Origin of the sequence: Pseudomonas sp. AO-1 (genome assembly GCF_019775695.1) — a bacterium.
In the GTDB taxonomy this organism is placed as follows: domain Bacteria; phylum Pseudomonadota; class Gammaproteobacteria; order Pseudomonadales; family Pseudomonadaceae; genus Aquipseudomonas; species Aquipseudomonas parakoreensis.
This window is the reverse complement of record NZ_CP079947.1, coordinates 342,024-568,186: the sequence shown is the minus strand read 5'-3', so window position 1 is coordinate 568,186 and position 226,163 is coordinate 342,024. Positions and strand designations below refer to the sequence as shown.

213 protein-coding genes, 1 other RNA gene, 3 pseudogenes and 3 riboswitches (2 of these 220 cut by a window edge) are annotated in these 226,163 nt (G+C 59.2%); of the genes and pseudogenes, 93 read left to right on the top strand and 124 right to left on the bottom strand.

Translation table 11 applies throughout. The features are described 5' to 3' along the window. Nucleotides 1-514, top strand: partial view of a hydrolase gene (locus tag KVQ82_RS02660; protein ID WP_086792276.1) — the 3' portion only. Its footprint begins 485 nt before the window's first position; 514 of the gene's 999 nt are visible here — the last part of the coding sequence; its start codon lies off the left edge, out of view; the stop codon is at nt 512-514. Beyond that, the gene (locus KVQ82_RS02655; RefSeq protein WP_174377000.1) at nt 490-1,341 is read left to right on the top strand and encodes an AraC family transcriptional regulator; all 852 of its coding nucleotides are present in this window, start codon (nt 490-492) and stop codon (nt 1,339-1,341) included. The genes KVQ82_RS02660 and KVQ82_RS02655 overlap by 25 nt, the downstream gene beginning before the upstream one ends. Nucleotides 1,342-1,419: 78 nt before the next feature. Here the strand turns inward: KVQ82_RS02655 and KVQ82_RS02650 are convergent, their stop codons facing one another. Together KVQ82_RS02650 and KVQ82_RS02645 are read right to left on the bottom strand one after the other, a co-directional pair. Continuing rightward, nucleotides 1,420-2,274: a sulfurtransferase gene (locus KVQ82_RS02650; protein WP_222017894.1), complete on the bottom strand. Its 855-nt coding sequence runs from the start codon at nt 2,272-2,274 to the stop codon at nt 1,420-1,422. Nucleotides 2,275-2,305: 31 nt separating this feature from the next. Next, nucleotides 2,306-2,977 (bottom strand): TetR/AcrR family transcriptional regulator, encoded by a 672-nt coding sequence (locus KVQ82_RS02645; protein ID WP_007964152.1) that lies wholly within the window; start codon nt 2,975-2,977, stop codon nt 2,306-2,308. A gap of 145 nt (nt 2,978-3,122) precedes the next feature. Here KVQ82_RS02645 and KVQ82_RS02640 point away from each other — a divergent pair, with 145 nt between their 5' ends. The 5 genes from KVQ82_RS02640 (at nt 3,123) to KVQ82_RS02620 (ending at nt 7,836) form a co-directional block, all read left to right on the top strand. Next, nucleotides 3,123-4,553: a coniferyl aldehyde dehydrogenase gene (locus tag KVQ82_RS02640; RefSeq protein ID WP_108184103.1), complete on the top strand. Its 1,431-nt coding sequence runs from the start codon at nt 3,123-3,125 to the stop codon at nt 4,551-4,553. Between the two features lie 28 nt (nt 4,554-4,581). Further along, nucleotides 4,582-5,127 carry a twin-arginine translocation pathway signal protein gene (locus KVQ82_RS02635; protein WP_222017893.1) on the top strand — a complete coding sequence of 182 codons (546 nt, stop codon included), beginning with the start codon at nt 4,582-4,584 and terminating at the stop codon, nt 5,125-5,127. 120 nt (nt 5,128-5,247) lie between these two features. Further along, the gene (locus KVQ82_RS02630; RefSeq protein ID WP_222017891.1) at nt 5,248-6,843 is read left to right on the top strand and encodes a GMC family oxidoreductase; all 1,596 of its coding nucleotides are present in this window, start codon (nt 5,248-5,250) and stop codon (nt 6,841-6,843) included. 115 nt (nt 6,844-6,958) lie between these two features. Further along, nucleotides 6,959-7,438, top strand: coding sequence for a pantetheine-phosphate adenylyltransferase (gene coaD / locus KVQ82_RS02625; protein WP_003229157.1), 480 nt, complete (start codon nt 6,959-6,961; stop codon nt 7,436-7,438). 146 nt (nt 7,439-7,584) lie between these two features. Next, nucleotides 7,585-7,836 carry a YfhL family 4Fe-4S dicluster ferredoxin gene (locus KVQ82_RS02620; protein ID WP_003195146.1) on the top strand — a complete coding sequence of 84 codons (252 nt, stop codon included), beginning with the start codon at nt 7,585-7,587 and terminating at the stop codon, nt 7,834-7,836. Nucleotides 7,837-7,987: 151 nt separating this feature from the next. On the opposite strand, the gene KVQ82_RS02615 is transcribed toward KVQ82_RS02620, so the two are convergent. The 3 genes from KVQ82_RS02615 to KVQ82_RS02605 all read right to left on the bottom strand — a co-directional run bounded on the left by KVQ82_RS02615 (nt 7,988) and on the right by KVQ82_RS02605 (nt 10,018). Beyond that, a complete protein-coding gene (locus KVQ82_RS02615; RefSeq protein ID WP_222017889.1) occupies nt 7,988-8,311 on the bottom strand; it encodes a multidrug transporter in 324 nt (107 codons plus the stop codon). 69 nt (nt 8,312-8,380) lie between these two features. Continuing rightward, nucleotides 8,381-9,193 carry a bifunctional DNA-formamidopyrimidine glycosylase/DNA-(apurinic or apyrimidinic site) lyase gene (gene mutM, locus KVQ82_RS02610; protein WP_145593615.1) on the bottom strand — a complete coding sequence of 271 codons (813 nt, stop codon included), beginning with the start codon at nt 9,191-9,193 and terminating at the stop codon, nt 8,381-8,383. A 12-nt stretch (nt 9,194-9,205) separates the two neighbouring features. Beyond that, a complete protein-coding gene (locus KVQ82_RS02605; RefSeq protein WP_174377003.1) occupies nt 9,206-10,018 on the bottom strand; it encodes an HDOD domain-containing protein in 813 nt (270 codons plus the stop codon). Nucleotides 10,019-10,246: 228 nt separating this feature from the next. Between KVQ82_RS02605 and KVQ82_RS02600 the strand changes: the two genes are divergently transcribed. From KVQ82_RS02600 to ilvD, 6 genes are all read left to right on the top strand, one after another. Continuing rightward, nucleotides 10,247-10,786, top strand: a complete 540-nt coding sequence (locus KVQ82_RS02600; protein WP_222017887.1) for a type 1 glutamine amidotransferase domain-containing protein — start codon at nt 10,247-10,249, stop codon at nt 10,784-10,786. 268 nt (nt 10,787-11,054) lie between these two features. After that, nucleotides 11,055-12,251: a class I SAM-dependent rRNA methyltransferase gene (locus KVQ82_RS02595; protein ID WP_041063621.1), complete on the top strand. Its 1,197-nt coding sequence runs from the start codon at nt 11,055-11,057 to the stop codon at nt 12,249-12,251. A gap of 437 nt (nt 12,252-12,688) precedes the next feature. Then, the gene (locus tag KVQ82_RS02590) at nt 12,689-13,762 is read left to right on the top strand and encodes a SagB family peptide dehydrogenase (RefSeq protein ID WP_222017885.1); all 1,074 of its coding nucleotides are present in this window, start codon (nt 12,689-12,691) and stop codon (nt 13,760-13,762) included. Further along, nucleotides 13,759-14,736, top strand: a complete 978-nt coding sequence (locus KVQ82_RS02585) for a diiron oxygenase (protein WP_222017883.1) — start codon at nt 13,759-13,761, stop codon at nt 14,734-14,736. The genes KVQ82_RS02590 and KVQ82_RS02585 overlap by 4 nt, the downstream gene beginning before the upstream one ends. Further along, complete coding sequence (locus KVQ82_RS02580) at nt 14,729-15,961, top strand: MFS transporter (protein ID WP_222017881.1); 1,233 nt, start codon at nt 14,729-14,731, stop codon at nt 15,959-15,961. The genes KVQ82_RS02585 and KVQ82_RS02580 overlap by 8 nt, the downstream gene beginning before the upstream one ends. Before the next feature lie 258 nt (nt 15,962-16,219). Then, nucleotides 16,220-18,061 carry a dihydroxy-acid dehydratase gene (gene ilvD / locus KVQ82_RS02575; protein ID WP_222017879.1) on the top strand — a complete coding sequence of 614 codons (1,842 nt, stop codon included), beginning with the start codon at nt 16,220-16,222 and terminating at the stop codon, nt 18,059-18,061. Between the two features lie 190 nt (nt 18,062-18,251). Here ilvD and KVQ82_RS02570 read toward each other — a convergent pair whose 3' ends face one another. Next, entirely contained in the window at nt 18,252-19,307 is a 1,056-nt protein-coding gene (locus KVQ82_RS02570; RefSeq protein ID WP_041063639.1) for a hypothetical protein, read from the bottom strand. A 241-nt stretch (nt 19,308-19,548) separates the two neighbouring features. Between KVQ82_RS02570 and KVQ82_RS02565 the strand changes: the two genes are divergently transcribed. Continuing rightward, the gene (locus KVQ82_RS02565; protein WP_222017876.1) at nt 19,549-20,940 is read left to right on the top strand and encodes an L-cystine transporter; all 1,392 of its coding nucleotides are present in this window, start codon (nt 19,549-19,551) and stop codon (nt 20,938-20,940) included. Nucleotides 20,941-21,030: 90 nt separating this feature from the next. On the opposite strand, the gene KVQ82_RS02560 is transcribed toward KVQ82_RS02565, so the two are convergent. Further along, nucleotides 21,031-21,543 carry a dihydrofolate reductase gene (locus KVQ82_RS02560; RefSeq protein ID WP_102354912.1) on the bottom strand — a complete coding sequence of 171 codons (513 nt, stop codon included), beginning with the start codon at nt 21,541-21,543 and terminating at the stop codon, nt 21,031-21,033. A gap of 85 nt (nt 21,544-21,628) precedes the next feature. On the opposite strand from KVQ82_RS02560, the gene KVQ82_RS02555 reads away from it, so the two are divergent. Beyond that, nucleotides 21,629-23,002, top strand: coding sequence for a DUF2868 domain-containing protein (locus KVQ82_RS02555; RefSeq protein WP_222017874.1), 1,374 nt, complete (start codon nt 21,629-21,631; stop codon nt 23,000-23,002). After that, the gene (locus tag KVQ82_RS02550; protein WP_222017872.1) at nt 22,995-24,371 is read left to right on the top strand and encodes a GTPase/DUF3482 domain-containing protein; all 1,377 of its coding nucleotides are present in this window, start codon (nt 22,995-22,997) and stop codon (nt 24,369-24,371) included. The genes KVQ82_RS02555 and KVQ82_RS02550 overlap by 8 nt, the downstream gene beginning before the upstream one ends. Nucleotides 24,372-24,439: 68 nt before the next feature. On the opposite strand, the gene KVQ82_RS02545 is transcribed toward KVQ82_RS02550, so the two are convergent. From KVQ82_RS02545 to KVQ82_RS02515, 7 genes are all read right to left on the bottom strand, one after another. Continuing rightward, a complete protein-coding gene (locus KVQ82_RS02545) occupies nt 24,440-25,057 on the bottom strand; it encodes a phosphonate degradation HD-domain oxygenase (protein ID WP_222019353.1) in 618 nt (205 codons plus the stop codon). Continuing rightward, nucleotides 25,054-26,187 (bottom strand): TIGR03364 family FAD-dependent oxidoreductase, encoded by a 1,134-nt coding sequence (locus KVQ82_RS02540; protein WP_222017870.1) that lies wholly within the window; start codon nt 26,185-26,187, stop codon nt 25,054-25,056. The genes KVQ82_RS02545 and KVQ82_RS02540 overlap by 4 nt, the downstream gene beginning before the upstream one ends. Before the next feature lie 143 nt (nt 26,188-26,330). Next, nucleotides 26,331-27,356 carry a putative 2-aminoethylphosphonate ABC transporter substrate-binding protein gene (locus KVQ82_RS02535; RefSeq protein WP_041063660.1) on the bottom strand — a complete coding sequence of 342 codons (1,026 nt, stop codon included), beginning with the start codon at nt 27,354-27,356 and terminating at the stop codon, nt 26,331-26,333. A 35-nt stretch (nt 27,357-27,391) separates the two neighbouring features. Continuing rightward, nucleotides 27,392-29,116: a putative 2-aminoethylphosphonate ABC transporter permease subunit gene (locus KVQ82_RS02530; RefSeq protein WP_222017868.1), complete on the bottom strand. Its 1,725-nt coding sequence runs from the start codon at nt 29,114-29,116 to the stop codon at nt 27,392-27,394. Beyond that, complete coding sequence (locus KVQ82_RS02525) at nt 29,116-30,192, bottom strand: putative 2-aminoethylphosphonate ABC transporter ATP-binding protein (RefSeq protein ID WP_222017866.1); 1,077 nt, start codon at nt 30,190-30,192, stop codon at nt 29,116-29,118. Before KVQ82_RS02525 ends, KVQ82_RS02530 begins: the two co-directional genes overlap by 1 nt. A 256-nt stretch (nt 30,193-30,448) precedes the next feature. Then, nucleotides 30,449-31,312, bottom strand: coding sequence for a LysR family transcriptional regulator (locus tag KVQ82_RS02520; RefSeq protein WP_098968462.1), 864 nt, complete (start codon nt 31,310-31,312; stop codon nt 30,449-30,451). A 16-nt stretch (nt 31,313-31,328) separates the two neighbouring features. Continuing rightward, on the bottom strand, nt 31,329-33,644 hold the full coding sequence (locus tag KVQ82_RS02515; RefSeq protein ID WP_222017864.1) for a heavy metal translocating P-type ATPase: 2,316 nt from the start codon (nt 33,642-33,644) through the stop codon (nt 31,329-31,331). An 84-nt stretch (nt 33,645-33,728) separates the two neighbouring features. On the opposite strand from KVQ82_RS02515, the gene cadR (KVQ82_RS02510) reads away from it, so the two are divergent. Beyond that, entirely contained in the window at nt 33,729-34,178 is a 450-nt protein-coding gene (gene cadR, locus KVQ82_RS02510) for a Cd(II)/Pb(II)-responsive transcriptional regulator (protein WP_007964189.1), read from the top strand. Between the two features lie 122 nt (nt 34,179-34,300). Here cadR (KVQ82_RS02510) and KVQ82_RS02505 read toward each other — a convergent pair whose 3' ends face one another. The 3 genes from KVQ82_RS02505 to KVQ82_RS02495 form a co-directional block, all read right to left on the bottom strand. Continuing rightward, entirely contained in the window at nt 34,301-35,272 is a 972-nt protein-coding gene (locus tag KVQ82_RS02505) for a thymidylate synthase (RefSeq protein WP_027610539.1), read from the bottom strand. Nucleotides 35,273-35,322: 50 nt separating this feature from the next. Next, a complete protein-coding gene (gene lgt, locus KVQ82_RS02500; protein WP_222017861.1) occupies nt 35,323-36,138 on the bottom strand; it encodes a prolipoprotein diacylglyceryl transferase in 816 nt (271 codons plus the stop codon). 93 nt (nt 36,139-36,231) lie between these two features. Next, nucleotides 36,232-37,014 carry a sulfite exporter TauE/SafE family protein gene (locus KVQ82_RS02495; protein WP_047297179.1) on the bottom strand — a complete coding sequence of 261 codons (783 nt, stop codon included), beginning with the start codon at nt 37,012-37,014 and terminating at the stop codon, nt 36,232-36,234. Between the two features lie 130 nt (nt 37,015-37,144). On the opposite strand from KVQ82_RS02495, the gene KVQ82_RS02490 reads away from it, so the two are divergent. Further along, complete coding sequence (locus KVQ82_RS02490) at nt 37,145-37,891, top strand: NRDE family protein (protein WP_222017858.1); 747 nt, start codon at nt 37,145-37,147, stop codon at nt 37,889-37,891. A 159-nt stretch (nt 37,892-38,050) separates the two neighbouring features. Here the strand turns inward: KVQ82_RS02490 and ptsP are convergent, their stop codons facing one another. Together ptsP and KVQ82_RS02480 are read right to left on the bottom strand one after the other, a co-directional pair. Next, entirely contained in the window at nt 38,051-40,330 is a 2,280-nt protein-coding gene (gene ptsP, locus KVQ82_RS02485; RefSeq protein ID WP_222017856.1) for a phosphoenolpyruvate--protein phosphotransferase, read from the bottom strand. 22 nt (nt 40,331-40,352) lie between these two features. Beyond that, nucleotides 40,353-40,832: an RNA pyrophosphohydrolase gene (locus tag KVQ82_RS02480; RefSeq protein ID WP_003229203.1), complete on the bottom strand. Its 480-nt coding sequence runs from the start codon at nt 40,830-40,832 to the stop codon at nt 40,353-40,355. Nucleotides 40,833-40,975: 143 nt separating this feature from the next. On the opposite strand from KVQ82_RS02480, the gene KVQ82_RS02475 reads away from it, so the two are divergent. Continuing rightward, nucleotides 40,976-41,632: an HAD family phosphatase gene (locus tag KVQ82_RS02475; RefSeq protein ID WP_041072163.1), complete on the top strand. Its 657-nt coding sequence runs from the start codon at nt 40,976-40,978 to the stop codon at nt 41,630-41,632. Between the two features lie 119 nt (nt 41,633-41,751). Here the strand turns inward: KVQ82_RS02475 and KVQ82_RS02470 are convergent, their stop codons facing one another. Both KVQ82_RS02470 and ilvA read right to left on the bottom strand, forming a co-directional pair. Then, a complete protein-coding gene (locus KVQ82_RS02470; RefSeq protein WP_198759719.1) occupies nt 41,752-42,177 on the bottom strand; it encodes a DUF2269 domain-containing protein in 426 nt (141 codons plus the stop codon). A gap of 39 nt (nt 42,178-42,216) precedes the next feature. After that, a complete protein-coding gene (gene ilvA, locus KVQ82_RS02465; RefSeq protein WP_041072159.1) occupies nt 42,217-43,731 on the bottom strand; it encodes a threonine ammonia-lyase, biosynthetic in 1,515 nt (504 codons plus the stop codon). Between the two features lie 308 nt (nt 43,732-44,039). Here ilvA and rpiA point away from each other — a divergent pair, with 308 nt between their 5' ends. Then, entirely contained in the window at nt 44,040-44,714 is a 675-nt protein-coding gene (gene rpiA, locus KVQ82_RS02460; RefSeq protein WP_041072157.1) for a ribose-5-phosphate isomerase RpiA, read from the top strand. Nucleotides 44,715-44,858: 144 nt separating this feature from the next. On the opposite strand, the gene KVQ82_RS02455 is transcribed toward rpiA, so the two are convergent. The 4 genes from KVQ82_RS02455 to KVQ82_RS02440 form a co-directional block, all read right to left on the bottom strand. Continuing rightward, nucleotides 44,859-45,776: an SdiA-regulated domain-containing protein gene (locus KVQ82_RS02455; RefSeq protein WP_222017854.1), complete on the bottom strand. Its 918-nt coding sequence runs from the start codon at nt 45,774-45,776 to the stop codon at nt 44,859-44,861. 194 nt (nt 45,777-45,970) lie between these two features. Next, complete coding sequence (locus KVQ82_RS02450; protein ID WP_222017852.1) at nt 45,971-46,894, bottom strand: SdiA-regulated domain-containing protein; 924 nt, start codon at nt 46,892-46,894, stop codon at nt 45,971-45,973. 299 nt (nt 46,895-47,193) lie between these two features. Next, nucleotides 47,194-47,859: a fumarylacetoacetate hydrolase family protein gene (locus KVQ82_RS02445; protein WP_222017850.1), complete on the bottom strand. Its 666-nt coding sequence runs from the start codon at nt 47,857-47,859 to the stop codon at nt 47,194-47,196. A gap of 39 nt (nt 47,860-47,898) precedes the next feature. Beyond that, nucleotides 47,899-49,293 carry an FAD-binding oxidoreductase gene (locus KVQ82_RS02440; protein ID WP_121182511.1) on the bottom strand — a complete coding sequence of 465 codons (1,395 nt, stop codon included), beginning with the start codon at nt 49,291-49,293 and terminating at the stop codon, nt 47,899-47,901. A 206-nt stretch (nt 49,294-49,499) separates the two neighbouring features. Between KVQ82_RS02440 and serA the strand changes: the two genes are divergently transcribed. Beyond that, a complete protein-coding gene (gene serA / locus KVQ82_RS02435; RefSeq protein WP_003229219.1) occupies nt 49,500-50,729 on the top strand; it encodes a phosphoglycerate dehydrogenase in 1,230 nt (409 codons plus the stop codon). Nucleotides 50,730-50,791: 62 nt separating this feature from the next. Here serA and KVQ82_RS02430 read toward each other — a convergent pair whose 3' ends face one another. After that, complete coding sequence (locus KVQ82_RS02430) at nt 50,792-51,217, bottom strand: DUF4399 domain-containing protein (protein WP_041072147.1); 426 nt, start codon at nt 51,215-51,217, stop codon at nt 50,792-50,794. Nucleotides 51,218-51,352: 135 nt separating this feature from the next. Here KVQ82_RS02430 and KVQ82_RS02425 point away from each other — a divergent pair, with 135 nt between their 5' ends. Beyond that, complete coding sequence (locus KVQ82_RS02425) at nt 51,353-51,916, top strand: transporter substrate-binding domain-containing protein (RefSeq protein WP_041072145.1); 564 nt, start codon at nt 51,353-51,355, stop codon at nt 51,914-51,916. A gap of 101 nt (nt 51,917-52,017) precedes the next feature. Here KVQ82_RS02425 and KVQ82_RS02420 read toward each other — a convergent pair whose 3' ends face one another. Then, complete coding sequence (locus tag KVQ82_RS02420) at nt 52,018-52,503, bottom strand: DUF523 domain-containing protein (RefSeq protein WP_222017848.1); 486 nt, start codon at nt 52,501-52,503, stop codon at nt 52,018-52,020. A 1-nt stretch (nt 52,504) separates the two neighbouring features. Then, nucleotides 52,505-53,137 carry a 2OG-Fe(II) oxygenase gene (locus tag KVQ82_RS02415; protein WP_041072141.1) on the bottom strand — a complete coding sequence of 211 codons (633 nt, stop codon included), beginning with the start codon at nt 53,135-53,137 and terminating at the stop codon, nt 52,505-52,507. Nucleotides 53,138-53,245: 108 nt separating this feature from the next. Between KVQ82_RS02415 and KVQ82_RS02410 the strand changes: the two genes are divergently transcribed. Then, nucleotides 53,246-53,998 carry a DUF2059 domain-containing protein gene (locus tag KVQ82_RS02410; RefSeq protein ID WP_198759714.1) on the top strand — a complete coding sequence of 251 codons (753 nt, stop codon included), beginning with the start codon at nt 53,246-53,248 and terminating at the stop codon, nt 53,996-53,998. A 129-nt stretch (nt 53,999-54,127) separates the two neighbouring features. Here the strand turns inward: KVQ82_RS02410 and KVQ82_RS02405 are convergent, their stop codons facing one another. Further along, a complete protein-coding gene (locus KVQ82_RS02405; RefSeq protein WP_222017846.1) occupies nt 54,128-55,075 on the bottom strand; it encodes an alpha/beta hydrolase in 948 nt (315 codons plus the stop codon). 99 nt (nt 55,076-55,174) lie between these two features. Here KVQ82_RS02405 and KVQ82_RS02400 point away from each other — a divergent pair, with 99 nt between their 5' ends. Together KVQ82_RS02400 and KVQ82_RS02395 are read left to right on the top strand one after the other, a co-directional pair. Further along, nucleotides 55,175-55,753 (top strand): DUF6436 domain-containing protein, encoded by a 579-nt coding sequence (locus KVQ82_RS02400; RefSeq protein ID WP_041072135.1) that lies wholly within the window; start codon nt 55,175-55,177, stop codon nt 55,751-55,753. A gap of 102 nt (nt 55,754-55,855) precedes the next feature. Next, nucleotides 55,856-58,267 carry a penicillin acylase family protein gene (locus KVQ82_RS02395; RefSeq protein ID WP_222017844.1) on the top strand — a complete coding sequence of 804 codons (2,412 nt, stop codon included), beginning with the start codon at nt 55,856-55,858 and terminating at the stop codon, nt 58,265-58,267. A gap of 140 nt (nt 58,268-58,407) precedes the next feature. Here KVQ82_RS02395 and KVQ82_RS02390 read toward each other — a convergent pair whose 3' ends face one another. Beyond that, nucleotides 58,408-59,373: a GlxA family transcriptional regulator gene (locus KVQ82_RS02390; protein ID WP_222017842.1), complete on the bottom strand. Its 966-nt coding sequence runs from the start codon at nt 59,371-59,373 to the stop codon at nt 58,408-58,410. A 302-nt stretch (nt 59,374-59,675) separates the two neighbouring features. Here KVQ82_RS02390 and KVQ82_RS02385 point away from each other — a divergent pair, with 302 nt between their 5' ends. Further along, on the top strand, nt 59,676-60,317 hold the full coding sequence (locus KVQ82_RS02385; RefSeq protein WP_222017840.1) for an HD domain-containing protein: 642 nt from the start codon (nt 59,676-59,678) through the stop codon (nt 60,315-60,317). A gap of 91 nt (nt 60,318-60,408) precedes the next feature. On the opposite strand, the gene KVQ82_RS02380 is transcribed toward KVQ82_RS02385, so the two are convergent. The 7 genes from KVQ82_RS02380 to KVQ82_RS02350 form a co-directional block, all read right to left on the bottom strand. Further along, on the bottom strand, nt 60,409-61,299 hold the full coding sequence (locus KVQ82_RS02380; RefSeq protein WP_041072127.1) for an ABC transporter permease subunit: 891 nt from the start codon (nt 61,297-61,299) through the stop codon (nt 60,409-60,411). Next, on the bottom strand, nt 61,296-62,177 hold the full coding sequence (locus tag KVQ82_RS02375) for an ABC transporter permease subunit (protein WP_174377002.1): 882 nt from the start codon (nt 62,175-62,177) through the stop codon (nt 61,296-61,298). Before KVQ82_RS02375 ends, KVQ82_RS02380 begins: the two co-directional genes overlap by 4 nt. A gap of 35 nt (nt 62,178-62,212) precedes the next feature. Beyond that, nucleotides 62,213-63,355 (bottom strand): ABC transporter ATP-binding protein, encoded by a 1,143-nt coding sequence (locus KVQ82_RS02370; protein ID WP_003229245.1) that lies wholly within the window; start codon nt 63,353-63,355, stop codon nt 62,213-62,215. 67 nt (nt 63,356-63,422) lie between these two features. Beyond that, entirely contained in the window at nt 63,423-64,520 is a 1,098-nt protein-coding gene (locus KVQ82_RS02365) for a polyamine ABC transporter substrate-binding protein (RefSeq protein WP_041072123.1), read from the bottom strand. A 187-nt stretch (nt 64,521-64,707) separates the two neighbouring features. Next, entirely contained in the window at nt 64,708-65,817 is a 1,110-nt protein-coding gene (locus KVQ82_RS02360) for a polyamine ABC transporter substrate-binding protein (RefSeq protein ID WP_047297197.1), read from the bottom strand. 171 nt (nt 65,818-65,988) lie between these two features. After that, nucleotides 65,989-67,353 carry an aspartate aminotransferase family protein gene (locus tag KVQ82_RS02355; RefSeq protein WP_222017837.1) on the bottom strand — a complete coding sequence of 455 codons (1,365 nt, stop codon included), beginning with the start codon at nt 67,351-67,353 and terminating at the stop codon, nt 65,989-65,991. 56 nt (nt 67,354-67,409) lie between these two features. Continuing rightward, nucleotides 67,410-68,768 carry a glutamine synthetase family protein gene (locus KVQ82_RS02350; RefSeq protein WP_007967993.1) on the bottom strand — a complete coding sequence of 453 codons (1,359 nt, stop codon included), beginning with the start codon at nt 68,766-68,768 and terminating at the stop codon, nt 67,410-67,412. Between the two features lie 730 nt (nt 68,769-69,498). On the opposite strand from KVQ82_RS02350, the gene KVQ82_RS02345 reads away from it, so the two are divergent. Next, entirely contained in the window at nt 69,499-70,875 is a 1,377-nt protein-coding gene (locus KVQ82_RS02345; protein ID WP_003229254.1) for a glutamine synthetase family protein, read from the top strand. A 259-nt stretch (nt 70,876-71,134) separates the two neighbouring features. Next, on the top strand, nt 71,135-71,761 hold the full coding sequence (locus KVQ82_RS02340; protein ID WP_222017834.1) for a TetR/AcrR family transcriptional regulator: 627 nt from the start codon (nt 71,135-71,137) through the stop codon (nt 71,759-71,761). A 135-nt stretch (nt 71,762-71,896) separates the two neighbouring features. Here the strand turns inward: KVQ82_RS02340 and KVQ82_RS02335 are convergent, their stop codons facing one another. The 8 genes and pseudogenes from KVQ82_RS02335 to KVQ82_RS02300 form a co-directional block, all read right to left on the bottom strand. Then, nucleotides 71,897-72,112: a molybdopterin-binding protein gene (locus KVQ82_RS02335; protein ID WP_007967989.1), complete on the bottom strand. Its 216-nt coding sequence runs from the start codon at nt 72,110-72,112 to the stop codon at nt 71,897-71,899. Between the two features lie 33 nt (nt 72,113-72,145). After that, complete coding sequence (gene ssuB, locus KVQ82_RS02330; RefSeq protein ID WP_086792338.1) at nt 72,146-72,952, bottom strand: aliphatic sulfonates ABC transporter ATP-binding protein; 807 nt, start codon at nt 72,950-72,952, stop codon at nt 72,146-72,148. After that, nucleotides 72,949-73,731: an aliphatic sulfonate ABC transporter permease SsuC gene (gene ssuC, locus KVQ82_RS02325; protein WP_222017832.1), complete on the bottom strand. Its 783-nt coding sequence runs from the start codon at nt 73,729-73,731 to the stop codon at nt 72,949-72,951. Before ssuC ends, ssuB begins: the two co-directional genes overlap by 4 nt. A gap of 8 nt (nt 73,732-73,739) precedes the next feature. Continuing rightward, entirely contained in the window at nt 73,740-74,888 is a 1,149-nt protein-coding gene (ssuD, locus tag KVQ82_RS02320) for an FMNH2-dependent alkanesulfonate monooxygenase (RefSeq protein ID WP_041072113.1), read from the bottom strand. A 25-nt stretch (nt 74,889-74,913) separates the two neighbouring features. Beyond that, nucleotides 74,914-75,894 carry a sulfonate ABC transporter substrate-binding protein gene (locus tag KVQ82_RS02315; RefSeq protein ID WP_222017831.1) on the bottom strand — a complete coding sequence of 327 codons (981 nt, stop codon included), beginning with the start codon at nt 75,892-75,894 and terminating at the stop codon, nt 74,914-74,916. Nucleotides 75,895-75,983: 89 nt separating this feature from the next. Then, nucleotides 75,984-76,577 carry an NADPH-dependent FMN reductase gene (gene ssuE, locus KVQ82_RS02310; RefSeq protein WP_041072109.1) on the bottom strand — a complete coding sequence of 198 codons (594 nt, stop codon included), beginning with the start codon at nt 76,575-76,577 and terminating at the stop codon, nt 75,984-75,986. Between the two features lie 339 nt (nt 76,578-76,916). Next, nucleotides 76,917-77,555, bottom strand: coding sequence for a peroxiredoxin (locus KVQ82_RS02305; protein WP_041072107.1), 639 nt, complete (start codon nt 77,553-77,555; stop codon nt 76,917-76,919). A 295-nt stretch (nt 77,556-77,850) separates the two neighbouring features. Next, nucleotides 77,851-79,176: pseudogene (locus KVQ82_RS02300) on the bottom strand (OprD family porin). Between the two features lie 367 nt (nt 79,177-79,543). On the opposite strand from KVQ82_RS02300, the gene tauA reads away from it, so the two are divergent. Continuing rightward, on the top strand, nt 79,544-80,536 hold the full coding sequence (tauA, locus tag KVQ82_RS02295; RefSeq protein ID WP_222019352.1) for a taurine ABC transporter substrate-binding protein: 993 nt from the start codon (nt 79,544-79,546) through the stop codon (nt 80,534-80,536). A 124-nt stretch (nt 80,537-80,660) separates the two neighbouring features. Here the strand turns inward: tauA and argA are convergent, their stop codons facing one another. Further along, nucleotides 80,661-81,959, bottom strand: a complete 1,299-nt coding sequence (gene argA / locus KVQ82_RS02290) for an amino-acid N-acetyltransferase (protein WP_007967974.1) — start codon at nt 81,957-81,959, stop codon at nt 80,661-80,663. Between the two features lie 259 nt (nt 81,960-82,218). Next, entirely contained in the window at nt 82,219-83,364 is a 1,146-nt protein-coding gene (gene argE / locus KVQ82_RS02285) for an acetylornithine deacetylase (protein ID WP_041072182.1), read from the bottom strand. 155 nt (nt 83,365-83,519) lie between these two features. Here argE and KVQ82_RS02280 point away from each other — a divergent pair, with 155 nt between their 5' ends. Next, complete coding sequence (locus tag KVQ82_RS02280) at nt 83,520-84,890, top strand: inorganic triphosphatase (RefSeq protein WP_095668062.1); 1,371 nt, start codon at nt 83,520-83,522, stop codon at nt 84,888-84,890. Between the two features lie 115 nt (nt 84,891-85,005). Here the strand turns inward: KVQ82_RS02280 and KVQ82_RS02275 are convergent, their stop codons facing one another. Beyond that, a complete protein-coding gene (locus KVQ82_RS02275) occupies nt 85,006-85,476 on the bottom strand; it encodes an Lrp/AsnC family transcriptional regulator (RefSeq protein WP_025112016.1) in 471 nt (156 codons plus the stop codon). Between the two features lie 127 nt (nt 85,477-85,603). On the opposite strand from KVQ82_RS02275, the gene KVQ82_RS02270 reads away from it, so the two are divergent. From KVQ82_RS02270 to KVQ82_RS02260, 3 genes are all read left to right on the top strand, one after another. Next, nucleotides 85,604-85,942: a hypothetical protein gene (locus KVQ82_RS02270; RefSeq protein WP_108184141.1), complete on the top strand. Its 339-nt coding sequence runs from the start codon at nt 85,604-85,606 to the stop codon at nt 85,940-85,942. 90 nt (nt 85,943-86,032) lie between these two features. Beyond that, a complete protein-coding gene (locus tag KVQ82_RS02265; protein WP_222017828.1) occupies nt 86,033-87,817 on the top strand; it encodes a GspE/PulE family protein in 1,785 nt (594 codons plus the stop codon). 65 nt (nt 87,818-87,882) lie between these two features. After that, on the top strand, nt 87,883-88,203 hold the full coding sequence (locus KVQ82_RS02260) for a DUF2388 domain-containing protein (protein WP_169843014.1): 321 nt from the start codon (nt 87,883-87,885) through the stop codon (nt 88,201-88,203). Between the two features lie 129 nt (nt 88,204-88,332). On the opposite strand, the gene gcvP is transcribed toward KVQ82_RS02260, so the two are convergent. Then, nucleotides 88,333-91,206, bottom strand: a complete 2,874-nt coding sequence (gcvP, locus tag KVQ82_RS02255) for an aminomethyl-transferring glycine dehydrogenase (protein WP_222017827.1) — start codon at nt 91,204-91,206, stop codon at nt 88,333-88,335. Nucleotides 91,207-91,359: 153 nt separating this feature from the next. Here gcvP and KVQ82_RS02250 point away from each other — a divergent pair, with 153 nt between their 5' ends. Next, the gene (locus KVQ82_RS02250) at nt 91,360-92,499 is read left to right on the top strand and encodes a DegT/DnrJ/EryC1/StrS aminotransferase family protein (RefSeq protein WP_222017825.1); all 1,140 of its coding nucleotides are present in this window, start codon (nt 91,360-91,362) and stop codon (nt 92,497-92,499) included. 106 nt (nt 92,500-92,605) lie between these two features. Here the strand turns inward: KVQ82_RS02250 and gcvH are convergent, their stop codons facing one another. The 8 genes from gcvH to KVQ82_RS02210 all read right to left on the bottom strand — a co-directional run bounded on the left by gcvH (nt 92,606) and on the right by KVQ82_RS02210 (nt 101,746). Continuing rightward, nucleotides 92,606-92,989 (bottom strand): glycine cleavage system protein GcvH, encoded by a 384-nt coding sequence (gcvH, locus tag KVQ82_RS02245; RefSeq protein ID WP_222017822.1) that lies wholly within the window; start codon nt 92,987-92,989, stop codon nt 92,606-92,608. A 48-nt stretch (nt 92,990-93,037) separates the two neighbouring features. Beyond that, nucleotides 93,038-94,120, bottom strand: coding sequence for a glycine cleavage system aminomethyltransferase GcvT (gcvT, locus tag KVQ82_RS02240; RefSeq protein ID WP_222017820.1), 1,083 nt, complete (start codon nt 94,118-94,120; stop codon nt 93,038-93,040). Nucleotides 94,121-94,276: 156 nt separating this feature from the next. Beyond that, nucleotides 94,277-95,893 carry an iron ABC transporter permease gene (locus KVQ82_RS02235; protein ID WP_222017819.1) on the bottom strand — a complete coding sequence of 539 codons (1,617 nt, stop codon included), beginning with the start codon at nt 95,891-95,893 and terminating at the stop codon, nt 94,277-94,279. Between the two features lie 200 nt (nt 95,894-96,093). Then, entirely contained in the window at nt 96,094-97,098 is a 1,005-nt protein-coding gene (locus KVQ82_RS02230) for an extracellular solute-binding protein (protein WP_222017817.1), read from the bottom strand. Nucleotides 97,099-97,312: 214 nt separating this feature from the next. Further along, nucleotides 97,313-98,530 carry a 2-octaprenyl-3-methyl-6-methoxy-1,4-benzoquinol hydroxylase gene (locus KVQ82_RS02225; RefSeq protein ID WP_222019351.1) on the bottom strand — a complete coding sequence of 406 codons (1,218 nt, stop codon included), beginning with the start codon at nt 98,528-98,530 and terminating at the stop codon, nt 97,313-97,315. A 109-nt stretch (nt 98,531-98,639) separates the two neighbouring features. Next, entirely contained in the window at nt 98,640-99,827 is a 1,188-nt protein-coding gene (gene ubiH, locus KVQ82_RS02220; protein WP_108184149.1) for a 2-octaprenyl-6-methoxyphenyl hydroxylase, read from the bottom strand. Beyond that, entirely contained in the window at nt 99,824-101,158 is a 1,335-nt protein-coding gene (gene pepP / locus KVQ82_RS02215; RefSeq protein ID WP_041072078.1) for a Xaa-Pro aminopeptidase, read from the bottom strand. Before pepP ends, ubiH begins: the two co-directional genes overlap by 4 nt. A 27-nt stretch (nt 101,159-101,185) precedes the next feature. Beyond that, complete coding sequence (locus KVQ82_RS02210; protein ID WP_041072076.1) at nt 101,186-101,746, bottom strand: YecA family protein; 561 nt, start codon at nt 101,744-101,746, stop codon at nt 101,186-101,188. A gap of 130 nt (nt 101,747-101,876) precedes the next feature. On the opposite strand from KVQ82_RS02210, the gene KVQ82_RS02205 reads away from it, so the two are divergent. The 4 genes from KVQ82_RS02205 (at nt 101,877) to KVQ82_RS02190 (ending at nt 103,295) form a co-directional block, all read left to right on the top strand. Further along, nucleotides 101,877-102,086 (top strand): TIGR02449 family protein, encoded by a 210-nt coding sequence (locus KVQ82_RS02205; protein WP_222017815.1) that lies wholly within the window; start codon nt 101,877-101,879, stop codon nt 102,084-102,086. Beyond that, entirely contained in the window at nt 102,083-102,400 is a 318-nt protein-coding gene (locus KVQ82_RS02200; RefSeq protein WP_008055229.1) for a cell division protein ZapA, read from the top strand. The genes KVQ82_RS02205 and KVQ82_RS02200 overlap by 4 nt, the downstream gene beginning before the upstream one ends. A gap of 30 nt (nt 102,401-102,430) precedes the next feature. Then, a non-coding RNA gene (gene ssrS, locus KVQ82_RS02195) (6S RNA) lies at nt 102,431-102,609 on the top strand. An 80-nt stretch (nt 102,610-102,689) separates the two neighbouring features. After that, complete coding sequence (locus KVQ82_RS02190; RefSeq protein WP_222017814.1) at nt 102,690-103,295, top strand: 5-formyltetrahydrofolate cyclo-ligase; 606 nt, start codon at nt 102,690-102,692, stop codon at nt 103,293-103,295. 35 nt (nt 103,296-103,330) lie between these two features. Here the strand turns inward: KVQ82_RS02190 and KVQ82_RS02185 are convergent, their stop codons facing one another. Next, on the bottom strand, nt 103,331-103,486 hold the full coding sequence (locus KVQ82_RS02185; RefSeq protein WP_086792358.1) for a hypothetical protein: 156 nt from the start codon (nt 103,484-103,486) through the stop codon (nt 103,331-103,333). A 197-nt stretch (nt 103,487-103,683) separates the two neighbouring features. Here KVQ82_RS02185 and KVQ82_RS02180 point away from each other — a divergent pair, with 197 nt between their 5' ends. The 4 genes from KVQ82_RS02180 (at nt 103,684) to KVQ82_RS02165 (ending at nt 109,062) form a co-directional block, all read left to right on the top strand. After that, the gene (locus KVQ82_RS02180) at nt 103,684-104,133 is read left to right on the top strand and encodes an EVE domain-containing protein (protein ID WP_047297220.1); all 450 of its coding nucleotides are present in this window, start codon (nt 103,684-103,686) and stop codon (nt 104,131-104,133) included. Between the two features lie 122 nt (nt 104,134-104,255). Further along, on the top strand, nt 104,256-105,221 hold the full coding sequence (locus KVQ82_RS02175) for an HlyD family secretion protein (protein ID WP_041072069.1): 966 nt from the start codon (nt 104,256-104,258) through the stop codon (nt 105,219-105,221). Beyond that, nucleotides 105,218-107,944 carry a ribosome-associated ATPase/putative transporter RbbA gene (rbbA, locus tag KVQ82_RS02170; protein WP_222017813.1) on the top strand — a complete coding sequence of 909 codons (2,727 nt, stop codon included), beginning with the start codon at nt 105,218-105,220 and terminating at the stop codon, nt 107,942-107,944. The genes KVQ82_RS02175 and rbbA overlap by 4 nt, the downstream gene beginning before the upstream one ends. Next, a complete protein-coding gene (locus tag KVQ82_RS02165) occupies nt 107,944-109,062 on the top strand; it encodes an ABC transporter permease (RefSeq protein WP_222017811.1) in 1,119 nt (372 codons plus the stop codon). The genes rbbA and KVQ82_RS02165 overlap by 1 nt, the downstream gene beginning before the upstream one ends. Before the next feature lie 16 nt (nt 109,063-109,078). Here KVQ82_RS02165 and KVQ82_RS02160 read toward each other — a convergent pair whose 3' ends face one another. Further along, the gene (locus KVQ82_RS02160) at nt 109,079-109,486 is read right to left on the bottom strand and encodes a flagellar basal body-associated protein FliL (protein WP_027610485.1); all 408 of its coding nucleotides are present in this window, start codon (nt 109,484-109,486) and stop codon (nt 109,079-109,081) included. Nucleotides 109,487-109,636: 150 nt separating this feature from the next. Here KVQ82_RS02160 and KVQ82_RS02155 point away from each other — a divergent pair, with 150 nt between their 5' ends. Continuing rightward, a complete protein-coding gene (locus KVQ82_RS02155) occupies nt 109,637-110,614 on the top strand; it encodes an NADPH:quinone oxidoreductase family protein (protein ID WP_115985873.1) in 978 nt (325 codons plus the stop codon). Between the two features lie 82 nt (nt 110,615-110,696). Here the strand turns inward: KVQ82_RS02155 and KVQ82_RS02150 are convergent, their stop codons facing one another. Continuing rightward, a complete protein-coding gene (locus KVQ82_RS02150) occupies nt 110,697-111,311 on the bottom strand; it encodes an energy transducer TonB (RefSeq protein ID WP_222017809.1) in 615 nt (204 codons plus the stop codon). A gap of 177 nt (nt 111,312-111,488) precedes the next feature. Continuing rightward, nucleotides 111,489-112,118, bottom strand: coding sequence for a flagellar basal body-associated protein FliL (locus KVQ82_RS02145; RefSeq protein WP_222017808.1), 630 nt, complete (start codon nt 112,116-112,118; stop codon nt 111,489-111,491). Between the two features lie 226 nt (nt 112,119-112,344). Here KVQ82_RS02145 and glpT point away from each other — a divergent pair, with 226 nt between their 5' ends. Beyond that, on the top strand, nt 112,345-113,694 hold the full coding sequence (glpT, locus tag KVQ82_RS02140) for a glycerol-3-phosphate transporter (protein ID WP_003229323.1): 1,350 nt from the start codon (nt 112,345-112,347) through the stop codon (nt 113,692-113,694). Here glpT and KVQ82_RS02135 read toward each other — a convergent pair. Then, on the bottom strand, nt 113,670-114,338 hold the full coding sequence (locus tag KVQ82_RS02135; RefSeq protein ID WP_041072057.1) for a gamma-glutamylcyclotransferase: 669 nt from the start codon (nt 114,336-114,338) through the stop codon (nt 113,670-113,672). The genes glpT and KVQ82_RS02135 overlap by 25 nt on opposite strands. A gap of 353 nt (nt 114,339-114,691) precedes the next feature. Between KVQ82_RS02135 and KVQ82_RS02130 the strand changes: the two genes are divergently transcribed. Further along, nucleotides 114,692-115,165 carry a sn-glycerol-3-phosphate transporter gene (locus KVQ82_RS02130; RefSeq protein ID WP_222017807.1) on the top strand — a complete coding sequence of 158 codons (474 nt, stop codon included), beginning with the start codon at nt 114,692-114,694 and terminating at the stop codon, nt 115,163-115,165. A gap of 9 nt (nt 115,166-115,174) precedes the next feature. Here the strand turns inward: KVQ82_RS02130 and KVQ82_RS02125 are convergent, their stop codons facing one another. The 6 genes from KVQ82_RS02125 to KVQ82_RS02100 all read right to left on the bottom strand — a co-directional run bounded on the left by KVQ82_RS02125 (nt 115,175) and on the right by KVQ82_RS02100 (nt 122,539). Next, nucleotides 115,175-116,143, bottom strand: coding sequence for a CDP-6-deoxy-delta-3,4-glucoseen reductase (locus tag KVQ82_RS02125; RefSeq protein WP_041072054.1), 969 nt, complete (start codon nt 116,141-116,143; stop codon nt 115,175-115,177). After that, nucleotides 116,143-117,609 (bottom strand): 4-hydroxy-3-polyprenylbenzoate decarboxylase, encoded by a 1,467-nt coding sequence (gene ubiD, locus KVQ82_RS02120; protein WP_007968427.1) that lies wholly within the window; start codon nt 117,607-117,609, stop codon nt 116,143-116,145. Before ubiD ends, KVQ82_RS02125 begins: the two co-directional genes overlap by 1 nt. Before the next feature lie 69 nt (nt 117,610-117,678). Next, nucleotides 117,679-119,679, bottom strand: a complete 2,001-nt coding sequence (locus KVQ82_RS02115; protein WP_222017805.1) for an acyltransferase family protein — start codon at nt 119,677-119,679, stop codon at nt 117,679-117,681. Between the two features lie 194 nt (nt 119,680-119,873). Continuing rightward, entirely contained in the window at nt 119,874-121,133 is a 1,260-nt protein-coding gene (gene rho / locus KVQ82_RS02110) for a transcription termination factor Rho (protein WP_003229334.1), read from the bottom strand. Nucleotides 121,134-121,381: 248 nt separating this feature from the next. Next, nucleotides 121,382-121,711 carry a thioredoxin TrxA gene (gene trxA, locus KVQ82_RS02105; RefSeq protein WP_003206727.1) on the bottom strand — a complete coding sequence of 110 codons (330 nt, stop codon included), beginning with the start codon at nt 121,709-121,711 and terminating at the stop codon, nt 121,382-121,384. A 120-nt stretch (nt 121,712-121,831) separates the two neighbouring features. Further along, nucleotides 121,832-122,539 (bottom strand): FadR/GntR family transcriptional regulator, encoded by a 708-nt coding sequence (locus tag KVQ82_RS02100; protein ID WP_222017802.1) that lies wholly within the window; start codon nt 122,537-122,539, stop codon nt 121,832-121,834. A 256-nt stretch (nt 122,540-122,795) separates the two neighbouring features. Between KVQ82_RS02100 and KVQ82_RS02095 the strand changes: the two genes are divergently transcribed. The 5 genes from KVQ82_RS02095 to ppx all read left to right on the top strand — a co-directional run bounded on the left by KVQ82_RS02095 (nt 122,796) and on the right by ppx (nt 127,387). Continuing rightward, nucleotides 122,796-123,581 carry a transporter substrate-binding domain-containing protein gene (locus tag KVQ82_RS02095; protein WP_222017801.1) on the top strand — a complete coding sequence of 262 codons (786 nt, stop codon included), beginning with the start codon at nt 122,796-122,798 and terminating at the stop codon, nt 123,579-123,581. A 22-nt stretch (nt 123,582-123,603) separates the two neighbouring features. Further along, a complete protein-coding gene (locus tag KVQ82_RS02090) occupies nt 123,604-124,272 on the top strand; it encodes an amino acid ABC transporter permease (protein WP_222017799.1) in 669 nt (222 codons plus the stop codon). Further along, nucleotides 124,269-124,919, top strand: a complete 651-nt coding sequence (locus tag KVQ82_RS02085) for an amino acid ABC transporter permease (protein ID WP_145593671.1) — start codon at nt 124,269-124,271, stop codon at nt 124,917-124,919. The genes KVQ82_RS02090 and KVQ82_RS02085 overlap by 4 nt, the downstream gene beginning before the upstream one ends. Then, complete coding sequence (locus KVQ82_RS02080) at nt 124,906-125,643, top strand: amino acid ABC transporter ATP-binding protein (RefSeq protein WP_145593672.1); 738 nt, start codon at nt 124,906-124,908, stop codon at nt 125,641-125,643. Before KVQ82_RS02085 ends, KVQ82_RS02080 begins: the two co-directional genes overlap by 14 nt. Before the next feature lie 241 nt (nt 125,644-125,884). After that, nucleotides 125,885-127,387: an exopolyphosphatase gene (ppx, locus tag KVQ82_RS02075; protein ID WP_096796121.1), complete on the top strand. Its 1,503-nt coding sequence runs from the start codon at nt 125,885-125,887 to the stop codon at nt 127,385-127,387. 82 nt (nt 127,388-127,469) lie between these two features. Here ppx and ppk1 read toward each other — a convergent pair whose 3' ends face one another. Continuing rightward, the gene (gene ppk1 / locus KVQ82_RS02070) at nt 127,470-129,695 is read right to left on the bottom strand and encodes a polyphosphate kinase 1 (protein ID WP_041072035.1); all 2,226 of its coding nucleotides are present in this window, start codon (nt 129,693-129,695) and stop codon (nt 127,470-127,472) included. Nucleotides 129,696-129,713: 18 nt separating this feature from the next. Further along, on the bottom strand, nt 129,714-130,727 hold the full coding sequence (hemB, locus tag KVQ82_RS02065) for a porphobilinogen synthase (RefSeq protein WP_041072033.1): 1,014 nt from the start codon (nt 130,725-130,727) through the stop codon (nt 129,714-129,716). 207 nt (nt 130,728-130,934) lie between these two features. Here hemB and KVQ82_RS02060 point away from each other — a divergent pair, with 207 nt between their 5' ends. Beyond that, complete coding sequence (locus KVQ82_RS02060) at nt 130,935-131,585, top strand: DedA family protein (RefSeq protein WP_198758792.1); 651 nt, start codon at nt 130,935-130,937, stop codon at nt 131,583-131,585. Here KVQ82_RS02060 and KVQ82_RS02055 read toward each other — a convergent pair. Then, nucleotides 131,566-132,801 (bottom strand): sterol desaturase family protein, encoded by a 1,236-nt coding sequence (locus tag KVQ82_RS02055; protein WP_222017797.1) that lies wholly within the window; start codon nt 132,799-132,801, stop codon nt 131,566-131,568. The two genes, KVQ82_RS02060 and KVQ82_RS02055, sit on opposite strands and share 20 nt — an antisense overlap. A 114-nt stretch (nt 132,802-132,915) precedes the next feature. Here KVQ82_RS02055 and elbB point away from each other — a divergent pair, with 114 nt between their 5' ends. Beyond that, entirely contained in the window at nt 132,916-133,584 is a 669-nt protein-coding gene (gene elbB, locus KVQ82_RS02050) for an isoprenoid biosynthesis glyoxalase ElbB (protein WP_222017794.1), read from the top strand. Between the two features lie 65 nt (nt 133,585-133,649). Here the strand turns inward: elbB and KVQ82_RS02045 are convergent, their stop codons facing one another. Both KVQ82_RS02045 and KVQ82_RS02040 read right to left on the bottom strand, forming a co-directional pair. Continuing rightward, the gene (locus tag KVQ82_RS02045; RefSeq protein ID WP_047297238.1) at nt 133,650-134,105 is read right to left on the bottom strand and encodes a YaiI/YqxD family protein; all 456 of its coding nucleotides are present in this window, start codon (nt 134,103-134,105) and stop codon (nt 133,650-133,652) included. A gap of 108 nt (nt 134,106-134,213) precedes the next feature. Further along, the gene (locus KVQ82_RS02040; RefSeq protein WP_222017793.1) at nt 134,214-136,109 is read right to left on the bottom strand and encodes an FTR1 family protein; all 1,896 of its coding nucleotides are present in this window, start codon (nt 136,107-136,109) and stop codon (nt 134,214-134,216) included. Nucleotides 136,110-136,299: 190 nt separating this feature from the next. Here KVQ82_RS02040 and KVQ82_RS02035 point away from each other — a divergent pair, with 190 nt between their 5' ends. The 5 genes from KVQ82_RS02035 to KVQ82_RS02015 all read left to right on the top strand — a co-directional run bounded on the left by KVQ82_RS02035 (nt 136,300) and on the right by KVQ82_RS02015 (nt 141,061). Next, entirely contained in the window at nt 136,300-137,691 is a 1,392-nt protein-coding gene (locus KVQ82_RS02035) for a COG3014 family protein (protein ID WP_222017791.1), read from the top strand. Nucleotides 137,692-137,905: 214 nt separating this feature from the next. Then, nucleotides 137,906-139,300, top strand: coding sequence for a COG3014 family protein (locus tag KVQ82_RS02030; protein WP_222017789.1), 1,395 nt, complete (start codon nt 137,906-137,908; stop codon nt 139,298-139,300). A 15-nt stretch (nt 139,301-139,315) separates the two neighbouring features. Further along, complete coding sequence (locus KVQ82_RS02025) at nt 139,316-139,690, top strand: YcfL family protein (RefSeq protein ID WP_198758798.1); 375 nt, start codon at nt 139,316-139,318, stop codon at nt 139,688-139,690. Nucleotides 139,691-139,726: 36 nt separating this feature from the next. Further along, nucleotides 139,727-140,314: a penicillin-binding protein activator LpoB gene (lpoB, locus tag KVQ82_RS02020; protein ID WP_003229365.1), complete on the top strand. Its 588-nt coding sequence runs from the start codon at nt 139,727-139,729 to the stop codon at nt 140,312-140,314. Nucleotides 140,315-140,317: 3 nt separating this feature from the next. Continuing rightward, a complete protein-coding gene (locus tag KVQ82_RS02015; RefSeq protein WP_121182580.1) occupies nt 140,318-141,061 on the top strand; it encodes a penicillin-binding protein activator LpoB in 744 nt (247 codons plus the stop codon). 216 nt (nt 141,062-141,277) lie between these two features. Here KVQ82_RS02015 and rhtB read toward each other — a convergent pair whose 3' ends face one another. From rhtB to KVQ82_RS02000, 3 genes are all read right to left on the bottom strand, one after another. Further along, entirely contained in the window at nt 141,278-141,910 is a 633-nt protein-coding gene (rhtB, locus tag KVQ82_RS02010) for a homoserine/homoserine lactone efflux protein (protein ID WP_041072021.1), read from the bottom strand. Nucleotides 141,911-142,063: 153 nt separating this feature from the next. Next, complete coding sequence (locus KVQ82_RS02005) at nt 142,064-142,645, bottom strand: mechanosensitive ion channel family protein (RefSeq protein ID WP_003229371.1); 582 nt, start codon at nt 142,643-142,645, stop codon at nt 142,064-142,066. Further along, nucleotides 142,645-144,555, bottom strand: coding sequence for an ATP-binding cassette domain-containing protein (locus KVQ82_RS02000; protein ID WP_222017786.1), 1,911 nt, complete (start codon nt 144,553-144,555; stop codon nt 142,645-142,647). The genes KVQ82_RS02005 and KVQ82_RS02000 overlap by 1 nt, the downstream gene beginning before the upstream one ends. 50 nt (nt 144,556-144,605) lie before the next feature. On the opposite strand from KVQ82_RS02000, the gene KVQ82_RS01995 reads away from it, so the two are divergent. Beyond that, nucleotides 144,606-145,070, top strand: coding sequence for a TIGR02444 family protein (locus KVQ82_RS01995; RefSeq protein ID WP_222017784.1), 465 nt, complete (start codon nt 144,606-144,608; stop codon nt 145,068-145,070). Here KVQ82_RS01995 and KVQ82_RS01990 read toward each other — a convergent pair. Further along, nucleotides 145,067-146,200: an AlgP family protein gene (locus KVQ82_RS01990; protein ID WP_222017782.1), complete on the bottom strand. Its 1,134-nt coding sequence runs from the start codon at nt 146,198-146,200 to the stop codon at nt 145,067-145,069. The two genes, KVQ82_RS01995 and KVQ82_RS01990, sit on opposite strands and share 4 nt — an antisense overlap. A 192-nt stretch (nt 146,201-146,392) precedes the next feature. On the opposite strand from KVQ82_RS01990, the gene KVQ82_RS01985 reads away from it, so the two are divergent. Next, nucleotides 146,393-147,058, top strand: coding sequence for an FKBP-type peptidyl-prolyl cis-trans isomerase (locus tag KVQ82_RS01985; RefSeq protein ID WP_222017781.1), 666 nt, complete (start codon nt 146,393-146,395; stop codon nt 147,056-147,058). An 80-nt stretch (nt 147,059-147,138) separates the two neighbouring features. On the opposite strand, the gene KVQ82_RS01980 is transcribed toward KVQ82_RS01985, so the two are convergent. The 7 genes from KVQ82_RS01980 to KVQ82_RS01950 form a co-directional block, all read right to left on the bottom strand. Beyond that, entirely contained in the window at nt 147,139-147,597 is a 459-nt protein-coding gene (locus KVQ82_RS01980) for an Rsd/AlgQ family anti-sigma factor (RefSeq protein ID WP_041072012.1), read from the bottom strand. A gap of 186 nt (nt 147,598-147,783) precedes the next feature. Further along, nucleotides 147,784-148,335: a disulfide bond formation protein B gene (locus tag KVQ82_RS01975; protein WP_222017778.1), complete on the bottom strand. Its 552-nt coding sequence runs from the start codon at nt 148,333-148,335 to the stop codon at nt 147,784-147,786. Between the two features lie 218 nt (nt 148,336-148,553). Next, nucleotides 148,554-149,792 carry a heme biosynthesis protein HemY gene (locus KVQ82_RS01970; protein ID WP_041072010.1) on the bottom strand — a complete coding sequence of 413 codons (1,239 nt, stop codon included), beginning with the start codon at nt 149,790-149,792 and terminating at the stop codon, nt 148,554-148,556. Continuing rightward, nucleotides 149,789-150,931, bottom strand: a complete 1,143-nt coding sequence (locus KVQ82_RS01965; protein ID WP_222017776.1) for a uroporphyrinogen-III C-methyltransferase — start codon at nt 150,929-150,931, stop codon at nt 149,789-149,791. The genes KVQ82_RS01970 and KVQ82_RS01965 overlap by 4 nt, the downstream gene beginning before the upstream one ends. 16 nt (nt 150,932-150,947) lie before the next feature. Further along, the gene (locus KVQ82_RS01960) at nt 150,948-151,715 is read right to left on the bottom strand and encodes a uroporphyrinogen-III synthase (RefSeq protein WP_222017773.1); all 768 of its coding nucleotides are present in this window, start codon (nt 151,713-151,715) and stop codon (nt 150,948-150,950) included. Continuing rightward, nucleotides 151,712-152,653 (bottom strand): hydroxymethylbilane synthase, encoded by a 942-nt coding sequence (hemC, locus tag KVQ82_RS01955; RefSeq protein ID WP_222017772.1) that lies wholly within the window; start codon nt 152,651-152,653, stop codon nt 151,712-151,714. The genes KVQ82_RS01960 and hemC overlap by 4 nt, the downstream gene beginning before the upstream one ends. A 137-nt stretch (nt 152,654-152,790) precedes the next feature. After that, nucleotides 152,791-153,537 (bottom strand): LytTR family DNA-binding domain-containing protein, encoded by a 747-nt coding sequence (locus KVQ82_RS01950; RefSeq protein ID WP_041072003.1) that lies wholly within the window; start codon nt 153,535-153,537, stop codon nt 152,791-152,793. A 472-nt stretch (nt 153,538-154,009) separates the two neighbouring features. Between KVQ82_RS01950 and argH the strand changes: the two genes are divergently transcribed. Then, nucleotides 154,010-155,404 (top strand): argininosuccinate lyase, encoded by a 1,395-nt coding sequence (argH, locus tag KVQ82_RS01945; RefSeq protein ID WP_041072002.1) that lies wholly within the window; start codon nt 154,010-154,012, stop codon nt 155,402-155,404. 120 nt (nt 155,405-155,524) lie between these two features. Here argH and KVQ82_RS01940 read toward each other — a convergent pair whose 3' ends face one another. Next, nucleotides 155,525-156,184 (bottom strand): glutathione S-transferase family protein, encoded by a 660-nt coding sequence (locus KVQ82_RS01940; RefSeq protein WP_222017771.1) that lies wholly within the window; start codon nt 156,182-156,184, stop codon nt 155,525-155,527. A gap of 123 nt (nt 156,185-156,307) precedes the next feature. On the opposite strand from KVQ82_RS01940, the gene KVQ82_RS01935 reads away from it, so the two are divergent. The 3 genes from KVQ82_RS01935 to KVQ82_RS01925 all read left to right on the top strand — a co-directional run bounded on the left by KVQ82_RS01935 (nt 156,308) and on the right by KVQ82_RS01925 (nt 160,122). Beyond that, nucleotides 156,308-156,592, top strand: a complete 285-nt coding sequence (locus KVQ82_RS01935; protein WP_007964529.1) for a hypothetical protein — start codon at nt 156,308-156,310, stop codon at nt 156,590-156,592. A 259-nt stretch (nt 156,593-156,851) separates the two neighbouring features. Then, entirely contained in the window at nt 156,852-157,097 is a 246-nt protein-coding gene (locus KVQ82_RS01930) for a TIGR02647 family protein (RefSeq protein ID WP_003229392.1), read from the top strand. Between the two features lie 181 nt (nt 157,098-157,278). Then, complete coding sequence (locus tag KVQ82_RS01925; protein WP_222017769.1) at nt 157,279-160,122, top strand: class I adenylate cyclase; 2,844 nt, start codon at nt 157,279-157,281, stop codon at nt 160,120-160,122. Nucleotides 160,123-160,129: 7 nt separating this feature from the next. On the opposite strand, the gene rnk is transcribed toward KVQ82_RS01925, so the two are convergent. From rnk to cyaY, 3 genes are all read right to left on the bottom strand, one after another. Next, complete coding sequence (gene rnk, locus KVQ82_RS01920; protein WP_041071993.1) at nt 160,130-160,549, bottom strand: nucleoside diphosphate kinase regulator; 420 nt, start codon at nt 160,547-160,549, stop codon at nt 160,130-160,132. Nucleotides 160,550-160,818: 269 nt separating this feature from the next. Continuing rightward, nucleotides 160,819-161,034 carry a DUF1289 domain-containing protein gene (locus KVQ82_RS01915; protein WP_108184178.1) on the bottom strand — a complete coding sequence of 72 codons (216 nt, stop codon included), beginning with the start codon at nt 161,032-161,034 and terminating at the stop codon, nt 160,819-160,821. Between the two features lie 2 nt (nt 161,035-161,036). Next, complete coding sequence (gene cyaY, locus KVQ82_RS01910; protein WP_041071991.1) at nt 161,037-161,363, bottom strand: iron donor protein CyaY; 327 nt, start codon at nt 161,361-161,363, stop codon at nt 161,037-161,039. Between the two features lie 329 nt (nt 161,364-161,692). Here cyaY and KVQ82_RS01905 point away from each other — a divergent pair, with 329 nt between their 5' ends. The 6 genes from KVQ82_RS01905 to KVQ82_RS01880 are packed head-to-tail and all read left to right on the top strand — an operon-like array spanning nt 161,693 to nt 166,302. Beyond that, entirely contained in the window at nt 161,693-161,866 is a 174-nt protein-coding gene (locus KVQ82_RS01905) for a lipoprotein (protein ID WP_007911098.1), read from the top strand. Nucleotides 161,867-161,875: 9 nt separating this feature from the next. Continuing rightward, on the top strand, nt 161,876-163,123 hold the full coding sequence (gene lysA, locus KVQ82_RS01900) for a diaminopimelate decarboxylase (protein WP_086792394.1): 1,248 nt from the start codon (nt 161,876-161,878) through the stop codon (nt 163,121-163,123). 3 nt (nt 163,124-163,126) lie between these two features. After that, nucleotides 163,127-163,957, top strand: coding sequence for a diaminopimelate epimerase (dapF, locus tag KVQ82_RS01895; RefSeq protein ID WP_086792396.1), 831 nt, complete (start codon nt 163,127-163,129; stop codon nt 163,955-163,957). A 13-nt stretch (nt 163,958-163,970) separates the two neighbouring features. Beyond that, nucleotides 163,971-164,696 (top strand): DUF484 family protein, encoded by a 726-nt coding sequence (locus KVQ82_RS01890; protein ID WP_222017767.1) that lies wholly within the window; start codon nt 163,971-163,973, stop codon nt 164,694-164,696. Between the two features lie 2 nt (nt 164,697-164,698). Then, nucleotides 164,699-165,598 (top strand): tyrosine recombinase XerC, encoded by a 900-nt coding sequence (xerC, locus tag KVQ82_RS01885; RefSeq protein WP_222017766.1) that lies wholly within the window; start codon nt 164,699-164,701, stop codon nt 165,596-165,598. Further along, entirely contained in the window at nt 165,595-166,302 is a 708-nt protein-coding gene (locus KVQ82_RS01880; RefSeq protein ID WP_222017764.1) for an HAD family hydrolase, read from the top strand. The genes xerC and KVQ82_RS01880 overlap by 4 nt, the downstream gene beginning before the upstream one ends. A 252-nt stretch (nt 166,303-166,554) precedes the next feature. Here the strand turns inward: KVQ82_RS01880 and sutA are convergent, their stop codons facing one another. From sutA to glnK, 4 genes are all read right to left on the bottom strand, one after another. Next, nucleotides 166,555-166,881: a transcriptional regulator SutA gene (gene sutA, locus KVQ82_RS01875; RefSeq protein ID WP_007951900.1), complete on the bottom strand. Its 327-nt coding sequence runs from the start codon at nt 166,879-166,881 to the stop codon at nt 166,555-166,557. A 102-nt stretch (nt 166,882-166,983) separates the two neighbouring features. Then, nucleotides 166,984-167,409, bottom strand: a complete 426-nt coding sequence (locus tag KVQ82_RS01870; RefSeq protein ID WP_003229414.1) for a secondary thiamine-phosphate synthase enzyme YjbQ — start codon at nt 167,407-167,409, stop codon at nt 166,984-166,986. A gap of 216 nt (nt 167,410-167,625) precedes the next feature. Continuing rightward, nucleotides 167,626-168,963, bottom strand: a complete 1,338-nt coding sequence (locus tag KVQ82_RS01865) for an ammonium transporter (RefSeq protein WP_041071980.1) — start codon at nt 168,961-168,963, stop codon at nt 167,626-167,628. Between the two features lie 37 nt (nt 168,964-169,000). Beyond that, nucleotides 169,001-169,339 (bottom strand): P-II family nitrogen regulator, encoded by a 339-nt coding sequence (glnK, locus tag KVQ82_RS01860; RefSeq protein WP_002555808.1) that lies wholly within the window; start codon nt 169,337-169,339, stop codon nt 169,001-169,003. Between the two features lie 413 nt (nt 169,340-169,752). Between glnK and KVQ82_RS01855 the strand changes: the two genes are divergently transcribed. The 8 genes and pseudogenes from KVQ82_RS01855 (at nt 169,753) to KVQ82_RS01825 (ending at nt 179,375) form a co-directional block, all read left to right on the top strand. After that, nucleotides 169,753-170,013 carry an accessory factor UbiK family protein gene (locus KVQ82_RS01855; protein WP_041071977.1) on the top strand — a complete coding sequence of 87 codons (261 nt, stop codon included), beginning with the start codon at nt 169,753-169,755 and terminating at the stop codon, nt 170,011-170,013. Between the two features lie 762 nt (nt 170,014-170,775). Continuing rightward, a pseudogene (locus KVQ82_RS01850) lies at nt 170,776-171,684 on the top strand (YifB family Mg chelatase-like AAA ATPase); the annotation flags it as partial. Between the two features lie 65 nt (nt 171,685-171,749). Next, the gene (locus KVQ82_RS01845; protein WP_222017762.1) at nt 171,750-174,032 is read left to right on the top strand and encodes a hypothetical protein; all 2,283 of its coding nucleotides are present in this window, start codon (nt 171,750-171,752) and stop codon (nt 174,030-174,032) included. Beyond that, a complete protein-coding gene (locus KVQ82_RS31480; protein ID WP_260687923.1) occupies nt 174,033-175,142 on the top strand; it encodes a hypothetical protein in 1,110 nt (369 codons plus the stop codon). Between the two features lie 89 nt (nt 175,143-175,231). After that, nucleotides 175,232-176,125: a hypothetical protein gene (locus KVQ82_RS31475; RefSeq protein ID WP_260687921.1), complete on the top strand. Its 894-nt coding sequence runs from the start codon at nt 175,232-175,234 to the stop codon at nt 176,123-176,125. Continuing rightward, nucleotides 176,122-176,628 (top strand): hypothetical protein, encoded by a 507-nt coding sequence (locus KVQ82_RS01835; protein ID WP_222017759.1) that lies wholly within the window; start codon nt 176,122-176,124, stop codon nt 176,626-176,628. The genes KVQ82_RS31475 and KVQ82_RS01835 overlap by 4 nt, the downstream gene beginning before the upstream one ends. Next, nucleotides 176,621-177,994, top strand: coding sequence for a tyrosine-type recombinase/integrase (locus KVQ82_RS01830; RefSeq protein ID WP_260687920.1), 1,374 nt, complete (start codon nt 176,621-176,623; stop codon nt 177,992-177,994). Before KVQ82_RS01835 ends, KVQ82_RS01830 begins: the two co-directional genes overlap by 8 nt. A gap of 550 nt (nt 177,995-178,544) precedes the next feature. Then, a complete protein-coding gene (locus KVQ82_RS01825) occupies nt 178,545-179,375 on the top strand; it encodes an inositol monophosphatase family protein (protein ID WP_222017757.1) in 831 nt (276 codons plus the stop codon). 132 nt (nt 179,376-179,507) lie between these two features. Here KVQ82_RS01825 and KVQ82_RS01820 read toward each other — a convergent pair whose 3' ends face one another. From KVQ82_RS01820 to KVQ82_RS01810, 3 genes and pseudogenes are all read right to left on the bottom strand, one after another. Further along, nucleotides 179,508-179,936: a hypothetical protein gene (locus KVQ82_RS01820; RefSeq protein WP_222017755.1), complete on the bottom strand. Its 429-nt coding sequence runs from the start codon at nt 179,934-179,936 to the stop codon at nt 179,508-179,510. Continuing rightward, a complete protein-coding gene (locus tag KVQ82_RS01815; RefSeq protein ID WP_222017753.1) occupies nt 179,933-181,789 on the bottom strand; it encodes a DEAD/DEAH box helicase in 1,857 nt (618 codons plus the stop codon). The genes KVQ82_RS01820 and KVQ82_RS01815 overlap by 4 nt, the downstream gene beginning before the upstream one ends. Nucleotides 181,790-182,043: 254 nt before the next feature. After that, nucleotides 182,044-182,287, bottom strand: a pseudogene (locus KVQ82_RS01810) (NAD(P)H-dependent oxidoreductase); the annotation flags it as partial. A gap of 201 nt (nt 182,288-182,488) precedes the next feature. Between KVQ82_RS01810 and KVQ82_RS01805 the strand changes: the two are divergent. Together KVQ82_RS01805 and KVQ82_RS01800 are read left to right on the top strand one after the other, a co-directional pair. After that, nucleotides 182,489-183,133, top strand: coding sequence for a DUF6088 family protein (locus KVQ82_RS01805; RefSeq protein ID WP_222017751.1), 645 nt, complete (start codon nt 182,489-182,491; stop codon nt 183,131-183,133). Next, nucleotides 183,082-184,119 (top strand): nucleotidyl transferase AbiEii/AbiGii toxin family protein, encoded by a 1,038-nt coding sequence (locus tag KVQ82_RS01800; protein WP_222017749.1) that lies wholly within the window; start codon nt 183,082-183,084, stop codon nt 184,117-184,119. Before KVQ82_RS01805 ends, KVQ82_RS01800 begins: the two co-directional genes overlap by 52 nt. Before the next feature lie 412 nt (nt 184,120-184,531). Here the strand turns inward: KVQ82_RS01800 and KVQ82_RS01795 are convergent, their stop codons facing one another. The 7 genes from KVQ82_RS01795 to cadR (KVQ82_RS01765) all read right to left on the bottom strand — a co-directional run bounded on the left by KVQ82_RS01795 (nt 184,532) and on the right by cadR (KVQ82_RS01765) (nt 191,077). Beyond that, a complete protein-coding gene (locus KVQ82_RS01795; RefSeq protein WP_222017747.1) occupies nt 184,532-185,518 on the bottom strand; it encodes an arsenic resistance protein in 987 nt (328 codons plus the stop codon). Nucleotides 185,519-185,615: 97 nt separating this feature from the next. Continuing rightward, nucleotides 185,616-186,500, bottom strand: coding sequence for a sterol desaturase family protein (locus KVQ82_RS01790; RefSeq protein WP_222017745.1), 885 nt, complete (start codon nt 186,498-186,500; stop codon nt 185,616-185,618). 68 nt (nt 186,501-186,568) lie between these two features. Beyond that, nucleotides 186,569-187,243 (bottom strand): AraC family transcriptional regulator, encoded by a 675-nt coding sequence (locus tag KVQ82_RS01785; protein ID WP_238560707.1) that lies wholly within the window; start codon nt 187,241-187,243, stop codon nt 186,569-186,571. 59 nt (nt 187,244-187,302) lie between these two features. Further along, the gene (gene lspA, locus KVQ82_RS01780) at nt 187,303-187,812 is read right to left on the bottom strand and encodes a signal peptidase II (protein ID WP_017849248.1); all 510 of its coding nucleotides are present in this window, start codon (nt 187,810-187,812) and stop codon (nt 187,303-187,305) included. Beyond that, complete coding sequence (locus KVQ82_RS01775) at nt 187,809-188,156, bottom strand: DUF3703 domain-containing protein (protein WP_017849247.1); 348 nt, start codon at nt 188,154-188,156, stop codon at nt 187,809-187,811. Before KVQ82_RS01775 ends, lspA begins: the two co-directional genes overlap by 4 nt. Nucleotides 188,157-188,163: 7 nt before the next feature. Continuing rightward, nucleotides 188,164-190,443 carry a heavy metal translocating P-type ATPase gene (locus KVQ82_RS01770; protein ID WP_026140317.1) on the bottom strand — a complete coding sequence of 760 codons (2,280 nt, stop codon included), beginning with the start codon at nt 190,441-190,443 and terminating at the stop codon, nt 188,164-188,166. A gap of 226 nt (nt 190,444-190,669) precedes the next feature. Further along, nucleotides 190,670-191,077 (bottom strand): Cd(II)/Pb(II)-responsive transcriptional regulator, encoded by a 408-nt coding sequence (gene cadR / locus KVQ82_RS01765; RefSeq protein ID WP_081610207.1) that lies wholly within the window; start codon nt 191,075-191,077, stop codon nt 190,670-190,672. A gap of 100 nt (nt 191,078-191,177) precedes the next feature. Here cadR (KVQ82_RS01765) and KVQ82_RS01760 point away from each other — a divergent pair, with 100 nt between their 5' ends. The 3 genes from KVQ82_RS01760 (at nt 191,178) to KVQ82_RS01750 (ending at nt 193,005) form a co-directional block, all read left to right on the top strand. Further along, nucleotides 191,178-192,071 carry a cation transporter gene (locus KVQ82_RS01760; RefSeq protein WP_222017743.1) on the top strand — a complete coding sequence of 298 codons (894 nt, stop codon included), beginning with the start codon at nt 191,178-191,180 and terminating at the stop codon, nt 192,069-192,071. A 59-nt stretch (nt 192,072-192,130) separates the two neighbouring features. Continuing rightward, a complete protein-coding gene (locus KVQ82_RS01755; RefSeq protein ID WP_017849243.1) occupies nt 192,131-192,400 on the top strand; it encodes a hypothetical protein in 270 nt (89 codons plus the stop codon). Between the two features lie 137 nt (nt 192,401-192,537). Continuing rightward, a complete protein-coding gene (locus KVQ82_RS01750; RefSeq protein ID WP_238560711.1) occupies nt 192,538-193,005 on the top strand; it encodes an ATP-dependent zinc protease in 468 nt (155 codons plus the stop codon). A 201-nt stretch (nt 193,006-193,206) separates the two neighbouring features. On the opposite strand, the gene KVQ82_RS01745 is transcribed toward KVQ82_RS01750, so the two are convergent. The 9 genes from KVQ82_RS01745 to KVQ82_RS01705 all read right to left on the bottom strand — a co-directional run bounded on the left by KVQ82_RS01745 (nt 193,207) and on the right by KVQ82_RS01705 (nt 203,779). After that, nucleotides 193,207-193,557 carry a copper-binding protein gene (locus KVQ82_RS01745; protein WP_222017741.1) on the bottom strand — a complete coding sequence of 117 codons (351 nt, stop codon included), beginning with the start codon at nt 193,555-193,557 and terminating at the stop codon, nt 193,207-193,209. Continuing rightward, nucleotides 193,554-196,712: an efflux RND transporter permease subunit gene (locus KVQ82_RS01740; RefSeq protein ID WP_222017739.1), complete on the bottom strand. Its 3,159-nt coding sequence runs from the start codon at nt 196,710-196,712 to the stop codon at nt 193,554-193,556. Before KVQ82_RS01740 ends, KVQ82_RS01745 begins: the two co-directional genes overlap by 4 nt. After that, a complete protein-coding gene (locus tag KVQ82_RS01735) occupies nt 196,709-198,190 on the bottom strand; it encodes an efflux RND transporter periplasmic adaptor subunit (protein ID WP_222017737.1) in 1,482 nt (493 codons plus the stop codon). The genes KVQ82_RS01740 and KVQ82_RS01735 overlap by 4 nt, the downstream gene beginning before the upstream one ends. Continuing rightward, complete coding sequence (locus KVQ82_RS01730; protein WP_222019349.1) at nt 198,187-199,443, bottom strand: TolC family protein; 1,257 nt, start codon at nt 199,441-199,443, stop codon at nt 198,187-198,189. The genes KVQ82_RS01735 and KVQ82_RS01730 overlap by 4 nt, the downstream gene beginning before the upstream one ends. Before the next feature lie 99 nt (nt 199,444-199,542). Then, entirely contained in the window at nt 199,543-199,881 is a 339-nt protein-coding gene (locus tag KVQ82_RS01725) for a hypothetical protein (RefSeq protein WP_222017736.1), read from the bottom strand. Nucleotides 199,882-200,435: 554 nt separating this feature from the next. After that, complete coding sequence (locus KVQ82_RS01720) at nt 200,436-200,909, bottom strand: hypothetical protein (RefSeq protein WP_016970560.1); 474 nt, start codon at nt 200,907-200,909, stop codon at nt 200,436-200,438. 16 nt (nt 200,910-200,925) lie between these two features. After that, complete coding sequence (locus tag KVQ82_RS31855) at nt 200,926-201,114, bottom strand: DUF6527 family protein (RefSeq protein WP_369426618.1); 189 nt, start codon at nt 201,112-201,114, stop codon at nt 200,926-200,928. A 164-nt stretch (nt 201,115-201,278) separates the two neighbouring features. Next, the gene (locus tag KVQ82_RS01710) at nt 201,279-202,679 is read right to left on the bottom strand and encodes a ThiF family adenylyltransferase (protein ID WP_222017732.1); all 1,401 of its coding nucleotides are present in this window, start codon (nt 202,677-202,679) and stop codon (nt 201,279-201,281) included. Next, complete coding sequence (locus tag KVQ82_RS01705) at nt 202,676-203,779, bottom strand: multiubiquitin domain-containing protein (RefSeq protein ID WP_222017730.1); 1,104 nt, start codon at nt 203,777-203,779, stop codon at nt 202,676-202,678. The genes KVQ82_RS01710 and KVQ82_RS01705 overlap by 4 nt, the downstream gene beginning before the upstream one ends. 145 nt (nt 203,780-203,924) lie before the next feature. Between KVQ82_RS01705 and KVQ82_RS01700 the strand changes: the two genes are divergently transcribed. Beyond that, nucleotides 203,925-204,239 (top strand): helix-turn-helix domain-containing protein, encoded by a 315-nt coding sequence (locus KVQ82_RS01700; protein WP_260687914.1) that lies wholly within the window; start codon nt 203,925-203,927, stop codon nt 204,237-204,239. Between the two features lie 6 nt (nt 204,240-204,245). After that, nucleotides 204,246-205,133, top strand: a complete 888-nt coding sequence (locus tag KVQ82_RS01695) for an ImmA/IrrE family metallo-endopeptidase (RefSeq protein WP_222017726.1) — start codon at nt 204,246-204,248, stop codon at nt 205,131-205,133. 235 nt (nt 205,134-205,368) lie between these two features. Here KVQ82_RS01695 and KVQ82_RS01690 read toward each other — a convergent pair whose 3' ends face one another. Beyond that, entirely contained in the window at nt 205,369-205,587 is a 219-nt protein-coding gene (locus tag KVQ82_RS01690) for a helix-turn-helix domain-containing protein (protein WP_222017725.1), read from the bottom strand. 106 nt (nt 205,588-205,693) lie between these two features. On the opposite strand from KVQ82_RS01690, the gene KVQ82_RS01685 reads away from it, so the two are divergent. From KVQ82_RS01685 to KVQ82_RS01675, 3 genes are all read left to right on the top strand, one after another. Continuing rightward, complete coding sequence (locus tag KVQ82_RS01685) at nt 205,694-206,254, top strand: hypothetical protein (RefSeq protein ID WP_222017723.1); 561 nt, start codon at nt 205,694-205,696, stop codon at nt 206,252-206,254. Then, on the top strand, nt 206,251-207,441 hold the full coding sequence (locus KVQ82_RS01680) for a DEAD/DEAH box helicase (protein WP_222017721.1): 1,191 nt from the start codon (nt 206,251-206,253) through the stop codon (nt 207,439-207,441). Before KVQ82_RS01685 ends, KVQ82_RS01680 begins: the two co-directional genes overlap by 4 nt. A 213-nt stretch (nt 207,442-207,654) precedes the next feature. After that, the gene (locus tag KVQ82_RS01675; protein ID WP_222017719.1) at nt 207,655-207,864 is read left to right on the top strand and encodes a hypothetical protein; all 210 of its coding nucleotides are present in this window, start codon (nt 207,655-207,657) and stop codon (nt 207,862-207,864) included. A gap of 3 nt (nt 207,865-207,867) precedes the next feature. Here KVQ82_RS01675 and KVQ82_RS01670 read toward each other — a convergent pair whose 3' ends face one another. The 4 genes from KVQ82_RS01670 to KVQ82_RS01655 all read right to left on the bottom strand — a co-directional run bounded on the left by KVQ82_RS01670 (nt 207,868) and on the right by KVQ82_RS01655 (nt 211,805). Further along, complete coding sequence (locus tag KVQ82_RS01670; RefSeq protein WP_222017718.1) at nt 207,868-208,713, bottom strand: inositol monophosphatase family protein; 846 nt, start codon at nt 208,711-208,713, stop codon at nt 207,868-207,870. A gap of 251 nt (nt 208,714-208,964) precedes the next feature. Then, on the bottom strand, nt 208,965-209,708 hold the full coding sequence (gene istB, locus KVQ82_RS01665) for an IS21-like element helper ATPase IstB (RefSeq protein ID WP_222017716.1): 744 nt from the start codon (nt 209,706-209,708) through the stop codon (nt 208,965-208,967). Further along, nucleotides 209,705-211,255, bottom strand: coding sequence for an IS21 family transposase (gene istA / locus KVQ82_RS01660; RefSeq protein WP_222017714.1), 1,551 nt, complete (start codon nt 211,253-211,255; stop codon nt 209,705-209,707). The genes istB and istA overlap by 4 nt, the downstream gene beginning before the upstream one ends. Before the next feature lie 259 nt (nt 211,256-211,514). Continuing rightward, complete coding sequence (locus KVQ82_RS01655) at nt 211,515-211,805, bottom strand: hypothetical protein (protein ID WP_222017712.1); 291 nt, start codon at nt 211,803-211,805, stop codon at nt 211,515-211,517. Nucleotides 211,806-211,917: 112 nt separating this feature from the next. Between KVQ82_RS01655 and KVQ82_RS01650 the strand changes: the two genes are divergently transcribed. Further along, nucleotides 211,918-212,958: a hypothetical protein gene (locus KVQ82_RS01650; RefSeq protein WP_222017711.1), complete on the top strand. Its 1,041-nt coding sequence runs from the start codon at nt 211,918-211,920 to the stop codon at nt 212,956-212,958. A 193-nt stretch (nt 212,959-213,151) separates the two neighbouring features. Here KVQ82_RS01650 and KVQ82_RS01645 read toward each other — a convergent pair whose 3' ends face one another. After that, a complete protein-coding gene (locus KVQ82_RS01645) occupies nt 213,152-213,517 on the bottom strand; it encodes a histone-like nucleoid-structuring protein, MvaT/MvaU family (protein ID WP_222017708.1) in 366 nt (121 codons plus the stop codon). Between the two features lie 190 nt (nt 213,518-213,707). Next, a riboswitch (Fluoride riboswitch) is annotated at nt 213,708-213,773 on the top strand. Nucleotides 213,774-213,853: 80 nt separating this feature from the next. Between KVQ82_RS01645 and KVQ82_RS01640 the strand changes: the two genes are divergently transcribed. After that, entirely contained in the window at nt 213,854-214,315 is a 462-nt protein-coding gene (locus KVQ82_RS01640) for a hypothetical protein (protein ID WP_222017706.1), read from the top strand. After that, on the top strand, nt 214,312-215,472 hold the full coding sequence (cfa, locus tag KVQ82_RS01635) for a cyclopropane fatty acyl phospholipid synthase (RefSeq protein ID WP_222017704.1): 1,161 nt from the start codon (nt 214,312-214,314) through the stop codon (nt 215,470-215,472). Before KVQ82_RS01640 ends, cfa begins: the two co-directional genes overlap by 4 nt. Nucleotides 215,473-215,756: 284 nt before the next feature. Here the strand turns inward: cfa and KVQ82_RS01630 are convergent, their stop codons facing one another. Beyond that, on the bottom strand, nt 215,757-216,227 hold the full coding sequence (locus KVQ82_RS01630; protein WP_222017702.1) for an HAD family hydrolase: 471 nt from the start codon (nt 216,225-216,227) through the stop codon (nt 215,757-215,759). Next, nucleotides 216,176-216,388 (bottom strand): universal stress protein, encoded by a 213-nt coding sequence (locus tag KVQ82_RS01625; protein WP_260687911.1) that lies wholly within the window; start codon nt 216,386-216,388, stop codon nt 216,176-216,178. The genes KVQ82_RS01630 and KVQ82_RS01625 overlap by 52 nt, the downstream gene beginning before the upstream one ends. 420 nt (nt 216,389-216,808) lie before the next feature. Further along, a riboswitch (Fluoride riboswitch) is annotated at nt 216,809-216,870 on the top strand. A 252-nt stretch (nt 216,871-217,122) separates the two neighbouring features. Here KVQ82_RS01625 and KVQ82_RS01620 point away from each other — a divergent pair. The 3 genes from KVQ82_RS01620 to KVQ82_RS01610 all read left to right on the top strand — a co-directional run bounded on the left by KVQ82_RS01620 (nt 217,123) and on the right by KVQ82_RS01610 (nt 219,342). Next, nucleotides 217,123-218,322, top strand: coding sequence for a cation:proton antiporter (locus KVQ82_RS01620; RefSeq protein WP_222017700.1), 1,200 nt, complete (start codon nt 217,123-217,125; stop codon nt 218,320-218,322). Between the two features lie 95 nt (nt 218,323-218,417). Next, on the top strand, nt 218,418-218,837 hold the full coding sequence (locus KVQ82_RS01615) for a universal stress protein (protein WP_222017699.1): 420 nt from the start codon (nt 218,418-218,420) through the stop codon (nt 218,835-218,837). Between the two features lie 34 nt (nt 218,838-218,871). Then, nucleotides 218,872-219,342, top strand: a complete 471-nt coding sequence (locus KVQ82_RS01610; RefSeq protein WP_222017697.1) for an HAD family hydrolase — start codon at nt 218,872-218,874, stop codon at nt 219,340-219,342. A gap of 31 nt (nt 219,343-219,373) precedes the next feature. Here KVQ82_RS01610 and eno read toward each other — a convergent pair whose 3' ends face one another. The 5 genes from eno to KVQ82_RS01585 form a co-directional block, all read right to left on the bottom strand. Next, nucleotides 219,374-220,657, bottom strand: a complete 1,284-nt coding sequence (eno, locus tag KVQ82_RS01605; protein WP_222017695.1) for a phosphopyruvate hydratase — start codon at nt 220,655-220,657, stop codon at nt 219,374-219,376. Nucleotides 220,658-220,747: 90 nt separating this feature from the next. Further along, entirely contained in the window at nt 220,748-222,247 is a 1,500-nt protein-coding gene (locus KVQ82_RS01600) for a DNA mismatch repair protein MutS (protein ID WP_222017693.1), read from the bottom strand. Then, nucleotides 222,244-223,887, bottom strand: a complete 1,644-nt coding sequence (locus KVQ82_RS01595; protein ID WP_222017691.1) for a DNA mismatch repair protein MutS — start codon at nt 223,885-223,887, stop codon at nt 222,244-222,246. Before KVQ82_RS01595 ends, KVQ82_RS01600 begins: the two co-directional genes overlap by 4 nt. A gap of 52 nt (nt 223,888-223,939) precedes the next feature. Next, nucleotides 223,940-224,002: riboswitch (Fluoride riboswitch) on the bottom strand. Between the two features lie 86 nt (nt 224,003-224,088). Then, the gene (locus KVQ82_RS01590; protein ID WP_260687909.1) at nt 224,089-225,426 is read right to left on the bottom strand and encodes an MFS transporter; all 1,338 of its coding nucleotides are present in this window, start codon (nt 225,424-225,426) and stop codon (nt 224,089-224,091) included. Beyond that, nucleotides 225,426-226,163: the 3' portion of an endonuclease/exonuclease/phosphatase family protein gene (locus tag KVQ82_RS01585; protein WP_222017689.1), read on the bottom strand. 69 nt of this gene lie beyond the right edge of the window; the window shows 738 of its 807 coding nt (coding positions 70-807); its start codon lies beyond the right edge, outside the window; its stop codon occupies nt 225,426-225,428. The genes KVQ82_RS01590 and KVQ82_RS01585 overlap by 1 nt, the downstream gene beginning before the upstream one ends.

Here is a 226,163-nt window from a genome sequence, read left to right as displayed (position 1 = left end):
CGGCGCGGTGGCCGTGTCGGTGCCGTTTCGGCTTGATCAGTGTGCCGACCGCATTGGCCAGGGTTTCTCCAAGGTCTATCAAGCACACTTCATGCGCGAGATGGTCGCCTACATCAAGAACAAGCAGCGCCAGTTCCAGCATGACGGGCGTGAGGATGGCCTGGCAGCCCTGGCGGCGCTCGGTTCGCTGGAGAACATGCGCACCTTCTGGGACTTCGACGGCCGGGTCACCGCGCCGCTGCACGGTTTCACCGATGCCGAGGATTACTATCGACGGGCGTCGAGTCGTTACTTTCTCGGTGAAATCCGCACCCCGACCCTGATCATTCAGGCGGCTGACGACCCGTTCGTGTTTCCGCACAGTTTGCCGACTGCCGAGGAGCTGTCCGCCAGCACCCAGTTCGAATTGCAGGCCAAGGGCGGGCACGTCGGCTTTGTCGATGGCACGTTCCGCCAGCCCGGCTATTACCTGGAACGGCGCATTCCGCAATGGCTGGCCCGTGTGACGTCGTGAGCGATCAGGGCGAGTCGATCCGCTTCTGGCAAACCGCGCCGCTGGCCGGGGTCGAGTTGCTGTCGGCGCGCTACATCGAGCATCGCTTCGCCCCGCACGTCCACGACGGTTATGTGATCGGCATGATCATGGCCGGTGCCCAGCGTTATCGCTATCGCGGCGCCGAACACCTCGCCGGCAGCGGCACGCTGGTGCTGATCAATCCGGACGAATTGCACACCGGGCACAAGGGCACTGAGGATGGCTGGCTGTACCGGGCGTTTTATCCCGATACCGGACAGATCGTGTCCTTGCTCGAAGAACTGGAACTGCCCTGCGCGCCGATGCCGGCGTTTGGCGCGACGCTGTACCGCGACCCGGATCTGGTCAACGGCTTCTGTCAGTTGCACCGTTTGCTGGAAAGCCCCGCCACCGCACTGCAACAGCAGACGGTGTGGCGCGAAATGATGATGCTGTTGTTGCAGCGACATGCGGCGGTGCAGATCAACGGCAGCCCGGGCAAGGAACATCGCGCGGTGGTGATGGCCAAGGAGCTGCTGCACGCGCAACTGGCGGCGCCGCCATCGCTGGAAGAACTGGCGGCCGCTGTGAATCTGTCGCCCTTCCACTTCGCCCGTGTCTTCCGCCGCGCCACCGGCATGCCGCCGCACACCTGGCTGATGCAGCAGCGCATCGCCACGGCCCGGGGTTTATTGCAGAGTGGTTGCCTGCCGGTGGAAGTCGCCATGCAGTTGGGTTTTGCCGACCAGAGTCATCTGAGCCGGCAGTTCAAGCAGGTGTATGGCGTGGGGCCGGCGGCGTATCGCAGTGCCCGCGTGGAGCGCTAAAAGATCGCAGCCTGCGGCAGCTCCTACAGGGAAATGCATTCCAATGTAGGAGCTGCCGAAGGCTGCGATCTTTTGATTTTAATCGCCTGTGGCGATGCCCCGAGCAGGCTCGTTGATCCACTCACTCCACGACCCGGCATACAACGAACCCAGCGGATACCCCGCCAGGCACAACGCAAACAGGTTGTGACACGCCGTCACCCCGGAACCGCAATAAGCGACCAGGTCCGTTGGCGAACGATCACCAAGTTTCGCCGCAAAACGCTGCTTGAGCTGCTCCGCTGGCAGGAAGCGTCCGTCGCTGCCGAGGTTCTCGGTAAACGCCGCGCATTGCGCCCCGGGAATGTGCCCGGCAATCGGGTCGATCGGTTCCACCTCACCCTTGAAGCGCGGCAAGGCCCGGGCATCGAGCAATGTCAGCGACGGCTGCGTAAGGCGCTTGTGCAATTGCTCGGCGCTCAGCAGCAGTTTCATGTCTGGCTGACCACTGAAGTTGCCCCGGCTGACCGACGGCGCATCCAGGCTCAGCGGCAACCCCGCCGCGTGCCAAGCCTTGAGGCCGCCGTCGAGAATGAACACGCCATCGCGCTTGCCCAGCCACGCCAGCAACCACCAGGCGCGGGCCGCATAGGCACCGGGGCCGTCGTCGTACAAAACCACGTCGCTGTCGGCATTGATGCCCCAGGCCTGCAGACGCTCGATCAACGCCGCCGGCTCGGGCAACGGGTGACGTCCGGTCACGCCTTTGACCACTTTGCCACTGAGGTCGCGTTCAAGGTCGGCGAAGCGGGCGCCGGCGATGTGCCCTTCGGCATAGCTGCGCTGCCCGTAGTCCGGGTCTTCGAGGGCAAAACGACAATCGAGAATCACCAGCCCCGGCTGCTCCTTGCGGGCATCCAGTGCGGTCGGGCTGAGCAGTTGCGCAATCGGCATGACGGACTCCTGTGAGCGACTTCGAAATGGGTTACCGCCCTTCCTCGAGGGCCTGGGCCAGCGGTACGTAGAACTCGTCGAACAAGGCATTCACCTCTTCGCGGGCCTGATCGGTGACGAATCCGGCTTCCAGCACCAGCACCTGATACACGCCACGCTTGATGGCCTGCTCGCTGAGGTGGTTGGAGTTTTCCCGGGTGGTGCACAGAAAGCGCACCCACGAGGTGAGGATGATCCAGGCATTGATCGTCAGGGACTCGATCTGCACCCGATCCATCTTGAGGATGCCGGCGGCGACAAAGCCCTCGTAGATCGCCATGCCCTGGATCACGCAGCGCTGGGAAAAACGCCGGTAGCGCGCGGCCAGATCCGGGTCACTGTCGAGCAGGTGTTCCAGATCCCGATGCAGAAAGCGGTAGCCCCACATCGCCGACAGCAGCTCCTTGAGGTAATAGCGCTTGTCTTCGACGGTAGCGGCACGCCCCTGCGGCGGGCGCAGAAAGCTGTCGACCAAACTTTCGTACTCACTGAACAAAACGGCGATGATCGCCTGCTTGTTGGGGAAGTGGTAGTACAGATTGCCCGGAGAAATCTCCATGTGCGCGGCAATGTGATTGGTGCTGATGCTGCGCTCGCCCTGCTGATTGAACAGTTCGAGGCTGTTCTGCACGATGCGCTCGCTGGTTTTTATTCGTGGGGCCATGGCTTGAGCTTTAATTCAGAGTGCGGTGAGGGGCATCTTACGACCTAACCGGAATTGGATAAAACAAAGCTGTGTCGGGAAGTCATTTGACTTTCTAGAGCATAGACTCTAAAAAGTCCTCACTACAATAAATCCGGAGCCGACGATGACTGCCGACATTGCTTATCTGCAAACGCTGCAACAGCCCCTGGAAGAGCTGGATCGGCTGTTCGCGGCACAGCGCGCCGCCTACACAGCCAACCCGATGCCACCGGCGGCCCAGCGTCAGCAATGGCTCAAAGCGTTGCGCGAGATGCTCAGCAATGAGCGCCAGGCCTTGATCGACGCCATCAGCGCAGATTTCAGTCATCGCAGCGCCGATGAAACCCTGCTTGCCGAGCTGATGCCCAGCCTGCACGGTATCCATTACGCCAGCCGCCACCTCAAGGGCTGGATGAAGTCGTCGCGACGCAAAGTCGGCATGGCCTTTCAGCCGGCGTCAGCGAAAGTCGTGTACCAGCCGCTCGGCGTGGTCGGCATCATCGTCCCGTGGAACTACCCGCTGTATCTGGCCATCGGTCCACTGGTCGGCGCACTCGCGGCGGGCAACCGGGTGATGCTCAAACTCAGCGAATCGACCCCGGCCACCGGCCAACTGCTCAAAACCCTGCTGGGACGAATTTTCCCCGAAGACCTGGTCTGCGTGGTGCTCGGCGAGGCCGACATCGGCGTGGCGTTCTCCCGTCTGCGCTTTGATCACTTGCTGTTCACCGGCGCCACCAGCATCGGCAAGCATGTGATGCGCGCGGCGGCGGAAAACCTGACCCCGGTAACACTCGAACTGGGCGGCAAGTCCCCGGCCATTGTCTCCGGCGACGTACCGCTCAAGGACGCCGCCGAACGCATCGCCTTCGGTAAAACCCTCAACGCCGGCCAGACCTGCGTCGCGCCCGATTATGTGCTGGTGCCGCAAGACCGTGTCGGCGCGTTCGTCGAAGCCTATCGCCAGGTGGTCAACAATTTCTATCCGACCCTCGCCGACAACCCGGACTACACCGCGATCATCAACGAGCGCCAACTGACGCGGCTCAACAGTTATGTCAGCGACGCCACCAGCAAGGGCGCGCTGCTGATTCCGCTGTTCGAACAAGGCCAGGGCCGGCGCATGCCGCACAGCCTGCTGCTCAATGTCACTGACGAGATGACCGTGATGCAGGACGAAATCTTCGGCCCGCTGCTGCCGATCGTGCCGTATCAGGATCTTGATCAGGCGTTTGCCTACATCAATCAGCGCCCGCGTCCTCTGGCGCTTTACTACTTCGGCTACGACAAACGCGAACAGAACCGCGTGCTGCACGAGACCCACTCCGGCGGCGTGTGCCTGAACGACACCTTGTTGCACGTGGCGCAGGACGACATGCCATTCGGCGGCATCGGCCCGTCGGGCATGGGCCACTATCACGGCCACGAAGGCTTCCTGACTTTCAGCAAGGCCAAGGGCGTACTGATCAAACAGCGCTTCAACGCCGCGAAGTTGATCTATCCGCCGTACGGCAAATCGATCCAGAAACTGATCCAGAAGCTGTTCATCCGCTAATCGTCGTCACCGCCGGGTAATAACAACAATGCACCCAAGCCTGACCGAAACACCTGCCCTGTCGCGCCGTGGCCTGCTGAAATTCAGCCTCGGTGCCACCGCGGTCCTCGCCACCGCCGGCCTCGGCGCCAGCCTCAGTGGTTGTTCATCGAGTGTCGCGGCCAATGGCTTCGTCACTTTGCGCGACGGCGACCTGCTGTTCCTGCGGGCACTGATTCCGGTGATGCTCGAAGGCGCCGTGGCCACCGAGAAAATGCCCGGTGTGGTGGATGCCACTCTGAAGTCGCTGGACTTCAGCCTCGATCACCTGTCGCCGGAGATGCTCAAACTCACCCGACAACTGTTCGACGTGCTCGGCATGGCCGTCACCCGCGGGCCGCTCACCGGCATCTGGGGCAGTTGGGAAAACGCCAGCCCCGAGGCGATGCGTCACTTCCTCGAACGTTGGCAGAACAGTTCATTGAGCCTGCTGCGCATGGGCCACAGTTCTTTGCAGCAGATGGTGATGATGGCCTGGTACACCCGCGCCGAGTCCTGGGGCCATTGCGGCTACCCCGGCCCGCCTACTGTTTAATACCGAGTCGCGCCGTTCGCGAGCAGGCTCGCTCCCACATTTGCACCGCATTCCTCCTGTGGGAGCGAGCTTGCTCGCGAAGGGGCCCGCCAGAACAACAAGAACAAGAGAACCTGATCAATGCCCGTACCCGACCCGTTCCGCGAAGGCCTCGCCCGTGGCTGGAAAACCTACAACGGCGCCCAACTGACCGACGACCTGACGCTGCAAACCGACGTGGCCATCATCGGCAGCGGTGCCGGAGGCGGCACCACGGCGGAAATCCTCAGCGCCGCCGGTTACAAAGTGCTGCTGATCGAAGAAGGCCCGCTCAAGACCAGTTCCGACTTCAAAATGCTTGAAGACCAGGCCTACAGCAGCCTCTATCAGGAAGGCATCGGCCGCATGAGCAAGGACGGCGCGATCACCATTCTGCAGGGTCGTGCGGTGGGCGGCACCACGCTGATCAACTGGACGTCGAGCTTCCGCACGCCCGAGCCGACCCTCGAACACTGGGCCAGGGAACACAACGTCAAAGGCCACAGCCCGGCCGAGATGGCGCCGTGGTTCGAGAAAATGGAACAGCGCCTCGGCGTCGCGCCATGGAGGGTCCCGCCCAATGCCAACAACGACGTGATCCGCAAGGGCTGCGAGCAACTCGGCTACAGCTGGCACGTGATCCCGCGCAACGTCCGTGGCTGCTGGAACCTTGGCTATTGCGGCATGGGCTGCCCGACCAATGCCAAGCAGTCGATGATGGTCACCACCATTCCGGCGACCCTGGAAAAGGGCGGCGAGCTGCTGTACCTGGCCCGCGCGGAAAAACTGTTGATCAGCGGCGACAAAATCACCGGCCTGCAATGCGTGGCGATGGACGAGCGCTGCGTCGCGCCGACCGGACGCAAAATCACGGTCAAGGCCCGGCATTACGTGCTGGCCGGCGGCGGCATCAACAGCCCGGCCCTGCTCTTGCGTTCAGACGCGCCGGACCCGCATCAGCGCCTCGGCAAACGCACCTTTTTGCATCTGGTTAACATGTCTGCGGGGCGCTTCGACGAGGTGATCAATCCGTTCTACGGCGCGCCGCAGTCGATCTACTCGGATCATTTCCAGTGGAAGGACGGCACCAGCGGGCCGATGGGCTACAAACTCGAAGTGCCACCGCTGCAACCGGCTCTGGCGGCAACGCTGCTCGGCGGCTTCGGCCAGCAGAACGCCGAACACATGGCTGATCTGCCGCGCACGCACGCGATGCTGGCGCTGCTGCGCGACGGTTTCCATCCGGACAGCCCCGGCGGCAGTGTCGAATTGCGCGGCGACGGCTCACCAGTGCTCGACTATCAAGTCTCGCCTTACGCCTGGGAGGGCTTGCGTCGCGCGTTTCACAGCATGGCCGAGATCCAGTTCGCCGGCGGCGCGAAAGCGGTAATGCCGATGCACGCCGATGCGCGCTACGTAAACACCCTGGCCGAGGCGCGCAAATTGATCGACGGTCTGAGCCTTGAGCTCTACCGCACGCGACTGGGCAGTGCCCACGTGATGGGCGGTTGCGCAATGGGTGAAGACCCGAAAAACGCGGTTACCGACAGCCTTGGCCGGCATCATCAACTGAGCAATCTTTCGGTTCACGACGGCTCGCTGTTCCCCACCAGCATTGGCGCCAACCCGCAATTGTCGGTGTATGGACTGACCGCACAACTGGCGACATCCCTCGCCGATCGGCTGAGAAATCCGTGAAAAAAACGGTTTATCGCGTCGTCTATAGTGCTTTCTTACCCAACAGGCGACTTGGCCGACCGGGACGGCTGCGATACCATCCGACTCCCCAACGGACTCCCGCCAGGACGACGCGATGAACCGAGTGTTGTACCCAGGTACCTTCGACCCTATTACCAAAGGGCATGGCGATCTGGTCGAACGCGCCTCGCGCCTGTTCGATCACGTGATCATTGCGGTCGCCGCCAGCCCGAAGAAAAATCCGCTGTTCCCGCTGGAACAACGGGTTGAGCTGGCTCGCGAGGTCACCAAACACCTGCCCAACGTCGAAGTGGTCGGCTTCTCGACGCTGCTGGCGCATTTCGCCAAGGAGCAGAACGCCAATGTGTTTCTGCGCGGCCTGCGTGCGGTGTCGGACTTCGAATACGAATTCCAGCTGGCCAACATGAACCGCCAGTTGGCCCCGGACGTCGAGAGCCTGTTTCTCACCCCGTCCGAGCGTTATTCGTTCATTTCCTCGACGCTGGTGCGGGAAATCGCCGCGCTGGGCGGCGATATCAGCAAGTTCGTGCACCCGGCCGTGGCCGATGCCCTGACCCTACGCTTCAAAAAGTAGGAGCTGCCGAAGGCTGCGATCTTTTGCTTTTAAAGATTGCAGTCTCGTGCCCTTGATCGCAGCCGCGTGCACTGTTCTCGCCAATGCGGCACAATTGCGCGCATTGATTTATTGCGCCCGGGCCTGCCGCCCCGGCTGGAGTTAGCATGTCCCTGATCATCACCGACGATTGCATCAACTGCGACGTCTGCGAACCCGAGTGCCCGAACGCTGCCATTTCCCAAGGCGAAGAGATCTACGTGATCGACCCGAACCTGTGCACCCAGTGCGTTGGCCACTACGACGAACCGCAGTGCCAACAGGTCTGCCCGGTGGATTGCATTCCGCTGGACGAGGCGCATCCGGAGACTGAAGAACAGTTGATGGAAAAGTACCGCAAGATCACCGGCAAGGCCTGAGTCCTTCAGCGCCTGTTCCGACGCCATCGCGGGCGAGCCCGCTCCCACAGGGTTGTGTGGTGATACACAAATCGTGTGAACACCGAAATCCTTGTGGGAGCGGGCTTGCCCGCGATGAGGCCATCAATGACACCGCTGATCTCGGATCAGCTCACTCACGCTGCTCAAACCCCTCCCCCGTACACCCCAGACACCGCACAAAAGCAGCTTTCGCCGGATCCACCACCAGCGCCTGTCCCGCATCGCCCACCCCGCCACCCAGCGCGGTAAACGGCAATGACACCACAAACACCCCCGCACCCAGCACCGTTGCCACCACCAATAAAGGTCGGGCAATCAGCAAATCGCCGATCATGGCGTAGGCGGGAGGGTTCTGGATGGCGTAGCGCGGATCACCGCTGCCGTTTTCCGTGGCCTGAACGGCCAGGCTGAAACACAGCAGCAGTGTGACAAACAGGACTTGCAAGGACTTCATGGCACGATCCTTCGGGCTGAACAGTGAGACCACTCACTATAGACCGTAGGACTTTTTCAGCTTTTTGCCTCAGGTCTGACAGCGCGGACAGAACACACTGGCCCGTTGCCCCAGCTTCACTTCCCGCAGACCGGTGCCGCAGACCTTGCAGTGCTCACCGCCACGACCATAAACGAAGAGCTCCTGCTGGAAGTACCCCGGTTGCCCATCGCCGCCAATGAAATCACGCAACGTGGTGCCGCCGCGCTCGATGGCTGCGGCCAGGATGCGTTTGATCTCGATCGCCAGCTTCAGGTAACGCGCCCGGGAAATGCTCTTGGCTTCGCGCCGCGGATCAATCCCGGCGGCGAACAGCGCTTCGGTCGCGTAAATATTGCCGACGCCCACCACCACCGCGTTGTCCATGATGAACGGCTTGACCGCCATCGAACGCCCGCGTGACAACTGGAACAGCCGCTCGCCGTCGAACAGATCGGTCAATGGCTCCGGCCCGAGGCGAATCAGCAGTTCGTGATTGAGCGGGTCGCTACTCCAGAGCATCGCACCGAACCGGCGCGGATCGGTGTAGCGCAGGGCCAGCCCGGATTCCAGCTCGATATCGACATGCTCATGCTTGGCCGCCGGCATCCCGGCCTCAACCAGCCGCAAGTTACCGGACATGCCCAAGTGGCTGATCAGCGTGCCGACCTCGGCGTTGATCAGCAAATACTTGGCCCGCCGCTCGACCAGCACGATGCGCTGCCCGGACAGGCGCACATCGAGGTCCTCGGGAATCGGCCAGCGCAACCGGCGATCACGCACGATGACCCGGCTGACACGCTGACCTTCCAGGTGCGGAGCAATGCCCCGGCGGGTGGTTTCGACTTCCGGCAGTTCAGGCATGGCGTCCTCGAATCAATGCGCGCCGAGGTCGCGGATGGTCTGTTTGAGGGTTTCGAAATCGTAGTCCGACAAGCCCACGTAATCGAGAATCAGCGCACCGATGCTGTTCCACTCGTGGTCCTCGGTCTGGTTGCCCAGCACCCGATACGACGCACAGATGTGTTCGGCCATCTTCAGGATCGCCAGCAGATTCTTCATCTGGCTGTTGCGCGAGGACTCGTCGCTGAAGATCGCCAGCGCATTGTGGTGATTGGCAATCGCCGTGCTGACATGTTCCGGCAAGCGCCACGACTTGGCGGTGTAATAGCCGACTACGGCGTGGTTGGTGTTGAACTCGCTGTTTTCGGTGTCCACCACCCGGCATTCGGCGCTGGCGTTGGCATAAGCCTTTTCCAGTACCGACATGTAGTTGGGGAAGCGCTGCAGCATCAACGGCACGCCGCAGTCGTGGAACAAGCCCAAGGCGTAGGCTTCGTCGCCGGCCTGGGTGCCGATGCGCTTGGCCAGGGTCAGGCACGTCATCGCCACGTCCTGGGCGGTGTCCCAGAAACGGTTGAGGGTGACGATGGTGTCATCGTTCATCTCGCCCTTGATCGACTGCGCGTTGATCAGGTTGATGATCGAACGGCTGCCCAACAGGTTCACCGCACGCTGGATCGAGGTGATCTTGTTGCTCAGGCCGTAATACGGCGAATTGACGATTTTCAGCAGCGAACCGGACAGACCGGGATCCTGGGAGATCAGCTTGGCGATCACCTCCAGGTCCGGGTCGGGCATGTACTGCTCCATTTGCAGATCCACCATGATCTGCGGCTGCGCCGGCACACTGATGCCTTGCAGGGATTGTTGAATCTGTTCGGTGGTCAGCTCTTGGGACATAAGTACACACTCTGGGACAGGCGGCGATTCTAACCTCTAAAAACCGCACGACGACACACCAGTGGGCAATTGTCAGGAACTTTCATTCACGCTCAGGCTTCGGACTTTGTAAGGCCGACCGGACAATCAAGCACCGGCGCGGCGGTAATTTCCCGCAGACTCAGGAGCTTATCGATGACTACCTCCCTCACCGGCAAACGCGTCGCCATTTTGGTAACAGACGGTTTCGAACAGGTCGAACTGACCGGGCCCAAGCAAGCACTGGAGCAAGCCGGCGCTCAGGTCGACATCCTCTCGGCCGAGGCCGGCAAGGTCAAAGGCTGGCACCACGACAAGCCGGCGGATGACTTCAAGGTTGATCAGACTTTCCAAGGCGCCAGCAGCGAACAATACGACGCGATCGTCCTGCCGGGCGGCGTGCAGAACTCCGACACCATCCGCATCGACCAGGACGCCCAGCATCTGGTGAAAACCGGGGCCTCCGCCGGCAAACCGATTGCGGTGATCTGCCATGGCGGCTGGTTGCTGATTTCCGCCGGGTTGGTCAACGGCAAAACCATGACCAGTTACAAGACGCTCAAGGATGACTTGGTGAATGCCGGGGCCAACTGGGTGGATAAAGAAGTGGTCAAGGACGGTCATCTGATCAGCAGCCGTCAGCCGGATGATATTCCGGCGTTCAACAAGGAGCTGATCGACGCGCTGTCAGCCTGATCCGTGGGCTACTGAATTCATGTGGTGAGGGGATTTATGTGGCGAGGGGATTTATCCCCGATGGACAGCGCAGCTGTCCCAAATCGATTCACGCGGTCAGTCAGACAACTGCGTTCGGGGTTTGCGGCTGCTACGCAGCCGATCGGGGATAAATCCCCTCGCCACAGTAAACTCCTTCTTCACTGATTGCCCTTGCCACATGTCCACTCACCAGCCAATCAGGCTGAGCAACACGCTATACTCCCGCTCTTTTTTCCGGAGCGACGTCATGTCCCTGCCTAGCCTGCGCCTTAAAGCCAACGCCGACCGTCGCCTGCGCAACGGCCACTTGTGGGTCTACAGCAACGAAATCGATGTGGCCGCCACGCCACTGCACGGCTTCAAGGCCGGCGATCAGGCGATCCTCGAAGCCGCTGGCGGCAAGCCGCTGGGCATCGTCGCCATGAGCCCGAACAACCTGATCTGCGCGCGTCTGCTGTCGCGCGACATCAAGTTGCCGCTGGACAAGTCGCTGCTGGTGCACCGCCTGAACGTGGCCCTGTCACTGCGCGAGCGTCTGTTCGACAAGCCGTTCTACCGCCTGGTCTACGGCGACTCCGATCTGCTGCCAGGTCTGGTAGTCGACCGTTTCGGCGACATCCTCGTCGTGCAGATCGCCTCGGCGACCATGGAAGCGCATAAAGATGCTGTGATCGCTGCACTGACCCAAGTGCTCAAGCCGAGCGGCATCCTGTTCAAGAACGATTCCGCCGCCCGTGATGCCGAAGGCCTCAACCGCTACGTCGAAACCGTGTTCGGCCTGGTGCCGGAGTGGGTAGCCCTGGAAGAGAACGGTGTGAAATTCGAAGCGCCGGTCATTGGCGGCCAGAAAACCGGCTGGTTCTACGACCACCGCATGAACCGCGCCCGCCTCGCCCCTTACGCCAAAGGCAAACGCGTCCTCGACCTCTATAGCTACATCGGTGGCTGGGGCGTGCAGGCTGCGGCGTTCGGCGCCAGTGAAGTGTTCTGCGTCGATGCATCGGGCTTTGCCCTCGACGGCGTCGAGCGTAACGCCGCGCTGAACGGCTTCGCCGACAAGATGACCTGCATCGAAGGCGATGTCTTTGAAGCGCTGAAGGAACTCAAGGCCAGCGAAGAACGTTTCGACGTGATCGTTGCCGACCCGCCTGCGTTCATCAAGCGCAAGAAAGACATGAAGAACGGCGAAGGCGCCTACCGTCGGCTCAACGAGCAAGCCATGCGCCTGCTGACCAAGGACGGCATTCTGGTCAGCGCTTCATGCTCCATGCACCTGCCGGAAGACGACCTGCAGAACATCCTGCTGACCAGCGCCCGTCACCTGGACCGCAACATCCAGTTGCTCGAACGCGGCGGTCAAGGCCCGGACCATCCGGTACACCCGGCAATCGCCGAGACTCGCTACATCAAGAGCATCACCTGCCGTCTGCTGCCGAACAGCTGATAGGCTCATGAAACGGGGAGCCTGCGGGCTTCCCGTTGCTTTACGGCGATGCAATATCGTCGAATTTCTTTCCTTTTCCTACAACTAACTTCCTACATGTACGCAGGACATTTCCCTGCGCGTTGAATTTCAAGAACTAATACTTACAAACTTGACCTTGCAGCACATCCACTCCGACAAAATTAATAGAAATTTCCTACCCAAGTATCGCTTGCCAATAATTCATTACAACCTATTATTAAGTTGTCACCACGACGGTGACATTCACTCTCAATGAACAAGGAGTTCATACTTATGAAAGCAATTACTCTGGAAACCAACAAAATCGCAAACCTGGCTTTTCTGGTTGCGCCTAAAGCCCGCTAAGTAAACCGGAACGCTGGGGAGTGCCGGCACCCCAGCGTTCTTTCGACTACGCCCAGAGTGATGAATACAACATGTACATCAATCCTTATTTATTCATATTGCCGCGCTCGCCCGGACAAATAGTCTGGAACTACAAAGACCACACTCAACATGAACTGGACCTGAGCTACTCTTGTCGACTTGCACAACTAATCAATGATCCGGAACAGTTCGACAGACGCAACATAATAGACTCACAACTTCTAAACGCAGGCATATTAACCGTTGCAAAAATAGACAGTCCGCCATGGGGCTGGGACGAGCTGTCGAAGATTTATCATATTGGTACCCAGAACATTCCCTGCGAACAGACGCCCCAGAATATTCATGAGTGGTCCAGGCAATACCTGAACCATTGCAGTGCGGTGCTGACCACACCGGCACCCGCTCAAGATCGCCCGATACTTGAAGACGCACCTCGAATCGCCCTCCCCGCCTCTGCGGCCCTGACCGTCGCCAGCCTGGGTAATGTCCTGCGCTTGAGAAAAACCTGCCGCTCCTTTACTGGCGAAGCGATCACGCTCGGCGACGTCGGCACGCTGATGTATCTCACACTGGGTTTTCTTCACCATCGCGACCATGACCGCGACGAAAGCATCGCCGAAGGCCTCGGCGCCCGTCGCAGCAGTCCCTCCGGAGGTGGACTGAATGCCTGTGAAGGCTTTCTTCTGGCACGCAATATCGAGGGTCTTGAACCGGGCCTCTACGCCTATCACCCGGCAGAACACGCGCTCACCCGGGTCAACCCATTGCCCGAACCTGCGCTCGGCCATTTGCTGGCGGGCCAGCATTTCATCAATAACCTGCCTCTGGGCCTGTTCATCACCGCTCGTTTCGACAAGCTCTGGTGGAAGTATGAACACTCGCGCGCCTATCGCATGGCGTTCGTCGAGGCGGGTCATCTGTCGCAGACCTTTCAACTGGTGGCCACGGCGCTGGGCCTGGGAACGTGGCTGACCGGGGCATTCGCTGATCGGCAGGTCGAAGCCCTGCTCAAGCTCGAAGGCAGCGCTGAACAACCGTTGTTCTTTGTCGGCTGCGGTGCCAGCGACGGTCAGGCAATGTGTCAGGAAATGCGCGAGCTGTTGCTGGAGACGCGGAAATGAACGTGCCATCCACGGATCTTCCCGAAGCGCCAACGTCCTGGGCGCTTCGATTCACCCTCGGCGACTGGAACAACCACGCTTCGGTACGCACCAGCCGGCACGACTACCAGTTGCCGGAAGACCTGCAGCTGCAACTGCAGACCCGCTTCTGGTTCCCGCCGGCCTTCCTGCCGTATCTGTCCCATCCGGCCATCGAAGCCGCAGGCAGCAAGGTCATGCATCGGCTGGCAGCCAGCCACCTGGTGCACTTCCTGGACTACACCACGCTGCTTGAACACCGCATCGTCAACCGCGCCGTGGAAACCATCGTCCACGGCGAGTTGCCCGCCTACATTCCTTCACGGATGAAAACCGCCGCGCTGCAACTGTATACCGACGAGGGTTATCACGCGCTGTTCTCCCATCATCTGGCCGAACAGATCGCCGAACTGCATGGTTTTACCGGTCGCCCGCAGATGCCGCTGCGCATCACCCGCCTGACCGGTCAGATTGCCCGAACGCCGGAGAGTAAACGCCCACTGGCATGGTTTCTGCTGGGTTTCGTCTCGGAAACCATCATTGCCCGGGAGCTGCTGGATGTGTGTCGGGAAACGCTGGTCAGCAGCGTGAATGACATGTTGCGCGATCATCTCGCTGACGAAGCGCGCCACAGCCGGTTTTTTTCCGAAGTCTTCCACTACCTCTGGTTGACCCTGAACAGCCGCCAGCGCGCCTTCGTTGCCAGAACCTTGCTGGAGACCCTGGCGACCTTCTTCGAAGTGGACGAGCAATGGCTGCACCAAAGCCTGCGCCGCGCCGGTATCGGCGAAGGTGCGATCAAGGAAATCCTCGACAGCCTGACCAACGAGCACGCCAGCCGCCAGCGTGCCAGATCCGGAGCCGTGGCCACACTTGCCGCACTCGAAAGGGCCGGATTTTTCGCGCTACCCAACAACCGCAAACTTTTCGCCAAGGCAGGACTGATCGATGCGTGAAGGAAGAAAGGCAGTCACAACCCGACAACGCCGCGGGGCGGTCAGTCTGCTGTTGGCCATGGTGCTGCTGGGTGTGTTTCCGCTGGATGTTCTGCTGCCTTCGTTCCCGGCGCTGGCCGAACACTTCGCCCGCACTCCAGCCGATATTGCCCTGTCGATCAGCCTGTTCGCCGTGGGCATTGCCTTTGCCCAACTGATGATCGGGCCGTTGTCCGACGTCATCGGGCGCAAGGGACTTTTACTCGCCGGCATGGGAGTCTCGATCCTCGGCGCCATCGGTTGCGTGATGACCAGTCACTACACGCTGTTCATGACCTTTCGCATCGTGCAGGCCATCGGCTGCGGCTGTTTTGTCCTGTCGCAGGCGCTGGTACAGGATCTGTTCGATGGCAAGGAGCGCGATCGCCTGCGAATCCTGATGGTGACCGCCACCGGGATCTTCATCTCTCTGTCACCGCTGGCTGGCAGCTTCCTGCAAGCGGCCCTGGGCTGGCGCGGCAGCTTCTGGCTGTTCATCGCCCTGGCGGCTGCGGTGTTGCTCAAGGCCTGGCTGTTTCTCGACGGTGGTCGGCCAGACGTCAACGCTACACCGCTCAATTTCCTCAGCGCCTATCGACGGGTGCTCGGGGATTTCGAGTTCGTCGGCTACTGGCTGATTTCAGCTTTCGCATTCGCCTGCCACTTCTCGTTCATCGTCATTTCGCCGTTGATCTTCATGGATCAATTGCAGCTGTCCGCCTTCGACTTCTCGTTGATCCTGCTGATCTACGGTGCGGCCTATGTAACAGGCGGAATTGCCGCCGCGCTATTGAGCCGACGCATCAGTTCTGCGCAACAGATCGTGGCCGGGTTGAGCCTGATCCTGCTGGCGGGGCTGGTGATGCTATTTCTGTCGCAGCACTTCGCGCTCTCGCCCGCCACGGTATTGATCCCGATGCTGATCTGCACCGCCGGCACCACCATCTCACGCCCGGCCGCCACCTCACGAGCCATGGACCTGTTCCCGGAGAACGCCGGTACGTCAGCCTCGGCCGGCAGCACAATCATTTTTATTTGTGGTGGGTTGATCAGCGCACTGATCAGCCTCAGCCCGAGCAATCTGCAAGCGACCCTCGGCTACAGTTTTGTTCTGCTCAGTTGCATCGCACTGGCATTGAACAAGCGGATCAGCCATCGCGCCAGCGTCATCGAAAGCGGCGCCGTCACGCCCTCTGGCAGCGATTGAGCCTGCCAGTCGTCCTGCCACACGCACCGTCGGCACAGGAACAACGCTTTGCGCCATTCCCTCCGGGCGCCAGCGGTGTAGAATCGGCTGATTCATCGCCATTCATCCCCCGGCGGGTTTATGAGCTCAGGCTGAGGCAAGCGGCGATCCCGCAAAGTCATCGGCAACATCCAGGACACACGGCCATTTCTGAGTGTTCCAGACGTCAATAGAAGCTCACTCCCTTTTGATACCTGATTTAGCCGCCCGGAGTGCTCCATGCCAGATTACCGCTCGAAAACATCCACCCACGGCCGCAACATGGCCGGCGCCCGCGCACTGTGGCGCGCCACCGGGATGAAAGATGACGACTTCAAGAAGCCGATCATCGCCATTGCCAACTCCTTTACCCAGTTCGTGCCGGGCCACGTGCACCTCAAAGACCTCGGTCAACTGGTCGCTCGTGAGATCGAACGCGCCGGTGGCGTCGCGAAAGAATTCAATACCATCGCCGTGGATGACGGCATCGCCATGGGCCACGACGGCATGCTGTATTCGCTGCCGAGCCGCGAGATCATCGCCGACTCCGTCGAATACATGGTCAACGCCCACTGCGCCGACGCCATCGTCTGCATCTCCAACTGCGACAAGATCACCCCCGGCATGCTGATGGCCGCCTTGCGCCTGAACATTCCGGTGATCTTCGTGTCCGGTGGTCCGATGGAAGCCGGCAAGACCAAACTCGCTTCCCACGGCCTCGACCTCGTCGACGCCATGGTGATCGCCGCCGACTCCAGCGCTTCTGACGAGAAAGTCGCCGAGTACGAGCGCAGCGCCTGCCCGACCTGCGGTTCCTGCTCCGGCATGTTCACCGCCAACTCGATGAACTGCCTGACCGAAGCCCTCGGCCTGGCATTGCCGGGCAACGGTTCGACCCTCGCTACCCACAGTGATCGCGAGCAGCTGTTCCTGCAGGCCGGCCGCACCATCGTCGAGCTGTGCAAGCGCTACTACGGCGAAAACGACGAATCCGTGCTGCCGCGCAACATCGCCAACTTCAAGGCGTTCGAGAACGCGATGATGCTCGACATCGCCATGGGCGGTTCGACCAACACCATCCTGCACCTGCTGGCTGCCGCCCAGGAAGCCGAGATCGATTTCGACCTGCGCGACATCGACCGTCTCTCGCGCAGCGTGCCGCAACTGTGCAAAGTGGCGCCGAACATCCAGAAGTACCACATGGAAGACGTGCACCGCGCTGGCGGCATCTTCAGCATCCTCGGTTCGCTGGCACGCGGCGGTCTGCTGCACACCGACCTGCCGACCGTGCACAGCCGCAGCATGGAAGAAGCCATCGCCAAGTGGGACATCACCCAGACCGACGATGAAGCCGTGCATCACTTCTTCAAGGCCGGCCCGGCGGGCATCCCAACCCAGACCGCGTTCAGCCAGTCGACCCGTTGGGAAACCCTGGATGACGACCGTGAAAACGGCTGCATCCGCAGCTTCGAACACGCCTACTCGAAAGAAGGCGGCCTGGCCGTGCTGTACGGCAACATCGCCCTCGACGGCTGCGTGGTGAAAACCGCCGGCGTCGATGAGTCGATCCACGTCTTCGAAGGCAACGCGAAGATCTTCGAAAGCCAGGACAGCGCGGTGCGCGGCATCCTTGCCGACGAAGTGAAGGAAGGCGACATCGTCATCATTCGCTACGAAGGTCCGAAAGGTGGCCCGGGCATGCAGGAAATGCTCTACCCGACGTCGTACCTGAAGTCCAAAGGCCTGGGCAAAGCCTGTGCATTGCTCACCGACGGTCGCTTCTCCGGCGGTACTTCCGGTCTGTCGATCGGTCACGCTTCGCCAGAGGCCGCGGCCGGCGGCGCGATCGGTCTGGTTAAGGATGGCGACAAAGTGCTGATCGACATTCCGAACCGCTCGATCAACCTGTTGGTCAGCGATGAAGAACTGGCTGCACGCCGGGTCGAGCAGGACAAGAAAGGCTGGAAACCGGTCGAACAGCGTCCACGCAAAGTGACCACCGCCCTGAAGGCCTACGCCCTGCTGGCGACCAGCGCGGACAAGGGCGCCGTGCGTAACAAGGCGATGCTCGACGGGCTGTAAGTTTTAGCCGCCGAATAAAAATGCCCCGCCAAGTGCGGGGCATTTTTTTGCTTGATCGAATCAATGGGTGAACACGAGGGCCCCATCGCTGGCGAGCCAGCTCCCACAGGGATTTATGGTGTTCTCAACATTTGTGTTTCACCTTGGACACTGTGGGAGCTGGCTTGCCAGCGATGGGAGCGACCCGGTCTTACTGAATTTCCTCTGGCTTCACAATCACCCAGTTCTTGTCCGCCGTCACCGGCAACCCTTCCTTGGCCTGCGCCGCCGCGTGCTTGGCCATCATGCCGTTCAATTGAGTCATGTATTTGTCCTTGCGGTTGACCCACAAGTGAATGCCGCCCTTGGCTACATCCACATCGTGGAACAGCATGTAGCCGTCGCTGCTCGGGGTGTCGCCGCCCACCAGTACCGGTTTTTTCCACTCGTCGATGTAGGTCAGGATCGCCGCATGCTTGCCGGCCATCCAGGTCGCCGGGGTCCACAGGTACGGCGTCAGTTCGAGGCCGAGGTTGGCCTTCTCGTCATACTTGCCGGCGGTGATCTGTTTGCGCGCAGTGGTCAGTTCGCCGGTTTCGCGGTTCTTCAGCAGCGTGGTCACGCCGATCACGTTTTGCGGTTTGACGTTGTAGCCGTACTTCGGATCGGCCGCGACCATGCGTACCAGTTCTTCCGAGGCAGCGGTCATCACGTAGACCTCGATGCCATTCTCCATCAACTTGTTGTACAGCTCGGCCTGGCCGGTGAAGACTTTCGGCGGCTGCACATCGAGGTTCTTCACCACGTCGCCGTCGTAATAGGTCGCCGGCACCGGTTTGCCCGACGCCATCAGCTCATCGACGTAGCCTTTGAGTTCCTTGAGCGTGAAGCCGGAGAATACCTGCGCCACCCACGGGTAGCAGACCATGTCGTCGACTTCGCACAGGCGATAGTAGTAACTGAACAGGCTTTCCTTGTGGTCGGCGGTGTCCTTGAACGGCATCAGTTTCAGGGAGGGATCGAGTTTGTCGCGGGTGATCAGGCCCTTGTTTTCCATGAACGGCAGCAACGACTCTTCGAGGTCATAGCGGTAACTGGTGTTGTCCATGTCGAACACCGCGTAGTTACCTTTGTTGGCGTTGGCCGCGATCATCGCGTCCAGTGCCTTGGCCTGATCCGCCGGCCAGTGCTTGAGATCGGTGGCGAATGCGTGAGCGGCCAAGCCCAATCCAAGCACCACAGCGAGCATTTTCGGTGCGAACTTCATCGACGTTTTCTCCCTGACTGAAAGACATCGACGCTAACAAATAAGTGTGACAGTCCTCGTCTGTCAGCGACCGCTTACGTCTCCTCAACGCCAGTTGCATTGCCGAGAGCGACAAGCGCTTATTCCAAAAACGACGGACAACCTGCTATTTCGGTATTAATTCATTGGAAATCAAACTGTTAGGCTTGCCGGTTCGCAGTTGCCCCAGAAGGCGACTGGCACAAGTCTTATCGGAGTCTTCATGAATCTGCCGCTGATCCTCAATCTGCTGGTGTTCCTCGCCCTGCTCTTCGGTCTGGCGCAAACCCGCCACACGACGTGGAGCCTGGCGAAAAAAGTCCTGCTCGCACTGGTGCTGGGCGTGGCGTTCGGCGTGGCCCTGCACACCGTTTACGGTGCCGGCAATCCGGTGCTGAAAGCCTCGATCGGCTGGTTCGATCTGGTCGGCAACGGTTACGTGCAGTTGCTGCAAATGATCGTGATCCCGCTGGTATTCGCCTCGATCCTCAGCGCGGTGGCACGTCTGCACAACGCGTCGTCACTGGGCAAGATCAGTTTCCTGACCATCGGCACGCTGCTGTTGACCACCGCGATTGCGGCACTGATCGGTATCGGCCTGACCAACCTGTTCGGCCTCACCGCCGAAGGCCTGGTCGCCGGTACTCAGGAAATGGCCCGTCTGCAAACCATCCAGACCGACTACGCCGGCAAGGTCGCCGACCTGAATGTGCCGCAGCTGCTGCTGTCGTTCATTCCGCAGAACCCGTTCGCCGACCTGGCCCGGGCCAAGCCGACCTCGATCATCAGCGTGGTGATCTTCGCGGCTTTCCTCGGTGTCGCGGCGCTGCAACTGCTCAAGGATGACGTCGAAAAAGGCCAGAAAGTCATCAACGCCATCGACACCTTGCAAGCCTGGGTGATGCGTCTGGTGCGTCTGGTGATGAAGCTGACCCCGTACGGCGTATTGGCGCTGATGACCAAAGTGGTCGCCGGCTCCAACCTGCAAGACATCATCAAGCTCGGCAGTTTCGTCGTGGTTTCGTACCTCGGTCTGGGCCTGATGTTCGTGGTGCATGGCCTGCTGGTGTCAGCGGCCGGGATCAACCCGCTGCGGTTCTTCCGCAAGATCTGGCCGGTGCTGACGTTCGCGTTCACCAGCCGTTCCAGCGCGGCGAGTATTCCGCTGAGCATCGAAGCGCAGACCCGTCGTCTGGGCATTCCGCAGTCAGTGGCAAGTTTTGCCGCCTCGTTCGGTGCGACCATCGGCCAGAACGGTTGCGCCGGCCTGTACCCGGCGATGCTCGCGGTGATGGTGGCGCCAACGGTCGGCATCAATCCGCTGGATCCGCTGTGGATCGCGACGCTGGTGGCGATTGTGACCCTGAGCTCGGCCGGTGTGGCCGGTGTTGGTGGCGGCGCGACGTTTGCCGCGCTGATCGTGCTGCCGGCGATGGGTTTGCCGGTGTCACTGGTGGCGCTGCTGATTTCGGTTGAGCCGCTGATCGACATGGGCCGTACGGCGTTGAACGTGAGTGGTTCGATCACTGCCGGTGCGATTACCAGTCAGGTGATGCAGCAGACGGATAAAGCGCTGCTGGATGCGGATGAGCATGCGGAGCTTGCTCAGGCTTGATGTAAAGCAAGATCAAAAGATCGCAGGCTTCGCCAGCTCCTACAGGGGACATGCGTAAACCTTGTAGGAGCTGCCGCAGGCTGCGATCTTTTAGGCTTTTTCCCAGACTTCGAAGTTGTACGCGGGCTTGTCGCCCTCAGCCGGATTCGGCACGTTCGACACCAGCTTCCACTGGTTCAGGTCAAACTCCGGAAACCACGCATCCCCTTCCGGGCTCAGCGCCACACGGGTCAGATACAGACGATCGGCCTGCGCCAGCCCTTGCGCATACAACTGCGCGCCGCCAATCAGCATCAACTCATCGACGCCCTGCGCTTTCGCCCATTCCTCGGCACGCACCACCGCGGCTTCCAGCGACGGATACACCTCCGCGCCTTCCAACACCAAATCTGGCTGGCGGCTGACGACGATGTTCAAGCGCCCCGGCAGCGGACGACCGAGCGAATCCCAGGTCTTACGGCCCATGATGATCGGCTTGCCGAGGGTCGTGGCCTTGAAGTATTTGAAGTCCCCCGGCAGGTGCCAGGGCATGCTGTTGTCGACGCCGATCACACGGTTTTCACCGAGGGCTGCGATCAGGCTGAGGGGGAGTGATTTAGTCATGCCGGCGAGGATACCAGAGCCTCGCTTGACCCGATAAGCGCCACAGCGGTTATGCTCACGGCTCAATCGAGCAACGGAATGGCGCGTGACTGAACTGACTCCCCTGCAAAACCTCTGGTTGACGGAAACCATCCGCCTGCGCGAAGAACACGCAGGTCCCCTGGAGGATCTGGAAGCCAATCGACTGGCCCGCGCGGCCGGCGGCGATCTGCCGAGCCGTATTCAGCGCCGGGCGGCGTGGCTGGCCGAGCGCGACGGGCTGAGTACGGCACTCAAGCACTGGCTGCAGGGCGCGCGTCTGGCGCTGGTGCTGTTGGTGATTTTCGCGCTGCTGAGCGGCGCCGGGCTGGCCTTCGCCGCACTGAGCCAGTCACCGGTGAATGTGTTCTGGGCCTTGGGCAGCCTGCTCGGGCTGAACCTGATTCTGCTGCTGAGCTGGGCGCTGGGGCTGATCTTTGCCGGAGAACACGGCGCCACCCTCGGGCGCCTCTGGTTGTGGCTCAGCGAAAAATTCGCCCGCGACGCCAAAGCCGCGCAACTCGCACCGGCCCTGCTGCTGATGTTACAGCGCAGAAAGCTCAATCGCTGGGCCCTCGGCACATTGGTCAATGGCCTGTGGTTGCTGGCGATGCTCAGCGCACTGGTGCTGTTGCTGACGCTGATGGCGACCCGGCGCTACGGCTTCGTCTGGGAAACCACAATCCTCAGCGCTGACACTTTCATCAACATGACCCAGGCCCTCGGTGCGCTGCCGGCGCTGCTTGGTTTCAACGTACCGACCATGGAAATGATCCGCGCCAGCGGCGCCGCCGCGCTGGACATCGAAAACGCGCGACAGGCCTGGGCGACCTGGCTGGTCGGTGTGCTGGTGGTCTACGGCGTGCTGCCGCGCCTGCTGCTGGCCGCGTTGTGTTTCTGGCGCTGGAGTCGCGGCAAAAACGCGCTGACGCTGGACTTGAACTTGCCCGGCTACGCCCAGCTGCGCGAACGGCTGATGCCGACCAGCGAACGTCTCGGCATTAACGACGCGGCACCTGAGCAGTTGCATCGCGTCGAAAGCAGCGTCAGCGAACACGCCAGCGAGGGTGCCCTGCTGGTCGCCATCGAACTCGACGATCAACGCTCCTGGCCGCCAGCGCTGCCGAAAACCGTGAGCAACGCCGGAATCCTCGACAGCCGCGAATCGCGCAACAAACTCCTGGAACAACTCAGCCGTTTCCCCCCGGCGCGCCTGCTGATCGCCTGCGACCCGCGACGCTCGCCGGATCGCGGCAGCCTCGCGCTGATCGCCGAACTGGCGCGCAACGCCAGCGCCACCCGCGTCTGGCTGCTGCAAGCACCGCCCGGTGAAGCGCTGGACAGCGCCCGCCTCGGCGACTGGCATGTCGCGCTGCAACAGCTGGAATTGCCGTTCGCCGATTGCGCACCGATGAACTGGCTGGAGAACGGTCATGACTGATGCCCGCAAAGCCCCGCTGAAACTCGCGGTGGTCGGCCACACCAACGTCGGCAAGACCTCGCTGCTGCGCACCTTGACCCGTGACGTCGGTTTCGGCGAAGTCTCGCACCGCCCGAGTACCACCCGCCATGTCGAAGGCGCGCGGTTGTCGGTGGACGGCGAGCCGTTGCTCGATCTCTACGACACGCCGGGGCTGGAAGACGCCATCGCCCTGCTGGATTTCCTTGAGCGTCTGGAACGCCCCGGCGAACGTCTCGACGGTCCGGCGCGACTGGCGCGGTTTCTCGACGGCAGCGAAGCACGTCAGCGTTTCGAACAGGAAGCGAAAGTGCTGCGGCAACTGCTCGCCTCCGACGCCGGTCTGTATGTGATCGACGCCCGCGAACCGGTGCTGGCCAAGTATCGTGACGAACTCGAAGTGCTCGCCAGTTGCGGCAAGCCGCTGTTGCCAGTGCTGAATTTCGTCAGCAGCGCCAACCATCGCGAACCGGACTGGCGCGAAGCGTTGGCGCGGCTCGGCCTGCATGCGCTGGTGCGGTTCGACAGCGTTGCGCCGCCGGAAGATGGCGAGCGGCGCCTGTACGAAAGCCTCGCGCTGCTGCTGGAAAACGCCCGGCCGCAACTGGAACGCTTGATCGCCGATCAACAGGCCCAGCGCTTGGCGCGCCAGCAAAGTGCGGCGCGCTTGATCGCTGAGCTGCTGATCGATTGTGCGGCGTGCCGGCGCAGCGTGGTCAGCGAGGCCGAGCAAGAACAGCAAGCCATCAGCGAACTGCGCAAAGCCGTGCGTCAGCGTGAACAGAAGTGCGTCGAGGCGCTGCTCAAGCTCTACGCGTTTCGCCCGCAGGACGCGGCGGCCAGTGATCTGCCGCTGCTGGATGGGCGTTGGGGCGATGACCTGTTCAATCCGGAAACCCTCAAGCAACTCGGCGTGCGCGTCGGCGGCGGGATTGCGGCAGGCGCGGCGGCCGGAGCTGGCGTGGATTTGCTGGTGGGCGGGATCACCCTTGGCGCTGCGGCGTTGGCCGGAGCGATTGCGGGCGGCGCGCTGCAAACGGCGCGCAGTTATGGCAGCCGTCTGCTCGGCAAGATCAAGGGCCAGCGCGAGTTGACCGTGGATGACGGGGTGCTGCGGCTGCTGGCGTTGCGTCAGCGGCAGTTGCTGTCAGCGCTGGATCAACGCGGACATGCGGCGATGGACGCGGTTCAGGTCGCCACCCCGCAGGACAAGAGCTGGCGCGAAGGCAAGTTGCCGGATGCGCTGAGCAAGGCGCGGGCGCATCCGCAGTGGTCGTCGCTCAATCCGCATGCGAAGTTGAATCAGGCGGAGCGGCAGGAGCAGATTGAGTTTCTGGCTGCAGATTTGTAGCGCCTGGACTGGCCCCATCGCTGGCAAGCCAGCTCCCACAGGGTTCTCGGTGAAAACCCATTTTGTGATCAATCGAGATACCTGTGGGAGCTGGCTTGCCAGCGATGGCAGCCACTCGGTTCCAAGATCTGAGAAGACAAAAGACGCACCGCTTTCTCCTTCAACACCTTTAGATCCATCACCGGCACCGCCGTTTCCTTGGCCAACTCATCCCACTGGCGCATGCGCAAACTCACGGCACACAACGGATCCCGCTCAAACACATCCGCCTCAGCCTCGCTCATCACCCCGCCCTGATACTCCAGCGTCCGGCGACTCGCTTCACTCAGGCGCTCGAAATACCCAGGCTCACGCAACGTCAGGTAACGCTTGGCCTCAACGTGATATTCCACCAGCCGCGCCATACGCTCACTGAAACCCGCCTCACGCAAATAATCCGCACCCAGGCGCTCATGGCTGACCACGCCATACCCGCCCATGTTCTCGGCGCCCTCGGCACACAAATGGCCGATGTCATGGAAGAACGCCGCCAGCACCACTTCATCATCAAACCCTTCAGCCATCGCCAACTGCGCGGCCTGAGACATGTGCTCGATCTGCGACACTGGCTCGCCGATGTAATCGCTGGTGCCGAAGCGCTCGTACAACCCGAATACCCGAGCGACGATTTGTGGATGATCCATCAGATTTCCTCCAGCCACTGCGCGACGTTGCGCTCGGCCAATGCCGGGCCGATGCTCATGCCGACGCCGGTGTGCATCAGCGCCACACTCAGCCCCGGTGCCGGGCGCAGCAACGAAAACGGCCCCGGCCCACGCGCACCGTAGACGCCCTGCCAGCGCTCGAGCACTTGCACCTTGCAGCCCAGCGTCTGTTCGGCCAGATCGAGCATCCAGTTGTCGACCTGCTCGGCGTTGAACGGCGACGGATCGCTGCCGTAATGGTGCGAGTCGCCGATGATCAGCTCGCCATACGGCGTCGGGCTGATCAGCAGGTGAATGCCGTTGTCGTGCAGGTGCGGTTGTTCGCGCAGGATCTGCGCCTGCACCGCCGCCGCTTGCGGCAGGTCGGCGAAAGCGCCGTAGTGCACGCAGCTCAAACCGGTGAGCAGGGCGTGTTGCAGATTCAGCTCGACTTGCGGTTTGGCGCGGAGCATTTGCAGGCGGCAGATCTGCGGATCGAGCGTAGCAATCGGCTCGGCCAGCAGGGTCTGATAATCGTGGCCGGAGCAGACGATGATTTGCTTTGCCGTGAAGCTGCCGGCGGTACTGTGCAGGTGCCCCGGTTCGACGTCGCGCACCAGCGTACTGAAGTGAAACTCGACGCCGAGGTCGCGGCGCAGATAGTCGATCAACGCCGGAATCGCTTCGCGCGAGTACAGCTGTTGATCGTCCACGCCGTGCAACGCCGCACGGTGGTGACTGAACTGACCGTGATACAGATCACGCAGGGCAGCGCCACGCAGCAAGGCGACGTTGTACCCGTGCTCCACGGCGCGGCCGTTGCAGAAAGCTTCGAGCAAGTGTTCTTCGGCTTCGCTGCGGGCGAACAGGTACGAGCCGTTGCGCTTGAGCTGCAGACCGGCGAGTTGCGCCCAGTCACCCCAGATCTCGCGGCTGGCCTTGGCCAGTTCGAGCATCTGGCCCGGCGGCTGGCCGGTGACCAGCGCCTGACCGAAGTTGCGCACCGAGGCGCCGAGGGGCGTGGCGGTGCGTTCGAAAACGCTGACCTTGAGACCGCGTTTGGCGGCGGCGTAGGCGTGGGACAGGCCGAGGATGCCGGCGCCGACGATCAACAGATCTTTGTGTTGGGTCATTTAGAGGTGTCCTGAATGAGAGACCGTCATCGCTGGCAAGCCAGCTCCCACAGGTATCGAGGTGTTCACAAAATTCGTGTTCACCGCAAAACCCTGTGGGAGCTGGCTTGCCAGCGATCAGGCCCTGTCAGTCGATAAAAATCTTACTTGGCAGCGACTTTCTCGGACTTGCCGTCATAGCGTTTGCGCCATTCGGTGAGGATCTCGTCGCGATTCTTCGAGGCCCAGGCGAAGTCGTTCTTGATCAGGCGCTGCTCGTAGTCGGCCGGCAGTTCGGTCTGCGGCTTGGCGATGCCCGGCTGCGCAAGAACCGCGAAGTTCTCCTTGTACAGATCCATCGCCTCGGCGCTGGCGGAGAAGTCCGCGAGTTTTTTCGCCGCGTCTTCATGCGGCGTGCCTTTGATCACCGCAGTCGCTTCGATCTCCCAGCCCAGGCCTTCTTTCGGCAGGATGATGTCCAGCGGCGCGCCCTGGCGTTTCAGCTGTACCGCCGGGTATTCGAAGGAAATGCCGATCGGGAACTCACCCGCAGCAGCCAGTTTGCAAGGCTTGGAACCGGAGTGAACATACTGGCCGATGTTCTGGTGCAGACCGTCCATGTAGGCCCAGCCCTGTTTCTCGCCGAAGGTTTGCAGCCAGGCGCTGACGTCGAGGAAACCGGTGCCGGACGACGCCGGGTTCGGCATGACGATCTTGCCCTTGTACTCAGGCTTGGTCAGATCCTGCCAGCTCACCGGTTTGCTCAAGCCCTGCTTCTCGGCTTCGACGGTATTGAAGCAGATGGTCGCGGCCCACACGTCCATCCCGACCCAGGCTGGCGGGTTGGCGGCGTCGCGGTAGTTCGCGCCGATCTTGCCCAGATCCTTCGGCGCGTAGCTTTGCAGCATGCCCTGCTGATCGAGGATCGCCAGGCTCGAAGCGGCCAGGCCCCACACCGCGTCAGCCTGTGGACGGGCCTTTTCGGCCAGCAGCTTGGCGGTGATGATCCCGGTGGAGTCGCGCACCCACTTGATCTCGACGTCCGGGTTGGCCTTCTCGAACGCAGCCTTGTAGGCGGTCAGTTGCTCGGCTTCGAGGGCGGTGTACACCGTCAACTCGGTTTTTGCCGCGAAGGCATTCAGGCTGAAAGTAGCGAGCACAGCAGCGGCCAGGGCCATAGGCTTGAACATGATCGTTTTCCTGTCTTGAGTTGAGGTTGGGAAAATCAGTGACCGGGCGCGGTTTGCCGCCAGGCCTGGGAACGGCGCAGCAAGCCGCGCGAAGCCCACGCCAGCAGCAAGGACACGCCCGCCGAGGTGAACAGAATCAGGGTCGACATCGCTGCCGCGCCGCCGACGTTGCCAGCGTCGTCCATGTTCAACACCGCCACCGCCGCGAGGATGGTGTCGGGGCTGTAGAGGAAGATCGCTGCGGAAACCGTGGTCATCGCCGAGACAAACAGGTAGCGCACGATGTCCAGCAGCGCCGGCAGGCAGATCGGCACGGTGACGCGCAGGTAGTGGCGGTACAGCGGCGCCTTGAGCGACAGCGCGGCGGCCTCGAACTCGGCGTCGAGCTGGCGCAGCGCGGTGGTCGCGGTCATTTGTGCGGTGGTCAGATAGTGAGCAATGGTGCAGACGATCAGCAGGGTCATCGTGCCGTACAGCACGTGCAGCGGGTTGCCGCTGAGGTTGAAGAAGAAGACGTAACCCAGACCGAGCACCAGCCCCGGCACTGCCATCGGCACGAAACTGAGCATGCGCAACGTCAGGTTGAGGCCGCGTTGGCTGCGGGTTTTCTCCATCAGGTAAGCGCCAGTGAAGATCAGCACGCTGCCAATCAGCGCCGTGCCCAGCGCCATCTTCAAGCTGTTGCTGTACGCAAGCCAGCCACCGCCGGCGGTCTCGTTGAACTGATAGTGATTGAGCGACAGCGACAGGTTGTACGGCCAGAACTTCACCAGCGACGAAAACACTGCCATGCCGAACACCAGCAGCAACGCCGCACTGATCAACAAAACAATCGCCAGATAGCAGCCATCACGCAACTTCGACGGCGTCGGTTTGAACACTTGTGCACGGCCACTCATGGAATCGCCGTGATGGCGGCGCAGCCAGGCATCGACGCCGAAGCTGAACAGCGCCGGCAGCAACAGCACCATGCCGATCAACGCGCCGCGGCCGAATTGCTGCTGGCCGACCACGGCTTTGTAGGCTTCCAGTGCCAGCACTTGATAGTCGCCACCGACCACCACCGGCACGCCGAAATCGGTGATGGTCAGGGTGAACACCAGACAGAACGCGGCGAATACCGCTTGCCGGGTCGCCGGCCAGGTGATGCTGCGAAAGGCTTTCGCCGGACTGGCACCCATGCTCGACGCCGCATCGAACAGCCGCGCATCGGCCAGCGACAACGCCGACAGCAGAATCATCAACGCATGGGGAAAGGTGTAGATCACCTCGCCCAACACAATGCCCCAGAACCCGTAGATGTTGTCCGAGAGCAGTCCACGCAACATGCCTTGGTTGCCGAACAGATAAACCAGTGCGATACCCGGCAGCATCGACGGCGCCATCAATGGCAGCAGGGAGATCCCGCGCCAGAGGCCCTTGGCCGGAATCAGAGTGCGCTGCAGAGCGTAGGCAAACAGGTAGGCCAGCGGGACGACGATGGCCGCGACGCTGAGGGAAACCTTCAGGCTGTTGCCGAGCAGCCAGTGGAAATTCTCGCTGCTCACCAGCGCCTTCGCAGCGAGCCAGCCACCGCCCTGCCCGGCCTCGCTGCTGAAGCCGCGCCAGAAGATCGCCAGCAACGGCATCAGCACCGCGACACCGAGCAGCAACAGCAGCACGAGTTTGCCGCCGAGGACGAAGATCCGGTCACCGACCTCGGCCCCGGACACTCGCCGCGCCTGCTTGTGCGGTAGCGGCAGCGCGATGTTCGCGCTCATCAGGCAAACACCTGCAGGCTGCGCGGTGGCAAGGCGACCATGATCTGCTGGGCGCCGAGGCGCGGCATGGCTTCCGGCGCCAGTTCGGCGAGCAGAGCGTGGCCCGGCAGTTGATCGAGTTCGAAGCTCATGCGGCAGCGATTGCCGAGGAACGTGATCTCGCGAACCTTGGCCGGGAACAGGTTTTCTTCGTGCACCAGCGGATTGACGTTGATCGCTTCCGGGCGGCAGAACAACCGGCCCGAAGCGCCGCTCACGCTGCCATCCGCCAGACGCACATCCATCCCGCCAACCCGGGCGTGACTGGCGCTGCTGCGCTGGAACGGCAGCCAGTTGCCCTGCCCGACGAACTCGGCCACGAACGGCGTGGCCGGGCGGTTATAGATGTCCTGCGGGGTGGCGTACTGCTCGACCCGACCGTTGTTCATCACGGCGATGCGGTCGGCCATCAGCATGGCTTCGTCCTGATTGTGGGTGACCATCAGGGTGGTGATGCCGAGGTTGCGCTGCAGCTGGCGCAGTTCGGTGCACAGATGCTCGCGGACGCGGGCGTCCAGCGCCGACATCGGTTCATCGAGCAACAGCAGCGACGGTGCCGGGGCCAGGGCGCGAGCCAGCGCGACTCGCTGTTGCTGACCGCCGGACAACTGGCCTGGGTACTTTTTCTCACTGCCGCTGAGGCCGACCAGCTCCAGCATCTGCCCGACGCGACGGCGTACTTCGTCACGACCACTGCCGGCGAGGCCGTAGGCAATGTTCGCTTCGACGGTCAGATTGGGGAACAGCGCGTAGGACTGGAACAGAATGCCGTAATCCCGGGCCTGCGGCGCAAGGTGCGAGACGTCGCGGTCGCCGAGGTACAACTCGCCGCTGTCCTGCTTCTCCAGCCCGGCGATGCAGCGCAACAGCGTGGTCTTGCCGCAGCCCGACGGGCCGAGCAGGCATACCAGCTCACCGGCCGCGACATCAAGGGAGACGTTATCCAGTGCGGTGAAGGCGCCGAAGCGTTTCTGCACGCCGCGCACTTTCATCGGCGCACCGGGGTTGGTCAGGGCAGTTGCGATGGCAGGATTCATGGACAGACCTCATCAAGCAGATGGGGCCAATCCTAGAGTTGTAATGCGTCCGTCATGTGGCAGTAGGGCAAAAACGGCTGATAGTGGTATTCGGGGATTTTGGTTAAGGTTTCAAGTCATGGGTTGGCTGGTCTGACCCCATCGCTGGCAAGCCAGCTCCCACAAGGATCTTCAGTGAATGCAGATTTTGTGAACACCTGAAATACCTGTGGGAGCTGGCTTGCCAGCGATGGGGCCAGTACTAGCAGTGAAGAAATCAGGCCGGGGACATTTCCTGAGCCAAGCCGAGGAAGGCCGCCGGCAACCGCGCACCCTTGCGCTCCTTGAGGCAATAGAGGTACTCGGGAATCTGCGGCGCATTCTCGATGGTCAGCACGCGCAACTGCGGATCATGCGGCACTTCCTGGCGGGCAATGATGCTGATGCCGATATTGCGCAGCACCGCCTCGCGGATCGACTCACGGCTGCCGATCTCCAGCAACGGGCCAAAACTGACCCCGGCGCTTTCCAGCAACTCCTCGGTCAAACGGCGGGTGGTCGAACCCGACTCGCGCATCAGCAAGGTATGCCCGGCCAGCGCACTCAACGCCACATGCTCCTGCGCCGCCAGCGGATGATTGCGATGCACCGCCAGCACCAGCGGATCGCTACCCAATACCCGGCGAATCAACCGCGCATCCTCAAGCAACTGCGACGACGCCGCGACATCCACCCGGTAATCCTCCAGCGCTTCGAGCACTTGTTGCGAGTTGCCGATTTCCACCGACACCTCCACCTGCGGCAGACGCTCGCGGAAGGTCTTCACCAGATCGAGGATGTAATACGGCGCAGTGGCAGCGATGCGCAACGTGCCCTGCACCTGACCGCTGTTGCGCAGGAAGAACTCGATGTCGGCCTCCTGCTGCAACAGCGTCTTGACCATCGGCAGCAACCGCGCGCCTTCGTCGCTGACACTCAAACGACGGCCGCCACGGTAGAACAGCTCCACCGAATACTGGCTTTCCAGATTGCGAATCTGCGTGGTCACGGTGGGTTGGCTGAGGCCGAGCTTTTTCGCCGCCAGCGTAATGCTGCCCAGGCGGGCGACCATATAAAACGCTTTCAGCTCGGCACTCAGCACAACCATCCCTCATCGTTTATTTACGCAGCAGGCGCAAACCGTTGAACACCACCAGCAGGCTCACGCCCATGTCGGCAAACACCGCCATCCACATGGTGGCGAGTCCGGCGAAGGTTACCCCAAGAAAGATAGCCTTGATCACCAGGGCCAAGGCGATGTTCTGTTTCAAGATGCTCGCGGTGTCGCGCGACAGGCTGATGAACGCCGGGATCTTGCGCAGATCATCGTCCATCAGGGCGACATCGGCGGTTTCAATCGCGGTGTCGGTGCCGGCGGCCGCCATGGCGAAACCGATTTCGGCCCGCGCCAGCGCCGGGGCGTCGTTGATGCCGTCGCCGACCATGCCCACCCGATGACCCTGTGCATAAAGCGCTTCGATGGCTTGCAGCTTGTCGGTTGGCAGCAAGTCGCCCTTGGCCTGATCGATACCGACCTGCGCCGCAATGGCTTGCGCGGTGTGCACGTTGTCGCCGGTGAGCATCAGGGTTTTCACCCCGAGGGCGTGCAACTGACGGATCGCTTCGCGGCTGGATTCCTTGACCGTGTCGGCCACGGCGAACAGCGCCAGCGGACCAGAACTGTCGAGCAGCAACACCACGGATTTGCCCTGTTTCTCCAGCGCAAACAGCTTCTCTTCGAGTTGCGGCGAGCACAGGCCCAGCTCCTCGACCAGACGATGGTTGCCCAAGTGATAGGTCTGGCCGTTGACCTGGCCCTTCACGCCACGACCGGCCAGCGCTTCGAAGTTATCCACACTCAGCACGGCGAGGTTTTTATCCACAGCCGCATTGGCAATCGCCAGCGACACCGGGTGATCGGAGCGCCCGGCCAGCGCGGCGGCAATCGCCGGAGCGCTGGCGTCAGCGGTCGGGTTGAGCGACAGGTAATCGGTCTGCACCGGTTTGCCGTGGGTGATGGTGCCGGTCTTGTCCAGCGCCAGATAATCGAGCTTGAAACCGCCCTCCAGATAAACGCCGCCCTTGACCAGAATACCTTTGCGCGCCGCCGCCGCGAGGCCGCTGACGATGGTCACCGGGGTGGAGATCACCAGTGCGCACGGGCAGGCCACCACCAGCAACACCAGCGCGCGGTAGATCCAGTCGAACCACACCGCGCCCATGAACAGCGGCGGAATGATCGCCACGGCCAGCGCCAGCGCGAATACCACCGGGGTGTAGATTTTCGAGAATTGATCGACGAAGCGCTGCGTCGGCGCCCGCGCCCCCTGAGCCTGCTCGACGGCGTGGATGATCCGCGCCAGGGTCGAGTTGTTCGCCGCCGCAGTCACCGAGTATTCCAGCGAACCGGCCTGGTTGATGGTGCCGGCGAAGACTTTGTCGCCCACGGTTTTCTCCACCGGCAGGCTTTCGCCGGTGATCGGCGCCTGATCGATGGTGGAACTGCCGCTGACGACTTCACCGTCCAGGGCGATGCGCTCGCCGGGTTTTACCCGCACACGGGCGCCGAGTTCGACGCTTTTAACCTCTTGTTCGATCCAGTTGCCATCGGCCTGCTGCACCGTGGCCTGTTCCGGGGTCATTTGCATCAGGCCGCTGATGGCGTTGCGCGCGCGATCCAGCGAGCGCGCCTCGATCAATTCGGCCACGGTAAACAGGAACATCACCATTGCCGCTTCCGGCCACTGCCCGATCAACACCGCACCGGTCACCGCGATGCTCATCAGCGCATTGATGTTGAGGTTACGGTTCTTCAGGGCGATCCAGCCCTTTTTATAGGTGGTCAGGCCGCCGCTGAGGATCGACACCAGCGCAATGATCGCCACCACCCAGGTTGGCGCGGCGTTGGTGAAGTGGATAACTTCCGCCGCCAGCGCGCCGACGCCGGACAGCGCCAACGGCCACCAGTGTTTTTTTACTGGTGCCGGGGCCGGGGTTTCGACGCCCGCCTCCAAAGGCTCGGCGTGCATGCCCAGCGAGGTGATCGCCTCGGTGATCGGCGCGGTGTCGGGCAGATTGTGGGTCACGCCGAGCACGCGGTTGATCAGGTTGAACTCCAGCTGCTGCACACCGGCCAGCTTGCCGAGTTTGTTCTGGATCAGCGTCTGCTCGGTCGGGCAGTCCATCGCTTCGATGCGGAAACTGCTCAGTCGGACGTCAGCGCTGGTTTTCTCGCTCAGTTGCACCAACGCAGGCGCAGCAGCTGTCGACGAGCAGCAAGAATCTTCGTGCGAATGAACCGGTGCCGGTGCTGCGGCTTTCGACCCGCAGCAGGAATCGCCGCCATGTTCGTGCTTATGCAAAGGCTGCAATTTATGGCTGTGGCTATGATCGTGCCCGTCGCCGGGCTTGTGGGTGTGCTGGGAATCGCTCATTGGTCGCGTCCATGAAGGTGCCTGTTGCCAAGTAAAGACCCTGTAGCCACTATAGGGTCAAGCACCCATTTGGAGATGGCCGTCATGAAGATCGGAGAACTGGCGAAACTCACCGACTGCGCCGTGGAAACCATCCGCTATTACGAGCGCGAAAACCTGCTGCCGGAACCGGCGCGCAGCGATGGCAACTACCGCGTCTACACCCAGGCCCACGCCGAACGCCTGACCTTCATCCGCAACTGCCGCACCCTCGACATGACCCTCGAAGAAATCCGCAGCCTGCTGGCCATGCGTGACAGCCCGCAGGATCAGTGTGCAAGCGTCAATACGTTGATCGACGAACACATCCAGCACGTGAAAGCGCGGATTGACGGCTTGCTGGCGCTGCAGACACAACTGCTCGACCTGCGCCAACGCTGTGGCGAAGGGCCGGGGGCGGATCAGTGCGGGATTTTGCAGCGGCTGGAGGTGAGTGGTGGCGTCGTCGCAACCGAAGTCGAACATTCCCACGTAGGCCGCAGTCACGGCCATTGACAACACCACAAAATATTGTGGGAGCTGGCTTGCCAGCGATAGCGGTTTTACAGACACATCAATGTTGAATGTGCTGCCGTCATCGCTGGCAAGCCAGCTCCCACAGGTTTAATGGCAGTCTGTCAGACCGCCATCGGCGCGGTCATCGGCGCATGGTGCTCATAGCCTTCCAGCGAGAAATCACTCGGCTCCACCAACTCCAGCCACTCCGGCTGGTACACACCGGTTTTGGCAAACTCCGGTACGCGGTCGGAGATTTTCAGTTTCGGCATGGCGAACGGCTCGCGCTTGAGCTGTTCGTTGAGCATGTCCAGATGGTTCTCGTAGACGTGCGCATCACCGATGAAATAGGTGAACCAGCGCGGCGTGTAACCGGTCAGGCGCCCGATCAGGCTCAGCAGCGCAGCGCCTTCGGTGAGGTTGAACGGCGTGCCCAGACCCAGGTCATTGGAGCGAATGTACAGGGTCAGGGAGATCTCTTTGGTCTCGACGTTCGGGTGGAACTGGTACAGCAGATGGCACGGCGGCAGGGCCATTTCATCGAGCTGGGCGACGTTCCAGCCGTGGAACAGAATACGGCGGCTGCCCGGATCGTTGATGATCGTGTCGACGCACTGGCGCACCTGGTCGATGGCTTTGTACAGCACCACGTAAGCCTGGCCGTCTTCTTCGCCCTGGGCGATCTGCTTGTAGCCGTTGCTCAGGGTTTGTTCGATAGCGGCGGTGTTGCTCAGCGGGATCTGCTTGTACGCCGGCCATTTGCGCCATTGCACGCCGTAGATTTCGCCGAGGTCGTCTTCGCCCTGACGGAACGGGTTGGCCAGCCACTGCGCGTTTTCGTTGGCGTTCTGGTCCCAGACCTTGCAGCCCAGCGCACGGAATTCAGCGGCATTGTTCACCCCACGCAGAAAACCGCACATCTCGCCGATGGCCGATTTGAAGGCCATCTTGCGGGTGGTGATCGCCGGGAAACCTTCCTGCAGATCGAAACGCAGCATCGCACCCGGGAAACTGATGGTGTTGATGCCGGTGCGGTTGGCCTGTTTGGTGCCGTTCTGGATGACGTGCGAGACCAGTTCGAGATATTGCTTCATGAGTTACCTGTGTCCTTTGAGCCCCGGCGTCGCGCGCCGGGGTTCGTAGTTTAAGCGGTCGGCGCGAGCGGCGCTGCCGGCGCACGACGATAGGCCAGCCAGATCAGGAACAGCCCGCCGACGATCATCGGTACGCACAGCACCTGACCCATGGTCAGCCAGTTCCAGGCCAGGTAGCCCAGTTGCGCGTCCGGTACGCGGACGAACTCGACGATGAAACGGAAGATGCCGTAGAACAGCGCAAACAAGCCCGATACCGCCATGGTCGGACGCGGTTTACGCGAGAACAGCCACAAGATCAGGAACAGCGCCACACCTTCGAGCGCGAACTGATACAGCTGCGACGGGTGACGCGGCAGCTGCGCCGGATCGCTGAACGGTGGGAAGATCATCGCCCACGGCACGTCGGTCGGCTTGCCCCACAGCTCGGCGTTGATGAAGTTACCGATACGCCCGGCGCCCAGACCGATCGGCACCATCGGCGCAACGAAGTCCATCAGCTGGAAGAAGGTCTTGCCGTTACGCTTGCCGAACCACAGCGCGGCGAGCATCACCCCGATGAAGCCGCCGTGGAACGACATGCCACCCTTCCACACTTCGAAAATCAGCGTCGGGTTGGCGATGTAGGCGCTCAGGTCATAGAACAGTACGTAACCCAGACGTCCACCGACAATCACCCCCATCGACAGCCAGAACACCAGATCGGAGAGCTTCTCCTTGGTCCAGGTCGGGTCGAAACGGTTGAGCCGGCTCGACGCCAGCAGCCATGCGCCGCCGATGCCGACGAGGTACATCAGGCCGTACCAGTGGATTTTCAGCGGACCGATGGCCAGGGCCACCGGGTCGATCTGCGGGTAAGGCAGCATTGCGACTCCTCGTTAGAGTTGAAACCAAAATTCCCGGGCGACGCTGCCACCTCAGGATTAAGCCAGGATTGCGGCCTACTCTGAACCAGAGGCTCAGAGCAGGAAATTCAGGCCCACGCAGAACAGCAAAGCGGCGAACAGCCGTTTCAGCAAGCGCGGCGACAACTTGTGCGCCAGACGCGCGCCGAGACGGGCGAACACCATGCTGGTCAGGGCAATGCCCAGCAGCGCCGGCAAATAAACAAAACCGAGACTATGCGGCGGCAACAACGGATCATGCCAGCCCAGAATCATGAAACTTAAGGCACTGGCCAGCGCAATCGGCAGGCCACAAGCCGACGACGTCGCTACGGCTTGCTGCATCGGCACGCTGCGCCAGGTCAGGAACGGCACGGTCAGCGAGCCGCCGCCGATCCCGAAAATCGCCGAGGCCCAGCCAATCACACTGCCGGCCACGGTCAGACCGAGTTTGCCCGGCACCGTTCGACTGGCCTTGGGTTTGACCTCCAGCGCCAGTTGCACGGCAATCACCAAGGCGAACACGCCGATGATCTTCTGCAGGTTCGGCCCGGAAATCGCCTCGGCGGTCAGCGCCCCAAAACCGGCGCCGAGCAGAATGCCCACGGTCATCCACATGAAGATCGGCCAGCGCACCGCACCACGTCGATGGTGTTCACGCACGGCATTGACCGAAGTGAAGATGATGGTCGCCAGCGATGTCCCTACCGCCAGATGCGTGAGGATCGACTGATCGAATCCCTGCAAGGTAAAACTGAACACCAGCACCGGGACAATAATGATCCCGCCGCCCACCCCGAACAGCCCGGCCAGCACGCCCGCACAGGCGCCCAACGCCAGATAGAGCAGAAATTCCATGACCGTCTCCCAGACGCATCCCCAAAACCGGAGCGGCATGGTAACGGATGCATGCCCTCCGGCTCCACTTGCGATGGATGCACGGACGCCGACTGCGTAGAGTGAGCAGAAAACACACAAGGACCACCTTATGTGCCTGATCGTTTTCGCCTGGCGTCCGGGCCATGCCCAGCCGCTGATCGTCGCGGCCAACCGTGACGAGTTCTACGCCCGCCCGAGCCTGCCGCTGGCGCCATGGACCGACGCGCCGCACGTACATGCCGGGCGCGATCTTGAGGCGGGCGGGACCTGGTTGGGGATCGGCGCCAATGGGCGCTTTGCCGCGCTGACCAATATCCGCGATCCACACCAGCCTCCGGCGCGTAAATCGCGGGGCGAGCTGGTGGCGCGGTTTCTCGCGGGCGATGCGTCGATTGATGATTATTTAAGCGATGTGGTCGCGCGCTCGCCGGAGTACGCCGGGTTCAACCTGCTACTGGGCAATGCCCACGAGCTGTGGCACTTCAATGCGCGAACGTCCGAGCCGGTGATGCTCCAACCCGGGGTTTACGGGCTGTCGAATGCCGGGCTGGATACGCCGTGGCCGAAACTGCTCAAGGCCAAGGCTGCCCTGAGCGCGGTGCTGGACGATCCACAACCTGCGCGGTTGCTGGAGTTGCTGGGCGATGCGCAAACCGCACCGTTTGCCGAACTGCCGGACACCGGAGTCGGGCTGGCGACTGAATCACTGCTGTCGAGCGTGTTCATTGCCAGCCAGAGTTACGGGACGCGGGCGAGTACGGCGTTGATTGTGCAGGCGGACGGCACGCGGCGGATGATCGAGCGCAGTTTCGGGCCGTATGGCGGGCATTTGGGGGAGGTGGAGATCAATACCTGAAAGTGAGCAACCATTGTGGCGAGGGAGCTTGCTCCCGCTCGGGTGCGAAGCAGCCGCAACCCAGCCAATGCGATCTCTCAGAAGAATCTCATTGACCGAATTGGGAGCGCTCCGCACTCCAGCGGGAGCAAGCTCCCTCGCCACAGGGCCATCAGCCTTTTAAAGGGCATTGTTGACCGCCGGCGGATTCATCTTCGACAAGCCGAGATTCTTCAGCGCCAGTTGCAGCGAGCTGTGGATAACCTGCGGATTGTCGATGGTCATCAGCTCGGCCAGCAGGTCCTTGGCCTTGCTCAGGTTGATTTGACGCAGCATCCACTTCACTTTCGGCAGGTTGGTGGCGTTCATCGACAGGCTGTCGAAGCCCATCGCCATCAACAGCACCGCCGCTGCCGGATCACCCGCCATTTCGCCGCAGATGCTCACCGGCTTGCCTTCGGCATGCGCGTCGCGCACCACAGTCTGCAGGGCTTGCAGCACCGCCGGGTGCAGGTAGTCGTAGAGATCGGCCACTCGCGGGTTGTTGCGGTCGACCGCCAGCAGGTACTGGGTCAGGTCGTTGGAGCCGACCGACAGGAAGTCCACCTGGCGCGCCAGTTCCCTGGTCTGATACACCGCCGCCGGAATCTCGATCATCACCCCGATCGGCGGCATCGGCACGTCGGTGCCTTCGTCGCGCACTTCGCCCCAGGCACGGTGGATCAGGTGCAGGGCTTCTTCGAGTTCGTGGGTGCCGGAGATCATCGGCAGCAGGATCCGCAGGTTGTTCAGGCCTTCGCTGGCCTTGAGCATCGCACGGGTCTGCACCAGGAAGATTTCCGGGTGGTCGAGGGTCACGCGAATCCCGCGCCAGCCGAGGAACGGGTTGTCTTCCTTGATCGGGAAGTACGACAGCGATTTGTCACCGCCGATGTCCAGACTGCGCATGGTCACCGGTTGCGGGTGGAACGCGGCGAGCTGCTCGCGGTAGATCGCCAGTTGTTCCTTCTCGCTCGGGAAGCGCTGGTTGATCATGAACGGCACTTCGGTGCGGTACAGGCCGACGCCCTCGGCGCCGCGCTTCTGCGCCCGCGCCACATCGGCCAGCAGACCGGTGTTGACCCACAACGGCATGCGGTGCCCGTCGAGGGTCACGCACGGCAGGTCACGCAGGGTATCGAGGCCCAGCGCCAGTTGTTTCTCTTCTTCGACCACCTCGGCGAACTGCTTGCGCAGCACGTCGCCAGGGTTGGTGTAGACCTCGCCGCGGGTGCCATCGACGATCACTTCGATACCGTCGACCTTGGCGTACGGCAGATCGACCAGGCCCATCACCGTCGGAATGCCCATGGCCCGGGCCAGGATCGCGACGTGGGAGTTGCCCGAACCTAGGACCGACACCAGACCGACCAGCGTGCCTTCCGGCACCTCGCCGAGCATCGCCGGCGTCAGTTCTTCGCTGACCAGAATGGTTTTTTCCGGGTAGACCAGGTTCTGCTGACGCTCTTCCTGCAGGTAAGCCAGCAGGCGCCGGCCAAGGTCTTTGACATCCGACGCACGCTCGCGCAGGTAGGCGTCGTCCATCAGTTCGAAACGGTTGACGTGCTCAGTGACCACCTGGCGCAGCGCGCCCTGGGCCCACTGGCCGGTCTTGATCACGGTGGTGATTTCGCTGCCCAGCGAGGCATCGTCGAGCATCATCAGGTAGACGTCGAACAGCGCGCGCTCTTCCGGACGCAACTGGGTCGCAAGTTTGGCGGACAAGGCGCGCATGTCGGCGCGCACGCCTTCGATGGCGGTCTTGAACAGCGCCAGTTCGGCGTCGATGTCGGTGATGTGCTTGTCCGGCACCACGTCCAGATCCGCTGGCGGCAGCATCACCACCGCAGTACCGACGGCAGCACCCGGCGAACCCGGTACGCCGACGAACTTGGCTTCCTGAATACCCTTGCCCTGACGGCCCAGGCCACGGATCGAACCGGTGGCCTCGGCGTGGGCGATCACGCCAGCGAGCTGCGCGCTCATGGTCACGAGGAAGGCTTCTTCACCTTCATCGAACTGGCGGCGTTCTTTCTGCTGGATGACCAACACGCCGACGACGCGGCGGTGGTGAATGATCGGCGCCCCGAGGAAGGAGGCGTAGCGCTCCTCGCCGGTCTCGGCGAAGTAGCGGTAGCGCGGGTGATCCGCGGCGTTTTCGAGGTTCAGGGGTTCTTCACGCGTGCCGACCAGACCCACCAGACCTTCGTTGGGTGCCATGCTGACCTTGCCGATCGAGCGCTTGTTCAAGCCCTCGGTGGCCATCAGGACGAAGCGGTTGGTCTCTGGATCAAGCAGGTAGACCGAGCAGACCTGGCTGCCCATGGCCTCTTTGACGCGCAACACAATAATCCCCAACGCCGCCTTGAGATCCTTGGCGGAGTTAACTTCCTGGACGATCTTGCGCAGCGTATTGAGCATGGCTCGGGGTCGAACTCCGTCGTCAGTCGCGCGCTAAAAGGCGCGGGGCAAGCTCTTTGAGGGCGCGTCGATACACCTCGCGCTTGAATGTCACCACCTGGCCCAACGGATACCAATAACTGACCCAGCGCCAGCCATCGAACTCCGGTTTACCGGTCAAATCCATCCGCACCCGCTGCTCGTTGGAGATCAGGCGCAGGAGAAACCATTTCTGTTTCTGGCCGATGCACAGCGGTTGGCTGTGGGTACGCACCAGACGTTGCGGCAAACGATAGCGCAACCAGCCCCGGGTACAGGCCAGTATTTCAACATCTTCACGTTCCAGGCCAACTTCTTCGTTCAGCTCGCGGTACAAGGCGTCTTCCGGCGTCTCCTCGGGGTTGATTCCCCCTTGCGGAAACTGCCAGGCATCTTGATTGATACGGCGAGCCCATAGCACCTGGCCGGCGTCATTCGTCAGAATGATCCCGACATTGGGGCGGAAACCATCGGGGTCGATCACGGCAACAACCTCGCAAACGCATGTCGCCGCATTGTTCCACAAAGCTTGATAAGGCGGCAACGAAGGTTCCTACCTTATGTGCACTCTTGTGAAAAGACCGTATTCTTGTCGCCTTTTTACTGACTTTTCAGCGGGTAACTGCAATGCGCCTGGCTCTATTCGATTTGGACAACACCCTTCTGGGCGGCGACAGCGATCACGCCTGGGGCGACTATCTGTGCGAGCGCGGCTTCCTCGATCCGGTGGCGTACAAGCAGCGTAACGACGAGTTCTACCAGGATTACCTGGCCGGCCAGCTGGATAACGCCGCGTACCTGAACTTCTGCCTGGAAATCCTCGGTCGCACCGAAATGGCCGTGCTTGAGCAGTGGCATAACGATTACATGCGCGACTGCATTGAGCCGATCATGCTGCCCAAGGCGCTGGAGTTGCTGAAACAGCACCGTGACGCCGGGGACAAACTGGTGATCATCACCGCCACCAACCGCTTCGTCACCGCGCCGATTGCCGTGCGTCTGGGCGTTGAAACCCTGATCGCCACCGAGTGCGAGATGGTCGATGGCCGCTACACCGGGCGCAGCACCGACATTCCGTGCTTCCGCGAAGGCAAGGTGACGCGCCTGAATCGCTGGCTGGAGGAAACCGGGCATTCACTGGATGACAGCTATTTCTACAGCGACTCGATGAATGACCTGCCGCTGCTGGAGCAGGTGGCGAACCCGGTGGCCGTAGATCCGGATCCGAATCTGCGGGCCGAGGCCGAGAAGCGCGGATGGCCAGTCATTAGTCTGCGCGGCTGATATAGCTATCGCTGGCAAGCCAGCTCCCACAGGTTTTTCAGGTGGTCACACCATTTGTGTTCGCTACAGATCCTGTGGGAGCTGGCTTGCCAGCGATTGAAGCAACGCGGTCTCAAGCCTTAAACAGGCTTGGCGCCCATCAACCCGGCAATCGCGATAAAGCAGACAACACTGAACAACGCCAAGGCAAAAGTGAACCTGCCAACCCCGCCCGGCGCCTTGCGCAAGCGATTCAACCGCACCAGCAACCAGAACCACGCCAGCGCCGCCACGGTGTACAGCACGCTGGAAGCCAGCAGCCAAGTCTGCCCCAGCGGCCAGCCGACCAGATGCACCATGCCCCAGCCGGTGAACGGCATGCTCAACAACGCCAGGCCCATCAACAGCCAGATGAACACCCGTGGTCGCTGCAGAGTGCGGCTGCCAGCCGTTGCATCACCCTTGCGTTTTGCCAGAAACACCCAGATTCCCAGACCCAGCGCACCGGCCAGCAACACTACAGTGGCGACCATGTGCGCGGCTTTCAGGGCAGTTAACGTTTCCATTGTTCGATTTCCTCAGGGCCTGCCCATCAGCGTAGCCGCTCAGCCAAGAAACAACTGATAGGCCGGGTTTTCGCTTTCATCCCAATATGGGTAACCGATTTCTTCCAGCGCCGCCGGCACCAGATGGCGCTCGTCATGCGGTACTTGCAGGCCCGCGACCACCCGGCCATCTGCCGCACCATGGTTGCGGTAGTGGAACATCGAGATGTTCCAGCGCCCGCCGAGCTTGTTGAGGAAGTTGAACAGCGCGCCCGGACGTTCCGGGAATTCGAAGCGGAACACCACTTCGTCGATCACGTGCGCCGCATGGCCGCCCACCATGTGACGAATGTGCAACTTGGCCAGTTCGTTGTCGGTCAGGTCGAGTACCGGGAAACCCTGCTCGGTCAGGCTCGCCAGCAGCGCGCTGCGCGGGTCGTTTTCCGGGTGCGTCTGCACGCCGACGAAGATGTGTGCTTCGCTGCCGGTGTTGTAGCGATAGTTGAATTCGGTGATCTGGCGCTTGCCAATCGCTTCGCAGAAGGCTTTGAAACTGCCGGCCTTCTCAGGAATGGTCACGGCGATGATCGCCTCGCGACCCTCGCCCAGCTCGGCGCGCTCGGCGACGTGGCGCAGGCGGTCGAAATTGACGTTGGCTCCGGAGTCGATGGCGACGAAGGTCTGGCCACTGACGCCGCGCAGTTCGACGTACTTCTTGATCCCGGCCACGCCCAAGGCGCCGGCAGGTTCGGTGATCGAGCGGGTATCGTCGTAGATATCCTTGATTGCCGCGCAGATCTCGTCGGTGCTGACAGTAATCACTTCGTCAACGTAGTCTTTGCAGATATCGAAGGTGTGCTGGCCGATCTGTGCCACCGCCACGCCGTCGGCGAAGATGCCCACGGTCGGCAGTACCACGCGCTCACCGGCGGCCATGGCCGCTTGCAGGCAGTTGGAGTCGTCCGGCTCGACGCCGATGACCTTGATGTCCGGGCGCAGGTATTTCACGTACGCCGCGATACCGGCAATCAGACCGCCGCCGCCGACCGGCACGAAGATCGCGTCCAGCGGTTGCGGGTGCTGGCGCAGAATTTCCATCGCCACGGTGCCCTGCCCGGCAATGGTGTGCGGATCGTCGTACGGGTGGATGTAGACGTAGCCCTTTTCATCGACCAGTTTCAGCGAGTAGGCCAGCGCTTCCGGGAACGAATCGCCGTGCAGCACGACTTTGCCGCCGCGCGAACGCACGCCTTCGACCTTGATCTCCGGAGTAGTCTTGGGCATCACGATGGTCGCTTTCACGCCCAGCACTTTCGCCGCCAGCGCCAGACCCTGCGCATGGTTGCCCGCCGACGCGGTGACCACGCCACGGGCGCGCTCTTCGTCGGTCAGCTGGGTCAACTTGTTGTAGGCGCCGCGAATCTTGAACGAGAACACCGGCTGCAAGTCTTCACGCTTGAGCCAAATGTCATTGCCCAGCCGCTCGGAGAGCTGGCGAGCGTTCTGCAGCGGGGTTTCTACGGCAACGTCATAAACGCGCGAGGTGAGGATCTTTTTGACGTACTGTTCGAGCATCGGAAAGCATCACTGGCGATTGGGCGGGACCGACGAGTCTAACCCGGCTTTTGCCCGGGCGACCACACTGAACAGGGGGTTTTAGCCGGGGCGAACAGTTTGTGATGTAAACCTCATTGTGGTGAGGGGATTTATCTCCGATCGGCGGCTCAGCCGTCGTCAACCTGAGAGCGCAATATTTGCGAGGGGTGCTGGGAGCGCTTCGCCCTCCATCGGGGATAAATCCCCTCACCACAGGAGTTTTCGCCGGGCATGGGGGCTATAATGCCGGCCTTTCCGAACTCACCTTGCCCGCTTCCGGAGCCCGCATGACCCAGGATCAACTCAAACAGGCAGTGGCTCAGGCCGCCGTCGACTTCATCCTCCCGAAACTCGATGACAAGAGCATCGTCGGGGTCGGCACCGGCTCCACCGCCAACTGCTTCATCGATGCGCTGGCCCAGCACAAGGGCGCGTTCGATGGCGCGGTCGCCAGTTCCGAAGCCACTGCCGCACGCCTCAAGGGCCACGGCATTCCGGTGTATGAGCTGAACACCGTCAGCGACCTGGAGTTCTACGTCGACGGCGCCGACGAGAGCGACGCTCACCTAAACCTGATCAAGGGCGGCGGCGCGGCCCTGACCCGCGAGAAGATCGTCGCGGCCGTGGCCAAGACCTTCATCTGCATCGCCGACGCCAGCAAACTGGTGCCGGTGCTGGGCGAATTCCCGCTGCCGGTCGAAGTGATCCCGATGGCCCGCAGCCACGTCGCCCGCCAACTGGTGAAACTGGGCGGCGACCCGGTGTACCGCGAAGGCGTGCTGACCGACAACGGCAACATCATCCTTGACGTGCATAACCTGCAGATCACCAACCCGGTGGAGCTGGAGGCGCAGATCAACGCGATCGTCGGCGTGGTCACCAACGGTCTGTTCGCGGCGCGCCCGGCGGATCTGCTGTTGCTGGGCACCAGCGAAGGTGTGAAGACGCTGAAGGCTGAGTAAGTCAGCCGCCCACCAGTTATGGGCAGGCGAGTAAACCTGTGGGAGCTGGCTTGCCAGCGATGAGGCCGTCAGATTCAACAACAATGTTGACTGACAGGCCGCCATCGCTGGCAAGCCAGCTCCCACAGTGTTTTGTGGTGTTAGTTAAGGCTGTGCAGGTTTCTTGAAGACGTAAAACAGATTCGGCTCACTCACCAGATACAACGTTCCGTCATCATCCATCGCCATGCCTTCGGCTTGCGGCACGCTCTTGTGCAAACCCTGCCGGCCCTTGTTCAGCGACAAGGTGCTCAGCGGACGTCCATCAACATCCAGTTCCAGAATCAGCCCCGACTCGTCGGACAGCGCCAACAAATGGCCGCTGCGCTCGTCGTATTGCAGGCTCGACAGATCGCGCACGAACATCCCCGCATCGCGCTTGGGATTATTGATCACGTGCACCGCGTAGGATTTTTCTGGATTGAAGTGCGGAAATCCGTGCACTTCATAAATCAGCATCGGGTCGCGCTCCTTGGCCACGAACAGGCGTTTGCCCACCGAGTCATACGCAAGGCCCTCGAAGCCCTTGTTGCCGCTCATGTGCACGCCAAGTGTCATCTGTTCGGCATCCGCCGCATCGAGGAAGGTCGTGTCCTGCTCAAGATGCACCTTGATCAGCCGTTGCTCTCGCTCGTCGGTGATCACATAGGTGTCGGCACTGATGAACTCCACCGCTTCGGCATCGCCAAAGCCGATCAGTGCGATGCGCCGCAGGAGCTTGCCGTCGAGCGACAACTCGACCAATTCGGCGTGCTTATTGGTCACGGTGAACAGGCTTTTGCGCAGCGGATCGTAGGTCAACGCCGACACATCGTCGTTCAGCCCGTCGATGACCCTGGCCTCGACCTCGACCCGGTACTGATCCAGACCGATGGCCTGGCTGCTTAGCGGTTGCCACACACTGTGCAGGTTGAACCAGGCGCGCTCGAACAGGCGCAGGTATTGGCCGATCGCGATCAACGCGATCAGGGCAATCACTGACAGGATGGCAAACAGGGGCTTGGGACGGGCAAGTCGACGCATTCAGGCAGGCTCGGGATCAAAACAGGCGGATGAAATATCACGCCTGTCTGAACTGAAGCTTAATGGCCACTTGCCTCAGGCCACAAGACGCCCCTGTGTAGGAGCTGCCGCAGGCTGCGATCTTTTGATCTTGAAAACAAAAGCAAAAGATCGCAGCCTGCGGCAGCTCCTACATGAGGATTAGTGAAAGGTGGTTATTTCTGCTTTTCGAAGCGATAGAACAGGTTCGGCTCACTGACCATGTACAGCGTACCCGCGTCGTCCATGGTCACGCCTTCGGCGCGGGGAATGGTGCTCTTCAAACCGTTGAAGCCGCCCAGCAGGGTCATGAAGCTGACTTGCTCGCCCTTCTCGTCCAGCTCCAGCAACAGATGCGAATCAGCGGACAGCACCAAGGTGTGGCCGGTACGCGGGTCGATGGCCAGCGCCGAGAGGTTGCGGATATCCAACTCATCATTGACCAGCTTCTGCTTGTCACCCTTGAGGATCTGGCTGCCGTCGCTTTTCCAGGTGAACAGCGCCGGCGGCCGCTCTTCGCCCAGCAGCAACTGCTGGTTGCGCGGATCCCAGGTGATTGCCTCAAATGCCTTGTTCTGGTTTTTCGACGGACCGAGGTCGTATTTCGGGAAATCGGCGATATTCAGTTCGCGGGTATTGGCATCGACCTTGACGATGGTCAGCAGATGGTCGCGCTCATCGACGATCGCCATCAGGCCGTTTTCCAACACGGTCACGCCTTCCGGATTGCTCCAGCCCACCAGCGGCATCTTGCGTAGCACATCACCCTGCAGGGTCAGTTCGACCAAAAACGGGTTCTTGCCCATCACTGAAAACAGGGTTTTGGTCTGCGGGTTGTAGGACAGGTCAGAGGCCTCGTCCTTTTCCATGCCCGGCAGCAGTTTGCCGTCGATGACCACACGATAGTCCGGCAACCAGATGCTCGCTTTTTGCTCGGCCTGGCTTTCGAAACGCTCGCGCAACCAGAGCAGGCCACGGTCGTCCCAATGCATGGCAAACGCCAGGCCATACGCGGCGGCAAGCACCAGCAACAGCCAGACATACCAGCGCAGGGCAAAACGTGAGCGACGAGGAGGATTGAGCTGTGTTTGAGCTGACATCAGGGACGCGTTCCGAAAATTCAGGCTATGGGTAATAGCACAAAGAGGCCGGCTCAGACGCCAGAATGAGAGGAATTATCCGGACAGAATGTGAAAAAAACGGCAAATGGCGGGATTGCCGTGCGCTGCCAGCCATCTTCCGGGCACCACAAAGCAATGTGGGAGCGAGCACTGTGGTGAGGGGATTTATCCCCGATGGGCTGCGAAGCGGCCCCAAAAACTGGGACTGCTGCGCAGGCCATCGGGGATAAATCCCCTCACCACAACAGGCTCGCACACAGGGTGTTACCGTTTCGCGGTCAGCACACGCTGCTGCTGAAGCGGCTCGCGCCAACCAGTTCCAGCACGATGTCGTCGCCGACGTTCAGCGGGCCGACGCCCACTGGTGTGCCGGTGAGGATCACGTCGCCGGCCTGCAGCGAAAAGCAGCCGGCCATGTGCTGGATCATCGGCACGATCGGGTTGAGCATCGCGCTGCTGTTGCCGTCCTGACGCACTTCACCGTTGATGGTCAGGCGAATGCCGATGTCGGTCAGGTCTGGGAACGTGCTGCCGACCACGAACGGCGCGATCACCGCCGCGCCGTCGAACGACTTGGCGATTTCCCATGGCAGGCCCTTGGACTTGAGCTCGGCCTGCTTGTCGCGCAGGGTCAGATCCAGCGCCGGAGCGAAACCGGAGATCGCATCCAGCACTTCTTCGCGGCTCGGTTTGGTCGACAGCGGCTTGCCGATCAACACGGCGATTTCCGCTTCGTAGTGCACCGAGCCGCGCTCGGTCGGAATGCTGAACCCGCCTTCCAGCGGCACCACGCAACTGCCCGGCTTGATGAACAGCAACGGTTCGGTAGGCACCGGATTGTCCAGTTCCTTGGCGTGTTCGGCGTAATTACGGCCAATGCACACCACTTTCCCGATCGGGAAGTGAATGCGCGTGCCGTCGACGTACTGGTGCTGATAGCTCATTTACCGACTCCTGCCTTCATTGATTCAGGGGATTGCCAATCAAACCGCGAAGATCTTGCCCGGGTTCATGATGCCGTTCGGGTCGAACACCGCTTTGACCGCCTTCATGTACTCGATTTCGACCGGCGAACGGCTGTACGTCAAGTAGTCGCGCTTGGTCATGCCCACGCCGTGTTCGGCGGAGATCGAACCGTTGTATTTCTCGACGGTTTCGAACACCCACTTGTTGACGGTCGCGCACTTGGCGAAGAACTCGTCCTTGCTCAGGTTATCCGGCTTGAGGATGTTCAGGTGCAGGTTGCCGTCACCGATATGGCCGAACCAGACAATTTCGAAATCCGGGTAATGTTCACCGACGATCGCGTCGATTTCCTGCAGGAATGCCGGGACTTTCGACACGGTGACCGAAATGTCGTTCTTGTACGGCGTCCAGTGCGAGATCGTCTCGGAGATGTACTCGCGCAACTTCCACAGGTTGTGCAGCTGGGTTTCGCTCTGGCTCATCACGCCGTCCAGCACCCAGCCCTGCTCGACGCAGTGTTCGAAGGTTTCCAGCGCGGTGTTGGCCACTTCTTCGCTGGTTGCTTCGAATTCCAGCAACGCATAGAACGGGCACTCGGTGTCGAACGGCGCCGGTACGTCGCCACGGCCCAGCACTTTGGCCAGGGCCTTGTCGGAGAAGAATTCGAACGCGGTCAGGTCAAGCTTGCCCTGAAAGGCATGAAGCACCGGCATGATCGAGTCGAAGTCGGCGGTGCCGAGGACCATCGCGGTGAGGTTTTTCGGCGCGCGATCCAGACGCATGGTCGCTTCGACCACAAAACCCAAAGTGCCCTCGGCACCAATGAATAACTGGCGAAGGTCGTAACCGGTGGCGTTCTTGATCAGGTCTTTGTTCAGCTCCAGCACATCACCCTTGCCGGTGACCACTTTCAGGCCAGCGACCCAGTTACGGGTCATGCCGTAGCGAATCACCTTGATCCCGCCGGCATTGGTGCCGATGTTGCCGCCAATCTGACTGGAACCGGCCGACGCGAAGTCCACCGGGTAATACAGGCCGTTTTCTTCGGCGACGTTTTGCAGGTGTTCGGTGACCACGCCGGGCTGGCACACGGCGGTGCGATCGGTAAGGTTCACGTCGAGAATCTGGTTCATGTAGTCGAACGACACCACCACTTCGCCATTCGCGGCGACGGCGGCGGCGGACAGCCCGGTGCGCCCGCCCGACGGCACCAGCGCCACTTTGTGGGTATTGGCCCAGCGGACGACGGCCTGCACCTGCTCGATGGTCTTGGGAAACACGATGGCGCTCGGCGCGGGCGCGAAGTGCTTGGTCCAATCCTTGCCGTACGCATTCAGGGAGTCGGCGTCGGTCAGGACCTTGCCAGGCTCGACCAGGGTCTTCAGTTCATCAATCAGGGCAGGATTGGTCATCGACAGAACTCTCGAACAATTCATGGTCATCCTGAAGACGCTTCACGTCGCAGGAATGAGTGTTTCGCGGGGTGGCTATGCTAGCATACCGACCCCGCAGGCCAGTGCCCAAGGCCAGTTCTGCGGTGACGGCTTTCTTGCCGTGCGGGTCAGCTCCAGGCTGCTCCCCTCCCTGCCATTTTTCTCCGGGATACAGGTTTACGCAGATGAGCAAGACTTCTCTCGATAAGAGCAAGATCAAGTTCCTTCTTCTCGAAGGCGTCCACCAATCGGCTGTCGACGTCCTCAAGGCGGCGGGCTACACCAGCATCGAATACCTGACAGGCTCCTTGCCGGAAGCCGAGCTCAAGGAAAAGATCGCTGATGCTCACTTCATCGGCATTCGTTCGCGCACCCAACTGACCGAAGAGATCTTCGATCACGCGAAGAAGCTGGTCGCGGTCGGCTGTTTCTGCATCGGCACCAACCAGGTTGACCTGAGTGCTGCCCGCGAGCGCGGTATCGCCGTGTTCAACGCGCCGTACTCCAACACCCGTTCCGTCGCGGAACTGGTGCTGGCCGAAGCGATCCTGCTGCTGCGCGGCATCCCTGAGAAAAACGCGTCCTGCCACCGTGGCGGCTGGATCAAGTCCGCAGCCAACTCCTTCGAGATCCGTGGCAAGAAACTCGGCATCGTCGGCTACGGCTCGATCGGTACGCAGCTGTCGGTTCTGGCGGAAGGCTTAGGGATGCAGGTGTTCTTCTACGACACCGTGACCAAGCTGCCGCTGGGCAACGCCACTCAGGTCGGCAACCTGCACGAGCTGCTGGGCATGTCCGACATCGTTACCCTGCACGTTCCGGAAACCGCTGCGACCCAGTGGATGATCGGCGAGAAGGAAATCCGCGCCATCAAGAAGGGCGGCATCCTGATCAACGCCGCGCGCGGTACCGTGGTCGAGCTGGACGCCCTGGCGGACGCGATCAAGGACAAGCACCTGATCGGCGCGGCCATCGACGTGTTCCCGGTGGAGCCACGCTCCAACGACGAAGAGTTCGAAAGCCCGCTGCGTGGCCTGGACAACGTGATCCTGACCCCGCACATCGGTGGTTCGACTGCCGAAGCCCAGGCCAACATCGGTCTGGAAGTGGCGGAGAAACTGGTCAAGTACAGCGACAACGGTACTTCGGTGTCGTCGGTGAACTTCCCGGAAGTGGCCCTGCCGGCTCACCCTGGCAAGCACCGTCTGCTGCACATCCACGAGAACATTCCGGGTGTGATGAGCGAGATCAACAAGGTCTTCGCCGAAAACGGCATCAACATCTCCGGTCAGTTCCTGCAGACCAACGAGAAAGTCGGTTACGTGGTGATCGACGTCGACGCCGAGTACTCGGAGCTGGCGCAAGAGAAGCTGCAACACGTCAACGGCACCATCCGTAGCCGCGTGCTGTTCTGATCGAACGCCGAGCAATGAAAAAGGGAGCCTTCGGGCTCCCTTTTTCATGCACCGCCGGAAACTTATTTGACGTTGACGGTGATTTTCTTCGAGACGATTGGCGGATCGAACGGCATGTGGCCGCTGTCGCCCAGTTCCAGCTGCAAGGTGTGCTTGCCCGGGGCCAGTTTGATCGTGGCCTCGGTCTGCGCCTTGCCGAAGTGCATGTGATTGGCGTCATTCGGAATCGGTGCGCCCGCCGCCGGCATTTGGTCGACGTCGATCAGCAGGTGATGGTGACCGGTGTTTTTGGTAACGTCACCGGCCGGTGCCAGCGCAACGTCCTTGACCCCGAACTTGACCTTGAACTCCTGAGAAACCGTGGCCCCGTCTTCGGGAGAAACGATGAACACTTCGGCACCTTTAGGCGCCGGGGTCGCTGCACTGGCCAGCACTGAAACACCCATCAACAGGCCAGCCAAGGCTGCTCGTGACATAAACGTTTTCATTCTCTTCTCCAGTTTTTCCGTAAAATCCGCGCGGTCATGACAACTTCATGACCATTCGTTGTCGAAGGCACTCGACAACCATAGCAAAGCGAGCCTGACTCAGAGCATCGCAATAATGATTTCAAAGGAGTGACCATGCGCCTTCTGCCTGGCCTGATCTGCCTGCTACCCCTTCTGAGCCCTCTGGCTCACGCCGAACTGATTGATGACGTCAACGACCGTGGCGAGTTGCGCATTGCCCTTGAGGCTAATACACCGCCCTTCAATTTCAAGGATGGCGACACACTCACGGGGTTCGAGGTCGAGCTTGGGCAACTGCTGGCCAACGAGCTGGATGTACGCGCCGACTTCATCGTCACCGACGAAGCCGACCTGCTCCAGGGCGTTGAAAGCGGCAAGTACGACGTCGCGCTCAACCACATAGCACTGACACCTGAACTCAAGGATCGTTTCGACTTCAGCGAGCCTTACGGCAAGGTCGACTCGCAACTATGGGCGAAGAAAGATGAGCAGCCACGGCCAATGGTGCTGGTGCAGGCGCTGACCGAAGAGAAGCCGAAAGCGACCCCGGTGGAGCTGGCGATTCCGTTTCAGAAGGGTAATCCGGCATTTCACGCCAGCCTGGAAGGTGCGTTGCAGCGGATCAAGGCCGATGGGCGGTTGGCGGCGTTGTCCGCGAAGTGGTTCACCGAACCGTAGGAGCTGCCGCAGGCTGCGATCTTTTGATCTTGATTTTGAAGATCAAGAGATCGCAGCCTCGTTTCACTCGACAGCTCCTACAGGGGGTTTGTGGTGGGCTTTTAGTCGAGGTGGGCCAGGGCCATGGAGGCCTGAGAAAGTTCGAGTTCACTGAAGACTTGAACCCCATGGCGTTTGAGCAGCGCAGCCGTCACGCCTTCTCCCGAGACCTTCACCCCACTGAACGTCCCGTCATAAGTCAGCAGATTCCCGCAGGAAGGGCTGTTGGCCTTGAGCACCGCGACGCGGATGCCATGCTTTTGTACCAGTGCCAGCGCCTGCCGCGCGCCGTCGAGAAACTGCGCGCTGACGTCCTCGCCTTCGGTGGTGATCACCGCCGCCTTGCCATCGAGCACGTCGGTGCCCTGCCCGCCCGGGATTTCCGCCGCGGCACGCGGGGTCGGCAAACCACCGGCCACTTCCGGACACAGCGGCACTACACGGCCTTCGGCGATCCACTGTTCGAGCAGATCGAACGGCCCGCTGGCCCCGCCGTCGTAACGCACGCGGTGGCCCAACAGGCAACGGCTGACCAGAATCTTCTGCATCTCAGAACGGCTCGTTGCCACGGCGACGAAACCAGCCGGTCAGCGACAGGCGCTCGCGCTGCGCCGGCAACACTTCATGCGGTACTTCGCCAGAGAGGAACACCACCAGGCAGCCGCCTGTGGGTTGCACGTCATGCACCCGGTCCTCGCTCAGGTACATGCGCAACTGACCGCCGTCTTCCGGCAGCCAGGCGTCATTGAGGTAGACCACCGCTGAGACCATGCGCCGGTCATCGTCGCGAAAACGGTCGACGTGCTTGCGGTAGAACGCGCCCGGCGGATACAGGGCGAAGTGGCACTCGAAATCCTCAAGCCCGAGGAACAACCCGCGATTGAGCGCCTCGCGCAGACTCTCCATCAGATTCAGATAACGGTCGCTGGCCTCGGCCTGGCCCGGGTCGATCCACTGGATGTGGTCGCCACGAATGCCCTCGCGAATCTCCGAAAACGGCCCACGGCCTACCGCCGCCGGCGCCAGTTCGCCCTCGGCCTCACGTTTGCGGCACTCGGCCGCCAGCTCACGGGTCAAACCCGCGGGCAGGAAAATGTTCTGCTGCGACCAGCCATGCTCGGCCAGGTCGTCGACGATGCGTAACAGCAGCGGGTGTTCAGAGGATATTTGCATGGCGCGCATAGTATGCCGGCGGCAGGAAATCCGACAGAGCCACGCGGCGGCTTGATACGAATTCTCGACAAGTACCGGCACCGCACGGAGAATAGTCCGCTGCTGACAGGAGTCCCTATGCGCCGTTTGCTTTTTTCACTGTTGATGTTCTGCGTTTTGCCCGCCTGGGCGGACGGCCACGATCAGCTGTACAAGATCGCCGGCTGGCCAGATCAACGTGCGCATTTCAACGATGCCCTGAGCGCCGCACAGCAGCGCTACCAGAACAACCTGCCACCGGCGGTGTTCCAGGCCCTGGTCAATAACAGCAACCAGCGCTTCGCCCCCCAGGCCATGGATCAGCGTGCCGAAGCGCAGCTGCGCCAGCACCTTGCCGATCCACAACCGGCGCTGACCTTTTTTCAATCGCCGCTGGGCAAGAAAATCGTCGCCGCTGAATTGCTCGCCACCCGTCGCGATCAACTGGCGAAGAACGCCAAAGGCTTGCCGAAGATGCAGGTCAGCGACAGCCGTCTGCTGATCATCGGCCATCTGGCGCAAGCCCTGCCGGCGCGCGAGGCCGGCGCCGAAGTCAGTCTGGCGATTGCCGGCGTGGCGGCGGACAGCCTGAGTTCGATGATCCCCGGCCTGCTCGGCGGCGGTCAGGCGCAAGGCATGTTGAACGGTCAGCGCCAGCGCCTGATGGAGCAGATCGGCGCCGATTTGAACAACACGCTGCTCTACGTTTATCGCGATCTGTCGGATGATGAACTGGAGCAGTTCGCGACTTTTGCCGAATCCACTGAGGGCAAGGCGTATTACCAGGCGGCGCTGGCAGCGATCCGGGCGGGGTTGGCGGTGGGGCAAAGCTCCTCGAACCTTGGCCAGTAATCTTTATCGCCTTTCAGACCGCCATCGCTGGCAAGCCAGCTCCCACAAGGATTTTCATCTAATACAGAGTTTGTGAACGCCGGAAAACCTGTGGGAGCTGGCTTGCCAGCGATGAGGCCAGCAAATCCCCTAGAGATTCCGCCCCCTGATCCGCTTGTTCAGAAACTCGAAATACTCCTCGCGCATCTCCAGCGTCTCATTCGCCAGATGATGCCGCGCCTCTGGCAGCAACAGAATCTGCGGCCGGTCGAATTTCCACTTCAGCACCTGCAAGTTGTGCTGCCAGTCCACGGTCATGTCCGCCTGCCCTTGAATGATCAGCGGCCGTCGCGGACTTTTTTTCGCGTGTTCGACGCGGATGATCCAGCGCGACAGTGCACCGACCCACGCGGTCGGCAAGCGCTTTGGCTGCAACGGGTCGGCTTGCAGAAACGGCAGGAAATCCGGGTCGTTGGAGTTCTCGCTGAAGCGCCGGGCGATGCCTCGCACGAAAGGTCTGAGCAGGTAATAACTGAGCTGCGACCAGCCCCAGGCGCGCGGACGTACCAGCGGCGCCAACAGAATCAAATGGCCTTGCGCCGGGCTGCCCTCGCCATGATTGAGTACATGGTCGACGACGATCGCGCCGCCGGTGCTTTGCCCGCACAGGTGCCAGGGTTGCGGCAGGGCAATCGAACCGGCTTCGGCGAACAGCGCCTGCAAGGCGTCCTGATATTCAGAGAAATCACGGATGCTCGCCCGCGGCCCACTCGACAAACCATGCCCCGGCAAGTCGCAGGCAATAACAGCAAAATCCTGATCCAGTGCCCACTCGATCACATGCCGATACAGCCCGGTGTGATCGTAAAAACCGTGCAGCAGAAACAGCGTGCCCTTGACCTTCTCCGGCCACCAGCAATGGCTGACCAGCTCATACCCGTCCACTTCGAACCGGCCCATGCCGCGCCAGACATCGCGCTCGGGGAAGTCGGTTTTATAAAACCGCTGATACGCTTTCGCCTCATCCGACAACGGCTGCCACTGGGCCAAAGGCTTGAGGCTGGCGCGTAAATGATCGGCATCGAAAGTGTCAGGCATGCGGGTATTCCAAAGCGGTAAACATACTTTATCGGCCTGCGATATTCATCTGTTGCGGCAAGCATGGCAAGCTAGCCCCCCTTCGAGGATCGAAAAACCATGCGCTCGCCCTACCGCACCGCACTGTTTGCCAGCCTGCTCGCGCTTGTGTGTGCCGGAGTGCTGTGGGCGGCGTATGACTGGTTTCAAGGGCGCTATCTGCGTGCGTTCAGTCAGCACACCGCGGTGTTTTCCGGTGATTCGCTGCGCCTGCCAGATGAACTGGCCGGTCCCGGCAAAATCCGCCTCGTGCACTTCTGGGATCCGGCCTGCCCATGCAACGTCGGCAATCAACAGCACCTGACGGAAATGGTCGAGCAGTTCGGTCCGCGCGGTGTGGAATTCTTCGCCGTGCAAAAAGCTGGCAGCCACGGCCAGTTGCCCGCGACCCTGAGCAATCTGAAAAACATCACGGTGTTGCCCGGTTCCGAGCAGGTACCGGCCAGCCCCGCCGTGGCGATCTGGGACCGCAGCGGCAAACTGGCGTACTTCGGCCCCTACAGTGAAGGCCTGACCTGCAACTCCAGCAACAGCTTTATTGAACCGATCCTCAACGCGCTGATGGATGATCGACCGGTCAACGCCACCCACACCCTGGCGGTCGGTTGTTACTGCCCTTGGCCGGTGGTGGTGCAGTAAGGCATTCCGGACTTTTCGAGGACAGCGATGCACGGCACGGAAGGTCTGTGCTAATTGTTTGCAGCCCGACGGGCGGCAATCCCGCATGCACAAGGAGTCACCATGAAACGCGTCTTCACCGTTCTTGCCTTGCTCATCGTTGTCCTGCTCGCCAGCGTCGGCGCCTACCTCTACAGCAAGCAACCGACGCGTCAGGGCCAGGTGGAGCTGCGCAACCTGCAGGGTTCGGTGACCGTGCGTTACGACGAACGCGGGGTGCCGCACATCCGTGCCGAGAACGAAATCGATCTGTATCGCGCCCTCGGCTACGTGCACGCTCAAGATCGCCTGTTCCAGATGGAAGCCATGCGCCGCCTCGCCCGCGGCGAGCTGGCCGAAGTGCTCGGGCCGAAGCTGCTCGACACCGACAAACTGTTCCGCAGCCTGCGCATCCGCGAACGCGCCGCCCGTTATGTCGCCAGTCTCGATAAGCAGTCACCGGCGTGGAAGGCCCTGCAAGCTTATCTGGACGGCATCAACCAGTATCAGGACAGCCACGCTGCGCCGATCGAGTTCGACGTGCTGGGCATCCCCAAGCGGCCGTTCACCGCCGAAGACAGCATCAGCGTCGCCGGTTACATGGCCTACAGCTTTGCCGCCGCGTTTCGCACCGAACCGCTGCTGACCTACGTGCGCGACCAACTCGGCGCCGATTACCTCAACGTCTTCGACCTCGACTGGCAGCCCCAAGGCGTGCTCGCCAAAGGTCACGCCAAGAAGACGCCGACCCTTGCCGCCGACGACTGGAAAGACCTCAACGCTCTCGCCCGCCTCAGCGAGCAGGCGCTGATTGAAAACGGCCTGCCGCAATTCGAAGGCAGCAATGCCTGGGTGATTGCCGGCAGTCGCAGCCAGAGCGGCAAACCGCTGCTGGCCGGCGACCCGCACATTCGTTTCTCGGTGCCTTCGGTGTGGTACGAAGCACAACTGTCGGCGCCGGGGTTTGAGCTTTACGGCCATCATCAGGCGCTGGTGCCGTTCGCGTTCCTGGGGCACAACCTGGATTTCGGCTGGAGCCTGACCATGTTCCAGAACGACGATCTGGATCTGATCGCCGAGAAGGTCAACCCGGACAACCCGAATCAAGTCTGGTACCACGGCCAGTGGAGCGATCTGCTCAGCACCGAGCAGCAGATCGCGGTGAAGGGCCAGGCGCCGGTGACGCTGACCTTGCGCCAGTCGCCCCATGGCCCGATCGTCAACGATGCGCTCGGCACTGCCGCCGGCAAGACACCGATCGCCATGTGGTGGGCGTTTCTCGAAACACCGAACCCGATCCTCGAAGGCTTCTACCAGCTCAACCGCGCCGACACCCTGGCCAAGGCCCGCGCTGCGGCGGCGAAGGTGCAGGCGCCGGGGCTGAACATCGTTTACGCCAACGCTAAGGGTGACATCGCCTGGTGGGCTTCGGCGCTGTTGCCCAAACGCCCGGCCGGGGTCAGACCGGAGTTCATTCTCGACGGCAGCGGCAATCAGGCGGACAAGGATGGTTACTACCCGTTCAGCGCCAACCCGCAGGAAGAAAATCCGGCGCGCGGCTACATCGTCTCGGCCAACTTTCAGCCGCTGTCGCCGACCGGGATGGAGATTCCCGGTTACTACAACCTCGCTGATCGCGGCCAGCAGCTCAATCGCCAGCTCAGTGACAAGAACGTGAAATGGAGCAACGAGGCCAACCAGCAGCTGCAACTGGGCACCACCACCGGTTATGGCCCGCGTACCCTGGCGCCATTGCTGCCGGTGCTGCGTGAAGTGGTGAGCGATCCGGCGCAACTGAAACTGGTCGAGCAACTGGCGCAGTGGCAAGGCGACTATCCGCTGGATTCGGTGAGCGCCACCGTGTTCAACCAGTTCCTCTACGACCTCGCCGATGCGGCGATGCGCGATGAGTTGGGCAACGACTTCTTCGAAACACTGCTCTCGACCCGGGTGATCGACGCCGCCCTGCCGCGCCTGGCGGCGAACGCCGATTCACCGTGGTGGGACAACCGCACCACGCCGAACAAGGAGACTCGCGCCGACATCGTCAAAGCGGCGTGGCAGGCGAGCATCGCACACCTGAAACAGACCCTCGGCGACAATCCGTCGGGCTGGCAATGGGGCACGGCGCACACCCTGACCCATGGCCATCCGTTGGGTCAGCAGAAGCCGCTGGACCGGATCGTCAATGTCGGGCCGTTCGCTGCGCCGGGCAGCCACGAAGTGCCGAACAACCTCTCGGCCAAGCTTGGCCCGGCGCCATGGCCAGTGACTTACGGGCCTTCGACGCGGCGACTGGTGGACTTCGCCGACCCGGCACACAGCCTGACCATCAACCCGGTCGGCCAGAGCGGCGTGCCGTTCGACAGCCACTATGACGATCAGGCTGAAGAGTACGTCGAGGGGATGTATGTGCAGGCGCATTTCAGCGAGGAAGAGGTGACGGCCAATACGCGCAGTACGTTGAAGCTGTTGCCGGCGCGGGCTGCGCAATAGATTTGTGCTGGCTGGTCTGGCCCCATCGCTGGCAAGCCAGCTCCCACAGGTTTCTCGGGTGTTCACATAATCTGTCTTCACTGAAAATCCTGTGGGAGCTGGCTTGCCAGCGATGGGGCCCTTAAGAACACAAGAGACCTTCAGAGCATCAACGCAAAATTCAGCCGAAACTGCTGCGGCGTCACCCCCAACCGGCGATTGAACACACTGCGCATGTGCTGCGCATCGCGAAACCCGCACTGATAGGCCACGGTCTTCAGCGGTGCCGTGGTGCTTTCCAGCAGCACCCGCGCCGCATCCACTCGCGCACTTTCGACGAACTCTGCCGGGGTGACCCGAGCCTCACGGGCGAACACCCGGGAGAAGTTGCGCGCACTCATGTTCGCCGCGTTCGCCAGATCGGCAATCGTCAAATCCCCGGTGAGGTTGGCCAGCACATACAACTGCACCATCGCCACCGCTGACGTCGACTCCGCATGCGGTGTGAGGAACGGGCTGAACTGCGATTGCCCGCCCGAGCGCTGAGTGAACACCACCAGCCGTTTGGCCACGCTCAGCGCCACGTCAGCGCCGTGATCGCGGGCCAACAGGTACAGCGACAGATCGATCCCCGCCGTCACCCCGGCCGAGGTATAGAGCGCACCGTCCTCGACATACAGGCGATCGGCTTCGACCCGCGCCGATGGACACAATTGCGCCAGCGCTTGGGCATCGTTCCAGTGAGTGGTCACCGTTCGCCCGTCCAGCAGCCCCGCCCGCGCCAGCATGAACGCGCCGTTGCAGATCGAGCCAAAACGCCGCGCACGGGCACAAGCCTCGCGCAGCCAGGTGTCGAAGCCTTTGCCGAAATCCAGAAACGGTAACTGCGGGCCGCCGGCGACCAGCAGCAAGTCCCAGGCGTCGAGCGCCTCGCTGAAGTGCCGGTGAGCGCTGAGGTTCAGGCCATTGGAGCAAGCCATCGGCCCGCGTTCGACGCCGATCACCTCCAGCCGATAGTGATCCTCGGGGGGCAGAAAACGATTGGCCTCGGCAAACACATCCATCGGCCCGCTGACATCCAGCGCCTGCACGCCGGGAAACACCACGATGGCGATGGTTCTGTTCATAAGCCTCCTTGGGGATCTTTGTGGCGAGGGGATTCATCCCCGATGGACTGCGCAGCAGTCGTAGATCCTCACTGCGCGGTTTACCTGATTCGCCGAAATAGCAGGTTTTGGAACTGCTGCGCAGTCCATCGGGGATGAATCCCCTCGCCACAGGTTCGGTGTCTGCTGTTTTAAGTGAGTTGGCACGATTTGCAGGTCGATTGGCAAGGATCGCAGCCATGGGTTGATTGTTCGTGCAGTGCCTCGGGGAACAGACTTTGTCCATCAGCGCCACAACGGCGTTTTCGACGAGGAAACACCTTATGAGCACGACCATTGCCGGCATCAAAATCCCCGACAGCGCCCTCGCCCGGGCCACCACCGAGTACATTCGCGACATCGAATCCGACCTGCTCTACCACCACTCGCGCCGGGTGTTTCTGTTCGGTGCGCTGAGTGGCGAACGCCAACAACTGACCTACAACCCGGAGCTGCTGTATGTCGGCGCGATGTTCCACGACCTCGGACTGGTCGAGGGCTATCGCAGTGACGACGAGCGTTTCGAAGTGGATGGCGCCAACGCGGCAGCGGCGTTTCTCAAACCGTACGGGCTCAGCGAAGACGACATCGAACAGGTCTGGCTGTCGATTGCCCTGCACACCACGCCGGGCGTGCCCAAACATCTGCGGCCGACTGTGGCGCTGGTGACGGCGGGTGTCGAGATGGACGTGTTGGGGATGGATTACGCGGCGTTCAGCAGTACCCAGCGCGAGGCGGTGGTGCATGCGCATCCACGCGGGGAAGGTTTCAAGGAATGCATCATCTGCGCGTTTGCCGACGGCTTGCGCCATCGTCCGCAGACCACGTTCGGCAATGTGAAGACCGATGTGCTGGTGGATCAGGAGCCGGGGTTCAGGCCGATGAACTTTGTCGAGGTCATCCGTACATCCCCTTGGATTTCCTGAGCTCCAAAAGCAAAAGATCGCAGCCTGCGGCAGCTCCTACAGAGATTGCATCCACTGTAGGAGCTGCCGCAGGCTGCGATCTTTTTGCCCGTCAGGCCGCTTCCGGCGCAGGCGCGCGGCGCACGTCCGGTTGTTTCCACGAATCGGCAGCGCCTTCTTCGATGGCTTGCTGGATGGCTTTCTTGCGCGCTTCTTCGGCGCGGCGGCTGAAGAACCACACCAGGAAGGTCACCAGCGATACCGCCAGCAAAATCAGGCTGGCCACGGCATTGATCTCCGGCTTCACACCCAGACGCACCGCCGAGAACACTTCCATCGGCAGGGTCGTCGAACCCGGGCCGGAGACGAAGCTCGCCAGTACCAGATCGTCCAGCGACAGCGCGAACGACATCATGCCGCCCGCCGCCAGCGACGGCGCGATCATCGGTATGGTGATCAGGAAGAACACCTTCCACGGCCGCGCACCGAGGTCCATGGCTGCCTCTTCGATCGACAGGTCCAGCTCACGCAGACGCGCCGACACCACCACCGCCACATACGCTGCACAGAACGTGGTGTGGGCGATCCAGATGGTGACGATGCCACGTTCCTGCGGCCAGCCGATCATCTGCGCCATGGCCACGAACAGCAGCAACAGCGACAGACCGGTGATCACTTCCGGCATCACCAACGGCGCCGTCACCAGGCCACCGAAGAGCGTGCGGCCCTTGAAGTGGGTGATGCGGGTCAGCACGAAGGCGGCCAGCGTACCCAGCGCCACCGCGGCAACCGCGGTATAGCAGGCGATTTCCAGGGAGCGCACCACCGAGCCCATCAGTTGCGTGTTGTCGAGCAGGCCGACATACCACTTGATCGACCAGCCGCCCCATACCGTCACCAGTTTCGAGGCGTTGAACGAGTAGATCACCAGGATCAGCATCGGCAGGTAGATGAACAACAGACCCAGTACCAGCATCAGGCTGGAGAAACGGAAGCGCTTCATTCTTTACCCTCCATTTCCTTGGCCTGACTGCGGTTGAACAGGATGATCGGCACAATCAGGATCGCCAGCATCACCACCGCCAGGGCGGACGCCACCGGCCAGTCACGGTTGTTGAAGAACTCTTGCCAGAGCACTTTACCGATCATCAGGGTTTCCGGACCGCCGAGCAGTTCCGGGATCACGAACTCACCGACCACCGGGATGAACACCAGCATGCAGCCGGCAATGATCCCGTTCTTGGACAGTGGAATGGTGATTTTCCAGAAGCTGTTGAAGGTGCTCGAACCGAGGTCGGCAGCGGCCTCCAGCAAGCTGTGATCGTGCTTCACCAGGTTGGCGTACAGCGGCAGAATCATGAACGGCAGGTACGAGTAGACAACACCGATGTACACCGCGAGGTTGGTGTTGAGGATCTGCAGCGGCTCGTCGATCCAGCCCATGCTCATCAGGAACCCGTTGAGCAGGCCGTTGTTGCTGAGAATGCCCATCCACGCATACACACGGATCAGGATCGCGGTCCAGGTCGGCATCATGATCAGCAGCACCAGCACCGTCTGCAGCTCTTTACGGGCGCTGGCGATGGCGTAGGCCATCGGGTAGCCGATCAGCAGGCACAACAGCGTGCTGAAGAACGCCATCTTCAGCGAGCCAAGGTACGCGGCGATGTACAACTCGTCGTCGCCGAGCATTGCGTAGTTGCCAAGGTTCAGCAGCAGTTGCAGCTTCTGCTCGGCGAAGGTGTAGATCTCGGTGTAAGGCGGAATGGCCACATCGGCTTCGGCAAAGCTGATCTTCAGGACGATGAAGAACGGCAGCATGAAGAACAGGAACAGCCAGATGAAGGGAACCCCGATGACCAACTGGCGGCCACCGGGAATTATTCGATTGAGCCGGCGTTTGAATTTGCGCATGTTCATGAGCGAAGTACCACGCCGCTATCGTCTTCCCACCACACGTAAACCTGATCACCCCAGGTCGGACGCTGGCCGCGACGCTCGGCGTTGGCGACGAACGACTGCACCAGCTTGCCACTCGGCAATTCGACGTAGAACACTGAGTGCCCACCGAGGTAGGCGATGTCATGCACCTTGCCGCTGGACCAGTTGTATTCGCAGGTCGGCATTTCGGCGGTGACCAGCAGCTTCTCCGGACGAATCGCGTAGGTCACGGATTTGTCCTGCACCGAAGTGCTGATGCCGTGGCCGACATAGATCTGCCGGTCGAGGTCCTTGCAGGTGATGGTCGCGTGGCCTTCAGCGTCGTCGATCACTTCGCCTTCGAAGATGTTCACGTTGCCGATGAATTCGCAGACCAGACGGCTGGTCGGGGTTTCGTAGATGTCGATCGGGCTGCCGATCTGGGCGATCCAGCCCAGGTGCATGATCGCGATGCGCTCGGCCATGGTCATGGCCTCTTCCTGGTCGTGGGTCACCATCACGCAGGTCACGCCCACGCGCTCGATGATTTCCACCAGCTCCAGCTGCATCTGCGAACGCAGTTTCTTGTCCAGTGCGCCCATGGGTTCGTCGAGCAGCAGCAGTTTCGGCCGCTTGGCCAGCGAACGCGCCAGTGCCACACGCTGCCGCTGACCGCCGGACAGTTGATGCGGCTTGCGCTTGGCGTACTGGCTCATCTGCACCAGTTTGAGCATCTCGGCCACACGCGCATCGATCTCGGCGTTGGGGATCTTGTCCTGCTTGAGGCCGAAGGCGATGTTCTGCGCCACGGTCATGTGCGGGAACAAGGCGTACGACTGGAACATCATGTTGATCGGTCGCTCGTACGGCGGCATGTCGGTGATGTCGACGCCGTCGAGGAAAATGCGCCCCTCCGTGGGCCGTTCGAACCCTGCCAGCATCCGCAGCAGTGTGGATTTGCCCGATCCCGAACCGCCGAGCAGGGCGAAAATTTCGCCCTTCTTGATTTCCAGGGACACATCGTCCACGGCAATCGTCTCGTCGAACTTCTTCGTGACCCGGTCGATTTTGACCAACACCTGCTTAGGTGTCTGGTCGCCCTCGAGGGCTTTCTTATAGGCGCCGGAGGCAACTGCCATTTACGAAACTCCCAGAAAAAAACAGTGCAGTTCGCCCCATGCGGACGAACCCAGGATAGTTTGTGCCTTACTTGCCCGACTTGACCTTGGTCCAGCTACGGGTCATCAAACGCTGAATATTGGGTGGCAACTCGACCGACACGTAAGTCTTGTCGAGGACTGCTTGCGGTGGATAAACCGCTTCATCGGTGCGGATGGACTGCTCCATCAGCTTGTCCGACCCCGGGTTGGGGTTGGCGTAACCGACGTAATCACTGACCTGGGCGATCACCTCAGGTTTCAGCAAATAGTTGATGAAGGCGTGGGCCTCTTTGACGTTGGACGAGTCCTTCGGAATCGCCAGCATGTCGAACCACAGCGCGCCGCCCTCTTTCGGAATCGAGTAGGCGATGTTCACGCCCTTCTTGGCTTCCTCGGCACGGTGCTTGGCCTGGAAGATGTCACCGGAGAAACCGATGGCCACGCAGATGTCGCCGTTGGCCAGATCACCGATGTATTTCGAGGAGTGGAAGTAGGTGACGTAAGGACGCACGGCCAGCAGTTTGTCGGTGGCCTTGGCGTAATCCTTCGGATTGGTACTGTTGGCGTTCAGGCCCATGTAGTTGAGCACGGTCGGCATCATTTCATCGGCCGAGTCGAGGAACGCGACGCCGCAGCTGTGCAGCTTCTTGATGTTCTCCGGTTCGAACAGCACGCTCCAGGAGTCGATCTTGTCGATACCGAGCACGGCCTTGACCTTGTCGACGTTGTAGCCGATGCCGTTGGTGCCCCACAGGTACGGCACCGCGTACTGGTTGCCCGGATCGTTCTGCTCCAGGCGCTTGAGCAGCACCGGATCGAGATTCGCATAGTTCGGCAGCTGCGACTTGTCGAGCTTCTGGAACGCGCCTGCCTTGATCTGCTTGCCAAGGAAATGGTTCGACGGCACGACCACGTCGTAACCGGTACGCCCGGCCAGCAGCTTGCCTTCCAGGGTCTCGTTGGAATCGAACACGTCGTACACCGGTTTGATCCCGGTTTCTTTCTGGAAGTCGGCCAGGGTGGTCTCGCCGATGTAATCCGACCAGTTATAAATATGCACCGTACCGGCGGCCTGGGCTCCGACAGCGATCGTCAGGCCGGCAGTGGCCAGCAGGGCTTTGCGCAAAGAAGAAAAAATAGGCAAGTGGAGGTCCTCTAATTTAGTTGGGCCCAAGTTGCCCCGTGCTGCACGACAGTCACGGTTGCCCGGCAACAAAACCGGCGCGCAACTTACCTTCGAAAAACCGATCCAGCAAAACTTTCTGTCATTTAATTGATCCGCTGACCGCCGTCATGGCGACGACAGCCAGCGGTTGCTGCTTCAAACCGGCTTATTTACCGGATTTGATCTTGGTCCAGCTGCGGGTCATTTCGCGCTGGGTAGCGGCCGGCAAGTCGGCGATCGCATACAGCTTGGCCTGCACGTCGGCTGGCGGGTAAATGCCTGGATCGCTGGTGATGTCTTTTTCCACCAGAGCGGTCGCAGCAGCGTTACCGTTCGGGAAGCGTACGGCGTTGGTGATGCCGGCCATGACTTCAGGCTTCTGCAGGAAGGTCATGAACTTGTAGGCGCCTTCGACGTTTTCGGCATCTTTAGGGATGGCGACCATGTCGAAGAAGCTGCCAGCGCCTTCTTTCGGAATGGCATAGCTGACTTTCACCTTGTCACCGGCCTCGGCGGCACGGGACTTGGCCTGCTGCACGTCACCCGAGTAACCGACCGCTACGCAGATGTTGCCGTTGGCCAGGTCCGAGATGTACTTGGAGGAGTGGAAGTAGGTGATCGAAGGACGAATCTTGAGGAACAGGTCCTCGGCTTTCTTGATGTCTTCTTTCTTCTGGGTGTCGGTAGGCAGGCCCAGGTAGTGCAGTGCGACCGGGAGCATTTCGGTCGGCGAATCGAGGAAGCTCACACCGCAGCCCTTGAGCTTGGCGATGTTTTCCGGCTTGAGCAGCACGTCCCACGAGTCGATGGTGTCGACGCCCAGCGCAGCCTTGACCTTCTCCGGGTTGTAACCGATACCGATCGAACCCCACATGTACGGGAAGGCGTGCTTGTTGCCCGGATCGCTGACCGACACGGCCTTGAGCAGGTCCTGGTTCAGGTTCTTCCAGTTTGGCAGCTTGGACTGGTCCAGCTCCTGATAAACACCGGCCTTGATCTGCTTGGCCAGGAAGTTGTTCGACGGCACAACGACGTCGTAACCGGATTTGCCCGCCAGCAGTTTGGCTTCCAGGGTTTCGTTACTGTCGAATACGTCGTAAACGACTTTGATCCCGGACTCTTTCTCGAAGTTGGCAATGGTGTCCGGAGCGATGTAGTCGGACCAGTTGTAAACGTGCAGTACCTTGTCGTCCGCGTGAACCGCACCCGCCATCATGCCCGCGACGGACAGCGCGAGAAGAGTCTTGCCAGCAAGCTTTTTACCTAATGCCTTCATGCGTCATGCTCCAAATTTTTCTTTTTTGAACCACTTTGTTCAGCGGCCGAACCCCGACAACTGGAACTGCGGCTAGTCTGGCAAGATCGGAGGCGGTCTTTCAAGAAAAGGCCCACCTTTCTGACACCTTCGAGCGAGAGCGCCGCAGCTCCCCCGCTCGAAGCCTAGCACTTAGGCTTGCAACGCACTGAGGGTCAGGTCCAGGCACTTGCGTGCCTTGGTCACCAGCTCATCGATCTCCGCCTTGCTGATCACCAGCGGCGGCGCAATGATCATGGTGTCGCCCACGGCGCGCATGATCAGGCCGTTATCGAAGCAGAACTGCCGGCAGATCATGCCCACGCCCCGACCTTCGTAACGCTTGCGAGTGGCCTTGTCCTGCACCAGCTCGATCGCCCCCAGCAAACCGACGCCGCGCACTTCGCCCACCAACGGGTGGTCGTTGAGTTCGCGCAGACGTTTCTGCAAATACGGTGCCGTTTCGTTGTGCACGTTCTCGATAATTTTCTCGTCGCGCAGAATCCGGATGTTTTCCAGACCCACCGCTGCCGCCACCGGGTGCCCGGAGTAGGTGAAGCCGTGGTTGAAGTCGCCACCTTCGTTGAGCACCTTCACCACGTCGTCACGGACGATCAGGCCACCCATCGGGATGTAACCGGAGGTCAGGCCTTTGGCGATGGTCATCATGTCCGGCTTCAGGTCGTAGAAATCCGAACCGAACCACTCGCCGGTACGACCGAAACCGCAGATCACCTCGTCAGCGACGAAAAGAATGTCGTACTTGGCGAGGATTTCCTTGATGCGCGGCCAATAGGTATCAGGCGGAATAATCACGCCGCCAGCGCCCTGGATCGGCTCGGCAATGAACGCACCGACGTTGTCCACGCCCACTTCGAGAATCTTCTCTTCCAGCTGATTGGCGGCCCAGATGCCGAATTCTTCCGGCGACATGTCGCCGCCCTCGGCGAACCAGTACGGCTGCGCGATGTGGACGATGCCCGGGATCGGCAAGTCGCCCTGTTCGTGCATGTAGGTCATGCCGCCCAGGCTCGCGCCGGCCACGGTGGAACCGTGGTAACCGTTCTTGCGGCTGATGATGACTTTCTTGTTCGGCTGGCCCTTGATCGCCCAGTAGTGGCGAACCATGCGCAGCATGGTGTCGTTGCCTTCGGAGCCGGAGCCGGTGAAGAACACATGGTTCATGCCTTCCGGCGCCACGTCGGCGATGGCCTTGGCCAGTTCCAGCGCCGGCGGGTGCGCGGTCTGGAAGAACAGGTTGTAGTAAGGCAGTTCACGCATCTGCTTCGCGGCTGCGTCAGCCAGCTCATCGCGGCCATAACCGATCGCCACGCACCACAGACCCGCCATGCCATCGAGGATCTTGTTGCCCTCGCTGTCCCACAGGTACACGCCCTTGGCGTTGGTGATGATCCGTGGACCCTTTTCTTTCAGCTGCTTGAAGTCGCTGAACGGGGCCAGGTGGTGTTCGCTGCTGAGGGCTTGCCACTCACGGGTTTGCGGGTTGTTGCTGGTCATGCCAATTCTCCTTGTTATCGGTGAAGGCGCGGCTGCTGCCAGCCGCGCCCGGCGTATCAGACGGCGAAGAGCAGGTACTCACGCTCCCAGGAACTGATCACGCGCTTGAAGTTTTCATGCTCGGCCCGCTTGACCGCGACGTAGCCGGTGATGAAGGTCTTGCCCAGGTATTTCTCGATGGTTGCGCTGTTTTCCATACGCTCCAGCGCGTCTTCGATGGTCAGCGGCAGGCGCAGGTTGCGGCGTTCGTAGCCGCGACCGACCACCGGCGCGCTCGGGTTGAGGCCTTCGACCATACCGATGTAACCGCAGAGCAGGCTCGCGGCAATCGCCAGGTACGGGTTGGCGTCGGCGCCCGGCAGGCGGTTTTCCACGCGGCGGTTCTGCGGGCCGGCATCCGGGACGCGCAGGCCCACGGTGCGGTTCTCTTCGCCCCACTCCACGTTCACCGGCGCCGAAGTGTCCGGCAGGAAGCGGCGGAACGAGTTGACGTTCGGCGCGAACAGCGGGAGCAATTCCGGAATCAGTTTCTGCAGGCCACCGATGTGGTGCAGGAACAGCTGGCTCATGGTCCCGTCTTCATTGGAGAACACGTTCTTGCCGGTCTCGATGTCGATGATGCTTTGGTGCAGGTGCATCGCACTGCCCGGCTCGCCGGTCATCGGCTTGGCCATGAAGGTGGCGGCCACGTCGTGCTTGAGCGCGGCTTCGCGCATGGTGCGCTTGAACACCAGGATCTGGTCGGCCAGCGACAGTGCATCGCCGTGACGGAAGTTGATTTCCATCTGTGCCGTGCCGTCTTCGTGGATCAGCGTGTCGAGGTCCAGCTCCTGCAGTTCGCACCAGTCGTAGACGTCTTCGAACAGCGGGTCGAATTCGTTCGCCGCTTCGATGGAGAACGACTGACGCCCGATTTCCGGACGGCCCGAGCGGCCGATCGGCGGCTGCAGCGGATAGTCGGGGTCGTCACTGCGCTTGGTCAGGTAGAACTCCATCTCCGGCGCCACGATCGGCTGCCAGCCCTTGTCGGCGTAGAGTTTCAGGACTTTCTTGAGCACGTTGCGCGGCGACAGCTCGATCGGGTTGCCTTGCTTGTCGTAGGTGTCGTGGATCACCTGAGCGGTCGGCTCTATGGCCCACGGCACCAGGTATACGGCGTTCTGATCGGGGCGGCAGATCATGTCGATGTCGGCCGGGTCGAGCAGTTCGTAATAGATGTCGTCTTCGACGTAGTCGCCGGTCACGGTCTGCAACAGCACGCTTTCCGGCAGGCGCATGCCCTTTTCGGCGATGAACTTGTTGGTCGGCGAGATCTTGCCCCGGGTGATACCGGTCAAGTCGCCGATCATGCATTCGACTTCTGTGATCTTGTGGTCTTTCAACCAATCGGTGAGCTGGTCGAGGTTGTTACTCATAAATGCCTCTGGGCTGAGTCTCCTGACATCGTGTCAGGCAAAGTTTGACGCCGTGGCGTCGCGTTAAAGGGGGTTTGCTTGCGCGCAGTGCCGGCTTACGCCTGGCACCGCGCATCGACAATGAAAGAGGAGCTTACCTGCCCTTTACGCTGGCGTTGCATTTCCTGTGCACATTCAAGGCGTGCAGAATCATGAGCACGGCTGGGGAAGCGGCACAGGCTTTGGGACTCAAAGGGATCTATATTGAAGGAAGGCGCCATAAAGAGAATGCTTTGCCGTACGTCCAGAATAACGGACGCTGCCGTTTGGCCTGATGCGGACGAGGACATCGTCGACAGCCCGCGAGCCTTGCGGGCTGCACTACGGACGGATTGGTCGCCACTGATGTGTTGAGCATGCAGACCGGACTGTTGCGAGCAGTCGGTGATGCCGATTAACGGCAGGCGAGACATGAAGCACCCCGGTATTATTGCTGTTATGGGTTTGATCGGAGCTTAGCCTTGTTCATTTTTTTACACAACACCCCCGTAAAAAATACAACACGGCCTGCTCAAGCCCGCGGGTGCCAAGCGTCCCAAGGACAAAAAACTGCCCCAAAGTGCCCCATAAATGCCCTTGCAGCGCTTTTTTAGGGCAAAAAAGGCCTCGCTTGACTTCGGCATGCCGTTCGGGTTGACTGAAACCAGAAAAGATCAATGATTGATATTTTTAACAACAAAGGTGTTGCATCATGTCGGTACCCCCGCGTGCCGTTCAGCTTAACGAAGCGAACGCGTTCCTTAAGGAACATCCTGAGGTTCTGTACGTTGACCTTCTGATTGCGGATATGAATGGTGTGGTGCGCGGCAAGCGCATCGAACGCACCAGCCTCCACAAGGTTTACGAGAAAGGCATCAACCTGCCGGCCTCTCTATTTGCTCTGGATATCAATGGTTCTACGGTGGAAAGCACCGGCCTGGGTCTGGACATCGGCGACGCCGACCGGATCTGCTATCCAATCCCGGATACCCTGTGCAACGAGCCATGGCAGAAGCGCCCGACCGCGCAACTGTTGATGACCATGCACGAACTCGAAGGCGACCCGTTCTTCGCCGATCCGCGCGAAGTGCTCCGTCAAGTTGTTGCAAAGTTTGACGAGCTCGGCTTGACCATCTGCGCAGCCTTCGAGCTAGAGTTCTACCTGATTGACCAGGAAAACGTGAACGGCCGCCCTCAGCCGCCACGCTCGCCGATTTCCGGCAAACGCCCGCACTCGACTCAGGTCTACCTGATCGACGACCTCGACGAATACGTCGACTGCCTCCAGGACATTCTGGAAGGTGCCAAAGAACAAGGCATCCCGGCCGACGCCATCGTCAAGGAAAGTGCCCCGGCGCAGTTCGAAGTGAACCTGCACCACGTCGCCGACCCGATCAAGGCGTGCGACTACGCGGTCCTGCTCAAGCGTCTGATCAAGAACATCGCCTACGACCATGAAATGGACACCACCTTCATGGCCAAGCCGTATCCGGGCCAGGCGGGTAACGGTCTGCATGTCCACATCTCGGTGCTCGACAAAGATGGCAAGAACATCTTTGCAAGCGAGGATCCCGAGCAGAACGCCGCGCTGCGTCACGCGATCGGCGGTGTGCTCGAGACCCTGCCGGCGCAGATGGCTTTCCTCTGCCCGAACGTCAACTCGTACCGTCGCTTCGGCGCGCAGTTCTATGTACCGAACTCGCCGTGCTGGGGCCTGGACAACCGCACCGTGGCGATCCGCGTACCGACCGGCTCAGCCGATGCCGTGCGGATTGAACACCGCGTGGCCGGCGCCGACGCCAACCCGTACCTGCTGATGGCTTCGGTTCTGGCCGGTGTGCATCACGGTCTGGTGAACAAGATCGAACCGGGCGCTCCGGTCGAAGGCAACAGCTACGAGCAGAACGAGCAAAGCCTGCCGAACAACTTGCGCGATGCCCTGCGTGAGCTGGACGACAGCGAGGTGATGGCCAAGTACATCGATCCGAAATACATCGATATCTTCGTCGCCTGCAAGGAAAGCGAGCTGGAGGAGTTCGAACACTCCATCTCCGACCTTGAGTACAACTGGTATCTGCATACCGTTTAAGCGGTTTGCAGGAATAAAAAACGCTGCCGGCCATTACAGCCCGCAGCGTTTTTTTATGGCAGAACACAAACCCCTGTGTTTGGTGTGAAGGGCCGCCTGCGGCGGATCGCTGGCAAGCCAGCTCCCACATGCTCTTCGTCGAGCATAGATTCCAAGTACAAAAACATTCCTTGTGGGAGCTGGCTTGCCAGCGATGGCGTCCGGGCAGACAACATCGAACCCGGCTCGTACAATGCCCGCTGCCCCGCAGGAGACTTCCATGACGCGTCCCGCCCCCGTCCGTAAACCCCGTGCCCGCAGTCAGGCGCGCATCGACTCGATACTCGACGCCGCGCGCACGCTGCTGGCTGCCGAGGGTGTGGCCAGCCTGTCGATCTACAGCGTCGCCGAACGCGCGCAGATTCCGCCCTCCTCGGTCTACCACTTCTTCGCCAGCGTCCCGGCGCTGCTCGAAGCCTTGACCGCCGACGTGCACGCGGCGTTTCGCGCCTGCCTGCAAGCGCCGATCGACCACGACGCCCTGCGCGACTGGCGTGACCTGTCGCGACTGGTCGAGGAGCGGATGCTGGAGATCTACGACGAAGACGCGGCGGCCCGTCAGTTGATCCTCGCCCAGCACGGCCTGACCGAAGTGACCCAGGCCGACCGGCAACACGACATCGAACTCGGCGACCTGATGCACAAGCTGTTCGACCGTCACTTCGAATTGCCGCGACTGCCGACCGATGTCGACGTGTTTGCGCTGGCGATGGAACTGGGCGACCGCGTGTATGCGCGCTCGGTGCAGCAGCACGGACAGATCACGCCGCGCATGGCCGAGGAAGGGATGCGGGTGTTTGATGCCTATCTCGGGTTGTATCTGCCGCCTTATCTGCCTAAACGCTAAAAGATCGCAGCCTTCGGCAGCTCCTACAGGCGCGCATTCCCTTGTAGGAGCTGCCGAAGGCTGCGATCTTTTGATCTTCAAAAAGAAAAACCCCGAAGGGCTCACGCCTTTCGGGGTTATTTTTTACTCACAGGCTTACAACTTGGCGATCGACACCTCGGTGGACTTCACGAAGGCGATCACTTCGCTGCCCACCGCCAGTTCCAGCTCCTTGACCGAGCGGGTGGTGATCACCGAAGTGACGATGCCGGAGGCGGTCTGCACGTCGATTTCCGACAGCACGTCGCCGAGAACGATCTCCTTGATCGAGCCTTTGAACTGGTTGCGCACGTTGATGGCTTTGATAGTCATGGCTTTGATTCCTGTCGTTGGAGGTAACTTGAGTTATTGAGCCCAGCGCAATTGCGTAGGCAGTGGTGAAACAGGTTCCGGCTCCGGCGGCTCGCCGGGCAGGGACAGAACACGGTTGAGTACTTCGGTCTCCAGCGCCGCCAGTCGATGCGATCCGCGCACTCGCGGGCGTGGCAGCTCCACTGGCAGGTCGAGGCCGACTTCGCCGTCCTCGATCAGAATCACCCGGTCGGCAATCGCCACCGCTTCGCTGACGTCGTGGGTCACCAGCAGCACGGTGAACCCATGTTTCTGCCAGAGGCGTTCGATCAGTTGCTGCATCTCGATCCGGGTCAGCGCATCCAGCGCACCCAGCGGCTCGTCGAGCAGCAGCAGGCGCGGTTGATGAATCAGCGCCCGGGCCAGCGCCACACGCTGCTTCTGCCCACCGGACAAGGCGGCCGGCCATTCGTTGGCACGATCGGCCAGACCCACCGCTTCCAGCGCCTCCAGCGCTTGCGGGCGCCAGTTGCCGTTAAGGCCGAGGCCAACGTTGTCGATGATCTTTTTCCACGGCAGCAGCCGTGCTTCCTGGAACATCAGCCGGGTGTCTTCGCGCGCATCGCTCAGCGGTGCGGCACCGGCCAACAGGTCGCCGCCCGTCGGTTGGTCGAGGCCGGCGAGCAGACGCAGGAACGTGCTCTTGCCGCAACCGCTGCGCCCGACCACGGCGACGAATTGCCCCGCTGGAATGTGCAGGTCGATGTCGCGCAGCACCTGCCGCGCACCAAAGGTTTTCTGCAGGTTGCGCACCACCAGCGGAATCCCGCGCAGCAGGCGTGGAGGTTGTTGAGCGGTCATGCCACACCTCCCTTGGCAACCTGATAAGCCGGGTGCCAGCGCAACCACACACGTTCAAGTCCACGGGCCGCGAGGTCGGCGAGTTTGCCGAGCACCGCGTAAAGCAGGATCGCCAGCACCACCACATCGGTCTGCAAAAACTCCCGGGCATTCATCGCCAGATAGCCGATGCCGGAGCTGGCGGAAATGGTTTCGGCAACGATCAGCGTCAACCACATGAAGCCCAGCGCAAAGCGCACGCCGACCAGAATCGACGGCAGCGCGCCCGGCAAAATCACCTGCCAGAACAGGCTGAAACCGCTCAAGCCATAACTGCGCGCCATCTCCACCAACGCCGGATCAACGTTGCGGATGCCGTGATAAGTGTTGAGGTAGATCGGGAACAACGTGCCCAACGCCACCAGGAAAATCTTCGCCGACTCGTCGATGCCGAACCACAGGATCACCAGCGGAATCAGCGCCAGGTGCGGCACGTTGCGAATCATCTGCACCGAGCTGTCGAGCAGGCGTTCGCCCCACTTCGACAGGCCGGTGATGAAGCCCAGCACCAGGCCGATGCTGCCGCCGATGGTGAAGCCCAGCGCCGCGCGCCAGCCGCTGATCGCCAGGTGCGTCCAGATCTCGCCGCTGCGCACCAGACTGACACCGGCCTCGATCACTGCCACCGGTGCCGGCAGGATCCGCGTCGACAACCAACCGGCCGACACCGACAACTGCCACACCGCCAGCAGGAGCACCGGCAACGCCCAGGGCGCGAGGCTGTGGATAAATTTGTTCATGGCGCGCCTCAGCTCTGCGACGCGGCTTTGGGAAGAATGTCGTTGGCCACCATCTCGCCGAACGGGCTGACGTAACCGGCGCTTTTCGGCAGCTCCGGACGCTCGATGTCGAGGTGCGGGAACAGCAGTTCAGCGACGCGATACGACTCTTCGAGGTGTGGATAACCGGAGAAGATGAACGTATCGATGCCCAGATCCGCGTATTCCTTCACACGGGCGGCCACGGTCGGGCCATCGCCGACCAGCGCCGTACCCGCACCGCCCCGCACCAGACCGACGCCGGCCCACAGGTTCGGGCTGACTTCGAGGTTGTCGCGACTGCCGCCGTGCAGCGCGGCCATGCGTTGCTGACCAACCGAATCAAAGCGCGCCAGTGACGCCTGCGCACGCTTGATGGTGTCGTCGTCCAGATGCGAGATCAGCCGGTCGGCTGCTTGCCAGGCTTCGGCGTTGGTTTCGCGCACAATCACATGCAGACGAATGCCGAAGCGCACAGTACGTCCGAGTCTGGCGGCTTTGGCGCGCACCTGCTCGATCTTCTCGGCGACTGCCGCTGGCGGCTCGCCCCAGGTCAGGACCATCTCGACCTGTTCGGCAGCGAGATCCTGCGCCGCTTCCGAGGAGCCACCGAAGTACAGCGGTGGGCGCGGTTGCTGGATCGGCGGATAGAGCAGTTTGGCGCCCTTCACGCTGATGTGTTCGCCGTCGTAATCGACGGTTTCGCCTTCCAGCACCCGACGCCAGATGCGGGTGAATTCCACCGAAGCCTGATAACGCGCTTCGTGATCGAGGAACAGACCATCACCGGCCAACTCTTCCGGGTCGCCACCGGTCACCAGGTTGAACAGCGCGCGACCGCCGGACAGACGATCCAGGGTCGCTGCCTGCCGCGCGGCCACCGTCGGGGAAATGATCCCGGGGCGCAGGGCGACAAGGAATTTCAGACGCTGGGTCACCGGGATCAGCGACGCGGCCACCAGCCACGAGTCTTCGCACGAACGGCCGGTGGGAATCAGCACGCCGCCAAAACCCAGACGATCCGCCGCTTGCGCGACCTGTTGCAGATAACCGTGGTCAACGGCGCGGGCGCCTTCGGCGGTGCCAAGGTAATGGCCGTCGCCGTGGGTAGGCAGGAACCAGAAGATATTAAGGCTCATGGAGTGGTCTCCTTGGGGATTCGATTTACTGGGCTTGGGTAACCGAGCTTTGGGCCACAGCGGCCGGTGGGGTCCAGATCACGTCCTTGATGCTCAACGGCTTGGGAATCAGCTTGAGCTGGTAGAAGGTGTCGGCGATTTTCTGTTGCGCGGCGACCACGTCCGGGGTCAGGAACAGCGCACCGTAGCCCTGGCGCTTCACCGAGGTCAGGGTGATGTCCGCCGGCAGGCCGAGCAGTGGCGCGACCTGTTGGGTCACGTCTTCAGGGTTGGCTTTGGACCACTCGCCAACGGCGCGCACTTCTTCGACGAGGGTCTTGATCACCTCGGGATTTTTCTGCGCGTAGGGTTTGGTCGCGAGGTAGAACTGATGGTTGTCGACGATGCCTTTGCCGTCACGCAGGGTGTGCGCTTGCAGCTGTTGCTCGGCAGCGGCCTGGTACGGGTCCCAGATCACCCAGGCGTCGACGCTGCCGCGTTCGAACGCGGCGCGGGCATCGGCCGGCGGCAGGAATACGGTCTGGATATCAGCGTATTTGAGGCCGGCATCTTCAAGGGCGCGCACCAGCAGGTAGTGCACGTTGGAGCCTTTGTTCAGCGCGACTTTCTTGCCCTTCAGATCGGCGACCGATTTGATCGGCGAGTCTTTCGGTACGAGGATCGCCTCGCTATTCGGCGCTGGCGGTTCGTAGGCGACATAGAGCAGGTCAGCGCCGGCAGCCTGAGCGAATACCGGTGGGGTTTCGCCGGTAACACCGAAGTCGATCGAGCCGACGTTCAGGCCTTCGAGCAGTTGCGGGCCGCCGGGGAATTCAGTCCATTGCACGTCCACGCCTTGCGCGGCCAGACGTTTTTCGAGAGTGCCTTTGGCTTTGAGCAGCACCAGCGTGCCGTATTTTTGATAACCGATCCGTAGAGTCTCGGCCTGAGCTTGAGTAATGGCGCCGAAGGACACAGCCGCAGCAAACAGAGCGACCAGACCACGACGCAAAAATACAGGGCGCATAGCGCTCTCCTTTTTGCTGTTGGGTTTTGGCTGCACCTGCTTGGCCGTTAGCGGCTGAGTAAGGTGAGTGGAGCAAATTCGGGTAAGGCTCAAATGCTCCAGCGAGCACTCAACAAACGTTCATTCAACAGGCCCGGCTCCAGCGGTTTCGGCCGGCGGGCCATGGCACTGACAAACTGCTCCAGTGCTTCGTGCAGACGCTGCTCCAGCGCCGGCGCCAGTTGCGCCTGGGCACTGCCTTCGCCGTAAGCAATCTGGCTGTCTTCGGCGAAAATGCCCTGGAGCATTTCCTGGGCTTTCAATGCCGACAGCACTGGCTTGAGGGCGTAATCGACCACCAGCATGTGGGCGATGCTGCCGCCCGTGGCCATCGGCAGCACAATCTTGTGGTTCAGGGCGCGTTCCGGGAGCAGATCGAGCACGGTCTTCAGTGCGCCGGAAAACGACGCCTTGTACACCGGCGTGGCGATCAGCAGACCGTCGGCGTTTTCAATCTGCGCCAGCAGGTCGAGCACCTTCGGGCTGTCGAAGCGGGCGTGAAGCAAGTCTTCGGCCGGGAAGTCCCGCACCTGATAACTCACCACTTCCACCCCCTGCTCCTGCAACCAGCGTTGCGAGCGCTCCAGCAACACCCCGGAACGGGAGCGCTGGCTGGGACTGCCACCGAGTGAGACGACCAGCATTCAGACAATTCCTTGCGCGTTACAGGCGATTCGCGGGTTGCGATCTCGCTTCAATGGAGTGACCTTACCAGCTGATTTATATATCCATAAATCATATTTATTCATTTGGTTATGCATTTAAGAGATATGATGTTTGCTTTGTTCCGGGCAAAAAAACAGGCCGTGAAAACGGCCTGAAATCCCCTGCTTTGTGGTTCTGAATTCTGTACTGCCCGGACTGACGCCTTCGCGAGCAGGCTCGCTCCCACAGGGAGACTGCATTTCAAATGTGGGAGCGAGCCTGCTCCGGGCGGCGTTCCGACGAAAGCGCCGGTAGCTACAAGAAATATCTCACTGGATTCACTTATTCGGCTGCGGCGTCAGGCGCAGGTATGGTTTCACCGCACGATAGCCTTTGGGGAAGCGCCGCTTGATCTCTTCCTCATCCTTGAGCGACGGCACGATCACCACCTCCTCACCGTCCTGCCAGTTGGCCGGGGTAGCCACCTTGTAGTTGTCGGTAAGCTGCAGCGAATCGATCACCCGCAGGATCTCGTGGAAGTTGCGTCCGGTGCTCGCCGGGTAGGTGATGGTCAGGCGGATCTTCTTGTTCGGATCGATGACGAACAGCGAACGCACGGTCAGCGTGTCGTTGGCGTTCGGGTGGATCAGATCATAGAGATCGGACACCTTGCGATCGGCATCGGCCAGGATCGGGAAGTTGACGATGGTGTTCTGGGTTTCGTTGATGTCTTCGATCCACTTGTGGTGCGAGTCCACCGGGTCCACCGACAGCGCAATGGCTTTGACGCCGCGCTTGCTGAACTCATCCTTGAGCTTGGCGGTGAAGCCCAGCTCGGTGGTGCACACCGGGGTGAAGTCGGCCGGGTGGGAGAACAGCACACCCCAGCTATCGCCCAGCCACTCGTGAAAACGAATCTTGCCGGCGCTGGAATCCTGTTCGAAATCGGGGGCGATGTCGCCGAGTCTGAGGCTCATGATGCTGCTCCTGATGAGTTGTTGGAGAACTCAACTGTAGCTTGGGATTTGCCATCATGAAAAAGAATAAATAACTAGATATCTAGCACTTAAAAGAATATTAAACATCGTTCACTGGACGCTCGCCGCCATCGCGACGAACATCGACCCCAAGGTTCGAGAAGGCCTTGAGTAGCTGCAAAAGAGGGAAATTTCGGGACAGGCTTACGGGGGTGAGCCTGACCCGAAAATGCAAAAGCCCCGTCCGGCGCAATGCCGGACGGGGCTTTTTTACATCAGCCGCTTGAGCGCGCTATTACAGCAGCGGGATCGAGTAGCTGACGATCAGGCGGTTTTCGTCCTGGGAACGGGTGTTCGCCAGGTCGGTACGCCACATCGCGTTTTTCCAGGCAACGCCGAGGTTCTTCAGCGGACCTTCCGGAATCACGTAACCGATGGTCAGGTCACGTTCCCACTCGGTTTTTTCGCCCAGCGGAGTGTCGATGTTGTTGCCACGCAGGTAGATCACGTTGGCGGTCAGGCCAGGAACGCCGATCTTGGCGAAATCGTAGCCGTAGCGAGCCTGCCAGGTACGCTCGCCAGCACGGGCGAACTTCTGGATCTGCATGTCGGTGATGGTGCTGTTCGACGAGCCGTCACCCTGGTTCAGCCAAGGGAAGTCGCTGTCGCCTTTGGTGTACTGGTAACCGGCACCGAAGGTGTGACCTTCAACCGAGTACAGGGCCAGGTAGCTGTACAGATCGTTGTCGACTTTGCCCTTGACGGTTTTGCCACCGTAGTAACCGCTGGTGTAGTAGGCAGCGGTATCGCCGTTGGCACCGTTGTCGCGGCTGCGGTAGTAACGCAGGTCGCTTTTCAGTACGCCCGGGCCGATTGCCCAGTTGTGTACCAGACCCAGGAAGTTCTGCGAGTAGAAGTCTTTCAGCTCACCGTAGTAGTACGAAGCGGTCAGGTCTTTGGTGACCTTGTAGTCCGCACCACCGTAGTAGAACTTGTTGCTGAACACGCCTTTGTCATAGTTCGAACCAGCGTTCGCACCGGCAATCGACATGTTCTCGTTGTTGCTGGAGTTACGACCTTTCACGGCCTCGACCTGACCGGCAGTCAGGGTCAGATCCTTGAACTCGTTCGAGGTGATCGCTTCACCCTGGAAAGTTTGCGGCAGCAGACGGCCGTCGTTGTACTTGATGACCGGGTTGTTCGGCATCAGGGTACCGACTTTCAGTTCGGTCTGAGAGATCTTGACCTTGCCGGTCACGCCCAGGCTGGCGAAGTCATGCACGGCACGGTTGCCATCGCTTGGGAACACGGTGCCGCCCGACGCGGTACCGGCGGAGTTGCCACTGGTGGCCGGGCTGGAATCCAGACGCACGCCGTACAGGCCGATCGCGTCAACACCGAACTGCACGGTGCCTTAGGTGTAGCCGGAGATGAAACGCAGATCGAAGCCTTGGCCCCACTCTTCGTTCTTGTTCGCACCAGCGCCATCACGGTTGTCGGTGTTGATGTAGAAGTTACGCAGCCCCAAGGTGGCCTTGCTGTCTTCGATGAAACCGGCGGCGCCTGCCTGCTGCGCCAAAACCCCTACGGCCACAGCCAGGGCCAAGGTGGACTTGTTCATGTAAAGCTCCTCTCGTTTCTAATTCTTGTGTTCCTGGCCCGGGGTCTGATGCCCTGGATCCTAAGATGCGCGATTAGCGCCAGACCGTGACTGACAAGTCAATCGTAACCTTGTGTGTCTACGACCAAGGTCTAATCGCAGTGATTTGGTCCGTGCAGAGTAAAGATTTCCTGATAAACCCAAAAAGAATTTATTCATTCTTTTTCATATCATTTCGAAATATGGCCAGTATCGTGCCACCTCCGCCGGGAAACAGCGTATCGGCGACTAAGCTCATTCCTAAATGGTATTTGTTAGCCTTTTTTTATATCGATTAGCTTTGGCGCAACCCCGATTCGTCAAACCCTATCGAAAAGGCGACGCCATGATGGCCAAACGCGCACTATCTAGTCAATTTGTTACAGTTTGTGTATCAGCGCTGATTTCTTTTTCCGCCCATGCCGCCAACCTTACCGTTGGCTATCAAACCGGTATCGACCCGAGCAAAGTCCCTCAGGCCGACGGCGTCTACGAGAAGACCATCGGCGAGAAAATCGACTGGCGTCGCTTCAATAGCGGCCCGGAAGTTGTGACAGCCCTTGCATCGGGCGACGTACAGATCGGCAACCTTGGCTCCAGCCCTCTGGCAGCGGCCGCTTCTCGCAATCTGCCGATCGTCGCTTTCATTGTTTCAGCGCAGATCAACGCCGCCGAGGCGCTGGTGGTGCGCAATGGCAGCGGGATCAATACCCCGCAGGACCTGGTCGGCAAGACCATCGCCACGCCTTTCGTTTCCACCTCCCACTACAGCTTGCTCGGCGCACTCAAGCACTGGGGCCTGGACACCTCGAAAGTCAAAGTGGTGAACCTGCAGCCCGCAGAAATCGCAGCGGCATGGAAGCGTGGGGATATAGATGGTGCGTTTGTCTGGTCGCCGGCGCTGGGGGAAATCCGCAAGACCGGCAAGACCCTGACCGATGCCGCACAAGTCGGCCAATGGGGCGCACCGACCTTCGAAGTCTGGGTCGCGCGCAAGGACTACGCCGAGAAGCATCCTGAGGTGGTGGCCAAGTTTGCCAAGGTCACTCTAGACGCATTTGCCGATTACGCCAGCCATAAAGACAGCTGGACGCCGGACTCGGCGCCGGTGCAGAAAATCGCCAAATTGACCGGTGCCAATGCGGCCGATGTGCCGGAGCTGCTGGCCGGGTCGGCCTTCCCGGATGCCAAGGCGCAGCAAACCACCGCACTGCTGGATGGCGGCACGGCCAAGGCGATAGGTGAGACGGCGAAGTTTTTGAAGGAACAAGGCAAGGTCGAGACGGTGCTGCCGGACTACTCGCCGTACGTCAGTGCGAAGTTTGTAACCGAAAACAATTGAATAGGTGGCGAGGGGATTCATCCCCGATGGACTGCGCAGCAGTCCCCTGCTTTTGCTAAAGCGGGGGCCGCTGCGCGGCCCATCGGGGATGAATCCCCTCGCCACAAAAGTCCTTCGCTAATCTTCAGAGGGTCTTTTCGAAGATCTTCGAATTGCGCTGATAGTTGTACAGCGACGCCCGCGCCGCCGGCAGGCGCTCGACGCTGCTAGGCTCGAAGCCACGTTCGCGGAACCAGTGCGCCGTGCGGGTGGTGAGGACGAACAGGGTTTTCAACCCTTGCGCCCGGGCACGGGTCTCGATGCGCTCCAACAGTTCATCGCCGCGACCGCCATGGCGGTACTCCGGATTCACCGCCAGGCACGCCAGCTCACCGGCGTCCGAATCGGCAATCTGGTACAGCGCCGCACAAGCAATGATCATCCCTTCACGCTCAACCACACTGAACTGCTCGATTTCGCGCTCCAGCACTTCGCGCGAGCGACGCACCAGAATCCCCTGCTCTTCCAGCGGGCTGATCAGGTCAAGCAAACCGCCGACGTCTTCAATCGCCGCCTCGCGCACCAGTTCGAATTGCTCCTGAGCGACCAGCGTACCGCCACCATCGCGGGTGAACAGTTCGGTCAGCAGTGCACCGTCCTCGGCATAGCTGACGATATGGCTGCGCGCGACGCCGCCACGGCAGGCCTCGGCGGCGGCATCCAGCAGTTCGGCCTGATAATTGTTGCCCAGACGCGCCAGATGCGCAGGCACCTGTTGTGGCCGCAGTTCGCGCACCAGTTTGCCGTTTTCGTCGATCAGACCGAGGTCAGCGCCGAACAGCAACAGTTTGTCGGCACCGAGGTCGATGGCGGCGCGGGTGGCGACGTCTTCGCAGGCGAGGTTGAAGATTTCCCCGGTCGGCGAGTAGCCCAGCGGCGACAGCAGCACGATCGAGCGCTCGTCGAGCAGGCGATTAATGCCTTTACGGTCGACCCGGCGCACTTCGCCGGTGTGGTGATAGTCGACTCCTTCGAGCACGCCGATCGGCCGCGCCGTGACCAGGTTGCCGCTGGCCACCCGCAGACGCGAGCCTTGCATCGGCGACGAGGCCATGTCCATCGACAGCCGCGCTTCGATGGCAATACGCAGCTGACCGACTGCATCGATCACACATTCCAGGGTTGCCGCATCGGTGATGCGCATGCCGTGGTGATAGTGCGGGGTCAGGCCGCGAGCGGCGAGGCGGGTTTCAATCTGCGGACGCGAACCGTGGACCAGCACCAGACGCACGCCGAGGCTGTGCAACAGCACCAGGTCGTGGACGATGTTGCCGAAGTTCGGATGCTCCACACCGTCGCCGGGCAGCATGACGACGAACGTGCAGTCGCGGTGGGCATTGATGTAAGGGGACGCGTGACGAAGCCAATTGACGTATTCGGGCATGAACCTAGGCCTGTAATAAATAGCAGCCGGAAAAAAGGGCGAAACGGAAAACGCACAGCGGGCTGATGGTTATCGTCGGAACAGGCTTGGCGACACGCGCGCTCTCCTCATGAATACGGGTTAGATTCCCACTAATTTAACGACTTTCCCTGTAGGAGCTGCCGCAGGCTGCGATCTTTTGACTTTGTTTTTAAAAGACAAGATCAAAAGATCGTCCGAACGCGGCCCGAGCCTTCGGCAGCGCCTACAAGGGATGTGTTCAATTCTTCAGGCAGTAATGTTCAATCAACTGCCGCAATAGGTGCACGGTAGGCTGCAAACGTGACATTTCGAGGTATTCGCCGGGCTGGTGGGCACAGGCGATGTCGCCGGGGCCGAGCACGATGGTTTCGCAGCCAAGGCGCTGAAGATAAGGCGCTTCGGTGCCAAACGCTACTGCTTCGGCACGGTGGCCGGTGAGCTTTTCGGCGATGCGCACCAATTCGGCGTCTTCGGCCTGTTCGAACGGCGGCACTTCCGGGAACAATGGTTTGTAATCGATCTTCACCTGATGCCGCTCGGCCACCGGATTGAGCTTGCGCAGGATTTCCGCGCGCAGGACTTTCGGGTCCATGCCCGGCAGCGGGCGCAGGTCGAACTCCAGCGAACACTGGCCACAGATGCGGTTGGGGTTATCTCCGCCATGAATACAGCCGAAGTTCATCGTCGGTTGCGGCACGCTGAACTGCGGATTGTTGAATTCACGCTGCCACAGCAGGCGCAAACCGCGCAGTTCGCCGATGGCATCGTGCATCGCTTCGAGGGCACTGTGCCCCAGACGCGGATCCGACGAATGGCCGCTCTGCCCGAGGATATCGATGCGCTCCATCATGATGCCCTTGTGCATGCGAATCGGCTTGAGCCCGGTCGGCTCGCCGATCACCGCCGCACGGCCCAGCGGCTTGCCGGCCTCGGCCAGCGCGCGAGCACCGGACATCGAACTTTCTTCATCACAGGTGGCGAGAATCAGCAGCGGTTGCTTGAACGGTTGGTCGAGCAGCGGCTGCACGGCCTCGATGATCAGCGCGAAAAAGCCCTTCATGTCGCAACTGCCCAGCCCGACCCAGCGGCCGTCAACTTCGGTAAGCTTCAGCGGATCGGTCTGCCACAGCGCATCGTCATAAGGCACGGTATCGCTGTGCCCGGCCAGCACCAGACCGCCGGGGCCGCTGCCGTAACTGGCGAGCAGGTTGAATTTGCCGGGGCTGACCTGCTGGATATCGCAGCTGAAACCCAGATCACCCAGCCATCCGGCGAGCAAATCGATCACCGCCCGGTTGGACTGATCCAGGCCCGGTTGGGTGCAGCTGACCGACGGTGCGGCGATCAGTGCAGCGAACTGGTCTTGCATGGACGGCAAAGGCATCGCTGACTCCAACTCCGATTTGAAGTCCATCATAGAGCCATCCGGCGCCAGGAATAAACCGCCGCAGGGCGTAGGAAGTTTGAGTCCTGTACACTGCACGGCCTTGGCAGCCACACATTCCCCCGGCTGCGCTCCCGATCCTGGATTTTCCGGCCATGCAGAAAGAAACCGAAATCAAACTCCGCGTCAGCCGCGAAACCCTCGCTGCCCTGCGCGAGCACCCGCTACTGAAAAAACGCAACAAAAATGGCTGGGAACGCCGTGAGTTGATGAACCAGTACTTCGACACCCCCGAGCGCGACCTGGCCCAGGCCAAAGTCGCCCTGCGCTTGCGCAAGGACGGTGACGAAGTGATTCAGACCCTCAAGACCCGCGGCCAGAGTGTTGCCGGTCTGTCCGAGCGTAATGAATACGACTGGAAGTTGCCCAAAGCCAAGCTCGACGTGAAGAAACTCGACGGCGAATGCTGGCCCGAGTCGCTGGCCGAGCTGGACAAGAAAACCCTGAAGCCGATCTTCACCACCGATTTCGTCCGCGAGCGTGCGGAAATCGCCTGGGGCCGCGGCAAGGCCAAAGTGGTCATCGAAGCTGCGCTGGATCTGGGCCACGTTGTGGTCGGCAAGCAGAAAGAAGAAATCTGCGAGCTGGAACTGGAGCTGCGCGAAGGCGAGCCGGCCGCACTGCTGGAACTGGCCGCCGAACTGGCCGAAACCCTGGCCCTGATGCCGTGCGACATCAGCAAGGCCGAGCGCGGCTACCGTCTGTACGACGCCAACAGCTACTCGCTGAGCCTGCCGGCGCCGCAACTGACCCCGGAAACCCCACTCGACGACGCCTTCGCCGCACTGGCCTGGCACTTGCTCGGCAGCAGCCAGCGTCTGGCCGAACAATATCGTTTCAATGGCCACTGGCGCCTGCTGCAGGACTGGGTCGAGAACCTCGCCGAAATGCGCGCCCTGCTCAGCAGCCTCGGCCAGGCGGCACCGCGTCCGGCCACTCACGACCTGCGCGTGGCGCTGGACGCATTGCTTGAAGACTGGCGCCCGCTGGTTCAGGTCGGCATCGAAGACGAAGACGTACGCAAGGCGGCGCCGGAGCAATTCCTCGAAGAACTGGAAGACCCGCGCTGGGGCCTGTTCTCGCTGACCGCATCACGCTGGCTGCTGGCCCGCGCCTGGACCGCCGAGCGCAACACCCGCGGCAACCGCCAGGGCGCCGCGCAACTGCACAGCTGGCTGCCGCGCCTGCTGGGCGAGGAAGCCACGTCCCTGCAATTGCAGCGCTATCAGCAGCAACCGGAAGATCTGGCCGAGCAACTGCCGCGCATCGAGCGCATCCAGGTCTGGCTGCACCACGCGCGCAACGTGCTGGAGATTGCGGAAATGGATCGCCTGTACGGCGAGCTGAACAAACTGGCGCAACTGGCCAACGAACCGACCATCACTGACGAACTGCTCGATGCGCGCAAGCAGCAGGCGATTGCGGTTTATCAGAATCGTGCGTGGAAAATGCTGCTGCGCATGTGATGACTGTGTGGTGAGGGGATTCATCCCCGATGGACTGCGCAGCAGTCCCTGCTTTCGACTAAAGCGGGGCCGCTTCGCGACCCATCGGGGATAAATCCCCTCGCCACAGAGGCCATCAGCGCATGACCGGCAGGCTGGTGGTGGACTTGATCTCCGACAGCGCCACAATCGAATTCACTTCCTGAATCCCCGGCACCAGCGACAGTTTCTCGAAAAAGAACCGCTCATACGCCTCGATGTCCGCCGCGACAATCCGCAACAGAAAATCTACCGCGCCCATCAGCACGTAGCACTCCAGAACCTCCGGAAAACCGCGAATCGCCTCGGTGAATTCGGTGAAGTTCGACCGCCCGTGGGCGTTGAGTTTGATCTCGGCGAAGATCTGCGTGTTCAGGCCGATCTTCTTGCGATCAAGCAAGGTCACCTGACCGCGAATGATGCCCTCCTCCTTCATCCGCTGAATGCGCCGCCAGCACGGTGACTGCGACAGGCCCACCTGCTCGGCGATCTGAGCGCTGGACAAGGAAGCGTCCTCTTGCAGCAGGGCGAGAATCCTGCGGTCGTAGCTGTCCAGCTCGCTGTGCATAGAAAAACCTCAAATATGAATTCATGCGAATCAAACCGGTCGATCATTCGCCAATAACATCGATCTTAGCCAAGAAATGCCCGGCACCGAATGTAAAAATTTCTCCAGTGTTTTTTGGAGACTCGCCATGCCGCACCTCGAAGCCGTGAATACCGCTCCAACCCGGGCCGATGTCTGGAACGTCAACAACAGCCATTGCCTGGCGCAGTATCAGATCCTCGCCGAAGCCGAGCCGGATCTGCTGGTGCGGGTGCTGAACCTGTTTGCGCTGCAGTTCCTCACGCCTGAACAGGTCAATGTGCAGCGGATGGACGACTTGATGTCGATCGACATCGTCATGGGCGGTTTCAGTTGGCATCGCGCCCAAGTAATTGCGGAAAAACTTCGTAACCTGATCAGCGTCTGCTCGGTGAACCTGCAAAACGCCGACGCGGCGTGGGATACGCCCGCGCAAGCGGTTGGCTGAAAAATCCGGCAACGGCTTTGTCGGGTAGTGGCCCAACGGTCTGCGGGGCCACGACTATCCTTTGCGAACTGTCGTTCAAAAGGAGCCCGCATGTCCGTTCAACTCGCCACTCAGGACCGCTGGCTGGATCTCAACGATGTGTTGCGTGAATTGGTCGCCCAAGGCTTCATCAGCCAGGATTCGGCGGAGCAGGCGCTCAATGCCCGACGCCGCCACGCGACCCACGGCCAGCAGCACCCGCTGGAGTTCATTGCCAGCCAGCAACTGGATGACCTCAGCCGTCCGGGTAAACATCTGGATCTGGAAAGCCTGACCCTGTGGCTGGCGCAGCAGGCCGGCCAACCGTACATGCGCATCGACCCGTTGAAGATCAACGTCGCCGCCATCACCCCGCTGATGTCCTACGCCTTTGCCCAGCGGCACAGGATTCTTGCGGTGGCGGTCGACCGCGACGCCGTCGTCGTTGCCAGCGCCCAGCCCTACGTCACCGGCTGGGAGGCTGACCTGACACACGTGCTTAAGTTGCCGATCAAACGGGTGGTCGCCAACCCGGTGGACATCCAGCGCTTCAGTGTCGAGTTCTTCCGCCTGGCCAAATCGGTCAGCGGCGCCAGCAATGCCGATCAGCAAAGCGGTAACCTCGGCAACTTCGAACAACTGCTCAACCTCGGCGCCAGCGATCAGGAACCGGACGCCAACGACGCGCATATCGTCAACATCGTCGACTGGCTGTTCCAGTACGCCTTCCAGCAGCGCGCCAGCGATATCCACATCGAACCGCGCCGCGAACAGGGCACCGTGCGCTTTCGTATCGACGGCGTGTTGCACAACGTCTATCAATTCCCGCCGCAAGTGACCATGGCGATCGTCAGCCGCCTGAAAAGCCTCGGGCGGATGAACGTCGCCGAGAAGCGCAAACCCCAGGACGGCCGGGTCAAAACCAAGACCCCGGACGGCGGCGAGGTGGAGCTGCGGCTCTCGACGCTGCCCACCGCGTTTGGCGAAAAAATGGTCATGCGGATTTTTGACCCGGAAGTGCTGCTCAAGGACTTCGATCAGTTGGGCTTTTCCGCCGATGACCTGCGCCGCTGGCAGGACATGACCCGCCAGCCCAACGGCATCATCCTGGTCACCGGGCCAACCGGTTCGGGCAAGACCACCACGCTCTACACCACGCTGAAGAAACTGGCGACGCCGGAGATCAACCTCTGCACCATCGAAGACCCGATCGAAATGGTCGAGCCGGCGTTCAATCAGATGCAGGTGCAGCACAACATCGAGCTGAGTTTCGCCGCTGGGGTGCGTGCGTTGATGCGACAGGACCCGGACATCATCATGATCGGCGAGATTCGCGACCTGGAAACCGCGGAAATGGCGATTCAGGCGGCACTCACCGGCCACCTGGTGCTGTCGACCCTGCACACCAACGATGCCCCCAGCGCTATCAGCCGGTTACTCGAACTCGGCGTGCCGCACTACCTGATCAAGGCCACGGTGCTCGGGGTCATGGCCCAGCGTCTGGTGCGTACCTTGTGCCCGCACTGCAAGGCGCCGCTGACGCTGGAAGAGGAGGACTGGCAGACCCTGACCCGCCCCTGGCAGGCGCCGCTGCCGGGCAATGCGCAACGCGCGATCGGCTGCCTGGAGTGTCGCGACACCGGTTATCGCGGACGCGCCGGGGTCTACGAAATCATGCAGTTGAGCGATAGCCTCAAAGCGCTCATCACCCCCGACACCGACCTCACCGCCATCCGCCGGCAAGCCTTCAAGGAAGGCATGCGCAGCCTGCGCCTGTCGGGTGCGCAGAAGGTCGCGGCGGGGCTGACCACCCTCGAAGAAGTGCTGCGGGTGACACCGCAGAGCGAGCAGAAATAGGCCGCTACGGAACCGGATCGGGGAATCGTTATCCAACGCCGTAGTTAACCCCCAGGAGTCACTCAATCATGCGTCTCAAACTTGCTGTCGCCACCCTTGCCTTGCTGTCCCTTCCCGTTGGTTCAGCGATGGCCGACAGCTTTTGGCGTAACGTCATTTCGTCCGGCGCCACCACCGGTTCGACCTACCTGACCTTCAAGGATCACAAGCTGATCGTTGCCGCACAGGACGATGCCGGCAGCTTCGTTGCCAGCGATGGCGGCATCCGTGGGCCGTACCTGGAAGCAGCGATGCAGAAAGTCCGCGCCGACAATCCGGGCCTGCAGGCCACGGACATGGAACTGGCGAATGCGATTCTGGCGAAGAACGCAGTGGCCTCCGAGTAAGCCAGGCGCCAACAAAAATGCCGCTCGATCGAGCGGCATTTTTTTAAGCAAAAAGCAAAAGATCGCAGCCTTCGGCAGCTCCTACAGGGATCAGTGTAGGAGCTGCCGAAGGCTGCGATCTTTTGCTCTTCAGCGGTAATCGTCCACCGGGACGCAAGCACAAAACAGATTGCGATCCCCATAAACGTTATCCACCCGATTCACCGCCGGCCAATACTTGTGCGCCTTGGTGTGTGCATCCGGGGTGATGCCCTGCTCGATGCTGTAAGACCGCTCCCAGACTCCGGTGACATCGGCCAAGGTATGTGGAGCACGCTTGAGCGGGTTGTCTTCCGCCGGCCAGTTGCCGTTCTGCACTTCGGTGATTTCTGCGCGAATGCTCAGCATGGCGCCGATAAAGCGGTCGAGTTCAGCCTTGGATTCGCTCTCGGTCGGCTCGACCATCAACGTCCCCGGCACCGGGAATGACATGGTCGGCGCATGGAAACCGTAATCCATCAGGCGCTTGGCGACATCTTCTTCGCTGATCCCGGTCTGCGCCTTCAACGGCCGCAGATCGAGAATGCATTCATGGGCCACCCGCCCGTTGCGCCCGGTGTACAGCACCGGAAATGCGCCGGATAAGTGCTGGGCCAGATAGTTCGCCGCGAGGATCGCCACTTCACTGGCATCCGCCAATTGCGGCCCCATCATCGCGATGTACATCCAGCTGATCGGCAAAATACTCGCACTGCCCCACGGCGCCGCGCTGACCGCGCCGTTCTGCGGCAGCGGGCCGTCAATCGGCACGACCGGATGATTGGCGACGAACGGCGCCAGGTGCGCGCGAATGCCGATCGGCCCCATGCCCGGCCCGCCACCGCCGTGGGGAATGCAGAACGTCTTGTGCAGGTTCATGTGCGACACATCGGCGCCGATGTCCGCCGGCCGCGCCAGCCCGACCTGCGCGTTAAGGTTGGCGCCGTCCATGTACACCTGCCCGCCGTGCTGGTGGATAACTTCGCAGATTTCGCTGATGCCCTCCTCGTAAACACCATGGGTCGACGGATAGGTCGCCATCAGGCACGACAATTTGTCCCCCGCCTCGGCCGCCCTGGTTTTCAGGTCGTCCAGATCGACGTTGCCGGCCTCGTCGCATTCGACGATCACCACGCGCATCCCGGCCATCTGCGCCGAGGCCGGGTTGGTGCCGTGGGCCGAGGACGGGATCAGGCAGATATCCCGCGCGCCCTGATGCCGGCTCTCGTGATATTTGCGAATCGCCAGCAGCCCGGCGTACTCGCCCTGAGCCCCGGAGTTGGGCTGCATGCAGATTGCATCGAACCCGGTGATCGCGCACAGCCAGCGCTGCAGTTCTTCGATCATCAAGGTGTAACCGACTGCCTGCTCCCGAGGCGCGAACGGGTGCAGGTTGGCAAACTGCGGCCAGGTGATGGGGATCATCTCGCTGGTGGCGTTAAGTTTCATGGTGCAGGAGCCCAGCGGGATCATCGACTGGTTAAGCGCCAGATCCTTGTTCTCCAGTTGCTTGAGGTAGCGCAGCATCTCGGTTTCGCTGTGATGCGCGTTGAACACCGGGTGGCGCAGGTACGGCGTGTTGCGCTGCAGATGGTCGGGAATGCCGGAAACCAGTGCTTCTGCGTCAATGTCGTCGACGTTCAAACCATGATCGGCACCGAGCAGCACATCGAACAGCTTCGCCACCGTGTTTTCATCGCACGTCTCGTCGAGGCTCAACCCCACTCGGCCACGGCCGAGAATCCGCAGGTTGATCTGCGCGGCCCTGGCACTGTCGATGATCGCGCTCTGCGCACCACCCACCTCCAGCGTGAGGGTGTCGAAAAACTGTCCGTTGACCCGCGCAATACCATGGCGCTCAAGGCCCGCCGCCAGGATGCAGGTCAAGCGGTGCACGCGCTGGGCGATGCGTTTCAAGCCTTGCGGCCCGTGATACACCGCGTAGCAACTGGCGATGTTGGCCAGCAGCACCTGCGCGGTGCAGATGTTCGAGTTGGCCTTCTCGCGGCGAATATGTTGCTCACGGGTTTGCAGGGCCATGCGCAACGCGACGTTACCGCGTGCGTCTTTCGACACGCCGATGATCCGCCCCGGAATCGCCCGTTTGTACTCCTCACGGCTGGCAAAAAACGCTGCGTGCGGGCCACCGTAGCCCATCGGTACGCCAAAGCGCTGGGACGAACCGAACACCACGTCCGCGCCCAGTTCACCCGGCGGCGTCAACAGCAACAGGCTCAGCAGATCGGTGGCGACACACGCTAACGCCTGCTGCGCGTGCAACTGATCGATGACCGGACGCAGATCACGGATCTCGCCATGAGTGTCGGGATACTGCAGCAACGCGCCGAATACCTGATGCTGGTTGAGGTTATCCACAGCGTCGATGATCAGCTCGAAGCCGAAACCTTCGGCGCGGGTCTGCACCACGGAGATGGTTTGCGGATGACAGTTCTCATCGACGAAAAACAGATTGCTCTTCGACTTCGCCACACGCTTGGCCAGCGCCATGGCTTCTGCAGCGGCGGTGGCTTCGTCGAGTAACGAGGCGTTGGCCAGTTCAAGTCCGGTGAGGTCGATGGTCAGTTGCTGAAAATTCAGCAACGCTTCGAGACGGCCCTGGGCGATCTCCGGTTGATAGGGGGTGTAGGCGGTGTACCAACCGGGATTTTCCAGCACATTGCGCAGGATGACCGTCGGCGTGAGCGTGCCGTGGTAGCCCATGCCGATCAGGCTGGTCCAGACCTGATTCTGCTCGGCGTAACCGCGCAGCTTGGCCAGCGCCGCTTGCTCATCAAGGGCCGGCGGCAAGTCCAGCGCCCGATTCAGGCGAATGCCCGGCGGCACCGTCTGCTCGATCAGTTCAACCCGGCTGCCCAGACCGAGGCTGTCGAGCATCGCCTGTTGCTCGGCAACGTCGGGGCCCAAATGGCGGCGCAGGAAGGCTTCGGGGTCGCGTAACTGGCTCAAGGATGGCAACTGGGACATGACGGGCTCTCTCTTGGCTGCTCGGCGTCAATGCAACACGGTCAAACCAGCATAGCAGCCGATTCCGACGCGCACGGCTTGGCGGCAGCGGGGGTTCCGGGGCATGCTGTAGCGCCTGCATCAGGCGTCCAACTTCCGGATGATCGAACCCTCATGAGCCAACTGCCGTTCCTGCCGTTTTCCAAACCTGTCATTGATGAAGCCACAATTGCCGCCGTCGGCGATGTACTGCGCTCTGGCTGGATCACCAGCGGGCCGAAGGTCCAGGCCTTTGAAGCGCAGTTGTCGGAATATTTCGGCGGACGCCCGGTGCGCACCTTCAACTCCGGCACCTGCACCATGGAAATCGCCCTGCGCATCGCCGGCATTGGCCCGGGTGACGAAGTGATCACCACGCCGATTTCCTGGGTCGCCACCGCCAACGTGATCCTCGAAGTCGGCGCCACCCCGGTGTTCGCCGACATCGACCCGGTGACCCGCAACATTGATCTGGACAAGCTCGAGGCAGCGATCACCCCACGCACCAAAGCGCTGATTCCGGTGTACCTCGCCGGCCTGCCGGTGGACATGGATCGGCTATATGCCATCGCGCGCAAACACAATCTGCGGATTGTCGAAGACGCCGCGCAGGCGTTGGGTTCGAGCTGGAACGGCCAGCGCATCGGCGCCACTGGCGACTTCGTGTCGTTCAGTTTCCAGGCCAACAAGAACGTGACCTGCTCCGAAGGCGGCTGTCTGGTGCTGAACACTGCGGAAGAAGCGCGGCTGGCGGAGAAATATCGCCTGCAGGGCGTGACCCGCAACGGCTTCGACGGTCTCGACGTTGATGTGCTCGGCGGCAAGTTCAACATGACCGACGTCGCCGCGACCATCGGTCTGGGTCAATTCGCCCATATCGAGGCGCTGACCGCCCATCGTCAGGAACTGGCCCGTCATTACTTCAACTGGTTTGGCGATGACTTCGAAGCGATCTATGGCGCGCAATTGCCGCCCGCGGATTTCACTCACAGCAACTGGCACCTGTTTCAGCTGGTACTGCCGGAGCGCAAGGACGGCTTGCCGGCCCGCGCTACGTTCATGGAACAGATGCAGGCACACGGCATCGGCATCGGCTATCACTACCCGCCGATTCATTTGCTGAGTCTGTACCGCGAGCGCGGTTTCAAGGAAGGTATGTTGCCGGTGGCCGAGCGCGTCGGGCGACTGATTGTGTCGTTGCCGATGTTCAACACCATGACCAAGGAAGATGTCGAGCGGTCGGTGGCGGCGGTGAAAGCCGTATTGAAACCCTGAAGCGCTCTTAATGTAGGAGCTGCCGCAGGCTGCGATCTTTTGATCTTGTCTTTAAAAACAAAATCAAAAGATCGCAGCCTTCGGCAGCTCCTACAGGGGGCGAGGATTATTCGCCGATTGCAGCCTTGTAGCCCTCGGCGTCCAGCAGTTTGTCCAGCTCGGCTTTGTCGCTTGGCTTGAGCTTGAAAATCCAGGCGTTGTAAGGATCGTTGTTCAGCTCTTCCGGCGCGTCAGCCAGCGCTTCGTTGACCGCGATCACTTCGCCGCTGATCGGCGAGTAGATATCGGACGCCGCTTTCACCGACTCGACCACACCAGCCGCCTCACCGGCCGCATACACCTTGCCTACTTCCGTCAACTCAACAAACACCACATCGCCCAGCGCTTGCTGCGCGTGATCGCTGATGCCCACGGTAACGGTGCCGTCGGCTTCCAGGCGTGCCCATTCATGACTTTCGGCAAAACGCAGTTCAGCGGGGATATTGCTCATGCTCGGTGTCCTCAAGAAATTGTCAGCGGTCAGGCCCGCCGGAAAAGGTCAGATCAAGGTTTTGCCATGGCGCACGAAGGTCGGTTTGACCACTCGTACCGGATACCACTTGCCACGGATTTCCACTTCGGCGCGGTCGGCGGTGGCCATCGGTACACGCGCCAGGGCAATCGATTTGCTTAGCGTAGGAGAGAAACTACCACTGGTGATCTCTCCTTCGCCAACATCGGCGATACGAACCACCTGATGGGCACGTAAAACACCGCGCTCCTCAAGCACCAGCCCCACCAGTTTGTGCGCAACGCCGGCGGCTTTTTCCGCTTCCAGCGCAGCACGCCCGATGAACTGCCGCGAGGTCGGTTCCCAGGCAATGCTCCAGGCCATATTGGATGCCAGCGGCGAGACATCTTGATGAATGTCCTGGCCGTAGAGGTTCATCCCGGCCTCGACCCGTAGCGTGTCGCGGGCGCCGAGGCCGATCGGCGAAATACCGGCACCGACCAGATCGTTGAAAAATCCCGGCGCCTGCTCGGCCGGCAAAGCGATTTCCAGACCATCCTCACCGGTGTAGCCGGTGCGCGCAATGAACCAGTCGCCATCGACGTGAGCTTCGAACGGTTTGAGATGTTTGATCAGTTCGGCGCGGGACTGGGTCACCAGTTCGGCAATTTTCTGCCGGGCCTGCGGGCCTTGAATGGCGAGCATCGCCAGATCCTGACGCTCATGCAATTGCACGTCGTAACCGGCGATCTGCGTCTGCATCCACGCCAGATCCTGGTCGCGGGTGGAGGCGTTGAATACCAGACGATAACGGTCTTCGAGGCGATAGACGATCATGTCGTCGACGATGCCGCCACGCTCGTTGAGCATCGTGCTGTAGAGCGCGCGGCCGGGGCGGTGCAGGCGCTCGACGTCATTGGCCAGCAAATGCTGCAGCCAGGCCTTGCCCTGGACACCGGTGACATCGATCATGGTCATGTGGGAAACATCGAACACCCCGCAATCGCGGCGCACCTCATGGTGTTCCTCGACCTGCGAGCCGTAATGCAGTGGCATGTCCCAACCGCCAAAATCGACCATCTTCGCGCCGAGGGCGAGATGCAGGTCATACAGAGGCGTACGCTGTCCCATGGGTTTCTCCTTCCGGGCGTGGCGAAGGTGCGGACAGCCGCTGCACGGGGTGAAAGCCGCTAAATAGAAGGCTTTCAGCCGATTTCAGCGAACGGGTCTGTCAGACGAACCGCACCGAATGCCGCGCATTGTAGCCGCATGATTCAGCTCTCACTACTAAGTGTTTCGGTGCGCCGAGCGGCGGATCAGGCCAATGACCGGTAACAGGCCGACCAACACCAGGGTCAGCGCCGGCAGCGACGCCCGCGCCCACTCGCCCTCACTGGTCATTTCGAAGATCCGCACCGCCAGCGTGTCCCAGCCAAACGGCCGCATCAGCAGGGTCGCGGGCATTTCCTTGAGCACATCGACGAATACCAGCAGCGCCGCACTCAGCGTGCCGGGCAGCAACAGCGGCAGATACACTTTGAAAAACAGTCGCGGCCCACTGACACCGAGGCTACGTGCCGCTTCGGGCAATGAAGGCCGTATACGCGCCAGACTGTTTTCCAGCGGCCCGTAGGCTACCGCGATGAAACGCACCAGATAGGCCATCAGCAACGCCGCCAGACTGCCCAGCAGCAGCGGCTTGCCGGCGCCGCCGAGCCAGCCCGAGAGCGGAATAACCAGTTCGCGATCGAGATAACTGAACGCCAGCATGATCGACACCGCCAGCACCGAACCCGGCAACGCATAACCGAGATTGGCCAGACTGACTCCGGAACGGATCGCCCGGGTCGGCGCCAGTCGTCGGGCGAAGGCCAGCAGCAATGCGACGCTGACGGTGATCAACGCCGCCATGCCACCCAGATACAGGGTGTGCAGAATCAGCCCGGCGTAACGTTCATCGAGATCGAAGCGCCCGCGCTGCCAGAACCAGACAATCAGTTGCAGGACTGGAATCACGAATGCGCAAGCAAACACCAGAGCACACCAGCCGGTCGCCGCGAACGCCTTGATCCCGCGCAGGTGATATAACGCCTTGACCCGTGGCCGCTCGTTGCTCGCCCGATTGGCGCCGCGCGCGCGCCGCTCGCCGTACAGCACCAGCATCACCACCAGCAGCAACAGACTGGCCAGTTGCGCCGCGCTGGGCAGGCTGAAGAAGCCGTACCAGGTCTTGTAGATGGCGGTGGTGAAGGTGTCGAAATTGAACACCGACACCGCGCCGAAATCCGCCAATGTCTCCATCAGCGCCAGTGCCACACCGGCACCAATCGCTGGTCGCGCCATCGGCAGCGCCACCCGCCAGAACGCCTGCCAGGGCGATTGCCCGAGTACCCGCGCCGCTTCCATCAGGCCTTTGCCCTGCGCCAGAAACGCGGTGCGCGCCAACAGATAAACGTAGGGATAAAACACCAGCACCAGCACCACGATCACCCCGCCGGTAGAGCGCACACGCGGCAGGCGCAGGCCGCTGCCGAACCACTCACGCAACAGGGTTTGCACCGGGCCGGCGAAGTCCAGCAGACCGACGAAGACGAACGCCAGCACGTAGGCCGGAATGGCGAACGGCAGCATCAACGCCCAGTCGAGCCAGCGCCGCCCGGGGAATTCGCAGAGGCTGGTGAGCCACGCCAGGCTGACACCGAGCAGCGTCACGCCGACGCCGACGCCCAGCACCAGCGTCAGGGTGTTGCCGAGCAGGCGCGGCATCTGGGTTTGCCACAGGTGCGACCAGATCTGCTGATCGATGGTCTGCCACGACAGCAGCAGGACACTCAGGGGCAACAGCACCAGCGCGGCAATGGCGAGGACGATGGGATACCAGCGGCGTTGGGCGGGGTGGGCCAAGGGGGTTCTCTAATAAATCGTGGGTCGGCGTAAGCGTAATGCCAGCCCCAATTGTGGCGAGGGGATTTATCCCCGATCGGATGCGCAGCATTCGTAAAAACTACGCCCGCGGTGTATCAGTACGCTTTGATTAAGGGCATTGGGGGTGCTTCGCACCCCATCGGGGATAAATCCCCTCGCCACAGGATATAACCAAGGTTTTAGTTCCAGCCCGCCCGATCCATCATGCGGATCGCTTCAGCCTGTCGCTTGCCCGCCACTTCCACCGGCAAGGTGTCAGCGACGAACTTGCCCCACGCTGCCACTTCTTCCGAAGGTGCCACCGTCGGGTTGGCCGGGAACTCCTGGTTCACGTCGGCGAAGATTTTCTGTGCTTCAGGTGTGGTCATCCATTCGACCAGCGCCTTGGCTGCCTCCGGGTGCGGTGCATGTTGGGTCAGGCCGATACCGGACAGGTTTACATGCACGCCGCGATCGGCCTGATTCGGCCAGAACAGTTTCACTGGCAGGTCCGGTTTCTGTTTGTGCAGGCGACCGTAGTAGTAGGTGTTGACGATGCCGACGTCGCACTGCCCGGCGTTGATCGCTTCCAGCACCGCGACGTCGTCGGAGAACACGTCCGTGGACAGGTTGTTGACCCAGCCCTTGAGGATCTTCTCGGTCTTCTCGGCGCCGTGCACTTCGATCATGGTCGCGGTCAGCGACTGGTTGTAGACCTTCTTCGCCGTGCGCAGACACAGGCGTCCTTCCCAGTTCTTGTCGGCCAGCGCTTCGTAGGTGGTCAACTCGCCCGGTTTAACCCTTTCGGTGGAATAGGCGATGGTCCGCGCGCGCAGGCTCAGGCCGGTCCAGGCGTGGGTCGAGGAGCGATATTGCGCAGGAATGTTGGCGTCGATGGTCTTCGAGGTGAACGGCTGCAGAATGCCCATCTGCTCGGCCTGCCAGAGGTTGCCGGCATCGACAGTCAGCAGCAGGTCGGCGGTGGCGTTTTCGCCTTCGGCCTTGATCCGCTGCATCAGCGGCGCTTCCTTGTCGGTGATGAACTTGATCTTCACCCCGGTTTTCGCGGTGTAGGCGTCGAACACCGGTTTGATCAGCTCGTCGATACGCGATGAGTAGACCACCACCTCGTCGGCGGCCTGGGCGGTGGTGCTGCCGATCAGGGTCAGGGCCAGTGCGGTCAGAAGACGCTTGGGTGCCAACATGGGAGTGATCTCTCGGTCGGAAAATGTGGGCCAAATGATAAGGACTCACATTTACCAGCTCAATCGAACACTTGGGCAAGGAGTTACCAGATGTTGCACAGGGCAACACACCCCCTGTAGGAGCTGCCGAGTGAAACGAGGCTGCGATCTTTCGATCTTAAACCAAGATCAAAGATCGCAGCCTTCGGCAGCTCCTACAGAGAGCGTTATCGACTCAGGGTTTGGCGAGCGCGGGGAGGTCGCCTGTGAGGCCAAGTGCTTCACGAACAAAGAGAGCCTTGGCCTCCGGCATCTGCTCCACCAGCTTCAACCCGGCGTTGCGCAACCAGCGCACTGGCAACGGGTCGGCCTGAAACAAGCGCTCGAAACTCTCCATCGCCGCCATCAGCGCCAGGTTGTGCGGCATGCGCCGACGCTCGTAGCGGCTCAGCACTTTCACATCAGCCAGGCGCTCGCCACGTTCGGCGGCTTGCAATAACACTTCAGCCAGCACCGCCGCATCAAGGAAACCCAGGTTGACGCCCTGCCCGGCCAACGGGTGAATGGTGTGCGCCGCATCGCCAATCAGCGCCAGCCCTTCGGCGACATAGCGCTTGGCGTGACGTTGACGCAGCGGCACGCACAGCCGTGAGTCAGCGCTGAGCACTTCGCCCAGGCAACCTTCGAACGCACGCTCCAGCTCACGGCAGAACGCGGCTTCATCCAGCGCCATCAGGCGTTCGGCTTCACTCGGCGTGGTCGACCAGACGATCGAGCACCAGTCTTGCTGCCCGTCACGCTCCAGCGGCAGAAACGCCAGCGGCCCGTGATCGGTGAAACGCTGCCACGCGGTCATTCGGTGCGGCTTGCTGCTGCGCACACTGGTGACGATGGCGTGGTGCAGGTAATCCCACTCGCGGGTGGCAACGCCGGTCAGCCGGCGCACCGCCGAATGGGCGCCGTCCGCCGCAATCACCAGCGGCGCACGCAACTGGCGACCGTCGGCCAGGGTCAGCAGCCAGTCGTCACCGGAGCGGCGCATCTGTTCCAGCCGTGCGTTGGCCAGCATACCCAGATCGCAATCGTGCAAACGATCGAGCAAGGCATCCTGCACCACACGGTTTTCGACGATATGCCCCAGCGCATCGGCGTGCACACTGCTCGCCGAAAAATGAATCTGCCCGGTGCCGCTGCCGTCCCACACATGCATGTCGGTGTAGGGACTGCTGCGGCGTTTGGCGATGCCGTCCCAGACGCCAAGGCGTTCGAGAATCCGCTGGCTGGCCGCCGACAAGGCGCTCACTCGCGGCTCGAACGGCGCGGCGGCGTCGAACGGTTTGACGCTCAGCGGGCTGCCATCGAGCAGCAGCACTTCCAGGCCACTGTCCTGCAGCGCCAACGCGAGGGCGCTGCCGACCATTCCGGCTCCGACAATCAGCAGATCTGCGCGCATTTCCATGCTTTAAGCCTGTCTCGCTGGCGGCATGCGCCGCCCGTAAAGGGTTTTAGCGAGCGCGCCAGTTAGCGGCGCGCTGCTGAAAGTGAAAGTGCCGACCCGCCGCTCAAGCATCCGGCCGCGTCCCCAGCCCCATGGCCTGACGGGCGAACCAGCGCTTGGCCGGTGGCAGCAGATCGAGACCGAGCAAGCCAATGTTGCGCCCCAGCGACACCAGCGGCTGGGTGCTGCCGAACAGGCGGGTGACCTGATCGGAGAAGCCTACTGTAAGGTCCTGATCCAGCCGCTGGCGCTCGCGATAGGCCTGCAACGTGGCGAAGTCACCCAGCGGCTGGTCGCTGGCGAGCAGTGCGGCGGCCAAGGCATCGGCATCGCGCAAGGACAGGTTGAACCCCTGCCCGGCAATCGGGTGCAGGCTGTGCGCGGCATTGCCGAGTACGGCCAGATGCGAGCGCACCTGCTCTTCGGCCTCGACCAGCGACAACGGATACAGATGCCGCGCGCCAACCTGTTTCAGGGTGCCGAGGCGGTAGCCGAACACGCCCTGCAGTTCGCTGAGGAAATCGCGCTCGCTCAAATCGGCCAAACGCTGCGCGTCCATGCCCAGGCGGGTCCAGACCAGTGCGCAACGGTTGTCCGGCAGCGGCAGCAAGGCCATCGGCCCTTCGTCGGTGAAACGCTCGAAGGCCATGCCGTTGTGGGCTTCGCTCGGGGTGATGTTGGCGATCAGCGCGCTCTGGTTGTACGGACGCTTGCGCACATTGATGCCCAACTGTTCGCGCAGACCGGAACGACCACCATCGGCGAGCACCGCCAGATCGCACTCGATGCTGGTTTCATCGTTGAGGGTCAGGCGATAACCGTCGGGCAGCGGCTCCATGCGCGTAACCTCCGCCGGGCAACGCCAACTGATCACGTCTTTATCCAGATGCTGCCACAGGCACTGGCCGAGCCAGGCGTTCTCCACCACATAACCGAGCGCCGGCACGCCCTCTTCCATCGCCGACAGACGGGCGGTGGAGAAGCGACCCCGATCGGAGACGTGAATCTGTTTGATCGGCTCGGCGCGGCGGGAAATCTCCTGCCACACGCCCAGCCGCTGATAGATCTGCCGTGAACCGAAGGACAGCGCCGATGAACGGGCGTCGTAGCTCGGCTGCCAACTGTCGCCGGGGGCGAACGGTTCGATCAGGACGATCTTCCAGCCGCGCGCCTTGGCCCCAGCCTGCAAGGCCAGCGCCAGACTGGCGCCGACCAGACCGCCGCCGATGATTGCCAGATTGACTCGACTCATGCCGCGTGGGTCCGTGCTTGCGCCATCAGCGCTTCGATCTCGGCGACGGTTTTCGGTACGCCGCTGGTCAATATTTCACAACCGGTCTTGGTCACTACCACGTCATCCTCGATGCGCACGCCAATGCCGCGCCATTTCTTTGCTACGTTCTGGTTGTCCGGGGCGATGTAGATGCCCGGCTCCACGGTCAGCGCCATGCCGACCTCCAGCACCCGCCATTCGCCGCCGACCTTGTATTCGCCGACGTCGTGTACATCCATGCCCAGCCAGTGCCCGGCACGGTGCATGTAAAACGCTTTATAAGCTTCGGTCGCGATCAATTCGTCGACCTCGCCTTGCAGCAATCCAAGTTTTACCAGCCCCGTGGTAATCACCCGAACCGTGGCTTCGTGCGCCTGATTCCAGTTTTTGTTCGGGGCGATTTCAGCGAATGCGGCTTCCTGCGAGGCCAGCACCAACTCGTAAATCGCTTTTTGTTCTGGCGAGAACTTGCCGTTGACCGGCCAGGTGCGAGTGATGTCGCTGGCGTAGCAGTCGATTTCGCAACCGGCGTCGATCAATACCAGATCGCCGTCCTTGAGCAGCGCGTCATTCTGCTGGTAATGCAGGATGCAGCTGTTGCGTCCGGCGGCGACAATCGAGCCGTAAGCCGGCATCTTCGCCCCGCCCTTGCGAAACTCGTAATCGAGCTCGGCTTCCAGGCTGTACTCGTACAGTCCCGGCCGGCTGGCCTGCATCGCGCGGATATGCGCCTGAGCGGAAATCCGCGCTGCTTCGCGCATCACCTTCACTTCTGCCGCCGATTTATACAGGCGCATGTCGTGCAGCAGGTGATCCAGGGCAACGAATTCGTTCGGCGGCTGGGCGCCGAGGTGCGCCTTGGAGCGGATCACGTTGATCCAGTCCATCAGGTGCCGGTCGAACTCCGGGTTGCTGCCCATCGCCGAATACACCCGATCGCGGCCTTCGATCAGGCCCGGCAGGATGTCGTCGATGTCGGTAATCGGGAACGCGTCGTCAGCGCCGTAATCACGGATCGCGCCTTCCTGCCCGGCGCGCAGACCGTCCCACAACTCGCGTTCGGCGTTGCGTTCACGGCAGAACAGCACGTACTCGCCATGCTCGCGGCCGGGCATCAGGACGATGACCGCCTGCGGTTCGGGGAATCCACTGAGGTACTGAAAGTCACTGTCCTGACGATAGACGTGCTCGACGTCGCGGTTGCGGATCGCGACTGCGGCGGCGGGCAGGATCGCGATGCTGTTGGGTTCCATCTGCGCCATCAGGGCCTTGCGGCGACGGCTGTATTCCGCTTTGGGGATATGGGTCATGGGCAGATGGCTTTCCCTGGCACGCGATTAATGCAGCGACGGCTTGGCGGCTGGCGGCACGTCGGCTTTCTTGGTTTCCGAGAACAGCAGCAGCGGCGCGACGCGCAGATACTCCATGACTTCCATGTAGTCGGTTTCGCCGTCTTCGGACTCTTCCAGGGCATCTTGCACCTGGGAAATGGCGGCCAGATCCTGCAGCACTTCGGTGGCTTCGGTGCTGAGCATGCTGCTGTCGCGGCAGTTCAGGCCGAAACCGCTGAGGAAGCCCTGGCACCATTGGCCCAGTGCAGCGGCGCGGTCGGCCAGCGGCGCATCATCGGTCGGCAGCAGCAGAACGACGGTCACGTCGCTGCCAGTCAACTCACCCTTGACCATTTCTTGCAGGCCGATCAGGGCGTTGCGGACGTTGTCCTGGATATCGCCTTCGAGCAGTTCGGCGGCGTCGATCAACCAGCCTTCGTTATCGAAGCCGGCGCCGGCGCAGCTGCGGCCGAGCAGCAGGCCATGCAGTTCGGCAGGCGAGACGTTGTGGCCGCTGGCAGTCAGCAGGGTGGCAAAGGCTTGGTACGGGGAATTCGCAATGGTCATGGGCAGCTAGGCGCCAGACGGCGCTATGTCTAGAATGAAGGCCTTGTATCCTACATCGACAGACTCGCCAAGACTATTAAAGGCTGTCCGCCAGCTATCCCATCAGACAGACTCCGACTCAGTGGACACAATGGAAGACACCAACCTGCAAGCGCTGATGGCCAGACTCGAACTGCTGATTAGTCGAGTGGAGCAACTTAAGAGTCAAAACGCACTCTTACTAGCTCAGGAAAAGACCTGGCGCGAGGAACGCGCTCACCTCATTGAAAAAAACGAAATCGCCCGGCGTAAGGTCGAATCGATGATTTCGCGCCTCAAGGCCCTGGAGCAAGACTCATGAGTTCAAGCAATAGCGTTACCGTGCAGATCCTCGACAAAGAATATTCGATCATCTGCCCCCAGGAAGAACGCAGCAATCTGGTCAGCGCCGCCCGCTACCTGGACGGCAAGATGCGCGAGATCCGCAGCAGCGGCAAAGTCATCGGCGCCGACCGTATCGCCGTGATGGCAGCGCTGAACATCACCCACGACCTCTTGCACAAAGAAGAGCGCCCGGACATCCAGGCCAGCGGCTCGACCCGTGAACAGGTGCGCGACTTGCTCGATCGTGTCGATCTGGTGCTGGCGACCGATCCGGACGTCACCAAGGGCTGATTCGCCGGGCCGCTTGAGGTATACTCGCGGCACTCCCTGGGGTGCTTGCCAGTTGACGATGTCCCTGAGCCGATTTGCACTACCCTGGAGGTTGCACGTTGGGCTGGTGTGCATGTCCGCCAGACGGAAAGCCTTAAAGTCTACTGCATCCTCCACCTTGAACTTTCGGGTTCAAGGGCTAAGTTGACAGCGGTTCATCCGGGGAGCCTGATTCGAATCCGATGCCGGTTTTTGCCGGCATCGGATTTTTTATGCGTGCGTTTTCGCCCTCACCTGCCGAAGCCGAACCATGACCGAACCCGCGCTGCTGCCCCGCCCGCAACTCCGCCGCCTTCTGCGCAAGGCGCGCCGCGCATTGACCCCGAGCGAACAACGCCAGGCCGCCAAAGGTCTGGTCCGCCAACTGGCGCAAGACCCGCACTTTCGCCGGGCCAGACACATTTCCCTGTACCTGCCCACCGACGGTGAAATCGACCCGCGCCTGCTGCTGCGCGAAGCCCAGCGGCGCGGCAAGGCCACCTACCTGCCAGTGCTCAGTGCCTGGCCGCGAACCAAAATGGTGTTCCAGCGGATTCGCCCGGGCGACAAGCTCAAGCCCAATCGCTTCCGCATTCTCGAACCACGGGCCAATCTGGCTCAGCAACGCAGGATCTGGACCCTGGATCTGGTGCTGTTGCCACTGGTGGGATTTGACGATGTCGGCGGACGGCTGGGGATGGGCGGCGGATTCTACGACCGCAGTCTGGCCTACCTGGCCCGGCGCAAAAACTGGCGCAAGCCGACGTTGCTGGGGCTGGCCCATGAATGTCAGAAGGTCGAACGCCTGGCGCAGGCCAGCTGGGATGTACCGTTGCAGGGCACGGTCACCGATAAGGCGTGGTATTTCGCAGGGTAGACGCCGCGCAGGTCAGCGGCGTCGGGAAGGTTGTTTCAGCGCTTGAACGCGGTCGACTGTTGGACCTGCTGCGCGACTTCAATCGGTGCATCGGTCTTGCTCGTCCACAGACTTTGCGCATAACCGGTGGTTACGACGCCGAGGCCGAACAAAATAACCAAAGTCCATAGCAAATCCGGTTTGCGTTTCATCGATTGCCCCCCTCAAGGCACATCATCACGATGACAGCAGCGGTTTCCGTTCGTAGGCCGTGCAGCAGCGTCAAGCTTTAAAGGCCGGCATTTTGCGACAACGTGAACCCGGGCGCAAATGCTGACGTCAACCGACCGTCGGTTTGTCATAAAATTGCCCGACAACCTGTCCAATCACCGCTTGAGGAGCAAAAGACATGGCCTATTGGCTGATGAAATCCGAGCCGGACGAACTCTCGATCAAAGGCCTGGAGACACTCGGGAAAGCGCGCTGGGACGGGGTTCGCAACTATCAGGCGCGCAATTTCCTGCGGGCGATGGCGGTCGGGGATGAGTTCTTTTTCTACCACTCCAGTTGCCCGGAGCCGGGGATTGCCGGGATCGGCAGGATTATTCAGGCAGCGTACCCGGATCCCACCGCACTGGACCCCGAAAGCCATTACTTCGACCCGAAAGCCACGCCCGAGAAAAACGCTTGGAGTGCAATTGATGTGGCACACGTCGAGACCTTTGCCCGGGTGCTGAAACTGGATTATCTGAAACAGCAGACCGCACTGGCCGAGATGCCGCTGGTGCAAAAAGGCAGCCGTCTTTCGGTCATGCCGGTGACCGCCGAACAGTGGGCCGTCGTGCTCGGTTTGCGCTGAGAACTCTCCGGTCACGGTTTTTTACCCGAAAAAAGGGCTAGGCTTGGCGCTCATTTGACTGACATCAAGCGAGTGAAACGCTTGAACAGTCAGACTGGACGCCACAGCCGCAGGATGCCCCCATGTCGACGCACAGCCGTTCTTCACTTCTATATGCCGGTTCGCTCCTGGTGTTACTCGCCGCCGCGGGTGGCCTCGGTTACTGGATGTCGATCAGCAGCCGGCTGGTCGAGGGGCTGTCGATGGGCAACGGGCGCCTGGAAGCCACCGAGGTGCAGATCGCCAGCAAGACGCCCGGGCGCCTGGCCGAGGTGCTGGTGGATGAAGGCGACAAGGTCAGCAAAGGACAACTTCTGGCGCGCATGGACACCCGCACCCTCGAAGCCCAGCGCAATCAGGCCGAAGCCGAAGTCCTGCGCGCCCGGGAGAATCTCAACGCCGCTCAGGCCAATGTGCAGTTGCGTCAGAGTGAGCTGCTGCTGGCCCAGCAAGAGCTCGGCCGCTCGCAGTCACTGTTCAAGCACGGTTACGTCAGCGCGCAGATCATCGATCAACTGCAGTCGCGAATTGGCACCGGCAACGCTGCGGTGACCGCAGCCCGCGCCCAGGTATCGGCCGTCAGCGCAACAATCGGCGCAGCGCAGGCGCAGGTGGCACAGCTGACCAGCGAAATCGACGACAGTCTTCTGCGCGCGCCGATTGATGGCGTGATCCAGCTGCGCATGGCCGAACCCGGCGAAGTGCTGGGTGCCGGCGGCCGGGTCTTGTTGCTGATCGATCCCAACGACCAGTACATGAACCTCTATCTGTCAGCTGCGGTGGCCGGGCGCCTGGCCGTGGGCGATGAGGCGCGCGTGTTGCTAGATGCCTTGCCCGATAAACCGCTGCCGGCAAAAATCAGTTTCGTCGCGGCCAAATCGCAATTCACCCCCAAAGAAGTCGAGACCCGCGACGAGCGGCAAAAACTGGTGTTCCGCGTCAAGTTGCGCCTGACCCAACCCAGCGCCGTGCCACAGGCCAAGCCCGGCATGCCCGGCGCCGGCTATGTGCGCATCGCCCCCGTCGAATGGCCGGCCAATCTGCAATGAGCAGCCTTGCGGTTCAAGCGAACGGTATCGCCCACCGCTACGGCAAACAGCAAGCGCTGAACGAGATCGCCTTCAGCCTGCCCGCCGGAACCCGCTGCGGGTTGATCGGCCCCGATGGCGCGGGCAAGTCCAGCCTGTTGGGGTTGATCGCCGGCGTGAAAACCCTGCAACAAGGGCAACTGCAAGTGCTCGGAGGCGCGATCCAGGATCGCCGGCATCGCGACACACTCTATGCACGTATCGCCTTCATGCCGCAGGGGCTGGGCGGCAACTTGTACCCCGAGCTGTCGATCCGCGAGAACATCCAGTTCTTCTCGACGCTGTTTGGCCTGTCCAGGGCTGAAAGCGAGCAACGCATGCACAGCCTGTTGCTCGCGACCGACTTGCTGAAATTTGCCGAGCGCCCCGCCGGCAAGTTGTCCGGCGGCATGAAGCAGAAACTCGGGCTGTGCTGCGCGCTGATCCATGAGCCCGACCTGTTGATCCTCGATGAGCCGACTACTGGCGTCGACCCGCTCTCGCGCCGGCGTTTCTGGGAGCTGGTCGACGATGTGCGCAGCCAGCGCCCGCAACTGACGCTGCTGGTCGCCACGGCGTATATGGAAGAAGCCGAGCAATTCGAGCATTGCCTGATGCTCGACGCCGGCCAGTTGATCGCCACCGGCCTGAGCCGCGAGCTGGCGGCCGTCACCCCCAGCGGCAAACTCGATGACGCCTTTACCCATTTCCAGGGTGACAGCCAGCACGACGCTCAACCGCTGGTGATTCCACCGCGCACCGGCAACAGCAACGACATCGCCATTCAAGCCCACGACCTGACGCTGCGCTTCGGCGATTTCACCGCCGTGGATCACGTCAGTTTTGCCATTGGGCGTGGCGAGATTTTCGGTTTTCTTGGCTCCAACGGCTGCGGCAAGACCACCACCATGAAAGTCCTGACCGGGCTGATGCCGGCCAGTGAAGGCAGTGCAACGCTGCTCGGCAACCCGGTGAACGCCAAGGATCTGGCCACGCGCAAGCGGGTCGGGTTCATGTCGCAGAGCTTTTCGCTGTATGGCGAACTCAGTGTGCGACAGAACCTCGAACTGCACGCGCGGCTGTTCGACCTGCCCAAAACCGAGAGCGCACAGCGCATCGAGGCATTGATTCAGCGCTTCAATCTGCTCGCGGTCGCCGACCAGCCATCCGGGGCATTGCCATTGGGGCTGCGCCAGCGTCTGTCGCTGGCGGTGGCAGTGCTGCACCGCCCGGAAGTGCTGATCCTCGACGAGCCGACCTCCGGCGTCGATCCGGCAGCCCGCGATGACTTCTGGCGACTGTTGATCGAGTTGTCCCGTGAAGAAGGCGTGACGATCTTCCTCTCCACGCACTTCATGAACGAAGCGCAGCGCTGCGACCGCATCTCGCTGATGCACGCGGGCAAGGTCCTCGCCTGCGACACCCCGGCGGCGCTGCAACGCCAGTTTGCGGGAGAGACGCTGGAAGCGGCCTTCGTCACTTGCCTGGAACAGGCTCAGGGCGCTCAGCCACCAGCGCCTGCGGCCGAACCGCAAATGGCGCCGCCGAGCGCAGCGACAACACCGCTGCCCCGCCACGGTTTCAGCCTCGGTCGCCTGCTGGCGGTGGCCCGTCGCGAAGGCAAGGAACTGCTGCGCGACAAGGTGCGCATGGCATTCGCGCTGGCGGGGGCGATTTTCATGATGGTGATTTTCGGCTACGGGATTTCCCTGGACGTGGAAAACCTCGCGTTCGCCGTGTACGACCAGGATCAGACGCCGCAGAGCCGGGCTTATCTTGAGGCGTTTCGCGGCTCCCGCTACTTCGACGAACAGCCGGCCATTCACGATCCACAGGAACTGCACCGGCGCCTGCAACGCTCGGAAATCAAACTGGCACTGGAAATCCCGCCCGGATTCGGCCGCGATTTGTACGCCGGGCGCCAACCCGCTGTGGCGGCGTGGCTGGATGGCGGCATGCCGTTTCGCGCCGAAACCAGCCGCAACTATGTTGAAGCCGTGCACCTGGCCAATCTGCAACAACTGGCCGAGCAAAGCAGCCCCGCGCTGGCCCACCCGACAGCGGCCAGTCTGGAAACCCGTTTTCGCTATAACCAGGACGTGGTCAGCGTCAACGCCATCGGCCCCGGGGTCATGGCGCTGATCCTCGCCTTCATTCCTGCGATGCTGACGGCGTTGGGCATCGTGCGCGAAAAGGAGTTGGGCTCGATCACCAATTTCTACGCCACGCCCCTGACCCGCTTGGAGTTTCTGCTGGGCAAGCAGGCGCCGTACCTGCTGGTCAGTCTGGTCAACCTCGCGGTGCTGGTGGCGATGAATCGCTGGCTGTTCGGCGTGCCGTTCAAGGGCAGCCTGCTGACACTGGCATTCGGCGGCCTGCTGTACGTGCTGGCGACCACCAGCATGGGCCTGCTGATTTCGGCGTTCACCCGCACACAAATCGCCGCGATCCTCGGCACCATGATCATCACCAGCTTGCCGACCATCCAGTTCTCCGGGCTGATCGTGCCGCGCTCGTCGCTGGAGGGTGCGGCCGCGGTGATGGGCATGCTGTTTCCGGCGGGGCACTTCCTCGACATCGCGGTGGGCACGTTCACCAAAGCGCTGGACGTGCGTCAGCTGTGGCCGCAGTGCCTGGCGCTGTTCGGGTTCTTTGTCGGGTTCACCGGGCTGAGCCTGATCATGCTGAAAAAGCAGGAGGCCTGATGCACAAGTTCGCACATATCCTGCGCCTGGGCCTCAAGGAACTGACCAGCCTGCGCCATGACAGCGTGTTGCTGCTGTTCCTGTTCTACGCCTTCACCGTGGCGATTTACATGCCCGCCGCCGGCTCTGTGATCGGCGTGCACAACGCCAGCGTGGCGATCGTTGACGAAGACCACAGCGCCCTCTCGCGCCAGTTGGCCCAAGCCCTGCAGCCGCCGGAGTTCCAGACGCCGGTGCTGTTGCCTTACCCTCAGCTGGACCAGGTGATGGACAGCGGTCAATACACCTTCGTCATCAACATCCCGGCGGGCTTTCAAACCGATCTGCTGGCGGCGCGGCAACCGGCGATTCAGGTCAATGTCGACGCCACGGCCATGAGCCAGGCGTTCATGGGCGCTGGCTACATTGGCCGGATCTTCCAGCGCGAGTTACTCGACTATGCAGGTCAGGGTGAAGCAGCGACCAAGGCACCCGTGCAACTGACTACTCGCGCCCTGTTCAACACCAATCTGGAGGGTGGCTGGTTTCTGGCGGTGATTCAGATCGTCAACAACATCACCATTCTGGCGATCATCCTCACCGGCACGGCGCTGCTGCGCGAACGCGAACACGGCACGCTCGACCATTTGCTGGTGCTGCCGCTGACGGCGCTGGAAATCATGCTGGCGAAAATCTGGAGCAACCTGCTGGTGGTGGTGCTGTGCACCTGGTTGTCGCTGGAAGTGGTGGTCAAAGGCCTGCTGGATGTGCCGTTGGCTGGCTCGATGAGCCTGTTTTTGCTGGTGACCGCGGTTTATCTGTTTGCCAGCACCGCGCTGGGCATCTTTCTGGCGACGCTGGCGCGTTCGACGCCGCAGTTCGGCCTGCTGGCGATTCCAGTGATCATCCCGATGTTGCTGCTGTCGGGCGGCAGCACACCGCTGGACAGCATGCCGCAATGGTTGCAGTGGGTGATGCAGGGCTCGCCGTCCACGCACTTTGTCAGCCTCAGCGCCGCGATTCTGTTTCGCGACGCCGGGCTGAGCGTGGTCTGGCCGGACTTGCTGGCGCTGACGGCCATCGGCCTGCTGTTCTTCCTCATTGCGCTGGCACGCTTTCGCAAGAGCCTGGCGTCCTGAACAGCCGCCAGCGTGGTTACTGAATGATCAGGTTGTTGAACAGCAGATCTTCAACCACCGGCTTGCCGGTCTCGTCATTCATCACTTGCTGGGTCTGCTTCAGGGCTTCCTGACGCAGCTTTTCCTTGCCTTCGATGCTGCCCATCGCCTCGGTGGTCTGCTGAGTGAACAGCGCCACCAGTTGATTGCGGATCAGCGGCTCGTTGGCCTTGACCAGTTTGGTCGCCTCTTCACCGGTCACACGCAGCGCCACGTCGGCCTTGTAGACCTTCAGCTTCGGCGTGCCGTCCAGCCCGTAATTGCCCACGAACGGCGGGCTCAGGGTGATGTAATTGACTTTCGGCGCCTCGCCTTCTTTGGCTTCTTCGGCCAGCGCTGCCACAGGCAGAGACAGGGCCAGCAACAACATGATCCACGCTTTCACAATTCGCTCCTTATCCGGTTTGCGGCCTAGCATAACGACCCGCCGCGCAAGCACAAGCTTATGGCTGACTATCAGGGCCGGGCATGCTCGTTGACCCGTTGACTGACATACCTACACTTATCGGCCATCACTCCCAAAGGAATAGCCCTGATGAAAGCCGTGCTGTGCAAAGCCTTCGGCCCTGCCGAATCGCTGGTGCTGGAAGACGTCGCCAGTCCTGTCGCGAAGAAGAACGAAATCCTGCTGGAGGTGCACGCCGCCGGGGTCAACTTCCCGGACACGCTGATCATCGAGGGCAAGTACCAGTTCAAGCCGCCCTTCCCGTTTTCCCCCGGGGGCGAAGCGGCTGGGGTGGTCAGTGCTGTCGGTGAAAAGGTCAGCCATCTGAAAGTGGGCGACCGGGTCATGGCCCTGACCGGCTGGGGCAGTTTCGCCGAACAGGTCGCTGTGCCGGGCTACAACGTGCTGCCGATCCCGCCGTCGATGGATTTCAACACCGCCGCCGCGTTCAGCATGACCTACGGCACTTCGATGCACGCCCTCAAGCAACGGGCGAACCTGCAACCGGGCGAGACCCTGCTGGTGCTCGGCGCTTCGGGCGGCGTCGGCCTGGCGGCAGTGGAGATCGGCAAAGCCATGGGCGCCCGGGTCATTGCCGCCGCCAGCAGCGCGGAAAAACTCGCCGTGGCCAAGGCCGCCGGTGCCGATGAACTGATCAACTACAGCGAAACCAGCCTCAAGGACGAAATCAAACGCCTCACCGACGGCCAGGGCGCCGACGTGATCTACGACCCGGTCGGCGGCGACCTGTTTGACCAGGCCATTCGCGCCATCGCCTGGAACGGCCGCCTGCTGGTGGTCGGCTTCGCCAGCGGACGCATCCCCGAACTGCCGGTCAACCTCGCGCTGCTCAAAGGTGCAGCCGTGCTCGGCGTGTTCTGGGGCTCCTTCGCCCAGCGCCAGCCACAGGACAACGCAGCGAACTTCCAGCAACTGTTCGGCTGGTTCGCCGAAGGCAAGCTGAAACCGCTGGTGTCGCAGGTGTACCCGCTGAGCAACGCGGCGCAGGCGATCAACGATCTGGGGCAGCGCAAGGCGGTGGGCAAGGTGGTGGTGCAGGTGCGCTGAGTTTTTCCCGGCCGGCGCCCCTTGGAGCCGGCCCGATTCGCGCCAGGCAGCGACTCAGCTTCACTCTCAGCGGCGCTGGTTATCAAAGCAACTCACGAACCTCTCCCGGCAGAAAACTCATGTATCTCCGCATGGGGTCCTCCCGGCAGCCTCTGACGATCATCGGTACGCGCCGATTCATCCTGGCGATGATTGCCAGACGTTGATCATCGGCCAACTGACTCTTGTGGATCGCGTTCGAAAGGTAAGCGCGGGTGTAATGAAACACGTCCGCGTCGACCCAGGCGTACTCAGGCATGTTCCTGAAACTGCCATTGATGACATGACACTTCACTGACTTCAGCCACTGATTGAGGTGGATCGGCTGGTCCCGGCCCAGTCGAAAGAGCATCGGTGCCACCACGGGCTGTTCTGCAGGCCGCCCGTCTTCAGCCGTCCAGGGCTTGAAGCGCCACTGTGTTATCGCGTCTTTGACCGCCTCAGCCAGATCAGGGTGATCACTTTGCACAATGCTGATCGCGCTGACCGAACCATCCGCCTTGACGACAAAACTGACCCTGACTTCGCCTTCGACCCCGGCCCTGTGCAACAGCTTCGGGTAAATCGGCTTGGGATTGTTTTCCGGTATGAGTAACCCTTCCGCTGCCAGCGCAAGACTGAAGATCGTCAATAAAAGCCCAGCAAAGAACCACCGCATGATCTCGCCCCTTCCCGATTGAGATGCCTGTCCGGCAACAACAGAAAGGTTACGGAGCACTGCCTGTTAACTGAATGGCGCAGCTTCGCTATTGAATGCAGGACATTTCCCGATCCTGACAAGAAAACAGACGAACGCCCTGCGCAACGGGCTTCAGGTACATTTTCTGACGGATGTTTAGCCGCCACTGGTCGCTGCCGCGTCACCCGGCAACAGATGTTCCTGAACCTTCAGGCTGCGGGACGGAATCAGCCGTCCCTTGTCATCGAAGCGCAAAACGATCAGCCAGTCGAAGACCTCATCCGGCCATTTTTCCTGGCCCATCAGCGCTGTGGGATCGCCACCAAAGGCCTTGAGCAGTTTATTGATGTGGCCGTGGTGCCAGGCGATCAGCACCGTTTGCGCCTGATTGCTCTTGCGCAACAGTTTGACCAATTGATGCAGATCGCCATTGACGTAGGGCTGCTCGATCGCGAGGTTCAGGCGTTGGGCCAGCGGGGTCAGGGTCAGGCGCGAGCGCGAACTCTCCGGGGTGTCGCCTGCAGCGATCAAACGCTGCGGGGTGAGCGCTTGGCCGTCGAGTTGCAGCGCAGAGAAATAGTCGACGTAGGCGGCTGCACGCTGTTCGCCCCGGGCGTTGAGCACAGATCCGACATCCGGTTTTTCCGCATGCCGGATGATCAGCACCGTGGCGTTGCGCAGGCCGGAATGGGAAGGATGATCGGTGACGATCAATGTCAGCAACACAACGGCGAGCCCCGCCGCCACCAAGAACCTCGGCACCAACATGCGAACCTTCAGGGCCATTTCCTATCTCTGCTGATCAATTGGCTGAACGGGCCGCGAGTCTATGCCACACCCTGTTGATAAGTGGTGAAAACGTCGTGTTTTTACAGCTGAGCGACAGGTTCGTAAAAGAACATGCGACTTCCAACATTTTCCACTGTTTTGCCGATGCGAACCGGTGCTATTTTCGGTAACGAAACTGTAACATTCGCATCCGCAGTCAAAACAAGAAATCTGGAGCTCTTGAATGTTTGCTTTCTTTCGTCCTGCCGCACATCAGGCTCCATTGCCTGAAGAAAAAATAGACAGCACTTACCGACGCCTGCGCTGGCAGATCTTCGCCGGTATTTTCTTTGGCTACGCGGGTTACTACCTGCTGCGCAAAAACTTCTCGCTGGCCATGCCGTACCTGATCGACGAGGGCTACAGCCGTGGCGATCTGGGTCTGGCGATGTCGGCCATTGCCATCGCCTACGGTCTGTCCAAGTTCCTGATGGGCCTGGTCTCCGACCGTTCCAATCCGCGCTACTTCCTGCCGTTCGGCTTGCTGGTGTCGGCCGGGGTGATGTTCATTTTCGGTTTCGCGCCGTGGGCGACGTCCAGCGTGACCATGATGTTCATCCTGCTGTTCATCAACGGTTGGGCTCAGGGCATGGGCTGGCCGCCGAGCGGACGCACCATGGTGCACTGGTGGTCGCAGAAGGAACGGGGCGGCGTGGTCTCGGTGTGGAACGTGGCGCATAACGTCGGCGGCGGTCTGATCGGCCCGCTGTTCCTGATCGGCATGGGCCTGTTCAATGACTGGCACGCAGCGTTCTACGTCCCGGCAGCGGTGGCGCTGGGCGTAGCGGTGTTTGCCTTCATCACCATGCGCGACACCCCGCAATCGGTCGGCCTGCCGCCGATCGAGAAGTACAAGAACGATTACCCGGAAGGCTACGACGCCAGCCACGAAGACGAATTCAGCGCCAAGGAAATCTTCGTCAAATACGTGCTGCGCAACAAAATGCTCTGGTACATCGCCATGGCCAACGTCTTCGTCTACCTGCTGCGCTACGGCGTACTGGACTGGGCGCCGACCTACCTGAAAGAAGCCAAGCACTTCGACGTCGACAAGACTTCGTGGGCTTACTTCTTCTACGAGTGGGCGGGCATTCCGGGCACGCTGCTGTGCGGCTGGATGTCGGACAAGATCTTCCGTGGCAACCGCGGCCTGACCGGCATGGTGTTCATGGCACTCGTGACCGTGGCGACGCTGGTGTACTGGCTGAACCCGGCCGGCAACCCGACCGTGGACATGATCGCGCTGTTCTCGATCGGTTTTCTGATCTACGGCCCGGTGATGCTGATCGGTCTGCAGGCGCTGGAGCTGGCACCGAAGAAAGCCGCCGGCACGGCAGCAGGCTTCACCGGTCTGTTCGGCTATCTGGGCGGTTCGGTCGCGGCGAGTGCGGCGATGGGCTATACCGTTGACCACTTCGGCTGGGACGGTGGTTTTGTCCTGCTGGTGGGCGCTTGCCTGCTGTCGATGGCCTTCCTGGCCCCGACGCTATGGCACAAGCAAGTCGCCAGTCAGAGTCGCGAAGCCGTCGCCTGATCGGCTTTTGCCTGACAGCGCTTGAGCCGCGCCTCCAGATTTCGATCCGGCATGGCGTGGCTGCGCAGGGCGTGGGCGGTCTGCTCGACATAATCGCGAGTGGTGCCGTAGCGCCCGCAAGCGCTTTCGAACACCTGACTCAGCACATGATCCGGCAAGTTGCCGGCATAGCTGGGCAGGTGTCGCTCCAGAACAAACCCCAACGCCTGAACCTGACTGCCATCTTCGAGCCGGCAGTTGAGCCAGTGTGGGCGATAGGACGGAAACGGCATTTCGCGTTTCCATAGCGCGTACAGCGCCGCGTCGAGATTTTCTTCCGGCAGCCGATAAGCGAAGCCGCTGCACGAACCGCCACGATCCAGACCGAACACCAGCCCGGGCATTTCCGGCGTTCCACGATGCTCATGCGACCACAGGTACAAGCCGCGATGGTAACCGTGAACTCGCCCGCGCACCCGCTCCACCGCCGTGCACTCCGGGCGCCAGATCAGCGAGCCGTAAGCAAACAGCCACACCGGCCCACCCTTGTGGCGCGCCATGGTCGATTGCATCGAGACGAGAAGTTGTTCGTGGGTCAGCTGCGGCCCCAGATCGAGCCGCGGAGGGTAAGCCAGATTCACAAAAGCAGATTCAATGGCGGTCATGACGGAAGTGTTCGGCCCCGCAAGTATTACAAGATGTAAGCACAATTCGCTTGATAGAACATATAGCAGTAACTGTAAAACGAAAAGTGCTAAAGGATGTATGACCCGCCTGACAATGATAATGCGGGATCATCTGCCCGGTTATCCGGTTTTATATAGCCTAATACCCTTGCAGGAATATCTTAAATACCCGAATGAAATATGCATAAGCCTTCGCTTGTTCAGGTTTCGTTCATGAAGGCGCGGGAAACTTCCTACTAAAATGTCGGACTTTCTTTCTTCTCCGTCGCTGAACGCCTACGTATAACGGCCTTCCTCTGGCGCAAGCCATCCCGTTTAACCGAGGCTGCACAATGAACATCCGAAGACTTCTGACCGTATTGCTGATGACTCAGACCGGCCATGCATTGGCCGCGGACGATGCGCAGGACACCGGCTTCTGGTATGCCCAGACCAGCGTCTACACCCGACATTATTCGCCCGACCCCGAGCACAATAATCATCAGGACTTGATCGGCATCGAACGCAATCAGGCTTCGGGCTGGGTCTTTGGCGGGGCAACTTTCCGTAACTCGTTCCGCCAGCGCTCGAACTACGCCTATGCCGGCAAGCGCTATGACAGCAGTGAGTATCCGGTGTATTTGAAAGTCACGGGCGGGCTGTTGCAGGGTTATCGCGGTGATTACAAGGACAAGATCCCGTTGAACCGCTATGGCGTTGCGCCAGTGATCATTCCGTCCATCGGGACTCACTACGGCCCATTGGCTGCCGAGCTGGTGTTTCTCGGCGCCAATGCGGCGATGGTGACTAGCGGCGTACGTTTCTAGGGGCGGGGCTCAAGATCGCGGCGCGTAGGCAAATACGTCGGCGCGCATCTGGTGCGCATCCATGCCCGCTTCCACCAGCGCATCCAGCGTGCCGTAGACCATCGCCGGCGAGCCGCTGGCGTAGACGTGGAGGGCCTTCAGATCGGCGAAGTCCTCGCACACGGCCTGGTGCAACATCCCGCAGCGCCCTTCCCAACCGCACTGGTCGCTGACCACTTTGTGCAGGAACAGATTGGGCAGCTTCAACCATTCGTCCCAATGCTCGATGTCGTAGAAATCTTCCGGGCGACGCACGCCCCAGTACAGATGCACCGGGTGTTTGAAGCCGTTGGCGCGGCAGTGTTCGATCAGGCTGTGAATCTGGCCCATGCCGGTGCCGGCGGCGATCAGCACCAGCGGCCCGTCAGGCAACTCGGCGAGGTGGGTGTCGCCGAACGGCAGTTCGACGCGCACCAGCGGGTTGCGCTGCAGTTGCTCGATCAGGCTCAGCGCACTGGCCTCACGGGCCAGCACGTGGATTTCCAGATCCCGTCCGCCGTGCGGTGCCGAGGCCATCGAGAACGCTGACTTTTCACCGTTCTCGCGCTCGATCATCAGGTACTGCCCGGCGTGATAACGCGGTGGCTTGCCGGCCGGCGCACGCAGGCGCACGCGCCAGGTGTCGCCGCCGACGTCCCGGCATTCGATGACCTGACACGACAGGCTGCGCACCGGCAGTTCTCCCAGCGCGAGCACGCCATCCCACAGCAGGACGCAGTCTTCCAGCGGCTCGGCTATGCAAGTGTAGAACTCGCCGTGGTCCTGCACCTTGCCGGCCTGTTCGACCCGGCCTTCCACCAACAGCGCCGCGCACACGTGGCAATTGCCGTTGCGGCAGCTTTGCGGGCAGTCGTAGCCCAGGCGCCGCGCACCATCGAGAATCCGCTCGCCGGGCCGTATCTCAAGCACCGCTCCGGAGGGCTGCAGGGTTACACGCATCAATCTATTCCTAACTGATTCCAGATGGCATCGATCCGCTGGGTGACGGCGTCGTCCTTGACGATCACACGGCCCCACTCGCGAGTGGTTTCGCCCGGCCACTTGTGGGTGGCATCCAGGCCCATTTTCGAGCCCAGGCCCGAGACCGGCGAGGCGAAGTCGAGGTAGTCGATCGGCGTGTTGTCGATCATCACCGTGTCGCGCTTGGGGTCCATGCGCGTGGTGATGGCCCAGATCACGTCGTTCCAGTCCCGGGCATTGATATCGTCGTCAGTGACGATAACGAATTTGGTGTACATGAACTGTCGCAAAAACGACCAGACACCGAGCATCACGCGCTTGGCATGCCCCGGATACGACTTCTTCATCGTCACCACGGCCATGCGGTACGAGCAGCCTTCCGGCGGCAGGTAGAAGTCGGTGATTTCCGGGAATTGCTTCTGCAGGATCGGCACGAACACTTCATTCAGCGCAACGCCGAGAATTGCCGGTTCATCCGGTGGACGACCGGTGTAGGTGCTGTGGTAGATCGGCTTGATCCGGTGGGTGATGCGCTCGACGGTGAACACCGGGAAGCTGTCGACTTCGTTGTAGTAACCGGTGTGGTCGCCGTACGGGCCTTCATCGGCCATTTCGCCCGGATGGATCACGCCTTCGAGGATGATCTCGGCAGTGGCCGGCACTTGCAGGTCGTTGCCACGGCACTTGACCAGCTCGGTGCGGTTACCGCGCAGCAGGCCGGCGAAAGCGTATTCGGAAAGGCTGTCCGGCACCGGCGTCACGGCGCCGAGGATGGTCGCCGGATCGGCGCCCAGCGCGACCGACACCGGGAACGGCTGGCCCGGATGCTTCTCGCACCACTCGCGGAAGTCCAGCGCACCGCCACGGTGGCTGAGCCAGCGCATGATCACCTTGTTGCGGCCAATCACTTGCTGACGGTAAATACCGAGGTTCTGGCGCTCCTTGTTCGGGCCTTTGGTGACGGTCAGGCCCCAGGTGATCAGCGGACCGACGTCGCCGGGCCAGCAGGTCTGCACCGGCAGCATCGCCAGGTCGACGTCGTCACCTTCGATAACCACTTCCTGGCACACCGCGTCTTTGACCACTTTCGGTGCCATCGAAATGATCTTGCGGAAGATCGGCAGTTTCGACCACGCGTCCTTCAAGCCCTTCGGCGGCTCCGGCTCCTTGAGGAAGGCCAGCAGCTTGCCGATCTCGCGCAGTTCGCTGACCGACTCGGCGCCCATGCCCATGGCCACCCGCTCGGGCGTGCCGAACAGGTTGCCGAGCACCGGAATGTCGTAACCGGTGGGCTTCTCGAACAGCAGCGCCGGGCCCTTGGCCCGCAGCGTGCGATCGCACACCTCGGTCATTTCCAGCACCGGCGAGACGGGAATCTGGATGCGTTTCAACTCTCCGCGCTGCTCAAGCTGCTGCACGAAATCCCGAAGATCCTTGAATTTCATTGACGATGGCACCCTCAAAATAGGCGTACATCCTACCTGCTATGCAGCCCTGTGGCAGCCTGTCGCTGCTTACTTGGCTGCATTGGTCTGCGCTTTCCCACGGTTTTCCCGGGCTTGCAGGCTCATAAACAGCGGCTCGAGGATCGGCGCAACGAAGCGTGCACCCACTTCGGACAAGTGGTTGTCGTCGGTGTACAGCGAATAGCCGCCAAGTTCAGCGTGGCACAAGCCTTTGTCATCGCACAGCCGTGGCGCGGGATCGACCACGCGCACGGCCGGATCCTCCTGCGCAAGTTGCGCAAACAGCTGACTGATAAACATCTGGCGTTTGTGGTGCGCCTCGACGTCCAGCCCGACGTCATCGACCGGACGATCAAGCATTGCCAGACGTGTCAGCCGATAGGGCGGACTGAACGCCTGCAACGGCGCTTCTTTCACCAGCCACACGCGATGCCCGCCGGCACGCAATTGCGCCACTCGGGCCCGCAAACCTTCGGCCAGGCGCCGCTCGGCGTCGGCACGATCATAGCGACCATCGGTGGTTCTCAGCACATGGCCCAGATCACCTTTGGCATCGCCGTACAGGTACAGGCTCCAACGCGCAACCAGCACCACATCGCTGACCGATTGCGCCTTCAGCCCCTGCTCGACACGCTGGTTGAAACGCGCACAGACACCGTCATGTTCCAGCCCATCGACCGGAATGCAGCCGGGAGAACTGGCCAGGATCACGCTCACGCCGTAGGCCTTGGCGCCGTCATCGAACACCGGGATCAGCGCCGTGGCGTGACTGTCGCCCCAGACCATGGCGCGGCTCGGCAGGTCCGTCATGCCGTAATGGCAGAACAGCTTGTCGTCCGGGGTCTTGTCATCCGCCAGACAGGCCATCAGCTCCGGCCGCCACTCGCGGCCCTTGGCGTATTGCAGGGCCTGTTCGGACAGGCGCCATGGCAGGCCATCGGTCCAGCGCAGCGATTGCCCGGCCAGACCGAGCACCAGGATGCCACATAAACCGGCGAGCAGAATCTGCCGACGACCGGCGAGCAAACGCCGTTCACGGAACGGCGTTTCGACGAATTTCCACGACAGATAACCCAGCACCAGGGTCAGCAGGATCAACCCGGCCGTATCGAGCGCGCCCGGCTCATCGACGCTGGCGTAGCTGGAAAACACGAACACCGGCCAGTGCCACAAGTACCAGGAATAGGAAATCAGGCCGAGGCCGACCATCACCCGACTGCTCAACAATTGACCAACCAGCGTTTCGCGATGACCGTTGGCCAGAATCAGCAGCACCACGCCCAGCACCGGCAGCAGCGCGGTCGCCCCTGGGAACGGCGTCGACTTGTCGTAGACGAACACCGCCAGCAGGATCAACCCCATGCCCAGCAGGCTCAAGGCCTGGGCGGCCAACGGTTTCAAACGCCAGGCGTGTTTCGGCGCAATCGCCAGCATCGCCCCGGCCAGCAACTCCCAGGCACGCATCGGCAACAGGAAGAAAGCCTTTTCCGGATGATGCTGGATCGCCCACACACTCAGCCCGAACGACACCAGCAGCACAGCGAACAGCGCCAGCCGCCAGTGTTTCAACCGGCTCGAGAGCAACGTCAGCAGCAGCGGGAAGAAGATGTAGAACTGCTCTTCCACCGCCAGTGACCAGGTATGGAGCAGCGGTTTCAGGTCAGAGGCGACGTCGAAGTAACCGTCCTGGCGCATGAACAGGATGTTCGAGACGAACGTCACCTGATAGCGCACCGAACGCCCCAGCTCTTCGTAGTCCTTGGGCGCCAGCAGGAACCAGCCCACCGCCAGCACCGCAATGATCATCGCGAACAGCGCCGGCAGGATGCGCCGCGCACGCCGCGCCCAGAACTCGACGAAGCTGAAACGGCCAGCCTGACGCTGGTTCCAGATGATCGAGGTGATGAGGTAACCGGAGATCACGAAGAACACGTCCACGCCGACAAAACCGCCGGTAAACCCCGGAACGCCAAAGTGGAACAGCACCACGGCGATCACTGCGACTGCGCGCAGGCCGTCGATATCCCTTCGATAAGCGAGTGTGCTCATAAAATCTTTAATGCCAATCAGGTGGTTGTTTTTTGTACAGCGCGAGTTTGAATAAAAGAGGCTCGCGAGCGCTGCTGGTTGTATTGCCCGATCACAGACCTTAACAGATCAGGAATCGCTCATTGCCGGGACAAATTTCATGCAAAAAAAAGGCGCCCCCGCGAGGGCGCCTTTTTCCGCTTCAACTGGCGATGTTACTTGCGTTTCATCGACAGGAAGAACTCGTCGTTGGTCTTGGTCGTTTTCAGCTTGTCGACCAGGAACTCGATGGCCGCCACTTCGTCCATCGGGTGCAGCAGCTTGCGCAGAATCCACATGCGCTGCAGTTCGTCGTCGGCGGTCAGCAACTCTTCGCGGCGGGTGCCGGAGCGGTTGATGTTGATGGCCGGGAACACACGCTTCTCGGCGATCTTGCGATCCAGAGGCAGCTCCATGTTGCCGGTACCTTTGAACTCTTCGTAGATCACTTCGTCCATCTTCGAACCGGTTTCAACCAGCGCGGTGGCGATAATGGTCAGCGAGCCGCCTTCTTCGATGTTGCGCGCAGCACCGAAGAAACGCTTCGGTTTCTCCAGGGCGTGAGCATCGACACCACCGGTCAGCACCTTGCCGGAGCTCGGGATCACGGTGTTGTAGGCACGGGCCAGACGGGTGATGGAGTCGAGCAGGATCACCACGTCCTTCTTGTGTTCGACCAGGCGCTTGGCCTTCTCGATCACCATTTCGGCAACCTGCACGTGACGGGTCGGCGGCTCGTCGAAGGTCGAGGCAACCACTTCGCCGCGCACGGTGCGCTGCATTTCGGTCACTTCTTCCGGACGTTCGTCGATCAACAGCACGATCAGGTGCACTTCAGGGTTGTTACGCGCGATGTTCGCCGCGATGTTCTGCAGCATGATCGTCTTACCGGCTTTCGGCGGTGCAACGATCAGACCACGCTGGCCTTTGCCGATCGGGGCGCACAGGTCGATCACACGACCGGTCAAGTCTTCGGTGGAACCGTTACCGGCTTCCATCTTCATGCGCACGGTCGGGAACAGCGGGGTCAGGTTCTCGAAGAGAATCTTGTTCTTCGCGTTCTCCGGACGATCGAAGTTGATCGTGTCGACCTTGAGCAGGGCAAAGTAACGCTCGCCTTCCTTTGGAGGGCGGATCTTGCCAACGATGGTGTCACCGGTGCGCAAGTTGAAACGACGGATCTGGCTCGGCGAGACGTAGATATCGTCCGGGCCGGCGAGGTAGGAAGCGTCAGCGGAGCGCAGGAAGCCGAAGCCGTCCTGGAGAATCTCCAGCACGCCATCACCGGAGATTTCCTCGCCGCTTTTCGCGTGCTTTTTCAGCAGGGAGAAAATCACGTCCTGCTTGCGCGAACGGGCCATATTTTCTATGCCCATCTGTTCGGCCAATTCGAGCAGTTCGGTAATCGGCTTTTGCTTGAGTTCAGTCAGATTCATATAGGAATGACGTAATCATTTATGGAGGGGGGGAAATTAAGCTTTTGGCTTAATGAGGCCGCGCCGCGGAGAAGGCGACAGGATCGCGAACTTGTTCGAAAAGGAGTGCGTCGGCGACGGCTAGCAGGGGGCAGTGGAGAAACCAGTGCGGGGCCGAATGTACCACCTGAGTTTCGGAGCGTCTAGCCCTGAATACGCAAAAAGCCCCGCAAATTGCGAGGCTTTTTTTCGGCGATTTACAGCGACGCTTAGATGTTGGCGTCGAGGAAAGCAGCCAGTTGCGACTTCGACAGGGCGCCGACTTTGGTCGCTTCAACGTTGCCGTTCTTGAACAGCATCAGCGTCGGGATACCACGCACGCCGTGCTTGGCCGGGGTTTCCTGGTTTTCGTCGATGTTCAGTTTGGCAACGGTCAGCTTGCCTTTGTAGGTCTCGGCAATCTCGTCCAGAACCGGAGCGATCATTTTGCAAGGGCCGCACCATTCAGCCCAGTAGTCGACCAGTACAGCGCCTTCGGCCTTGAGTACGTCGGCTTCGAAGCTGGCGTCGCTAACGTGTTTGATCAGATCGCTGCTCATGGAATTCTCCAGGTTGTAAGCAAAAAAACGTGGCCCATCATATCCGCCCTTCCCTTGTTCAGGAAGCCGCAGTTGATTGAGTCTTGCTATGGCACCCCATGAGTCTGGGTATAGCCCAAGTCACGCGGTGGCGGGGGCGATGAAGGCGATCCCGGTGCGCAGCGCCGCGTTGCGCACGTGCTCTTGCATGGCCTTCTGGGCGGCGGCGGAGGCCCGGCGCGCGAGGGCGCGGAGGATCTTGCGGTGTTCCTGCCAGGTTTCCATCGCCCGTTCGGCGCGGATGAACGGTAGCTTCTGGCTCTCCAGAAAGATCTCGGCGCTGGCGGTGAGGATGCTCAGCATCGCCTGATTGCCGCTGGCCAGCAGAATGCGCCGGTGAAATTCGAAGTCGAGTTTCGCCGCGGCCTCGAAGTCGCCGGCCTTCAATTGCTCGCGCATCGCCGCAACGTTGTCCTCCAGCGCATCCAGGTCAAACGTGCTCAAGGTCACCGCCGCCAGCCCGGCGGCAAACCCCTCCAGCGCATAGCGCAACTGAAAGATGTCCAGTGGCGAGGCCTGCGCTGCGAACGGCCAGCCCGGCGCATTGTCACCCTGCGCAATGTCCACCGGTGCCTGCACGAACACGCCTTTACCCGGCTGGATGCTGACCACGCCCAGCGCACTGAGCGACGACAGCGCCTCGCGCAACGACGCCCGACTGACCCCCAGTTGCACCGCCAGATCCCGTTGCGACGGCAACGCATCGCCCGCACCGAAACCCTGCTCGGTGATCAGTTTGCGTATGGCTTGCAGCGCCACTTCGGGTACGGCGCGGGAGATCGAGTTCATGGTTTTTCAGACGAGCCAGGCCAAGGTGCGGCTAGTTGTAAAGCTATTCGCCGGATCCGGCAAGTCGTGCCCCAGCGGGGTTCGGCGCCCGCTGCCGGTGCGCCATCGGGGTGCGAAAAACAACCTGACTGTTCAGACCAGTAAGACCGAATAAACCCGGCAAACCCGCGGCCTGCCGGGGATAAATCCGGGTATTGGCACGGCCCGTGCTCTGTCCGATCGCAGAAATCACTTCCCGTCGATCCGGAGATTTGCCATGACCCTGCGTTACCGAGCCCTCCTCGCCGCTCTGTTTTCCAGCCTGATGCTGAGCCAGATCCCCGCCCACGCCGATGGCCTGGAAGACGTGGTCAAACGCGGCACACTGAAAGTTGCCGTGCCTCAGGACTTCCCGCCATTCGGCTCGGTCGGCCCGGACATGAAACCCCGTGGCCTGGATATCGACACGGCGAAGCTGCTGGCTGATCAACTTAAGGTCAAACTCGAACTGACCCCGGTCAACAGCACCAACCGCATCCCGTTCCTCACCACCGGCAAGGTCGACCTGGTGATCTCCAGCCTCGGCAAGAACCCGGAGCGCGAGAAAGTCATCGACTTCTCCCACGCCTACGCGCCTTTCTACCTGGCGGTGTTTGGCCCGCCTGACGCAGCGATCAGCAGCCTCGACGACCTCAAGGGCAAGACCATCAGTGTCACCCGTGGCGCCATCGAAGACATCGAGCTGACCAAGGTCGCCCCCGAAGGCGTGACCATCAAGCGCTTCGAGGACAACAACTCGACCATCGCCGCCTACCTCGCAGGGCAAGTCGACCTGATCGCCAGCGGCAACGTGGTGATGGTCGCGATCAGCGAGAAGAACCCGAAACGCGTGCCGGCGCTGAAAGTGAAGCTCAAGGATTCGCCGGTCTACGTCGGCGTGAACAAGAACGAGCCCGCGCTGCTGGGCAAGGTCAACGAGATCCTCGCCACCGCCAAGGCCGACGGCGCGCTGGAGAAAAACTCGCAGACCTGGCTCAAAGAGCCGCTGCCGGCCGATCTCTGATCGATCGCGCGGGAGACAATTGATGGCTTATCAGTTCGATTTCATGCCGGTGGTGCAAAACACCGACCTGCTGCTGCGCGGCGCTCTGTTCACCCTGGAACTGACGGCCATTGGCGCAGTGCTCGGCGTCGGCGTCGGCATCGTCGGCGCGCTGGTGCGGGCGTGGAACATTCGCCCGTTCTCGGCACTCTTCGGCGTCTACGTCGAGTTGATCCGCAACACGCCATTTCTGGTGCAGTTGTTCTTCATCTTTTTCGGCCTGCCGTCGCTTGGGGTGCAGATTTCCGAGTGGCAGGCAGCGGTGCTGGCGATGGTGATCAACCTCGGCGCGTACTCGACCGAGATCATCCGCGCGGGCATTCAGGCGATTCCGCGCGGGCAACTGGAAGCCGCCGCCGCACTGGCGATGAGCCGTTTCGAAGCATTCCGCCACGTGGTCCTACTGCCGGCGCTGGGCAAGGTCTGGCCGGCACTGAGTAGCCAGATCATCATCGTCATGCTCGGCTCGGCGGTGTGTTCGCAGATCGCCACTGAGGAGCTGAGCTTCGCTGCCAACTTCATTCAGTCGCGCAACTTCCGCGCCTTTGAAACCTATGCGCTGACCACGCTGATCTACCTGTGCATGGCGCTGCTGATCCGCCAGTTGCTGAACTGGATCGGCCGCCGCTATATCGCGAGGAGCAGCCAATGAGCGACTTCACCTTCTGGGACATCCTGCGCAACCTGCTCACCGGCCTGCAGTGGACGCTGGCGCTGTCGCTGGTGGCGTTCATTGGTGGCGGGATCGTCGGCTTGCTGATTCTGGTCATGCGCATCTCGAAAAACCCGTTACCGAGCAATATCGCCCGCACCTGGATCGAACTGTTCCAGGGCACACCGCTGCTGATGCAGCTGTTTCTGGTGTTCTTCGGCGTGGCGCTGGCCGGGGTCGAAATCTCGCCGTGGATGGCCGCGGCGATTGCCCTCACGCTGTTTACCAGCGCCTATCTGGCGGAGATCTGGCGCGGTTGCGTCGAAGCGATCCCTCACGGTCAGTGGGAAGCGTCATCGAGCCTGGCGCTGAATCCGCTGGAGCAGTTGCGCTACGTGATCCTGCCGCAGGCGCTGCGCATCGCGGTGGCGCCGACCGTGGGCTTCTCGGTGCAGGTGGTCAAGGGCACGGCGGTGACCTCGATCATCGGTTTCACCGAGCTGACCAAGACCGGCGGCATGCTCGCCAACGCCACCTTCGAACCGTTCATGGTCTACGGCCTCGTTGCCCTCGGCTACTTCCTGCTCTGCTACCCCTTGTCGCTCAGTGCGCGCTACCTGGAAAGGAGACTGCATGCCTCTGCTTAGAATTTCCGCCCTGCATAAATACTACGGTGATCACCACGTGCTCAAAGGCATCGACCTGAGCGTCGAGGAAGGCCAGGTGGTGGCGATCATCGGCCGCAGCGGCTCGGGCAAATCGACCCTGCTGCGCACCCTCAATGGCCTGGAGTCGATCAATGACGGGGTAATCGAAGTCGACGGCGAGTACCTCGACGCCGCCCGCGCCGACCTGCGCAGCCTGCGGCAGAAAGTCGGCATGGTGTTCCAGCAGTTCAACCTGTTCCCGCACCTGACCGTGGGCGAAAACGTGATGCTCGCGCCGCAAGTGGTGCAGAAAGTACCGAAGGCCAGGGCGGCCGAACTGGCGCGCAAGATGCTCGAACGCGTCGGCCTGGGAGAGAAGTTCGATGCGTTTCCGGATCGGTTGTCTGGCGGGCAGCAACAGCGCGTGGCAATTGCCCGGGCCTTGGCGATGTCGCCGAAAGTGTTGCTGTGCGACGAGATCACCTCGGCGCTGGACCCGGAACTGGTCAATGAAGTGCTGGCCGTGGTGCGCCAACTGGCGAAAGAAGGCATGACGCTGATCATGGTCACCCACGAAATGCGTTTCGCCCGGGAGGTCGGCGACAAACTGGTGTTCATGCACCATGGCAAGGTGCATGAAGTGGGGGATCCGAAGGTGTTGTTTGCCCATCCGCAGACGGCGGAGCTGGCGAATTTCATTGGCACCGTTGAAGCCGCCAACTGAGCCGGCACGCTCCTGTGGCGAGGGAGCTTGCTCCCACTCGGCTGCGCAGCAGTCGTGAAACCCGCCGACCGCGATTTACCTGAATATCAAGGTGAATGGCTTAGGGGCCGCTTCGCAGCCCAGCGGGAGCAAGCTCCCTCGCCACAGAAGCTGTGTTGGATCAAGGGTTTGAACCATGCGCGTTGGCGCCAGCGTTTGATCGTGGCACGATGGCGGGGTTATCGACCGAGACCCCCTGACCATGCCGCAATCCAAAGCCAAGAATCTGTCCCTGATCGCCGCAATCGACCTGGGCTCCAACAGCTTCCACATGGTCGTGGCCAAGGCCCAGAACGGTGAAATCCGCATTCTGGAGCGCCTCGGGGAGAAAGTGCAGCTTGCCGCCGGCATCGACGACGAGCGCCATCTCAATGAAGAATCGATGCAGCGCGGGCTCGATTGCCTCAAGCGTTTTGCCCAACTGATCAACGGCATGCCGCTGGGCGCTGTGCGGATCGTTGGCACCAACGCCCTGCGCGAAGCGCGCAATCGCCTGGAATTCATTCACCGCGCCGAAGAAATCCTCGGTCACCCGGTGGAAGTCATCTCCGGCCGTGAAGAAGCGCGGCTGATTTATCTGGGCGTGTCACACACCCTCGCCGACACCCCGGGCAAGCGTCTGGTGGCCGACATCGGCGGCGGCAGTACCGAATTCATCATCGGGCAGCGGTTTGAACCGCTGCTGCGCGAAAGCCTGCAAATGGGCTGCGTCAGCTTCACCCAGCGCTACTTCAAGGACGGTAAGATCACCCCGGCTCGTTACGCTCAGGCGTACACGGCGGCGCGGCTGGAGATCATGAGCATCGAACACGCCCTGCACCGCCTGACCTGGGATGAAGCCATCGGCTCCTCGGGCACCATCCGCGCCATCGGCCTGGCGCTGAAGGCCGGCGGGCATGGCACCGGCGAAGTGAATGCCGAAGGCCTGGCCTGGCTCAAGCGTCGCCTGTTCAAACTGGGTGACGTCGACAAGATCGATTTCGAAGGCATCAAACCTGACCGCCGGGCGATCTTCCCCGCAGGTCTGGCGATTCTCGAAGCGATCTTCGACGCCCTCGAACTGCAACGCATGGATCACTGCGAAGGCGCACTGCGTGAAGGCGTGCTCTACGACCTGCTCGGCCGCCATCACCACGAAGACGTGCGCGAACGCACCCTGACCTCGTTGATGGAGCGCTATCACGTCGATCTGGAACAAGCGGCGCGCGTTGAACGCAAAGCGCTGCACGCCTTTGATCAGGTCGCTGCGGACTGGGAGCTGGATGACGGTATCTGGCGCGAACTGCTCGGTTGGGCGGCGAAAGTCCACGAAGTCGGCCTCGACATCGCGCACTACCACTACCACAAGCACGGCGCCTACCTGATCGAACACTCGGACCTTGCCGGGTTCTCCCGCGAAGACCAGCAAATGCTCGCCCTGCTGGTGCGCGGCCACCGCCGCAACATTCCCAAGGACAAGTTCGCCGAATTCGGTGACGACGGCGACAAGCTGATCCGCCTGTGCGTGCTGCTGCGCTTCGCGATCCTGTTCCACCACATCCGTGGCACCCAGGCGATGCCGCAAGTGGTGCTGCATGCCAAAGGCAACAACCTCGACGTGGAATTCCCGGAAAACTGGCTGGATGAGAACCAGCTGACTCAGGCTGACTTTGGCCTTGAGGCCGACTGGCTGACCCGGGTGGGCATTGTCCTAACCGTCCATTGACAGCTCCTACACAGGTCGGTGTTTGGCGTACAAAAAAGGCGATCCCGAAGGATCGCCTTTTTATTTCGCCTGAAACCGAGGCTTAGCTGCTCACCGGCAAAATCGGGCTGCCCAGGCGTTCCAGCAACGTCGCCTGCGCGCTGCGCGGGTTCTGGTTGCCGGTTGGCGTGTTACGGATGTAACGGCCATCCGACTGCAGGCTCCAGCTGTGGGTGTTGTCGGTCAGGTACAGCTCCAGCTCTTTCTTGACGCGAGTCAGCAGCTTCTTGCCTTCCACCGGGAAGCAAGTCTCGACGCGCTTGTCGAGGTTGCGCTCCATCCAGTCGGCACTGGAGAGGAACATCTGCTCCTCGCCGCCGTTGAGGAAGTAGAACACTCGGGTGTGTTCAAGGAAGCGACCGATGATCGAGCGCACATGGATATTGTGCGAAACCCCGGCAATGCCCGGACGCAGGCAGCACATCCCGCGCACCACCAGATCGATGCGCACGCCGGACTGACTGGCCTTGTACAGTGCGCGGATGATCTTCGGATCGGTCAGCGAGTTGAACTTGGCGATGATGTGCGCCGGCTTGCCTTCAACGGCGAACTGGGTTTCCCGGGCAATCATGTCGAGCATGCCCTTTTTCAGGGTGAACGGCGCATGCAGCAGCTTCTTCATGCGCAGCGTCTTGCCCATGCCGATCAACTGGCTGAACAGTTTGCCGACGTCTTCGCACAGGGCATCGTCGGAAGTCAGCAGGCTGTAATCGGTGTACAAACGGGCGTTGCCGGCGTGGTAGTTACCGGTGCCGAGGTGCGCGTAACGCACGATCTCGCCGGCCTCGCGACGCAGGATCAGCATCATCTTGGCGTGGGTCTTGAAGCCGACCACGCCGTAAATCACCACCGCACCGGCCGCTTGCAGACGGCTGGCCAGTTGCAGGTTGGACTCTTCGTCGAAGCGCGCACGCAGTTCGATGACCGCCGTCACTTCCTTGCCGTTGCGCGCGGCGTCCACCAGCGCATCGACGATTTCCGAGTTGGCGCCGGAGCGGTACAGGGTCTGGCGCACAGCCAATACATGCGGGTCTTTCGCCGCCTGGCGCAGCAGGTCGACCACCGGGGTAAACGACTCGAACGGGTGCAGCAGCAGGATGTCCTGCTTACTGACGACACTGAAAATGTTCTCGCTGTTCTGCAGCAGTTTCGGGATCTGCGGGGTGAACGGCGTGTATTGCAGCTCCGGGTGGCTGTCCAGACCGGTGATGCTGAACAGGCGGGTCAGGTTGACCGGGCCGTTGACCTGATACAGCTCGGTTTCGCTCAGGTTGAACTGTTTGAGCAGGTAGTCCGAGAGGTGTTTCGGGCAGGTGTCGGCGACTTCCAGACGCACCGCATCACCGTAGCGCCGCGAGAACAGCTCACCACGCAGGGCGCGCGCAAGGTCTTCGACGTCTTCGGAGTCGAGCGCCAGGTCGGCGTTTCGGGTCAGGCGGAACTGGTAGCAGCCCTTCACCTTCATGCCCTGGAACAGGTCATCGGCGTGGGCGTGGATCATCGACGACAGGAACACATAGTTGTCGCCCGGGCCGCCGACTTCTTCCGGAACCTTGATGATCCGAGGCAGCAGGCGCGGTGCCGGAATGATCGCCAGACCGGAATCGCGACCGAAGGCGTCGATGCCTTCCAGTTCGACGATGAAGTTCAGGCTCTTGTTCACCAGCAACGGGAACGGGTGCGTCGGGTCGAGGCCGATCGGGGTGATGATCGGTGCGATCTCGTCGCGGAAGTAGCGGCGCACCCAAGTCTTGATCTTGGTCGTCCAGTGACGGCGACGGATGAAGCGCACCTGATGCTTTTCCAGCTCCGGCAGCAGGATGTCGTTGAGGATCGCGTACTGGCGATCAACGTGACCGTGCACCAGCTCGCTGATCCGCGCCAGCGCCTGATGCGGTTGCAGACCATCGGCACCGGCCTGTTCCCGGGCGAAGGTGATCTGCTTCTTCAGGCCGGCGACGCGGATTTCGAAGAACTCGTCGAGGTTGCTGGAGAAGATCAGCAGAAACTTCAGCCGCTCCAGCAACGGATAGGACTCGTCCAGCGCCTGCTCCAGCACGCGGATGTTGAACTGCAGTTGCGAGAGCTCGCGATGGATATACAGGCTGCTGTCATCCAGGCCCGGGATCGCAATCACTGGCGCCGCCGCGACGGCTTCGGTGACCGGCGCGGGCGGCGCAGGTTCGAGTTCCGGCGGGGTTTCGGTGATTTGCTCCACCACCGGTTGAGCTTCTTTTACTGCAACTTCAGTGAGTCCTTCGGTATTCATCGAATGTTCCTGGGAGGGCTATTTCTGCTCTCGTAACAATTGAGCGGCGCGGACAGCAAAGTAAGTCAGGATGCCATCAGCGCCGGCACGTTTAAAGGCGGTCAGTGACTCGAGAATCACCGCCTCGCTCAACCAGCCATTCTGGATCGCCGCCATGTGCATGGCGTATTCGCCGCTAACCTGATAGACGAAGGTCGGCACTTTGAAGGCATCTTTTACCCGGAAAAGAATGTCCAGGTACGGCATGCCGGGTTTGACCATGACCATGTCCGCGCCTTCAGACAAGTCCGCGCCGACTTCGTGCAACGCTTCATCGCTGTTGGCCGGGTCCATCTGATACGAGGCTTTGTTGGCCTTGCCCAGATTCGCTGCCGAACCCACGGCATCGCGGAACGGCCCGTAATAGGCGCTGGCGTACTTGGCCGAGTAGGCCATGATCCGCACATTGACGTGGCCGGCGATCTCCAGCGCTTCGCGGATCGCCTGAATCCGACCGTCCATCATGTCTGACGGTGCCACGACCTGAGCGCCGGCTTCGGCGTGGGACAGCGCCTGCTTGACCAGTGCGTCGACGGTGATGTCGTTCTGCACGTAGCCTTCTTCGTCGAGAATGCCGTCCTGCCCATGGGTGGTGAACGGATCGAGGGCGACGTCAGTGATCACTCCCAGCTCGGGAAACCGCTCACGCAACGCACGAGTGGCGCGCTGGGCAATGCCCTGCGGGTTCCAGGCTTCGGCGGCGTCGAGGGATTTCAATTCGACAGGCGTAACCGGGAACAGCGCCAGCGCCGGAATGCCCAGTTCGACCCATTTCGCCGCTTCTTCCAACAGCAGATCGATGGTCAGGCGCTCGACGCCGGGCATCGAGGCCACGGCTTCGCGACGGTTCTCACCGTCAAGCACGAACACCGGCAGGATCAGGTCATCGACCGTCAGCACGTTTTCCCGCACCAGTCGACGCGAAAAATCATCGCGACGGTTGCGGCGCAAACGGGTAGCGGGGAACAAACGGTTGGCAGGGGTAAAGCTCACGGCAGACTCCTGAGCCCGCGCAAACGGGCAAGCGTGACAGTTATAGACGGCCATTATGACGAACAGATTACAGTTGTGCGTACCCCGTGACATGTAGCCGCATTCCATTGTTAGCGTAGGAATTGTTCACGTCGAGACACATTTCGACACTTTCCTGAATGTGTCCGAAGGGTTAGGCTGCGCGTTCATTTCGCCAGCACCCAGACAATGCTCCAACAATTTCTGCATGACTTCGGCTACTTTGCCCTGTTTCTCGGCACGTTCTTCGAAGGCGAAACCATTCTGGTACTCGCAGGCTTCCTCGCGTTCCGTGGATACATGGACATCAACCTGGTGGTGGTCGTGGCGTTCTTCGGCAGCTATGCCGGCGATCAGCTGTGGTACTTCCTGGGGCGCAAGCACGGGCGCAAATTGCTCGCGCGCAAGCCGCGTTGGCAGATGATGGGCGACCGGGCGCTGGAACATATCCGCAAGCATCCGGACATCTGGGTCCTGAGCTTCCGCTTCGTTTACGGCCTGCGCACGGTGATGCCGGTGGCGATCGGCCTGTCGGGTTATCCGCCAGGACGTTATCTGCTGCTGAACGGCATCGGCGCAGCGATCTGGGCCACCGCTCTGGCGGCCGCCGCCTACCACTTCGGCGCGGTGCTCGAAGGCATGCTCGGCAGCATCAAGAAGTACGAGTTGTGGGTGCTCGGCGCGCTGCTGATTCTTGGCGTTGGTCTGTGGCTGCGTCGCCGCTTCAAGAATGCGCGCCTGGCCAAGCAGGTTTACGCCGATGAACAAGCCGCAAAAGCCGCGCGCCTGCTTCAGGCAGAACACACCAAACCCGCCGAGCCTAAGACGCCAGCCGAGTAACACGCTGGCGACAGCCATACAGCCCGATGCCACTGAGCAGGCTGTAACCGAGCAGACCAGCCCAGGCCAACGGGCTGGCTGGCCATAGCCCGAGCAGCGGCGCCAGCCACACCAGCGGCACATTCGACCCCAGCCGCAGCAGCTCGACCTTCAGTGCCCACGGGCGATTCTCCAGCATCACCCCCAGCGCGAACAAACCCCACGCCACTACACCCCACCCCAGTAGCAGCGCGGCGGTCGACAGATGTTGCGCCTGCCCCATCAGGTCACTGCCCAGCGCGATATAGACGCAGAACTGCAGCGCCACATACCACTGGCGACGGCTGTCGAGTGGCACCTCGTACTTGCGGAAGCGGCTCAAGTCGGGTTTGGTCAGCGGGTACTTCGCCGCCACATCCGCCGGACGCCAGCCGGTGCGCATGAACCAGATCCGCAGCTTGTCCCAAAGGCTATGGGTGCGGCGTGCGTCGTCCCACAACTGCACATAGAACTGCATATTGGCCCACAGCGGATTCCAGCTCGCCAGCGGCGTGGTCACACCGAAAATCACCGGCTCGTTGTCGTCCTCTTCCTGAAACGTACCGAACAACCGATCCCAAAGAATGAACACCCCGCCGTAGTTGCGATCCATGTAGAGAGCGTTCTGTGCATGGTGGGCCCGATGATTGGATGGCGTGACGAAGAACCACTCGAACCCGCCGAGCTTGGGAATGTGCCGGGTGTGAACCCAGAACTGATACAGCAGATTCATCGCCGCGACGCTGACGAACACCAGCAGCGGCACGCCAAGCACGGCCATCGGCAGGTAGAAGATCCAGCCCAGCACAAATCCGGTACTGGTCTGGCGCAACGCCGTGGAGAGGTTGTATTCCTCGCTCTGGTGATGCACCGAATGCGCGGCCCAAAGAATGTTGCGCTCGTGGCCCAGGCGATGCAGCCAGTAATAGCAGAAGTCATAGAAGACAAAGGCCAGCACCCAGACCCAGAGACGGTCTGCCGGCAACCTGAGCAACGCCAGGTGTTCCAGGGCAAACGCATAGGTCACCAGCCCCAGGCCTTTGGTCAGCAGGCCGGTGGTGGTCGACAACACCCCGGCGCTGAGGCTGTTGACCGAGTCGGCGAGGCGATAGTGTCGGGTCCCGCGCCAGCGATCGGCAAGCAGTTCGGCGGCAATCAGCACGAAGAAAAATGGCACTGCATACAGAATGAAGTCCATGGCGCGCCCCGGTCGGATTCTATCGACAGATCCTAGGTCTAGCCGCCCTTTTCCCCTATGGCAACGTACGACAATTTAGTGGACATTTAGCGCCATGAATCTGGAGAGAAACCCATGAGCAAAAAAGTTGCAGTGATCCTGTCCGGCAGCGGCGTGTACGACGGCGCCGAAATCCATGAAAGCGTCATCACCCTGCTGCGCCTGGATCAACGCGGCGCACAGGTGCAATGCTTCGCGCCGAACATCGCGCAATTGCATGTGATCAATCACCTGACCGGTGAAGAAATGCCCGAGACGCGCAACGTGCTGGTGGAGTCGGCGCGCATTGCCCGCGGCAACATCAAGGACATCCGTGAGGCCGACGTCGAAGACTTCGACGCGCTGATCGTGCCCGGCGGCTTTGGCGCCGCGAAGAACCTCTCGAACTTCGCCGTCGAAGGTGCCGGCTGCACGGTGCAGCCTGAGGTGCTGGCCTTGGCTGAAGCCTTTGCCGAAGCGGGCAAACCGGTGGGCCTGATGTGCATCTCGCCGGCACTGGCGGCGAAAATCTACGGCCCGGGCGTAACCTGCACCATCGGCAACGATGCCGATACCGCCACCGCGATGACCAAGATGGGCGCCAGCCACGAAGACTGCGCGGTGACTGACATCATCGAAGACAAGGCTCGCAAACTGGTAACGACCCCGGCCTACATGCTGGCGCAGAACATCAGTGAAGCGGCTTCGGGGATCAACAAGCTGGTCGACCGGGTGCTCGAACTAACCCACGAGAACGATGCCTGACACGACCTTTCTGAAGGTTTTTGTGGTGAGGGGATTTATCCCCTCACCACAGGAATACGGTTGAATCAGGACTGACGTGCAAGGCGGGTGAGAATCCGGTCCAGCGCATTGGCAAACGCCTGTTTCTCACGCTCGCCGAACGGCGCCGGGCCGCCGCTGATCTGACCCTGCTCACGCAGGTCGGTAAACAGGTTGCGTACGGCCAGGCGCTCGCCCATGTTCTGCGCGTCGAACTCCTTGCCGCGCGGGTCAAGCGCCGCTACACCTTTCTTCACCAGGCGATCGGCCAGCGGAATATCGCTGCAGATCACCAGCTCTCCGGGCACCGCGTGCTCGACCAGATAATCGTCCGCCGCATCCGGGCCGCTGGGCACCACGATCAGCTTGACGATCGCCAGCCCCGGTTTGATCTGCGGTTGCCCCGCCACCAGCACCACTTCGAACCGGCGCTTGAGGGCGAACTTCACCACCAGCTCCTTGGCGGCCCGCGGGCAGGCGTCGGCATCGATCCATACGCGCATCATTTTTTCCTCTTCTAAAAGCATCGCGGGCAAGCCGCGCTCCCACAAGGTTAACGCTAAACCTGTGGGAGCGTGGCTTGCCCGCGAATGTGAGCGCAGCGAATGCTCTTAAGCAATCACCCGCTTCTTCTCAACCATCCGGCTGCGCCCATACAACACGACAATCGCCAGAATCGCCACGGCCTGCGCCGATAGCGAATAAGCGTCGGCATGAATCCCCAGCCAGTCGAAATCGAAGAACGCCACCGGTCGCGTGCCGAAGATCCCGGCTTCCTGCAACGCCTTCACGCCATGCCCGGCGAACACCACCGACAACGCGCAGAGCAGACCGGCGTTGATGCTGAAGAACAGCGCCAGCGGCAGTTTCGCCGAGCCACGCAGGATCACCCAGGCCAGACCGATCAGCAGCACCAGCGCCGTCGCACCACCGGCCAGCACCGCATCATGCCCGGCGGGGCCGGCCTGCAGCCACAGGGTTTCGTAGAACAGGATCACTTCGAACAGCTCGCGGTACACCGAGAAGAACGCGAGGATCGCAAAACCAAAGCGCCCGCCGCCGCCCACCAGACTCTGCTTGATGTAATCCTGCCAGGCCGCGGCGTGCCGCCGGTCGTGCATCCACACGCCGAGCCACAGCACCATGACGCTGGCGAACAGCGCCGTCGCGCCTTCGAGCAATTCACGCTGCGAGCCGCTGACGTCGATCACATACGCCGCCAGCGCCCAGGTACCCAGACCGGCGAGCAGCGCCAGGCCCCAGCCGACGTTGACGCTGCGCACCGCCGATTGCTGGCCGGTATTGCGCAGGAACGCGAGGATCGCCGCCAGCACCAGAATCGCTTCGAGGCCTTCGCGCAGCAGAATCAGCAGACCGGAGATGTAGCTCAGCGACCAGCTCAGGCCATCGCTGCCAAGCAGTTCGGCAGACGCTTTGAGCTTGCCCTTGGCCGCGTCCAGGCGCTCTTCGGCCTGCGCCACCGGCAGACCATCCTGCAACGACTGACGGTAGGCCATCAGCGATTTTTCGGTGTCCTTGCGTACGTTGGCGTCGACGTTATCCAGCGAACTTTCGACCAGTTCGAAACCTTCCAGATACGCCGCCACCGACAAGTCATAGGCCTGATCACGATCACCGGCGCGGTATGCCGCCAGGCTTTTGTCCAGCGTCGCGGCGGTGTAGTCGAGCAATTGCGCCGGGCCGCGTTTGACCTGTGGTGGCTGCGCGCGCTGGGCACGGAAGGTCGCGGCGACTGGCGCACCTTCGGCGGCCTGTACCTCGGCCGGCGTCTGGCGTGCCAGATCAGCGATATTGAAGGTCTTGTCGGACTTGGCGGCGGCCGGGTCGGCACTGAAGCCGGCGATGTAGGTCGCCAGATCCCAGCGCTGACGGTCGTCCAGTTGATCGGCGAACGCCGGCATGTCGGTGCCTTCGACACCTTGGCCGAGGGTGCTGTAGATCGCGTACAGGCTCAGATGATCCATCCGCGCGGCATCGCGCAGGTTGGCCGGTGGCGGCGCCATGCCGAGGCCCGCCGGACCGTCACCGGCTCCGTTGGCACCGTGACAAACCGAGCAGTTTTGCGCATACAGCGGCGCGCCACGGGTCGGATCCGGCGTGATGATCGGCGCCTGGCTGACCTCATACGCCACCGCCAGTTTCGCCCCCAGTTGCCGGGCCTGACGGGCGACGTCGGCACCGTCCTGCTTCGCCGTGATTGCCGCATGCAGAGCCGCGACGCCCTGCTCCAGCGCAGCCTTCTCCGGTTTGGCCGGCAGACCGCTGATCAGTCCTTGCAGCACTTGGGTGAATTCCAGCTGCTCGCGGTATTCGCCGTCATCGACAACTTTGCCCGCCTCGACCGTCGGCGGGTAGTCGGCGCTGATGTAATCGAGCAGGTGCAACGCTTGCGGGGCGCCTTCCACCGTGTCGGCCAGCAGGTTGAAGCTGCTCAGGGCGCACAACGGGAACACCAGCCAGGCCAGAAATCGGGACGCGGCAGTCATGAATGAGTCTCAAATGGAAATGCGAAGTTACATATTGTTCACTTCGAACGCTTTTCACTCAAGCGTTGTCGACGTACGCCACCTGGGACGGGTGCCATGAACCTGAGAAAACGGACGAATCACTTAGCCACTACCGCACTCTATACTGCGCCACCTCATTGCATTTGCCGCTCAAGGACGAACCCTCTTCATGCGCCATAGCTTGCTGCTACCCCTGTTGATCGCCACCGTTGTGCAGTTGAACGGTTGCGGTGCGTATCGCAATTACGATCTGGAACTGCAACAGACCACCGCCCCGCTCAAAAACGGCAACATCGAAGGTGCCCTGTCGGTGATCGAAGCGAACAATCCGGACCCGGAAAAAGACCTGCTCTACTACTTCGAAAAAGGCGCCGTACTGAGTGCCGGCGGCGATTTTGCGCAAAGCCAGACCACCTGGCGCAGCGCCGAACAGATGATTATCGAACGCCAGGACACAATCCAGACCACTGGTGACAAGTTGCTTGCAGCAATGGGCGATCACTGGGGCAGCATCATCAACGACAAGCTGCGCCGCTACGATGGCTACGACTATGAAAAGGTCATGCTGACCACGCAAATGGCCCTCAATCAGTTGGCGCTAAATGACTTCGATGGCGCTCGCGCCGACATCAAGAAAACCCACGAGCGCGAAGCGCTGATCGCTCGGCAACGGGAGCTGGAATACGAAAAAATCGAGGAAGCAGCCAAGGCCCAGGGCGCACGTGTGCATTACAGGGATCTGCAGGGCTACCCGGTGGTAATGCTCGAATCGCCTGCGGTGATTGCCCTGAAAAACGGTTACCAAAGTGCATTCAGTCACTATCTCGCGGGCTTCACTTATGAAGCGCTGGGTGAAAAGGATCTTGCCGCACCCGGATATCGTCAGGCCATTGAACTGCGTCCGGACGTAGCCTTTTTTCAACAGGCACTGCGCGACCTCGACAGCCCCGGACTCAAGGCCGATGAAAGCGACGTGCTGATCATTGTGCAAAGCGGGCTGGCACCTGCCCGCAGTTCAGTACGCGTGCCGTACCCGGTGAAGCTGGCAGACGGGCAAGTCATCGTCGCCAACATTTCGTTTCCGGTGATGGTGCCGGACACCTCAACCCCGCCGGTCAGTCAGGTGAGTATCGATGGTCGCCAGAAGAAACTGATCGCGGTCAACAGCATCACCGAAATGTCCTTGCGCACGCTGCGTGACGACATGCCCGGGATTATCCAGCGCACGACCTATCGGGCATTCCTCGCCGCAGATGTTCAAGGCACGGACAATCGACGCAACCCGAGCAAGGCGTCCTACGTGACTCACTGGGACAATTTCGAACACGCTGACACCCGCACCTGGCGCACCCTGCCTGACCTGACGCAGGTTGTGCGCCTGCGCCTGAAAAAGGGCGAGCATCTGATCAGCCTGTCGAATACCACGGCGCCGCTGAAGATCCGTATCGACCAGCACCGGCAGATGATCGGCCTGCGCGTGCTCGGTGGACAGATTTACGCCAACGGCAGCGCTTTTCAGTCCCGCACCTCGCTGGAAAATCGAGTATCCAGCCTGAAATAAGTAATGGCACCAAACTAACAAGTGCGATTAAAAAGCTATTACATGGCCACCATCGCCCGCTTATAATGCCGCGCCCTCGCTATAGCGACGCGGCATAAAAGCTCCTCTGGTTATGAGGAATTGGCAGGAGGCCAGCGCCACTGTCGATGGGTCACACCAGCCCGACCAGCACCGGCGGCTGATGCAGTTACTAGCTCAGGGAAGAAGTACCCCCATGGCATTGCGCACTCCCACCTTGATCGCGCTCAGCGCTGTCACTCTGCTGTCCGGCTGTTCGGCGTTTCGCAACTACGATTCGGAACTGGCCCAGACCAACCAGCAACTGGCCACCGGCAACGTCGACGCCGCGCTGACCCTGCTGGAAAAGAACAACACCGGCCCCGACAAAGATCTGCTCTATTACTTCGAGAAAGGTGAGTTGCTACGCGCCAAGGGTGACCTGTCCGGCAGCCAGAACGCCTGGACCAGCGCCGACCAGGTGGTCGGTCAGTGGGAGGATTCGGTCAAGCTCGACTCCGGCAAATACCTGGCCCAGTTCGGCAGCTTCATCGTCAACGACAAGGTCCGTCGCTACGAAGGTTACGACTACGAGAAAGTCATGCTGACCACCCAGATGGCCCTCAACCTGCTGGCCGTCAACGACTTCGATGGCGCCCGCACCGCGATCAAGAAAACCCACGAACGTGAAGCGGTGATCGCCGACCTGCGCGACAAGGAATACCTCAAGAGTGAGGAAGAGGCCGAAAAAGAAGGGATCAAGACTCAGTACAAGGATCTGCAAGGCTACCCGGTCGCCAGCCTCGACGCGCCGGAAGTGGTCAGCCTGAAAAACAGCTACCAGAGTGCGTTCAGCCATTACCTGGCCGGTTTCGTCTACGAAGCCCTGGGCGAGAAAGACCTGGCTGCACCGGGCTACCGCAAGGCGGCGGAACTGCGCCCGAACACCCCGTTGCTGGAGCAGGCGCTGGTCAACCTCGACAAGCCGAGCAAATCCGACGACAGCGATATCCTGATCGTGGTGCAAAGCGGTCTGGCACCTTCGCGCGATTCGATCCGCGTGCCGCTGCCATTGCCGATCTCCAACAATGTGGTGATCACTCCACTGTCGTTCCCGATCATCAAGCCGGACACCTCCACCGCACCGTTCGCGCAGATCGGTGTCGATGGCCAGCAAGTCAACTTGACGGCCCTCAACAGCACCACCGCCATGTCCCGCCGCGCCCTGCGCGATGACATGCCGGGGATCATTGTGCGCACCACCGTGCGCGCAATCACCAAAGGCGTGGCGCAGAAGAAGATCAACGAAACCAATCCGCTGGCCGGTCTGGCCGTGGGTATCTCTTCAGCCGTGCTGGAAGGTGCCGATACCCGTACGTGGCGCACCCTGCCGGACAACACCCAAGTGGTGCGTCTGCGCTTGAAGAAAGGCGAGCACCAAGTCAGCCTGCCGAGCGCCGTCGGCGGTTCGCTGGTCAAGGTCACCGTCGATCAGCGTTATCAAGTGATCAGCCTGCGTGCCGTGGGCAATCAGGTATTTGCCGGCGGCGTCGCCGCCCATGTCATCCCGAGCGCCGGCGCGACCAACGTCGCCAGCCTCAAACAACCTTAAGAACGGAGTCTTTGCATGCGCTTGAAACTCTTCGCCGTTGCCGCTCTCGCCGTGCTGGCCAGCGGCTGCGCCACCCCGCCACCACCGGAGCCGGGCAGCGCCGCGAGCAAGGTCGTGGCCATGGGCCCGCAGAAACACATCGCGGTCGGCGCCATGCGCGTCGCCCGTGAGAACGGCTTCATGACCGTCAATGTGCAGTTGACCAACACCCTCAACAGCAACAAGACGTTCTACTACCGCTTCGCCTGGCTCGGTGCGGAAGGTTTCCCGATCGCCGAGGAAGAAGTCTGGAAAAGCCAGATGATGTACGGCGCTCAGACCAGCTTCATTCAGGGCATCGCCCCGACCCCGAAAGCCGTGGACTTCCGTCTCGAACTCAAGACGCCTTAAGCCCGCCAACCTATTCCTGTATTAGAGAGCATTCCCATGTTTGCACGCTTTTCCCTGATCGCTGTCCTCGCCCTGCTGGCCTCCGGTTGCGCCAACACCTCGCCGACCCTGGGTAGCAAGAACATCAGCTACGGCGACACCAAAGCGGTTGAAACCGTGACCAACGAATTCGGTTCGACCGACCTGCAGATGATCGCCGAATCGATGACCCGCTCCCTGGCCCAGTCCGGCATTCTGCAGGGCCGCCCGGTGGTGCAGGTCTACGACGTGAAGAACAAGACCAGCGAGTACATCGATACCCGCGAAATCACCACCAGCATCAAGACTCAGTTGATGAAATCCGGCACCGCCCGCTTCGCCAGCGACAACACCGCGATGCAGAGCCAGGTCGATCAGCTCAAGCTGCAAAACCAGAGCGGCCTGTACAAGAAGAGCACCGTGGCCAAGACCGGCAACATGATCGCCGCCAAGTACCGCCTGGAAGGCTCGATCAGCTCGATCGTCAAGCGCAGCAGCGACTACAAGGACGTCTTCTACAAATTCAGCCTGCAACTGATCGACGTCGAAAGCGGTCTGGCCGAGTGGATGGACGAAAAAGAGATCCGCAAAACCACGGAGCGTTAATTGATGCGCGCATGGATTGGCATGATGGCCCTGGCTTGCGCGTTCAGCGTGCAAGCGGCCCCGAAAGTCGCGGTAACGGATCTGGCGTATCAGGAACGTGTGGAGCAGTACATCCACATCGTTTCGGCGCAGAGCAATTACCGCGAGGGTTACTACAGCTCCAGTGGTTCGTCGAACTACAACGAGCTGGAAGCGACCACCAGCTACATCGAACAGGGTGAACTGCGTAAATTCACCGGCGACATCAAGGGCGAGATCCTGCGCACCGGGATGTTCCAGCTGGTGCAGGGCACGCCGTACACCGCGTCGTCCAAGGGTGACGTCTATGACGTGATCAAGCGGATCAAGGCCGGCAGCTTCAAAGGCGCCGACTACGTGCTGTTCGGCACCGTATCCGACATCGACTTCACCCAGGACATGAACGAGCTGGCGCACACCGACAGCTATTCGGCGGTGCTGGGCCTGACGCTGGTGGCGGATTTCAGCCTGATCAATACCAAGACCTACGAGATCACCTCGGCCTTCACGGCGATGGGCGAAGCGCAGGACACCAAACTGGTGAACGGCCGCGACATCAAGATCTCGCTGAACCGCCCGCGGGTGGTGCGTGAAGTGTCGAAAGCTCTGGGCGAAGACGTCGCCGGGCAACTGAGCATGCAGCTCGGTGGCGGCGGTTACGAGCAGCCGCGCGAGGCACAGCAGCGCAACAATCTGCCGCGTGATACTGCGCCGGTAATTTTGCACTGACCAGCTGAGTGAACAACTCTGTAGTGAGGGGATTCATCCCCGATGGCTCGCGAAGCGAGCCCCTCTTGATCTTGAAAGAAGGGGCTGCTACGCAGCCCATCGGGGATAAATCCCCTCAACACAAAGCGCCCTCACCACAGTTGGATGTAACCCAGATGTATCGTCAGAAACGAAAAAGGCGACCTCGATAGGTCGCCTTTTTTCTGGCCGGGGCTTTTAGACCGCCGCTTTACGCAACGTCGCCATAAACGCCGCCGCACCAATGAACAGCCCGGCAAACGTGCGGTTCATGCGTTTCTGCTGCTTCGGCGTGCGCAACAGGCGTAGCACCTTGGACGCCAAACCCGTGTAGCCAGCCATGACAACCAGATCCACGCAGATCATGGTCACGCCGATCACCAGGTACTGCATCAGCAGCGGTGCGTGGGGATTGATGAACTGCGGCAGCACCGCCAGCATGAACACCAGCGCCTTGGGGTTACTGATGTTGACCAGGAAGCCGCGAAACACCAGCGCCAGCGGTTTGCCGATCGGCCGGACTGCTGCGTCATCGCTCATGTCCATGGGCAGCGCACGCCATTGCTTGACCGCCAGATAGACCAGATAGGCCACACCGAACCATTTGATCGCATAGAACGCGGTGGCCGAAGCAGTGAGGATCGCGCCGACCCCAGCACCGACAATCGCAATCTGTACCGCCAGGCCGACTTGCAGGCCCAATGCGTTCCAGTAACCACGCCAGAAACCGTATTGCAGGCCGCTGGACATCGACGCAATGGCGCCAGCACCCGGGGACAGACTGATCACCCAGCAGGCGGCAAAGAATGCCAGCCATGTTTGAAGCTCCATCGCACACCTCGACTCTGAATCGTGACAGACGTCAAAGCTAATGCGGTTTGGGCCTAAAAGCAAAAGATCGCAGCCTGCGGCAGCGCCTACATTGAAATACGATCCCTGCAGGAGCTGCCGCAGGCTGCGATCTTTTGATCTTGTCTGGAAAAACTACTTCTCGAACCCGCTGGACGGAAACACATCGCTGCCGCGCCAACGCCGCACCGAGCGCTGGAAGAACAGGCTGTTCGGCACTTGTACCATGGCGCTGCCAGTGCCCAGTTCCTCTGCCTCGATCAACGTGGTGTAAAGCAGATTGATCGCCACCACCCGGCCTTTGACCCCGGGTTTGTCAGTGGTGTCGACCAGCTCCACCACATCGCCGAGGCGGAACGGGCCGACGGTGAAGATCAGGATCGCGCAGAGCAGGTTCGACAGCACACTCCACATCGCGAAGAACGCCACCGCCGCCACCGCGACGAAACCCGACAGCGCCGTCCACAACACCGTGGCCGACACCCCGAGGCGCTCCAGCACAAAGATCAGCGCACTGCCCATGATCAGCCAGCGCAGACCGCCACGCAGCGGCATCAGCAACTGCGGCGGAAACGGGTAGCGCTCACCCAGACGGGTCAGGCCTTTGGCAACGAAGCGCTGGGCCAGATAGCCGGCCAGCAGGATCAGCAGAATCTGCACGCCGAGCCAGATCGGCTCGACCCACACCGCCGGCAATGGCCACTTGAACGCGTCCATCAGGACAGCGCCTCCAGCTCCGCCTGCATGCTTTCCAGCGTCTCGAGCGCCTCCATCCAGGCTTCTTCCAGCTCGGCTTCGCGCACTTTCAGCCTGGCCTGCTCGGCCAGCAGATCACGCAACTCGTTCTTGCGCGCCGGCTCGTAGATATCGCTGTCGCCGAGGCTGGCATCCACCTTGGCGAGTTTCTCGTGCAGCTTGCCGAGCTCGGCTTCGAGCTTGTCGGCTTCGCGCTTGTGCGGCGCGAGTTGCTGACGCAATGCAGCGGCGGCCTGGCGCTGGGCCTTCTTGTCGGTTTTGTCCGGGTTAACCGGCGTGTTGCTGACCGGCGCGTTGCGCTGGCGGTATTCCACCAGCCAGCGCGCGTAATCTTCAAGGTCGCCATCGAACTCTTCGACCTTGCCGTCTGCGACCAGGTAGAAGTTGTCGGTGGTGCTCTTGAGCAAGTGCCGATCGTGAGACACCACCAGTACCGCGCCGCTGAATTCCTGCAGCGCCATGGTCAGCGCCAGGCGCATTTCCAGGTCGAGGTGGTTGGTCGGTTCGTCGAGCAGCAACAGGTTCGGCCGCTCCCAGGCGATCAACGCCAGGGCCAGACGCGCTTTTTCGCCACCGGAGAAATTCAGTACCGGCTCGTCGATCCGCGCGCCACGGAAGTCGAAACCGCCAAGGAAGTCGCGCAGGGTCTGCTCGCGTTCAGTCGGCGCCAGACGCTGCAGGTGCAGCAACGGGCTGGCCTTGGCATCCAGCGAGTCGAGTTGATGCTGAGCGAAGTAGCCGACCACGGTGTTCTCGCCGCGTGTCAGACGCCCGGCCAGCGGTTCGAGCTCGCCGGCGAGGTTCTTGATCAGGGTCGACTTGCCGGCACCGTTCGGCCCGAGCAGACCGATCCGCGCACCCGGGGTCAGTTGCAGCTTGACCTTCTCCAGGATGGTTTTGTCGCCGTAACCCAGACGCGCATCGGACAGGTCGATCAGCGGGCTGGAGATCTTGGTCGATTCACGAAAGACGAAGTCGAACGGCGAATCGACGTGGGCTGCCGACAGCTCTTCCATGCGTTCCAGCGCCTTGATCCGGCTCTGCGCCTGACGGGCCTTGGTGGCCTGGGCCTTGAAGCGGGCGATGTAGCTTTCCATGTGCGCACGTTGCGCCTGCTGCTTCTCGTAGGCCTGTTGCTGCTGGGCCAGACGCTCGGCACGGGCACGCTCGAACGCGGTATAGCCGCCCCGGTACAGGGTCAGTTTGCGCTGATCGACATGGGCCACGTGATCGACCACTTCATCGAGGAAGTCGCGGTCGTGGGAAATCAGCAGCAAGGTCCCCGGGTAACTTTTCAGCCACTCTTCGAGCCAGATGATCGCGTCGAGATCCAAGTGGTTGGTCGGTTCGTCGAGCAGCAGCAAATCCGACGGACACATCAAAGCCTGCGCCAGGTTCAGACGCATCCGCCAGCCACCGGAGAAATCGCCTACCTGACGATCCATCTGCTCGTTGGTGAAACCCAGACCGGCGAGCAACTTGCGCGCCCGCGCGTCGGCGGTATAGCCGTCGGCGCTGTCGAGTTCGGCGTGCAGGCGAGCCAGCGCCGTGCCATCGTGGGCCGCTTCGGCCACGGCGAGGTCACGCTGTACCTCACGTAGACGCAGGTCGCCATCGAGCACATAGTCGACCGCCAGGCGCTCGAGGGTGTCGACCTCCTGGCGCATGTGCGCGATTCGCCAGTCGGCCGGAAGCAGGCAATCGCCCGAGTCCGGGTGCAACTCGCCGCGCAGCAAGGCAAACAGGCTGGATTTGCCGGCGCCGTTGGCACCGATGAGGCCGGCTTTATGGCCGGCGTGCAGGGTCAGCTCGGCGTCTTCTAGCAGACGTTGCGGGCCACGCTGTAAAGTCAGGTTCTGAAGTCGGATCATAATGGCGGCGGAGTCTACCAGCTTCGCTCACAACTGGCGCGAGTAGCACGATGTCCTCTGACCTGTGGAGCTTTTCCCTTGCCACCTACGCCCGACCGGGCGTGGAACCTGCCTGCCTGCAACTGCAAGCGGCGGGGGCCAACGTCTGCCTGCTGCTGTGCGGTCTGTGGTTGGAACAACGTGGCGTGGCCTGCGACGAACAACGCCTGGAGCAGTTGAAAACGCTGGTGGGGCCTTGGGATGCGGAGGTGGTGCAGCCACTGCGTGCGTTGCGCACTCAATGGAAAACCCTGGCCGAGGAAGATTCGGTACTCAAAGGGTTGCGAGAACAAATGAAAGCGCTGGAGCTGGAAGCCGAACGGCATCTGCTGTGGCAACTGGAACAGGCTGCGCAGGACTGGCCGCGTGATGAAGTATCAGCGTCCGGGCAATGGCTGGAGAGTCTGGCGGGATCGACCACCAGCCCGAACCGCGACGCGCTGCAAGTGCTGCGCGTCGCGGCAACCGGCACTTAGGAAGCGCTGGTCGGGTTGCTGCTGACGCTCGACGCAGCGGCTGGCGTTGGCGCCGTCGTGGTGGTCGAGGTAGAAGCGGCTGGAGCAGGTGCAGCGGCCGGCGCCGGAGCAGCTGGCTTGGCAGCCGGTGCAGTCGCCGGTTTGGCGGCAGCGGGTTTGGCAGCCGCCGGTTTTTTCGCGGCGGGTTTTGCAACCGGCTTGGCGGCGGGTTTAGCGGCTACTGGTTTGGCAGCAGGCTTGGCCGCAGCGGTCGCAGGTTTTGCTGCTGCAGGTTTGGTAGCTGGTTTGGCCGCGGTTTTAGCAGCAGGCTTGGCCGCTGGTTTGGCAGCAGGTTTTGCCGCGACCGGTTTGGCCGCAGTTTTTGCTGCCGGTTTCGCAGCGGCGGTTTTCGCGACAGGTTTGGCAGCCGGTTTTACCGCGACTTTGGCAGCTGGTTTAGCAGCAGCGGTTTTTACCGGAGCGGCTTTGCGCGCAGCAGGTTTTGCCGCTGGCTTGGCAGCCGGTTTTGTCGCTGCAGGTTTGGCAGCGGCAGTACGAGCAGCCGGTTTCGCAGCGCTCGCCGCAGCCGGTTTTTTCACTGCGGTTTTGGCAGCAGGTTTGGCGGCGGTTTTAGCCGGTGCCTTGGCCGCTGGTTTTGCCGCTGGTTTGGCTGCAGCAGTTTTCGCCGGCGCTTTTGCCGCCGCAGGTTTCGCGGCCGCTTTCTTCGCAGGCACTGCTGCAGGTTTTGCTGCGCGAGAGGTCAACGCCTTGCCGGCGGCTTCTTGCACACGACCGACACCCTGGGCCAGTTTCAGGCTTTCCTGGGCGTCGCGCTTGAGTTGCAGAATGTAGCTGCGAGTGTCGGACTGGCGATTCTTCAGCGCATCGAGCAGATCTTCGAGTTCTTTGACGGCAGCCTTGGCCTTGTTCTGCGCCTTGGCTTTACCGGCAGCGGCTGCGTCCTGCAATTTGGTGCGGGATTTGTGCAGCTTTTCTTGCGCCTTGCCGCGTTGCTTTTCCAGTTTGGCGAGCAGTTTTTCAGCATCAGCCAAGGCTTGGGAGCAAGCGTTTTCCAAATGCTCGAGCAGGCTGCCCGAGAGTTGTTGGAGTAAGTGCAACGGAGTGTTTACAGGCTTCTTGGTGGCCGACATGGTTTACCTCCTGGCTGACGTGAGTGCGGCTCATACTAGACCTCTGCAGTTACCGCCGCTAGGTCATCTTGACAGTAACGAAACCGTTGCGTTGCAACGAAGCGAAAATGTTCTGCACAAAGACAAAAGCAGTTCACCGTTGCAGACGTTCGCGCTGGCATAATCGCCCGCATCTCAGGACGGAGTGTGCCCATGTCGCGCTACCTTGTTTTATCCCTCTGGATGATTTTTTCCGCCGCCCACGCCGACGAAAAAACCACCGCGAACGATGCTCACGATCTGGCCTACAGCCTCGGCGCCAGCCTCGGTGAGCGCTTGCGCCAAGAGGTCCCGCAATTGCAGATTCAGGCATTGGTCGACGGATTGCAGCAGGCCTATCAAGGCAAGCCATTGGCACTGAGCGAAGCACGGATCGAGCAGATCCTCGCCGATCACGAGTCGCAAAACGCCGAACACTCCACGCTGCCTTCAAGCGATGCTGCGATGGAAAACGAACAACGTTTTCTCACCGCCGAAAAAGCCAAGCCAGGCGTGAAGGAACTGGCCGACGGCATCCTGCTGACCGAGCTGACCCCGGGCACCGGTGCCAAGGCCGGCCCCGATGGGAAAGTGCAGGTGCTGTACGTCGGTCGATTGCCGGATGGCACGGTGTTCGACCAGAACACTCAACCGCAATGGTTCAGCCTCGACAGTGTGATTGCCGGCTGGCGTACCGCACTGCAGAACATGCCGGTAGGTGCCAAGTGGCGACTGGTGATTCCGTCGGACCAGGCCTATGGCGCCGACGGTGCGGGCGATCTGATCGCGCCATTTACACCACTGGTGTTTGAAGTCGAGTTGCGCGGCGCAACGAGCTGATTCACGCCGATTCACGGGCATAAAAAAACGCGATGCGCTTTCGGCGCACCGCGTTTTTTTTCATGTCTGCGAGAAACCTGTCAGGCCTGAACCGGATCTTCCTGCTTGTGTGCCGTGTGCAGCACTTCAATCAGACAGTCTTCCAGCTCGAAGCGCTCGTGCAGCAGGCCACCCAGTTCCTTGAACTTCTCGGCGACACATTTGCCTGCATCGCAAAGGTCGTTGAACGCGAGGAGTTTTTCGGTGATGACGTCGATACGCGGGTAAAGGGTTTCGGCAAGTTCGAGGCCGCGCTTGTCGTTGAACGCCTTGGCTTCACCGGTCAGTTGTTCGTAGATCTCGAAGTGCCCGGCCGAGACGTAATCGACCAGCACACCGCAGAATTCCAGCAAGGGTTTACGGTTCTCGGACAGAGCCTGTGGCTTGTCGCCCAACTTGTCGTAGGCACCGATCAGATCTTCACGCTCTTGCAACCAGCGGTCGATCAGCAGATGAACTCCACCCCAGCGTTCCTGAGCATTCTGACAACTTTCGAGCATGGCGATCTCTCTTCCCTTGTGGGTCATGCTGCTCTACACCCGCGCCCCTCTTCTGGCTGTTATCGCTTGGAGGCGGACCGGGCAGAGCGTCATCGAGCAACATAAATCCAATGACACGTGCGGGCCAGATTATGCCCGCACGCCTGTGGCTTCAAGGTACGCAGGAGATAAAGTTCATACAAGTGTTTAATCCCTGACCAGCGTGCGGTGCGACGCTTCGCCGCTGGGGGAGCGCTGCAGAGCGCTCCAGACCAGCCGCAGCAATTGGTACACAGACAGGATGAACATTGCCACAAAGAACAGCAGACTCCACTCGGGGATACTCAAATCGAACAGTGTCCAGGAAATTTCTGCGCAATCTCCACCGCCTCTGAGCATCCGCACCGTGGCACACAACCATGGCAGGTTGCTGAACAACGCTTCGGAATCAGGCGCGCAGCGGGTCATCTGCATCAGCGGGTCACTCTGCAGCAACACCTGTCGCCAGGCCGCCGTCGTCCCGCCCAGGCTCAGGCCAAGCGCGGCGCCCCAGTACAGCGACAGGCCGACACGCCGTGGGCCATGGACTGCCGCCACCCCGCAACATAACGTCAGCACCGCCATGAAGAACCGTTGCGCCAGGCACAGGCTGCAGGGCGTCAGCCCGACCGCATACTCGAGATAATAGGAAGCTCCCAGGGCCATAGCCCCTGCAGTGAAAGCCGTGAATAACAAGGAGCGTGAACAGGCCAACGACATGGCTTTTCCGTAGCAATAGAGACAGGCAGTTACGGTAGAGGAAAGCTTGTCAGCCTTTCAAGGCGGAGCTCTGGCGACAGTTCACCAGAAGTGTAGGGAAAACCCGACAGACGCGAGAGGAATAGGCGTAGTCCCCTGTAGGACTTCGCCCAAGACGCCCGCCGGTGGTAATTATTCGCTCACTGAACGTTCACGAGGGAGCATGCTCCCTCGCGAAATCAGGCGTGAACCGGCACTGGCAACGGCGCGGCCAGCAGGCGCTCGTCCAGCAATCCGAGACCTTCCTGGAACAGTTGGTTACTGCGCTCGGTGTCACCCAGTTGCGCAAGCAGACGCGCCAGCTCTGCACAGGCTTCCGGATTGCGCTGCAGCCGCAGACTGCTTTCCAGATAATCCCGTGCCTTGCCCCACAAACTGGTTTGCAGACAGAGACGACCGAGGGTCAGCAACAGGCTCGGATCCGCCGGATGCTCTTTGAGCCAGCCTTCGGCGGTCTGCAACTGACGCGCCGGATCACTGCCGCGCACCAGGCCATACAGCCGAGCAAGATGGCTGTCGTACTTGCGCTTGAGGGCGCTGCGCAGGACTTCTTCCGCTTCAACCTGTGCGCCCAGCTGACGCAGTTGCTCGGCGTAGGCCAGCACCAGCGCCGGTTCCTGACGCTGCGCGGACGTCAATTGCTCCCAGGCACGGGTGAGTGATTGCAGACCAACTTTGCCGTCCTCGTCACGATGCGCCGCCAGCGACAGGTTGTTCCCCCAGGCTCGCCGTTCCAGTTCAGCCAGTTCGGCTGGCGGCAGAGCCTTGTCCTTGCGCAGTTCCGGCAACAGGCGAATCACCGCCGACCAGTCGCCGCGCTGCTGATGCAGACGCTGCAACTGCCGCAAAGTCTGCACGTTATGCGGATGCCGCTCGTGCATCGCTTGCAGGGTCACCAGGGCGCCGTCGGTATCACCGCGATCGGTCTGCAATTGCGCATGACTCAAGGCAATCGCCAGTTCGGCCTGCGGCTGGCGCTCCAGCGCACGCTCAAGCAACTGATCGCACTCCTCGTACTTGCCTTGCTCGTTGGCCGCGCGTGCCGCGCCGAGGTAATACAACAGCGGCTGGCGCTCGGCCTCGGCGGCGCGAGACAGGTGACGTTGCGCGCTGGCCCAGCGACCTTCGGCCAGATCCAGTTGCCCGTGTTCGATGGCCACCTGCACCCGCCGGCTGCGATTACGTCGCGACCACGGATTGACCACACCACTGGAGGCCATGACCAGCTCGACCAGGGCCTTGATGCCCCAGATCAGCAGCCACAACACCGCAATCAGTGCCAGCGTCGCCCACAGACTGGATTCATAACGGAAGCTCTTGTAGGCGATCAGCACGTAACCGGAGTGCTCGGCAATCGCCAGGCCCAGTGCCGCTGTCGCCGCAATCACCAGAAACACGATCACATACAGGCGTTTCATGGCGTGGTCTCCTGCGCGGTGCTGGCGGCAGGTTTGGCGAACGGTTTGACCGACTCTTCAGCGTTGACGTTACGCCGCTCCAGGTAAGCCTGCACCGCGCTCAATGTGCCGGTCAGGTCCGGCGTCTTGACGGTGACCGGTTGCTGGCTCAGCTCGGCAACCTGTTCGAGCATGGTTTTGCTCTGCGGATTGTCCGGGTTGAAATTGCCCTTGAGCACGTCCCGCGCTTCGGTCAGCGCCTGGGTGTAGACGGGCGCCTGGCCATTGAGCGCCGCCCATTGCGCCTGCTCCAGCGCCAGGCTCAGGGCCAGACGCACCTGGCTCAGGCTTTGCCCGGCCAGCAGTGGCTTCACGTTCTTGTCGGCATTGAAATCGATGCGGATGTAGCGCGACACCTGATCCCACCACTGCGCCCAGCGACTGGCGCCATCGCCATCAGCGGTCAGGCCCAGCAGTGACTCGCCACGATCCTTGTACTCCGGGGCCAGCTCGGTCAGTTCGATAACCTGGTCACGCAAGGCGCCAATGCGCAGGAACAGGCCGGTGCGATCCGGCTGTTCGGTGCTGCGCAGCGCGACGAGGGTTTTCGCCACTTGCTCGCGGGCGGCGAACGATCCCGGATCATTCTGCTCACGAAGAATTTCGTCAGCGCCCTGCACCAGCGCCTGAGCGCTGCTGATGTCCTGCAAGGCCGAAAGGCGCAGGCTGGCCAGCCGCAGCAGATGCTCGGCCTCGGCCAGACGCCAGTCCTTGCGGCTGGCACCAAGGACGGTTTCCAGGCGCTGATTGAGGCGTTGCTGATCACCCTGCAGTTGCGTCACCAGACGCTGGCGCTCGGCGAGCTCATCGGCACCGGGCAGTTGCGCGAGACGCTCGGTCAGACGCTGTTCGTTGAGCTTGAGGCTCTGCGCCTGATCGTTCAACGCCTGCACCTGGCCAGACTGTTGCGCAGTGTTGGTCTGCAGGTGACGCACCTGCCAGACACCCCAGCCACCAATCGCCACGCCGGCAGCGCCGAGCAACAGGGCGACGATGGCCAGGCCGTTGCCTCGGCGCGGCGCTTGGGCCGGCAGTGGCGTTTCAACCTGGGCATCGATCACAGGCTGGACATCATCTTTAGGCAAGGCTGTTTCGCTCACGTATCCATCCTTTGCATTAGAGAACGGGCACGGGATGCTCCCGTAACGCCGTCAGCAAAGCCGCAGCACTCGCGCCACGGCAATCCACAACTGTTTGGGCCCCGGCGGCACGTGCCAGCTCGGCGACCCTTGGGCTTGGCACAAACAACGGCAACTGCGCAATCGCCGGCCAGGCAGCGCCGGCCAGCTGGCACAGGTGCTCGAAACCCTGTCCACTGCTGACCACCAGCCCGTTCAAGCGTTCCGCTTCGATCCGTCGTGGCAGTTCATCCGGGGCATAGGCTGGCAGGTCACGCCTGTACAACTCCAGATACTCGACACTAGCACCTAGCGCACGCAGGCGCTCGGCGAGCAGCTCGCGACCTCCCTCCCCGCGCAGGATCAGCACCTGCGCGTCGGACCCGCTGACCGCTTCGCGCAGACGCGGCAATTGCAGCAGGGCTTCACTGTCATCGCCGTCGGCGGGAAAGTGTACGTCGAGACCGTGATCGCGAAGAATCTGCGCGGTCGCCGCGCCGACGCTGAACCACGGCATCGACAACGACTCAGGCCCATGAGCGTCCAGCAGATCAAGTGCAATCCGCGCCGCCGGTTTGCTGACAACAATGACCGCGCTGCAACCCGACAGTTGCGCCAGTGCCCGACGTATCTTGTCAGAGACCGGCAGCGGCACGATGTCCAGAAGCGGCAGGCAACTGCTGAAAAAACCTTCTGTGGCCAACACCCCGGCCAGCGCCGCACAGTCATCCGCAGGACGCGTCAGCAGCAGGCGCCAGGCAGTCACTCGTGACCTGCCTCGCCATACACCGCTTTGAGAATGTCGTCGGCCCCCTGACTGAGCAGGTCTTCAGCGACCTTCACACCCAGTGCTTCGGCATCGGCGCGCGACGCACGAGCCTCGGCGCTGAGCAGCTTGCCGCCGCTCGGCTCGCCCACCAGACCACGCAGCCACAATTGCTCACCTTCAAGCACGGCGTAGCAGGCGATCGGCACTTGGCAACCGCCATTCAGATGTTTGTTCAGAGCGCGTTCAGCGGTCACGCGCGAAGCGGTGTCGGCATGGTGCAAAGGCGCGAGCAAGGCGTGGATTTGCGTATCGGCGCTACGACATTCGATGCCGACCGCGCCTTGGCCACCGGCCGGCAGACTATCGTCGACACTGATCGCCGAGGTGATGCGGTCTTCGAAACCGAGACGAATCAGGCCGGCTGCCGCAAGAATGATCGCGTCGTACTCACCGGCATCGAGCTTGGCCAGACGGGTGTTGACGTTGCCGCGCAGGAAGCGGATTTCCAGATCCGGGCGACGGGTCAGCAGTTGTGCCTGACGACGCAGGCTGGAAGTGCCGACGATGGCGCCGGCAGGCAGCGCGTCCAGGCTTTGATAGGTATTGGAAACGAAAGCATCACGCGGATCTTCACGTTCGCAGATGCAGAACAGGCCCAGGCCTTCGGGGAAGTCCATCGGCACGTCTTTCATCGAGTGCACGGCGATGTCGGCTTCGTTTTCCAGCAGCGCGGTTTCCAGTTCCTTGACGAACAGGCCCTTGCCGCCGATTTTCGACAGCGGTGAGTCGAGCAGCTTGTCGCCGCGACTGACCATGGGCACCAGCGTCACCAGCAGACCCGGATGGGCCTCCTCCAGACGGGCTTTGACGTATTCGGCCTGCCAGAGGGCCAGCGCACTTTTACGGGTGGCGATGCGGATTTCGCGAGAGGACATGGATCAATCCGTACTGAATAGATACGGCGGATAATAACAGCTCAGCCAAATCCACTTTGACTTGAATCAGAAACGGCGTGGCCTCCCTGGCCTGCAATGCCCGGCAGAAGAACGTGCAACCGCGCGCGAAGGCCGGGTCAGAGGCCCTGCATCATCTTGCGCACACCGGCCACATGCCGCCGGCTGACGATCAGCGCATCACCATTGAGGCCTTTGAGAAATAGCTGGAAATGCCCCAGCGGCGTGCGTTGCAGACGCTCGATACGGTCGCGGGCGACCAGCGCGTTACGGTGGATGCGCACGAAACGCTCGCCGAATTCGTCTTCGAGGGCCTTGAGCGGCTCGTCCAGCAGCACCTCGCCACTTTCATGGCGCAGGGTCACGTACTTGTGATCAGCAATGAAATAGACCACCTGATCCAGCGGGATCAGTTCGATGCCTTTTCGGGTTCGGGCGCTGATATGACTGCGCGGGCCGTTGCCGCTTTCGGCGGCAGGCCGGGTCAGGGCCGAAAGTTGCGCCCGGTTGGGACGTTCAGCCCGCTTCAGGGCGTCATGCAGATGTTCGGTTCGCACGGGTTTCACCACATAGCCCACGGCGCTGGCCTGCAGGGCTTCCACGGCAAATTCATCGGGGCTGGTGCAAAACACCACGGCCGGCGGCGTTTCACGCTCGCACAGACGGGCAGCCACTTGCAGGCCATCGAGGCCCGGCATGCGGATATCGAGCAGCACGATATCCGGCTTGTGGCTGTCGATCAGCGCCAACGCCTCTTCGCCATTCGTGGCGCTGGGCTCCAGAACTGTATAACCCTCGAGCTCGCTCACCATTCGGCTGAGGCGCTCGCGAGCCAGTGGTTCGTCATCAACGATCAGGACATTCATATTGCGCTGGATTCCTGCGTGAGTCTCGCACAAGGATAGCGTAGACAGGTGAAGTGACGTCCGTCACCGCGATCCACGCTAAGACTAGCCCGAGCGCCAAAAAGTGCCGTACGTCGGCCAGCAATATTTGCCAGTGTCCGGGTCGTACTGCTCAAAGCCCGCTGTTTTCTGCGTTTTTCACGGGGTATGCCAAAGGACAAATCCACCCACCCCCTCTTCTTATAGTCGGCGTCCAGACCTTAGCGCGATCTGCAGTCGCGCCGACCCTTATGTCCAACTGTAGACGCTTGCCGGGCCGATATTGCTCAATCGAAAAATATCCTTGCGCAAATTCCCTGCAGACAGCGCCGACTATGAACGAGCAGATGAGAAAAAAACGTATCGACCGGTGTCAGCGACAGGATTGGCAACCCTGTTATTATCCGCGCCAGCGTTTCACGCCTTCTTTCTCCAAGCCGATACGAGCGAATTCATGAGCACTGACAAGACCAATCAGTCCTGGGGCGGCCGCTTCAGTGAACCCGTCGACGCCTTCGTCGCCCGCTTCACCGCCTCCGTCACTTTCGACCAGCGCCTGTATCGCCACGACATCATGGGCTCGATCGCCCACGCCACCATGCTGGCCAAGGTCGGCGTGCTGACGGATGCCGAGCGCGACAGCATCATCGATGGCCTGCAGACCATCCAGGGCGAAATCGAGGCCGGCCAGTTCGACTGGCGCGTCGACCTCGAAGACGTGCACATGAACATCGAAGCGCGCCTGACTGACCGCATCGGCATCACCGGCAAGAAACTGCACACCGGGCGCAGCCGTAACGACCAGGTCGCCACCGACATCCGTCTGTGGCTGCGAGACGAAATCGACCTGATCCTGGCCGAAATCACTCGCCTGCAAAAAGGCCTGCTGGAGCAGGCCGACCGTGAAGCGGCGAGCATCATGCCCGGCTTCACTCACCTGCAGACCGCACAACCGGTGACCTTCGGCCACCACATGCTGGCGTGGTTCGAAATGCTCAGCCGCGACTACGAGCGTCTGGTCGACTGCCGCAAGCGCACCAACCGCATGCCGCTGGGCAGCGCTGCGCTGGCCGGCACCACCTACCCGATCGACCGCGAATACACCGCGCAACTGCTGGGCTTCGACGCCGTCGGCGGCAACTCGCTGGACAACGTTTCCGATCGCGACTTCGCCATCGAATTCTGCTCCGCCGCGAGCATTGCGATGATGCACCTGTCGCGCTTCTCAGAAGAGCTGGTGCTCTGGACCAGCGCGCAATTTCAGTTCATTGATCTGCCGGATCGTTTCTGCACCGGCAGCTCGATCATGCCGCAAAAGAAAAACCCGGACGTGCCGGAGTTGGTACGCGGCAAGACCGGCCGTGTATTCGGCGCGCTGATGGGCCTGCTGACCCTGATGAAAGGCCAGCCATTGGCCTACAACAAGGACAATCAGGAAGACAAGGAACCGCTGTTCGACGCCGCCGACACCCTGCGCGATTCGTTGCGCGCCTTTGCCGACATGATCCCGGCGATCAAGCCGAAACACGCGATCATGCGTGAAGCGGCCCTGCGCGGTTTCTCCACCGCCACCGACCTGGCGGACTACCTGGTACGCCGTGGCCTGCCGTTCCGTGATTGCCACGAAATCGTCGGTCACGCGGTGAAATACGGCGTGGATACCGGCAAGGATCTGGCCGAGATGAGCCTGGAAGAATTGCGCCAGTTCAGCGACCAGATCGAGCAGGACGTGTTTGCCGTACTGACGCTGGAAGGCTCGGTGAATGCCCGTGACCATATCGGCGGGACTGCGCCGGCACAGGTCAAGGCAGCGGTGGTTCGCGGTCAGGCCCTGATCGCCAGTCGCTAAAAGCATCGCTGGCAAGCCAGCTCCCACAGGGTTCTTTGTTGGAACACAATTTTGCGTTCGACCCAAAGACCTGTGGGAGCTGGCTTGCCAGCGATTACCTATTTACAAACGCCACAATACTCACTTTTTGGCAGCGATCATCGCCAAAAACGCCGGCATCGCCGCCTCTTTGTCCGCAGCAATCTTCTGCACATGCGGATTCTGCTCAAGCTGCTCCAGCAGCGCCTTGGCTTTCGGCATCTGCGCCAGCCAATCGATCCCGAACAATTTCTGCCCGACCGCACAGGCCAGCGGCACGCTGTACAGAAAGTACAGATCCGCAATGCTCAGGCTGTCGCCCGCCACGTACGGCGCGAACTTGCCGTGTCGGCCCAGTGCCGCAAAACCCAGCAACAGCTCGGCTTTGGTTTTCTCCTTGATCGCGTCCGGCACCGTCGCGCCGAAGAACGCCTCGCCATAACAGGCGCGCCCCGGCAGCTCGATGTACAGCTCGATTTCCTTGGCAATTGCCAACACCTGCGCTCGCTCGAATGGATCGCTCGGTAACAGCGGCGTACCTTTCTGGGTCTGCTCAAGGTATTCGAGGATGATCGCGGTTTCGTTAATAAATCCGGCATCGACACCGAGTACCGGTACTTTGCCGCGCGGGCTGATCGCCAGCGACTCCGGGGTCTGCGTCGGGTAGAAGGTGACTTCTTCGAACGCCAGGCCTTTTTCCAGCAGCGCCAGTTTGACCATGTTGTAGTAGTTGCTGACAGCGAATCCATAGAGCTTGAACATCACATAGCCTCCAGGCCGTGCGGGGTGGGCAGGCACTGTTTATAGATCGCCCGTCACGATCCTGCCAGCAGCATCACGGCGCTGAATGCGGGTAAACTGGCGCCTTTCCTTGAGGAGCCTGCCATGAGCGAGCCGACAGACATCGACAACGACGAAGAAGAGTTCACCGAGGCGACGCTGATCGAAGCCATCGAGAACCAGATCGAAAGCGACAACCCGCCAGCCGCCAAGGCGACCTTCAACAAGCTGACCCTGGTGGGTGTCGAGCGCGAAGAGATCCTTAACCTGATGGCGCACGTGCTGGCCTACGAGATTGACGCGATGCTCGACGAAGACCGCGCGTTCGATACCGAGTGGTATGAAACCGCACTGCGTGCGCTGCCAGAGCTGCCACCGGAAAAGCAGTAAGCAAAACACATCCCCTTGTGGGAGCGAGCCTGCTCGCGAATGCCGTGTATCAGCAAAAACAACGCTATAGACACACCGCTTTCGCGAGCAGGCTCGCTCCCACACAATTTGTCACCCATCCATCCAGCCATCTCTCCGGCCCCGACTACACTGGAATCCGCCTCAAGACAAAATCCCTGATCTGAGCACTGGACATGCCGCAAAAGCGGGTTCACCTTAGGGACGCTGTCGTCCAATTCCTAGAAAGTCTGGAGTCCTTATGTCGCTTACCCCTGAGTTGGTTGCCGAACTGGAAGTCCTCGCACTCTTCAACCTGGACAGTTCCCAGGAAGGTTTGAAAATTCATCAGACCGCTGCCCCGAAACACATCGCCGCCGCCAAACGCCTCTTCGAAAAAGAACTCACCGACCAGCCCGATGGCGGGTATCTGACCAGCCTGGGTCGCGATGCCGCGCAAAATGTGCAAACCGTGCTGACCATTCTGAGAGAGCAGGAAACCGCCTGATTCCCCTTCTTTTGCCCACGGGAACTCCTGCCACGGGATTTCCGCGGGCCTGCCTGGCCCTCGCGCTAAAAATCTGACGTCAAAAAACAAATTCAGCTTAAAAGTCCCGCCGTGCAAAGGCTAAACTGCCTCCCATTCCGAGACCCTCTTCGTCCGAGCCCACGAGCCGGTTTGAGCTGACATGACGCGTACCCATGAAATCCGCCCCGATCTGGACGAAGGCATCGACCGCAAGGTACTCAGCCAGCTGCGCGCGCGTTTTCTCAAGCTCAATGAAGGTCGCCTTGGCCGGGCACTCGAAGGTCTGTCGACCCGCCAGCAAGGCGTGCTGACCCTGCTGCCGCTGTTCTTCCACGTCAATCACCCGCTGCTGCCAGGCTATGTTTCCGGCAGCACGCCAGCCGGGCTGTCCAACTATGAACCGGACGCTACCGCCCTCGCCGAAGCACAACGCCTGACTCGCTCGTTCTCCTACAAACCACGCCACGGCAGCAACCCGCCACGGCCGATTCACGGGCTGTTCCTGATGGGCAGCCTCGGTACCCTGGCCCAGGCCGATCAGAGCGACATGGACGTGTGGGTCTGCCATGCGCCGGATCTGGGCGAAAGCGAGATCGCCGAGCTGCGCAAAAAATGCCAGCTGCTCGAAGCCTGGGCCGCGACCCAGGGCGCCGAGGCGCACTTCTTTCTGATCGACCCGGTGCGTTTCGTCACAGGCGAACGCGACAGCCAACTCAGCTCCGAAAATTGCGGCAGCACTCAGCACTATCTGCTGCTGGACGAGTTTTATCGCACCGCGATCTGGCTGGGCGGACGCACGCCGATCTGGTGGCTGGTGCCGGTCTACGAAGAAAGTGCGTACGACCTGTACACCCACACTTTGCTGTCCAAGCGCTTCATTCGCGCCGACGAGACGCTGGATCTCGGGCATTTGGCGAGGATTCCGCCGGGCGAGTTCATCGGCGCCGGCCTGTGGCAACTGTTCAAGGGCATTGAGTCGCCCTACAAATCGGTACTCAAGTTGTTGCTGACCGAGGTCTACGCCAGCGAACACCCGAACGTGCAGTGCCTGAGTCTGCGTTACAAGCAGGCTGTGTTTGCCAATCAACTGGATCTGGATGAGCTGGATCCGTACATGGTCGTGTATCGACGCATTGAAGAGTACCTGACCGCCCGCAACGAGCCGGAGCGGCTGGAGCTGGTTCGACGCGCGTTGTACCTCAAGGTCAACCGCAAGCTCACTGGCAGCAGCCGCACCCAGAGCTGGCAGCGCTCGCTGCTGGAACGCCTGGCGCACGAATGGCATTGGGATCAGCGCCAACTGGCCTTGCTCGACAGCCGCAGCCAATGGAAAGTCCGCCAAGTCAGCGCTGAACGCCGCGCCCTGGTCAATGAGCTGAATTACAGCTACCGCTTCCTGACCCAGTTCGCCCGCAGCGAACAGACCGTCAGCCTGATCAACAAGCGCGATCTCAACGTGCTCGGGCGCCGCCTGTACGCGGCGTTCGAGCGCAAGGCCGACAAGGTCGAATTCATCAATCCCGGCATCGCCCCGGACCTGGCCGAAGACACCCTGACCCTGGTGCAGTCGCCGAACAAGAAAGAACCCGGGCAAACCCAGTGGGGCTTGTACAACGGCAGTCTGAACGCTTTGGAATGGGAGCACTTTGCGCCGATCAAGCGCAGCCGCGAGTTGCTCGAGCTGCTGACCTGGTGCCATCGCAACGGCGTGATCGACAGCAGCACGCGCCTGGCCCTTCATCCCGGCAGCAGCGACATGAGCGAGTTCGAGTTGTTCAACCTGCTCGGCAGCCTGCAGCAGTGCATCGCCCTGCCCCTGCCAACCGTTGCAGAAGAGCCGCTGCTGCGCGCCGCGATGCCGAGCGAGGTGCTGATACTGGTCAACGTCGGTGTCGACCCGCTCAAGCATCATCGCGACCTGAACATCCTGATGACCACCGAGCGCACCGATTCGTTGAGTTACGCCGGGGTGCGCGAAAACCTTGTGTTGACCCTCGATCAAGTCACGCTCAACAGCTGGAACGAAGTGCTGGTCAACCGCTTCGACGGTCCCCACGCACTGCTCGATTGCCTGCGCGACTACCTCAACAACCTGCCGCGCGGCCCGCAGCAGCCGTCATTGAAAGTGCGCTGCTTCTGCCACAACCGCGCACAGTTCATCGCCCGGCGCGTCGAAGAAGTCATCGACACCGCGCAGACCCTGCTGCTCAGCGAACTCAATCATCGCTACCTGATTCAGGTGCAACAGCACTATCACGTGCTGGAACTGGTGCCGGGCCAGGTCAATCATGTCGCGCTCGCCACCTTGCCGGCGCTGCTGGATTATCTGGGTGAAGAACAGCCGCGCTACAGCCCGCTGCACCTGGATCCGATGGCGCTGGAGGATCATGACCTCGCGCTGATTCTGCCCATGGGTCAGCCGGAGGCGATTCAGGTGTTCTACCGGATTACCGAACAACAGGCCGAGTTGTACGTGCTGGATGAGTTCAACGCGCTGTGGCAACAGCATCTGCCGTATCACGACGAACAGAGCCTGCTGGTGCCGCTGCAGCGCTTCCTGCAATCGATTCAGTACCGGCGAGAAGCACTGTTGCCGATGGACGGCAACCCGGCGATCAGCCTCGAAACCTTGTATTACCAGTTATTGCCTTCAGGCCCGGGGCGCGCGCGCCGGGTCGAAGCACGGCCGGCGCCGCAAACCCCGGTGAACAAACCGTTCTACGATGTGCAGGCAATCATTGGCAAAGCCGCACCGGGCGAAGTGCACGTCACCCTGTATTGCAATCAACGAGAATTCAGCGAGCTCGAACATGGCGACCAGCTGTTTCGCGTGGTCGCCCGGGAGATCGTCGAACAGCGCCGCGAGACCGAGCGCTATCGCTGCTACATCACCGACCTGGACCTCTCGGGCCTGCTTGGTGACGGGCAGAGTTCAAGCAATCTGTATTTGCGCTACAAGGCCGACCTGGAGCGCGCCCTGAACGAGGCGCTCGAACAGATCTGAGGCGGGGTCACTCGCGGAAATCACCGCCGTTGGCTGGTTGTGACTCGACTTCCAGCAAGGTCAGTTTCAGGGTCTTGCCACCCGGCGCGGGCCAGTCGATGTGCTGACCGACCTTCAGGCCCAGCAGCGCGCTGCCGACCGGCGCGAGGATCGAGATCTTGCCTTCGTCGGCGTTGGCATCCTTGGGGTAGACCAGCGTCAGGTGATAATCCTTGCCGCTGCCTTCTTCGCGGCAGTGCACGCGGGAATTCATCGTCACGACATCAGCGGGCACTTCATCGTGGCCGACCAGTGTATCGGCGCGGTCCAGTTCGGTTTGCAGCGCGATCACGCCCGGCGCAGCCTGGTCTTTCTCGTTCAGGTTGTCGATCAGGCGCTCCAGACGTTGTACGTCCAGACGGGTAAGGGTGATGGAAGGTGCGGTCATGATTCGGGCAGACTCCTTTCTTCTGCACACAAAAAAAGCAAAACCCCGCCAAAAAAGACGGGGTTTTCACCAGGCCTCGATGGGTTGAGGCGTGTTCGGACACTATCACAGCTCAAAAAATATACAAGCCACCCACCCGACAGCCCCACTCAGCCCTGAGGAAACTTTGTGGTGAGGGGATTTATCCCCGATAGACTGCGCAGCAGTCTCAAAAGGCTGGGGCCGCTGCGCAACCCATCGGGGATAAATCCCCTCGCTACAGGATCGAGTCAGGCCTGAATTCGGCGTTGTCGGGCTTGGCTGACGATCACCCGCCGCCGCTCATCATCGGCCGAGCGCCATTCGCGAATATCCTCGACATGGCGGAAGCAGCCAAGGCAAACCTTCTGCTCATCCAGCCGGCAAACGCCAGTGCACGGTGACGGCACCGCTGGGCTGACGTTGCTGTAGAGCGGCTTGGGTGGGCGCGGGGCAACCTCGGTCACGATCAGATCTCTTCGAAATCCAGCTCAAGGCCGGTCTGGTCCTGAACGCAACGAGCCAGTACTTCACCGAGCAGTTCTTCAGACTTCTCGCAGCTCCATTTGCCCGACTCTTCGTCGTAGTCGAAATGGAAACCACCGGAACGCGCCGCCAGCCACAGCTGACGCAGCGGCTCCTGGCGGCTGATGATCAGCTGGCTGCCGTTGTCGAACTTGATGGTCATCATGCCGGCCGTGATCTCGATATCGTCGGCATGATCCTCCAGCAACTCTTCCAACGCCTGCTGGGTGGCATCGACCAGATCGTGGAAACGCGCTTCGGACAAACTCATTGTGGCAACCTCAAAAAATGTCGGGTCAGGCTCAAGCGCCGCAAGATACGGGCGCTGCCGGCCGATTGCAAAGATTAACGACCAAGCACCGTTTCCCATCCAGCACTGGCGCCTGTGGGAGCGAGCCGGCTCCGGGCGGCGATCCGACGAAAGCGGTGTGTCAGCCAGCAAACATATCGGATGTGCCGGCCTCTTCGCGAGCAGGCTCGCTCCCACAAGGCTTCAAGTCTATCCAGAGAGCCCCGCCGGACGGGAACCCCCTCGCATAGGCAAGCTGCCGGGTGGCCGGTATACTCCGGCGCAATTAACGCATTTTCAAGGATTTCGCCATGAAGCGCCTGATCTCTTCCCTTGCTGCGCTCGTCGCGGTTGCCTGCCTCGTTTCGGCCTGTGGTCAAAAAGGCCCGCTGTACCTGCCGGATGACGATCAGGACCCGGCCGAGCAAGCCCAGTCTTCGCAAAAGCAGCCGTCCAAAGCACACAAGCACGACGTTTACCAATAAGGGATCGCCATGGACGCTTTTAACTACCGTGGCGGGGAACTGTTCGCGGAAGGTGTGGCGCTGTCCGCCATCGCCGACCGCTTCGGCACGCCCACCTATGTCTACTCGCGTGCGCACATCGAAGCCCAGTATCTGGCCTACGCCGATGCCTTGGCGGGCATGCCGCACCTGGTCTGCTACGCCGTAAAGGCTAATTCCAACCTCGGCGTGCTGAATGTCCTGGCCCGTCTCGGCGCCGGTTTCGACATCGTTTCCCGTGGCGAACTGGAGCGTGTGCTGGCCGCTGGCGGCAGCGCCGACAAGATCGTCTTCTCCGGTGTCGGCAAGACCCGTGACGACATGCGTCGCGCGCTGGAAGTCGGCGTGCACTGCTTCAACGTCGAATCCACCGACGAGCTGGAGCGCCTGCAAGTGGTGGCCGCCGAGCTGGGCGTTCGCGCGCCGATCTCGTTGCGCGTCAACCCGGACGTCGATGCCGGCACCCACCCGTACATTTCCACCGGTCTCAAAGAGAACAAGTTCGGCATCGCGATCGCCGACGCCGAAGATGTGTACGTGCGTGCCGCGCACCTGCCGAACCTGGAAGTGATCGGTGTCGATTGCCACATCGGCTCGCAACTGACCACCTTGCCGCCGTTCCTCGATGCCCTCGACCGTCTGCTGGACCTGGTCGACCGCCTCGGCGATTGCGGCATTCACCTGCGCCACATCGATCTCGGCGGTGGCCTGGGCGTGCGTTATCGCGATGAAGAGCCGCCACTGGCCGGCGATTACATCAAGGCTGTGCGTGAGCGTCTGAACGGTCGTGACCTGGCACTGGTGTTCGAGCCAGGCCGCTTTATCGTCGCCAACGCCGGCGTGCTGCTGACCCAGGTCGAATACCTCAAGCACACCGAACACAAGGATTTCGCCATCGTCGACGCGGCGATGAACGATCTGATCCGCCCGGCGCTGTATCAGGCCTGGATGGACGTCACCGCCGTCAAGCCGCGTGACAGCGCCGCGCGCCAGTACGACGTGGTTGGCCCGATCTGCGAAACCGGCGATTTCCTCGCCAAGGATCGTGAGCTGGCGCTGGAAGAAGGCGACCTGCTGGCCGTGCATTCGGCCGGCGCCTATGGCTTCGTGATGAGTTCCAACTACAACACCCGCGGCCGTGCCGCTGAAGTGCTGGTAGACGGTGATCAGGTTTTTGAAGTGCGCCGCCGCGAAACCGTGGCCGAGCTGTTTGCCGGCGAAAGCCTGCTGCCGGAGTAACCCATGCTGCTGCGTTTTACCAAAATGCACGGCCTGGGCAATGACTTCATGGTTCTCGACCTGGTCAGCCAGCACGCGCATATTCAGCCCAAGCACGCCAAGCAATGGGGCGACCGGCACACCGGTATCGGTTTCGACCAGTTGCTGATCGTCGAAGCGCCGAGCAACCCGGACGTGGATTTCCGTTACCGGATCTTCAACTCCGATGGCTCGGAAGTCGAACAGTGCGGCAACGGTGCGCGCTGCTTCGCGCGCTTCGTGCTCGACAAACGCCTGACCGCCAAACGGCAGATTCGCGTCGAGACCAAGGGCGGCATCATCGAGCTGGATGTGCGTAACGACGGCCAGATCGGCGTGAACATGGGCGCACCACGCCTTATCCCGGCGGACATCCCGTTCGACGCACCGGCGCAGGCGTCCAGCTATCAGCTGGAAGTCGACGGCACCACGGTCGAACTGGCCGCCGTGTCGATGGGTAACCCCCATGCGGTGCTGCGCGTGCAGGACATCAATACCGCACCGGTGCATGAACTGGGACCGAAAATCGAACACCATCCGCGCTTTCCGGCGCGGGTCAACGTCGGTTTCATCCAGGTCATCGACCGTCACCGCGCGCAATTGCGCGTCTGGGAACGCGGCGCCGGGGAGACCCAGGCCTGCGGCACCGGCGCTTGCGCCGCGGCTGTCGCGGCCATCAGCCAGGGGTGGATGGATTCGCCGCTGTTGATCGACCTGCCCGGCGGGCGTCTGTCCATTGAATGGGCAGGCCCCGGCCATCCGGTGCTGATGACCGGCCCGGCAGTGCGTGTATACGAAGGACAAGTGCGTCTTTGAGTGAGCAGAAGCCATGACCGATAAGCCTCAGGTACCCGCCCGACAGTCCGACGAATCAGCGTCCGAGAGCCTGGAGGCGGCAGCGGTTGCCGCATACCTGGAGGCTCATCCGGACTTCTTCGTCGAGCACGAAGAACTGCTGCCCGCCCTGCGCATTCCCCACCAGCGCGGTGACACCGTATCGCTGGTCGAACGGCAGATGAGCATTTTGCGCGACCGCAACATCGAAATGCGTCATCGCCTCTCGCATTTGATGGACGTCGCCCGCGACAACGACCGGCTGTTCGACAAGACCCGTCGCCTGATTCTGTCGCTGATGGACGCCGCCAGCCTCGAAGACGTGGTGATCAGTGTCGAAGACAGTCTGCGTCAGGATTTCCAGGTGCCCTTTGTCAGCCTGATCCTGCTCGGCGACAACCCGGTACCGGTTGGCCGCTGGGTGACTCATGCCGACGCGCAAACCGCGATCGGCGGTCTGCTCACCGAAGGCAAGAGCGTCAGCGGCACTCTGCGTGAACATGAGCTGGACTTCCTGTTCGGCGAAGAGCAGCGCAAGCAGATCGGCTCCACCGCCGTGGTCGCCATCAGCCACCAAGGCATCCACGGTATTCTGGCCATCGCCAGCCGTGATCCGCAGCACTACAAGAGTTCGGTTGGCACGCTGTTTCTCAGCTACATCGCCGAAGTCATGGGCCGCGTGCTGCCACGGGTCAACAGCTCACTGCGCTCGGTACGCTGAGCATGGAACGACAGCTGGACGCCTACTGCGAACACCTGCGCAGTGAGCGACAGGTGTCGCCGCACACCCTGTCGGCCTACCGCCGCGACCTCGATAAAGTCCTCGGCTGGTGCATCAAGCAGAACATCGGCAGCTGGGCGGCGCTGGATATTCAGCGTCTGCGCAGCCTGATCGCCCGGCTGCATGCTCAGGGACAATCGTCACGCAGTCTCGCCCGATTGCTTTCGGCGGTGCGCGGGCTCTATCACTACCTCAATCGCGAAGGTCTGTGCGACCACGACCCGGCGACCGGTCTGGCGCCGCCGAAAGGCGAACGGCGCCTGCCGAAAACCCTCGACACCGACCGTGCGTTGCAACTGCTGGAAGGTGCCGTCGAGGATGATTTTCTGGCGCGGCGCGATCAGGCGATTCTCGAACTCTTCTATTCCTCGGGCCTTCGCCTGTCCGAGCTGACCGGGCTCAACCTCGATCAGCTGGATCTGGCCGACGGCATGGTTCAGGTGCTCGGCAAGGGCAGCAAGACCCGCCTGCTGCCGGTGGGCAAAAAGGCCCGCGAAGCACTGGAGCAATGGCTGCCGCTGCGGGCCATGACCAACCCGGCCGACGACGCCGTGTTCGTCAGCCAGCAAGGCCGACGCCTCGGTCCACGGGCGATTCAGGTGCGGGTGAAACTGGCCGGCGAGCGCGAGCTGGGGCAGAACCTGCACCCGCACATGCTGCGGCACTCCTTCGCCAGCCACTTGCTGGAATCCTCGCAGGATCTGCGCGCGGTGCAGGAACTGCTCGGCCACTCGGACATCAAGACCACGCAAATCTACACCCACCTGGACTTCCAGCACCTGGCGGCGGTCTACGACAGCACCCACCCACGGGCCAAACGCAGCAAAGGCGACGATTCATGAACATCCAGTTGATCACCTTCGACCTCGACGACACTCTGTGGGACACCGCGCCGGTGATCGTCAGCGCCGAAGCGGTATTGCGCGAATGGCTGAGCGAACACGCACCGAACCTGGGCGCGGTGCCGGTGGAGCATCTGTGGGCGATTCGCGAACGGGTGCTGACCCGCGAACCGGGCCTCAAGCACCGCATCAGCGCGCTGCGCCGGCGGGTGCTGTTCCACGCACTGGAAGACGCCGGGTACGCCCACGGCGAAGCTTCGGATCTGGCCGACAAAAGTTTTGAAGTGTTCCTGCAGGCACGGCACCAGATCACGGTATTTCCCGAGGTCGAACCCACCCTGGAAATCCTCGCCAACCACTACGCCCTCGGCGTGGTCACTAATGGCAACGCTGACGTGCGCCGCCTCGGGCTCGCCGATTACTTCAAGTTTGCGTTGTGCGCCGAAGACATCGGTATTGCCAAGCCGGATGCGCGGCTGTTTCACGAGGCGTTGCAGCGTGGTGGTGCCACAGCCGAAACCGCCGTACATATCGGCGATCATCCAGGCGATGACATTGCCGGCGCGCAGCAAGCGGGCATGCGCGCGATCTGGTTCAACCCGGCGGGCAAGGTCTGGGAAGCGGAGCGTCAGCCGGATGCCGAGATTCGTAGCCTGACTGATTTGCCGGCCGTTCTCGCACGTTGGAATGCCACCGCCTGCTGACACACAACCGCTTTTTTGTGGCGAGGGGATTTATCCCCGATCGGTTGCGCAGCAGCCGTGAAGTCATCTTGCGCGGTGTGTCAGGACTGTGGGGCGTGCTGCATTAGGGGCCGCTTCGTGACCCATCGGGGATAAATCCCCTCACCACAAGGCTCACCCCTAAAAGGGATCGCGGCGCGTCTGGAGTATTTGTTCCAGGCATGAAAAAGCCCGCAGCGACGGCGGGCTTTTTCAGCAAGCAAGTGGCACGCCTCAGATAGGGCGGCTGCCGTACTTGTTGTCCGGCTTCTTGGGCGGATCGGCGACCACGTTGGCCTCCACTTCCTGCACCTTGCCGCCGCGCGCAAGGAATTCTTCCATGGCCTTGGCCAGGGCGTCGCGCTCCTTGTTCTTGGCTTCGATGCTCGGCAACTCGTCGACCGACACCGCAGCCTTGGCTTTGCCTTTGGCAGCCGGGGCCGGCGTATCGTCACCGCCATCGTCTTCAGCAACGTCTTCCGCTGCTGCTTCCAGACCGTCCTCGGCCTCGTCTTCGTCGCCTACTTCGAGGTCGTCGTTTTCCAGATCATCGTCGCTCATGTTCTACCTCATGACTTGCGAAAAGCAGATTAGTTATAGACCAGCTTTGGCGACTGTCGAAAGTCGCCGGAAAAAAATCGGTAACCGCTGGTGACCAGCGGTTTACGCCCCTTCACCGTGCAAGGTGGCGAGGACTTTACGGGCACCGCCATGATCACGGTGCTCGCCCAGATAAACGCCTTGCCAGGTTCCCAGAGCCAGACGCCCAGCCGATACCGGCAGACTGATCTGGCAGCCAAGCACGCTGGCCTTGAAGTGCGCCGGGAGGTCGTCCAGGCCTTCGTCGTTATGCTCATAGCCGTCTGTTCCTTGTGGGATCAGACGATTGAAAAATCGTTCGAAGTCGCGACGGACCGCCGGATCGGCGTTCTCGTTGATGGTCAACGACGCCGAGGTATGCTGCAGCCACAAATGCAACAGACCGACCCGGCACGCCTTGAGTTCAGGCAGGCCGGCGAGTAACTCGTCCGTTACCAGATGAAAGCCCCGGGGCCGTGCCCGCAGGGTTATCAGAGTCTGTTGCCACATACAGTTCTCCGCACGTTCGGGGCGCATTCTAGCGCGCTCTGGGAAAAAACAAAGGCCCTAATATTCCTGCAATGATGTAAGCCATTGGCCGCAGAAAAATGCCCATCGTAAACACGACGAAAGCCGTACGAAAAATCCTTTCAGTTGCTCTCTCAATGACAAATCCCGGACAAAAAAATGCCCGGCAAGCCGGGCAAGTTTTTTCGATGCGCGTACTTACAGGTTGTAGCCGCGTTCGTTGTGTTGTGCCAGGTCCAGGCCAACCGATTCTTCTTCCTCGGTCACACGCAGACCCATCACGGCGTCCAGCACCTTGAGGATGATGAAGGTGACAATCGCGGTGTAGATCACTGTGAAGCCGACGCCTTTGCACTGAATCCACACTTGCGCCGCGATGTCGGTCACGGTGCCGAAGCCGCCCAGCGACGGTGCAGCGAATACACCGGTCAGGATCGCACCGAGGATACCGCCGATACCGTGCACGCCGAATGCGTCCAGGGAGTCGTCATAACCAAGCTTGCGTTTCAGGGTGGTGGCGCAGAAGAAGCACACCACACCCGCCGCCAGACCGATCACCAGTGCGCCCATCGGGCCCACGGTGCCAGCCGCTGGAGTGATTGCAACCAGACCGGCAACCACACCCGAGGCGATGCCCAGTGCACTTGGCTTGCCGTGGGTGATCCACTCGGCAAACATCCAGCCCAGCGCAGCAGCAGCGGTTGCAATCTGAGTAACCAGCATCGCCATACCGGCAGTACCGTTGGCAGCAGCGGCGGAACCGGCGTTGAAACCGAACCAGCCGACCCACAGCATCGCTGCACCCATCAGGGTGTAACCGAGGTTATGCGGCGCCATCGGGGTGGTCGGGAAACCTTTGCGCTTGCCCAGTACCAGGCACGCTACCAGGCCGGCGATACCCGCGTTGATGTGCACCACGGTGCCGCCCGCGAAGTCGAGTACGCCCCAGTCCCACAACAGGCCGCCGTTGCCGGACCAGACCATGTGTGCAATCGGTGCATAGACGAGGGTGAACCACACGCCCATGAAAATCAGCATCGCCGAGAATTTCATCCGCTCGGCGAACGCACCGACGATCAGCGCCGGGGTGATGATCGCGAAGGTCATCTGGAAGGTGACAAACACCGCCTCAGGGAACAACGCCGCCGGGCCGGTCAGGCTCGCCGGAGTGACACCGGCCAGAAAGGCCTTGCCCATGCCGCCGACGAAGGAATTGAAGTTGACGACGCCTTGCTCCATACCGGTAGTGTCAAACGCGATGCTGTAGCCATAAATGACCCACAGGACGCTGATCAGACCGGTAATGGCGAAGCACTGCATCATCACCGAAAGAATGTTTTTGGAGCGAACCATGCCGCCGTAGAACAGCGCGAGGCCGGGAATGGTCATGAACAGCACAAGGGCTGTGGAGGTCAGCATCCAGGCGGTATCGCCGGAATTGAGGACTGGAGGCGCCACCGGATCTGCCGCCATGGCCAGGCCGGGCATTACGATGGACAACAGGGCGCCTAGCCCTGCGAATTTACGCAGAGTCATATTGTTTTCTCCTGGGGCGTTGGGTTTGTGGCGGCGTTTAGATCGCGTCGGTATCGGTTTCGCCGGTACGGATGCGGATCGCCTGTTCCAGATTGACCACGAAGATCTTGCCGTCACCGATCTTGCCGGTGTTGGCCGCCTTGGTTATCGCCTCGATAACCCGATCCAGATCCTTGTCGTCGATGGCCACGTCGATTTTCACCTTGGGCAGAAAATCGACCACATATTCCGCGCCGCGATACAGCTCGGTGTGACCCTTCTGCCGGCCGAAGCCTTTGACTTCCGTAACGGTAATGCCCTGCACGCCGATTTCGGACAGCGACTCGCGCACGTCGTCCAACTTGAACGGCTTGATGATGGCAGTGACTAGCTTCATGAAACTCTCTCCCGAATTGGTGGACTTGCCCCAGGAAAACAAACCCGACTCAAGTCTAAGCGCAGTGCCTGGCTTTGTAACGCATCGTCGGCCTTACCTGCCCGACTGACGCCAGCTAACCGCTGCCGGCGAAACTCCCCGCTCCGCCTGCCGCACTGCATTCGTCACAGCGACTGCATCAGTGCATGGGTCACTACCGACTAAGCAGAAAGCTTGCCATCTCGCCAAATTCCTCTGATTTCAGTCCCTTGGCCGCTGCCGCAGGCGTTTGCACGAAAAACGCCCGACGGTTACGCACAACAACGGTGCGCTGCCGTCCGTCCGCTTGCGCGAAAAGCGTGCATCCGGGCCTGCGTCAATGACTATAGACACTGCGTGATACACTGCGCGCCACTGTTTACAGGACACATTCCATGCTCGCGCCCAAAGACTTCCTCGACGCCCTGAGCGGCACTGCCTCTCGCCTGTTCAGCGGCGACACCCCGCTGCCAAAAGCCGAAATCGAAAGCCAGTTCAAGATGCTGCTGCAAAGTGCTTTCAGCAAACTGGATCTGGTGAGCCGTGAAGAATTCGATAGCCAGATGGTCGTCCTGGCTCGAACTCGCGCCCGCCTTGAAAGCCTTGAAGCCAAAGTCGCAGAACTGGAAGCCAGGCTGACGCCGCCGGCCGAGTAAGACTGCAGCCCCTGGGCCGAGACGCCTTCAAGTTTGCGAGTAGACATTAAACCGCCCCCGCCGAGGCAGGAGCGGTTTCCGTCAGATCAATCCTCTACAACGAATTATTCCAACGGTCTCGCAGAAACTCGTACAGGCGAAAAGCCCATAACGCGATTCTGACGAGGCGCCACATATGTTTAAGAAACTTAGACATACTTTGGCCCTCCTTGCGTGGGGCCAAACCTCCGATGCACTTTCCGGCGTACGAACACCTTCGGGACTACACGTGAGTGTGTCCGCCAAGGCGGCCGGGTGTGGGTTCCCCGAATACAACACCGGCACGGGTCTCACACCGTGTCGAGGAACATGAAGTCTTTGCGCTCCCGGCCACACTTCGCGAATACCTCATGAGTGGGCATCGTCATTGCGGACTTTATGACAGACCTTAGAAAGCGACTTAAACAACTTGTATCAAGTCGTTAGGATGCGCTAGCAACAGGACCGTTGCCCCCCTTCAAGTCCATCTGATACTTGCGCCAATGAGCAAACATGCATAACCTGATCGCACGTGAGTGTGTCCGCAAAGGATACGCAGGCCTTGGCCTCACCGATGCCTGCAAACTGAAAACCGTCTACTCAAGGCGGTTTTTTTTCGCCTCGAAATTGGTTGACCTCCTCCCGCAACATCCAGTGAAAGTTCGCGCCCGCCAGCTCCCCTTTCCCCGACTACCCTTCAAAAACCCGCAGGAAGCGGCCCCCGATTCAGCTCAAGGAACGACCATGTCCCTGTCCATCGTCCACAGTCGCGCCCAGATAGGCGTGGATGCACCTGCCGTTACCGTCGAAGTCCATCTGGCCAACGGCCTGCCGTCGCTGACCATGGTCGGCCTGCCCGAGGCGGCGGTGAAGGAGAGCAAGGATCGGGTGCGCAGCGCGATCATCAATTCCGGGCTGCAGTTTCCGGCGCGGCGGATCACCCTGAATCTGGCGCCGGCGGATTTGCCCAAGGATGGCGGGCGGTTTGATCTCGCGATTGCCTTGGGGATTCTGTCGGCAAGTGTGCAGGTGCCGTGTCTCACGCTGGATGAGGTGGAATGCCTCGGTGAACTGGCGCTGTCCGGCGCGGTGCGGCCGGTGCGCGGGGTGTTGCCAGCGGCGCTGGCGGCGCGCAAGGCCGGGCGGGCACTGGTGGTGCCGCGGGCGAATGCCGAGGAGGCCTGTCTGGCTTCGGGCCTGAAAGTGTTTGCGGTGGATCATCTGCTGGAAGCCGTGGCGCATTTCAACGGACATACTCCGGTCGAGCCTTATGTCTCGGACGGGCTGATCCACGCGGCGAAACCTTATCCCAACCTCAATGAGGTGCAAGGACAGATGGCCGCGAAACGGGCTCTGCTGATTGCGGCGGCGGGCGCACACAACCTGCTGTTCAGCGGGCCGCCGGGCACTGGCAAAACGTTGTTGGCGAGTCGCTTGCCAGGCCTGCTGCCGCCCCTGTCCGAATCCGAAGCGCTGGAAGTGGCGGCGATTCAATCGGTCGCCAGCGGTGTGCCGCTGACTCATTGGCCGCAGCGTCCATTCCGTCAACCGCACCATTCTGCATCGGGGCCGGCGCTGGTCGGTGGCAGCTCGAAACCACAACCTGGCGAAATCACCCTCGCTCACCACGGCGTGCTGTTTCTCGACGAGCTCGTGTTTTGACTTTTTAGGTTTGGCTGTCAAAAATCGAATTTTGACCGTCAGATCAAGGGTTTACCATGACATTTCCGTCCGTAGAATCGTTGCCAATCTTCTCAAATGGGGTCCATTATGATCACTATCCGTATGAGCAGCTGAATGAATACCAAAGGGCAATATTTACCGACGCAACGTCGAGCCGTGGTCGGCTATGTTCATCCGTGAAGCAGATTACGCTTAAAAGTTTTGAGTGCTACCTCCAGATAACCCGTCAGCTGGCAACTCCGCGATCGCAATCGAAATTCCGAAAAGTGGCGGAAGGCTTCCTAGGTTTTTTATACTCAGAAAAACATATTGAAACGACTCCGCAACTTCGCACCCAACGAGCGAGGTTTTTCATATCAATAATTCCTTTCCTATCAGAGAAATACCCCATCAAGAAAGATTATTCATTCCCCTTGACTATCGAAGCAATAAACAAATACATAAGTGTGCTGAATAGCTTAGAACAATGCCCCAGAAAAATAGAATATTGGCGAGGGTGGCCGTTGCTAAATGTTTCTGGAGGGACGCATTTTCTTCCCTTATGGGCATTTTACCGAAAGCTTGGTGCCGACTTTACAAGGAAACTCTATTCTGAAACTCAGATTTTCCTATCAGGAAGGCGTTATCGAGCAATGCCATTGCTATCGAATTTAGGACATTTTATAGAGACTCAACCATCAGATATCACACCTACACACTTAAGTTCAGACGTGTTCATGAGCGAATTCTGGGATCGTTTTGTGAAGTATTACGTTACAACAGCATATGATAGCGGAAAAGGCCAGAAACTAAGCACCATCGCATCGGCCTGGAATGTACAATTCTCAGCTTTTGTGCGCAACCAACTCATTCCAGCATCTCTACTAAGTGGGGGGTATGCTGGATTACCCGTGTTACCAAAGAGACTTTATACCGATGCGGCTTCAAGAATCAGCACTGGAAATGATGGAACACTCGTTCATTCAAAATTATTGCACGATATTCCACTAGAGATTACCGACCAAGCGGCTATCTACCACATCTTTGACAGCCTACACTCATCAATGAACGACTTAACATCCTGGGCTAAAGCTGAAGTCGCAGATCTAGATGCCAGACTAAATCGTCGACTGCGAGAAGCACCGAATGGAACACTGCGCTGGATCGGTGGATCTGGAGAAAACGAGGGAGGCCAAATTCAATGGATGAGAGATCGCAAGAATCCCGCGTGCTTTGCTAATGCAGCACGAAATATCGAAGAGCACTCCTATTCATATATAATGGAGCGAGCTGTCCAAATTTTTGCTTCGCCATTTTCAGAAACAGCATATGAGCTAGGGTTAGCAACAACAGGCTCATTGTACCCACACTGCCTACTACTCGTAAGTATGTATCCAAAAATCACCGTTGGCTTCTTGGAAAACTTGGAGATATATGATGAGCATGGGAAAAAAATCGGTTTCATTCCAACCGACAACGGGTATCAATTAGTTGGGTACAAACTCCGTAGAGGGCACCGTGAAGCTGAGCAGGTTATTAGCCTTTGCGAGTACGGTGCATATCTTGTTCAACAAATAATCGACGTCACCGACTACGGCAGACGATACCTGCAATCTACTGGAGATGATAATTACAGATACTTATTATTATCCGCAGTTAGAAGCTTCGGCAAATTTCAACGACCAAAGTTAGCTTCGGTTACCACATCACCCATCCCAATAGAAAGACTCGTATCCGGCTTAAAAAAATACACGAACTTAAATCATGCTGAAGCTACGTACCTCGCACAACGCGCTAATCTCTCCACAATTCGCGCGACCGCTGGAGTAATTATCTATTTAGAATCAAAAAGCGCAAAAAAAATGTCCGAAGCTCTTGGCCATAAATCATTTGATCCATCGTTGTTAGCTCGCTATCTCCCAGCACCCATTTGGGATTTCTTTCAGGATCGATGGATTAGAATTTTTCAAGCAGGAATAATTATCGAAGCGATGAATGGGAGCCCATACAAACTGAAGGCTTCAGGTTTTGACAGCTTAGAGCAGGTAGAGGAGTTTTTATTAAACCACTCGATAAAACTCCCCCCTGAGGAATCAACCACTCGCTTTAGCGAGGCGCAGCCCGACAGCTCTATATTGGTATCATTGAATGAACAAATTTTTGAAGAACTATTAAAGCTTAATGATTCAAAGTACAAATCTAGCAGCCATTTACAATCAAGTCTTTGGAGAGATCTCAGCTCTAAAATTATCACTCACGTTGACTCATGCCTTAGTGATCGACCAGACATTCAGCTTGCACTCTCTAACGCTAAAAACAAACTAGGGATAACCACTTAAATGAGCGCGAACGAAAACATTCACGCATTGGCCTTTCTGGAAGAAATGTTCCCCTCTCAGAAAACTCGGTTTGAAAGCGAATGGTTGACCTCGGACTTTGATTCCAATACATGGTGCTTTGATTTCGCGCGCGGGCATAGATTTTGTATAAATTTCAACTTAGAGCTCGAGGACGGGTCTAAACTTTCCGACCCCAAAAACAAAAAATTACTGCAATTGTTCAAAAACTGGATAACCGTTCAGAATACCCAAAATTTAAATCAAGGGGTAAAACCAGGCAGTATCACCGCGTACGCTAACACGCGAAGAGCGATAAACATCATTGACTACCTTTTGCTGAACAGTTCGCGCCTTAAGCTCGCCAGCCATGGATTGAATCTTCTAACAGAAAACGATGTCGCATCGTTTTTTTATCAGTTGTCGAGTTCGGAGAAAATTGCCGAAGGGGTCTATAACTGGCGGCAAACCGTGGTCGATTTCCTAAGAAGATCCAGTGAGTGTAGCGATCAGATTGTTTTACGTTTCGCTGAAGAAAATCCCGATCTCTATTTTTTAATGATTCAAAATGAAACAGCGTATGGCCTTTCGCCTAGCGAAACTCTTAAAGTCAAAATATGGCTACACGAGAACGATTATTACAATCCCATTCTTAGCTCAGGGTACAGGTTATCGGTAAACATCACCCGACTGGCATCACAAATCTATAAAAACACCCTTGTGGGGGGAGCTATAAAAAGTGCTTTACCTGAGCTAAATCTGGCTCCTTATCCAGGGATGACAACTGAGTACAATGTAGTTAGCGTTCGCGCGGCAAATGAAGATACGATGTCAGATCGACAGTTTACCAAATATTATGCAACTTTTATGGCGATAAACAAACTTCCAGAATTAGGAATTGAAATTCCCAGTCATGCTTTTACTACGCTCAGTTTGAGTTCTTTGAAAGCGCACCTAAATTTAGCGCAAACCATGCGGTTTAAGACATTGAGGCCGAGCATCCTATTACCCGCTCTGCAGAAGGCTATCGATTTTATTTACGAGTACGGGATGACATTTTCCAATCTGCTTCTGCTGTTATTGCTGCTCAAGCAAAGTATGGTGAGAGCGTAAATGATCCGGATTCGGATTGGTGGGTTCGCAAAGCTATCGCACCTCGTTTAGCTGAATTAGGAGTACAGTGCTGGAGTCTCAGCTCCAAGATGCTGGCTGGCAAAAAACTTTCTAAAGAACTTAGAGAAAACAAAGTTCAGGAATACTTTAAGAGACTTCGCAATAACGAGGGGCTGTGGGAACTGCTACGAGTATATTATGGCGCAGCGCAATTAATCATCGGATTACTGATGGCGCGGCGCCAATCGGAACTTACAAGCCTGATGCCGTTTGAGTGCCTTGATGAATCAAAGCGCAATTTAGTTTTTTTTAACGCAAAGTCCGGATTTTTATCCAATAAACAAGTTTTAAAGAGACCCATTCCAAGTATCGGGGTTCACATTATTGAAACCTTGGAAAACTTCCAAAGCCTGCTGCTCAAAAATAAATTAATCACTGAACGTACTTATTTGTTCGCCCCACCTGACAGATATGCAAAAGGACTAAAAAAGAGCTTACATTCGCCCGCATACAATAGAAGCATTGATTTTTTCTGCGACTATATTGAGGTACCTCGAAACAGCGAAGGATCAAGATTTTATTTTCGCCAGCACCAACTCAGGCGCGGCTTTTCGATGATATTTTTTTGGGGCAATTCGTTTGGTGGTCTTGACACATTACGATGGTTCTTGGGCCATGCGGATCTTGAGCACCTCTATCATTACATTACTGAAGCGACTCCTGGAGAAGTACTTCGCGGAGTAAAAGCAGCTTACCTAGCAGACTCCTTAGCGGCTGGCGACAAAGAGGTATCCAATGAACTCGCGGAAGCTCTATTTTCACATTTTGGAACATCTGAATTCACCATATTGGATTCTCAAGAAGTAGAAATCTACTTGGAAATGCTAATCGAAAACCACTCGCTGACCGTCGAGCCGCATTTTATTAAAGTAGACGACGTAACTACCTATAGACTTGTAACAAAGCTGATAAAATCAATATGAGCAAAAAACTTCATTCGACAATCAACCTCTACGATTTACTTCTCGATATTGCCTCTCATCCACACAAATACCGAGAGTCATCAACAGGAGCTTTCTTAAAATCACAAGGCTCATTATCTGGATACTCAGCTCCGGATAATAATATCTATCCATGCTCTTTAAACACGTTGAAAACCCGTGCGGATTGCTTCCTTGCAGGAGGCTTTGAGGCTATGGACCATGCAAGAATTTCGGCATTAAAATCATTTTCGCCAGTAAAGGCTGTTATTTCTGCTCAAGACAAACCTAGAACGCTAAAAGATGACGTCATTGCCCTCAAAAGAGAAATACAGTTTCTCAACGAAGAAATCCTTTGCTACACCATCGCATTAGAAACAAGCATGGAACAGGCGAGAGCGTACGCCAAGAAGACAAACAATATAGTAAATGTTCAGCTCTGCGAAAAACAACAATCAGAAATTTATGCGCTATTGAAACATCCCAGGGCCACTGCCAATGACTAAACTTTATCGTTTGACTTCAGAGCGCTTTCAGTTGCCCTTAGCACTACTTTCCGATCAAACTTATATTTTCAACTCAGCTTCATACATCCCAATGCTTCGTTATCCTAACGGCACATGGTGCCACTATTCTAATTGTTACATGCATTCTCTTTATAAAAAAGGATTGTCGCGTAACAACAAAGGCGGAACATTAAAAACCTATGCAGGTAATATAAGCCATTTACTACGTTTTTGTTCGGATAACGCTATTGATGTTGCGCAAATGACCGATAGCCTTTTTATACTATTCATGCAGACGTTGCTTAACGACAAGAAATCATTGTCTACGACACACGCACTTCGGTCGACAACTTCAATACTTACGATAGGGAAGAACTGTATCGACTTACTGGCCTATATCGGAAAGATCACCGGTAGAGATGAGTTTGTCGGTAAAGATGGAGTGATCAAAGCTGAAAAAAGAAAAACTGAAATAGATATCGGGAAGGGAAGAAAGCGCATCACCAAATATTATTGGCATCACCGTTCATTTCCTGAACCATCTCCTGATAAGAAAAGATTCCCGATTACTGAGGCTCATTCTAATGCCATTATCGACGCGGCCGCTGGTACTGAGGACCTATTTCTCAGAAAGCGTAGATTCGTCATGCTTAAACTACTTGCCCATACTGGTTGCCGACGTTCTGAACTGGTTTCGATAACGACGCATGATGTATATGCAGCACTTCATGAGCCAACCATCGGCTTAAAATTGATGACGGCGAAAAAGCGCGGAAACTCAATCCATCATCGATACTTGCCCATCTCAATTCCGGATTTGAAATTCATCGTTTCTTATATTGAATTTAACCGACTCCCAAAAATTAAATCTCTGGGAGTTAAGGACGATGGCTTGCTGTTTATCAGTGCACGTACTGGAAAGGGCCTTATGCCAAATACGATCACACAAGAGATCTCAGAGCTGGCAGGACTAGCTGGCATCAATGAGCGCTTATCTCCGCACATGTACAGACATCGCTTCATCACTCAATATTTCATAAAATTGATTATTCAGCATGACTTTAACAACTCAGATGAGTTCAGGAACTTACTAATCAACACTGAATCCTTCAAACGTGAGGTGCAACAATGGACAGGTCACACAAACATTAATTCTTTAGATAACTACATACATCTTGCTTTCTCAGATATATCCAACAGAAAAGAAGTTGTGGAGGCGGCAATCCGCAGCGAGCACCTTTCATCGTTACTACAAACTGTCAAAATGGCCCAAGCAGAAATAAAAGCGGGATTTTCCTCATCATCAGTTAATGAGCTGCTGAATACGATATCCGAATATCTAAATGAGCTTCAGCACTCGGCCTAACAAGCGTTATTTGGAACTACCAACCTCTTACTAGCACACCAAAATCAAGAGCAAATGAGATCAGGGCCGATATTGTCGAGTGGCCGTTCACGTACATTGCACAGCGATTAGCTTATCCGAATCGCTTCCCCCCCCTCGTTAACCATTGGCGTAAAATTCGCTAAAGTCGCATGCCGGCCCTGAGGCTGGAGAGAATTGTCAGGCCTCCTTATCTTCTGCAGATATGTATTTAGGCGAATGTTTGCTTGCACCAGCCAGGCCTCCAACTGGCTCAAAATCTCGGTCATAGCTTGCTGCGCGTTCCAAGAATCTGCTCTGTTTGAGAGACCGCTTTTCCAGAACAGAGCGGGCTATCCGCCTGTATTCGACAATCTGCTTAAGCTTTAAAAGTATCTTCTTTGGTCTTCTCATGATGATCCTGGGGGTATCGATGTAGGCGTTTATGGAACGACTTGCTATAGACGATGCGAATTGCAATCAGCATGCCTATCATGCGCCACAGCAGCCTTGGAGACATTCCCTGAGCGGTTTATCAGCCTTGAGGAGCCTTATGCATAGTCCAAATCTTTCTGAACTACTTGCTCAAGTAACAGAGATCGTTCAACACGCAGGCGCTCTCCTCGCGGCCGAGTGGAGTCTTCCAGAGGGACCTCGAGGCATTGGTGACAAGGCCGCGATCGATGTCGAAATCGAATGTTTTTTGCGGCCAGAACTTCTCAGCGTGTTCGACTGCGATTTTTGGGGCGAAGAGACCGGGCACGTTCTGACAGGGCAGTCGTGGTGTTGGGTTGTAGACCCTAACGATGGCACCAGTGATTTTTTGAATGGCATGAAGGGATCAGCGATATCAGTGGGGCTACTGCATAACACCACTCCCGTGATGGGGGTCGTATACGCACCAGTGACTTCTGAGGGGCGCCCCGACTGCATCGGTTGGGCTGAGGGCACCCCCCATTTGATTCGCAACGGTCGAGCAGTGTCTGTACGCCTCGAGAATAAACAGCTTTCGAATCAGAGCACGATCATGGTGAGTGCAGCAGCGGTGACAAAGCCAGAACTCAATCGTGAACTGTGTGCTCCAGGACATTTCCATGCAATGCCATCGATCGCGTACAGACTGGCAAGAGTGGCTGCGGGTGACGGAATTTGCGGCATCTCTCTCTACGCTGTTTCAGCGCATGATGTTGTGGCTGGTCATGCGCTGTTGAGAGGTGCCGGAGGCGTCTTACTGGATGAAAATGGGTCCGAGATTCGCTATGCGACAGAGGCACAGATGACGGCAGTTTCGCAACGCTGCTTTGGTGGATCACCCTCAGCATGTCGCGAGTTGAAAGCTCGTGAATGGAATCTGGTGCTCGGGGGTTTTAACGCTATTGATTAGAAACCTGACGATTGACCATCAGGATCGGTCAAAACCATGCTCTACGCGAGTAATTGAACTCCACGGGGTCACCCAATCGTGCCACACAGGACGGGGAACTCTCCGAGCGGTATATGTCCAGTTATACGTGAACTAGGCGACGAGCTTCAGATGAGGAAACATGGCCACAAAATCGTCTGGGATAGTGGCAAGTATGGCCGTCACTTTCTCTTTTGGAAGGCTGGTGGCCAGCATTGCTTCGAGTCTTTCAACACGTTGGCTTATTGAGACCGCACGATCCCACTGAATTGCGTATTTCTTTGCTGCGACCTTCTGCTCGATGAGCACCAAGTTGCGACTACTGTCGTAGGTGTACCGCATCGCCACTTTCACAGGACAGCCGTCTTCATCGGACTCGAGAAAGGTGATCTCAAATACCACACCATTCGATGTCTTACGTGATGTTGATTCGACGTAGGCATTTTCGAACAGGTTGTCGATGAGGTCACTAGGCTGTACGCCTCGGCTGAAATGGAGAGTCGTCAGCTCGTCAACGAGTAATTTGATAGATTCGAGGCTCATCTCAGCATTTTCCTCAGCTCAGCGATGACTACTTCCACGTGCGCGATCGACTCGGAAAGCGAGGTATTATCACGCTCAGCTACCTTGCCGTACTTCTTAGCCAGCTTGGTGTTGATAAAGTTCACCAGTATACCGTCGTTGGGCGTATTCGGCTTTGCCATCGGAACGTGGGCTGCGAATTTCCGATAGAGCGTAGAGCTTTTCTCGTCGATTCCTAGGTCACTGAGCAGCGTGGCAACTTCATCTTGGGCTTTTTTTGTAAGGATCTCTCGAAGCTGCTTCCGCGCGATCTCTGGTCGCTTTTCCATGAGGGTAGGGTCGATGACTTGGGCGGCTTTCTTCATCTCAGCGTTGCGGATGACGTTCGTCAACTGTGCAAGCACGTCAGCGTCGTAACCCTCTATACCTGGCAACTCTTTAACTTTCTGGGCCGCAAAAGCATCGATTTCAGCTCGCTTATCAGAGAAAATCTTGTTGAAGTCCAGGTCTTCCAAATAGGAATCTTGATCACTTACAAAAGCTTCGGAGGAACCTACCCCCGCCAGGGACTCCTCTTTTCGATCGTATTCCTGGTCAGTAATTATGTATTCCTTGGTGCGTTGATGTTTTGCTCGATCCACCTCCTTTTGAAACGAGCTCCACATCGCATCCAGGCCGGTTTCCTCGTGGTAGATCACAACAGCGTTGTTATCAATCTCGAACGCTGTGATCTCCTCTTTAGGAATTGCGCGTAGCACCCGGCCGACGATTTGAGCAAAAGCATTCAGGCTTCGATAGGGTCGAAAAAGTGCGAGAACCGTAAGGTATCTATGATCATATCCTTCCATCAGCATGTTCACGGAGATGACCACGTCGCACTGATTGTTATCGATCGTTCTGAAAGCGGCATCGATGTCCGGCTGCTCCATGTAGCTATGAACAATCGCCGCTCTCAGATTTTTGGCCTCGTACCAAGTACGCAAATCCTCGGCATGGGCAATACTGCAGCCCACAGCGAGGATTTTGTGAGGCACTTCAGGTGACGCTTTCTTCAGTTCGGTAAGGTTGTAAATGCTCTGGTTAATCACGTCCAGTGAGCATTCCTTGGACAATGCAACGCTGCGCTGGACCCATTCAGGGTCTTTGAAACCAAGTACTTCCTCCTTTGACAGCTTAACGCCTGGCTGATCAGCCAATGTGAAATAGAGCTCGTGAGCATTGACCGTTTCTTTTCTGAGCCATTTGACGTAGCGGTCTCTCATCACCTCAGACAGCGGCGTTGTGTGAATCAGCTTTCCGGGCACTTCCTGGTTGTCACCACGAAATGGGGTTCCAGTTACAAAAAGCTTTTTAGCCTTGGCGAAGTAGCCAAGTGTCTTTTGCCAAGTTTCAGCCGGCGCATGATGCCCTTCATCGACGATGATCAGGTCAAAGAAGTCAGGTGGGACTCGCTTGGTCAGGCACGTAGAGCGGTCGCTGTGAATTTGCTGAATATTGGAGTAAACGATGTGGCTTTGCTCCAGGCTGCGCTGGAGCGTCAGTGAGCTGAATTCGCAGGTGACGGGCAGGTCATTTCCGCTGAAGATTACATCAAAGTTAATCCAGAAATTGTCCTCGAGCAGGTCCTGAGTCTTCCTGATGCTCTGCTTGGTCACAAGGCCAGGGGTGATGATCAAGACACGCCCTTTCGCCAATCCATATGGCACGATGGAAATCAGCCCTGACTTGCCCGTGCCTGTAGGCAGCACGATCAGCGCATCCTGGTCAGGGTCGCTCGCAAAATGCTCTTGAGCCTTGATATAGGCCTCAATTTGAGGCGTCCGCAGCTTACTGTTGCCTAAAATATTAACGGCAGTGTCGGTAAAGTAATTCATGAAAAACTCTCTGGCGTTTTTCTATCATCCACGCCAAAACCGCCGCTCAAACGAGCAGCATGCACTTGCGCAGATTTCGATAGAAAGGGCACTGTCGTCAGCAACGGATCCGGGGCGGGCATCGAAATATCCTTATTTCTTCATCAGCTGGATCAACCAAGGTGGTGTAGCTGAACACGCTTTTTATCATAATAGCCCAATGACATTGCTCAAGGTGCCTGAAATTTCGCGCCTGTTCATGCCGACTCTACCGAAGACAATTTCACCCGGTCGATCCAGCCCTTGAGCATGGCCGGGGCGAAGAACCAGAAGATCAGGAAGTTGAGGATCAGCAGGTCGGCCCACAACAGCTTATCCAGTTCAGCTTGGATATCCGCCGCCAGCGATTGGCTTTTCACCCCCAGGCGTTGCTCCAGCGCATACATTAGGTATTCGGGATTTTCCCGATTAGAAAAGTCGTCTCGCGCTGGCCCCCGGGTTCCAGTTCATTTTGTACACGATGAGTGTTAGGGAGATAAATCATCTCACCGGTCACGCCAGCGAATGCATCTATTGCTCATTTTTTGCATTTATTACTATAAAGCACTGGGCCCGTCGGTCAGTCATCAGTCACTAGGCTGGAAAGCCCATAAAACAAGGCTTATAGTTACGTAGTCTGTCAGAAATAGAAGCACATTCTTCTGACATCGGAGGCCCGGAATGTCTGTCGCGGAAACTATCTCAAACCGAATCAAACACATGAGAAAAGGCCAGCCTTTCGCTGGTTCTGTGTTCTCTCAGGTTGGGACACGCACGTCTGTCGACAAAGCTCTCTCAAGGCTGGTGCAGGAGGGGAAGCTCGAGCGCGTGATCCGTGGTATTTACATGCGGCCCAAGGAAAGCAAAGTCCTTGGGCGTGTTCGGCCAAGCCCGATTCAGGTAGTCGAAGCGGTGGCCCGGCGACGTAGAGAAAAACTCCAGATCCATGGGGCAGAAGCTGTCCGACGTTTAGGCATCAGCACTCAAATGCAGGTTCAAACAGTTTATTACACAAGCGGTTCGACCCGTGAGATTCGAGTCGGGAGAGCTGTGGTTCGCCTGCAGCACGTCTCCAGCGAGCACTTACAGGAAGCTGGCACCAGGGTAGGCGTGGCGCTTGTCGCGTTGTTTTACCTCGGGAGGAAAGAAGCTTCCACGTCGGTTATTCAGAGGATCTTGCGATCATTGAACCGTGAAGAATTCAGAAAACTCCAGGCCTGTAGTAAGCCGGAATGGATGCAGCCAGCCTTGGAGCAGGCTGCTAAGGACGTTGAGTGGCAACCTCTTATTTCGACCTGTCAGCAGAAGACCAGGGCAGCCTGTTAGCTCAAGCTGAAATTGAGACGGGCCGAGCCCAGGCCGTAATCGAGAAGGACATTTGGGTGTCCGTGGTGCTCCGAGAACTTTTTTCAATGCCAGAGCGCAAGCTTATGGCATTCAAAGGTGGCACCTCACTTTCCAAAGTTTACTCGGTGATCCATCGATTCTCGGAGGATATTGACATCACGATTGACTACCGCGAGCTTGGATGTGAGTACACATTGGCGGATCTGGTAGGGCTAAGCCGTGGTAAGCGAGACAAAGTGAGCGATGAACTCAAGGCCAAGGTCAAAGATTACACCTCCAATACTGTTCAACCGTATTTGCTAGCCAGACTCCACACGCTGGGCTGCGGAGATGAATGCACTGTCTCAGCCGACGAGAAAGGTGAAACGCTTCTAGTGGGTTACCCTTCGCGTGTCGCCGAGCGTGGCACGTACATGTTGCAGCACGTAAAAGTGGAGTTTGGCGGTCGAAACATCATTGAACCCAATGCAGTTCACACAATTGTCCCCGATGTGGTGGACCTCTTTCCTAATGTTGAGTTTCCAACGGCCGAGGGCGTGGTTGTCCTCGCGGCCGAGCGAACTTTCTGGGAAAAGGTGACCCTCATCCATGACGAATGCAACCGCGGGATCTCAGTGGATTCTGGACGGCTCTCCCGGCATTGGTACGACTTGGCGATGCTGTCGCGACATGACTGCGGCCAGCGCGCAGTTGCCGACCGCTCCCTACTAGCGGAGGTGATCGACATCAAGAATGTGTTCTTCCGAAGGGCCACTAGCCAATACGAGCTGTGCCTAGCAGGGGCACTCGTGCTCATCCCGAACGCCGAGAACGTCGTTCAGCTCGGACGTGACTACGATGCCATGCAGGCATCCGGGATGCTGAATGGTCATGTTTTTACCCTTGAGGAAATCCTCGCTGACCTAGCGGCTTTGCAGGACCAGATCAACAACAAGGCATCGACGCCTCTTCGGGCTCAAACCTGAACCTAGCACTTTCCAGGATAACTATCCCGATTCCAGAATGAAGTCATCAGTTGATTCAGCCATCGCACCTTCGACGACCTCGTCGCGTATGAGCTTGGCGGCAATGGCCCTAGGGGGTGCAATTGCGCAGGCCGCAGTTCATGGCCGAATTCAGCCCTTCACGACAGGCAGAAATCGGCCGATTCTGTTGAAAAAGTCGGCCATGTTCTCCACGGCAGAAAAGTACGCGCTTGAGATTGAAATCTTTACTTTGAGCAGAGGATTCCGGGCTCAGATTTCGCGTAGCTGCGCGCAAAAAAGGCATTTTCAGCAGTCAGTACGAGGGCAGTATGGAAGGACCGACTTTTTCAACACAATCGGCCAGTAGCAGTCATTCAAGCTTGATCAAAACCATGTCGCGACGCTTCGATTTCTATCGCGTTATTGACGCAGTCTGCGAACTTTTCCGCCAAATTAGTGCCGGTATTGCGCGGATGTAGATTAGCTCACCCACCAACTCGACTAGCGTCTGGGTGATCACCGCCGCAGCCGCAAGGCCCCGAATTTCTTCAGGCAATGCCAGGGCCAGTGGGAGGACGACCAAAGAGTTGCGTGTTGACGAGCTGAATGTCACTGCTCTGGCAGTCGTGGAGGGCAGCTTGAAAGCTCTCGAAGCCAAAGCGCCAACCAACGGAGCCAATAGCATGAAGCCGATGTACACGAGGATGACCGGTGCCAGCTGGTCAATGTCGCGAACTACCGAGGAAATTTGAGAACCGACCACCGCGATCAAAACCGCTGCCATTGCTGGGACGGGTAGCCAGGCCCAGGCGGCGTTCCAAGCGCCGACGATTTTCGACTTTTTCGCCAGCGCCGCTGTAATCACGGCCAATAACAACGGCGCGACAATCAACACGAGAAAGGCTTCAACAAAGGGGCCTACCGAGATCATGACTTCGGACTGCCCACCCAACATGAAGGCCAAGTACACGGGTAGCAGAACCAGCTGAAGCAGCAGCAGGATTGGTGTGGCTGCAAGGATTCCACGAGAGTCGCCCTTGCCAATATGAGTAAAGACCACCACGTAGTCGATGCAGGGGGTCAGCAGTACCAGGAGAGCACCAACAAGGATCGCCGGATGATCCGTGAGTCCCCGAGTGAGCCCCCATACCAACAGCGGTATCAGTACAAAGTTGGCGATCAGCAGGGCTGACATGAAGCGTCTATTGCTCAGTCCTTCACGCAGATTAAGAAAGGGAATCTGTAAGAACATCGCGTACATCAGCACGGCGATGGTTGGCGTTACCAAAGCGTTCAACCCCTGAGCAGCCACAGGCGCCATGAACCCACCGATTGCTGCGGCAATGACCGCGACGAAATAGATCGGTATTTGGTTCTGTTCAAGTGCGTCCCTATCCATAGCGCTCCCCTCGGGTATCAAAAAAAGGCCGTCAACCTAAGCAACACCAGCTCGTCCGTCGAGTGATGGTGTAGGCACACGGTCATGCCATTATATGTCACGTATCATCGCGGTTTATTTGGGGCAAGGTTGCTTTTCCAAAGGGCACAACAAGCTGCTCCAAATAACCCTGCGGGAATCCCCGTTCATGCAGTCCAACCTCTGCCTCGCCCAGCTTCCCCGCGCTGTCGTAGAACGTGCCGAACAACCGATCCCATACCATCAGAAACTCACCAAAGTTCACTTGGGCATCTTCGAAGTCACGCTTGTGGTGCCAACGATGGATTTCGGCGACCCCAAACACATGTCGTAACCAGCCCACCCGGTAATCCAGGTTCGAGTGCTGGAAGGCCAGGTGCACGCTCAAAATGCCAAACCAGGTCGCGACCACCGCCGCGGGTGCCCCTGAAGCGAGCAGCACTACCAGCCCAGGGCCGGCCATGAATGCAGCGTGGAGGGGGTGGCGCCGTTCACCGTTCATCCAGTACAGCCGTTCGGCACTGTGGTGAACCATGTGGAAACGCCACAGCCAGGGCACCTGGTGGCTGATTCGATGCATGCTGTACAGACTCAGGTCGAGCACCACCACAACCAGCAACAGCTGCAGCCACAATGGGCTCTCAGTGGGAAATAGACGCATCGAGGCAGGTACCGCATCCCCCAGTTTGGCCACGATTTCTGCCGTGAACTGAATGACGGAAAGGTTTACTAGCAAGTGCAGCAAGTCCGTCTGGGTGTCCTGGTGATCTTCCAGCCACGCCTGCCGAAACGGCTGAAGATGCTCCAATGCCGCGATGGCCAGCAGCCCGACCGCAGCAACAAGGGGGGATGTCGGCCAATAGGGCATTCCAGCGTATAACGCCCACACCATGAAGGCCGCACAGCCGCCAAATACTAAGGGATAGCTCAACCTTCGAATGGCGAAACGAGAAATGCTGGACATTATCGGGCTCCTGAGTTGTGAGCCTTTACGATATGTGTGGGTACGCGCTGGCAGCTTGAACGAAAGAGCTAGCCTTCCTGCAGGCGAACCTCGGCAAGCGCTGAGGATGGATCTATGCCCAGCAGCGCACGAAAGGTTCGTGAAAAATGGGCGGAATCGGAGAAGCCTACCGCGTGTGCCGCTTCGGTCATCGATAGCCCACTGGCCAATAGCTGAACTGCATGGGTGAGGCGCAGCCATTTTGCATAGCTACGCATCGGCAGGCCGGTCTGCTCCACGAACCAATGGGAAAAACGCGTCGGAGACAGGTGCACCAAGGCGGCGAGTTGGTCACGCCGCACGCTGCCGCTGTGCACGGCTGCGCTGACCGCAGCCAGGCGCGGGTCGGTTGTCGGCAGGTCGATTACTCCCAACGCCCTCCGAACTGCCCTTCGGACATCGAGGGTCGTCTCGTCTAAGGCATCGATCAGCCTCGTCACGTCGGCCGTAGCAATTTCGAGCGGCGCCAGGGTTCTGCCCTCGGGCAGAGCCCGGGCTTCATCCGACAATACATCTAGGTAGATCGACATGACGATGTCGCCGCTGAGCCGATGGCGAACACCCGCAGGAATGCGAACCGCGGCCCCGGTGTGGCAACCCTGGGGGGACTCTACGGAGACGAGCGCATTCACTCCCAGTGCAATCTGGTGTGCCTGATGATGGTGCCAGTCTTGATGCCCGGCGCGGCCGATGAAGATAGCCATGCCAGGGGCAATCCACGCACGACCGGACCAGCGAGGCGAGTCGACCGCTGCGGGCACCTTCATCCCGTCCGACCTGCTTGTGGACTCGGTTGCGACAGGCTGCTCAGGAACAACAGTAGAACACCACCGACGATGGCGATATCCGCTAGGTTGAACGCCGGCCAACTCCATGTCTGGTAGTAGAAGTCCAAGTAGTCGACAACATAGCCGCGGAACGACCGATCGATGAGGTTACCGATAGCGCCGCCCAAGATCAGGCTATAACCCAAGGCTTCGCTCGGGGGGCGCGCACGACGAAGCAGCAGGGCGAGCACCACGGACACGGCCAAAGCGATGGCGATGAAAAAATAACGCTGCCAACCGCCCGCTTCAGCCAAGAAGCTGAAGGCTGCGCCGGTATTCCGGGCATGCACGAGATTGAAAAATGAACTCAAGGGAAGCGTTGAACCCAGCGCGAATAGACGCTCAACGATGGATTTGAACCCTTGATCGAGGGTGGCAACTGCAGTCGCCAGTCCCCACCAAAACCAAGGTGTGACGTAGTGCGTTGCTTCCTGATGTGCCTTCACTGGTGCTTACCTTGCAGTAGTCGTTGCAGATCCTTTGGTACTGGCATCGAGCGGAATGCACTGATCCTGGCCCGTCCGGTGTTGCCGATTGGTACCCAGAGTTTGCTGAACAGCAAGGCGGCCATTATCCGTGTGGTTTGGCCAAGCATTTCCCGGTAGTCGCGCTGTTGCCAGCCAGCCCGGAGCATCAACCAATGGCTGCATACGTGCAGCACTGGCAGGCGCTGACTGAGAATGTGGGCGCGCTCCAACCAGGGATATGCGCGCCAAGGCTCCTTGGCCGCAAGTGCCTGCTCGGCTTGCTGGAAGGCCATGCCGATGGCAGTACGTAGTTCGCTGTTCATCTCGCCCTCACTTGCGCAGCAGGCGCAATCCATTCAGGACTACCAACAGACTTACCCCCATGTCGGCGAATACCGCCATCCACATCGTGGCGTGACCGGCCAGCGTGACTACCAGAAAGATCGCCTTAATCCCCAGAGCCAGTCCGATGTTCTGCATAAGCACCGCAGCGGTTTGCCGGGAGAGGCGGATGAAGGCCGGGATCTTGCGCAGGTCATCGTCCATGATCGCCACATCTGCAGTCTCGATCGCGGTATCGGTACCCGCCGCGCCCATGGCAAAACCGACATCGGCACGAGCCAGTGCGGGGGCATCGTTGATGCCATCCCCGACCATGCCCACGGTAGCTCCGTTGTTGATCAGGTCTACAATGGCGCTGAGCTTGTCGGTCGGTAACAGGTTACCTTTGGCTTCGTCGATGCCCACCTGCGCGGCGATCGCTTCGGCGGTGTACGGATTGTCGCCCGTCAGCATCAGCGTTTTCACGCCCAGTGCGTGGAGTTCGCCAATGGCAGCCTGGCTGCTGTCCTTCACCGTATCGGCCACGGCGAACAGGGCCAGCACCTGAGTTTTGTTGGAGAGGATGACAACCGTTTTGCCCTGACGCTCGAATCGTTCGAATAACGCTTCGAATCCAGTCGAACAAAGACCGAGCTCCTCTAGCAATCGATGATTGCCCAGATGGTACTGATGAGCGTCAATAACACCGCGGACGCCGCGCCCAACAATAGCTTCAAAACTCTCTACGGCCAGCAACGGTATTGAGCGCTCAGCAGCCTGGTTGGCAATGGCTTGCGACACTGGGTGGTCAGAGCGACTGGCCAGACTCGCCGCCGCCGAGAGGTATTCCGCTGGCAGGTCTGTGCCAATGGGTAGGAAGTCGGTTTGAACCGGCTTGCCATGGGTGAGGGTGCCGGTTTTGTCCAAAGCCAGGTGCGTGATCTTGCGGCCGCTTTCCAGGTACACCCCGCCCTTGATCAGAATGCCTTTGCGAGCGGCGGCCGCCAGGCCGCTGACGATGGTGACAGGGGTGGAAATCACCAGGGCGCAGGGGCACGCCACCACCAACAATACCAGGGCACGATAGATCCAGTCGAACCACATCCCGTTCATCAGCAAGGGCGGTACGACAGCCACAGCCAGCGAGAACAGGAACACCGTCGGCGTGTAAATCCGCGCGAACTGATCAACGAAGCGCTGGGTTGGCGCACGGGCACCCTGAGCCTCTTCGACGGCGTGGATGATTCGAGCCAGGGTGGTATGGCTGGCTTCCGCCGTGACGCGATACTCCAATTCGCCAGCTTGGTTAATGGTGCCGGCGAACACCGTATCGCCTGGCCCCTTTTCCACAGGCAGGCTCTCGCCGGTGATGGGTGCCTGGTTGATCGTTGAATTACCTTTGACCACCTCCCCATCCAGGCCGATACGCTCACCTGGGCGAGCCCGGACCAGACTTCCGATGCCGACCGTGGCCACCTCCAGCTCGATCCAACGGCCATCGGGTTGCTGCACCGTCGCCTTGTCCGGAGCCAGGTCCATCAGGCCGCGGATAGCATTCCGAGCGCGATCGAGGGATTTGGCCTCGATCAATTCCGCGACCGCAAACAGGAACATCACCATGGCAGCTTCGGGCCATTGCCCAATTAGAATCGCGCCCGTAACGGCAATACTCATCAGCGCATTGATGTTGAGGTTGCGGTTCTTGAGGGCGATCCAGCCTTTCTTGTAGATGGCCAACCCGCACAGCAACACGGACGCCAGGGAAATGGCCGCAACGCCCCATTCGGGCACCAACTGGGTGAAGTGCAAGATCTCCGCGGATGCGGCGGCGGCTCCGGACAGCCCAAGCCGCCACCAGTAAGCGTTGGTCGGTGGATGCGGTTCGGTCGAGGATTGGGTTTCGGCCGCAAGCTGGGGAGTGAAGCCGAGCGCGCGGATCGCGTCCAACGCGGGCGCCAGTGCCTCCGGCTCATGGCTGATGGTGAGTGTTCGTTGCAGCAGATTGAACCGCAGTGCCGAGATGCCCGGCATACCGGACAGTTTGTCGGTGATCAGTCGCTCCTCGGTGGGACAGTCCATTTGCGCAATTACCACACGAGTGCCCTGCGCGGCGGTCAATGGCTCAGCCTTCATCCCCAATGAAGCTATGGCCTCCACAAGCACCTGTGGAGACAGCGGCTCGTGACGAACGTCGAGAGTTCGGTTTAGCAGATTGAACTGCAGCGCCTGCACCCCGGGCAGTTTCTCCAGTTTGCCGCGGATCAGCGCTTCTTCAGTAGGGCAATCCATTTGTTCAATGCGAAAGCTGCTCAGTTCGCCTACCGGTGCTGCCGGTGCCGCGCAAGCCGTTGCACTGCAGCTTGTCTCCGCAGAATCGCCGCAGGAGCTTTTTTTCGGGGTGTCGTCGCAACAATTAGCCATTATGGCGTCTCCTCTGTTGTTGCGCAGTGAACACCCTATAGTCGCTATATGGTCAAGGACTAAATTTTTGAGCAAAAGCGAAGGGGCGCGTGCATCAGGAGTGTGTTGAACCGCCCTCCACCAAGCCCGAAAGTATTCCGCAGTCCAAGCTTTGTCGTTCGTTATCGCAGCAGCGGCGCAATCTCACCAATTGCTCTTCCAGGACTTGCAAGGACGTGATTTGGGTTCTGACCTGAACAATATGACTATCAAGCAGCGCATTCACCGCCGCGCAAGGTTGCTGCGGCTGTGCTTGAAAGCTCTGCAAAACAGCGATTTCCTCCAACGACATACCGAACGACCGGCAGCGACGGATGAACAGCAGTCTTTCCACATGTTCCGCTTCATAGGCGCGGTAGCCATTGGCCTGACGATTGGGCGGTGGAAGCAGACGTTGGCGCTCATAAAAACGAATGGTCTGAATATCCGCTCCTGTCAGCTGTGCTAGTTGACCGATGCGCATCAGTGGTTCCTCGATAAAAATCTAGTATATCTACGCTTGACCCTATACCTACTATATGGTTTTCAATGGCCAGAGTGGAAACCGATAGGAAAAGTGGATCATGAGCGCCTGTGATAAATCCTGTGGTTGTGGCCCCGCGTCAACAACCACTGAAGCGGCATCTTCGTCGTCGAATGATGGAACATGGGTTAGCAGTTTTTTGGTGCCCAAAATGGATTGTCCGTCAGAAGAACGGATGATTCGGCTCGCATTAAATGGCTTGCCTGAGCTCCATTCATTGTCCTTTGATCTGGCGAGCAGGCAGGTACGCGCTTTCCATGACGGGCCTGTTGATCTGATCACTACAAAACTGGAGTCACTTGGCCTGGGCGCAACGTTACTGGGGACTGAACCGGCCAGTCAGGAAGCGGCCTCGGCCAACAGTTCCAATGAAGAGCTGACTACTGCCAAGGAGGCAAGCACGCTCAAAATCCTACTCGGTATCAATGCCGCGATGTTTGTCATGGAGATGGGCGCAGGTTTGATCGCCCAGTCGGCTGGCCTGGTGGCCGACTCACTGGACATGTTTGCTGATGCTGCCGTCTATGGCCTGGCTCTCTATGCAGTCGGCCGAAGTGCACGGCTGCAGGTTCGCGCTGCGCACCTGGCGGGTTTCTTTCAGATCGTGTTGGCCCTGGGTGTACTCGTGGAAGTGGCGAGACGCTTTCTCTACGGCAGCGAACCTGAGTCGATGCTGATGATGGGTATTGGCGCAGTCGCACTGGTTGCCAACGTCAGCTGTCTCTTGATGATCTATGGCCATCGCGAAGGCGGTGCACACATGAAAGCAAGCTGGATTTTTTCAGCCAACGACGTGCTGGCGAACCTTGGCGTTATCGTTGCCGGCGTGCTGGTCGCCTGGACAGGTTCTGCCTATCCAGATTTGGTGATTGGTACTGTTGTGGGCCTCATCGTCTTAAATGGGGCACGCCGAATTCTGGCCTTGAAAGCGTGATTTAGGGGCATTTGCTGGCTGCTGTTCACGCCTTTCCTCCAACCAGAGGCTCGTGACGTATGACTGATAATTACACGCTTGAGATAGAGCAGTTAATGGCGGGTTTAAACCGCACTATCGCCGAAGGGCATGCCGTCCAGAGTCGAGATGCGGCTTATGCTGTCTACCTGAAGTTGATGGCACTGCGCGAGCAGTCGGGCATCAGCGCTGAGGCAGAGAGACTTCTGGAGCAGAACTGTCAGAAGGCCTGGTTGCTCTATGAGGCCTTCCACCTGGAGCTGCAGCATGAGTTGGAATGGGCGAACAGCCGCAGTTACGAGGATGTTTAGGGCTCGTCATTGACGGAGCAGCAGACAACCTAAGCTCCCTACAGCACAAGAAACAACTCTCTCAGCCCATAAAAGAGGTTTCCTTTATGCCGTATCGAACGACAAGATGGTTGATTGCGGGGGTTTTTGCTTTGGCGATGGCGCCCGGATTTGCCGAGACGAAGTCACCCCCGAAGGTATTTGGGTGGGTGGAGGAAGGGCAGATTCAACCAGAAAACATCTCGGTGAAAATCAAGCTCGATACCGGAGCTTTAACCTCGTCCATGGATGCGAAGGATCTGGAACGGTTTGAAAAGGACAACGAGAGGTGGGTCCGCTTTAACGTGGAAGTCAAAGACAACATGACTGGCAAGATGACCAACTCATCCTTTGAGCGCAAGGTCGTTCGTAACGTAAAAGTGCGTGGCGCCGGCGGCGCGGAGCGGCGTCCGGTTGTGATGATGAAAATATGTATCGGATCGCGTATGTATGATGAGGAGTTCTCGCTGAAGGATCGGGGCAAGATGAATTATCCCGTGCTGATTGGGCGCAGTACCTTAGCGCGTATTGGAGCGGTTGATGCCTCACGGACCTTCACCGTGGAGCCGAAATGCGACACCCCATGAATGTTACCCTCCTCAATCGCATGACTGATTGCCTCAAGTAACGTCAGTCGATCTGATTGAGAAGACGATGCCACCGTGGTAACGCCACTTTTTCAACAGAATCGGCCAGAAGCAGTCATTCACACCCGTCGCCGAAGTGCTAATTGTTGTGAAGGTAGGTGGTAAAACCCGGCACGACAATGCGTGCCGGTTACTGAAACATCACTTTTTGATGGAGACAATCGTTGCTTTTCCACCCTCTAGTCGAAAAGAAAACGATACACGGTCTCCAACCGACAGCCCTGCCAACTGATCTTCGGCCACGGAAAAGGCCATGGTCATCGGCGGCCATTGCACTGCTGGAACGGCGCCGTGAGCGAGGGTCACCGTATGCTTTGCAGGATCGATCGCCTTGATCGTGCCCTCGGCATTGGCAACAGGCGTTTGCTTCGACTCCTGCTTCATCTGCATGCCTTCCATACCGTCCATTTTCATGCCCGGCATGTCCTCTGCCGTTGCAGAAAAAGACAGCGTAACTATGGTGCTCGCAATTGCAATTAGGGTCAGTTTCATACGATTTTTCCTTCAAGGGTGACGGGTTCGATTAGGAGGTTTCGGCGGCGCATCAAGCGATAGGCCGCCGGAATGACAAACAGGGACAGCAAGGGCGCCGTGACCATGCCGCCGACCATGGGCGCGGCGATGCGGCTCATCACCTCACTACCGGTTCCGCTGCCCAGCAATATGGGCAGCAGACCAGCAATGATGACGGCAACGGTCATGGCCTTGGGACGAACGCGCTGCACAGCCCCTTCACGAATCGCCGCAAGCAGCCCCCGCTCAGTGTTGTCGCCAAGGTCTTCACGTTCGGCCCAGGCATTTTTCAGGTAGAGCAGCATGATCACGCCAAACTCGGCAGAAACACCGGCCAAGGCGATAAAGCCGACCCCGGTGGCGACTGACAGATTGAACCCCAACAGATAGAGGAACCATGCCCCGCCAGTCAGTGCGAATGGCAGAGTGGCCATGATCAGCAAGGCCTCATCGAAGCGAGCAAAAGTCAGGTAGAGCAGCACGAAGATGATCAACAGCGTGGCAGGCACCACCAGTTTGAGTCGTGCGTTGGCCCTTTCGAGAAACTCGAACTGCCCTGAGTAGCTCAGGCTCATGCCGGGCTGCAACTTGACCTGCTCGTTGACCACCCTGCGTAGATCGGCGACTACCGAGGCAATGTCCCGGCCACGCACGTCGATGTAAACCCAACCAGAGGGGCGTGCGTTCTCGCTCTTGAGCATCGGCGGACCGTCCGTGACTTTGACCTTCGCCACTGTGCCGAGGGTGATCTGGCTACCTAGCGGGGTATAGATCGGCAATTGCTCCAAGGCACCGAGCGAGTCACGCCACTCCCGTGGGTAACGCACGTTGATCGGGAAGCGTGCGAGCCCTTCAATGGTCTCACCGACATTTTCACCGCCGATAGCGCCGGCCACGATGGACTGCACATCGGCGATATTCAGTCCGTAGCGAGCGGCGGCTTTGCGGTCGATATCAACATCGATGTAGCGGCCACCGGTCAGTCGCTCGGCCAGAGCCGAACTGACACCGGGGACCCCCTTGGCCACTCGCTCGACCGCCTGGGTGGCCGCATCGATCTCCGTCAGGTTGGTGCCGGCAACTTTCACGCCGATAGGGCTCTTGATCCCCGTGGCAAGCATGTCGATACGGTTGCGAATCGGTGGTATCCAGATATTCGTCAACCCAGGGACTCGTACCACTCGATCCAGTTCTTCCACTAACTTTTCCTGGGTCATGCCTGGACGCCATTGCTCGTGCGGCTTGAACTGGATCGTGGTTTCGAACATCTCCAGCGGTGCGGGGTCGGTGGCGGTTTCAGCGCGCCCCGCTTTACCGAAGACGTGTTCGACCTCAGGCACAGTCTTGATCAGACGGTCGGTCTGTTGCAGCAGTTGTGCCGCTTTCTGCGCTGACAATCCCGGCAGAGCTGAAGGCATATAGAGCAGGTCGCCCTCGTCCAACGGGGGGAGAAACTCGCCACCCAAGCGAGACATTGGCCATAGCGCACTGGCAAAAACCAATAGCGCCACCAGCAGCGTGATCTTTGGTCGACGCAAGACTGCATCCAGGGCTGGCTGATAGATCCGAATCAACCACCGGTTCAACGGGTTCTGATGTTCACTGGGAATTCGTCCTCGAATCCAGTAGCCCATCAGCACCGGCACCAAAGTCACTGACAATCCCGCCGCTGCGGCCATGGCGTAGGTCTTGGTGAAAGCCAAAGGACCGAACAGCCGTCCCTCCTGAGCTTCCAGCGTGAACACCGGAATGAACGACAAAGTGATGATCAACAAACAGAAGAACAGCGCCGGGCCTACCTCTGCCGCCGCTTCGGTCATTACATGCCAATGACGTTCACCCTTCAGTTCTTCCCCCGGATTGGCCGCGTGCCAAGCCTCAATCTTCTTGTGGGCGTTCTCGATCATCACCACGGCGGCATCGACCATGGCGCCGATGGCGATGGCTATCCCGCCCAAGGACATGATGTTGGCGTTGATGCCCTGGTAGCGCATGACGATGAAGGCAATCAGCACCCCCACCGGCAGCGAAATGATCGCCACCAGGGATGAGCGCAGGTGCCAGAGAAAGATCCCGCAGACCAGCGCGACAACGATGAACTCTTCTATGAGCTTGTGGCTGAGATTTTCCACAGCGCGATCGATCAGCTTGCTACGGTCGTAGGTGGTGACGATTTCCACGCCGGCCGGCAAACTGCTTTTCAGTTCGTCGAGCTTGGTCTTGACTGCGGCAATGGTCTCGCGAGCATTCTTGCCGCTGCGCAATATCACCACGCCGCCGACGGTCTCGCCTTCGCCGTCGAGTTCAGTAATGCCACGCCGCATTTCCGGTCCCAACTGGATCGCGGCGACATCGCCAAGGGTTACCGGCACTTCTCCCGAAGCCAGCTTGAGCGGGATCGCCCGAAAGTCATTGAGCGTCTTCAGGTAGCCGGAAGCACGCACGATAAACTCGGTCTCTGCCATCTCCAGCACCGCACCACCCGTTTCCTGATTGGCCTTGCCGATAGCTTCGGTCACCTCAGCCTGAGTGATACCGAGGCTGGCCAGTTTGAGGGGATCAAGCTGGACCTGATACTGCTTGACCATGCCTCCCACGGTGGCCACTTCCGCGACGTTGGGCAGGGTCTTGAGTTCGAACTTGAGGAACCAGTCCTGAAGTGCGCGGAGCTGCGCTAAATCGTGTCCGCCACTGCGATCCACTAGCGCGTACTGATAGATCCAACCCACCCCCGTCGCATCTGGTCCCAACGCCGGCTTGGCGCTGGCCGGCAACCGGCTTTGGATCTGGCTCAGATACTCCAGCACCCGCGAGCGAGCCCAGTACAAGTCAGTCCCGTCCTCGAACAGCACATACACAAAGCTGTCGCCAAAGAACGAGTAGCCACGCACTGTCTTGGCACCCGGCACTGAAAGCATGGTGGTGGCCAATGGGTAGGTCACCTGGTTTTCGACGATTTGCGGGGCTTGTCCCGCAAACGGCGTACGGATGATGACTTGCACGTCTGAGAGATCCGGCAATGCATCAATGGGTGTGCTCTGCACCGACCAAACGCCCCAAGCCGTGACGAACAGCGTCGCCAGTAATACCAGGAACCGGTTGGCCACTGACCAACGAATAAGGGCGGCGATCATGGCTGACCTCCCGACTTATCCAGGCGCTCGACCCGCAAACCATCGTCGGTCTGGCTCACCGCGACTTTAACCTTGTCCCCCGCCTTAAGGCCTTGCATCAATGCCGGGCTGGCGAGCGGAAACGTCATCGTCATGCCAGGCATGCCGAGTGTCTTGAAGGGACCATGGGCGAGCGTGACTTCTTTATCGTTGATCTCGACGACCTGCCCGTCTGCCTCATGCAATCCGGAGGTAGCTGCGTTGGGAGGCGACTCTTGCGCTGAACCGGCCACGATCCCCTTGAGACTGGCCTCTGAGTCGAGCAGGAACTGACCCGACGTGACCACTTTCTGGCCCTCATCCAGACCTTTGACGATGGCTGTCTTGCCATCGCTTTCCTGCCCAAGTTGCACTTCCACGGGGCGATAGCGGCCAGCGTCTTCGGCCAGCATCACCAAGGCACGTCGGCCTGTGCGAATGACGGCCTCGCTTGGCACCCATATCACACTCTGCTCAGTTGAACGGTTCAAGCGTACTTGCGCGGTCAAGCCGGGCCTGAGGCGTCCGTCTGGATTGGCGAGTTCCACACGTACCCGCAGGGTACGGCTGTCCGGGTTGGTTTCCGGCAGAATCGTACTGACTTTGCCGTTGACCTTTGTCCCCGGGAAGGCAGGCAATTGCGCGTCAACAGTTTGCCCCACGATGATTGATCCAGCCTCCGCTTCTGGAACAGCCACGGCCAGCCAGATGCTACTCAAACCATTGACGCGAGCCAGCGTCTCGCCTGCGGCGACAGTCATTCCCGACCGGACATTCAACTCTTGTAGTACACCGCCGATAGGGCTGGTCAGTGTCAGGTAAGGCTGAACCTTGCCGCTACGCTCTACCTGAGCAATCAATGCGGCCGGCATCCCTGTGAGCCGAAGTCGCTCGCGGGCCGCCGCTAACAAGTCAGCATCACCGTTGCGCTTGAGGGCAAGGAACTCTGTCTGTGCGGCCGCCCACTCTGGCACCAGGATATCCGCCAATGCCGCGTTGGCTTTAAGCACATCACCGGGGGCATGGGCATAGACCCGTTCCACAAAGCCGGGGGTGCGGGCCTGTATTACGGCGACATCCCGTTCGTTAAACGCCAGGACACCGGTTACGTTGAGGCTGGATTCAAAGACCCCACGGCTGACCGTCGCAAATCGCAGACCGAGATTCTGAGTCAGACCTGGATCGATGCTGACCGTCGCATGATCGCTACCTCCACTGGCGTATTGAGGGACCAGTTGCATGTCCATGAAAGGCGATTTACCGGGCTTATCGAATTTTTGCTGCGGGTACATCGGGTCATACCAATACAGCGCCTTGCGTTCGTCCGGCACATTGAGGCTTTGCTCAGGGGCAGTACCCGGCACTCCACTTATGCGTTGGTGACCAAACCAATAACCACCGGCAACCCCCAATACCGTCGAAACGCCCGCCAGCAATACCCCGCTCCATTTAAGCTTCATTGGCTGGACTCCCCATACGCAAAATAGAGTCGCGCACGGGTCAGCGCTTGCTGTTCCTCCACGTCGACTTGTTTGAGGCGAGCCTCGATGAGTTCACGCCTTGCGGCGACGACGGCGTTCAAATCGCCCTTGCCGGCACGGTAGCTGGCCATGCTGAGTTCGACCTTTTCCCTGGCCAGTGGCACCAGGCTTTGCTCATTGCGCTGGACCGCACGACTCAGGCGCTCATAGTCAGCAAGTTCACTCTCCAGTTGCTGGGTATGCTCGCGTGACAGGGCTTCGCGCTCGGCCTCAAGCTGACTGAGTTCCGCCTGCTTGGCCGCGATTTTCGGGTTCTGGCGTGAGTCAGGAAACAGCGGCAGGTCCCATGAAAACTGCACGCTAACCATGTCGCCGAACTGACGGTCGCGATGCTGATAATCAAGCTCCCAACTCCAGTCTGACTTCTTCTCCGCCTCTGCCTCCCGGACCTTGGCTTGCGCTTCAAGGGTCATCGGCCCATACGCTGCCAACTCGGGGTGGTGTTGTAGCTTATGGGGCAAGCCTGAAGTATCGACAGGCCATTGCGGCAAGCTGCCCACCGGCTTTTCGTTGGCGGCAGGGCCAATCCAGCGTTTCAGCGCCGCGCGAGCTTGAGCGCGCTGACGAATCAAATCGTCCTGCTGCTCTGCCAGTTGAGCTGCCTCCTGCCTGGGTGTCACTGCATCGGCAGGTTGAGCGCGACCGCCGGCAATCTGCGACCGGACGGTATCAGTCAGCAGCCGGTTTTCCTTGTAGAAGTCCTGGAACAGCGCGTCTTTGCGTTCAACCGAATAGCTGCTGATCCAAGCCAACGCCGTGGATTGGCGCACGTTCAGGCGTTCGACCCGACGCTCGGCGGCAGCGCGATCAACAGCGGCGCTGGCGACCTCGATACGGGCCTTGCGCTTGTCACTGTTGGGCATTTCCTGCTTGACCCCGACCATTTGCATGGTCATGAAATCGTCGTTGATGCTCCAGCGATCAGGGCCGCCGATGGGGTAGTTCTGTACACCGGCCAGCAACTTTGGGTCAGGTAATTCACCCGCTGGAATAGCAGCGCTGCTGGCGGCCTGTATCTTTGCATCCTGTGCAGCCAGCGATGGCGCGTTGTTTTCGGCCAGCCGCAATGCTTCGTCGAGTGTCAATGCGGCAGCGAAGCTCGGCAATGCCAGTACGCTTGCCGCCAGGCCGGCCACGAGGGACCAGCCTATGCAATAGCACTTGGAGTTCATGTTTACGATTCCTGTGATGATCCACTGCACGCGTCAAAAGACATGCGCACAGCTATGCCATCCCGTTAAAACGGGATGACGCTCAATTTGGGACAGGAATCAGACGCGAGGCGGTCGCCATACTCCGGACGAGGTGGGCACAGGTACGGAATCGCTGGAAAAGGGAAGCACTACAGGGCTGAACAAGGTAACAGGAGGTTTGAGGATCGAGACTTGCAGCATACCGCCTGTCTTGCATTCCTGACCTGGCTTGCAGGGTTTGCCGTGCTCGGTCGGGCTCTTCATGTCGTTGCAGCAGTCCATGCCCATGTCATCCATCATCGCCATGCCCATCGTCTTCATCGGGCACGGTTCCGGTGCCTGAACACCCGCCATCCCACTGAGGGGAAGCGCCAAGCTAATCACGAAGATGATGAAAAACCGCAGGTAGCGTTTCATGGGGTTGGAGTGTAGCCGTCAGATATGGCACTAACAATCAATTGAACACATGCTTGTAGCTGCCTTGCGCAAGGCGCTGAATGCACGTGATACAAGCGCGTCAGTATTAAGCCAACATTACTGTGTCAGCTAGCTCACTATCTCCTGACGTATTGCGACCAACCTTCAAAGGAGGGTGACTCGTACTGTTCCACTGATTAACCAGCGCCGGTAAAGGAGCAAAAAAGATGAACGGTGCGCACGTGAAAGGGCATTTCCAAATGTCCGCTATGGGTTGATTGTGTTGAAAAAGTCGGTTCTTCCAGATCGCCCGCGTACTGGCTGCTGGAAACGCCTTTTTTGCGCGCAGCTACGCGAAATCTGAGCTCGGAATCCTCAGCACAAAGTAAAGATTTCAATCTCAAGCGCGTACTTTTCTGCCGTGGAAGCCATGGCCGACTTTTTCAACAGAATCGGTTGATTACGGCCCTTCGTGTCAGGCAGCAATCGGGCAAACGCGGACTTCCAATATTATCTGCGAATTGGGGAGGTTCACTGGCTGGTTACGGTCGAGTTCATGTGAGACGGGTGCGACTCTTAACGACCGTCTGCTGGACTATCCGGCGATTAATCTTCTCCTTCCATGCCAACTGGTTTGCTGAGAGCTTTCGGCTTCGCATCGTTTGAAGAAGAAAGCTATATTCCTTTTCGCTGTAGAGATAACCCATCTTCCACGCATGCTCGATCAAGTCGTGATTTGCATTCGCCTTGAGGTCGCCCGCGATGCGCTTCAGCCCCTCAAACAAATTGCCAGTATCGATCTGGAGAAAGCGGTTAATGCAGACGTTACCGACATAGATTTGATTGCCATTCAAGCTGTTCCTGATATAGCAGTGTTCTTTTATGTCCTGACCACAGGGGCACTGATCGAAATCCTCAGTCACCTCGACAGCCACAAGCTTCCACTCTCGACGCGCCACATCGAAAATGTTTGAAACGGAAAGACTCAAGATGTGAGCTTTTAGTTTCTCAAAATTTTGGCTATCCATTGCAGCACCTCTCCTCCTAGCCTGTTTTACCGCACCAATGAATGCGTCCCTTCCTGATCCAAAAATGAGAGCGACACCCTGTAGTTCTCCAGATGGACGGATGTAGGGTAGGTCTATTTTCAACATCCACAGAAAGAGTCCAACTCTGCCTTGCGTCTTTGATCAGAGCTACCTCAAGGACATCCCCACAGCCACACGGGCACATGAATGCAGCTGACCAGCTTTCTCCATCATCAACCAGATGGATCAGCTGATTCGGGCGGATGTATTTCGGTAGAGTGTCGCCATTGACTCGGTAAGTCCGGAGCTCCGTTTCAAACCATCTGGAGGCAACCTTCCGAATTGCTGCCCAAATCCGAGTCAGCCAAGTCATTGTTCGCCTCTCAGAGAGGGTAGACCCAGTAGAGGTTCGCTTAGGCCAGAACCCAGTGTTAACGATTCTTTAGCGGCAAAGTCAGCTTCTGAAAAGTACTCGAACTCCTTCTCGGCCAGACTAAACATGGTTCGTGCACAGCGACTATTTCCATCCAGGCGATATGGGTAGAGCCTGGCTATCAGCTCCTGAACAACCATGCTTGCGGCCTGCATGTTAACGGTGATCACTGACGGAGCTTGCTCTAGACTGCCGGGCATATAGCCGGCCTTCACCTGTTCTGCATGGGCCGCAGGATCCCGTCGAGCTAACTCTTCCGCTCTCAGGGACGCTGGGGTATAGACCTTGCGATCCAGTAAGGTCGACCCACCAGGCTGAACGTAGTCGACCCGACCATGGACATCGAGAATTGCGAGCTTGCCATTTTTGTCTCGGCGCACCGGAATGACTACTCCAACATCAAAGAGCGGCATCATGAACGCGGCGCCAATTGCATCGCAGATAAAGCGCCCCTCCTCACTGTCTACGCAACAGAACAGGATATCGGCCTCGGCCACAGCAAGAACTGCCTCCCTTGTAGCGACCGAAGTCGGCACGCATTGCAAGCGCATGTCGGGTCGAAAGCCAGCCACGGCCCTACGGAGCACGTTCACTTTCAACTGACCAGTAAGAGCATCAGCGACTGTGGAGTTGATGATCCGATTGAGGTTCCGATCTTCGACCTGGTCGAAATCAACGACTACCATTTCACCGAAGCCAATACGCGCGAGCTGTTCTGCAGCAATGCTGCCAGTGCCTGAGTAGCCAATTACCGCTGCAGCAAGCCTGCCCAACTCTGATCGCATTTGTTCTGAAAAAGCCATTGGGCGCTGCGAGGGCTGGTCGTCATCACTCCAGAAGAGATGGATATCGTCCCCATACACCGCTACCAAATTGATCGGTTCCATCTGATGGTTGCAGTCATATGTCCGGGCTTTGATGGCCCCTCCCGGCACTATGATCGCGCTCCCATGAACCACTTCTGAATGATCACCTTGCTCGAGATTGGCAAACACCTGAGGTATGACCAAGGCATCAGATTCCGAGTCCGCAAGGGAGAAATCGTAGAATCCTCCTGGGTGGGAATGGATTAGTACGAGTGAAAGGCCTTCAGGTTCCGCTAGGTCGAGTGCCTCAAGAAGGCTTCTTCCAGGCCACTCAAGATGGTCATGAACTCGAGTGCACTGGCCATAAGGAACTAGTACTGCCTCCTTACACAATAACTTCAGCCTTTTCTCTGTTTGCATACGCTTGCAGAGTAAAATTGCCGCTGCTTCCAGACCGTCAGGTGGAAGAAGGTGTTGTTGAAGGCGCGTATGCAGCGCGCCTGTCAATATCAACGTCGTGTTAGCACTCATTGCCCTAGCTCCCGGGCAATGGACTCGTCAATCAGCCCCATGTGGGAGATCACAGAATCGCGCACGGGAGACCACTGCCCTGGATTTCTGTGGCGAGACCAGCGCTGGAATTCGTCGCCGTTTACCACCTGACGATGTTCAGTTTGCGCAATCTGGCCACCGCTTTTCAAAGTGAGCGGCGGGTTGCAATAGAACATGTCGATCTCTGCGGCCGGGTAGTTCTGCGGAATTTCTATGGCCACGCAGGTGCTTGTTTGGAGATATCCCTGCGGCACTGGGTAGTCCCGGATCAGCAACCAACGTCTGCCATCATCAACTGTTTCCCAAGCCAGCCCCCGAGCATCCAGATAGGTCTCGTCTTTAGCCAGCAATACGAAATTCCGCCGCATGGAACACGCGACTTCGCCGTTATTGATCGTGTCAGAGAGGAGCTGAAGGCGCTCGATGCCAGGCTTCGTCAGGTCAATGCTGTCCGCCAATCCGACTTCGCGCTTGGGCTCGCCACGCACCTTCAGACGAATGATCCACCCCTGGTCCGGATCGATCCCGGCCAAGATCAGAGCATCGCGAACGATAATCTGCGGCTCAGACGACTCGACGATTACCCCGTGTACATCCAGTTTCCATTTGCGCCGGCGAGTGTAAATACGCTCAACCCCTGGAGCCAGGAGATCAACAACATCTCCCTTCTCAAGTTGCAAATCAGGCTCACCGCGTCGTTCCAGCCACAATTCCATCGTTACTGGCACACGACCAACCTTACGAACGTCCTCTGCGCTGAGCGGGCCTGCCCAGGCAAAGCGTTCGTCGTTCAGCATGAAGTAGAAAACCCCATCTGCTTGCATCGCTAGAAATTCCGCTACCTGTTCGTTGCGAGGTAACGGGATGGTTTCGTCGAGGCCAAGCTCTTCGGTCGGCCCGTGTTCTGGCCAGCTCAAAAGTGCGTACTCTGTAGCTGGCTGCAAGTCAGCCGCAGCCAGAATCTGGCGAGCTGTAGGCGTCCAGTCGTGAACACCTACAAGCTCGCCATTAATTTTTACTACGGCGGAGCGGCTTACGTTCGACTGATGAAATGGGTCGAGAGGAAGGTTGGTAGTCATTGCCTTGTTCTCCATCTAGATACATTTTTGTTCGGTGGGACCGAACGACAGGGCCACAATGCTCCGCCCAGCCGTATCTGTCAACAGGTACGAATTCGTTCGTTATAATGGTATAGTGGTCGACCCACTTACGAAGGAGGCGCCCGTGGCATCACCCCTTGGAGAAAAAATTAACGCTAGGAGGCGGGATTTAGGCATGTCGCTGGAGCAGCTGGCGACTCTTACCGAGTCGAGTAAAAGCTACTTGTGGGAGCTAGAGAATCGCGACAAGCCAAACCCGTCCTTAGACAAGGTGACCAAAATCGCAATGGCGTTGGGTCTATCGCCAGAATCGTTGCTAGGCTCTTCCTCTCCAGATCTGGCAGTAGAGGCGGACAAAGAGTTCTTCCGCAAATACCAAGACCTGGACGATAAGGACAAAGAGCGGCTTCGGAAAATGGTTGACGATTGGTGGAGCTGATTTAGCATGGCCATTACCCCTAAGAGCGAAGCGATTCGTATATCTCGAGTTTTGGAGCAGGTGTTAGGGGGTGACCGTTTTCCGGTCGATGTGAGAGCGTTAGCGCTCGAGTGGTCGTCGCAGACCTGTCCTGATCAGCCAATTCTGGCTATCAAAACAGTTCCGCTACCTTCGTTCGAGGGGATGCTAGCCAAGAGTCCGAAGGGCAATGGGTGGATGATCGGCGTTAACGAGGACGTTGAGTCAGAAGGCCGGATTCGCTTCACCATTGCCCACGAGTTTGGGCACTACATGCTCCATCGCGAACGCCAATCTCGCTTCAATTGCTCAAATCAAGACATGCACTCCTGGGATCCCCATGGGCGTGATATTGAGGTTGAAGCCGATACCTTCGCATCGTATTTGCTGATGCCGCTCAACGATTTCCGGGCACAGGTAGATGGGCATCCGTTCTCGATGGACTTGCTTCGTCACTGTGCAGATCGATACGGTGTTTCAATCACCGCAGCCGCCTTAAAATGGCGTGAGGTAGCACCGGGTAGGGTTATCGTTCTATCAGCCAAAGACGGCTTCCTTGACTGGTCCTGCTCAAACGAGCGGGCATTCCGATCTGGTGCTTACTTCGCCACTCGGAACGAAACCATTGAACCTCCCGCTCAGTCAGTACTGAACAATGCGGTGCGATCAGCGACTGGAACGTCCGGCATCATTCCTGCGAGCGCCTGGCTTTCGCGAGAATCAGCAGAGCTTGAAATTGAAGAACATGCCTTTGTAATCGAGGGTAGTGGATTCAATTACACGCTAGGAGTTTTGATCCTACCTGACATCGAAAGACATCTCATGGACGAAGATGAGCTGCTATCGCCGTTAACTGGAATCCCCTCGTTTCGATAAAGGTATAGGCTTCGTCGGCTATAAGCGCTGATCGATGGGACTCATTGGGCACGAATCCTAAAGCTACGAATACAGCACATCTGACGTCAATGAACACCTAGCCCCCCTTTCTTCCTTGGCATTTCCTTGCGCCAAAACAGGCAGCGTCCGTTTTCAATGGAACGTGGACAATCATTATGCATGTAAGGATCGGTCCCTTGTTTTTTCAGCGAGGGGTCGCCCTAGAGTCAGATTTCTAACGACTAATGTATGGCAGCAGGGCGTGAGGTTGGCAATCCAATTGGTATGCGATGCGGTAGAGCTTCTCGATCGTAAGGTTGACTTCTCCTCTCTCGATCCTACCGACATAGCTGCGATCCATCATACATACGTGCGCTAAAGCATCTTGAGATAGACCTACCGATATCCTTCGCTCACGGATGTTCTGCCCGAGATCCTTCGCCAGCTGCTGCATAACTGCCTCGCCTTACTCAAGGCGAAACTATCCGTCGTTTGCGGACTAAGTGGCGACGGATTATAATCCGCATTTTGCATAGCTATTCTCATTCCTAGGTGCCTGCATGAAACCGGCGACATTTAAGTTAAACAGGCACATCTTCGAGTTACTCCAGGAAGGGAAACTCCAACGATTCACCACTCTCGACCTTCGTGATGCCTACGCTCAGAAAATAGCCTCATCAGATATCGGTCTCGGTGAGCTCTGGAAATATATTTATGAGCAGGTCCGCCGCTTGAAGCATGTCGGTTGGATTCGGCAAGATGAAGTGCGTCGAAAACGAGGACAGGTCTTTCACGTGCTAGGCAAGCCAGAGCTACTTTCTGTTGAACTCGTCGACTGCAATTTCATGAGTTGTTCCCCTCCGCAAGGTCAAGGCCCTACTGCGGGTATTCTTAAACCGGTTGAGGCGCCTTCCCAACGGCTTGAGACGTTGGCCAAAGAAATTCGGTTGGATTTGCTCACATCCATGGGTGAGGCTGAGCGATATAAACAGCTCTTGAATGAAATGCCACAGCTGAAAGTCTGGGTTGAAGATAATTACGTTGAGGCCCGCGATCGAAGCTCTCGGCTTCTTGGTCACCTCAAGGCTGTCGAGAAGACCTTAAAGTCGCTAGCCGCATGAGTATGTCTCTTCGCGCCTGGCAGGCTGCATGCGTTGATGCAGCTCTGTCTTGTTACAAGCATTCTCCGCATTTTTTTTGCCAAGCAACCCCTGGTGCAGGAAAAAGTAGAATGGCGGCGGAAATCGCCCGTCAACTATTGCTCTCCGGTGAGATTGATCTTGTGCTCTGTTTTGCTCCGTCCTGCCAAGTAGCAGAGGGATTGAGGAATACATTTTCAGGCGCATTAAACCGTCAGTTTGATGGCCTATTAGGCTCTGTTGGCGTCGCCACTACTTATCAAGGCATGCATCATCAGGGTGAAGAGTTCTGGAGGCTGCTTGATAAATATCGAGTCTTCGCAGTATTCGATGAGATCCACCACTGTGCGGGCCATGACCCCATTTTTAGCAATTCTTGGGGGCAGATCATTCTGCAGAGGGTTCAAGATAGAGCTGCCTATACCCTTGCGCTGTCAGGTACACCTTGGCGGTCTGATGAGAGAGCTATCGCATTGGCAAGGTACTCAAATCCTGAGGGCCGCCTGATCTGCGACTTTCGCTACGGCATCGAGGAGGCAATATCAGACAAGGTATGCCGTCCTCCCCGTATCGTGCTGATCGATAACAATGCGATAAGGCTGACAGAGCAAATGGGTAACAGCTCAACGGACGTTGTTTATCCCAGCATTGCCCAACTCCTCACTGAGTCTCCCGTTAGTTTTGAGGACTTACTCTCTAACGATGAGATCGTGCAACAGACCATCGAATTGGGCTGTGAACGGCTAAATGAGATCCGGAAGGTCACACCAAATGCCGCGGGCTTGGTGGTAGCGACTAACGTCCGGCATGCCAATCAGATTGCCTCTATTTTGAGGGCTCGCGGTGAAAATTGTCTGGTCGTCACAAACCAGACTCCCGGAGCTCAAGGTCTCATTGATAAGTTTCGCAATAGTAATGAGCGCTGGATCGTGGCAGTGGGGATGATTAGCGAGGGCACCGATATTCCAAGACTGCAGGTCTGCTGCTATCTCAGTAGGATTCGCACAGAACTACATTACCGGCAGGTGCTGGGACGGGTGTTGAGACGCATGGGGGACATTGATGAGCATGCCTGGCTATATGCGCTTGCAGAGCCCCTTTTGCAACAATTCTCCCAGCGGATTGCCGAGGTGCGAAATTGCACCTCACTTGACCACCCATTTGCATAGCTACTGACCAACCGTTTGCATAGCTACTGACCACCTGTTTGCATTCGACTTGACCAGTCATTTGCATTCGAAGTGACCATCCGGATTTGAATTGGTCTCTCGCTGTAAATGGGCTGGCTGGCGGAGGAATTCGTCTCAGCGTAATCTGGGGGAAAGGCATACCCTGGAGGTTGGCCTTCAGAACAATCATGTTGAAGTGAGGGAACATTTAGCGTGGGTATCGAGCAGACGAAAACGTTGATCAGCACCCGTAGCGAGGAAAACGCCAATCGATTACTGAGGGCTGGCTGGACACTATTGCTCGTGGCAGATCGCTGTGAGGGGGAACACCAGTGGCTGCTCTATCAACTGGCTTGGCAGCGTGAAGGCGAGCCAGTGGAAATCACGTTTACTGGTGTCGAGCCTGGTCCTGACGCGTTCTGACGGTCATCCGTCCGGCTTATTATCCTTAGCGCTCGTCCCTCCGAACACTCGTCCCCATTCACGAGTTATCAATTCGCGACATGCTGAAGGTGATCCACCAAAGCAGCGTTGCGAAACAGTCGCCATTTTTGCCTCTGTCGCATAGCGTATGGCGACTCCGTTTTCATCCAGCAATACGCCTCCGGCACCTCTCAACAGCGCATGCCCACCCACAACGTCATGCGCTGAAACAGCATAGAGAGAGACGCCGCATATTCCGTCACCTGCGGCAACCCTTGCCAGTCTGTATGCGATCGATGGCATTGCATGGAAATGCCCTGGATCACACAGTTCTCGATTGAGTTCTGGGTGACTCACCGCTGCTGCACTGACCATGATCATGCTTTCGTTCGAAAGCTGTTTATCATCGAGACACTCATCGACTGATCGACCGTTGCGAATTAAATGGGGTCTGCCCTCCGCCCAACTGATGCAATCGGGTCGCCCCTCAGAAGTGACTGGTGCGTATACAACCCCGAGCACGGGGATGGTGTTATGCAGTAGCCCAACCGATATCGCTGATCCCTTCAAGCCCTTCAAAAAATCACTTGTGCCATCGTTAGGGTCTACAACCCAACACCAGGCATGCCCTGTAAGGACATGCCCCGTCTCTTCACCCCAAAAATCGCAGCTGAGCAGGCTGAGAAGTTCAGGCCGCAAAAACTGTTCGATTTCGACATCAATAACAGCCTTGTCACCCCGACCACGAGGTCCATCCGGACGATTCCACTCTTCAGAGAGCAGAGCGCCTGCGCGTTCAACAACCTCGGTAACTTGAGCGAGTAATTTTGAAAGATCTAGGCTAGACATATTATTCCTCAAGGCTGATAAACCGCTCAAGGAAAGTCCCGAAGACAGCTTTGATGCATGGTAGGCAGCCGAACGGCCAATTCGGGCGAGGCACCATGGAGAATATAGCTATCGAACAATCAGTTGCATGGCATCTGACCAAGCGTTTGCATTCGACTTGACCAGTTGCATCCGACTTGACCACTCGCAGTGCCATTGACTTCATCGCAAATCGCCGTAACACCATATGATCCTTCAGTTGGGGGAGAGCCTCAGCGCTTCCGGCTTTTGACCCTGCGCATCGATTCTCCCTTGAGCTGAAGAACGTGAGATTTGTGTACGATGCGGTCAAGGATAGCGTCCGCAATCGTTGGGTCAGTGAACAAGTCGTACCATTTCTCCTTCGGATACTGGCTGGTAATGAGCAAAGAGCCGTTCTGAGACTGTTGATCAATGACATCCAGAAGGAAAGGGCCAAGCTGCGCATCTATTCCGCCGATGCCAAGATCATCAATGATCAAGAGCTCGGCCCGGATCAATTGGCGGCGCAGTTTTGGGAGCGTGTGATCCGCGTAAGATAGAGATATTTCTTCGAATAACTTTGTGGCGGTGCGATAAACCGTATGTGACCCAAGGCGGCAGGCCTGGTTTCCAAAGGCACAAGCCAACCAGGTTTTCCCAGTACCGGTTGCGCCAGTGATGATTATGTTTTGCCGGCGCCGCAGCCACTCGCATTCACCCAAGGTCATGACTTCGTTGCGATCAAGGCCTCGATTAGCTTTGAACTCAATGTTTTCGAGGGTCGCTTCCGACTCGCGGAGTTTGGCTGCTTTGAGTAGTCGCTCAATTTTTCTGGTCTCGCGCTGAGATGTCTCCGCCTCCATCATCAGGCCGAGTCTCGTGTCGAAAGGCTGTTTAAGCAGAGCGGGCTCTTCGAGCTGGCGCTCATACGCGATCGCCATTCCATTCAATCCAAGGTTCAGCAACCCTTGCGCGGTGTTCAATACTTGTTTCATACCGGCTCATCTCCCTGCGTGGCGTAGTACTGGGCTCCGCGAATGTTTGAATGCTCAATAGGCGGCGTGGAAATCCTCAACGCAGGTCGCAGGTCAGACCCGTTACGTAAAATTGACCGTAGCCGTTCCGAACTCAGGATGTTGAGCGAGTTGGCGTAGGCACAAGCCGACTCCAATCTAGACGATACAATCTGGCCTTTGCGCACGTCGCGTCTGAGCGCTACCACCGCTCGAAGCCCTGTGGCGAAGTCCCTTCTGTCATCGAGATTTTTTTTGACGTAATACAGGGTTTCTGGACCGATACTTTGTGCCCAAGCTAACAACATCTCCGGCTGAGAGTCCTGGAACTGCCCATGACTGGGGGACAGGTGTTCTCGTAATGTGCTGACACCCCGGCTGAGTTCCACCCGATGTGTGCTAATAATTTGCCGTTGGAAGCTGACTTCAAGCCACTCATCATTAACGCGCAGATCTACAACTTGATTGGCGAAGTGATAAGGGACTGAATAATTATGCTCGTTAAATTCAACGTGATAATCGCTCCCGACCCGAACATGGTAAATCCATTGGCTATAGTTGTAGCCCCTCTCAGGAAGTGGCTGCAAAGCTGGAGATTCAATTTCAAGGAAACGCACCATCCTGCTTTTTGGATAAGTTCGAGTAACTCTGTCGTTCAAAACGCCAGTCCAGTAAGTAATTTGCTCATTAAGTTCATCTAGTGAGAAGAATGTACGTGCTCGGAGTCTGGCAAGAATAAATCTCTGTACAATCTGAACACCAATCTCGCCCAATGATTTGTCCTTGGGCTTGCGAGGCCTCGCGGGCGTGATGGTTATTCCGTAATGCTCGGAAAGTTCGGAATATGCGCGATTCAATACAAGTTGGTCGCGCGTCGTTTTGAGCACCGCTGCTTTCAAGTTATCGGGAACCACAAACCTGGGCACCCCTTCAAAGAATTCTAATGCACGCACGTGACAACGTAACCAATCTTGAGTTGTCTGACTTGCGACTGCTGTCGCGAATATGTATCCCGAGGCTCCCAAAGTAGCAACGAAAATTTGAGCGGTGCTGACCGCTCCTGTTACTGAGTCTGTTATACGCATCGTTCGTCCGCAGAAGTCTACGAACATCTTGTCACCCGGTAGGTGTACCTGTCTCATGCTGACCTTTTGCGTATTCAGCCAACCTCGGTAGAGGCGGGTGAATTGAGCATATGAGACGCCAGAAGGCTCTTTTTCCCTAAATTCCTGCCACAGCAGTTCCAGTGTCATGTCAGGCAATCGAAGCTGGTCGTGTACTTCCAGCCACTGCGGACAAACCTTCCTGTTGATTGGTCCTCTTAGGTCGCTGCACAGCCGGGCAGTGAACGCTTTATTGTCGAGTGACCTGATACTTTCCCAGGTTTCGCCGCTTTGCTTCAACTGATCTCGGAGTGTGCGAACCGTATTGTGAGATACCTTCGCTAACCGGCCAACGGCCCGGTTGGATAGCTTGTTATCGGCCGCAAGGCGTAGCACCTCGCGTTGTCTCTCTACTGGTAGCCTCATCGTTTCTCCCTGCAACAGGCGTGTGAACGCCTCACAAATCGCGCCGTGTGAAATTTACAGATGAACGGGGTTTGGCCGGCTTGACGCCGAACGCGGGGGAACACAGAATGGCAATGTCCTGGACTCGAAACCTGACATAACCAAAAAAAGCCTGGGGCGCCAACCCCGGGCTTTTTCGTGCTCCTGAACCACCGTATAACGGTTCAGTCACCTTTCATGTCGATATCTCCTTTCTCCATAGCTGATCGTATCAATCAAGTCATTGAGCCTCTTTTTGCATCGCCCCAGCCCGATGTGGAGGTGCGGCAAAGCGCTGCTTGGCAATCCAGGTTGCAACCTCTTTCGATAAAGCAAAGGATCCGCGCCGGTTCGGCACATCGAACAAAGGCACTTCTATTCGCCCTCGTTGTTTGGCTTTACGAAACGCCTCGTGCGACGCGTAGCCCAACTCCCGCCACAACGCGGTACTTCCGAGCATGAGTCCGTAGCGGTCTACTAGGTCGTCCTCCAATTCGGAGGCAAGAATCTCTATCTCGATGTGTTCTTGCATGACGCGGCTTGTCCTGTGTAGTCACGCTTCATGTTAATTAACAGGGCTCTTGCCTTCCAGCCGTAAGACTTCTACATTTTTTACGGTACGGGATTTTTTGGAGTCGTCGTAGATGTCTGATTTTCATAGAATAGTTGAAATATTCTCGGCGTTTTCACATGAAATGCGGAACTTTTTTTGTGAAAAAAACGATTCCCGACGGTGCCCAATCGAAACGATGCGAGTTCGCTATTGGTACGAAGGCCTGAAGCAGCGCACGTCCCTGTCTTCCGCGTATGCACTGGAGCGGCATTTCGAGAAGGAATCGTTTCAACGAAATAGTAATGGGACGATTCGTCATTATCGGAGCAAATGGTCAGGATACGAGAAAGACCTAAATACCCCGAAGTCTAAAACACTTAAACGCGTTGAGCTTCTTGCTCCTGGTTCAACGCAAGAGTTAGAACATCCACTCTGGGAGATAATGCGATGCGTAGATCACAAGAATCTTGATGCGGACGCCTATATGAGAACACTGAGCGTCGACGTACAAGCTGTAATATTTTCGTCAGGATTTTCAGGATTGTCCGCGTACTCAAAGCGCGAACCCGTCACACAACGACTGCTGGATAAACTTGAAAAACGAGTCAGTCTCGACTGTGTAGCTTGTCTGATTTGCTTGGTTCTTGAGGCGACACAGCAAAAGCGCAGTGTCACCGCTGTAAAAATTGCACTTACGCTACACAATGCGCTCATAATGATTGGCGTTGAGCTCCAAGCTAGGCACATTGCACTTCCGTTCTTGGACTGGATCATTGAGCACATCTTGCCCCTAGGCACTTTACCCCACCTGAAAGTTTGGATGATCAGTAGCGACTACGTGCATGCGTCAGCGCATTTGAATGCGATGGTTTATCAGACTAAGAACACGCGAGGGAAAAGCCTGGATTGGCCCCAACGAACAAAAGTTATGCAGAGGTTGATTCACGGAAAAATGGGAATGGACGTTGAGTACGCCATGAAACCTCAGTTTGAGCTTAAGTCGGATCTGAAGGACATTCCGACAGAACTTGTCAAAGATTTCGAGCGTGCATCTGCTCTTCGAACATGGGGTTGGAGATGTATCCTTGAAGGGCGTTCAGAGCATTTCCCTCCAGTAGATCTGCTCCTGTAAAGGGGACCATATGAAAAGCTGAGTTCGTAGTCATGAATGTGCTCCGGCGTTCCCTTCTGTCCGATCACCTGCTAAACAGAAACCTGAACTTTTTAGCCGGCGTAGTAGCAGCGCGTTCCTAATGATCTTCGAACCAAGGTTCTCCATCCCAAGAAAAGAGCCCATACATGGGCCCTTAGTAATCAACCCGGTATTACTGAGTACGCCAAGACTCGACAACGTCTGCGCCAAACTCTGTTTTCCAATCTTTCAACTGACGGTGGTTGCCGCCCTTAGTTTCAATCAGCTCACCCGAATTTGGGTTTCTGTAGATCTTCACGTTGCGAGCTTTGCGGACTGTCTTCGGTGCGCGAACAACCGCGGGACGACGACCCGTCTGAGGGTCAAGTAGGTTGATGATATTTTGCAGACTGAAACCATACTCCCCCAGCAACGCCCGCAGTTTGCTCTCAAACTCCATTTCGGCCTTGAGGCCGGAATCGCTTTTCATCGACTCGAGCTCTGCGAGCTGTTCAGCCAGTTTTTGTTCAAGCATGCGAAATTCAGCCAAACGAGACATGGGTAACTTTCCTTAAGATTTACGATGGCACGGAATGCACATTCTCATGCTAAGTGATGATTTGATTTTCGTCACCCATGCCCAACACATCGTCACCAGAGCCTCCAAAGAGGCAGTGCGTATTAGGCGTTGTGAAGAATTATGGCAGCGAGTCCTCGGGTTGCTTGCAAGTCCGGAAACTGGTGTTAGAGTTTCAACAGGAGATGGCATTCTCCATTAACCGCTGACTTCTTCAGCTGATGATGCCTACCGAACTCGCGAAGGCGGGTGCGGTAGGCATTTTCATGCCTCCTCGCACCCCATTTCGTTCAAGTTACGCCCAGGCACGCATTGAAGATGCCGCTTGGCAACGTCGAGCAACGATATCTGGAGGTTGCAGTGGACATATCCCAATCCAATGATGCCGCGTGTCCTTCGTCGGTAATCAGCTTGGTTTCCGACGATATTGAAAACTTTCTCCAAGTGATCCCGGCACACCACGCTCTTTTGAAAATCAATTATCCCGATAGCGCCGCCTTGGCTCGTGAGCAAAAGGAGCATTTGGCCAATGCACTGTATGCGCAGGACCTGAAACTCTCGGCGCTGCTGATCGAAAGTGCCGCACGGTACCTGGTTTTCTCGGAACCACGAGAAGCCTGGGAAGCTTACTGCTGCCTGCGCTTCGAAACCCTTGCCAGCAATATTTGCATCTACCGTGTGGACTTCTACCGCGATTCCCTGGCTGAGCAGCGTGTGCGTCAGGCAATCGCTCGCCACTGCCATGCCGCTCCCGCCAACGGAACGGAGAGCCAAGCATGAGCGAGCTATCGAGAAACCAGTCGCTGGATTCGAACACCGGCAAGCGTGCGGAACTATGCGAACTGGCGGCGGAGCTGCTAAACAAGGCCGACATTAGGATCAACGGTCTGCGTCCTTGGGACATGCAGGTGCTCCGTCCGCAAGTCTTCGAACGTGCGCTCGCACAGGGCAGCCTCGGTTTGGGCGAAAGTTACATGGACGGCGACTGGGACGCCCGTCACCTCGATAAGTTCTTCCACCGCCTGCTCAGCGCGCATCTGGATCGCGAAGTACAACCGTTACGCCTACTCATGCATGGCGTGCGCTACCGCCTGTTGAACCTGCAGAACTCCAGGCGCGCCTGGCAGGTGGGCAGGCAGCACTACGATCTGGGCAACGATCTTTATCAGGCGATGCTCGACTCGCGCATGACCTACAGCTGCGGCTACTGGGAAAAGGCCTCCACCCTTGAACAGGCGCAGCAAGATAAGCTTGAGCTGATCTGCCGCAAGCTATGCCTCGAACCCGGCATGAGACTGCTGGACATCGGCTGTGGCTGGGGCAGCCTAATGGGTTATGCCGCGCAGCACTACGGCGTGGAGTGCGTAGGGGTGACCATTTCCCAAGAGCAGGCTAACTGGGCAAGGAACCGCTACCGTGACCTGCCCGTCGATATCCTCCTGCAGGACTATCGGAGCCTGACGGAAAAGTTTGACCGCATCGCCAGCGTCGGCATGTTCGAGCACGTCGGGCACAAGAACCATAGAGAGTTCATGCAAGTGGCCCACCGTTGCTTGGCCGATGACGGACTGTTCCTGCTGCACAACATTGGCAAGAACAGTCGCCACGGCCATCCTGATCCCTGGATCGACAGATACATCTTCGCCAATGGCGACCTGCCTTCCATAGGTCAAATCGGCGACGCTGCGGACGGCCTTTTCGTGGTCGAGGACCTGCACAACTTCGGCGCCGATTACGACCGCACACTGATGGCCTGGCACGCCAAATTCGAAGCCGCCTGGCCACATTTCTCGCACCTGGGCGAACGCTTCAGGCGCATGTGGCGCTACTACCTGCTGTCCTGCGCCGGGGCCTTCCGCGCACGCGACATCCAGCTCTGGCAGTGGGTGTTGTCGAAGCACGGCGTGACCGGCGGCTATCTGCGCCCTCAGTTGTAAGCGCAACCTAGTGCACCTGCCACGGACGCATTCGAACGAATGAAGGAGAGCGATATCACGACATTCATCCAACAGATAGACGCCCGGCGCCTGCTTTTGGACGTAGTCGCTAACGACACAGCGCGACTGCGGGCTGGTGGAAATGGCCTCTGCCTGCCTGCTCTCTCCGCGATACATAGCGTAGCCGTCTCGGCCTGACGCTGCCCAGTTCGGGCAGGGTCAATTCTGTGCGCCCGCCGAAGCGGGCAGGATGATTCGTGTCAATTATTCCTTCCGCTCGAAGGTCAGCAACGTAGGCTAGCGATGATACGCTGCGGATGGGTCAGCATATCCAGAGCGGACAGTATGTCCAAGGCGACCAAGTCCGCCGCGACCATGGCGACAGAGGCCGCGCCTTCCGAACCGATCACCGCGATGCCCAGCGCCGACTGCTGCAGCATGTGGCGATCATTGCTACCGTTGCCGATTGCCACCACCCCGCGCACACCCAAGGTACGCAGGTAATCCTCCTTGCATATCGCGTGGTCCGTGTCGGAGAGCACTAGCAAGTTGACATCTAGCGCCGCCAACTCGGCCTCGGCGCTGCCGAAGGTATCCCCGGTGACCACGTGCAGCGAGAGCTGCCGGCCTATCACTTCGAAGCGTTCAGCTACCCCCTCAATCAGCCGGCCATCCACCGCTAGGGTGCCGTTGTAGTCGCATATCAGGTGCTTGAGCTGCAGCGGTCCCACCCCGGGAATATCGATTTGCAGCATGGCTTCCCTCCACCGCGTAAACCGCTGATTACCGTCACCGCACAGGCCGCGTGGTCGATCTCTTGGCGCGCCGTTGGGCCGAGTAGCCAGCGTTCGAAACTTAAATGACCGAAATGGCCGGTGAAGATGTGGTCGATCGTGTGCTCTTCAGCATAGCGCACGATCTGTTCGTACCGGGCATTGCCGCTTTGTTTCCCGGGCCTCAACTTTCTCCGTGTGGAGTCACGTTTGCCGGCCAGCGGGACAGGAAGAGCGCATTGGCGATAGGGTCGGAACCACTGCGCTGCCGATTTGGGCCAGCATCTGCGCCGAGCACGCGGGACGGGGCAAACAGCATCGAGATGGTGCCAAGTTGTGCCCTGCGAAAATCAGCAGGGTGGTGTACATGCTCTCGCGGCACGCCGGTCTATTTCATGCGGCGCGCAAGCAACAAGTTGTGATCCATTAAACCCACATCACATTTATCGAGGACCGTAACTGTATTTCATGGGCTCGCTCACTGGTCATATTCCTTTTTGTCTACAAAAACGGCTAGTGATCAATCCGACCACCTGCATGCAAGAAAGGAATGCAGTGCTAGAGTTATGGCAGGAGATGGCATTCCTCCTTAAACCGCCCTCCGGCTAATGATGCCTACGCATATATCCCTTGTGGACGCGTAGGCTCTGTCTGTCTATCTGTCCATGACTATGATCAGGGGCAGATGCTATGAACCGTCCTCACCTTCGTCAGCACGACCGCAATCTGAATGGTATTCGATTGCCGTGTTTGCTCCTGGCCTATTTCTATCCACTCATCTTTGGTTGCCCAGCTCAGCCAACCGACAAAGCGATCTACCCCTATTCAATGGTCAGGGTGCCGTCACGCGTTCGCACCTCGGATAGAGGTGATCGTCATGACTGAGATATGGGCGCAGGCGGCTTTATGGCTGGGGTTGGCGCTAGCCGCCACCTTAATGTCGATCTTTTTGAAGATCGCAACCGCACTGTCCGAGATAGTGGTCGGGACCATCGCCCAGCTGGTCATCGGTGCAATGCTCGGTGTTGCAATCCTTCAGGGAGACGCTAGCTGGATAAAGTTTCTCTCTGGTGCTGGGGCAATACTGCTGACATTTCTTGCCGGTGCAGAACTTGATCCAGTGGTCTTTCGCAAGCAGTGGAAACAAGCCTTAGCGATTGGGTTGGTCAGCTTCATCGTGCCCTTTTTGGGATGTGCTGCACTCGCATTCTGGGGGCTTGGCTGGAGCATACAGGCGAGTTGGCTTGCTGGGATTGCGATGTCTACCACCTCGGTAGCCGTTGTGTATGCAGTGATGCTGGAACTCGGCATCAACACCAGCGACTACGGCAAAACCGTACTTGCTGCGTGCTTCGTAACAGACTTGGCCACCGTGATCGCCCTTGGGCTGATCTTTGCCCCATTCACGATAAGAACACTCGTATTTATTGCCGCATTGGTTGCTGCCGCCTTCTTGCTGCCGTGGCTGACGCCAAGATTTTTCCGGCGCTTTGGTGGCCGCCCCTCTGAGCTGGAAGCAAAGTTTCTGATCTTGTGCCTGTTTTCCCTGGGCGCGTTAGCAACCTGGGCTGACAGCGAAGCAGTGTTACCCGCGTATCTGATTGGCATGGTCCTGGCCGGCACGGTAGGTAAAAACCATGCATTGATCCGTCGCTTGCGAACGATGACTTTCGGGTTGCTGACGCCTTTCTATTTCATTCGCGCAGGTTCCCTCGTTTCGCTCCCTGCATTGATTGCGACTCCTGCCGCCTTTCTCTTGCTATTGCTGGTCAAGATGGCGACCAAAATGATCGGTGTTTATCCACTCAGCCAAGCTTACGGCTCTCCTCGCCGGGAGGGCATGTACACAACACTGCTCATGTCCACCGGACTGACATTCGGCACCATCTCGGCATTGTTCGGCTTGTCGCATGATTTGATCGATAAGGGGCAGTACTCAGCACTGGTTGCCGCCGTTATCGGCAGTGCCGTTTTACCAACCTTGATTGCCAATGCTTTTTTCCTCCCGCGACATCTATTACCGGCCACACCCAAGGCTGAGGAGAAAGACGACAGTGCCGATGTTCAAGAGCCTTGAACGCTGGTGGCTCAACATCTACGAGTAAGCACCTGCATTCGAGTACCAATCGCAAATCCGTAATGTCCGCCCGCGTCAGGTGGAAGGAGAACATCATGATCCAGCAGGTTCTCATTGCCTATGATGGTTCGGAGGCTGCCAAAAAGGCATTGAATTTTGCCAACGAACTAACCAGCCGTTTCAATGCACGTTTGCACATTGTTGCCGTTTGTCAGCCACCAGAATTCGGAGATGAGGTTGAAACGGAAGCGGTCGTTGAGCAGTCAAGAGCGCATCACAGCCATATGCTGAAAAGCCTCAAGCACCACCAACATGCCAGCGAGCATCCTCCAATAATAAAAGTGGTCATCGGTCACCCAGCCGAACAAATAGTGCGCTATGCCGAAGCGAATGCCATTGATCACATTGTGGTTGGGCACCGTGGACACTCTATTTTCGAACGCTGGCTACTGGGCTCGGTGGCAAGGCAGGTCATTGACCACGCGCCTTGTGCGGTCACCGTTATCCGGGGTTGATTTCAGAGTCTTAACCGTTTTGACGGAGGAAAATATGTTATCGATTGATATCCCAGGCCGAGGCAAGCTGGAACTCAAACACTTGGTGTGCGATTACAACGGCACGCTGGCTTTCGATGGGACTCTGCTTGAGGGCGTGCAGGAGAAGCTTCAGGCGCTGTCTTCAAAGGTTTCCATCCATGTGCTGACAGGTGACACATTCGGCACCGCACAAGAACAACTCAGCCCTTTGGATATCAATCTGATGATTCTTCCCGTCAAGGACCAGGGCATCGCCAAGGAAGACTATTTACGCACCCTGGGTGCAGCCGGAGTCGTCGCCATTGGTAACGGCAGCAATGATCGTCACATGTTAGCTAGAGCTGCGCTGGGGATCGCGGTCATGGGAGGAGAAGGTGTCGCAATGAATACCCTGACAAGGGCTGATTTGGTCGTGCAAAGCGTCCAACTGGCTCTCGACTTGTTACTGGAACCGCGTCGCCTTATCGCGAGCCTCAGGACATGAGGCCGATACAAGACGGCGCGGTCTGAGCGTACTAGCGAATGAAGGCTTGATGACCGGCGTAGATCGCCGAGTCTCCTAGTGCCTCTTCAATCCTCAACAGTTGATTGTATTTTTCTACTCGTTCTCCACGGCAGGGGGCGCCTGTTTTGAGATGCCCAGTGCCCAGGGCGACGGTCAAATCGGCGATGAAACTGTCAACCGTTTCCCCGCTCCGGTGCGAAACCATCGCCCCCCAGTTGGCTTTATAGGCTAGCTCGACGGCAGCTCTCGTTTCAGTAAGACTGCCGATCTGATTGGGCTTGATCAGCACAGCGTTCGCGACCTTCTCGTTGATGCCGCGCTGTATACGCTCCACGTTCGTGACAAACAGGTCATCACCTACTAGTTCTATTCGCTCGCCCAGGGCAGTGTTCAAAAGTTTCCAGCCAGCCCAATCATCTTCGGCCAGACCATCTTCAAGTACTGCAATCGGGTACCTGTCGACCCAATCTGAATACAAGGCAACGAGTTCTTCGGCACCGACTTTTCGTCCCTCGGAATGCAGGTGGTAAAGGCCATCTTCATAGAAGCCGCTTGAGGCCGGATCAATGGCTATTTCGAACTGATCACCTGGCACATACCCGGCACCCTCGATGGCCCTGAGGATCAACTCCACCGCGTCTACGTTTCGCTTTAGCGCCGGAGCAAAACCGCCCTCATCACCCACCAGCGTGGAATAACCTTCCTCCTTCAAGACCATCTTCAACTGGTGATAAACCTCAGCTCCCCAACGCAAGGCTTCAGCAAAGCTACTAGCACCGGTCGGGGCGATCATGAACTCCTGGAAGTCAGGCCCTTGCCAATTGGCATGCACACCGCCATTGAGAATGTTGAACATCGGAACGGGCATGCGCTTGGCATCAGCACCGCCCAGGTAGCGAAACAAATGCTGCTCAGAGGCGACTGCCGCTGCCCGCGCAACGGCCAAGCTGACCCCAAGAATGGCATTGCCGCCAAGCCGGGATTTATTCGAAGTCCCATCCAGCTCAATCATCAATCGATCTATCGCGGTCTGATCCAGAGCGTCTTTGCCTCGCAAGGCATTCGCCATCTCGGTATTCACAGAATGGACTGTGTTTCTTACACCCTTGCCTTGATATCGTTTTCGGTCTTGATCACGTAGCTCCATTGCCTCGTGAACCCCCGTGGACGCACCCGACGGTACAGAGGCGCGTCCTTGCGCCCCACCCGCAAGCAGGACATCGACCTCAATCGTTGGATTACCGCGTGAGTCCAGGATTTCTCTAGCGTGAATGGTTTGAATGGCAGTCTTCATACTCATCTCCAGCTTGCGATCAGGGTTAGCTTGCTTGTCGTGGTGGGAACCGGGTCGCGACCATGCTCGATTGCGACGGTCCCAAGCCCTTTAAGGATTCAAAAAAATCTCGTTATAGAGGTCTGTCCCGTAAGCGGTAGATTGTGGTGCAGCTTCGATCAGTTTGAACGTCCTGCGCCCGTCATCACACCGCTCGGCTCGAAGAAACATGGCGTTTTTCAGCCGTAGTGCGTAGATGCTTTCGGCGAAATCATAGAGGTGTGTAACGAAGAAGGTCTTAACGTGTTTTTCAATCAGCGCCCGGGTAATCTGCCGCGCAATTTCCGATCCTTCGCGTTCATTGGTCGCCGCGAACGATTCGTTGAAAAGCAGCATGGAGTGGGAGGTAATCAGGTCGGCCTGATGACTGAATCTACTCAGTTCCTCATCCAGTTTGCCGCGGGTCATCGTGCTGTCCTCTTCCCTTTTGTAGTGGGTGAACAGCGCATCACAAATATTGGCGCAATAGCTCTTTGCGGGCACAAACATACCGCTTTGCATCATGAGCTGGCAGATACCCACGCTACGAAGAAACGTCGACTTTCCACCTTGGTTTGCCCCCGTAATTACGATCAAGTCTTTGCCATCCGCATCCCCATCGTTTCCGGTAACCGGGCTGCGCGAGATGAGCGTCAGGCAGACGTCATAGAGGCTGTCAAACCTGTGCGTGCGCTGATCAGGAGCTGTCGGTACCGGAAAGCAGACAGGACGTTTTTTCTGCGTTAGCTGCTCGTGTAAATTCAAGCATCCCATGTAAAAAGCCAGCTCCATGCGCAGCATCTCAAAAAAGCTGGTGACATGGTCTGCTGCTTGCGCGAGCGAATTTGCTACAAGGTTCGCACCTCGATCCTTTAATTCTGACAGTGCCCTTGCTCCAGTCTCGTCACGCTCGGCAATATGGAGCGTGTAAGAAATGGGGGCTTTCTGAAAAATCCTTTTAATCCAGGGATCGTTACTCTTGGTAGGTTTTCTGAGCGTGTAATTAATACCTCTATTGCCGGCTCCTAGCTGTGCACTGACAAGAAATCCCTTCGGCAATTCAAGCTCCGTAAGGTGCGCCCCCATCTCCTTAAAATATTCGTCAGAGATCTCATCTTTGATGACATCAAAAAACAATGAAAAACCATCAGAGCTAAATTTTCCAGCATGCTCATCGGCAATATCCCTCAGCTGTTTTAGCATTTCTGTTTGCATGCCGAGTAACTTTAACGACCGGTGCATGATCGTGACTGGATATCGACTAAAAATGCTCAAATAGATACTTTTTTCAAGTTCAACAGCCTTTACTGCGACAGCATAAATGCTTTTGATGACCTCGGAATTATTCAAGCAGTCCTTCAGAACGTCCTGACGAAAAACAATCTCATCCACTTCCATTTTCAATCCGCACAACACAGCCACCTTAGCAACGCCCCCCAGGATTTTATCCCCTCGAGCCATGGTGTCAAAAAGGGTTTCCAACTCGAGGTCCTGACACAAGTCCGCTTCGTTTTCAGGAAGTGGTTGGTTTAAATCAAAATCCCGAGATCTGTGCATTAAGAACGCTTTCATGATGGGATGCGCTCCTTTAAGAGGTCGTAGGTGAGTCGATGTTTTTTGGCTATGGCCAACGCGTACATAAACCTCTCAACAGGCCTCCTCACAATTTTGAAGGTGCGCTTTGATGGGTCGTCTTCATCGACCGTACTTAGCATGCTTACTGTGCTATCGCTGATAAACGACAATTCGTGAATGAAGGTCACACAGACGCAAATCACGTCTAAACCTAAGATCCGCTCCATAATCTTGCGCCCTAGAAACTCGGCATCACTGGCGGTTGTTGAGGAAAAGATTTCATTGATGATTATTATACTTTTCGACGTTGCAGCCTTTAATATTTCTCGGGCCCTGACCAAGTCATCCTGTAACTTTCCTCGCAAATTCTTAACGTCCTCCTCCCTCTCAAATAACGCAAAGATTTTATCTGACAGATAAAGTTCTGCCTGAACGCCGGGAACCGAACACCCAAGGGCGGCCAGATGATGGGCCTGCCCAAAGGCGCGGGCGAACGTGGTCTTGCCGCCTTGGTTGGGGCCAGAGACGACCAATACCCGTTCATTTTCCTTGAGGTAAAAGTCGTTGCCCACAACAGATATATCATTTCGTACCAGTTTTTTTGCCAATGCCAAATCAAAAAAGCCAATGGCATTTACTTCCTTACTATTTGTTAATATTTTCGGATAACAGAAGCTTAATCCTGCCAGCTTGAGAGGAGACAGGTAAGCCAGATAACTCATATAAAACTGGACTTCACGATCGAAATTAACAACGAGCTCATCTTGATAGTGGTGGTTTTTTATGCAGTAATTTTCCAACTCCAGAAAAACATCAGGAAATAGCTTCGCCACCCGCTCTAGAATTCCGGCCTCAACATGATCCATATTGGGTGACTCTATAAATTTTGATTTATAGTCTTTCACATCTTTCTGGCGAAACCGAGCGAACGTTCTATCGATAAGAACACTAAAATCAACCTCAGCAGCGTAATGCCTGACGGCAACCTGGTCATCCTTTATCAAGAGGTTGTACTCTATCGACGACAACTTAGATGCCAGCCGTCCCGCTTCAGTTTTTAGCGTCACAAATTGCACAGAAGCAACATAACTGTTCAAATAGGCTTGAATTCGCCTTAATCCTCGTGACGTAAAAAGATAGGCACTCAGGCTTTTCTCAAAGCAAACAAGCGATTCACAGTACATTTCTACTGCAGTTAAGAAGTACCGTTCCTTCTGAAGTTTATAATAGAGCTTTTCCGCCTGAGCCAGTTGCTCTCGCATCACACGCATAGAGCTTGAAAAGAACTCAATATCTGCCCGAACGGGCGAGCTTTCAATTTCCCTCATGACTTCCTGGCGATACAAAACCTTATCAAGAGTGTCTAGAGGGCTATAAAATAATTGCCTTAAAGCATATTCATCTTTGCCTATGACCGCATCAATAATCTGATCAAGGTTCAAGTCCCTTAAGTAGTTCGGAGACACCTGAACTGGATAGATATTAGCGTCAACCTGACCGGGAAAGAGAATGCTGTGAAATGCAAGGGAAGGCTCTGTGTTGCACACAGGGCCGGAAGTGATATGGGGCGGGCAGATGTAGCATGCAGCTTGCTCTACATCATCAATACCAGAAGTATGCGAGACCTTTAGGTCCATTGTCCTGTCCTCGTAAAGCGGACAGGACGCAACACTACGCACCCTGTCCAGGGTTTACGTAGGCATCATCAGCACAAGGCGGTTAAAAAGGAGGAATGCCATCTCCTGAAAACCAGCGTAGCACCATTTTGTGGGGCCACGCACAAGAAGTATGTGTCCGCTCGACGACTAGCATGCAGAGAGCTCTCCCGTTTCTCGCAGCTATGACCTCCTGAGACGGGCCAACGTTAAGGTTCCAGCGGCCATTAAGAATGCCGCAACAGCAAAGGCAAATATTGGCGAAATGGCGGTCCAGAGTACGCCGACTGCGGTGCTGGCAATCAACTTGGCTGTGCCATTGACAGTGCCCAGCGCGCCATAGCTCATGGCCAGGGTCTCACTGCTCACCATATCCGCCGTCACCGTCGACTCCAGCGCCTCCTGCACGGCGACATACAAGCCTGCGACGAAAAAGATAATGGTCAACATGGCGATGCCATCCAGGTTGACCAAGAATGCCAACGCAGTAAGAACCGCAGTCAAGGTGCCCAGCGCGTATCCCGCCACCAACATGGGTAGCGATCCGAAACGATCTGCCAGCATGCCGACTGGATAGGAAACGGCGACCTGCACCACATTCCGCCAGACGTAAAGAAGCCCGGCAACTTGTGCCGCAGGCACGATTCCCATTAACGGAGTGAGAAGTTGTGTCGCCGCGAGAATCAGCAGACTGTGGGAGAAATCGCCTGCGCCGAAGACACCCACTGCACCCAGATAGCGCTTGAACCGTGTAGGCAACTGTCGAAGTGCTGCGAAAAACTTCAGCTCGGGGTTACGTGAGTGCTCAGGGTCTTTCACTAGGGTCAGGAAGGCGAGTACCGCCAGCGCTCCAGGAATCACGCTGAGCCACAGCACAAAGCGAAATGGTCCCGCAGCATCCTCCCAAGGCATTGTCTGAGCCCAACCCAGTATCGCAACGCCCAGTAAAGGGCCGATCACGGCCCCCAGCGTATCCATTGCCCGGTGAAAGCCGAAGGCACGCCCGCGTGTCTCAGGCGTCACCGCCTGGATCACGATGGCATCGCGCAGCGGGCCTCGTAATCCCTTGCCAAACCATGAGATTAAACGACCTACAAGGATCAGCGGCCAGCCCAAAGCCAGTGCCAGCAATATTTGACCAACAGGAGTCAAGCCGTAGCCCACTAGAACCAAAAGTTTGCGGTGGCCCAGCTTGTCGGCAATGTAGCCTGACACCATTTTGGTGTAGCTCACTAGGGCATCGGCGACCCCTTCGATAATCCCCAGTGCCGCGGCTGGCACGCCCAATACGGCAAGAAAACCAGGCAGGATGACCGTCGTTGTTTCGTAGCAAAAATCCCCCAGTGCGCTGGTCAATCCTGCACCCACCACTGTCCGGTTGAGCCATGACGGTTCTGGGGATGTAACGATCTCTGCGGCGGCACTGGCCTCAATCGATTTTTCGTCCGGTTTCGTCATTTTGGCGTCTCTGTAGTAAGGAGCTTTAATCCCCAAACGTTGGGCGAGCGTATGAGGAATCATTAGTCAATCTCGAAGGTTGCCAATACGGGGTAGTGATCAGATGCCATGTCCGTCACAGGACTGCGTATCACTTCATAGGTCCGCGCAAACCCTGCCAACGCGTGCGACGCAAACATGTAGTCACATCGCATGTGCGCAAACTCAGTGCCGATAAATTGAGCTGCGGGAACTGTTGGTACCTGGCTTTGCTTTAGCGTGTATCCGATATCGATCCATCCCGCAGCTTCGAGACCCGCTATCACCGAATGGTCGACGCTCCTCAAGTCATCTGAGAGATAGCGGAAGCGATGATGTGGGGGTAACTCGTGGAACCCGACCGGTTCAGGATCTCGGGGAGAGGATGAGTTGAAGTCACCGGTTAATAGCGTATAGACATCGGGGTTCGCCTGAACGGCCAGATAAGCCGCTTCTCGACGCCTTACGGCCGGACCATTTGGGCAAAGGTGCGCACAGATGAATGTCAGTGTACGAGAAACTCCAGGTATCGAAACTTTCAGCGTGGCAAGTGCATGGTGAAAGTGCGCACTGTCCGATTCAAAGCTCAGAGGCTGCAAAGGTGACCGAATAAAAATCACCACATTCTGCCCGGTACGCGGTGCAGCCGCCATGAAACCTCGCATCCCCAAACGCTGCTCCAACTCATAAAGCAGGGCGCTCCCGTTAAGATCAAAGCCTTTAGCCTCCTGCATGAGAAATACATCAGGCTTCAGGTCGTTGATCAATTCGGTCTGGGCCTG

Bases quoted from the DNA above. Each gene is read 5' to 3' on its own strand.
- KVQ82_RS02055 (WP_222017797.1), bottom strand. From the start codon at position 132,801: ATGGACTTCATTCTGTATGCAGTGCCATTTTTCTTCGTGCTGATTGCC.
- rhtB (WP_041072021.1), bottom strand. From the start codon at position 141,910: ATGGAGCTTCAAACATGGCTGGCATTCTTTGCCGCCTGCTGGGTGATC.
- KVQ82_RS02185 (WP_086792358.1), bottom strand. From the start codon at position 103,486: ATGAAACGCAAACCGGATTTGCTATGGACTTTGGTTATTTTGTTCGGC.
- KVQ82_RS02370 (WP_003229245.1), bottom strand. From the start codon at position 63,355: ATGGCAGTTGCCTCCGGCGCCTATAAGAAAGCCCTCGAGGGCGACCAG.
- KVQ82_RS02380 (WP_041072127.1), bottom strand. From the start codon at position 61,299: ATGAAGCGCTTCCGTTTCTCCAGCCTGATGCTGGTACTGGGTCTGTTG.
- KVQ82_RS02335 (WP_007967989.1), bottom strand. From the start codon at position 72,112: ATGACTATCAAAGCCATCAACGTGCGCAACCAGTTCAAAGGCTCGATC.
- KVQ82_RS02540 (WP_222017870.1), bottom strand. From the start codon at position 26,187: ATGACCCAACACAAAGATCTGTTGATCGTCGGCGCCGGCATCCTCGGC.
- sutA (WP_007951900.1), bottom strand. From the start codon at position 166,881: ATGAGCGACGATGATCTGGAAAACGACGACCTCGAAGTAGGCGACGAA.
- KVQ82_RS01650 (WP_222017711.1), top strand. From the start codon at position 211,918: ATGTCTGATTTTCATAGAATAGTTGAAATATTCTCGGCGTTTTCACAT.
- KVQ82_RS01795 (WP_222017747.1), bottom strand. From the start codon at position 185,518: ATGGATAGGGACGCACTTGAACAGAACCAAATACCGATCTATTTCGTC.
- KVQ82_RS02655 (WP_174377000.1), top strand. From the start codon at position 490: ATGGCTGGCCCGTGTGACGTCGTGAGCGATCAGGGCGAGTCGATCCGC.
- KVQ82_RS02645 (WP_007964152.1), bottom strand. From the start codon at position 2,977: ATGGCCCCACGAATAAAAACCAGCGAGCGCATCGTGCAGAACAGCCTC.
- KVQ82_RS01630 (WP_222017702.1), bottom strand. From the start codon at position 216,227: ATGCTGCAAATCGATATTCCCGGGGTGGGACCGCTGCAGCTCAAGCAC.
- KVQ82_RS02180 (WP_047297220.1), top strand. From the start codon at position 103,684: ATGGCCTATTGGCTGATGAAATCCGAGCCGGACGAACTCTCGATCAAA.
- rpiA (WP_041072157.1), top strand. From the start codon at position 44,040: ATGACCCAGGATCAACTCAAACAGGCAGTGGCTCAGGCCGCCGTCGAC.
- ubiH (WP_108184149.1), bottom strand. From the start codon at position 99,827: ATGAGTCGAGTCAATCTGGCAATCATCGGCGGCGGTCTGGTCGGCGCC.
- istB (WP_222017716.1), bottom strand. From the start codon at position 209,708: ATGAAACAAGTATTGAACACCGCGCAAGGGTTGCTGAACCTTGGATTG.
- KVQ82_RS02600 (WP_222017887.1), top strand. From the start codon at position 10,247: ATGACTACCTCCCTCACCGGCAAACGCGTCGCCATTTTGGTAACAGAC.
- KVQ82_RS01815 (WP_222017753.1), bottom strand. From the start codon at position 181,789: ATGAATTACTTTACCGACACTGCCGTTAATATTTTAGGCAACAGTAAG.
- KVQ82_RS01790 (WP_222017745.1), bottom strand. From the start codon at position 186,500: ATGTCCAGCATTTCTCGTTTCGCCATTCGAAGGTTGAGCTATCCCTTA.
- KVQ82_RS02590 (WP_222017885.1), top strand. From the start codon at position 12,689: ATGTACATCAATCCTTATTTATTCATATTGCCGCGCTCGCCCGGACAA.
- KVQ82_RS02570 (WP_041063639.1), bottom strand. From the start codon at position 19,307: ATGAAGTTCGCACCGAAAATGCTCGCTGTGGTGCTTGGATTGGGCTTG.
- lpoB (WP_003229365.1), top strand. From the start codon at position 139,727: ATGTTTGCACGCTTTTCCCTGATCGCTGTCCTCGCCCTGCTGGCCTCC.
- argA (WP_007967974.1), bottom strand. From the start codon at position 81,959: ATGCCCGAATACGTCAATTGGCTTCGTCACGCGTCCCCTTACATCAAT.
- KVQ82_RS01745 (WP_222017741.1), bottom strand. From the start codon at position 193,557: ATGAAACTGACCCTAATTGCAATTGCGAGCACCATAGTTACGCTGTCT.
- KVQ82_RS02175 (WP_041072069.1), top strand. From the start codon at position 104,256: ATGTCGACGCACAGCCGTTCTTCACTTCTATATGCCGGTTCGCTCCTG.
- KVQ82_RS02360 (WP_047297197.1), bottom strand. From the start codon at position 65,817: ATGAAGGCATTAGGTAAAAAGCTTGCTGGCAAGACTCTTCTCGCGCTG.
- KVQ82_RS02085 (WP_145593671.1), top strand. From the start codon at position 124,269: ATGAGCGACTTCACCTTCTGGGACATCCTGCGCAACCTGCTCACCGGC.
- KVQ82_RS02230 (WP_222017817.1), bottom strand. From the start codon at position 97,098: ATGTTGGCACCCAAGCGTCTTCTGACCGCACTGGCCCTGACCCTGATC.
- glnK (WP_002555808.1), bottom strand. From the start codon at position 169,339: ATGAAGCTAGTCACTGCCATCATCAAGCCGTTCAAGTTGGACGACGTG.
- KVQ82_RS02125 (WP_041072054.1), bottom strand. From the start codon at position 116,143: ATGCGTGTAACCCTGCAGCCCTCCGGAGCGGTGCTTGAGATACGGCCC.
- KVQ82_RS02650 (WP_222017894.1), bottom strand. From the start codon at position 2,274: ATGCCGATTGCGCAACTGCTCAGCCCGACCGCACTGGATGCCCGCAAG.
- KVQ82_RS01705 (WP_222017730.1), bottom strand. From the start codon at position 203,779: ATGACTACCAACCTTCCTCTCGACCCATTTCATCAGTCGAACGTAAGC.
- KVQ82_RS02390 (WP_222017842.1), bottom strand. From the start codon at position 59,373: ATGAACAGAACCATCGCCATCGTGGTGTTTCCCGGCGTGCAGGCGCTG.
- gcvH (WP_222017822.1), bottom strand. From the start codon at position 92,989: ATGAGCAATATCCCCGCTGAACTGCGTTTTGCCGAAAGTCATGAATGG.
- KVQ82_RS02560 (WP_102354912.1), bottom strand. From the start codon at position 21,543: ATGACTAAATCACTCCCCCTCAGCCTGATCGCAGCCCTCGGTGAAAAC.
- KVQ82_RS02340 (WP_222017834.1), top strand. From the start codon at position 71,135: ATGACGCGTCCCGCCCCCGTCCGTAAACCCCGTGCCCGCAGTCAGGCG.
- KVQ82_RS02475 (WP_041072163.1), top strand. From the start codon at position 40,976: ATGCGCCTGGCTCTATTCGATTTGGACAACACCCTTCTGGGCGGCGAC.
- KVQ82_RS01995 (WP_222017784.1), top strand. From the start codon at position 144,606: ATGTCCTCTGACCTGTGGAGCTTTTCCCTTGCCACCTACGCCCGACCG.
- KVQ82_RS01735 (WP_222017737.1), bottom strand. From the start codon at position 198,190: ATGAAGCTTAAATGGAGCGGGGTATTGCTGGCGGGCGTTTCGACGGTA.
- KVQ82_RS02640 (WP_108184103.1), top strand. From the start codon at position 3,123: ATGACTGCCGACATTGCTTATCTGCAAACGCTGCAACAGCCCCTGGAA.
- KVQ82_RS02515 (WP_222017864.1), bottom strand. From the start codon at position 33,644: ATGAGCGATTCCCAGCACACCCACAAGCCCGGCGACGGGCACGATCAT.
- KVQ82_RS01775 (WP_017849247.1), bottom strand. From the start codon at position 188,156: ATGAACAGCGAACTACGTACTGCCATCGGCATGGCCTTCCAGCAAGCC.
- KVQ82_RS02415 (WP_041072141.1), bottom strand. From the start codon at position 53,137: ATGCGCGCCATGCAAATATCCTCTGAACACCCGCTGCTGTTACGCATC.
- KVQ82_RS01820 (WP_222017755.1), bottom strand. From the start codon at position 179,936: ATGAGCCTCGAATCTATCAAATTACTCGTTGACGAGCTGACGACTCTC.
- KVQ82_RS02250 (WP_222017825.1), top strand. From the start codon at position 91,360: ATGAGCCAACTGCCGTTCCTGCCGTTTTCCAAACCTGTCATTGATGAA.
- trxA (WP_003206727.1), bottom strand. From the start codon at position 121,711: ATGAGCAGCGATCTGATCAAACACGTTAGCGACGCCAGCTTCGAAGCC.
- KVQ82_RS02420 (WP_222017848.1), bottom strand. From the start codon at position 52,503: ATGCAGAAGATTCTGGTCAGCCGTTGCCTGTTGGGCCACCGCGTGCGT.
- KVQ82_RS02040 (WP_222017793.1), bottom strand. From the start codon at position 136,109: ATGACTGCCGCGTCCCGATTTCTGGCCTGGCTGGTGTTCCCGTTGTGC.
- rbbA (WP_222017813.1), top strand. From the start codon at position 105,218: ATGAGCAGCCTTGCGGTTCAAGCGAACGGTATCGCCCACCGCTACGGC.
- hemC (WP_222017772.1), bottom strand. From the start codon at position 152,653: ATGTCCTCTCGCGAAATCCGCATCGCCACCCGTAAAAGTGCGCTGGCC.
- KVQ82_RS01640 (WP_222017706.1), top strand. From the start codon at position 213,854: ATGCCGCTTGGCAACGTCGAGCAACGATATCTGGAGGTTGCAGTGGAC.
- KVQ82_RS02030 (WP_222017789.1), top strand. From the start codon at position 137,906: ATGGCATTGCGCACTCCCACCTTGATCGCGCTCAGCGCTGTCACTCTG.
- KVQ82_RS01935 (WP_007964529.1), top strand. From the start codon at position 156,308: ATGAGCGAGCCGACAGACATCGACAACGACGAAGAAGAGTTCACCGAG.
- KVQ82_RS01805 (WP_222017751.1), top strand. From the start codon at position 182,489: ATGTCTGTCGCGGAAACTATCTCAAACCGAATCAAACACATGAGAAAA.
- ssuD (WP_041072113.1), bottom strand. From the start codon at position 74,888: ATGAGCCTTAATATCTTCTGGTTCCTGCCTACCCACGGCGACGGCCAT.
- KVQ82_RS02090 (WP_222017799.1), top strand. From the start codon at position 123,604: ATGGCTTATCAGTTCGATTTCATGCCGGTGGTGCAAAACACCGACCTG.
- KVQ82_RS02155 (WP_115985873.1), top strand. From the start codon at position 109,637: ATGAAAGCCGTGCTGTGCAAAGCCTTCGGCCCTGCCGAATCGCTGGTG.
- KVQ82_RS01685 (WP_222017723.1), top strand. From the start codon at position 205,694: ATGAAACCGGCGACATTTAAGTTAAACAGGCACATCTTCGAGTTACTC.
- KVQ82_RS02145 (WP_222017808.1), bottom strand. From the start codon at position 112,118: ATGGCCCTGAAGGTTCGCATGTTGGTGCCGAGGTTCTTGGTGGCGGCG.
- KVQ82_RS02385 (WP_222017840.1), top strand. From the start codon at position 59,676: ATGAGCACGACCATTGCCGGCATCAAAATCCCCGACAGCGCCCTCGCC.
- argE (WP_041072182.1), bottom strand. From the start codon at position 83,364: ATGCCTTTGCCGTCCATGCAAGACCAGTTCGCTGCACTGATCGCCGCA.
- KVQ82_RS01610 (WP_222017697.1), top strand. From the start codon at position 218,872: ATGTTATCGATTGATATCCCAGGCCGAGGCAAGCTGGAACTCAAACAC.
- KVQ82_RS02410 (WP_198759714.1), top strand. From the start codon at position 53,246: ATGCGCCGTTTGCTTTTTTCACTGTTGATGTTCTGCGTTTTGCCCGCC.
- KVQ82_RS01680 (WP_222017721.1), top strand. From the start codon at position 206,251: ATGAGTATGTCTCTTCGCGCCTGGCAGGCTGCATGCGTTGATGCAGCT.
- KVQ82_RS02615 (WP_222017889.1), bottom strand. From the start codon at position 8,311: ATGAAGTCCTTGCAAGTCCTGTTTGTCACACTGCTGCTGTGTTTCAGC.
- KVQ82_RS02080 (WP_145593672.1), top strand. From the start codon at position 124,906: ATGCCTCTGCTTAGAATTTCCGCCCTGCATAAATACTACGGTGATCAC.
- KVQ82_RS01830 (WP_260687920.1), top strand. From the start codon at position 176,621: ATGACTAAACTTTATCGTTTGACTTCAGAGCGCTTTCAGTTGCCCTTA.
- KVQ82_RS01950 (WP_041072003.1), bottom strand. From the start codon at position 153,537: ATGAATGTCCTGATCGTTGATGACGAACCACTGGCTCGCGAGCGCCTC.
- KVQ82_RS02395 (WP_222017844.1), top strand. From the start codon at position 55,856: ATGAAACGCGTCTTCACCGTTCTTGCCTTGCTCATCGTTGTCCTGCTC.
- KVQ82_RS01690 (WP_222017725.1), bottom strand. From the start codon at position 205,587: ATGCAGCAGCTGGCGAAGGATCTCGGGCAGAACATCCGTGAGCGAAGG.
- KVQ82_RS01615 (WP_222017699.1), top strand. From the start codon at position 218,418: ATGATCCAGCAGGTTCTCATTGCCTATGATGGTTCGGAGGCTGCCAAA.
- KVQ82_RS31855 (WP_369426618.1), bottom strand. From the start codon at position 201,114: ATGTGCCCGTGTGGCTGTGGGGATGTCCTTGAGGTAGCTCTGATCAAA.
- KVQ82_RS01595 (WP_222017691.1), bottom strand. From the start codon at position 223,887: ATGGACCTAAAGGTCTCGCATACTTCTGGTATTGATGATGTAGAGCAA.
- gcvP (WP_222017827.1), bottom strand. From the start codon at position 91,206: ATGTCCCAGTTGCCATCCTTGAGCCAGTTACGCGACCCCGAAGCCTTC.
- KVQ82_RS01710 (WP_222017732.1), bottom strand. From the start codon at position 202,679: ATGAGTGCTAACACGACGTTGATATTGACAGGCGCGCTGCATACGCGC.
- KVQ82_RS02355 (WP_222017837.1), bottom strand. From the start codon at position 67,353: ATGACCAGCAACAACCCGCAAACCCGTGAGTGGCAAGCCCTCAGCAGC.
- dapF (WP_086792396.1), top strand. From the start codon at position 163,127: ATGCTGCTGCGTTTTACCAAAATGCACGGCCTGGGCAATGACTTCATG.
- KVQ82_RS02630 (WP_222017891.1), top strand. From the start codon at position 5,248: ATGCCCGTACCCGACCCGTTCCGCGAAGGCCTCGCCCGTGGCTGGAAA.
- KVQ82_RS01730 (WP_222019349.1), bottom strand. From the start codon at position 199,443: ATGAACTCCAAGTGCTATTGCATAGGCTGGTCCCTCGTGGCCGGCCTG.
- KVQ82_RS01670 (WP_222017718.1), bottom strand. From the start codon at position 208,713: ATGTCTAGCCTAGATCTTTCAAAATTACTCGCTCAAGTTACCGAGGTT.
- KVQ82_RS01720 (WP_016970560.1), bottom strand. From the start codon at position 200,909: ATGGATAGCCAAAATTTTGAGAAACTAAAAGCTCACATCTTGAGTCTT.
- KVQ82_RS01930 (WP_003229392.1), top strand. From the start codon at position 156,852: ATGTCGCTTACCCCTGAGTTGGTTGCCGAACTGGAAGTCCTCGCACTC.
- KVQ82_RS02450 (WP_222017852.1), bottom strand. From the start codon at position 46,894: ATGTCAGCTCAAACACAGCTCAATCCTCCTCGTCGCTCACGTTTTGCC.
- KVQ82_RS02430 (WP_041072147.1), bottom strand. From the start codon at position 51,217: ATGAAAACGTTTATGTCACGAGCAGCCTTGGCTGGCCTGTTGATGGGT.
- ilvD (WP_222017879.1), top strand. From the start codon at position 16,220: ATGCCAGATTACCGCTCGAAAACATCCACCCACGGCCGCAACATGGCC.
- KVQ82_RS02205 (WP_222017815.1), top strand. From the start codon at position 101,877: ATGGAAGACACCAACCTGCAAGCGCTGATGGCCAGACTCGAACTGCTG.
- KVQ82_RS02595 (WP_041063621.1), top strand. From the start codon at position 11,055: ATGTCCCTGCCTAGCCTGCGCCTTAAAGCCAACGCCGACCGTCGCCTG.
- KVQ82_RS01740 (WP_222017739.1), bottom strand. From the start codon at position 196,712: ATGATCGCCGCCCTTATTCGTTGGTCAGTGGCCAACCGGTTCCTGGTA.
- ssuC (WP_222017832.1), bottom strand. From the start codon at position 73,731: ATGAACAAATTTATCCACAGCCTCGCGCCCTGGGCGTTGCCGGTGCTC.
- mutM (WP_145593615.1), bottom strand. From the start codon at position 9,193: ATGCCTGAACTGCCGGAAGTCGAAACCACCCGCCGGGGCATTGCTCCG.
- KVQ82_RS01985 (WP_222017781.1), top strand. From the start codon at position 146,393: ATGTCGCGCTACCTTGTTTTATCCCTCTGGATGATTTTTTCCGCCGCC.
- KVQ82_RS02425 (WP_041072145.1), top strand. From the start codon at position 51,353: ATGCGCCTTCTGCCTGGCCTGATCTGCCTGCTACCCCTTCTGAGCCCT.
- KVQ82_RS02305 (WP_041072107.1), bottom strand. From the start codon at position 77,555: ATGAGCCTCAGACTCGGCGACATCGCCCCCGATTTCGAACAGGATTCC.
- ppk1 (WP_041072035.1), bottom strand. From the start codon at position 129,695: ATGAATACCGAAGGACTCACTGAAGTTGCAGTAAAAGAAGCTCAACCG.
- KVQ82_RS02275 (WP_025112016.1), bottom strand. From the start codon at position 85,476: ATGCACAGCGAGCTGGACAGCTACGACCGCAGGATTCTCGCCCTGCTG.
- KVQ82_RS02455 (WP_222017854.1), bottom strand. From the start codon at position 45,776: ATGCGTCGACTTGCCCGTCCCAAGCCCCTGTTTGCCATCCTGTCAGTG.
- KVQ82_RS01645 (WP_222017708.1), bottom strand. From the start codon at position 213,517: ATGTCTCGTTTGGCTGAATTTCGCATGCTTGAACAAAAACTGGCTGAA.
- istA (WP_222017714.1), bottom strand. From the start codon at position 211,255: ATGAGGCTACCAGTAGAGAGACAACGCGAGGTGCTACGCCTTGCGGCC.
- KVQ82_RS02345 (WP_003229254.1), top strand. From the start codon at position 69,499: ATGTCGGTACCCCCGCGTGCCGTTCAGCTTAACGAAGCGAACGCGTTC.
- KVQ82_RS01750 (WP_238560711.1), top strand. From the start codon at position 192,538: ATGGCGCCCGGATTTGCCGAGACGAAGTCACCCCCGAAGGTATTTGGG.
- KVQ82_RS01870 (WP_003229414.1), bottom strand. From the start codon at position 167,409: ATGTGGCAACAGACTCTGATAACCCTGCGGGCACGGCCCCGGGGCTTT.
- serA (WP_003229219.1), top strand. From the start codon at position 49,500: ATGAGCAAGACTTCTCTCGATAAGAGCAAGATCAAGTTCCTTCTTCTC.
- KVQ82_RS02490 (WP_222017858.1), top strand. From the start codon at position 37,145: ATGTGCCTGATCGTTTTCGCCTGGCGTCCGGGCCATGCCCAGCCGCTG.
- KVQ82_RS02200 (WP_008055229.1), top strand. From the start codon at position 102,083: ATGAGTTCAAGCAATAGCGTTACCGTGCAGATCCTCGACAAAGAATAT.
- ppx (WP_096796121.1), top strand. From the start codon at position 125,885: ATGCCGCAATCCAAAGCCAAGAATCTGTCCCTGATCGCCGCAATCGAC.
- KVQ82_RS01865 (WP_041071980.1), bottom strand. From the start codon at position 168,963: ATGACTCTGCGTAAATTCGCAGGGCTAGGCGCCCTGTTGTCCATCGTA.
- KVQ82_RS02025 (WP_198758798.1), top strand. From the start codon at position 139,316: ATGCGCTTGAAACTCTTCGCCGTTGCCGCTCTCGCCGTGCTGGCCAGC.
- lgt (WP_222017861.1), bottom strand. From the start codon at position 36,138: ATGCTGCCTTACCCGCAGATCGACCCGGTGGCCCTGGCCATCGGTCCG.
- KVQ82_RS02350 (WP_007967993.1), bottom strand. From the start codon at position 68,768: ATGAGTAACAACCTCGACCAGCTCACCGATTGGTTGAAAGACCACAAG.
- KVQ82_RS01770 (WP_026140317.1), bottom strand. From the start codon at position 190,443: ATGGATTGCCCTACTGAAGAAGCGCTGATCCGCGGCAAACTGGAGAAA.
- KVQ82_RS01620 (WP_222017700.1), top strand. From the start codon at position 217,123: ATGACTGAGATATGGGCGCAGGCGGCTTTATGGCTGGGGTTGGCGCTA.
- KVQ82_RS01725 (WP_222017736.1), bottom strand. From the start codon at position 199,881: ATGAAACGCTACCTGCGGTTTTTCATCATCTTCGTGATTAGCTTGGCG.
- cyaY (WP_041071991.1), bottom strand. From the start codon at position 161,363: ATGAGTTTGTCCGAAGCGCGTTTCCACGATCTGGTCGATGCCACCCAG.
- KVQ82_RS02530 (WP_222017868.1), bottom strand. From the start codon at position 29,116: ATGAGCGCGAACATCGCGCTGCCGCTACCGCACAAGCAGGCGCGGCGA.
- KVQ82_RS02190 (WP_222017814.1), top strand. From the start codon at position 102,690: ATGACCGAACCCGCGCTGCTGCCCCGCCCGCAACTCCGCCGCCTTCTG.
- lysA (WP_086792394.1), top strand. From the start codon at position 161,876: ATGGACGCTTTTAACTACCGTGGCGGGGAACTGTTCGCGGAAGGTGTG.
- KVQ82_RS01990 (WP_222017782.1), bottom strand. From the start codon at position 146,200: ATGTCGGCCACCAAGAAGCCTGTAAACACTCCGTTGCACTTACTCCAA.
- glpT (WP_003229323.1), top strand. From the start codon at position 112,345: ATGTTTGCTTTCTTTCGTCCTGCCGCACATCAGGCTCCATTGCCTGAA.
- KVQ82_RS02505 (WP_027610539.1), bottom strand. From the start codon at position 35,272: ATGAAGCAATATCTCGAACTGGTCTCGCACGTCATCCAGAACGGCACC.
- KVQ82_RS01845 (WP_222017762.1), top strand. From the start codon at position 171,750: ATGACATTTCCGTCCGTAGAATCGTTGCCAATCTTCTCAAATGGGGTC.
- KVQ82_RS02130 (WP_222017807.1), top strand. From the start codon at position 114,692: ATGAACATCCGAAGACTTCTGACCGTATTGCTGATGACTCAGACCGGC.
- KVQ82_RS02165 (WP_222017811.1), top strand. From the start codon at position 107,944: ATGCACAAGTTCGCACATATCCTGCGCCTGGGCCTCAAGGAACTGACC.
- KVQ82_RS02635 (WP_222017893.1), top strand. From the start codon at position 4,582: ATGCACCCAAGCCTGACCGAAACACCTGCCCTGTCGCGCCGTGGCCTG.
- KVQ82_RS02405 (WP_222017846.1), bottom strand. From the start codon at position 55,075: ATGCCTGACACTTTCGATGCCGATCATTTACGCGCCAGCCTCAAGCCT.
- KVQ82_RS02315 (WP_222017831.1), bottom strand. From the start codon at position 75,894: ATGCGCCCTGTATTTTTGCGTCGTGGTCTGGTCGCTCTGTTTGCTGCG.
- KVQ82_RS02115 (WP_222017805.1), bottom strand. From the start codon at position 119,679: ATGAGCACACTCGCTTATCGAAGGGATATCGACGGCCTGCGCGCAGTC.
- KVQ82_RS02000 (WP_222017786.1), bottom strand. From the start codon at position 144,555: ATGATCCGACTTCAGAACCTGACTTTACAGCGTGGCCCGCAACGTCTG.
- ptsP (WP_222017856.1), bottom strand. From the start codon at position 40,330: ATGCTCAATACGCTGCGCAAGATCGTCCAGGAAGTTAACTCCGCCAAG.
- KVQ82_RS02620 (WP_003195146.1), top strand. From the start codon at position 7,585: ATGTCCCTGATCATCACCGACGATTGCATCAACTGCGACGTCTGCGAA.
- KVQ82_RS02135 (WP_041072057.1), bottom strand. From the start codon at position 114,338: ATGACCGCCATTGAATCTGCTTTTGTGAATCTGGCTTACCCTCCGCGG.
- xerC (WP_222017766.1), top strand. From the start codon at position 164,699: ATGGAACGACAGCTGGACGCCTACTGCGAACACCTGCGCAGTGAGCGA.
- ilvA (WP_041072159.1), bottom strand. From the start codon at position 43,731: ATGCTCGAACAGTACGTCAAAAAGATCCTCACCTCGCGCGTTTATGAC.
- KVQ82_RS02225 (WP_222019351.1), bottom strand. From the start codon at position 98,530: ATGCGCGCAGATCTGCTGATTGTCGGAGCCGGAATGGTCGGCAGCGCC.
- ssuE (WP_041072109.1), bottom strand. From the start codon at position 76,577: ATGCTGGTCGTCTCACTCGGTGGCAGTCCCAGCCAGCGCTCCCGTTCC.
- KVQ82_RS01940 (WP_222017771.1), bottom strand. From the start codon at position 156,184: ATGTTCAAGCTCTATGGATTCGCTGTCAGCAACTACTACAACATGGTC.
- KVQ82_RS01600 (WP_222017693.1), bottom strand. From the start codon at position 222,247: ATGAAAGCGTTCTTAATGCACAGATCTCGGGATTTTGATTTAAACCAA.
- KVQ82_RS01835 (WP_222017759.1), top strand. From the start codon at position 176,122: ATGAGCAAAAAACTTCATTCGACAATCAACCTCTACGATTTACTTCTC.
- ssuB (WP_086792338.1), bottom strand. From the start codon at position 72,952: ATGACCGCTCAACAACCTCCACGCCTGCTGCGCGGGATTCCGCTGGTG.
- KVQ82_RS01855 (WP_041071977.1), top strand. From the start codon at position 169,753: ATGCTCGCGCCCAAAGACTTCCTCGACGCCCTGAGCGGCACTGCCTCT.
- KVQ82_RS01975 (WP_222017778.1), bottom strand. From the start codon at position 148,335: ATGTCGTTGGCCTGTTCACGCTCCTTGTTATTCACGGCTTTCACTGCA.
- KVQ82_RS01760 (WP_222017743.1), top strand. From the start codon at position 191,178: ATGAGCGCCTGTGATAAATCCTGTGGTTGTGGCCCCGCGTCAACAACC.
- KVQ82_RS01890 (WP_222017767.1), top strand. From the start codon at position 163,971: ATGACCGATAAGCCTCAGGTACCCGCCCGACAGTCCGACGAATCAGCG.
- KVQ82_RS01755 (WP_017849243.1), top strand. From the start codon at position 192,131: ATGACTGATAATTACACGCTTGAGATAGAGCAGTTAATGGCGGGTTTA.
- argH (WP_041072002.1), top strand. From the start codon at position 154,010: ATGAGCACTGACAAGACCAATCAGTCCTGGGGCGGCCGCTTCAGTGAA.
- KVQ82_RS02100 (WP_222017802.1), bottom strand. From the start codon at position 122,539: ATGAACTCGATCTCCCGCGCCGTACCCGAAGTGGCGCTGCAAGCCATA.
- KVQ82_RS02535 (WP_041063660.1), bottom strand. From the start codon at position 27,356: ATGTTCAAGCCTATGGCCCTGGCCGCTGCTGTGCTCGCTACTTTCAGC.
- cadR (WP_007964189.1), top strand. From the start codon at position 33,729: ATGAAGATCGGAGAACTGGCGAAACTCACCGACTGCGCCGTGGAAACC.
- KVQ82_RS02565 (WP_222017876.1), top strand. From the start codon at position 19,549: ATGAATCTGCCGCTGATCCTCAATCTGCTGGTGTTCCTCGCCCTGCTC.
- KVQ82_RS02280 (WP_095668062.1), top strand. From the start codon at position 83,520: ATGCAGAAAGAAACCGAAATCAAACTCCGCGTCAGCCGCGAAACCCTC.
- KVQ82_RS31480 (WP_260687923.1), top strand. From the start codon at position 174,033: ATGAGCGCGAACGAAAACATTCACGCATTGGCCTTTCTGGAAGAAATG.
- KVQ82_RS02400 (WP_041072135.1), top strand. From the start codon at position 55,175: ATGCGCTCGCCCTACCGCACCGCACTGTTTGCCAGCCTGCTCGCGCTT.
- KVQ82_RS02150 (WP_222017809.1), bottom strand. From the start codon at position 111,311: ATGCGGTGGTTCTTTGCTGGGCTTTTATTGACGATCTTCAGTCTTGCG.
- KVQ82_RS02470 (WP_198759719.1), bottom strand. From the start codon at position 42,177: ATGGAAACGTTAACTGCCCTGAAAGCCGCGCACATGGTCGCCACTGTA.
- KVQ82_RS01925 (WP_222017769.1), top strand. From the start codon at position 157,279: ATGACGCGTACCCATGAAATCCGCCCCGATCTGGACGAAGGCATCGAC.
- cfa (WP_222017704.1), top strand. From the start codon at position 214,312: ATGAGCGAGCTATCGAGAAACCAGTCGCTGGATTCGAACACCGGCAAG.
- KVQ82_RS01970 (WP_041072010.1), bottom strand. From the start codon at position 149,792: ATGAAACGCCTGTATGTGATCGTGTTTCTGGTGATTGCGGCGACAGCG.
- KVQ82_RS02035 (WP_222017791.1), top strand. From the start codon at position 136,300: ATGCGCCATAGCTTGCTGCTACCCCTGTTGATCGCCACCGTTGTGCAG.
- KVQ82_RS01825 (WP_222017757.1), top strand. From the start codon at position 178,545: ATGCATAGTCCAAATCTTTCTGAACTACTTGCTCAAGTAACAGAGATC.
- KVQ82_RS02060 (WP_198758792.1), top strand. From the start codon at position 130,935: ATGCTCCAACAATTTCTGCATGACTTCGGCTACTTTGCCCTGTTTCTC.
- tauA (WP_222019352.1), top strand. From the start codon at position 79,544: ATGGCCAAACGCGCACTATCTAGTCAATTTGTTACAGTTTGTGTATCA.
- KVQ82_RS02095 (WP_222017801.1), top strand. From the start codon at position 122,796: ATGACCCTGCGTTACCGAGCCCTCCTCGCCGCTCTGTTTTCCAGCCTG.
- KVQ82_RS01880 (WP_222017764.1), top strand. From the start codon at position 165,595: ATGAACATCCAGTTGATCACCTTCGACCTCGACGACACTCTGTGGGAC.
- KVQ82_RS02580 (WP_222017881.1), top strand. From the start codon at position 14,729: ATGCGTGAAGGAAGAAAGGCAGTCACAACCCGACAACGCCGCGGGGCG.
- KVQ82_RS02005 (WP_003229371.1), bottom strand. From the start codon at position 142,645: ATGGACGCGTTCAAGTGGCCATTGCCGGCGGTGTGGGTCGAGCCGATC.
- KVQ82_RS02585 (WP_222017883.1), top strand. From the start codon at position 13,759: ATGAACGTGCCATCCACGGATCTTCCCGAAGCGCCAACGTCCTGGGCG.
- KVQ82_RS01785 (WP_238560707.1), bottom strand. From the start codon at position 187,243: ATGGCTATCTTCATCGGCCGCGCCGGGCATCAAGACTGGCACCATCAT.
- KVQ82_RS02015 (WP_121182580.1), top strand. From the start codon at position 140,318: ATGCGCGCATGGATTGGCATGATGGCCCTGGCTTGCGCGTTCAGCGTG.
- KVQ82_RS02440 (WP_121182511.1), bottom strand. From the start codon at position 49,293: ATGACCAATCCTGCCCTGATTGATGAACTGAAGACCCTGGTCGAGCCT.
- KVQ82_RS01905 (WP_007911098.1), top strand. From the start codon at position 161,693: ATGAAGCGCCTGATCTCTTCCCTTGCTGCGCTCGTCGCGGTTGCCTGC.
- ubiD (WP_007968427.1), bottom strand. From the start codon at position 117,609: ATGAAATTCAAGGATCTTCGGGATTTCGTGCAGCAGCTTGAGCAGCGC.
- KVQ82_RS02525 (WP_222017866.1), bottom strand. From the start codon at position 30,192: ATGAATCCTGCCATCGCAACTGCCCTGACCAACCCCGGTGCGCCGATG.
- KVQ82_RS01590 (WP_260687909.1), bottom strand. From the start codon at position 225,426: ATGATTCCTCATACGCTCGCCCAACGTTTGGGGATTAAAGCTCCTTAC.
- elbB (WP_222017794.1), top strand. From the start codon at position 132,916: ATGAGCAAAAAAGTTGCAGTGATCCTGTCCGGCAGCGGCGTGTACGAC.
- rnk (WP_041071993.1), bottom strand. From the start codon at position 160,549: ATGACCGCACCTTCCATCACCCTTACCCGTCTGGACGTACAACGTCTG.
- KVQ82_RS01655 (WP_222017712.1), bottom strand. From the start codon at position 211,805: ATGCAAGAACACATCGAGATAGAGATTCTTGCCTCCGAATTGGAGGAC.
- KVQ82_RS02265 (WP_222017828.1), top strand. From the start codon at position 86,033: ATGTCCGTTCAACTCGCCACTCAGGACCGCTGGCTGGATCTCAACGAT.
- KVQ82_RS02445 (WP_222017850.1), bottom strand. From the start codon at position 47,859: ATGAGCTATCAGCACCAGTACGTCGACGGCACGCGCATTCACTTCCCG.
- KVQ82_RS02495 (WP_047297179.1), bottom strand. From the start codon at position 37,014: ATGGAATTTCTGCTCTATCTGGCGTTGGGCGCCTGTGCGGGCGTGCTG.
- KVQ82_RS01695 (WP_222017726.1), top strand. From the start codon at position 204,246: ATGGCCATTACCCCTAAGAGCGAAGCGATTCGTATATCTCGAGTTTTG.
- pepP (WP_041072078.1), bottom strand. From the start codon at position 101,158: ATGACCCATATCCCCAAAGCGGAATACAGCCGTCGCCGCAAGGCCCTG.
- eno (WP_222017695.1), bottom strand. From the start codon at position 220,657: ATGAAGACTGCCATTCAAACCATTCACGCTAGAGAAATCCTGGACTCA.
- KVQ82_RS01980 (WP_041072012.1), bottom strand. From the start codon at position 147,597: ATGCTCGAAAGTTGTCAGAATGCTCAGGAACGCTGGGGTGGAGTTCAT.
- KVQ82_RS31475 (WP_260687921.1), top strand. From the start codon at position 175,232: ATGCTGGCTGGCAAAAAACTTTCTAAAGAACTTAGAGAAAACAAAGTT.
- KVQ82_RS02210 (WP_041072076.1), bottom strand. From the start codon at position 101,746: ATGACCATTGCGAATTCCCCGTACCAAGCCTTTGCCACCCTGCTGACT.
- rho (WP_003229334.1), bottom strand. From the start codon at position 121,133: ATGAATCTGACTGAACTCAAGCAAAAGCCGATTACCGAACTGCTCGAA.
- coaD (WP_003229157.1), top strand. From the start codon at position 6,959: ATGAACCGAGTGTTGTACCCAGGTACCTTCGACCCTATTACCAAAGGG.
- gcvT (WP_222017820.1), bottom strand. From the start codon at position 94,120: ATGGGACAGCGTACGCCTCTGTATGACCTGCATCTCGCCCTCGGCGCG.
- KVQ82_RS02045 (WP_047297238.1), bottom strand. From the start codon at position 134,105: ATGCGCGTATGGATCGATGCCGACGCCTGCCCGCGGGCCGCCAAGGAG.
- cadR (WP_081610207.1), bottom strand. From the start codon at position 191,077: ATGCGCATCGGTCAACTAGCACAGCTGACAGGAGCGGATATTCAGACC.
- KVQ82_RS02550 (WP_222017872.1), top strand. From the start codon at position 22,995: ATGACTGATGCCCGCAAAGCCCCGCTGAAACTCGCGGTGGTCGGCCAC.
- KVQ82_RS02270 (WP_108184141.1), top strand. From the start codon at position 85,604: ATGCCGCACCTCGAAGCCGTGAATACCGCTCCAACCCGGGCCGATGTC.